The organism is Pseudomonas deceptionensis (assembly GCF_900106095.1).
In the GTDB taxonomy this organism is placed as follows: domain Bacteria; phylum Pseudomonadota; class Gammaproteobacteria; order Pseudomonadales; family Pseudomonadaceae; genus Aquipseudomonas; species Aquipseudomonas deceptionensis.
Genome location: NZ_FNUD01000002.1, coordinates 2,600,575 through 2,831,260, shown reverse-complemented (window position 1 = coordinate 2,831,260; position 230,686 = coordinate 2,600,575). Strand labels below are relative to the sequence as shown.

Here is a 230,686-nt window from a genome sequence, read left to right as displayed (position 1 = left end):
CGGCAAACCGATTTACTCCTATCGCTTGTCCATCGTGCACTTCTGGGCCCTGATCACGCTGTACATCTGGGCAGGCCCGCACCACTTGCACTACACCGCCTTGCCGGACTGGGCGCAATCGCTGGGCATGGCGATGTCGATCATCCTGCTGGCACCCAGCTGGGGCGGCATGATCAACGGCATGATGACCCTCTCGGGCGCCTGGCATAAATTGCGCACCGACCCGATCCTGCGTTTTCTGGTGCTGTCGCTGGCGTTCTACGGCATGTCGACCTTTGAAGGCCCGATGATGGCGATCAAGACCGTCAACGCCCTCTCCCACTACACCGACTGGACCATCGGCCACGTCCACGCCGGCGCCCTGGGCTGGGTGGCGATGATTACCTTCGGCGCGCTGTACCACATGATCCCGAAAATCTTCGGCCGTGAGCAAATGCACAGCATCGCGCTGATCAACCTGCACTTCTGGCTGGCCACCATCGGCACCGTGCTCTACATCGCCTCGATGTGGGTCAACGGCATCACCCAGGGCCTGATGTGGCGTGCCATCAACGACGACGGCACCCTGACCTACTCGTTTGTCGAGTCGTTGCAGGCCAGCCACCCAGGCTTCGTCGTGCGTCTGGTGGGCGGGATTTTCTTCCTCAGCGGCATGCTGCTGATGGCCTGGAACGTGTGGCGCACGGTCCGTGTCGCCAACCTCAAGCAAGCCGAGCTGACAGCACAGATTGCCTGACCCCCACGCAACGCAGGCCGCAAGGCTTGCGTTGCACTGCGCAAGGAGCCTTGAACATGCTGGAACTCGCCCTCAACACCGCCGCCGTGATCGGCATCTACTGCGCAATCAGCTGGTGTTTGCAGCATAAAACCGAGCAGGACATCGACGATGCCAGCCTGATCCCGTTCGCCGACGACCCGGAGGTGGCGCGTCGGGTAGAACTCGCCACCGGCAAAACCGTCAATGCCGTGCAGATCAGCGAACCAGAGCTACGCAAACCGGGATGGGGCAAGCTGGAACTCTGAAGCCGGGTAATGGCACTGCGGCAGATTAAATCTGTACCATTAGTTGCACTGTGAATGCATTCAGCGGCATTCTGCCACTCACCGTTCAGCGAACTATTGATCGACGACGCAATCAATCTGTACTGCCATTAATACCTTTTCGACAGAGACGCTCATGACTTCCAAGCTGGAACAACTCAAGCAGTTCACCACCGTGGTCGCAGACACCGGCGACCTCGACGCAATTACCCGTCTCAAACCTGTGGATGCAACCACCAACCCTTCGCTGCTGCTCAAGGCCGCAGCGATGCCCGGTTATGCCGACTTGCTACAAAACGCCATTAGCCACGCCAAAGGCGATGTGGGCCTGGCCTGCGATCATTTCGCGGTGTCTGTGGGTAGCGGTATCTTGAAGGTGATCCCGGGACGTATTTCGACTGAAGTCGACGCCCGTTTGTCGTTCGACGAACCGGCCTTGCTGCAAAAAGCCAACCAGCTGATCGAGCTTTACGACAAGGCCGGCGTAGGCCGTGACCGAGTGCTGATCAAGCTCGCCTCCACCTGGGAAGGCATCCGCGCCGCCGAGAAACTGGAAAAAGCCGGTATCCAGACCAACCTGACCCTGTTGTTCTCGTTTGCCCAGGCAGCTGCCTGTGCCGATGCCGGGGTGTTTTTGATCTCGCCGTTCGTGGGCCGGATCTACGACTGGTACAAGAAGTCCACCGGCATCGACTACACCGGTTCCGATGATCCGGGCGTGCAGTCCGTGACCCGCATCTACAACTACTACAAAGCCAATGCCTACAACACCGTGGTGATGGGCGCCAGCTTCCGCAACCTCAACCAGATCGAGCAACTGGCCGGCTGCGACCGCCTGACCATCAGCCCCGATCTGCTGGAAAAACTGGCCCTGGACGACGGCAAACTGGAGCGCAAACTGGCTCCGGGCAACGCTGGCGAACCACGCCTGGTGCTGGACGAGTCGCAATTCCGCTGGGCGTCCAACGAGGATGCAATGGCCACCGAGAAACTGGCTGAAGGCATTCGCCAGTTCGCCCGTGACCAGGAAAAACTGGAAGCACTGCTGTCGGGTAAATAACCTTTCAACTGTGGGAGCGAACCTGCTCGCGAACGACCTTCGCGAGCAAGCTCCCCCCCACAGGGGACTCAAGTTGCAAGAAGCCCTGCACAATACCGTTGCACCCCCTCCTCCAGCCCCATCATCGGCTCGCGATAACCCGCCTCGCGCAATTGCCCAAGGTCCGCGCAGGTATAGACCTGATATTTGTGCTTGAGCCCCTGCGGGAATTCGCAGTAGCGCAATACGCCGTCCAGAATGGCGGTTTCCACGGTCAAAGGCGGTCGATCCTCAGCACAGCGCAAGCTGTTGATCGTTGCCAGCGCCAGATCATTGAATGAACGGGCGCACCCGGTGCCTAGGTTGAAAATACCGCTGGTTTGTGGATGATCCAGCCAGTGCAGGTTGACCTTGACCACATCCTCAACCGACACAAAATCACGCTCATGCCCGCCCGCCGGATAACCGCCGTACTCGCCAAACAACTCGACATGGCCACGATCGCGGTACTGGTTGAAACAGTGCCAGACCATCGAAGCCATGGACCCCTTATGCTGCTCACGGGGGCCGTAAACATTGAAGTAACGCAAGCCGACGATCTGGCTGCGCGATTTGGGCAGTAACCGGCGCACGCGCTGGTCGAACAGGCACTTGGAATAGGCATACACATTCAAGGGCCGCTCATGCTCACGGGCTTCGCTAAAATCCCTGCCGGCCCCGTAAACCGCCGCCGAAGAGGCATACAGCAGAGGCACCGACTGTTCCTGGCAGGCCTGCAACAGATCGCAGCTGTAACGGTAGTTGTTGTCCATCATCAACCGGCCGTCACTTTCGACCGTGCTGGAGCAGGCCCCTTGATGCAGCACGGCCCGCACTTCACCCAACTGATGAGTGGCAAAGCGTTGCACGAACTCGCGCTTGTCGAAGTAATCGGCGATATCGCAGTCCGCCAGGTTGCGGCACTTGTCGCCATCGGTCAGGTCGTCCACGGCGATGATGTCGCGCTCGCCACGCCGGTTAAGCGCCTTTACCAGATTACTGCCGATAAACCCGGCAGCCCCGGTCACGATGATGCTCATCTATGGCAACCTCCTCGAACATGGAATGAACCCAGACTAAGCCTGTGCGGGTCGGGCATCCTTGATGCAGGTCAGCGTCGTTGCGCGGCGCCAGGGGATGCCGTTATCGCACATTGCCTGCCTGCGATCCGGTGGTTTTTAACCCTAGTCGACGCAGCGCAGGCACGACATGAAACTTGCCGTCAGAAACGGTACTTCATCCCCACCATCAGATTGCGTGGATCGCCGTAGTAATAGGTCGAATACAAGCCATAACCGCTGAGGTATTCGCGGTCGAATACGTTGTTGAGATTGACCGAGGCACTCAGGTTTTCATTGATGTCATAGCGGGCCATCAGGCCGACCACCGCGAAGCTGCCTTCCTTGGCGTCGGCCTTGATCGATGAGTCCAGCTCGCTGTAGGTCGAGCCCTGCCACGACAGGTTGCCGCCCACGTTCAGGTCTTTAAGATCGCCGGTCAGTTGATAGCTGGTGGCCAGTTTGAATAGCTGTTCCGGATGGTTGCTGTTGATCCGCTTGCCGTCTTTGTCCCTCGGTTGCGCGTAGGTGTAGCCCGCCAGCAATTGCCAGCCGGTCATGATCTCGCCAGAGATTTGCGCTTCAAAGCCTTTGGTCTTGGTGCCGCTCACCGCTTTGTAGGCATCTTCGCCGTTAGCGCGCATACCATCGTATTCGGCGTAGTTGTCCTGTTTGATCATAAACAGCGCAAAACTGGTGTTCAGCGCGCCGCCGAAATACTCGGACTTGAAGCCAGCTTCATAGCTTTGACCGGTCATCGGCGCGAGTACTTTGTCATCGCGGTCAAAGTAACTTTGCGGGGTGAAGATGTCGGTGTAGCTGGCGTAGACCGAGTGATTTTCACTCAGGTCATAGACGATGCCAGCGTAAGGAATCATTTTCCCGGTTGTTTTCGAATCGTCCGTGGTCGGCGTCGTTTGCGCCGCGTTATAGGTCATGGCGCCCTTGCGGTCGTAGTCCACCACGCGGGTTCCCACAATCACTGACAGGTCATCGGTCGGCTTCAAGCGCAATGCCGCGTAGGCTGCCGACTCCCTGGTTTTGTACTTCTGCTTCAAGCCCTGGCTCAAGTCCGTAGGCCGTGGTGCGTCATTATTCCAGTCCTGATAATTGACGGTCAGGTCATCCGCATTCATTGCCAGGTAATCAGTGCGCCGACTGCTCATGTTCACCCCCACCACCAACTCGTGGGTGCGGCCCAGCATCTCAAACGGCCCGGTGGCATAGGCGTCCAAAGAATCGGTGTTGATCCCGAAGTCTTTGGTCCCGCTCATGAACTGTGCTTCGCCGGTGGCTTTGTCCGGGAAAGGGCCCCAGCCCACCAGATTGCCCTGCAGCTGCCAGGTAGTGCCCTTCCAGTGGCTGGCCTCGACCTTGAGCAGCCAGTCGCTATCAAAACGTTGCTCAACCCCGGCGAAGTACTTGGTACTTTCGCTGTCGGCATACGCCCACTTGGCTGCCGGATTCATTGAGCGCTTGAAGTGGGTGCGGCTGCCATCGCTGTAATACAACGGCAACTGACCAAAGCTTGAGCCGTTGGAATTTATTCGCTGGTAGTCGATCCCGGCATAGACGGTCGTGGCGTCAGTCAAATCCGCTTCGCCGATGGCGTAAAACACGTCCTTGATGGAGGAATAGCGGTCAATAAAGGAACGGCCATCTTCGCGGGCTGCCACGACGCGACCACGCACTGTTCCGTTTTCAGTGAGCGGCCCGGACAGGTCCATCTCGCTGCGATAGCGATCCCATGATCCGCCACTGCCTGCCACAGAGCCCTGAAACTCTTTGGTTGGGCGCTTGCGCACCAGATTCACCGCGCCGGACGGGCTGCCCACGCCGCTCATCAGCCCGGTCGCTCCGCGCACCACTTCAACCCGGTCGTAAATGGCCATGTCACGCATGCCCAGGCCGTTGGTGTTGGTGGTGAAGTCCGAAGTCGGCACACCGTCGTACTGGAAGTTGTCCAGGGTGAAACCCCGGGAGTAAAAGTTGAAGCGCTCGCTATCGTCATGCACCACCGTGATGCCCGGCGTTTGCCCCAGCACCTGGGCGATGCTGCCCAAGCCTTGGTCGGTCATCTGCTGGCGGGTAATCACCGTGACCGATTGCGGCGTTTCACGCAGCGAAAGCGGTAACTTGGTCGCGGTGCTGGTTTCACCTGTGGTGTAGGAATGGCTGCCTTCTGTGGTGCCGCCCAAAGCCAGACCTGTGACGCTGGTGGCTTGCAGTTGCAATTGGCCGTCAGCACCGCCGGTAGTCAGCGGGTAGAGCGTCCAGACCCCATTAGCGCCTTCAGTGGCCGCCAGACCGCTGCCCTTGAGCAGTTGCAGCAAACCCTGGGCCACATCAAAACGTCCCTTGAGTGCCGGTGCCTGTTTGTTTTTTACCAGGGCCGGGGCGTAAGGCAGGGAGATGTTGGCCTGCTGGGCAAAACGGTTCAACGACGCCTCCAGATCGCTGGCCGGCACGTCGAAGCTGCGCTGGGCAGTGACGGCCGCTGCGCTGACCGATTGCGCGCCAACCAGTACGCCGCCCAGTAGAACCGCCTGCAAGGCGATGGCTAAACGGTTACGCGAAAATAAAGAAGGGTTGCGAAAGACACGGGACATTGAGCTGGGCTCCGACAATTAACAGGTCATATGCCTATTTGTCGAAGGACACCTGGAAACCCGCAAAAGAATTTGATAATTATTCGCAATACACCCGAAAGCCGCTCACGCAAGCGACTTAAACCGCCACAATCCGCGTCCAGAACCGCGTCCTGCGCTCGATCCGTACCGGCAATGACTGGCTCAGGCCCTCAAGTGCACGATCTATCTGATCCAGCTGAAACACCCCGGACACACGCAAATCACTGACCGCGGCATCACACTGCAACCAACCGTGACGGTAGCGCGCCAACTCTTGCGCCAGGTCCTGCAAACGCATCTGTCTGGCCACCAGCGCCCCACGGGCCCAGCCGCCGACATCCAGGGTCGAGACGGGCTGCGCGCGCGCCGACCGGGTATCGATCACATACTCGCTGCCGGCCTGCACCAACACCGGTCGGGCAACAGGCAGATGTATCGCCACCACGCCTTCCTCGACCATCAACCGGGTACGCCCGGGTTCCTGGCGCACATCGAATGCCGTGCCGATTGCCTCCAGCCGCGCCTCACGGGTCTGCACCCAAAACGTCCTGCGTGCGGCCGTGGAGGCAGGGTCGTGGCCTGTGCGGATAAAAATCTCGCCAGCGCGCAAAACAATCAGCCGCTGTTGCGCAGTGAACAGCACATCAGCAGCACTGTCGGTATTTAGCTGTAATAGAGTGCCATCTGCCAGGTTGAACAGGCGCCGCTCCCCCACGCCGGTCGCATAGTCGGCGCCCATGGTGCGCCAGGGTTGTTGCTGCACGACCAGCCCGCCCGCCCCGGCGCCCAGCAGGCCCAAGCCGAGCACCTTGAGGGTCTGACGGCGCGAGCGCAGTCGAGCGCTGGTGGACAGGGTGTCGAGGGCCACGCGACCGGGCAGCGCCGAGACTTTTTGAAAGGCCATTTCGGCGACTTGCAGGGCTTGCCAGGCCGCCTCATGGCTGGCATCGGCCGCTCGCCACTGTTCACACGCAGCCTGCACGTGCGGGTCAGCGACACCCGACCGGGATTTCACAAGCCAGTCAATCGCCTGATCCAGTACCTGCGCAGCGAATCCAGTCGGGACTGATCCGCCGCTCATAGTGCGTTTCGCGCAAGGAAACAGTGCCGGATGGCCGTAGCCATGTACTTTTCCACTGAGCTGAGACTAACCCCCAGGCGCTCGGCAATCGCCTGATAACCGAGGCCTTCGAGGCGCGAGAGCAAAAAGGCAGTCCGCACATTGGGCTTCAAGCCGTCGAGCAACGCGTCAATCCGGGTCAGGGTTTCAAGGAGGATCAAACGTTCCTCGGGGGCAGGCATGTCCTGCTCAGGCAAATGCGCGATGGCATTCAAGTACGCCTGCTCAACCTGCTGGCGGCGAAAGCGGTCAATCAGCAAACCCTTGGCGATGCTGCTCAGCCAGGCACGTGGCTCGCGCAAACGGGCCACCTGTTCCGGCTTGCCCAACACGTAGAGGAAGGTGTCTTGCGCCATGTCGGCGGCATTGTCGGTATCGCGCAAACGCCGTCGCAGCCAGTTCACCAGCCAGCCGTGGTGGTCGCTGTAGAGGCTGCGCACGTCTGAATGCAATAGCGATGGGTTCGGCGGGGATGACGACACGGGAACCCTCGGGACGTGCTGGCAGCACACTGCGAATAGGAATGGGTCGCAATCATATTCGCAGTACTGACCAGACTCAAGCCCAGGACGGCTTGCGAGGGACAATCAGTGCAGTGTCGCCGCGCTGGACGGCGGCGACAGGGGCAAGCATCAAGGAATCAGCGAGTACACCAGCGACGAAATCGCGATCAGGCCCACAACCGTGACAAACACGTTGGAGATCTGGCCCGAGTACTGACGCATGGCCGGCACCCGGCGAATCGCGTACATCGGCATCAGGAACAGAATGGTGGCAATCACCGGTCCGCCCATGGTTTCGATCATCCCCAGGATGCTTGGGTTAAGCGTTGCCACCGCCCAGCACACCACCAGCATGAAAGCGGCGGTCATGCGGTCGAGGTTTTTTGCACCCGGACGCTTGCCGGTTTTCAGTACCAGACCTTTAAGGCCTTCGCTGGCGCCGATGTAGTGGCCCAGGAAAGACTTGGCAATGGCCACAAACGCAATCAGCGGCGCGGCAAAAGCGATGGTCGGGTTATCGAAGTGGTTGGCCAGATAAGACAGGATCGACAGGTTCTGGGCCTTGGCTTCAGCCAGTTGCGCTGGCGACAGTGTGAGCACACAACTGAAGACAAAGAACAGCACCATCACCACCATCAGCAAGTGGGCGCGTGACAGGATCTGCGAGCTGCGCTCATCGGCGTTGGTGCCATAACGGCGCTTTTGATCAACGGCGAAGGCCGAGATGATCGGCGAATGGTTGAAGGAGAACACCATCACCGGAATCGCCAGCCACAAGGTATGCAACAGGGCAGAAGGTTCAGGCAGCGTGCCTGCAGTGCTCAGAATGCCGCCGTTCCAGTGCGGGATCAAAAACACCGCCAAAAACAGCAACGCGACGATAAACGGATAGACCATCATGCTCATGGCCTTGACGATCACTTGTTCGCCGCAGCGCACCACGATCAGCAGGCCCAGAATCAGCACCAGCGACAGCAGTGCCCGTGGTGGCGGGGTGATATGCATCTGGTTGAGCATAAAGCTGCCGACCGTGTTGGTCAGCGCTACGCTGTAGATCAGCAGGATCGGGAAAATAGCCAGGAAGTACAGCAGCGTGATCACGGCACCGGCGCGCAGGCCGAAATGCTCTTCAACCACATCAGTGATATCTGAACCTTCGCGCCCGGAGAGTACGAAGCGGGTCAGCCCACGGTGTGCGTAAAAGGTCATCGGGAACGCCAACAGCGCCAGGATCAGTAACGGCCAAAAGCCGCCCAGCCCTGCGTTGATCGGCAAAAACAAGGTACCTGCGCCAATCGCTGTGCCGAACAGGCCCAGCATCCAGGTGGTGTCATGACGGTTCCAGCGACTGAGGGTCGCGGGTGTCTCGTCGAAGCGTTCGTCGACGCTGTTAGCCTGGTCATTCATCCGGTCGAATCTCCGCTAGCCGGTCGTTACCACGCAGCCGGGGCGGACAAGAAACACCTTGCTGACATCGCCCCGGCCATAAGAGGGGCGCGATTGTCCGGGATTAGACATAAGAAGCAAAGGTTTAGCTGAGCAATGGTCAAAAATGATGTCACGCTGCAAAGCAATACCTCGACACCTATTGATACACTATTACGGTCAAAACCCCGTCAAAAAGGCCCGAAATCCATGCACTTTGCTCGCCGTTTACCTGTTTTTATCGGCTTATGCCTGCTCGCAGCAGTGCCCGCGGCCAGTGCCGACACGCTGATGATTACCTGGCCTGGGGGCTGGGAAGTTCAAGCGGTTCCGCCTGCGCCTGACGACAGCAGCGTGCGCCAGCGGGCAGTGAAGAACGACGCCAACGGCGATCCGCAAATGGTCATGGAGCTGACCCAGTCGACCCTGACGCCTGAGCACAAGGTCAATATGGAGGCGGTGTTGTTGCAGATGCGCAAAACCCTGCAACAGAATTTCGCCAAAGGCGGTTACCAGAGCGCCTGCAACAAAATCCGCAGCAGCACCCTGGGCGGCATGGACGCATTGGAAACCACCTGCAAGATCACCCAGAACGGCAACCACGTCATTACGCAGACCCTGGTCGCCGCGACCCGTGACAACAGCGCGTATGCCCTCTCCTACGCCGGCCCGGCAGACGGGTACAAAGCCAACGAGGCCGAAGTACAGGGCATTCGGGCCAGTTTGCGCCTGGGCCAGTAACCCCGTCGCTGGCAAGCCGGATGCTGGCTCAGCGCTGTTTACGGGGTGTATCGCCCTGCACTTGATTCCATCAAAACCGGCCCAACCTGACAAAATTGTCATCTAGCCATCATCTGCCTGACAGCCCCTGTCGCTCAGGCTGATCTTTTTTGTAAAGAGGGAACTCGATGAAAACCCCATTGCGCCTTGCCGCTCTCTCGGCCCTGTTGCTGACTTCCATGGCCCAGGCCGCCGAGCAACTGACCATTGATGTGCATCGCGACGCCAACTGCGGTTGCTGTAAAGCCTGGATCTCGCACCTTGAAACCAACGGGTTCAAGGTCAATGACCATGTGGAAGCCGACATGAGCAGTGTCAAGCAACGCCTCGGCGTCCAGCCGCGACTGGCTTCGTGCCATACCGGTGTGATCAACGGCAAATTCGTTGAGGGCCATGTGCCCGCCGACCAAGTGGTTGCACTGAGCAAGCGCAGCGACCTTAAAGGGATCGCCGTGCCGGGCATGCCGATGGGCTCACCGGGAATGGAAATGGGCGATCGCAAAGATGCGTATCAGGTCATCGGCCTGCGCAACGATGGCAGCGACCAGGTCATCGCCGAATACCCAGGCAACTGAAATTCCAGCACCGAACGCACCGCAATGGTGCGTTCGGCGTGCAGTTAAGGGTCATAGGACGGCCGGCAGCCTGTGGGAGCCGGCCTGGTGATGCAGGCCTTCCGGGGTGTCAGCCACACCCGACCAACGGCCACAGACTTTCAGTCGTGCCCGAAATATCTGTGACACACAACGTGTGACATATTGCCCCTGCAACAAACACTGTTTTGTCCTACAAATTATCCACTCGATCCTACAAACTTGAACTATCTCTCCTACACTCAACGCTGTCGTGTCTACGGCGTCTAAACGTCGTAATTAAATAAACGAATCTTCTGCGCCCGTGATAGGTCGAATTCAGACAAGGTCGCCGCTTTTGGTGCATTCCTTGCAGTGCCTTACTCACCCTCTGTGTATCGAGACAAGGGTGGCTGGCGGATTAGCAAGTGGGGACGTACTGGCCGGGTGGCCGCAAGGGGATCTATAAATACAACGGGAGAGATTCATGATCAGTGCTGCTGCGCCAAATCAAGAAGAACGTCTGCACCCGCAAGTTATTAGTGAGCTGATATCACTGCCAGGCATGGCTCCTGCCGGGAAGCCCTTGCTGCCGTCGGCCAGTGCCAACCTCAATAAAAAGAAAGTGCTGTTTGTCACTTCCGAACTGGCCGATCTGGTTAAAACCGGCGGTCTGGGCGATGTGTCGGCCGCCCTGCCACGGGCCATGCGTCACTTGCATGATGTACGGGTGCTGATCCCGGGCTATCCGCAAGTGCTCAATAGTGACAATCCGATTCATATCATCGGCGAACTTGGCGGCCATGCCGCCCTGCCCGCCTGCAAGATCGGGCGCATGGACCTCAAGGACGGGCTGGTCATCTATGTACTGATTTGCCCCGAACTGTATGAGCGCGAAGGCTCACCCTACGGCGCCAATAACGGCCGTGACTGGCCTGACAATCATATTCGCTTCGCCCGCCTGGGCCTGGCTGCAGCCGATATTGCGGCCAACCTGGCACAGATCCACTGGCAGCCCGATCTGGTACACGCCCACGACTGGCCTGCCGGGCTGGCACCAGCCTATATGCATTGGCGCGGTCAACGCACACCTACGCTGTTTACCATCCACAATCTTGCCTACCAGGGTGTATTCAGCCGCGCCTGCTGCCCGGAACTGGGCATCCCGCACCATGCCTTGCAACAGGACGGCATGGAGTTTTATGGCAAGTTGTCGTTCCTCAAGGCCGGCATGGCCTACGCCAGCCATATCACCACGGTCAGTGCGACCTACGCCGCCGAAATCACCACCCCGGCTTTTGGTTGCGGCCTGGATGGCTTTTTGGCCAGCAAAACCCAGCAAGGGCTGCTGAGCGGCATTCCCAATGGCATCGATGAAAGCTGGGAAGCGACAACCGACCCGCATCTGGTTGCCCCGTTCAGCATCGGCGACTGGGAGGCCAGGGGCCTGAACACCACTCATGTCCGCGCCTTGTTCGGCCTCAAGCCGTCCAAAGGTCCTTTGTTTGCCGTGGTTTCGCGCCTGGTGTACCAAAAAGGCCTGGACCTGACCGAAGCCGTAGCGGCTTTTATCGTCGCCTCAGGCGGGCAGATTGCAATTATTGGTCGCGGGGAGCCCGAAGAAGAACACGCCATGCGCGAACTGGCCCTGCGCTTCCCGGGGCAGATCGGGGTGCGCATCGGGTTCAACGAAACCGATGCGCGCCGCATGTTCGCGGGCAGCGATTTCCTGTTGATGCCCTCACGCTACGAGCCCTGCGGTTTGAGCCAGATGTATGCACAACGCTTTGGCTCGCTGCCTGTGGCACGCAACACCGGCGGCCTGGCCGACACCATTGAAAACGGTGTCACCGGCTTTTTGTTCGATGAGTCCACCGTGGCCAGCTACGAGCAAGCGTTGAAACGGGCGTTCAAGGTGTTTGCCTACCCCCGGCTGCTCAACGCCATGCGTTGCCGCGCCATGGCCGCACCGTTCAACTGGTGCAAGGCGGTTGAACCCTACGCCGAGCTGTATGAACAGTTGGTTGCCAAGTCACTGCTTCGTTCCGTCAAGCCTTGAACCACGCAACCTGCGGATCTGCCTGACGCTCGATCGTTTATCGCCACGGGAGCCCGCCAATGAGCGAAGCGCAACTTGAAATACTTGCCGGTCGAGCCGGGCTGGCTGTTGACTGGATTGATGCCAACGGCCAGCCACAAAGAGTCCAGCCCCAAGTACTGGAAGCCATATTGGCGGGGCTGGGCCTGCCAGCCAACAGCGCCGAAGCCATTGAAACCAGCTTGCTTAACCTGCAACTGGAGCAACAGAACAAGCGTCTGCCGCCATTACTGACCGCCGACGCTGGCAAGGCCCTGGATTTATCACGCTATTTCCACCCCCACAGTCACTGCGTGGTGCACCTTGAAAACGGTCAGTCGCTGGCGATCCAGCTGGATGCCGACGCGATGCTGCCGGGCATGATCCCCGTCGGCTACCACCGGGTGCAGCTGGACGACCAGCATTTCACCCTGGCCGTGGCCCCGGCCAAGTGCTTCAGTATCGGCGATGCCTTGCACCAGTCGGCCCCCCGGGCCTGGGGCCTGAGCGCTCAACTGTACTCGTTGCGCCGGCATGGCGACGGCGGCTTCGGCGATACCCGGGCCCTGGAAACCCTGTTGCAGGCCGCTGGCGAGCGAGGCGCCGATGCACTGGCGATCAGCCCCGTGCACGCCATGTTTAGCAGCGCGCCAAAACACTACAGCCCGTACTCACCGTCCAGCCGCCTGTTTCTCAACAGCCTGTATGCCGCTCCGGCCAGCATTCTGGGGAAAGAAGCACTCAGCAAAGCCATTGAGGCCACCGGGCTGAAGGATGAACTGGAGCGGCTGGAACAGCTCCCCCTGATCGACTGGCCCGCCGCAACCCGGGCCAAGCAGACCCTGCTGCGCCAGCTCTACGAGCACTTTGTCCAGGACGATCACCCGCTGCTGGCCGACTTCCGGCAGTTTCGCGAACAGGGTGGCGAGGCGCTGGAAAACCATTGTCGCTTCGAAGCCGTGCAGGAAACCTGTGTGGCCGATAACCACAGCCTCGACTGGCGCGACTGGCCCGAGCAGTGGCGCAATCCTGACAGCCCGGCGCTGCTGCACTTCGCCGAAAAACACCGGCATGTGATCGCTTTTTACGCCTTTTGTCAGTGGTTGATGGACCGCTGCCTGGCTCGCGCACAAGCCACCGCCCGGGCCAGCGGCATGGCCGTTGGCCTGATCGCCGACCTGGCCGTGGGGGCCGATGGTGCGGGCAGCCAGGCCTGGTGCCGGCAGGATGAACTGCTGGCAAAACTGACCGTGGGCGCCCCGCCCGACCAGCTCAACCGCGCAGGCCAGGGCTGGGGCATTTCCGCGTTCTCGCCCGAAGGCCTCAAGCGCAATGGTTTCCGAGCGTTTATCGAAATGTTGCGCGCCAACTTCGCCCACGCAGGCGGGCTGCGCATTGACCATGTACTGGGCTTGCAACGCTTGTGGCTGATCCCCTTGGGGGCATCGCCCAGCGAAGGGGCCTATCTGTATTACCCGATCGATGACCTGCTGCGCCTGGTCGCCCTCGAGTCCGTGCGCAACCAGGCCATCGTCCTGGGTGAAGACCTCGGCACTGTACCCGACGGGCTGCGGGAAAAACTCAGCGAGCGGGCGATCCTCGGCATTCGCGTGCTGCTGTTCGAACAGGACTATGGCGCCCGTTTCAAGCCGATTCTGGACTGGCCGGATGACGCACTGGCCACCACCAGCACCCACGACCTGCCAACCCTCAATGGCTGGCTGCACGGACGCGACATCGACTGGAACGAACGCCTGGGTCTGGTCGATCCGGTGGCCGCGCAGCGCTGGCGCGAAAATCGCAGCATCGAGTGCGAAGGCCTGCACCGCGCCTTGAGCCAGGACCCGCAAAACTTTCAGGAAGAAGCCCAAGGCAACGCGCCGACACTGGACGCCAGCATTCGTTTTCTGGGGCACACCCGTGCGCCACTGGTATTGCTGCCGATAGAGGACGCGCTGGGTCTTGAGGAACAAGCCAATTTGCCGGGCACCATCAGCGGTCACCCCAACTGGTGCCGACGGCTGCCTGGTGATTGCAACACGTTGCTGGACACCATTGATGCCACGCAACGCCTCGAATTGCTGGCCTGTGCCCGCCAGCAAGCCCATGAACGGGACCGATAATTCACCCACGAGTCAAGGAGCTTTGCCATGAGTAGCGACGAAAAATGCATTCGTGAATTTGCCTACCAAATCTGGGAATCCGAGGGGCGGCCTGACGGTCAGGAGGAGCGCCACTGGGAAATGGCCCACAAACTGGCCCAGGCTCAGGCCCTTGCCCCTTCCAAGGCCGGGCCGCGTGTGACCAAAGCCAAGACGGCGGCAAAACCGGCCGCCGAGAAAAAGCCACGGGCACCGCGCAAACCTGCTTCATCTTGAATACGCCTGTACACCCGCTGTGGGAGCAACGGTTCGGCGACCCGGCTTGCTCGCGATTCAAGCACTGATCGCGAGCCCGCTCCCACAGCACATACACACCTCGAACCCCGGTTGAGCAGGAGCAGGTCATGAGCAAACGTACGTCAGCACCTCCCACTGGCGATGCCTTGCGCATCCGCGAAGGGCTGCCCTTTCCTTTGGGGGCTACGTGGGACGGCCTGGGCGTGAACTTCGCCCTGTTTTCCGCCAATGCCACCAAGGTCGAGCTGTGCCTGTTCGACTCCACGGGTGAAGTCGAACTGGAGCGTATCGAGCTGCCCGAGTACACCGACGAGACATTTCACGGCTATCTGCCGGACGCCCACCCCGGGCAGGTTTATGGCTATCGCGTGTATGGCCCTTATGACCCCGAGAACGGCCATCGCTTCAACCACCACAAATTGCTGATCGACCCTTATGCCAAGCAACTGGTGGGGGAGCTCAAATGGTCGGAGGCGCTGTTTGGCTACACCATTGGCCATCCGGATGCCGACCTGAGCTTTGACGAGCGCGACAGCGCACCGTTTGTGCCCAAGTGCAAAGTGATTGACCCTGCCCACACCTGGGGCCATGACCATCGCGTGACCGTACCGTGGGAACGCACCATTTTCTATGAGGCCCATGTCCGTGGCATCAGCATGCGCCACCCGGCGGTGCCGGATGAGGTGCGTGGCACCTTTTCAGGCTTGATGGTCGAAGAAGTGATCGAGCACATCACGGATCTGGGCGTGACCAGCATCGAGCTGCTGCCGGTACACGCGTTCGTCAACGACCAGCACCTGCTGCAAAAAGGCATGACCAATTACTGGGGCTACAACAGCATCGGCTTTTTCGCCCCGGACCCGCGCTACCTGGCCAGCGGCAAGATTGCCGAGTTCAAGGAAATGGTCGCGCACCTGCACAACGCCGGGCTGGAGGTGATTCTGGATGTGGTCTACAACCACACCGCCGAAGGCAACGAACAAGGCCCAACCCTGTCCATGCGCGGCATCGATAACGCCTCGTACTATCGGCTGATGCCCGACGACAAGCGCTTTTACGTCAACGATTCCGGCACCGGCAACACGCTGGATCTGAGCCACCCGTGCGTCTTGCAGATGGTCACCGACTCCTTGCGCTACTGGGCACAGGAGATGCACGTCGACGGTTTCCGCTTCGACCTGGCAACCATTCTGGGGCGTTATCACGACGGGTTTAACGAGCGTCACAGCTTTTTGGTGGCCTGCCGCCAGGACCCGCTGTTGCGCCTGGTCAAAATGATCGCCGAACCCTGGGACTGTGGCCCCGGCGGCTATCAAGTGGGGGGCTTCCCGCCCGGCTGGGCGGAATGGAACGACCGCTTTCGCGACACCGTACGGGCCTTCTGGAAAGGTGACGAAGGCAAGCTGGCCGACTTTGCCGGGCGCATGACCGCCTCTGCCGACCTGTTCAACCATCGCGGCAGACGGCCCTATGCCTCGGTCAACTTCATCACCGCCCATGACGGCTTCACCCTGCATGATCTGGTGTCCTACAACGACAAGCACAACGAAGCCAACGACGAAAACAACCAGGACGGCAGCAACAACAATATTTCGTGGAACCATGGGGTCGAAGGCCCCACCGATGATCCCGACATCAATGCCTTGCGCCAGCGCCAGATGCGCAACTTCATGGCCACCCTGTTTCTGGCCCAGGGCACACCGATGCTGGTGGCCGGGGACGAGTTCGCCCGCACCCAGCACGGCAATAACAACGCCTACTGCCAGGACAGTGAAATCGGCTGGGTCAACTGGGAACTCGACAAACCGGCCAAAACCCTGCTCGCGTTTGTCAAACGCCTGATCAAGTTACGCCTGCACTACCCCATCTTGCGCCGCGGCCTGTTTCTGGTTGGCCACTGCAACGAGAACCCCGAGGTCAAGGACGTGACCTGGCTGGCTGCGGACGGCAACGAGATGACCACCGAGCAGTGGAATGACCCCGAGGCCCGATGCCTGGGCATGTTGCTCGACGGTCGCACCCAAGTGTCCGGGGTCCAGCGTGCCGGCGCCGACGCCACCCTGCTGATCGTGGTGAACGCACACTTCGACAACCTCAACTTCAACTTGCCTAAAGTCCCCGATGGCATCAGCTGGTCTTGCAAGCTCGACACCACTGACCCGTCTATCAAAGGCCCGCAGCACCTGCCCTTCAACAAACCCTACAGCGTCACCGGGCGCTCGCTGGTGCTGTTTGAGCTGCAACATACCGAGGTGTCGTGAATGTATTGATAAGCATCAAGCGCGCCCCCATAAAAAAGCTGCAAGCTGCCAGAGTCGAGCTCTGACTTGCAGCTTGCAGCTTGAAGCCAAAAACGGCACCAACACAGGAGTGACCCTAACCATGGCTGTTGTCGGTACCCCCCTCGCGCCTGCCACACCCGCGACGGCGCCTGCCGTGCACCAGATCAAAGTGCTGACGGTCAATACGCACAAAGGGTTCACGGTTTTCAATCGACGCTTCATCCTCCCCGAACTGCGTGAGGCGGTACGCAGTACCGGCGCCGACCTGGTGTTTTTGCAGGAAGTGCTAGGCGAACACGAAAAATACGCATCGCGCTACGAAGACTGGCCGGCAACCTCACAGTACGAGTTCCTTGCCGACAGCATGTGGAGCGACTTTGCCTACGGCCGCAACGCGGTGTACCCCGACGGCCATCACGGCAATGCGCTGCTGTCCAAATACCCGATCAAGTCCTGGCGCAACCTGGATGTTTCCATCACTGGCCCGGAACGGCGTGGCCTGCTGCATTGCGTGCTGGACGTCCCCGGCCACGACAATGTGCATGCCATTTGCGTGCATTTGAGCTTGCTGGAAAGCCATCGCCAGTTACAGATCGTACTGCTGAACCAATTGCTCAAATCCTTGCCGCCTGACGAGCCGGTGATCATTGCCGGTGACTTCAACGACTGGAAACAGCAAGGCAACGCCGCCCTCTGCCAACGGGACGACCTGCACGAAGTATTCGCCCGGCATCATGGGCAACTGGCCAAAACCTACCCCGCACGCTGGCCGCTGCTGCGCCTGGACCGCATCTACCTGCGCAACGCCAGCAGCCACAACCCCGAAATCCTCGGCAACAAACCGTGGACGCATTTATCGGATCACTTGCCGCTGGCGGTTGAGGTGCATCTGTAAATCCGGGCGCCCCCTCACCTCACCCTGCACCCTCCGGGAGGACCAGGGTGAGGCGCCTGTGATCTAGGCAACCACCGGCCGCAAGATCAACACCCCCAACGGAGGCAGATTCAGGGCCACTGACACACTCTGCCCATGGCTGGGCAGCGCCTCGGTCACGACCCCGCCGCCGTTGCCATAATCAGAACCGGCGTAGATGGCCGAATCACTGTTGATGACCTCTTTCCAGGTACCGGCAAACGGCACTCCGATGCGATAGCCCTCACGTGGCACCGGGGTAAAGTTGGTCACCACCAGCAATGGCGAACCGTCCTTGCTCCAGCGCAGCCAGGCGTAAACGCTGTTGGCGGCGTCATCCCCGATCAACCACTGGAACCCTTGCGCCACGTCGTCCTGCTCATACAACGCAGGTTGCTCGCGGTACAAACAGTTCAAGTCACCCACCAGTTTTTGCACACCTCGGTGCTCGGGGTATTGCAGCAAGTACCAGTCCAGCTGCTGGTCGTGATTCCACTCGCGCCACTGTCCGAATTCGCAGCCCATAAACAGCAGCTTCTTGCCCGGATGGGCCCACATAAAACTCAGGTAAGCCCGCAGGTTGGCGAATTTCTGCCAGCGATCACCGGGCATTTTGTCGATCAGCGAGTGCTTGCCGTGCACCACTTCATCGTGGGAAATCGGCAGGATAAAACGCTCGGTCCAGGCGTACACCAGGCCAAAGCTCAACTCGTTGTGATGATGGGCGCGGTACACCGGGTCTTGCTGGATGTAGTGCAGCGAATCGTGCATCCAGCCCATGTTCCACTTGTATGAAAAACCCAGGCCGCCCTGATCGGTACTTTGGCTGACCCCCGGCCAGGCCGTGGACTCTTCGGCAATCACCAGCGCACCGGGAACTTCGTGGGCAACCACGTCATTGAGATGGCGTAAAAACTCGATGGCTTCGAGGTTTTCCCGGCCGCCATGGCGATTGGGCACCCACTCACCGGACTTGCGTGAGTAGTCGCGGTACAGCATGGACGCCACCGCATCGACCCGCAGCCCGTCGATGTGGAAGTGTTTAAGCCAGTGCAGGGCCGAGGCCAGCATAAAGCCATGCACTTCGGTGCGGCCCAGGTTGTAAATCAGCGTATTCCAGTCCTGGTGAAAACCTTCAAGCGGGTTGGCGTATTCGTACAACGCAGTGCCATCAAATTGCGCCAGCCCGTGGGTATCGTTGGGGAAGTGCGCGGGCACCCAGTCCAGAATCACCCCGATACCGGCCACATGGCAGGCATTGACGAACGCCGCAAAATCATCGGGCGACCCGTAGCGGGCGGTGGGTGCAAATTGCGACAAGGGCTGATAGCCCCAGGAGCCGCCGAACGGGTGCTCCATGATCGGCATCAGCTCGATATGGGTGAAGCCCAGTTGCTGCACATAGGGGATCAGGCGGTCCGCCAGCTCAGGCCAGGTGTACTGACGCGCGATCTCGCCGGCATCATCGGCCTCGCACTGCCATGAGCCCACATGCAGCTCGTAGATGGACAACGGTTGATCATGGCGCTGGCGCTGCGCACGGGCTTGCATCCACTCGCTGTCCTGCCAGTCGACCGTCAGGGGCGAGGCGACTCTTGACGCGGTGTCGGGCGGCAACTGCGTAGCCAGGGCCACGGGGTCAGCCTTGAGCGGCAAAATGCCCTGGGCCCCGAGAATTTCATACTTGTAGGCCTCACCGGCTTGCAGGCGGGGTACAAACAGCTCCCACACCCCGCTCGGATGGCGCAGGCGCATGGGGTGACGACGGCCGTCCCAGCCATTGAAATCACCCACAACCGAAACCCGCCGCGCATTGGGCGCCCACACCGCAAAGCGCACCCCGGGCACGCCATCTACGTGGGTCAACTGCGCGCCAAAGCAACTGCTCAAATCGCGATGATTGCCTTCGGCAAACAGGTACAGATCCATTTCACCCAGCAGCGGACCAAAACTGTAAGGATCTTCGCTGACCTGGACAACATCCCCCCAATCAACCTGCAGCACATAGCCACTGGCCTGCGGGAAATGCCCGACAAAAAAACCGGGCACCTGTGAATATTCGAGCGGGCCCAGCACTTCACCGCCGTCGCGAGCAAGCACGTTGACACTGAGCGCTCCTGGCAAAAAAGCCCGAACAGACTGACCGCCCGCGCCATCGGCGTGGGGCCCCAGAACCGAAAACGGATCAGGATGCTCAGCCCGTGCCAGCGCCTCGATATCCGAGTTTTCGGGTAACCATGAGTCTCTCCCTTTACCCGTTTGCTTGCTCGAACCCATGCTGTTCTCCATCCGGTAAAGGTTACGCATGACCCTGCACGCGTTTAGCCATCAACTTGAGCTGTTTCCTGCACTCAGTGACAGAGCAAAGACTAGCTGTTGTCAGACAATCTGTATCGCTAGATTAACGACCTGCGGCGCATGGCAAATGTTCCGTGCATAACACGACGAGGTGTACTGAGTTCGCACACTAACAGTGCATTGTGTTGCTTTGAGGACACCCGCAGACAGTGGCTGAAAGGTTTGATAGCGGTTGCTGAAGGAATCAATGCAAAACACGTGCACAGATTTCCTCCAATGCATCGTCACCTCAGTGATTCGGTGATTTACCTGACCCCGATCACCCTCCCTCCGGCGCATCTGCAGTACAGACACCCAGAGCCCGCACCACCGGGGATTGCCCGGGGTGCAGCACATTGTCGCAGGCGGGCCTAAAAACCCATCTGATCCGGTTTTAATTCAAATAACTGAGTCTGTTATGCAAACAGTTCGCTGGGCATAGTGCTCATGCCTGATGGAGGCTGATGAGCGAAAGACCATGAGCGAACAAATTCCCGTCCAGATAATTGAGTCATTTGAGGCTTCTCGACCAAGAGCCGCAAAAAACAAGAACAAGTCCAGCGACAACGTGATTCACACCCGCAGCTTCACGGGCCTGTACCGCACACTCCGAATAGTGGGCACAGGCTTTTTGTTTTTGCTGTTCTTTGGCACGGTCTGGCTGAATTGGGATGGCCGGCAGGCGGTCCTGTGGGACTTGTCTGAAAGCAAATTTCACATTTTTGGCGCAACCTTCTGGCCCCAGGACTTCATTCTGCTGTCGGCCTTGCTAATCATTGCTGCCTTTGGCCTGTTTGCAATCACGGTATTTGCCGGCCGGGTGTGGTGCGGTTACACCTGCCCGCAAAGCACGTGGACCTGGCTGTTTATGTGGTGCGAAAAGATCACCGAAGGTGACAGAAACCAGCGCATAAAACTGCAAGCCGCGCCCTGGCGCCTGAACAAGGTCCTGCGCCGTACGGCCAAGCACACCCTGTGGCTGGCCATCAGTGTGATGACCGCACTGACTTTCGTTGGTTACTTCACACCGGTCCGGCCGCTGGCCACGGAATTGCTGACCCTGGAAATTGCCGGCATCAGCCTGTTCTGGATGCTGTTTTTCACCGGGGCCACCTACATCAGCGCCGGTTGGCTGCGTGAAGCGGTGTGCATGCATATGTGCCCGTATGCCCGCTTCCAGAGCGTGATGTTCGACAAGGACACCCTGGCCATTTCCTATGACGTGGCCCGTGGCGAAAGCCGGGGCCCTCGCAAACGAGGGGTTGAGCCAAAGCAGGAAGGTTTGGGTGATTGCATCGACTGTTATATGTGCGTGCAGGTGTGCCCGACCGGCATCGATATCCGCGATGGCTTGCAGATGGAGTGCATCGGTTGCGCTGCCTGTATTGATGCCTGTGATTCGGTGATGGACAAAATGGGCTACGCCCCAGGCCTGGTGCGCTATACCTCCGAACACGAACTGCAAGGCGGCAAGACCCACCTGCTGCGCCCACGCCTGATCGGCTACGCCGTGGTGCTGCTACTGATGATCGGAGCGCTGGTGATAGCCCTGAACCAACGCACCATGGTGTCGCTGGATGTGATCAAGGACCGGGGCCTGTTCCGCGAGAACAGCCAGGGCCAGATCGAGAACATCTACAGCCTTAAAATCATCAACAAGACCCAGGAACCACAGAACTATCGGGTGTCCTTGCAAGACAGCGAAGACTTCCAGCTGCAGGGCAAAACCGAACTGAGCCTGGCCCCCGGCGAGATTGTCGATGTGCCGGTGTCTGTTGCCCTGCTGGCCGACCGCCCGAAGAGCAGCTCACAGACCATCGAGTTTGTGGTCACCGACACCGATGAACCGGATGTGCGCAGCGTGGCCAAAAGCCGTTTTGTTGCCCCGCTCAATCGCTGAGCCTTTAGACTGCAGCAACCCTTGTGGGAGCGAGCCTGCTCGCGATGGCAGCACTGCGCTGCATGCATCGCGAGCAGGCTCGCTCCCACAGATGTTTGATGTGTGTAACTTACGCCGGACCGGGCCTTATCCCATGAAACGCTACGAAAAATTCGCCGACGATATTGCTGAACTGATCCGCTCAGGGGTGCTCGGGCCCGGTCAGCGCGTGCCTTCGGTGCGCTATGCCAGCCAGACCTATGGCGTCAGCCCCTCGACGGTGTTTCAGGCCTATTACCTGCTGGAGCGTCGAGGCCTGATTCGGGCCAAGCCGCGTTCGGGCTATTTCGTCAATGTGCATGCGCCTACCCCTTTTTCCGAACCGGTGTTCAGCAGCCATGTCACCGAGTCCACCCAGGTGGATGTCAGCGCCCTGGTTTTTTCGGTGCTGGACTCGATCAAAGACCCCCACACGGTACCGTTCGGCTCGGCCTTCCCCAGCCCGATGCTGTTTCCGCTGCAACGTCTGGCCCGCTCGATGGCCACCGCCAGCCGGGAAATGGACCCGCGCATGGTGGTCACCGACATGTCCCCCGGCAACCCGCAGCTGCGGCGGCAAATCGCCCTGCGCTACATGGTCGGCGGGTTGATGCTGCCCATGGAGGAACTGCTGATTACCAATGGCGCGCTGGAGGCCCTGAACCTGTGCCTGCAAGCCGTCACCGAGCCCGGCGACCTGGTGGCCATCGAAGCCCCTGCGTTTTACGCCTGCCTGCAAGTGCTGGAACGGCTCAAGCTCAAGGCGGTGGAGATCCCGGTGCATCCCCGTGATGGCATCGACCTCGGGGTGCTGGCACAAACCCTCGAGCGTCATCCGATCAAAGCCGTGTGGTGCATGACCAGCTTTCAGAACCCCATTGGCGCGACCATGCCCGAGGCCAAGAAGCAGGCCCTGGTCGAGCTGCTGCGCGGCCATCAGGTACCGTTGATTGAAGACGATGTGTACGCCGAGCTGTATTACGGCCAGCACGCGCCGAAGCCGGCCAAGGCGTTTGATACCGAAGGGCTGGTAATGCATTGCGGCTCGTTTGCCAAAAGCCTGGCACCGGGTTACCGCATTGGCTGGGTGGCTGCGGGGCGTTACGCGCAGAAAATCGAGCGGCTCAAGCTGATGACGTCGCTGTGCGCGTCGATGCCGGCCCAGGCCGCCATCGCAGACTACTTGCAGCACGGCGGTTACGACCGTCACCTGCGCAAACTGCGCTATGCGCTGGAGGAGCAACAGAGCGCAATGCTGGCCGCGATTGCCCGCTACTTCCCGGCCCAGACCCGGGTCAGCCAGCCTTCGGGCGGCTACTTCCTGTGGCTGGAACTGCCCGAGCAAATGGACTCGCTCAAGTTGTTCCAGATGGCCCTGGCCCAAGGCATCAGCATAGCGCCGGGGCCGATCTTCTCGGCCACCCAACGCTTTCGCAATTGCATCCGCCTGAACTACGGCAGCCCGTGGGACGAGGCCAGTGAGAAAGCCATGGAAACCCTGGGCAAGATTGTGCGTTCGTTTTAGACAAACGCCAAACTCTCTGTGGGAGCGAGCCTGCTCGCGATGGCCTCACCACGGTCGGCCTGCCAGACCGTGTCGTCTGCATCGCGAGCAGGCTCGCTCCCACAAGGGTAAAGCGCCTACCCCGGCATACAGCTGAAATCCGCCGTGTGTGCCACTTCCTTGCCATGCCCGTCGACAAGGCGTGCACTGATCTCTGGCCCAAGGCTCGACTCAATCAGCTCGTAGCGCTCACCGGCCTTGAAGTGTGTGTAGTTGACCTTGCCCTGGCAATCCACCTCGTTTTCATCACCCGTGGCGCCTTCGAACAAGGTCACGTCCAGACGGTGGGTGCCGGGAGTGACTTCAAAGTAACGGCCATCGTTGATGTTTTTACCGTCGACCCGTTCCGCCATCAGGTCACTGTTGCCCTCCTCTTTAAGACCGATCCAGGCTTCGCCCGGGTCTTGTTTTGGCATGGGCCCGGCACAGGCCGACAGCAACAGCACCAGGCTCAGGGACGGGATCAGCAGCAGTGGTTTAAGAGTCATCGCAAGTACGCCTCGCAGGGGAAACCAAAAAGTACGACAGGTACAGGGAGCTGGCCCGTCGAATAGGCTTCAAGCTTGGCGCTCGTTGGCCATTCGGCCAAATGAATGAAAGTGAAGGGAATTTCAGGCCATTCCTAAAGGATCCTTCACGTTGCTGAAAGCGGATCGTTAGGTTTGGACGGTAAGACTGCCGAGGTTTGCAATTCCACTCCTCGGAGGTTCAGGCATGCTCGGGCTGGTAAAGACCGCACTGCACAAGCCCTACACGTTTATCGTGCTGGCGATTTTCATCTGCATCATTGGGCCGCTGGCGGCTGTGCGCACCCCCACGGATGTGTTCCCTGACATTGGTATTCCCGTGGTCGCCGTGGTGTGGCAATACACTGGCCTGGCGCCTGCCGATATGGCGGGCCGGGTGATTTATACCTACGAGCGTTCGCTCAGTACCACGGTCAACGACATCGAACATATCGAGTCGCAGTCCTTGCCTGGCATGGGCATCGTGAAAATCTTCTTTCAACCCGGCGTCGATATCCGTACCGCCAACGCGCAAGTGACCGCGGTGTCACAAACCGTGCTCAAGCAGATGCCTCCGGGGATTACCCCGCCGCTGATTCTTAACTACAGCGCGTCCACGGTGCCGATCCTGCAATTAGCGTTTTCCAGCCCCACACTCTCGGAAGCCAAAATCCGCGACCTGGTGCAGAACAATATCCGGCTGCCCCTCAGCGCACTGCCGGGCCTGGCCATGCCGACGCCCATGGGCGGCAAGCAACGCCAGATCACCCTCGACCTCGACCCCCAGGCACTGGCGGCCAAAGGTCTTTCGGCCCAGGACGTCGGCGCGGCGCTGGCGGCGCAAAACCAGATCATCCCGGTGGGCACGGCCAAGCTCGGCACTTATGAGTACACGGTGCTGCTCAACAACAGCCCCAAAGCCATCGATGAGCTGAACGACTTGCCGATCAAGACGGTCGACGGCGCGCTGATCACCATCGGCCAGGTGGCCCACGTACGTGACGGTTCGCCGCCGCAAACCAATATCGTGCGGGTTGACGGTCACCGAGCGGTGCTGATGCCGGCGTTGAAGAACGGCACTATCTCGACCCTGTCCATCGTCGACGGCATTCGCGCAATGTTGCCGCGCATCAATGAAACCTTGCCGCCGTCCCTCAAAACCTCCTTGCTGGGCGACGCTTCGGTGTTCGTCAAACAGTCGGTCGCAAGCGTGGCGCAGGAAGGGATCATTGCCGCCCTGCTCACCAGCGCCATGATTTTGCTGTTCCTTGGCAGCTGGCGCTCGACCCTGATTATCGCGGTGTCGATCCCGCTGGCGGTACTGTCGGCCATCGCCCTGCTGGCGCTCAGCGGGCAAACCCTCAACGTCATGACCCTGGGCGGGCTGGCGTTGGCGGTGGGGATTCTGGTGGACGATGCCACGGTGACCATCGAAAACATCAACTGGCACCTCGAACAGGGCAAGTCGGTACGCGATGCGATTCTCGACGGGGCCAGGCAGATTGTCGGCCCGGCATTCGTGTCACTGCTGTGCATCTGCATCGTGTTTGTACCGATGTTCATGTTGCAGGGGATTGCCGGTTACCTGTTCCGTCCGATGGCGCTGTCGGTGATTTTCGCCATGGGCAGCTCGTTCATTCTGTCCCGTACTCTGGTGCCGACCCTGGCGATGTTTCTGCTCAAGCCACATGTACCCGAGCAAGGTACCGGGCATCACCCGGAAGATGCCTACATCAACCATCACGAGGGCGATCAACACACCAAACAGCACTCGGCCCCGGTGCGCGCCTTGCTGAGTTTTCAGCAAGGGTTCGAGCGCCGTTTCTCGGCGGTACGCGATGCCTATTACGGGGTGTTGGAGCTGGCACTGGCCCATCGCAAACGCTTTCTGCTGGGTTTCATGGCCTGCGTGCTGGCCTCGTTTGCGTTGCTGCCGAGCCTGGGCCAGGACTTCTTCCCGGCCACCGATGCCGGGGCTCTGGCCCTGCATGTGCGGTTGCCATTGGGTACTCGTATCGAAGAAAGCGCCGCCGCATTCGACAGAATCGAGTCACGCATCCGCGAGATCATTCCTGCCGACCAACTGGATACCGTCATCGACAACATCGGAATTCCGTTGAGTGGCATCGACATGGCCTACAGCAGTAGCGGCACTATCGGCCCGCAGGACGGCGATATTCAGGTCACGCTCAAGGCGGATCACAGCCCCACCGCCGATTACGTGAAACGCCTGCGCGAAGCCCTGCCCGAGAGCTTCCCCGGTACCCAATTTGCCTTTATGCCGGCGGACATCAGCACCCAGATCCTCAACTTCGGCGCCCCGGCCCCGCTGGACGTGAAAATCTCCGGGCACGACGACGCTGCCAACCGTGCCTATGCACTGGAACTGCAACGGCGCTTGCAGCATGTGCCGGGGATTGCCGACCTGCGGATTCAACAGTCGGTGGGCTACCCGTCGCTGCAAGTCAACGTCGATCGCCTGCGGGCCAATGGCCTGGGGATTACCGAACGCGACGTGACCAACAGCATGGTCGCGTCCCTGGCGGGGAGCTCTCAAGTGGCACCGACCTTCTGGCTCAACCCGCAAAACGGCGTGTCTTATGGCGTGGTTGCCGCCACCCCGCAATACCGTCTGGACAGCCTGCCAGCACTGGAAGCCTTGCCCGTGACCGGCAGCAACGGCCAGTCGCAGATCCTTGGCGCGCTGGCAACCATCAGCCGGGTACAGAGCCCGGCGGTGGTCAGCCACTACAACATCCAGCCCACGCTGGACCTGTACGCCAACATTCAGGGCCGTGACCTGGGTTCAGTGGCCGCCGATGTACAAAAGGTGATTGATGGGGCAGCCGATCTGCGGCCCAAAGGCGCGATCATCAGTCTGCATGGCCAGATCGACGCCCTGCATGAAGCCTTCAGTGGCTTGAGCTTCGGCTTGCTGGGTGCGGTGGTGCTGATCTACCTGCTGATCGTGGTCAACTTCCAGTCCTGGGTCGATCCGTTCGTGATCATCACCGCCCTGCCCGCCGCCTTGGCCGGGATCGTGTGGATGCTGTTCCTCAGTGGCACATCGCTGTCGGTGCCGGCCTTGACCGGGGCCATCCTGTGCATGGGCGTGGCCACGGCCAACTCGATTCTGGTGGTGAGTTTTTGCCGCGAACGGCTGGCCGAGCATGGCGACGCACTCAAAGCCGCACTCGAAGCGGGCTACACACGCTTCAGACCGGTGTGCATGACCGCGCTGGCAATGATGATCGGCATGTTGCCGCTGGCCTTGTCAGAAGAACAAAACGCCCCGCTGGGACGCGCCGTGATTGGCGGTCTGATGCTGGCCACCGTTGCCACCCTGCTGTTCGTGCCCGTGGTGTTCAGCCTGGTGCACGGTCGGGGAAAAAAACGCGCTGCTGCTGGATCTTCTGTTGGAGAAACGTCTCATGTCATCTGATCAAAAACCTTCGCACAAGCGCTTGATGTATCTGGGCATCGGCGGCCTGACCCTGGCCGCACTGCTGGTGGCCAACGGCCTGGCGGCGCGCAGCCGCCACGAACACGCGATCACCCAATGGACCGAAGCCGCGGCGCTGCCGATTGTCAGCGTGTTTCAACCCCTGCAAAACGCCCACGGCGACACCCTGCGTTTGCCCGCGCACCTGCAGGCCTGGAGCAAGGCGCCGATCCACGCCCGGGTCAGCGGCTACCTGAAAAGCTGGCAAACCGACATCGGCAGCAAGGTACACGCGGGACAGATACTGGCCGTCATCGACAGCCCGGATCTGGACCAGCAACTGGCGCAAACCCGCGCCCATATGCTGCAGGAACAAGCCAACGCCAGGCTGGCGGCGACCACGGCCACCCGCTGGCAAAACCTGCTGGCCAGTCACTCGGTCTCGCGTCAGGAGGCTGACGAAAAAGCCTCCAATGCCGCCGCAGCCAAGGCCAATGCCCAGGCCGCCGAAGCTGATTACGCACGTCTCTCGACCCTGGAAGACTACAAGACCATTCGCGCGCCCTTTGCAGGGACCATCACTGCCCGCAACACCGACATCGGGCAATTGATCAAGGCCGATACCGACAGCGATATTGAGCTGTTCGACATAGCCGACACCCACCAACTGCGGCTCTACGTACCCGTGCCACAGAACTACGCCAGCGTGATCCGCCCTGGCATGCAGGTACAACTCAGCGTGCCGGAGCACCCGGGGCAAACCTTCAGCGCCAGATTGATCGGCAACTCGGCGGCAATTGATCAACGCTCTGGCACCCTGATGGCCCAGTTCGTAGCCCTCAACCCGGGCGACGCACTGATGCCCGGCGACTATGCCGAGGCCACCCTGTCGATCCCGGCAGACACCCACGGCGTCAGCATCCCGGCCAGTGCGTTGATCTTCCGCGCCCAGGGCACCCAGGTCGCGGTGCTCGACAGCGCGCAGCATGTGCACTTGCAAAACATCCATATCGGCCTCGATTTGGGCGAGCGGCTGGTGATTGATCAGGGCCTCAAGCCCGCCGACACCGTGATCGACAACCCGCCTGACGCCCTGCGCGAAGGCGACGCGGTAAAACTTGCCGACGCGGGAGCCTCCCATGCAGCCAAGGCTTAAACGCAGCGCCCTGTTGCTGGCCCTGGCCTTGCAGGGCTGCTCACTGGCACCGGCCTACAACCCGCCCGACCTGAACCTGCCCGCGCATTACCGCGAACAAACCAGTGACGGCCCGTGGCACAGCGCACAGCCCGCCGATCAACTCTCGCCCCAGTGGTGGCGGGTGTATCAGGACGAACGCCTGAACACGCTGCAACAGCAATTGCTCAGCGCCAACCCGGACCTGGCCGCCGCCCTTGCGCACTTCGACGCGGCACAGGCCTATGCCAGCCAATTGCATGCAGGGTTGTTCCCGCAAATCACCGCCAGCGGGCAACCGATGCGTCAGCGTCAATCAGACAGCCGCCCGCTGCGCGGTACGACGCAACCGTCGGTCTATAACAGCAACACCGCTGGGTTCGCGTTGAATTTCGACCTCGACCTGTGGGGCAAAATCCGCAATCAGGTGGCGGCGGGCGATGCCCAGGCAGAGGCCTCGGCGGACGACCTGGCCGTGGCACGCTTGAGTTTGCAACGCCAGTTGACCGGCCTGTATGTGCAACTCGATGGCCTGGATGCGCAACAGCGGATTTTGTCCAGCTCGCTGGATGAGTACAACCAGGCCTTGCAACTGACCCGCGCCCGTTTTCAGGGGCAGATCGCCTCCGAACTTGACCTGACCCGCGCCCAAAGCCAGTTGGCCGAAGCCGAAGCCCAGCTGGACGACGTGCGCGGCCAGCGCAACCTGACCGAACACGCAATGGGCGAACTGGTGGGCGAGCCAGCGAGCACCTTCCAGCTGGCGGCCAGCACGCGCACCTTGGACCTGCCACCGCAGCCCCAGGCGCTGCCCAGCACCTTGCTGCAACGGCGGCCCGACATCGCCGCCGCCGAGCGCCGGGTGTTTGCCGCCAATGCGGCGATTGGCGTGGCAAAAGCGGCCTGGTATCCGGACTTCAGCTTGACCGGCCTGCTCGGCGGGCAAACCCAGGGCAGCGGCAATTTACTGGCTGCCAGTAACCGCTTCTGGGCCTTGGGGCCGCTGATCAGCCTGCCGATTTTTGACGGCGGCAGGCTCGATGGTCAGGAGCGCCAGGCCAAGGCTGAATTTGAAGAAGCATCGGCCCATTACCGCAGCCAGGTGCTGCATGCGGTCCGCGAAGTCGAGGACAACCTGGCGCAGCTGCGCGACCTGCGACAGGAAAGCCTCGACGAGCAAGCCGCCGCCAATACCGCCGAACACACCCAGGCAATCGCCACCAACAGCTATGAAGCCGGGGCAGTCAGCTATCTGGATGTGGTGACCGCGCAAACGGCAGCGCTGCAAGCCCAGCGCCAGGTACAAGCCCTGCGCACCCGGCAGCTACAGGCCAGCGTGGGGTTGTTGACGGCATTGGGGGGTGGGTGGGATCAGTCAGCACAACACCTGTAGCCGCTGCCGCTGGCTGCGACAAGGGCCGCAGGACCTTCGCTTTTAGTCAAGGCAAAGGGTCGCTGCGCAACCCATCGCAGCCTCGCTACGCTCATCAGCGGCTACAAAAACTGTTGGCGTTACACCATTGCTTTCGACGCCGCCAACATGGCTTTGAGCAACACCGCACATCCCGCTGCCAGATCCTTGGGATCGGCGTTCTCGATTTCGTTGTGACTGATGCCGCCTTCACATGGCACAAAAATCATGCCCGCCGGGCCCAGCTCGGCGAGGAAGATGGCGTCGTGCCCTGCCCCGCTGACGATGTCCATATTGGACAACCCCAGGCCATTGGCTGCTTCACGTACCGCATTCACGCAATCGTCATTGAAGTACAGCGGCGGAAAATCCGCAGTTGGGGTGAGTTCAAACGTCAGGCCATGTTTGGCGCACGTGGCTTCGATCACCCCGCGCACTTCGCTGATCATCGAGTCCAGGCGCTCCGGCAACAGGTGACGGAAATCCAGGGTCATGCGTACTTCGCCCGGGATTACGTTGCGCGAGCCCGGGTACGCTTGCAGGCAACCCACGGTGCCGCAGGCATGGGGTTGATGGCTCAGGGCGGCGTGATTGACCGCAGCCACTACCGCCGCAGCGCCCACCAGCGCGTCCTTGCGCAGGTGCATGGGGGTCGGCCCGGCGTGGGCTTCGACGCCACGCAGGTTGAGGTCGAACCATTTCTGCCCGAGAGCGCCCAGTACCACGCCAATGGTTTTACGTTCGTCTTCAAGGATCGGCCCCTGCTCGATGTGGGCTTCAAAGTAGGCCCCCACCGGGTGGCCGCTGACTTTTCGACTGCCCGCATAGCCAATCGCATTCAAGGCTTCACCGACCGTCACGCCCTCGGCATCGGTTTTGGCCAGGGTTTCTTCCAGGGTGAATTTTTCGGCAAAGACACCGGAGCCCATCATGCACGGGGCAAATCGCGAGCCCTCTTCGTTGGTCCACACCACCACTTCGAGCGGCGCCTCAGTCTCGATGTTCAAGTCATTGAGAGTGCGCAGCACTTCTACCCCGGCCAGCACCCCAAAACAGCCGTCAAATTTGCCGCCGGTGGGCTGGGTGTCGATATGGCTGCCGGTCATCACCGGCGGCAAGTCGGGATTGCGCCCGGGGCGACGGGCAAAAATATTGCCCACGGCGTCAACGCTGACGGTACAACCCGCGTCTTCGCACCAGCGCACAAAGATGTCCCGGGCCTGGCGGTCGAGATCGGTCAGGGCCAGGCGACACACGCCGCCTTTTACCGTGGCCCCCAGTTGCGCCAGTTCCATTAAAGAGGCCCACAGGCGCTCGCTGTTGATCAAGGGTGCGCGTTGCTGCTGAAGGTCTTGTATGGCGTTCATGGAGGTATCCTCAGGCAGTTTTTTATAAGAATTCATGTCAAGCCGCGTTGTTGGCGATGGCCGTCTGCGGGCTGCTCAGGCGGCACAGGGCGTAGTAAATCGCGGCGCCGAGCAACGACCCGGTAAACCAGCCGAAGTCATAAAACCAGCTGAAAGCGCTGCTGCCCAATGACAGCAAGGTCAGTACCACCGGTACGCCAAAGGCGATGAATCCGTTCCAGTTCCAGGCCGGGTACACGCCGTCGTGGTACAGCCCGGCCAGGTCGAGTTTTTGCTGACGGATGATGAAATAGTCCACCACCATGATCCCCGCGATGGGGCCCAACAGGCTGGAGTAGCCCAGCAGCCAGTTGGAGTACACGGTTTCCAGGCTCACGTCGGACACCAGCAGGCCGAGTTTTTTCAGCAGTTCATGCCCCATCAGCACCAGGCCCACCAGGCCGGTCAACATCACGGCCTTGGTGCGGTTGATCAGTTTGGGGGCGATGTTCTGGAAGTCATTGGTGGGCGACACGATATTGGCCGCGGTGTTGGTCGACAGGGTGGCAATGATGATCAGTGCCATGGCCAGCGCCACCCAGCCCGGGCTCTGGATATGACCGATCAGGCTTACCGGGTCGGACACGGTAACCCCTACCAGTTTTTCGGACGCTGCCGTCATCACCACGCCCAATGCAGCAAACAGGAACATGGTCAGCGGCAGGCCGAAAATCTGGCCCAGAATCTGGTCTTTCTGGCTTTTGGCGTAGCGGCTGAAGTCCGGAATATTCAGCGACAAGGTGGCCCAGAACCCCACCATTGCGGTCAGGCCGGCAAAGAAGTAGCCATACACACTGGCGCCTTCGGGGCGTTTGGCGGGCTGGGCCAGCAGTTCGGTCATCGACACATTGGGCAGTGCCCACACCAGCAATCCGATGCCAACCAGTACCAGCAACGGCGCAGACAGGGTTTCAAGCCACTTGATCGACTCGGCGCCGCGCAACACCACCCACAGGTTAAGCGCCCAAAACAGCATGAAGCCGATCACTTCACCGGTGCCGCCCAGGCTTTTCCAGCCTTCGAACACCGAGCCCAGAAACAGGTGAATGGCCAGGCCGCCGAACAGCGTCTGAATCCCGAACCAGCCGCAAGCCACCAAAGCACGGATCAAGCAAGGGACGTTTGAACCGATGATGCCGAAGGAAGAGCGCAGCAACACCGGAAAGGGAATTCCGTATTTGGTACCCGCAAAAGCATTAAGGGTCAGCGGGATCAAAACCACGATATTGGCCAGCAAAATCGCCAGCAGCGCCTCGCCGACCGAAAGCCCGAAGTAGGCCGTCAATACACCCCCCAAGGTGTAGGTGGGCACGCAAATGGACATGCCGATCCACAACGCAGTGATATGCCATTTGTTCCAGGTGCGCTCATGGACTTTGGTGGGGGCAATATCGTGGTTATACCGGGGACTATCGAGGACTTCAGGCCCGGCTTCCAGTTCGTACAAGCCGTTACGTTCAGTTACGTGGGATCTGCTCGCTTGCATGTTCGCTCACTCTCTTGTTGTGGTGACATGCCCCGCGCATTGGCGCAGAGCCACTCCCTTGCCTGGACTTGTACTTGTCTACGTCGGCCCGTCCGGTCATGGCAGCAACAATCAAGAACTGTGCCGTGTTACTTGCCGCGTCCCCGCACACTGGCTTGCACTACTTGCAACTGTCTGGTTTACAACTGTTTTAACCCTCTTGTAAATGACTCGCATTCCCATGCCCCTATCAAAAGGCATTTCATTGATATAACAAAACGAAACAACTCGGTGCACGCTTATTTATTTTTGTTGCTTTGCCACCCTTCGCTCAGAGACTCAAGCACCTGATTTAGCATAAGAAACTTCGCTCATATTTGATTCCTGTCAAGTGCGTCAAAATGGTGTGGCAGTGCCTCATTTTGGTGATTAATTATTAAAGTTGTTATAAATCATATAGTTATAAACAAATAACCTTATTAAAAATAAAGTTTGAACATTCTCTTACAACCCACTAGATTTCATTCCTGACACCAGTGACAGGAATCAAAACTGTTCACTCGTCTTAATAACAACATTTAGAGCCGGTTATAGCCGGTCAGCCTGCGAGGAACTCGGTATGTCACTGTTAATCCGTGGCGCTACGCTTGTGACCCATGATGAAAGTTATTGTGCTGATGTTTACTGCGCCGACGGTCTGGTCCGCGCCATTGGCACTGATCTTGATGTTCCGGCAGGCTGCGAAGTTCTGGATGGCAGCGGTCAATATCTAATGCCCGGGGGTATTGATCCTCACACCCATATGCAACTTCCGTTTATGGGGACCGTGGCCAGCGAAGACTTTTACAGTGGCACGGCCGCCGGTTTGGCCGGTGGCACAACATCCATCATCGACTTCGTGATACCCAACCCGCAGCAGTCCTTGCTAGAGGCATTCCACCAGTGGCGTGGCTGGGCCGAAAAATCGGCGTCCGACTATGGGTTCCATGTCGCGATCACCTGGTGGAGCGAGCAGGTGCGTGAAGAAATGGCCGAGCTGGTCAGCCAGCACGGCGTCAACAGTTTCAAACATTTCATGGCTTACAAAAACGCGATCATGGCCGCTGACGACACCCTGGTGGCCAGCTTTGAGCGTTGCCTGGAACTGGGGGCGGTGCCCACAGTGCATGCCGAAAACGGCGAGCTGGTGTACCACTTGCAACGCAAACTCATGGCCCAGGGCATGACCGGGCCGGAGGCTCACCCGCTGTCACGCCCCTCCCAGGTTGAAGGCGAAGCCGCCAGCCGGGCAATCCGCATCGCCCAGACTATCGGCACGCCGCTGTACCTGGTGCATGTGTCGACCCGTGAAGCCCTGGATGAAATCACCTACGCCCGCAGTCAGGGCCAGCCGGTGTATGGCGAAGTTCTGGCCGGGCATCTGCTGCTCGATGACAGCGTGTACCAACACCCCGACTGGCAGACCGCCGCCGGTTACGTGATGAGCCCGCCCTTCCGCCCTCGCGGGCATCAGGAGGCGCTGTGGCACGGCCTGCAATCGGGCAACCTGCACACCACCGCCACCGACCACTGTTGCTTCTGTGCCGAACAAAAAGCCGCCGGGCGCGACGATTTCAGCAAAATCCCCAACGGCACAGCGGGTATCGAGGACCGCATGGCGCTGCTGTGGGATGAAGGCGTGAATACCGGGCGTTTGTCGATGCAGGAATTTGTCGCTCTGACCTCCACCAACAGCGCCAAGATTTTCAATATGTACCCGCGCAAAGGCACGATCCGGGTCGGTGCCGATGCCGACCTGGTGCTGTGGGACCCGCTGGGCACCCGCACCATCAGCGCCAAAACCCACCATCAACAAGTCGATTTCAATATTTTTGAAGGCAAGACCGTCCGCGGCATTCCCAGCCACACCATCAGCCAGGGCCGCGTGGTGTGGGCCGACGGTGATCTGCGGGCAGAACGCGGAGCGGGCCGTTACATCGAACGGCCGGCCTACCCCGCCGTGTTCGATTTGCTGAAAAAACGCGCCGAGCAACACAAGCCAATAGCCGTCAAGCGCTGAGCGTAAAGCACTGCCCGACAGAGGCAGGACGATCCCCACAACCGTGAGGCAATCCCGTGATCAAGTCCCTGAACCATTTGCCGCATCCCCATGACAATGCGCAGGTGCTGGCGAGTCATTTCACCGATCTGGCGCCCCCCCTCAGTGCCCGCCAGGCCGAGCTGGAAAGTTCGCGCTGCCTGTATTGCTACGACGCGCCTTGCGTCAATGCGTGCCCCAGCGACATCGATATCCCTTCGTTTATTCGCAAGATCCAGCAGGAAAACGTCCAGGGGGCTGCGCACACGATTCTCTCGGCCAACATTCTGGGCGGCAGTTGTGCCCGGGTTTGCCCGACGGAGGTGCTGTGCCAGCAAGCCTGCGTGCGCAATAACAGCCAGGAGTGCGCCCCGGTACTGATCGGTTTGTTACAGCGTTATGCGGTCGACCATGCGCAGTTCAGCGAGCATCCATTCACCCGTGCGGCACCCACCGGCAAGCGGATCGCCGTGGTCGGCGCGGGCCCTGCCGGCTTGGCCTGCGCCCATCGCCTGGCCTTGCTCGGGCATGAGGTGGTGATATTCGAAGCCCGGGAGAAATCCGGCGGGCTCAATGAATACGGGATCGCCAAATACAAACTGGTGGATGATTTTGCTCAGCGGGAAGTGGATTTCGTACTGGATATCGGCGGCATCGAAGTGCGTCATGGCCAAAAACTGGGCGACAACCTGAGCCTGAGCGAGCTGCACCTGCAGTTCGATTCGGTGTTTCTGGGGTTGGGACTGGCCGCCAGCAGGCTGCTGGGCCTGCCCCACGAAGACGCGCCGGGGCTGCTGGCCGCCACCGATTACATCCGCGAACTGCGCCAGAGCGATGACCTGACGCAATTGCCGCTGGCCGAGCGCTGCATTGTGCTGGGCGCGGGCAATACCGCGATCGACATGGCGGTGCAAATGGCCCGCCTGGGTGCACGGGAGGTAAACCTGGTGTATCGCCGGGGGCTCGAGGACATGGGCGCCACCGGGCACGAACAGGATATTGCCAAGGCCAATCAGGTGCGTCTCATGACCTGGGCCCAGCCGCAAGAATTGTTACTGGATGAACGCGGTCAGGTGCGCGGCATGCGCTTTGCCCGCACTCGCCTGGAGGGCGGACGCCTGGTGAGCACCGGTGAGACCTTCGAACTGGCAGCTGATGCGGTGTTCAAGGCCATCGGCCAGACTTTTGATGAGGCTGCGCTGAACGATCCATTGGCGCAGGCACTCAAGCGGGTCGGCGACCGGATCGAGGTTGACGATCAACTGCGCACCAGCGTGCCCGGGGTTTATGCCGGGGGCGATTGCACCTCACTGGGTCAGGACCTGACCGTACAAGCCGTGCAGCACGGCAAACTGGCCGCAGAAGCCATTCATGCCCAACTGAATCAGGAGGCCGCGTAAATGGCCGATCTCTCGATTGTTTTCGCCGGTATCAAATCGCCCAACCCTTTCTGGCTAGCGTCTGCGCCACCCACCGACAAGGCCTACAACGTGGTGCGTGCCTATGAGGCGGGCTGGGGCGGCGTGGTCTGGAAAACCCTGGGTGAGGACCCGGCCGCGGTCAACGTGTCCTCGCGCTACTCGGCGCATTTCGGGCCTAACCGCGAAGTCATGGGCATCAACAATATCGAGCTGATTACCGACCGCTCCCTTGAAATAAACCTGCGCGAAATTACCCAGGTCAAAAAGGACTGGCCGGACCGGGCGCTGATTGTGTCGTTGATGGTGCCCTGCGAAGAATCGGCCTGGAAGTTCATCCTGCCGCTGGTGGAGGCCACGGGCGCCGATGGCATCGAACTGAATTTCGGCTGCCCCCACGGGATGCCGGAACGCGGCATGGGGGCGGCGGTGGGTCAGGTGCCGGAATACGTCGAGATGGTGACGCGCTGGTGCAAGACCTATTGCTCGCTGCCGGTGATCGTCAAGCTGACGCCCAACATCACCGACGTGCGCCTCAGTGCCCGCGCAGCACACCGCGGCGGAGCCGATGCGGTGTCGTTGATCAACACCATCAATTCCATCACCAGCGTCGACCTTGAGCGCATGGTGGCGTTACCGACAGTGGGCAGCCAAAGTACCCACGGCGGTTATTGCGGCTCCGCGGTCAAGCCGATTGCACTGAACATGGTGGCCGAAATCGCCCGCGATCCGTTGACCAAAGGCTTACCGATCAGTGGGATTGGCGGCATTGGCAGTTGGCGCGACGCAGCGGAATTCATTGCCCTGGGCTGTGGCTCGGTTCAGGTGTGCACCGCCGCCATGCTCCACGGGTTTCGGATAGTTGATGAGATGAAGGACGGTTTGTCGCGCTGGATGGACAGCCAAGGCTATACCTGCCTGGACGATTTTTCTGGCCGTGCTGTAGGCAACACCACCGACTGGAAGTATCTGGATATCAACTATCAGGTAATCGCCAAAATCGACCAGGAGGCCTGTATTGGCTGCGGGCGCTGCCATATTGCGTGCGAAGACACCTCGCACCAGGCCATCGCCAGCTTGAAACAGCCCGACGGGACACACCGGTATGAAGTGATCGACGACGAATGCGTGGGCTGCAACCTGTGCCAGATCACGTGCCCGGTCGAGGACTGCATCGAGATGGTGCCGCACGACAATGGCTTGCCGTTCCTGGACTGGAACCATGATCCCCGCAACCCTTACCGAGTGGCGTCGTAGCAGAAACGGCCGTGGGGCGGCGCCTCACGGCTCCAGCCCTATGCCCCGCAGGATGATGCTGGTAACCGTCTGCACCGCCCGTTCAAACTGGATATCGGACAATGGCTGATGATCATTGATGATCGTCACCTGATGGTCAAAATCGGCGTAATGCTGGGTTGAGGCCCAGATCATGTACAACAGGCTGGACGGCTCTACCGGCAAAATCCGCTTGTCCTGCACCCATTGGCGGATTTTGGCCTCTTTCATCTTCGCCCAGTCATACAGGCTGGCATCCAGCGCCTGACCCAGGGTCGGGGCGCCATGTATCAATTCGTTAGCCCAGACTTTCGAGCCAAAGGGCCGTGTGCGCGAGTGGTTCATTTTGGCGCGGATGTAACTGCTGAGTACCAGACGCGGGTCGTCGTAGGTTTCGAAGCACAGCGCATCCTGCTTCCACACCTCGAGCAGCCCGAGCAATACAGCGCTGTACAGCTCGGTCTTGGTGCTGAAGTAGTAGTGCAGGTTGGAACGTGGCAACTGGACTTCTGCTGCGATGTCCGCCATTGCCGTTCCGGCAAAGCCCTTTTCAGCAAAAATCTTTTCGGCGCCGAGGAGGATTTTTTCGACATTGCTGCGCCGAATTTCGATCTTGTGATTGCTCATCGCTATTGCCCTTGCCGTCGTGCTTCTTCGAGGTCCGTCGAGTGAGCAAATATTTCCAACACAATGCGCCGAATATCGCCTGTTGCGGCTACGCTTAGGCAACTACGCGACGCCGTGTCAGATTAATTCGCGGCAGGAAGTTCAATCACGTTGGTTTCGATACCGTCAAGTTTGGGCTTGAGCTTCATTTTTGCCTGCGCTTCAAGCGCTTGAGCCTCAGAGGCAAACGGTCCGATCAAGAAGTGCTGAACACCTGCGATTTCGAAAATGTAAGGGGTGAAACCGTTGTCAAGAAGCCTTCCGGTGGTGTCAGTAATTGTTGCTCTCTGGCCCTCGGTGATCTCTAGCGCCCATTGAGCAACAGGCGCCTGGACCACTGTTGATTCAGAAGCTGCTTTAGCCCGCTGGATTTTATCGTTAGACTCCTGACCGCAAGCCGTCAAGGCCAAAATTGCCGTCATCACGATGACTTTACGCACTGCGTTTCCCCTGTCTGTTTGAATGGGTTGATTTTATCACTGGGGCAATGGCCTTTGCTCTCCTTGAACAAATCCGATGCGCCCCAATTTAAGGCTCAGACGCCAGAATTTTCCCCCTGCAGGGAATCAATCCTCTGGCCATGTCGTCTGTAATGAGCGGCGCATTTATACGCACTTAGCAGTATTCTGTAGTCATGACCGAAGCCGCACCGTCTCAGAGACGTGCCTTACAAAGCCATCAAGGAGAAAAAAATGCTGATACTCACCCGTAAAGTTGGTGAAAGCATAAACATCGGTGACGATATTACGATCACTATTTTAGGTGTCAGCGGACAACAGGTCAGAATCGGCATCAACGCGCCGAAGGATGTTGCCGTACACCGTGAAGAAATTTACCAACGTATCCAGGCTGGATTGAATGCACCGGAAAAAAACGATCAGCCATAAGCCTGTGAGGTATCAGCCCTAGGCTTGAGTATCAGGGCTGCTCAGCCAGCCCTCCTCAATTCCTTCGATACCCGCACCTGACACAGCATTGCCCCCCTTGCTGAACTTTCTCTTTGTTAAGAGATATGTCCCATCGACTTGACCGTTTCAAGGTTAGCGACCACGCTCACTCCTCGCAGAGGGCCTGCAAGGCCTGATGACTGCGCGCCAAGGCGTTTAGGCATTGTTACGTCTTGAGAGACTCTCTCCTCAATTCAGCCCTTCGCCGGGCTGGACCTGTACCGTCAAGGAATGAAAGACATGTCCGATTTAATCGTAGTGGGATTTTCAGACACCGAAAAAGCAGATCGCGCCCTCACCAAGATGGTTTCGCTGAGTAAAGAGCACCTGGTGGAGCTGGAAGATGCGGTCATTGTTGTGCGCAATGCCGAAGGCAAGATCCATATCAAGCAAAGCGTCAACCTGACGGCTCTGGGGGCTACTTCCGGCCTGGTCACCGGCGGCCTGTGGGGCGCACTGGTGGGGCTGCTGTTCCTCAACCCTCTGGCAGGCTTTGCCATTGGTGGTGCACTGGGTGCTGGCACCGGCGCCCTGTCCGGCTCGTTGAGCGATTACGGGATTGATGACTCGTTTATCAAGTCCTTGAGCGAAACCATCCCGAACGATTCGTCGGCCCTGTTTGTGCTGCTGCGCAAGTTCCAGCCAGAAAAAGTCCTGAAAGAACTTGAAGACTCGGACTTCAAAGGCAAGGTTCTGCGCACCTCCCTGTCTCCGGAACAAGAGCAGAAACTTCAGGACGCGCTGTCCAAAACCACTGCCGGCGCACCGGTAGCCACAACGATCTAAATCTGTTTGTCGTTGGCATTCGACCGCTTGAACGGCGGTCGAATTCTGCGCTTGCGTCAGTTCAAACGCACCGCGGTGCCTGTGGCAAATACCACCAGCATCCCGCCACGCCCTGACGGCATACTGATTTCAAAGTTCAACCCCACAATCGCATCGGCCCGCAAACCGCCTGCCCGCTCACGGATTTCATCCGTCACTTCTGCCCGCGCTTCCTTCAAGGCCCGCTCCAGCGTCTGGGAGCGTCCGCCAAAAAAGTCCCGCACCCCTGTAAAAAAATCTCGTACCACGTTGATACCGTGTACCGACTCGGCACTGACCACTCCCAGATATTCAGTGATCTTGCGGCCATCAATCGTGTGCGTCGTGGTGACAATCATCAGTGTGTCCTTGCGTAAACCCGTCTCGATAGGGCCGCAGATTAACCCATTCCTGCCGGATTTCGCCGCACTCACCGCTCGGAAAAGCGCTGCACTGGCCTTATGCACCGCCAGTGTTACTGTAGCCAGTGGAAATATGGCCACGGGCAAGCTCTTCTTTATGCCTGCCCAAAGGCTACTATGCTTACAGCAAATGAATCTAAAGACGTAAGAGTTGGGACGCCTCGCTCGGCAAATCTTCATTGCTGACATGAACTCAATGGCTGCGCCAAGCAACTTTTCGACCCCGCTCAAGGAAGCCCGCTATGGTCCAAAGACACGTCATCAACGCTTCAGTAAGCCCTAAAGGCAGCCTGGAGACGCTATCGCAACGTGAAGTGCAGCAACTGAGCGAAGTTGGCTCGGGCAGCAGCTACACGCTGTTTCGCCAGTGCGTACTGGCAATCCTGAACACCGGTGCCCACGTCGATAACGCCAAAACCATCCTTGAGGCCTATCAGGATTTCGAGGTGCGGATCCACCAGCAAGACCGCGGCGTGCGCCTTGAACTGCTCAACGCCCCCGCCGATGCATTTGTTGATGGCGAGATGATCGCCAGCACCCGGGAAATGCTGTTCAGCGCCCTGCGCGACATCGTCTACAACCAGGGCAGCCTCGACAGCGCGCGCATCGACCTGAGCAGCTCTGCCGGCATCACCGACTACGTGTTCCACCTGTTGCGCAATGCCCGTACGCTGCGCCCCGGGGTTGATCCGAAAATTGTCGTGTGCTGGGGTGGCCACTCGATCAACACCGAAGAGTACAAGTACACCAAAAAGGTGGGCCACGAGTTGGGCCTGCGCAGTCTGGACATCTGCACCGGCTGCGGCCCGGGCGTGATGAAGGGGCCGATGAAAGGCGCCACCATTTCCCACGCCAAACAGCGCCTGACGGGCGGGCGTTATTTGGGGCTCACCGAACCCGGCATCATCGCCGCCGAAGCGCCAAACCCGATCGTCAACGAACTGGTGATCCTGCCGGACATCGAGAAGCGCCTTGAGGCCTTTGTTCGGGTAGGTCACGGCGTGATCATTTTCCCGGGCGGTGCCGGTACCGCCGAAGAATTCCTGTACCTGCTGGGCATTCTGATGCACCCGGATAACAGCGACGTGCCGTTCCCGGTGATCTTGACCGGCCCTAAAGAGGCTGCACCCTACCTTCAGCAACTGCATGAGTTTGTAGGGGCCACCCTGGGTGAAGAGGCGCAGCAGCACTACCAGATCATTATCGACAACCCGGCCGAAGTGGCCCGCCACATGACAGCAGGGCTCAAGGCGGTGAAACAGTTCCGTCGCGAGCGCAACGACGCCTTCCACTTCAACTGGCTATTGAAAATCGATGAAGGTTTCCAGCGCCCGTTCGACCCGACCCACGCCAATATGGCAAGCCTGAAACTGCGCAGTGACGTGCCGGCACACGAATTGGCAATCAGCCTGCGTCAGGCCTTTTCCGGGATTGTGTCGGGCAACGTAAAAGAGAAAGGCATCCAACTGATCGAGCAGCACGGGCCTTATGTGATCCATGGCGATGCTGCCGTGATGAAGCCTCTGGACAAGTTGCTGCAAGCGTTCGTTGAACAACACCGCATGAAACTGCCAGGCGGCGCGGCCTATGTGCCGTGCTATCGAGTCGTGAGCTAAACCTCGTCGAAGGGCTTGCCAAGCGATATGCGTAGCGTCACCGCGTACCTCGCCTGGCTCGCCCATCAAGGCATCACTTCAGAGGTGCGAATTTCTTCACGGCATCAATCCAGGCCGGATCGAGACGGGTCTGCTCGGTATCGACGCCCAATGCTTCAAGGCGCGCCTTATGCAGATCGATCTCGCGCACCATCTGGCTCAACGCACTGGAGTTGGCATCCAGCTGGTACATCTGGGTCACGCCCAGGTGGTAGAAGCGCAACAACTTCATCGCACTCACATCACCCGCCATTATCGCTGCCGTCACATGGTGCATGACGTTGGTCACCTTCATCAGGCTGCGCTTGAGCTGCCAACCGTAGACCGCCGCGGCCATCCAGGGCTGTGACCAGAACAAGTAGCGCACCAGCAGAAGGGTCGTAACCAGCGCAACCAGGACGCCTACCAGGTTCAAGCGGAAATTGTCCCCGCCCTGAACACCCAGCACCATGACCGCCAACCCGGACAGCAGCAGCGCAAGCAAGATAAAAGTCAGTGCGATGTAAACCGTGCTGCGTCGCGTTTGCTGGCGGTACTGCTCGGGGTTCATCGGCTTAATTTCAAACATCACGGGTGCGTGACTCCTGAAGGACGGGGGAAAAGTGCGCGGGCATTATGGACTGATAAAACCGCCTGGCTGGTGCTGACTGAAATAAAACCCTCAGGCGCGCAATAAACCCAGCGCCTGACGGTACAGTTCCAGACGATGCGCCTGGCCATTGAGGCCGCCGTTGATGGCCCTGGTGACACGCTCAAAGTCATCCCCGTCCGCCAGGGCATTTAGGTTACGCAAGTTCCAGTACCAGCCTGCCGACTCAACGGCCCAGTGCCATTGATGCAACAGTTCCGGGCTGGTCAGCAGCCGCTCATCGCCAAACAATCCAAGGCTGCACTGGTGGTAGTTGGTCTTGCCGGTCACTTGAATCAGCCCCCTGCCCCGATACAGCCAACCCTCGCCCGACGCCTCGGAGCCATTGCCAAGACGGTCACTGTAAACCCGGTTGGCGATGGCCTCAGGTCGGCGATGGAGCTTCTGCGCATCATTATTGGGCAACCGCCGCAAGCGCCCTCCATCCATCACGGTGATGTATTGGCCAGCCGAGTTTTTCTGCGCAAAGCGTGGCCCCCAAGTGGCGGCCAGGCCGTCTGCGCTGTAATTGAGATTTTCGACAAGTACGGTGAACCCCGCACTTTCATGGCCGACCTGAGCTAAAAAAGCGGCCAGGCGCCGGGGAGTACTGATCAATCGCTGGTGAGTCACCGCCTGCACGAAAGGCAGGTAGATATCGACAAACGCTGCGCTCTTCGGGAACAACTGCAACATGATTTGACGGGTCAACATGGTTATTAACTCTTAATAAATGAAATTAAAAGTGAACCACTTAAAACACTTGCTGCCTGTCAAAAACTCGGTAAGAGACCGGGCTTACCCTTTTAACAGAGCGCTCTCACACCGCCATACGTCCAGACTTGCCCTCTCGTTATTTATATAACGGGCAGGCTCCATTGAAATGACCGATGGCCCTCAACCCAAGACGGGAATCACCCGCCGTGGTTTGACCGACTTATATGAAAAGCTCGAATAAATCTCCTTGACCGCAGGCAAGGTTTGCAGCACTTCACGGGCAAATTCACCAAAAGACTCCAGGTCCGTGGCGACGACTTCCAACAAAAAGTCATAACGCCCGGACACGTTATGACAGGCAACGATTTCGGGGATTTCCAGCAAGCGCTGCTCAAAGCTCCTGGCCACTTCCTGCGAGTGAGAGGCCATCATCACGCTGACAAAAGCCGTGACCCCATACCCCAGTTCCCTTGAAGAAAGAATGGCCTGATAGCCGGTAATAACGCCGCTTTCTTCCAGGATTTTCACCCGCCGCCAGCAGGGCGAAGTGGTCAGCGAAACACTCTCGGCCAACTCTGCGACGGTTAAGCGGGCATTGCCTTGCAGAGCGGCAAGCAAGGCTTTATCGGTTCTATCCAGAGTGCTGGGCATAGATTGCCTCGAAAGCTCATCGTGACTGATTTTTGTTCTAATAAGGCTTGCAATTTCAGGCAAATTTGGAATTTACCGTGCTAGTTTTAAGCATAGCATTGTAGGAAATATCGGAGAGTTCACCATGAACGATAAACATAAGAACTTCGGCTTTTCTACTCGTGCGATTCACTACGGTTACAACGCACTGGAAAACAACGGTGCGCTCATTCCGCCTGTTTATATGACCTCGACCTTTGCCTTTCCCACGGTCGAATACGGTGCAGGTTGTTTTGCCGGAGAAGAAAGCGGGCATTTTTATACCCGTATTTCCAACCCCACCCTGGCCCTGCTGGAGTCGCGCATGGCGGCACTGGAAAACGGCGAAGCCGGCGTAGCGTTCAGCTCCGGGATGGGCGCCATTGCGGCAACTTTCTGGACGCTGCTCAGGCCCGGCGATGAAATCATCGTCAACCGCACGTTGTATGGTTGCACGTTCGCCCTATTGCACCACGGCATCGGTGAGTTCGGGGTCGTGGTCAAACACGTGGACATGTCGAACCTGGCCGAACTGGAAGCAGCCATCGGCCCGGCCACACGCATGATCTACTTCGAAACCCCGGCCAACCCGAACATGCAACTGGTGGACATCGCAGCCGTCTCGGCCATTGCCCACACACACAACGACCTGATCGTGGTGATCGACAACACCTACTGCACCCCCTACTTGCAGCGCCCCCTGGAACTGGGGGCCGACGTGGTGGTGCATTCCGCCACCAAGTACCTGAGCGGGCACAGCGATATCACCGCAGGCGTGGTGGTCACTCGCCAAAGCCTGGCCGACCGGATCCGCCTGCAAGGCCTCAAGGACCTGACCGGCGCGGTCCTGTCGCCCCATGACGCCCACCTGCTGATGCGGGGCATCAAAACCCTGGCATTGCGCATGGATCGCCATTGCAGCAGCGCCCAGGTCATCGCGCAGATGTTGCAGGATCACCCCGCCGTGGAATGGGTGGCCTACCCCGGCCTGCCCTCTTTCCCGCAATACGCCCTGGCATCCCGGCAAATGAAACTGCCGGGGGGCATGATTGCCTTTGAACTCAAAGGGGGGATGGCTGCGGGGCAGCGCTTTATGAATGCCCTGCAACTGTTCAGCCGGGCGGTCAGCCTGGGGGGTGCCGAATCACTGGCGCAGCACCCTGCGAGCATGACCCACTCCACCTACACCCTTGAAGAGCGGGCAAAGCACGGTATCAGTGAAGGGCTGGTACGACTGGCTGTGGGGCTGGAGGATATTGCTGATTTGCTGGCGGATATAGAGCAGGCGATGAAAGCCATGGCTTGAGCTCGCACAATGCCGCCGCTGACCAGAAACGAAGGCTGCGTCCGACTGCGTAGCCACCGTAAAGTCAGCGTCCACGGTTTATCAGTCAAACCGCACGTTCAGGCTTTACGACCGCTGCGCGCTCGAACGCAGCCTCGTACTACTCGTCAGCAGCTACAGAAAAACTTCAACTCGCGAGTAAAGACACCCCATCAACCCGGCGGAATCGTCGCCAAAATGCCGATACCGATGGTCAGCACCAAAAAGCCGCCTAAAAACCATGCCATCTTGTTCATGAAATTCCCCGTCAAACGTTCGTAATAAAACAGGCGCAGAACATCAGCCGACCACACGCGTGCGTGGCTGTGTACTCACGTCCTCGTCTGTCTCGAAAGGTTGACGGGAATTTTGCGCCGCAAACTGCATACATAACAGTCGCAGATAACGCAAAAAAATACGGATCAGTTGCCCGGCAGGACGAAGTGTTCCGGCACAACGCTGCGCTGATATTCGGCAACGACCGCCTGGCTGAGGCTCACCACCGCCTCATGCAATTCCAGCCCAGCCCCGGCGCGCCAACTCGCGTACACCGCAAAGCCCGGCGCGGTTTCGATCGGCAGGGCAATCATCGCGCCGCTTTGCAGTTCGCGGCTGACCAGCACTGGCGGCAAGGCGCCGATGCCGAACCCGTCGGCCACCAGTTTGATGATGGCCGCCACCGAGTTGATGCAGCTGATGCGCGGCGCGGCGATGCCCTGCTGGTGCAAGAAGTTGAGCATGTCCTGATGGGGCCGCGACAAGCGCGAAAAGGTCAGCAGCCGCTCCTGACAAAGGTCCGCCAGGCTGTCGTAGCGGCGATCCAGTGCGGCGTCCTTGGCAACGATCCAGCTCAAGGGGTAACTGGCCAGCTGCACATTGCGCACGCCATCGGCACGTAACAAATCTGTCTGGAAGATCAGATCCAGCTGACCTTTAAGCAGCTGCTCATTCAGATTGAGCGCCGTGTCGGCCGTCAGCTCGACCTCGACCTGGGGGTAATCGCGGCTCAACGCGCTGATCAGGTCACCCAACCAACTGTGAATGACGGTGTCCATCACCCCGATGCGCAGGCGCCCGGCGAAGCTGTCCGCCTGGCCCAGCGACTGAAGCAGGCGCTGTTGGGTGGCGAGCATCTCTTCGGCATAGCCCAGCACTTGATGGCCTTCGCGGGTCAGATTCACCCCGCGTGAATCGCGCTGGAACAGCTGCACCCCAAGCTCGGTTTCGAGGACTGAAATGCGACTCGATATAGCCGCCTGGGTGCTTGAAAGCTTTTCGGCGGTCAGTCGAAAGCTGCCAAGACGCGCCACCCAGACGAATGTCAGAAGAAATCGCATGTTCATGTAGGACGCCTCACCCAATCAAAACCAGACCATCACTGTAAACCCTTGCCGCAACCTCAAGCCAGCCGGCTTAAGTCGGTGATTGGTAAAACTTTTTTGTTCAGCGGTGACAACTTTTATTGACTGGACGCACAGCCAAAAGCCACCAACCATACTGGCCAATGATGCTCATCGGGCGTCAAAAATAAAAAAACACGCTGAGTCCGGCAGCGTACCGATTTTTCGAAAGTGTGCCTGACCGCTTTCGTCTTGCTCTCACCAGCCTGCCCTGGTGCTGCGGCAATCAGCTAAGGGATTCCCCCCTCATGCAAACCGTCGTAAATCTGTGGCCCTTGATTGGCGTGTTCGTCATCATCATCGGCTTTGTGCTGCGCTTCAATCCACTGTTGGTGGTCAGCGCGGCCGCTATTGTCACCGGCCTTGCTGCCGACTTCCCGCTGGAAAAAATCATCAGTGAAATGGGTGAAGGCTTTCTGCAAACCCGCGCCCTGCAACTCATCCTGCTCTTGCCCCTGGCCGTGATCGGCCTGCTGGAACGCCATGGCCTGCGCCTGCACGCGCAAAACTGGATCGCCAGTTTTCAGCGCGCAACCGTCGGGCGCTTGCTGATCATGTACCTGTTCGTGCGTGAAACCACCGCAGCAGTGGGCCTGACCAGCCTGGGCGGGCACCCGCAGATGGTACGGCCACTGCTGGCGCCGATGGCCGAAGGGGCCGCCGAAAACAAGTACGGCAAGCTGCCGGCTCCGGTGCGTCAAAAAGTTCTGGCCATGTGCGCCGCCACCGACAATATCGGCCTGTTCTTCGGTGAAGACGTGTTTGTGGCCTTTGGTGCGATTGCCCTGATGCACACCTTCCTGTTGGGTTCGGGGCTTGATGTCGAGCCGCTGCACATTGCCTTCTGGGGCATTCCGACCGCCATTTGCGCCTTTATCGTGCATGCGCTGCGCCTGTATCGCTTCGACCTGATGCTGTCACGCAGCATGGCCGAAGTCGCCCAAGAACAAGCAGACGCAGACGCTTCCAAGGAACTGGCACGATGATTATTTCGATCGAGTATTTCTACTGGCTGGCCGGCGCTCTGTTGCTGATCACCGCGGGCATGATCGTGAGTGATCGCACCCACCCCAAACGCTGGACCAGCGGCCTGTTCTGGGCACTGTTCGCCATGGTGTTCCTGATTGGTGATCGTCTGTCGCCGTTTGTGGTCGGTGTTGGCGTGCTGGTGATGGCCGGTATTGCCGGCATCGGCGGTGTTGGCCGTGGCACCCACGCCGAGTTGTCCATCAAGGCTGCGCGGGGCAGTGCTGGCCGTCTGGGCCACAAGCTGTTCATTCCGGCGCTGTCGATTCCACTGGTCACCGTCATCGGTTCCATCCTGCTCAAAAACACCCAGATCGGTGGCGTTCCGCTGCTCGACCCCAAGAACACCACCTTTGTGTCCCTGGGTATCGGCTGCATGGTGGCGCTGGTGCTCGCCTGCATCCTGACCCGCGACACTCCGCTGCAGGGCCTGCGTGAATCGCGCCGCCTGACCGAAGCCCTGGGCTGGACCATGGTGCTGCCGCAAATGCTGGCCATGCTTGGCCTGCTGTTCAATGACGCAGGTGTCGGCACCGCAGTTGCCCATATCACTACCGCCTACATCAACATGGACTATCGCCTGGTGGCGGTGATCGTTTACGTTCTGGGCATGGCGCTGTTTACCGTGATCATGGGCAACGGCTTTGCGGCGTTCCCGGTGATGACTGGCGGTGTCGGCGTGCCGGTGCTGGTGGGGATCTACGATGCAAACCCGGCTGTCATGGCAGCGATCGGCATGTTCTCCGGCTATTGCGGGACCCTGATGACGCCGATGGCCGCCAACTTCAACATCGTGCCCGTCGCGCTGCTGGAGCTGCCGGACAAATACGCCGTGATCAAGGCACAAATGCCCACCGCATTGATCATGCTGGTGGTCAATATCGTGCTGCTTTATGTGCTGATGTGAGGCCGACAATGCGTACTGTGCTGCTGACCGGTTTCGAACCGTTTGACCAAGACACCATCAACCCGTCCTGGGAGGCCGTGCGCCCTCTGGACGGCACCCTGGCGGGCGATGTGCGCATCGTCGCCCGCCAGTTGCCTTGCGCCTTTGCCCAGGCACCCGAGCACCTGCAACAGCTACTGGACGAGTTCGAGCCTGAGCTGGTGATCGCCGTCGGGCTGGGCCCCGGCCGTGCGGACATATGCATCGAGCGGGTGGCGATCAACATTAACGACGCCCGCATCCCCGACAACCTCGGCTATCAGCCGATCGACACGCCTGTGGTGGCACACGGTCCTGCGGCGTATTTCAGCACCTTGCCGATCAAGGCTATGGTGCGGGCGATAAGAGTTGCCGGCATTCCTGCGTCGGTGTCGCACACCGCAGGCACCTTTGTGTGCAATCAGGTGTTCTATTACCTGCAGCATGCATTGGCCGGGACCGCAGTACGCAGTGGCTTTATCCACGTCCCGGCACTGCCGCAACAGGCGGTGCAGTGCGGCGGGCCGTCCATGGCACAGACGACCCTCGTTGAAGGGCTGCGCATTGCCGTGATCTCGGCGCTGAACACCACAGACGATGTACTGGAAAGCGGTGGTCAGATCAGCTGATAACGCAGCGGCAACGGCGAGCAGTCAATGCCCGACAACTGCCGCACCTGCTTGTCTCTGGCCATGAGGGAAACCATGGCGGCGGGCGCTGAAAACGATCCATAGCCCCGCCAGCGCCAGCACCAGCAACACCCACGGAAAGACCCCGACACCGACTTGCTCGAGCAACACGCCACCGGTCAATGCCCCGGCGGCAATGGCGCTATTCCAGACCACCACGTTCATCGACAGCGCAACATCAGCGCCCTCGCCCGCGGCATCCGCCAGTGCGGTTTGCAACAGGGTCGCGGAGCCGCCAAAAGACAGCCCCCAGATGAACGTCCCGATGTACACCACCGCCGCAGACTGGGCGGACAACCCGAACAGCAACGAGATCGCGGCAAAAGTCGCCAGGCTCGCCAGCACTGCTTTGCGCAGGTGCCGGTCCACCAGCCGGCCGGTCAACCAGATCCCCAGCAACGCCGCCAGCCCGAAGACCAGCAACACGAGATCCACATCATTGCCCAGACCCGCCGGGGTCACAAAAGGCGCGATATAGGTATAGAGAATGTTGTGTGCCAGCATCCAGGCCAGCACCACCGCGAGCACAGAGCGCACGCCCGGCGTCAGCAGCACCTGACGCAAGCCAATGCGTTGCGATGCCGTCTGTCCCGGATAATCGGGCACCTTGACCACGACCCAGACGATCAGCACCAAGGTCAATGCCGAGATCAGGCCAAATGCCGTGCGCCAGCCCACCAGCGCACCCAGCCAGGTACCCAGCGGCACACCCAGCGACAGCGCAATAGGCGTGCCCACCATCGCTACCGCCATCGCCCGCCCCTGCAAGTGCGGCGCGACCATGCGCCGTGCGTAACCTGCCAGCAGGCTCCAGGCCAGCCCGGCGGATGCACCGGCAAAAAAGCGCGCAACCAGGGTCACGCCATAGTCCGTTGAGCTCGCGGTAATCGAGTTGAACAACAGAAAGCCGACAATCGTCAGCAGCAACACATTGCGCCGGCGCCAGCCCTGGGTCGCGATGGTCAGCGGGATGGCTGCCAACAGTGAGCCCAGCGCGTAAACCGTGACCATCTGCCCTGCCAGTGCGGATGACACCTCAAGACCACTGCTGATTTGCGGCAGCAGGCCAGCGGGCAAAGTCTCGGTGACGATGCAGATAAAACCGGTCATGGCCAGCGCCAGCAGCGCGCCCATGGGTAATCGTTCGGTGGTGTTTTGCTCTGAAGCCATCACGTATTCCAACCTTGCCTGATTATGTATCGATCGATACAAATGTAGGCCGTCGGGAAAGTGTTGGTCAACCACTTTTGTATCGAATAGTATTTATGTCTCGCAACGAAGGAGACTCCAATGGCGCAGATGGGACGCCCGCGTACGTTTGACCGTGACGCGGCAATCACTCAGGCCATGCACCTGTTCTGGGAGCACGGTTACGATTCAACGTCGCTCAGCCAACTCAAGGCGAATATTGGCTCCGGCATTTCCGCACCCAGCTTCTATGCGGCTTTCGGCTCCAAGGAAGCCCTGTTCAAGGAGGTGATGGAACGCTATCTGAACACCCACGGCAAAGTGACCGAAAGCCTGTTCGACCTCCGGCTGCCCCCGCGCGAGGCCATCGAAAGAACATTGCGCAGTTCCGCCAAAATGCAGTGCGAGACCGATCACCCCCGTGGTTGTCTGGTTGCCCTGGGCCTGATGAGTGCCTGCACACCCCAGACCCTGGCCATTTGCGCGCCGCTGGCCCAAGCCCGCGCCCGCAACCGCGCCGGGTTTATTGCCTGTGTCGAACGCGGCATCAGTGCCGAAGAACTGTCGGTAAACACCGACCCGGTTGCCCTGGCCACTGTGTTCGAGAGCTTTTTGCTGGGGCTGACCACGCTCGCACGGGACGGCGTGCCCCACGCCGTTCTGGATGCAGCAATCACGCAGGTCCTTGGCGCCTGGGATGCACACGCGAACAAAAGGGATACCTCTAGGTTATCGCCCAATCAGCATTCGTCATTGGGCAGCGCCCCAGACAAAAACTAGAGTGGGCGCCAGATCAATACCTGATCTTGCGGGCGCCGGCTTTGCGGCGCCCGCAATAAATGTTCGGTGAGCACAAACATCGCCACCCACTTTGTATAAGGACATGTATATGACACGCATCACCGGCCAAAACTTTATTGGCGGTCAGCGCAGTAGCGCCGGTACCGTTCACCTGCAAAGTGTTGATGCCAGCACCGGTGAAGCGCTGCCCTACAATTTTTTCCAGGCCACCGAAGCCGAAGTGGATGCCGCCGCCCTCGCGGCCAGCGCTGCGTTCCCGGCCTTTCGCAGTTTGCCGGCGGCCCGGCGTGCGGAGTTTCTGGAGGCCATCGCCGACGAACTCGACGCACTGGGTGACGACTTCGTAGCCATCGTCTGCCGGGAAACCGCCTTGCCGGCCGCCCGTATTCAGGGCGAACGCGCACGCACCAGCGGGCAAATGCGCCTGTTCGCCACCGTGTTGCGGCGCGGCGACTTTTACGGGGCACGCATCGATCAGGCGCTGCCGGATCGCCTGCCACTGCCCCGTGCCGATTTGCGCCAGTGCCGTATTGGCGTGGGGCCGGTAGCCGTGTTCGGGGCCAGTAACTTCCCCTTGGCGTTCTCCACCGCCGGCGGTGATACCGCCTCGGCGCTGGCGGCCGGTTGCCCGGTGGTGTTCAAGGCCCACAGCGGGCACATGGCAACCGCAGAACAGGTAGCACTTGCCATTGTGCGCGCCGCTGAGCGCACCAACATGCCCGCCGGTGTGTTCAACATGATCTACGGCGCAGGCGTGGGCGCTACGCTGGTCAAGCACCCGGCGATTCAAGCCGTCGGTTTTACCGGGTCTTTGTCGGGGGGCCGCGCCCTGTGCGACATGGCCGCTGCACGGCCGCAACCGATTCCGGTGTTTGCCGAGATGTCGAGCATCAACCCGGTGCTGGTGTTGCCACAGGCACTGATTGCACGGGGTGAGCAGATAGCCCGGGAGCTGGGCGGTTCGGTGATGCTCGGCGCTGGCCAGTTCTGCACCAGCCCGGGCCTGGTGCTGGGGGTTCGCTCTGCCGCGTTCAGCGCCTTTGTCGAATCACTCGGCCAGTTCTTCAGCGCCCAGCCCGCGCAGACACTGCTCAATGCCGCAGGGCTGGCCAGCTACAGCAAAGGCATCAAACGCCTGATCGACGTCGATGGCATTCGCCATCTGGCAGGTGCGCCGCAACAAGGCAACCAGGCCAGCCCGCAATTGTTCCAGGCCAATGCCAGCCTGCTGATCAATGGCGCGGAGGTACTGCAGGAAGAGGTGTTCGGGCCCACCACTCTGGTGGTCGAAGTCGCAGACAAGGCGCAACTGTTGCAGGCATTGCATGGCCTGCATGGCCAACTGACTGCCACGCTGATTGCCGAGCCCGCGGACTTGCAGGCGTTCGCCGAGGTGGTCCCTGTGCTCGAACACAAGGCCGGGCGCCTGCTGCTTAACGGCTACCCTACCGGTGTCGAGGTGTGTGACGCGATGGTGCATGGCGGGCCTTATCCGGCGACGTCCGACGCCCGTGGCACTTCGGTTGGCACCTTGGCCATTGACCGTTTCCTGCGCCCGGTGTGCTACCAGAACTACCCCGACAGCCTGTTGCCGGATGCGCTCAAAAACGCCAACCCGCTGGGTATCGAGCGGCTGGTCAACGGCGCACATAGCAGCGACGCGCTGGCCTGATTGCAATCACTGGTCTGCGGCGGGTCACAGTCCGGGCACTGTGACCCGCCGCGTGCTTGAGGGTTACGCCCCTTCAAACTTGAATGCAGGGGCGACTTCGAAGCGACTTGAGACTTCCCCGGAATAAATCGTGCTTTGATCCGGCCCCAGGTCCAGCTTTTTGACAGCACCGGTGGATTTTGAAAAATCGATCTTGTTCAAGTCCACCCAAAACGTGTTGGGCGTGACCGCCGACTCAAAGAAGTACAGCCCGCGCTTGTGATCGATCACCGATCGCCAGCGGGTCGAGGAGATGTTTGGCTCGCCGGGGGTACTGATGCCGTAAGGCACCGAGACGTTCCTGATCACGCTGAACACACTGGCCAGCGACAAACGCGGGTCCTCGGATTTCGGAACGGCGTTGACATAAAAGGATGCCCGCGCAAAACGGTCGGCCGAGCGATTGGTGCCGGGCAGCATCACCGTACCGCCTACCGATTGCCAATACGCATTCATTGCCAGTTGCGCATCGAACGCCGGAGAGTTGGTCATCACCTGGTAGCTTCTGTCGTGGTGAATGACCTGCTTGCCATCTATGTATTCAATAATGGCGCTGTCGCCCGAGGCATCGGACATTGAAAGGTGCAACGTCGCCAGACGGCTCTCACCCGGCACCTTGGCCGTCACGACCGTAAAGGGCTCGGTTTCAAGGACTGCCACCGCTTCGGCAACGGTACTGAAGTTGTCCAGCACGTACTGCGCCCAGGCGGCGATGCTCAGACCGGGCTTGCCCTTGTGCACCGGCGGATACTCTGACTCCACCAGCCATAAAAGGTTGGCCGACAACCCGGCCTCGTTGACCCCGTCGGTGGTTGAAATGTCGTAGCCGGTGGCAATCACGCTGCCGTATTTTGACGTCCACTTGACTGACCCCGGCCCCACTTCCCCGGTGCGCTGCATGCCCTTGGGAAAGATCCATAGATTGGTGGCCACATCGGTTTTCCAGTCCATGGACCGTGCCGTAATCACTGTGTCGTTGGCACCCAGGTAAACCAGGCGGGTGCAGGCATCGGCAACCGGAACGGCGAGCACAAAGCCTGCCAGAGACAACGCCAGGTGCCGGGTGTGTTTGAGTAGCTGCATTCCCTTGACTCCTCGGAACTGATCAGAAGCGCATGGACAGGCCAAGCACCGGACCGCGCTGGGTCACGTCGTACTTGAACTTGTTGCCGGTAAAGTCGGTGGTTCGATAGTTTTGCGACAGCACCCGATAGCCGACGCGAATGATCGTCGGGTGGTCCGCCAGGTACATGCGGTAACCCAGGTAGCCCTGGGCGTTCCAGGTTTTCTTGGAGCCCGTGTCCAGGCCTCCGGTGTCGGATTCACCGGAGAGCGTCCAGCGATCCGTCAGGTCAGCCTGCATGCGCAAGCCCACGAACGGGTCCGTCCACTCGGTTTTTTTCTTGGTGCTGAAACCGGCTGAATTGATGTCCAGCTTCGTCGACAGCTTTGTCCAGCGCACACCGCCCGTGGGCTCGATGCGCCAGGTACGAGGTTCGCCAAAAAGGGTGTCACCCCCCAGCTCATACTCATACACCCGGTAGTACACGCCAACAGCAAGGGTGGTCTGGGTGATCGCCAGCCCCACCTTGCGCCCGAACACCCTGTGCGACTCTTCGGTCTTGGCGTAGACGCCGTCGACATAAAACCCCAGGGTGCGATTGGTCAGCTCCAGGTTGCCCATGAAGACCGAACTCAAATTATCGAGAACCTCTGAAAACGGCACATCGACTTTGGTATTGACGCCACCAAGCGCCGCCTGCCCGCTCATTGACGGAGCCCATACGAACGGGCTCGCCAACAGCAGCCACTGCGCACCTTCGTTGTTGAGTGCTACCCCAGGTTCATCGGCACGTGCCAGCGGCACAATAACCAACAGCGCCAAGGCCGCTGAAACAGATCTGAAAGCCTGATTTCTCATCGTCCTGATCGACCGGTCCCGGAATTCGATCACTAGGTATAGCAAAGTTTTCACAAGGAGCCAGTGCCATGGATCAAGAAATCACGGGTACCGGCACTGCACCCACCGACGGCTTGGCCAACAGGTAATAAAGCACGCCCGGCACCACCAGGCCCACGATCCAGGAAATGTCCACACCCCCCAGTTGCGCAACCATCGGGCCCGAATAGAAGTGGCTATCGACAAAGGGCAACTGGATCAGGACACCGGCGACATACACGCTGATCCCCAGCACGTTCCAGCGGCCGTAGCAGCCCTGTGGGTCAGACAATGCCTTGAGGTCGTAGCGGCCCTTGTTGATGAAGTAGTAATCCACCAGGTTGATGGCACTCCAGGGCGTGAAGAAGGTCAGCAGGAACAGAATGAAGTACTTGAAGGTGTTCAAGAACGAGCCCTGGCCCAGCAGCGCCAACGCAGTCGATGCCGCCACAATCACCAGTACAAACACCGTGCGCTGCGCAGGGGTGACTTCCAGACGGCTGCGCCAGCCACTGATCACCGTGGCGATGCACATAAAGCTGCCATAGGCGTTGAGGGTCGACACCGTGACCTTGCCGAACACAATGCTCAAGTACAGCAATGAGGCCATCAGCCCGGTACTGCCCAGCCCGACGATGGTTGCCACTTCATGCCCGCGAAAGTTCGCGCCCGCCAGTGCGGCGGCAAACACCCCCAGCACCATGGAGGCCTGGGCCCCGACCACAGTGCCGAGGCCGACAGCGGCAAAGGTCTTCCAGGACGACGTTTTGCTCGGCAGATAGCGCGAGTAGTCAGCGACGTAGGGGCCAAAGGCGATCTGCCAGGACGCCGACAGCGACACCGCCAGCAAAAAGGATCCCCAGGCGAAGTGACGATTTTCCAGCAACGATGAGACATCGTGCAGCGTTATCAGCCGGGTGAACAGGTAGGCAAAAGCCAGGATGCCCAGCACGCTGGCCACCTTGCCCACGATATGGATGACCCGATAACCGAAGATGGTCAGAAAGGCGATGCAGGCGGAAAAAATCAGGATGCCGGCACTGTCACTGACATCGATCAGCTGGGCAATGGCCTGCCCCGAGAGCACCGCGCCCGTGGCGCTGAACCCCAGATACATCAGGCACACCAGCACAATGGGGATGGCGGCTCCGTAAACGCCGAACTGCACGCGACTGGAGATCATCTGCGGCAACCCCAGCTTGGGTCCTTGTGCCGCGTGGAGGGCAACCACTGCACCGCCCAACAGCTGGCCGATCAGCAAGCCAATCAATGACCAGAACACGTCGCCGCCCAGCACCACAGCCAGGGCGCCGGTGACGATCGCCGTGATCTGCAGGTTGGCGCCCAACCACAAAGTGAACTGGCTGTAGAGGCTGCCATGGCGCTCAGCCTCGGGAATGAAATTGATCGAACGGGTTTCAATCAGCGAACGGCGCTGATGACTGTCGCCAGTCTTGTTCATGGGGGTAACTCCTTGTTTTTATAGTGTGTGAGCTCAAGCCCACAGCTGGACTAGCATCGTCCACAGGGCAGTTTTGTTCAATACGCTGGTTGCTCTGCCCCGCTAGCCTCGACCCACAATCACAAAGCGGAGCACAGCGACAATGAGCGTGTTGATTTCGATGGCGGCGTTCGCCCTGGCAGCATCCATTTCACCGGGGCCGGTTAACGTCGTGGCCTTGAGCAGCGGCATGCAGTTCGGCCTGGGTCCCAGCCTGCGCCATGTACTGGGCGCAACGGTGGGGTTTGTCGTGCTGCTGCTGTTTACCGGTTTCGGGCTGCATGAAGTGCTCAAGCAATGGCCGATCCTGACCGACCTGATCCGCTGGGCCGGCATGGCATTCCTGCTTTATCTGGCCTGGAAGCTGGCGGCGGATGAGGGTCGGATTCAGCTCGAAGGGAGCATGCAGCAACCGTCATTCATGCACGGCGCGGCCATGCAGTGGCTCAACCCCAAGGCCTGGATGGCGGCGGTCGCGGGGATGGGGGCTTTTGTGTCCGGTGGCGAGTCCACACTGATCTGGTCGTTCGCGCTGATTTACTTCGTGGTCTGCTACCTGTCCGTGGCCTGCTGGGCCTACACCGGTGCGTTCCTGAGCCGTTATTTGCGCAGCACCAGGCGAATCCGCCTGTTCAACCGCTGCATGGCCGTGATGCTGGCCGGCTGCGCGGTGTCTTTGCTGTGGCTTTAAGCCTTGTACTGACCGGGCGTGACGGCCAGGTGTTTTTTGAAGACCCGCTGGAAATGCGCCTGATCGGCAAAGCCGGTCTGCTGCGCGATATCGGCGATTGGCGCCCCTTCGCGCAGTTGGGTCTGCGCATGCTGGATACGCCGGTTGATCAGGTAGGCGTGGGGCGTCATGTGGTAGTGCTGCTCAAAGGCACGGATCAGGTAGGCCTCTGACAGGCTGGCCGCCTCACAGATATCCTGCAGCCGGATCGTGCGCAAATAGTGCGCATCAATGTACTCGGCAGCACGCTCCACCCGCTGGCTGGCCACCTTGCGCAGCACGACCGGGCTGCCCAGTGCCTGCTGCATCATCGCAAAGAACACAATCGCCGCCTCGTGCTTGGCCAGAACGTCGAGGTGCGGATCAACCAACTGCGCGTACAGGCGGGTCAGGCCGCTGAACAGTTCCGGGGACTGGCTGTGGGTGGCCGCGACGGGCTGGAACACCCCGCTTTGCGCCTCATCCAGCCCCAGGCCCGCCAGCCACTGAGCATCGACATACAGCATCACGTATGACCACAGTTGATCGTCGACGGGGTTACAGGCGTGAACATCACCGGGGTTCATCACCACCACCGTTCCGGCGCCGATACCGTGGGAGGTTTTTTCATGCAGGTAGTTACAGCGCCCGGAGGTGATCGCACCGATGGAAAAAATCTCGTGGGAGTGCCGGGCATAGCAAACCTTGCGCCCGTCGGCTATTGAGCGCGCCTCGATAAAAGGCAACTGCGCATCCCGCCAGAACCGGGGTATTGCGCACGCGGGGTCGACGGGCAAAGGGGTTAATGCAGGACTGGCGGGCATGGTATCGATACCGTGAACAACATGGCGCCACGATGGATTTCGCGACCTTTGTCAGCCTAGCACCCTTGAACGAGTCCGGACTGACTCTGTAGCCGCTACAAGAGCTTGATCACATCACTGTAAGGCGTCTGCAGGTCGCGCTCGGGGATTTCCCAGATCACGAGCTGGGGTGGCGTCTGGGTAAACGCAGGGTTGTTGAAGTAAACATTGGCTCCACCGGAGAACTCCCCGCCATCCTTGGAAAAGTCGCCGATCGGCGCCCCAAGGGCCTGTTGCAGGAACCCGACAAAATTGGAGTTGCGTGAAAACGAAGTACCGATCAGCGCGACGTTCGGCAGGTTGGTGTCGCCAAACAGATCATCGAGACTGTCAGCATCGCTGTGTACCGCGTCGGCTTTCTCAAGTATCAGGCTCGCCGCCACCTTTTGCGCAGCCGGCTGCCAGTTCACCGGCAGCCATTCAAGGCCGGCCAGGCGCACCAGATCACCCGCACGGAGCGCAGGGGCTTGCGCCCGGACCTCGAACGCCTTGTGCGGCGTGGCGCTGATGCCCATCGCCCGGACCTGCCGGGCGATCGCCTCGGCCGCCGCTGCGGCGCCCGCTTCGCTCCAGTGGGTGTCGGTGCGCAGGTACGCTTCAGGGCCCAAGGGTTGCAGCACCGGCGCCAGATCCATGGCCTGGACCCCGGCCCCGTTCAAACCTTCGACCCACGTCACCGCCCGGCTTTGCAACTGCGCGGGGCGGCGCAAACCGCACAGCCGGGCACTGGCGATACGGCTCTTGTCCGCGACCACCACCACCAGCAACGAGATTCCCCGCTTGGCCAGCCGTTGCTGGACATCGCGCACCACCGCGGCCTTGGTGTCGGCATTGGCCCGTGCATGGCGGTTGATGCGCATTTCATCGTTCAGAAACAGCCAGCCCTCACACCCCGGACGCACCCGCGCACCGGTGTCGCTCAGCAGCAGCCAGCTCGCGCCGCGCTCCAGATCCGCAGCCGCCTGCGGCACTGCGGCCTTGGACAGCTGCTTGGCGATCTTGTGGGTCACCTCGCCCTGCAACACGCCCTCACGGCTCTGGTCGGGCGCCAGCAGCTCGATCTTGCCGCTGACCAATAGCCAGAGTGCCGAGGCAAAGCTTGCCGCCAGAAACACGACAAACACACCACCACCGAACTGGCTGACACGGGCGGTGAACTCAGTGGGTACAGCCGGTTTGAGCGATGAAGAAGACATGGGCGCGGCCATCAGAACTGGAAGTACAAGAAGGGCACTGCTTCACGGCTCGCGATCAACGCGAACGAGAGCAGAAAACCCGCCACCGGCCACAGGGCCGCGATCGGAGCAAACCAGAACCGGCCGCCAAAACGCTGCTCATACCGGGCCTTGAACAGCGGTGCAATGATGCACGCCACCCCGAGCACAGCCGCCAGGCCATGGGCCGAGCGAAGGGTCACGGCCAGTGCATCGCCCAGGGCAAAAGCGTGCAGGCCGAACTGGCCAGCGTACATGTTCAGGGCCGAGTCGAAGTCCGGCGCCCGGAACAGGGTCCAGGCCATAAACACAAACACCAGCGTCAGGGTATGCCCCAGCACTGGCGGGATGCCGGGCAGGCTCGATCGCGACCACAACCGGTCGACGCACAACGCGATGCCATGGGCGGCACCCCACAGCAGGTAATTCCAACTGTCGCCGCCATGCCACAAACCGGCGATGGCCATGGTCAGGAACAGGTTGCGGTAGGTCTTCCAGGCGCCGCTGCGGTTACCGCCGAGGGCGATGTACAGGTAGTCGCGCAACCAGCTGGACAACGACATATGCCAGCGCCGCCAGAAATCCTGAATGCTGCTGGCCAGGTACGGCTGGTTGAAGTTCTCCGGGAAGTGAAAACCCAGCATCAGGCCCAGGCCGATGGCCATGGCGCTGTAGCCCGCGAAGTCAAAAAACAGTTGCAGCGAATACGCCAGGCAACCGATCCAGGCGTCGACAAAAGACGGATTGTCCAGATGAAAAGCCACGTCAACCAACGGCGACAGGGTGTCTGCCACCAGCACTTTCATGCACAGGCCAATCATGAAACGGCGTGCGCCCAACGAGAAATTCTGCCAGTCGAAATATCGTTTGGTCAGCTCGCGGCGCACCCAGTTATACCGGATGATCGGCCCGGCAATCGAGTGGCCGAACATCGAAATATAGGTGGCGTATTTGATGAAGCTGCGCTCCACCGGCACCGTATGGCGGTGCACATCCACCAGATAGGAAATCGCCTGCAGCACGATAAACGATAGCCCGGCCGGCAGCGCCACCCGCTGCCACTCCAGCGGCATGGCACCGGGGTAGGTCATCAGCTCGATCCAGCTCGCCGCCAGGATGTTGGCGTACTTGTACCAGCACAGCACCGCGGTGTTGAACACGATCAGCGCAATCAGCAGCCGTACCCTGCCCTTCGCGTCCTCGTGGGAGCGGTCGATCAGCAGCCCGCCGACCCAGGCCACAATGGTCAGCGCCACGTGCAACGCGAGGAACATCGGGTTCAGCCAGCCGTAGAACAACCAGCTGCCGAGCAGCAAAATGACGTTACGCCACTGCGGTTTGCCCAGTGCATAAATCAGCAGGAAGGCTGGCAGAAACAGCGTCAGGAACTCGAGTGAGGCGAAGACCATGGCAGCAGCAGAATCCGATCAGTGGGACAGAGTGTCCGTGGCGCTCAACAGACGCGGCCCCGTTGCAGAAGGCACCAGCAGCACGCTGTAGCGCTCGCCCGCTTTGAGCGCACCCAGGTCCAACGGTGCTCCGACGTTGACGTTGGCACACACCAGTTGCACAGACAGATTCACCGGGTTGATCGAGCGTCGTTGCAGGCTGTCCACCGGCACTGCCTTGAACAGATCGGCCGTGCGCCCGGCAGGCCGCAGGCTGGCATCGCCACAGGATTTATCGACGTTAACGAATGCCAGCGAAGCCTTGAGGCCGTTGAAATCGTCCGGTGTTTCACGCACGGCGACTTGCTGGATACCCGCGACCTGGGGCACAACCACAATGGTGGCGAATTCACCGGGCTCGACCTTCAGGTCCAGTGCCAACTGGTGCGCGCCACTGACCAGAGAACCCTTTACCGGCTTGGTCGAGTCCACCGGGAACAACAACGACGCCGGCTGTGCGGTCTCCAGGCGCAACGGCGGCTGCCCTGCCTGACCGATCACGTCCAGAGGCGCCGGGGTGGCGTTGATGAAGCGGATGAAAGCGGCGTCCTCATCGGGACCCGAGGGGTACAACGCCACCTGCGCGCTCGCCAGCGCACTGAATGACAATGCGGGAGCCCACACGAGCGCTGCGAACACTTTTTTCATTTCTTGGCATCCTTGATGGCCGGGGTTTGCAGCAGCGACTTGCTGATGTCATCGCTCCAGGTCTTGTAGCCCGTGGCGGTCATGTGCTGGCCATCGATCGTTGCCCACTGGCCCGGTTTGGAAAACTTCAATGAGTCGATGTAGCTGCACGGTGCGACGTTTGCAGCCAGAAACCTGGAGGTCATTTCGACACGGGCAAAGGTCTTGCCGTACTTGCCGCCTTCAGTGCCCCAGTTCGGGCCCACCCAGACACAACGGGTGCCATTGGCGGCAATTACCTTCGTCAACCCGGTGGTTTGCTGCCACAGCCAGGCTTTGGGGAACGCAGGTTTGGTGTAACTGGCCATGGTGTCGCCCATGACAATCAGCACGAGATCCGGTTTGTCGGTGGCCAGCAACTGGCTGATCGGTACCGTTGCGGCCTTGCCGCCCAATACCACTGCCTTTTCCGTACCTCGGCGCTCGGCACCGCCACAAGTGCCCGGTGTGGCTTTGAGCCAGTCACCGGCGTTGGCGCCGCAAATGCCCAGGGTGTGTACTTTCGCCCCCTGAGCAACCAGGTCGTTGTGCAGAGTGGCAATCAAATAATCAGGTGTCGCCAGATGGCTGTCGCCGATCATCAAAATGGTCATGCCCGCGAGAATCGATGCTGCCACGGTGAAAGCTCCTGCTGCTTAATTTGAAGAATAGGGAGAAAGGTAAGGACTGACCGGCATCGGCATGCGCCCGGTGAAATCTTCAAACATGTACCGCAGGTATAAACCGCCGGTCCATTGTTTGTAGTCCTGGGCGTTGTCCATCCCGAAGCTGCCGCCCAGGAAGTAGTTGTTGCCCAGGCGGTACTCCGCCGCCGCGCCGAGGTTGTAGCCAATGCCGGTTTTGTTCTGGCCCGAATAGCGGGTCGCCAGGCTGGTACCGGAAGCGGCATACGCTTGCGAGACCTGTTCCAGCGAGGCTTGCATGTCGCTGTCGTTCGGGAAGTACGGTGTCGAGTCCTGCTCGATATGCTGCAGGCCCACAGAGCCTCTGAGCGTGTAGCTCAGGCGGTCGGTGCGCTGTGACCAACTGACGGGGACGCCGATGGAAAAGAAGTTCTGCGGGCTGAAGTAGCCCCCGTTGCCGTAAGTGAAATTACCCTGGTTATTGTCATAGCTGATGGCTGTGACCCCCAGGCCGGTGGTCAGCTGACGGGTATCGTCGTTAAGCAGATACCAGTAAATCCCGCTGCCGCCTTCAACGCGGGTGTTGTCTTCGACGTTGTGACCCAGCAGTTTGTAAAGGCCTGCGTAGCCATACACACCATAGTCACCGTTGTCGTAGCCCAGTTGCAGGCGTCCGCCATTGGCGGTGACGCCACCCCATTTGAGGCCACTGCGGGCATCCTCGGCCCCGGCAAAGGACACCAGACTGTCGTTCACCGCACGCCGCGACAGGCTGACGCCGTAACGGAAATGACTGTCTTCGCTGAATGGCCGATCAATGCTGACGCCGCCCACAGCTGAGCTGTAAAGGAAACCCATGGGGCTCACCCCCAGATCAGCCTTGAGGCCCAGCGACGGCATCTCATACGCCACAGCCAAACCGACGCCAGTGTCTTTCTGGCGCCCGGCAGAGCCGTTGATGTCGCCAAGTGCGGTGTTCAATTGATCCGCATCAGGGCTGCTCGCAAGCAAGTCGTTCACGGCCGCCATTTGTACATCGTTCGGCCCGCCAAACCGCGTCTTGGCCGAATCCTTCACGGCTCCGGCATTCAACGACACCGGGGTCACGCGCAGGGCTATTCGGTCATCGCCCACCGGCATGCTGATTTCCAGCGGTGTTTCGACATCAGTGATTTTGCTCAGACCCGACTCGCTGTCGTTGGTACGAATGGTCACCCCTTGAGTGATGCGCGGGCTGCGTTCCTGCTTGATCTGGTCAAGGGCGTTTTGCATCGACTGGCGCGCTTGCGCTTGTGGATCAAGCGGCCTGGTGGCTGCCAGGCGACTGTCATCATCAAAACCGCCGCCTGGCGGCTCTGCGTCATACCCGCCTGCCCTGCCGTTCATTGTCAGGCTGTTGCTCGCAAGCCTGCGGGCAGACGGCTCGACTTCGCTGGTCGCTGCATCAATCTGTACCTGGGCCGGTTCCGGGATCTGCGAAAGATTGGCTTCGGACAACCGCGACTGGCTGCGTTGACCGGACTTGCCCACGAAGGGGTTGGCGTCGACTGTCCCGGCAAAAGGATTGGCATCTGCCTTGACCGGCGCCTGCAACGCCAGCGCGCGGGCGTAGAGCTCCCCTGCCTTGGCGTTCTTGCCCTGAGCACGAAAAATTGACGCCGCGCTGGCCAGCACCATGGCATCGTTCGGGGCCAGTTCGAGGGCTTTTTCGGTGGCCTTTTCAGCCCCACGAGGATCGCCGGATTTGCTCAAGGCCTGAGCCATTCCAATCTGCAACTGCGGATCGTTCGGGGCTTTGGCCAGCAGCGGCTGATACAGTTCAATGGCTTTGGCGCTGTTGCCGTTGGCCAGATACATGCGCGCCAGGGCGCCTGCCGCCACCGGGTCGTTCGGCCGCTGGGCCAGTGCCGGAGCGAGCGTGTCATAAGCCGCCACCAGATCGCCCTTCTCACGCAACAGGTCGGCCTGGCGCACGGTGTACAGATACAACACTTCGTCGTAGCTACGCTGGTCAGCCGGGGTCAGCGGCTGGCGCTGCAGCTCATGCAAAAGCTGGTTGACCTGTTCATCGTCACCGGTTTTGAGCAGCACGCCGGCATAGGCCAAACGCAAGGCCGGCGACGGGTTGCTGCTTTGCGCGATGGCGTTGCGCAGCATGGCTAACCCGTGCTCCGAGTCCCCCACGTCGACGTAAGCCAACGCCAGCATTCCCATGGATTGCGGTTTGCCATTGGCCAGCAGTTCGGCACGACGCAGTAACGTCAGCGCCTGGGTCGGGTTGCCCTGTTTGGCCAAGGTGGTGGCCTGGCTCACCAGCGATTGCAATTGAACTTCACTGGCCAGTTGCTGCATGGCCGTGGTGCGCTGGCTGAAAGGAATTCGCTCCAGGGTACCTTGCGCATGCGACCATTCACCCAACTGGCTCGACAGCAAGGCGCTGGCAAACAGGGCCTCAGAGCGTTGCGGGCTTGCATTGAGCAGTTCGTCCATGGTCTGGCGGGCAAGATCCGGTTTTTTTGCCTGCAGGTAATACAACGCCAGATCGTAACGTGTCCAAACGCCTTGCGGATCGTTGCGCACCGCTTCTTTCTGCGCCGCAATCGCGCCCTTGAGATCGCCGCTGCGCTCGGCATTTTTTGCCTGCCCCGCTGCCACCGCTGCGTGCAATGGACGCATATCGCCAAGGCGTTGCTGCCGGGCCGGGGTCAAAGCCTCGACCATTGTCAATGCCTGGCTGGCCTGACCGTTTTGCGCCATCACGGTGATCAGCCCCAGCATCGCGTCAGGGTTGTCATTGTCCAGGGTCAGGGCCTGACGATAGCTGGCCTGGGCATTGTCCAGCTGATTCTGTTCGGCCTGCACGCCACCGAGGGCGATGTAGCCATCCGCCTGACGCGGCTTGCTGGCAATGGCTTGCTGCAACAGACCTCGGGATTTTTGCAGGTCATTCGTTGCCCTGGCCTTTTCGGCCTGGTCGAGGAGGCTCCAGTAGCGGTTGCCGTCCAGCGCAGCTTGCCAGCGTGGATTGCCGCCACGGCCGATGGCACGGTTGAGCAGTTCGCTGGCGTCGCTGAAGCGCCCCTGACGCTGGCGAATCACGCCAAGGCCACCGAGCGCATCGCTATCGCTGGCCTGCTCTTTGAGCCGTGCCTGGAACGCTTGCTCGGCAACGTCCAGCTGATTGTCTTGCAGTGCCTTGAACCCCCTCGCCACGTGGGGATTCTGCTGTGCACCCACACCCGCAGTGCCGCGGCTGTTCATTTGGGTGAGAATGGCGGAGTCGTCCGGGTTGGCCTTCAGATAGGCCTCAAACAACGGCTTGTCGACGGGGCGGGGCGAGCCCACCCACACCAGACCCTCGCGCCAGCTTTCAGTGGCCTGACCACCGAGCTCCGGCAAGGTCGACAACTGCTCAAGCCGCCGCAGGCCTTCAGAGCGCGTGGTTTCGTTACGCACCAGGAGCTTGGCCAGCGCCAACCGGACCCTTGCGTTGTTCGGTGTCTGCTGCTGCAAGCGCTCCAGCCCCTGACGCGCCTCGCTCCACCCACCGGGCGTGTAACCCAGAGCGTTGTAGTACTCCAGCGCCAGATCACCCTGCGGCGCCTTGCCCGCGAAGATTTTTCGAAAGATCGGTACTGCCTTCTCAAGCTCACCGTTGGTGACCAACAAGCGTGCCGTATCCAGTTGCTCGGCGTTGTTGTCAGCCTGCAAGCCCATGGATTGCTCCAGCAGCAAGGTCAAGCGCTCACCCGGATGCGAGCGCCTGAGCTGCTCCAGATAATTGCTGGCACCGTCGATTCGCTTGCCCTTGAGCTCAAGCATGCCCAGACCATAGAGCGCATCTGCCTGCTTCGGATCGATCAGCAACAGCTTTTTCCAGACCTCGGTTGCCCGTGCCTGATCATTCTGAGCCTGCCAGTATTGACCCTGTTGAAGCAGCGCCTTGCCGGCATCGTCAAGTGCGGCAAAGCTGACGGTGTGAATCAGGCTTGCAAGTATCCCGAAAGCTACGGCGTGACAGCGAGCTGACATTTTTTCTCCCACATCGGTTGCTACTTCCCCTGAGCGGGGAAGTGCTTGTCCATAAAGCCCGGCTAAACCAGCTCACATAAGTAATACGGTGGCCAAGAGCACTTCAGGCCTAAGGCTCTGTGTGATCGACTGCACGCTCCGGCTCCCCTTGCAGACGCCTGTTGGCCCGCGCACGCAACACCAGGTAAGCCAGACAGCCCAGCAAGGCCACGCCCAGCCCGGTCAGTACCAGCGCCAATACCACGTGGCGTGATATCAGCCATTGCAGGTACTTGATGACGCCCAGGCTGCCGACGTAGTACTGCTCGTCCGCCACCAGCGGCTCGATGCTTTTGCCACGCACCACCACCAGGCTGCCCTGGATCGACCCGGTGTAATCCTCACCACCGATCAAGGCGTTGGTTGCGTCAGCCAGGCCTTGGGGCTGTCCGCTGGCGATTACCACGACACTGCGACCGCTTTTTAACGGCGACTCAAAACCGGTCAGGTAAGTGCTGTGCGCCCCCCCCGAGAACGCCATGGCCAGTTTGGTCTTGCGCAGGTTGGCTTCAGGGTCCGGGCTGAACCAGTCACGCACACGCATCGGCAAGTCGGACAGATGAAAAGCCTGTTGCCCATCAGCATCAGTGGCGGGCAGACGATCAGCCCATTGCGTCAGCAGCGGCTGGTTCGCACCGGATGCCAGCAGCAGCAAGTCCTTGTCCGCAGCACTGGCAACCTGCGCGGCCTGGATCACCTGTACGCCGGTGGCCGGGTAACCGGTGGAATGACCAAATCGGCCGAGCACGGTCAGGTAGGCATCCAGATCCGCCGCACCGGCGTTATCCGGCAGTACCACGGCGGTTTGCGACAGGTCAGCCATGCGCGTGAACGGGAAACCGGCGTCCTTGAATACGCCAAGGTTGGGCATGGCGATAAAGTGATCGTAGCCGCTCAGGTCAAGGGTCGACTCGGGGTCGATGGCACCGCGCATGTTGTCAATGATGATGTCGTTGCATTCACCCTGCTTGATGTAGTCGAACATGTAACGCAGTTGCAGCCGTGACTGCAGGGCGGCCGAGTTCAGCGGCAGGTAGACGGTGGTCTCGCGACCCAGGCTGTCATCGGACTTCAGTGCGCTGAGCAGGCCGCCGTCGAGCTTGTCCTGGGACAGCAGGTTCTGCGACTGAATCAGTGCATCGTTAAAACTGATAATGAGCGACGAGTTGCTGGATCTCTCTTGCGGCGTGTAGCGGTACTTGAGGTTCAACGGAGCGCCTGCATCGCGCCAGGTAAACAGGTCCGGGGCCAGGTTCAGCGGCACGGTGATGTCACCCGGGTTATAGCCGGAAACCAACAGCTCCTTGGCTGGCATCAACTCCCCCAGTTTTACCGGGCGATCACTGGGCAACCAGTTCGGCGCATCGTAAGGTTTGCGCGGCTGCACACTGTCCAGTCGATCAATCACAACGCTGCTGCCCGACAAGGCCTGGCTGCCCAGTACCAAAGCCGTAGCGGCACGCTTGAGTTCAGCGCCATCACGACCGGTGATCACCAGCAACTTGCCATTGGCATCGTTGGGGTTGGTCATCACGGTCAGGGTCGGACCCTTGGCGGGCGGCAGGCTCAGGCTGCCCATTTGCAGCGTATCCGGGCCGCTGACCAGCACCACGGCGTTGCCGCTGGCCGGTATCTGGTTGTATCCCGACGAGAACCGCGCACCGCGATAGCTGGCTTGGGCACCGAACCACGACGACAGGGCCCCGGCAGCTTCAAGCGTGGCATTGTCGGGCGCTGTGGCGAACACGAACGGCAAGTCCAGGGCGCTGGCATCGCGACGATCAAAGAACGGCAGCGGGATAATCGACAGATCATCGGGCAAGACCAGTGGCGAGACGTCAATCCCCAGTTCGGTGGCATTACTGATTTTGGCCCACAGGCTGGAGTGCTGAGGGTCCTCGCAGCTCATGGTGTAGTGCCCGATAAATTGCAGGCTCAGACGGTTGAACTCGGTAATCAAGTGAGCCGGAATCTGCACAACCTGCTGTTGCAGTTGCCCGGCCTTGTCCTTGGGCAACGGCAGGCTCGCGGCCACTTCATCGTTAACCAGCACGTTGATTTGCGACAGCTCCGCCAGCAGCGCCGGTGAATAGGTGTACTGCAGGTTCAGCCTGGCCCCCGTGACGATCGAGTCAGCCCGCACATCGAAGCTGACGCTGTCGGTCGACTCCACACCGCGCAGGCTCATTGGATAATTACGCCCCAATTGCTTGAGGGTCACGGTGTAGCTTTTGGCACCGGGCGCAGAGGCTGGCGGCGTGGTTTCGGCATAAGCAGCACCGGCGATTAAAGCCAGCCAGGCGCACGTCAAGCGTGCCAGCGCGCGCGGCAAATCGCGCAGATTAGCGAAGGCTAAAGACGTTGAGTTCATCACTTGTCCAGGACGTTTTCGAGCATGGTTGGGGTGACGCGGCGACGGCGGATTTTGCTCCGCACTTCCATGGCCGTGGCTTTGAAGAGTTCGTGGATACCGCGAAGGCCGATACGGCTGACCTCGCGCAAGGCCACCAGCGGGGTATCGACCTGCCCGCTGCCCCAGGTCGATGCCCAGGTGTCGGCGCGGGAAAAGGTAAGACGTACCAGATCGCTTTGCTGGCGCAGAGTCAGGGCATCAAACTGCGCACCCAGCAGCTCGCCCCGGCTAAACACGATGACTGCAGGGAACACACTCAGGTGCTTGTTGCGAAACAGCGAGATGTGGACCCGCTCGCCCTGGGGTACGTTAAAACCTTCCGGCAAACGCAAGCCCACGCCTTTCTGCGAGAAGTCCTGGGTAACGCCTTCAATTACGCTGCCATCCGCACGGGTCAGGTGCGCAGGCAAATGGGCGGTGACCCGCGGTTCAGCTCGCACCTGTCGGGTTTCACTGGCAACCGCCACTGCGGCACTGGTGATGATGACGTTGTAAAGCGTCCACACCAGGTTGATCAGCAGCGTGGTGGTGGCGCCCTCCTCCCCCATTGCCAGACGCGCGAGCCCGTACATCAGGCCCGCCATGTTGAGGGTCAGCAGCACGATGTACGGGCGGGCGAGTTTCCAGTCGAAGAACTTCTCGTCGATGATCCCGCCCTTGTTGGTCACGTTAAAACCACCGAGCTTGGGATTGACCAGTGCCACCAGCACCGGCCCCATGATGTACCAGGCCAGTACCGTCTCGTAGACCTCGTTCCAGAACGAATGACGGAACCGTCCCTGGATGGTGGAGTTGGTCAGGCTGGCATGGAAGATATGAGGCAATGCATAGGCCGTGATCATCAACCCCGCAGCGTGGAAGATTTGCGCGTCGAAAAACAGGAAGGCCAGCGGTGCCGTCAGAAACACCAGACGCGGCAAACCATAGAAGAAGTGCAGCATCGCGTTGAGGTAGCACAGGCGCTGCCCCAGGTTCAGCCCTTTGCCGAACAGCGGGTTGTCAGTACGAAAGATCTGGGCCATGCCTCGGGCCCAACGAATCCGCTGACTGATGTGGCTCGACAGACTTTCTGTCGCCAGCCCCGCTGCCTGCGGGATCGCCAGATAAGCAGTGTTATAGCCGGCACGGTTGAGTTTGAGTGCGGTGTGAGCATCCTCGGTCACGGTTTCCACTGCGACCCCGCCGATTTCAAGCAGCGGCTTGCGCCGGATCACGGCACAGGAGCCACAGAAAAACGTGGCGTTCCACAGGTCGTTGCCGTCCTGCACCAGGCCATAAAACAGCTCGCCTTCGTTTGGCACCGAGCGGAAGGTGTCGAGGTTTTTCTCGAACGGGTCCGGTGAAAAAAAGAAGTGCGGCGTTTGCAGCATCGCCAGCTTCGGGTCTTTCAGGAACCAGCCGATGCTCACTTGCAGGAAGGAACGGGTCGGCACATGGTCGGCATCGAAAAACGCCACGAACTCACCACTGGTAACCTTCAACGCTTCGTTGAGGTTGCCGGCCTTGGCATGGCGGTTGTTGTCGCGGGAGATGTAGTTGACGTTGATCTGTTCGCAGAACTCACGGAAGTCTTCGCGACGGCCGTCGTCCAGCACGTGGACGCGCAGCTTGTCTTGCGGCCAGTCCATGGCTTGGGCGGCAAAGATGGTCAGTTTCACGATATCGAGGGATTCGTTGTATGACGGGATAAACACGTCAACCACGGGCCACTCGCCAGGCGGGCTTTTGAGCAGGACCGGTTGGCGGCGCAACGGCCAGGCCGTCTGCAGATAGCCGAACACCAGCACCACCAATGCATAGATTTCGGCCAGTACCAGGCCATAACCGAACGCTATGTCGATCCATTCGTCAAAGTCCAGAGTCTCGGTCAGACGCCAGTACATGTAGCGCAGCGAAGCCGTCAGCGACAGACCGATCAAGATCAGGACGGTCAAACGCCCGGGGATCCTGCGCAGTACCAGCGCCGCACCGAAGCAGCCAGTGGCGAAAATGCACTGCGCATAAAAATCAAACGGAGCCGTGATAATCAGCAGGCCCAACAGACCACAAAATACAGTTGTGCCGATGATCAGCGCCCGACGTGCCGCAGCAGGCCACTGACCGATACGGTCGGCCAGAGACTGGGCCCAACGCTGAAGACGACTGTGTGTAACTGGCGGCTCGGTACATGTTTTGATCACGGGGCGCTGATCTTTGCAGAAGAGGCGCTCATGAGCCTGGCTTTGAGTTGCTCGCTGAGCAGCAGCACATCCTGGCAAGCAACTGATGAACCGGGCGACGCCAGCGGGTCATGCCCGTAAGCCAGGGCCTCGCCGAGTGTGTTGTCCAGCGCAATGACCCCCAGCAACTGTCCGCCCAAACGGCGCTTTAGCACTTCAAGCATGTCCCGGGAGAACTCGCGGTCGGCGTCAAATTGATTGACCACATAACTGCAGACCGAGGACGCCGGGCGCGCATCGGTAGCACCGAGCAAGCGATCCATCTGGTCCAGGGCGATAAAACTGGCGGCATCGGCGGTGGTGACCACGATCACTTGATCGGCCACGTCCAGCGCCTGCTCCAGATACGCCGAACGACCCGTCGGCGTGTCAAGAATCACCACGTCGTTTTCACCCAGGCCCATGCGGTCCAGTTGCCAGGCCAACCAATGGCGGTCCACGCCCATGGCGCTTTGCAGAGCGTCATGTTCCTCATCACTGAGCACGCCATGGGGCAACAACTGCGCACCGGCGAAGCCTTGTTGCAGCCTGTCGTTCCAGAGGGTCTCGGTCTCGCTGGCACTGCCCAGCCCTGTCACGCCGTGCTCGATGCCCAGGTGATATTGCAGCGCATTTTGCGGATCAAGGTCGATGGCCAGGGTTGTGCCGCCGTCCATTCGCAAGCTGCTGGCCAAACCGGCGCCGAGGGTCGTCTTGCCAACGCCACCCTTGGGCGAAACCAGCGCCACGATATGCGCCTTGCACTTTGGCGCCCGAGGCTGTGCTTGAGCGTGCAAAGCCTGCGTCTGGGCCTGACGGGCAAGGACCACCTCGGCGAGCAGATTACGCAGCGGTGTCGCAACGTCCGTCGCGGTCATGAGGGGGGCTTGAATTGGGGGCCGGTGCGGTTCAACAGCGGGAACAACTGGCGAAGCTGCCGGGGCAACCGCTGAGACGACAGAGAGCGCCGCCGCCCTGACCGGCACGCCTGCAACCTGAGGTTCAAGCAGAACGGGAGCAGCCCGTTGCGCCACGATCTCGGTCAACAGCGCCGGCTCAACCACAACACTCGTCTTCTCCAGCGAGAGAGCCGTTCCCTGGTAATCGAACTGACTTTCGAACTCGTGATAGCTGGCCGAACTTGCTCCGAACCTGCTGAATAAATTCGATATATCGTCTGTACGATTCATGTGAAGGCTCCTTGGGCGCTGACTGCTAATGACATGTGTCCTTGCACGGCACGGCAAAATAAGCCATCACAATGATATCGTCAATATTTTGAACATGATTAGAGTGTCATATTAATTAGAATGACAAAATGCCGCATGCTGGCCAATATTTTGACGCTAATATTGCAACTTTATTTGGCGCCATCCCCTTGGCATTTACCCAGCCATCATCTTTTGCAACTGTAAGTTATTGAAATACTTTAATTTTTTAAAAGCAGCGAAAAAAACCGCCCCGGAATTACCTGGGCAGCCCCTTGCATGGAAGTTACGTTGCTAAATCGCTGAAGCCATGTGAACAGTTGGCAACTATCTGACGGAGCCCATGGAACGGGCGTAAATCCAGAGTGGATTAATCGTTCCAGCTGATCTTGCTCTTTCGCTTTGATGGCCGAGTTTAGTAAGAACAAATTTGCCCTGACTGACTTGCGGCAAACTCTCCTCATTTCTTGATTTATCCTGTACAGATAATGACGAAATCCCACAACGGATAGCGCCGGACTACAGGAGCAACACCATGACTGACACGCAAGGCACCAGCACCCGCGTAGGGGTGGCCACCGAAGCGGACATCGACGGTATCGTCGCACTCCAGGCCGCCAACCAGATGGCCCGTGGCGGAATGTTGTCAGCCGAACTGCCGCGCTCACGGATAGCGCAGATGATGCAGGCGATGCCACTGATCGTGGCCCGCAACCGCAACGACATTACCGGCTTCCTGATGACCACGACCCGCGCAATGAATGCCGACATCCCCATCGTCAAAGCGATGTTCGAGGCGTATGAGGGAACGGGCGATGCCTACGTTTATGGCCCGATTTGTGTCGGCGCCAGCGAGCGCGGCAAGGGCCTGGCACAGAGCCTGTTCGCACAACTGCGCCTGCAGCAGCCGGGCCGTGAAGGAATTCTGTTTATTCGTGAAGACAACGAAGCTTCGCTCAAGGCCCACAGGCGAATGGGCATGAAGCAAGTGGCTGAATTCCAGTTCAATGGTTTTGTATATCGAGTGTTTTCATACATCGGGTAAAAGTACTGAGAGGAAGTGCAGTAGCCCACGACAAGTTACCGATCGTACTACAATCAAACAATCCATCGCTCACTGGTTTTTATATCGCGGCAAGTTGCCAACAGTGGTGAGTGTCAACTCAACAGCAAGGTAAGGAGAACAGCATGTCTGAACACTTCAAAAACCTCAGAGGCGACACCCCCTTTGGTGCAGCAAGCCCGCAGAATAGACGAGAGCTTGCCGTTGCCGCTGCTTTGACCTTGATCCAGTCCAAGGTCTTAAACTCAAGCGGCCCTGCCCAGCTTCAATGGGAGCTCGATAATCTGGGCAAATATGCCGATCAGATACAGGCCGCGCTTGAGGTTGAATGAGCGAGGGGACGAGAAATGCCAACGCGCAACTACAAGCCGCGCGCAGGCACTGACTGACAGTACAACTCATGACATCAAGCGGCCGCCCCCACTCGTGGAAGCTGGCGCATGCTCTCGATGACCTGGTTTGCCAATGGTGTAACCACAACAAGGGCATTCGGTACCCAGACACGCGGGCGGGCCGGCGCGCCGACGAACCAGATGCTCTCCTTGCCGCCAAAGCTCTCATGCGCACCGGCCATGCTCGGCAAGATAGTGATCGCATGCCTGCCCCGCTCGCCTGTCACGTCCAGCTCGACCCTGCCGTCATCGCTCATGACATACCTGGACTGGTAGTAGCCCGTGGCTGCAACAATGGTGTCAAAGCCATGCACCTCCCCACCCCAGCTGACATTCCATGCATTGGGGCGCCTGTCCGAGTAATCCATCGCGCTTATTTCACCGCCCTGTACGCAGAGAACACCGTCTTCAATGTACTTCAACAGTTTGCGGGCGTTGGGCAGTGCGAGTGCCGTGATGTACCTGTAAAGCAGACGCTCGAAGCGAGGGTGGAAAGAGCCGTCGAAATAGACGTCTTCCTTGTTGTGCACGCCGTTAATGGCATGCATGAAATCAACAACGTATTCCTGCCACTGGCTATCACCACTCTCTGCAATTTCGACTTCTTCCTTCAACCTGCCGAGAACAGTCGATGAATAGGAGAACTGCTGACTCCAGTCTTTGCCAATGTTCTGGCGCAATACCTTGGAGAAGTATTTGACGTACCTATAGTGCAGCGAAGGACTGTACGTCTTGCAGCCCTCCTCCCCTGGCGCCATGACGGATGCGATGTCTTCGCCAACGAATGCTGCCTTTGGGCTGCGCATGAAACGCGCACGTACGGCGGGGAACTCTCCCGACGGGGACAGCATGGTCACTTGATGCCCGTCGCGACAGAGAACGATCGCACTGTCGATGGCCGACAGTTTGCTGCCCATCACAAGCACACGGGATTTTTCAGGAATCATCGCCAGCATGCTGGCTTCAGGGTAAGGATTCTTGATGAAGCTCGAATGGTTGAAAAAAGGTTGCGCAACAAGCGGCAAACGAGGCGGCCCAAAGCCCGTGCAGAACACCACATCAGTGACCATCAGAGATGAGGACGGCACCTGAGGAGAGTCAACAAACTCCAGTTCATAGCGGCGGTGGCCATGAATCTTCAGGGCCTTGAACGTACTCGATACATATTTGACGACCACACCCTGCTCCCGCGCCATGGCGGAATACTGCACAAAGCGGTTCGCCAGGTATCGGCCCACCAAAAACCGCGGCACAAAGCTCTCGGCCGTAGAGGCGTAGCCTTCGCAACTCAAGTGTTCAAGAAAATCCAGGGGCACGTCGTGCAACACCGACATGGTATCAACCGAGGTATTACAGAGAATGTCGCGATCCGTATTCGAGAATGCTGTTCCCGGGCCGACGGGGTGCGGATCGATCATATAGATGGTTCGCGCAACACCCGCCCTGACCGCAGCGATGAAAGTCGCAACGCCGGCAGCTCCGGCACCGACTATGGCAAGTCTATTCATGGGATTGCCTCTGAAAAGAGTAAGAACACAGTGGCTGACCACACAGGCAAAGCCGCATTGATCATTTGCCAATGCTCAATGCGGCTTCACGCACGATTCACTACACCGCGCATGCCTCGATAATTGATACGTAGCAGCCCGTATCAATAGTGCGGTTCAAGCGCATATCGGCGCTTGCCAACAACTGTTCGAACTCTTTTTTGGTCCGTTCCCTGCCGCCTTCGTAGATACCCATGCACAACAGGTCCATCAACTTCCCGGAGTGCGGCGTGTTTCCCTCCGGAATAAGGGGATCCATGATGAGGATGCGTGCGCCGGGGTTCATGGCTTTGCGGATGTTCTTCAGGATCAGCGATGCCTGCTCATCAGGCCAGTCATGCATGATGTACTTGAGAAGATAAATATCCGCCTTCGGTGCGGACTTGAAGAAATCACCCGAGCTCAGTTCCCACCGGGAGTTGTCTGCCAGCTCACCCAGGCGGTTCCTTTCCAGAACGTGCGGCTGGTCGTACAAGATTCCGTGGAGGCTGGGATTGGTCTGCAGCACACGCAGCAGCAAACCGCCAAAGCCTCCCGCAATATCCGCAACGGTGGCTCCGTCAGGGAACTCATAACTGCGCACCAGGAAAATGTTCTCCACTTCCGACATGGAGGACATGCCGACGTGAAAATCCTCTGCCTGGGCACCCGCCTGCGACCAGTACTCGAAAAAGGATTTGCCATACAGGTGCCTGAACGGGGGATTACCACGGGCACTCTCGATCAGTTCACCGATGGGCCGCCAGAACGTCTCATCGGTAAGCATCAGCACAGCAGAACGCAGTGAATGATCAGCATCGGTACGCAGATAATCTGCGGCCGGCGTGAGCTCAAAAACACCGGGTTCAACCTCGCGAAAAATATCCCGTGTTGCGGTAACTCGCAGCAATCGCTGCAACTTCTGAGGCTCCGCACCCACGGCCTGCGCCAAATCCACCACTGACTTTGGCCCGTCGGCCAGATAATCGGCGACCCCAAGTTGTGCTACTGCCCGCAGGGCTGCCTGATAGGTATAACCCATCGTTTGATCCAGCAAGTGAAGTGCAGCATCTTCGTTCTTGAGTACCAACTGTGATTGCATTTGCTTCGTCATATATACCTCTATCCTTGAGTATTAATGAACTGCGTATCTTTGAATTAAAGATGCAATGCTTATTCGGTTTTTCCGAAGCCTGCTTACCTGCAGGGAGCCGGAGTGTAGTGCCACAAATAACAAACGCAAGTTTGTAATTACATCTGCTCAGGAAGCACAGCACCCAACGGGGCCGCACAATGATTTCTTTCCGACAAATGGCTAAGCTCAACCTGATTTATGACAGTTGTAATAAAAACAACGTACACAGATGGCGAGCTTCTCTTGCAACGCCCGTTGTAAACTGCGCGCTTCGCAAATTCACGACTACACTGACGCCTATACCGCGCACGCAAACAGTGTGAACAAAGCATGGTGATAGCGAACGTGGTTTTCATGCGGGCAATCATTGTGCTGGCGGCTATCGGGACGCTGGTGTAGACAATTCAATAAGCCCTCACCCCCAGTACAACGGCGTCAGTTCTTCAGGTGTTTATAAACTCGGAAAACCCGAACCCCGGTCAACGGGTCTTTTATCCACACACAAGAGGGTCCAGCCATTGGCAAACAACACGGTTCTGTAAATGCAATATCAGCGTTACTACCCTCCCTGTTTAAACAGGCAGCTTGCACACGCCTGCAACTTAAAAACCTTCAATAAAAACAAGAAGCCCGGCCGCCGACGGACTTCACTCTCAATGCAATAACCCCCTCTTCACAGAGACAGAAAGTGCAGAACACAAGTTACCTCAACCCTGCGTTCTTTTCGTAAACCCGATAACCATAAAGACGCACCCAGGTATCCAGATTCCGGGTATTGAAGTGGCGAGACCTACAGCAGACAGCGAGACCCCGACTACGAACAATGGCTGTTTGAATGCATTTTCCATAACGCAAAACCTCCCCAAAAATTAACCGTATTTATTAACAGCGTGAGCACAGAATCAGCATAAAGCAACGGAGAAACCTCGTAGATGAGCCTGCGCAAGTCGGCTTGCGCCTTCTGCGAAACAATGCAGGCGTCATTCAAGCCCGGCGTTCCCCGGGCAAAGTGACCATACAGCGGGATGGCTGCGCAGAGTAGCTGCACGCAAATAAATCTGCAGAAAACAGTGCAAGTTAGCGCGACCGAGCTTCACTTACCTATAAAGGTTCTTACTGAACAACCAGCGCCAACGACAGCCTGTCGCTAACTGCCCGATCCCTCACGGGAGGTCGCATCGGAGTGTGATCTGAGTAGCCAACGGCCGACATACGCCAGGCAGATCGTACTCCGATGCGTACACATCACTGCAAGCCAGTCCGCCATCATCCCGGGCCGAGCCAGGTGCCTTCATCAGCTCAAATGTTCACGACCGACGCCCTGAGGGCGCTGGATCTTGCCCTCAGATGTATCAGCGTGGCACCACCAGGATAATTCGCCAGTCGTCGACTCTTGTAGACGACTGGTCTAATTCTGGTTAAGCTGCGCCCACTATGAAGAAACCTGCTAATGAAATGCGCGAGCACATCCTTGATGTCGCCAGAGCGCTTATGACCCAAAAAGGCTATACAGCTGTCGGTCTTAACGAAGTGTTGAGCACGGCAGGCGTACCCAAGGGGTCGTTCTATTACTATTTTAAATCCAAGGAAGAATTTGGCCAGGCACTGCTTGATGAGTACTTTGAAGAGTACCTGTCACGTATCAGGCCGATTCTCAAGCAACAGGCGAGTGGAGCTGAAAGCCTCCTTAAGTACTTTCAGTACTGGAGCGAAACCCAGCATGACGACTCCGTCGACAACAAATGCCTGGTCGTGAAGTTGGGTGCTGAAGTCTGCGATCTTTCCGAAGTCATGCGTCAGGTACTAGAAAAAGGCACTGCCCGGATCATAAGTCTGATCACCGATAGCATCGAGCGCGGTGTCGAAGATGGCAGCATCGTTACCAGCGATAGCGTTGCGCTGGCTGAGTCGATGTACCAGCTTTGGCTGGGCGCATCATTGATGGCTAAAGTGAACCGATCTACTCAGCCATTTTTATCGGCGCTGACCATGACTAAAAGCCTGCTCGGTTGAGCGGCTTTTTTTTACCTCACAACTAGACGACTGGTCTACTAACATGAGTTCCCTTATGACTGACAACACTCTACGTACCGATCTGTTCGAACCCACCCATTTCGGGGCGATCAAACTCGCCAACCGAATCGTCATGGCTCCGGTTACTCGCAGCCGTTACACCGAGGATGGTATCCCCAACGAACTGCACGCTACCTACTATGCCCAGCGTGCATCAGCCGGGCTGATCATCGCCGAAGCGACCAACATCTGCGCCCAAGGTCGTGGTTATGCAGCTACTCCAGGCATCTGGAGTGATGAGCAGACTGCTGGCTGGAAGAAAGTCACCGATGCCGTACATGCCGAAGGCGGGAAAATTGTGTTGCAGCTGTGGCACGTCGGCCGTTTCTCCAGCGTCGAACTACAACCCAACGGCCAGGCGCCGGTCGCCCCCTCGGCAATCAAGGCACAAGGCAGTACTTACACCACCAAAGGCTTCGTTCCGGTGTCTACACCGCGCGCGCTGGAAACCAACGAAATTCCCGGCATCATTGAGCAATACCGCGTTGCTGCACGAAATGCCAAGCGCGCCGGTTTCGATGGGGTGGAAGTGCATTCAGCCAATAGCTACCTGCTCGACCAGTTCCTGCGCGACTCCACTAATCAGCGAACCGACCAGTACGGTGGTTCGATCGAAAACCGGGCGCGCCTGACGCTTGAAGTCACTCGGGCGGTGATCGAAATCTGGGGCAACGACCGTGTGGGCATCCGTCTGTCGCCGGTAACACCGGACGCTGGAAACACGCCTCCAGACAGCAACGTCATGGGTCTGTTCGGGCATCTAATCCCCGAGTTGAACAAGCTGAACCTGGCCTACATGCACTTCGTTGAGGGCGCTACGGCGACCAGTCGTGAAGTTCCCGAAGGCATCGATATGGATTACCTGAGCGGCTTGTTCACAGGGCCCTACATCGGTAACAACAACTACGACCTGGAAATGGCCATCGAGCGCCGCGCCCAGAACAAGATCGACGCCGTAGCCTTCGGCCGCCTGTTCATCTCCAATCCCGATCTGGTAGAGCGTCTGCGGCGTGGTGCAGCGCTGACCATCGCTCCGAGAGAGAGCTACTACGGCGGCGGCGCCAAGGGATACACCGACTGGCCGACTGGCAACTACTAAGGAACGTCGCACACCCCCCCCCGCGCCGACGCCCCCCATTTCAAACAGGAGCAACATCATGAGCAAGAACATCAAGACCGTTCCCACCACTGAATACGACGCAGTAATTGCGGTAGCTCAGAAGTACGTAAACGGCCTGCGCAACGGCAGCAGTGACGAAGTGGCGCAGGCTTTCCACAAAGATGCAGTCATGTACGGCTTCACCAACGGCGAGCTACTGGGCGGCCCCATTGCCAACCTGTTTGACTTCATCAACAAGAACGGCAAGGCCCCTGAAATCACCACCCGCCTGGATGTGCTGGCGATTACACCGACCACAGCCGTGGTACGCGTCGACATGGAAAATGACGCCATTGGTGCCGACTATAACGACTACCTGACATTGATCCGCGTGGATGGCGTGTGGAAAGTCATCGCCAAGGTTTACCACCAGTTCATCTAAACCATGCGGCTACAGTCTGCCAGGAGTACAGCAATGCCTTACTGAGAACTCCCCAAGGAACTATCTCCAAAGAGCTGCTGAGCATGGTGCCGTTACAAGCGAGCATTGGGCGTTCTAAAGCAGGGGTTTTGCAAAAGCTTTGCAAATCGCAGGCAACAAAAAAGGGCCCACCTTTCGGTGAGCCCTTCTAGACCGCCCAGCAGAGCGGATTTTGTTTGGTAGGCGCGATTGGACTCGAACCAACGACCCCCACCATGTCAAGGTGGTGCTCTAACCAACTGAGCTACGTGCCTGCTGTGGGGTCGCATTCTATAGATTTGCGGAGGGGTGTCAACACCTTTTTTGCAGCTAACCCTATGAATAGTCGAATTTTTTATTTTTACCGCAAAAATGCTCATCCGCAGGTGGCTGGCGGGCGGATTTCAACTCAGGTAGCATCGGGCTTACTCGTAAAAAATATAAAACAGAGGCTGCAGAATGTCGAACACCCCATATCCCCAGTCCTACTATGCGGCTTCAGCCAACCCTGCGCCTGAGCGCCCCGCCCTGCAGGGCGAGGTTGAGACCGACGTCTGTGTGATCGGTGCCGGCTACACCGGGCTGTCGAGTGCGCTGTTTTTGCTGGAGGCCGGGTTCAAGGTCACGGTACTGGAAGCCGCGAAGGTGGGGTTCGGCGCTTCAGGGCGCAATGGCGGTCAGATCGTTAACAGTTATAGCCGCGATATCGATGTGATCGAGCGCACGGTCGGCGCCAAGCAGGCGCAGCTGTTAGGCCTGATGGCCTTTGAAGGCGGCAAGATCATTCGTGAGCGCGTGGCCAAGTATCAGATCCAGTGCGACTTGAAAGACGGCGGTGTGTTTGCAGCCATTACCGCCAAGCAGATGGGCCACCTGGAAGCGCAGAAGAAGCTCTGGGAGCGTTATGGCAATACGCAACTGGAACTGCTGGACCAGCGCCGCATTCGTGAGGTGGTCGCCTGTGATCAGTATCAGGGCGGGCTGCTGGACATGAGCGGCGGGCATATTCACCCGCTCAATCTGGCGCTGGGTGAAGCCGCAGCTGTTGAGTCGCTGGGCGGGACCATTTACGAACAGTCACCCGCGATTCGTATCGAACGCGGCGCAAACCCGGTGGTGCATACGCCTGAGGGCAAGGTGCGGGCCAAGTTCATCATCGTGGCCGGCAATGCTTACCTGGGCAATCTGGTGCCCGAGCTGGCATCCAAGTCCATGCCATGCGGCACCCAGGTGATCACCACCGAGCCGTTGAGCGAAGAGCTGGCCAAAACGCTGCTGCCACAAGACTACTGCGTCGAGGACTGCAACTACCTGCTCGACTACTATCGCCTGTCCGGCGACAAGCGTCTGATCTTCGGCGGTGGCGTGGTGTACGGCGCGCGCGACCCGGCCAATATCGAGTCGATTATCCGGCCAAAAATGCTCAAGGCCTTCCCGCAACTCAAGGACGTGAAGATTGACTACGCGTGGACGGGTAACTTCCTGCTGACACTGTCACGTCTGCCTCAAGTTGGCCGTATTGGCGACAATATCTATTACTCGCAAGGTTGCAGCGGTCACGGGGTGACTTACACCCATCTGGCCGGCAAGGTGCTGGCCGAAGCCCTGCGCGGTCAGGCAGAGCGCTTTGATGCCTTTGCCGACCTGCCACACTACCCGTTCCCCGGCGGGCAACTGCTGCGTACCCCGCTGACCGCTTTGGGTGCGTGGTACTACAGCTTGCGGGACAAGTTCGGATTTTGATTTTCTGCGGGAGCTGGCAACCCGGCTCCCGCAGCATTTCAGTAGTGTGATTCCAGAGTCTTGATTGCCGTGGCGCCCGCCTGTTCCTGGCCCGAGCGTGACAAGTTGTTGGCCGCTTTCAACCAGCGGGCCTTGTCGACGTTGGCCGGCAACTGTGTAGGCGACAACATCAGTACCGCCCAGCCACCGGCGTCCATCCAGTGCGACTTGAACGTGTCGAAGTCCATCAACCGGCGTCGCTCCATGCCTGCACGCAGCATTACGGTGCGCTTGGTGCGGTTATAACCTACCAGCATCGCGTAGCGCGGCTCGGACCAGAGCGTGCCATCGCTAAAGCGCAGCATGACCGGGTAACCCGCCGCCACTTGGGTCAATAACGCCGACAGCGACCTGTCCAGCGGATACACCATCAAGCCGTAGCCGGCAGCCAGCTGCTCTATATTGCCCTGCAACGACGCTTGCTCTCCCGGCAGCTTCAAGGGTTTGGTCAGAAGACCCGGTGTTACCCTGACCTTTTGCTCACCGAGCATGGCCGCCAATGTTTGCGGGGCGCCTTGATGGGCATTGCCGCGAAAAAAGGGCACGCCATTGAGCTCGACCCTTTCCGGCAAGCTACGAATTTCAGGCGGCTCAACACTGGCACAGCCCACCATCGCCAATGTAAACAATGCCACCAGCCACAGTCGCGCCGATCTCAACCCAGTCACACCCTGCATATTCCCTCGCTTTGAATGAACGCCAGACCATCAGGCCCGCCTTGGCCGTCGATCATAGGGCGCCAACAAGGCAAGGTATAGCCTTAAGCCACAGCCCAATGGCCGGGATAGAGCAAATCAGTTAGTCCACCACGACCTTCGGTCAATAGACTGCAACACTGCTGCGACTAGACTGTCCTCTGCTTAGCGTGTGTTTGAGCCCGTAGGGGGCAAAGGAGGCACTGATGAGCCCGATACTCACTATTTTCCTGCTGATCACAGGCTGGCTGGCCGTTGCCGGCGCCATGCTCTGGGGCCTGATGCGCATTAGCCGCCATCACCACCCGCACGTGCAGCCAAAGCCGCAAGACATCCCTGAGAAACCGGTGACTGGCGCGGTAAACGCCCACTAACCCACAAAAAAGCCGCCCACCCCAAACAGGGTGGACGGCTTTTTAACAGCAACTTGCGTTTACTTCACCAGGGCAGCCTGGCGTTTTTCCCGAACCCGGCGCGCCAGAATGTTGAGTGTTTCAACCGTGGCGGAGAACGCCATCGCCGCATACACATAACCTTTTGGTACGTGGGCACCGAAACCTTCGGCGATCAGGGTCATGCCGATCATGATCAGGAAGGCCAGGGCCAGCATCACCACGGTCGGGTTGTCATTGATGAACTTGGCCAGAGGCTCCGAAGCCAGCAACATCACCAACACTGCCACCACCACTGCAATCACCATGATCGGCAAGTGCTCGGTCATACCGACCGCGGTGATGATGCTGTCGATGGAGAACACCAGGTCCAGCATCAGGATCTGCCCGATAGCGGCGGCAAAACCCAAGGTGACTTTCGACGACACGCTCTCGGTCTTTTCTTCTGACTGCGCAGACATGCTGTGGTGGATCTCGCTGGTGGCTTTCCACACCAGGAACAAACCACCGGCAATCAGGATCATGTCCTTCCACGAGAAGGCTTTGCCCAACACTTCAAACACCGGCGTGGTCAGTTGAACGATGTAAGCGATCGTGCCCAGCAAGCCCAGACGCAGAATCAGCGCCATGCCGATACCAATGCGGCGCGCCTTGGTGCGGTACTGCTCGGGCAGCTTGTTGGTCAAAATCGAGATAAAGATCAGGTTATCGATGCCCAGCACGATTTCCATCACGATCAACGTGGCTAAAGCGACCCAGGCTGCGGGGCTGGCAGCCAGTTGTAAAAGATATTCCATAGGTGTGTTCGGACTCTGCAGTAGGACGAGTTAAATAGCTTTGGACGAGTCTTTGTTTTCTTGCTCAGGCTGCTCTTTTTCGATCAGCCCGCCTGTGGCATCACTAAGCGCCTGTTCAGCCGCCTTGTGAGTGTCATCAATCGCCTGTTTGGCGGACTCAGCGGTTTTGCTCAACATTTGTTGCGCCGCTTTTTCTGCCTGATCGCAACCGGTCATCAGTATCAGGCCCGCCACCAACAGCACAGCAACACCTGTTTGTTTAATTTTCATGCTCATTACCCTCTATAAATCGACGGCCGCCTGAGCGGCTGCGCATGACGCGGAATTCTAGAGGGTCAAACACTTCAGTAAAATTCGTATTTTTAAGCGCTATACTTCGGTTTTTACGAACTGTTGAAGGGTCGATGCTCAATTACCGCCAACTCCATTACTTCTGGGTCGTTGCCAAAACCGGCAGCATTGTTCGCGCCTGCGAGCAGTTGAACCTCACGCCACAGACCATCAGCGGGCAAATCAGCCTGCTGGAAGACACCTATGGCCTCCCCTTGTTTCGGCGGGTCGGACGCCAACTTGAGCTGACCGAAACCGGGCGTCAGGTGCTGCCCTATGCCGAGCAAATTTTCCAGCTCGGCAGCGAGCTGGAAAGCATGCTGCGCATGGCGCCCACGGAGCAGCAAATTCTGTTTCGGGTCGGCGTGGCCGATGTGGTGCCCAAGTCGATCGTGTACCGCCTGATCGCCCCGACCATGGAGCTGGACAAGCCGATACGCATTACCTGTCGTGAAGACAAGCTCGACCGGCTACTGGCGGACCTGGCGATTCAACGTCTGGACCTGGTGATTTCCGACAGTCCGATGCCTTCCCACCTCGACATCAAAGGGTTTAGCCAAAAGCTGGGGGAATGCGGAATCAGTTTCTTTGCCACTTCAACGCTGGCCAAAGACTATGCCGAAAACTTTCCGCAGTGCCTGCAAGGTGCACCGCTGCTGATCCCGGGGCCCGAGACGGTGCTGCGCAGCCGCCTGCTGCGCTGGCTGGCCGAGCAACAAATACAACCGCGCATCGTCGGCGAGTTCGATGACAGCGCACTGATGCAGGCCTTCGGCCAATCCGGAATCGGCGTGTTTATCGCCCCCAGCGTGATTGCGCATGAGGTGATGCGTCAGTTTGATGTTGAACTGATCGGCCACACTGAAGCGGTCACCGAGTCGTTTTACGCCATCACCGTCGAACGCAAGATCCGCCACCCCGGCATCGTAGCGATCACCGAGGGGGCACGGCGCGAACTGTTTACCCCGCGTTAGCGCACACGGGGCCCGACCTGACGGTCATAAGCAGCAGCGCCAGCAAAATCGAGATCAGGATAAACCCGGCGGCGGCAAACCCCAGACTGCCCAAACCGTAGCTGTCAATCACCCGGCCGCCCACCATGGCGCCCAGACCGATCCCCAGATTGGCCCCGGCGATGTTCAGCGACGCGGCAAAGGCCGGGGCATGGGGCGCGACTTTCATCAGGCGCACATGACTGACCAGGAACATTGCCGCTTGTGTCACCCCCCAAATCCCCATCGCCGCCGCCAGGCCCAGGGTTGAATGGATGCTGGGGATCAGGGCCACCAGGCCGCCGATCATAAAGGCACAGAACACCATCGAGGCGATCAGCGGATGGCGGTCCACCATGCGCCCGCCCAGTGAGTTGCCGATCAGGCCGACGGCGCCAAAGCCCATCAGGCACCAGCCCACCAGCGTGCCGTCGAAACCCGCCAGCCGCTCAAGGATGTCGGCCAGATAGGTGTAAGCGGTAAACATGCCGCTGAACACCAGCACCGACAGCACGATATGCCCAATCATCAACGGGCTGCGCAACAGACCGAATTGCGAGCGCAGGGTGACGGTCTCCTTGATCACGTGTGTAGCGGGCAGGTAGATCCACAGCAGCAGGGCCTTGGCCAGCGCGACCACGGCCAGAATCCCGAATGCACTGCGCCAGCCCCATGCATCCGAGATCAGGGTGCCGACCGGGATGCCAAATACCGTTGCACAGACAATCCCGAAGCCGATTTTGGCAATCGCCCGCCCGGCGTAATCCGGGCCTACGATGTCTACCGCGGTTTCGCTGGCCAGGGCCCAGAACACCGGCAAGCCCAAGGCCGGCAGCAGCCGCGCAAAGGCCATGACCCAGATATTCGGCGCCAGGGCCGCCACGGTATTGGCGAACGCAAACATCAGCAAAATCGCGATAAACAGGGGCTTGCGCTTGAAGCGCGCAAAGTAAGCGGTCAAGAACGGCCCAAGGGCCGCAACCGTGAACGCGAACAGGCTCACCAACAAACCGGCCTGGGGCACGCTGACCTCAAGGTCACGGGCAATCGAAGGCAGCAGGCCAACGATGATGAACTCGGTCGTAAGCACGGTAAAACCGGCCGCCGACAGCAGCAGGATGGGCAACAGCATGAATAACTCCAGAAACAACGAGGCCAGCGAAAGCCCATAAGGCCCGCTGATTTGAAGAAAAAAGGGGATGCGCAATAGTAACAGAATGATTCGCCGGGAAACCACGTGAGACCGGACAAGTTCGATCACAGATGTGGCAGATTGCCCCTGCGTAGGAAAGCACCTACATCTCTATGATAAAGTTAGCCCCCCGCCGACTTGCGTCGATCAGCCTGCCCCCTTGCCGCTGATCGCCCCATAGTTTTTTCAATGCACTGCCCAGAACAACTAGAGAAACCCTATGACTGATGCTCCACCTACCCTGCTGCACAAGCTCAAGAGCACCAGCCTGGTGACCCAGATCGTGATGGGTCTGTTCGCCGGTATTTTGCTGGCCTGGCTTGCGCCCTCCGCAGCGCTCTCGGTGGCCTTTATCGGCAAGGTGTTTGTCAGCGCCTTGAAAGCCGTTGCACCGATTCTGGTCTTTGTTCTGGTGATGGCATCGATTGCCAACCACAAGCACGGGCAAGAAACCCATATCCGCCCGATCCTGGTGCTGTACCTGTTTGGTACCTTTGCCGCCGCCGTCGTGGCCGTTGTCGCCAGCATGCTGTTCCCGTCGACCCTGGTGCTGGTGACTGAAGACATCGCCATTGCCGCGCCGGGCGGTATCAGCGAGGTGCTGCAAAGCCTGTTGCTGAGCGTGGTCGATAACCCGGTCAGCGCACTGATGAACGCCAATTTCATCGGTATTCTGGCCTGGGCCATCGGGATGGGCATCGCCATTCGCCATGCCGGTGACACCACCCGCACCGTGCTCAGCGACCTGTCCAATGGCGTCACCGTGATCGTGCGCGTGGTCATCCGCTTTGCACCGTTGGGCATTTTCGGCCTGGTGGCTTCGACCCTCGCCACCTCGGGCTTTGGCGCCCTGCTGGGCTACCTGCACCTGCTTACCGTGCTGATCGGCTGCATGCTGTTCGTAGCGCTGGTGGTCAACCCGCTGATCGTGTTCTGGAAACTGCGCCGTAACCCGTACCCACTGGTGTTTATGTGCCTGCGCGAAAGCGGGATTACCGCGTTTTTCACGCGCAGTTCGGCAGCCAACATCCCGGTGAACATGGCCCTGAGCGAACGCCTGGGCCTGCATGAAGACACCTACTCGGTCTCGATCCCGCTGGGCGCCACCATCAATATGGCGGGCGCGGCGATTACCATCACGGTATTGAGCCTGGCCGCCGTGCATACGCTGGGGATTGTGGTCGACATTCCGACTGCCATTTTGCTGAGTGTCGTGGCAGCCGTGTGCGCCTGTGGCGCATCGGGTGTAGCGGGAGGTTCGCTGCTGTTGATTCCGCTGGCGTGCAGCCTGTTCGGCATCCCGAGCGAAATTGCGATGCAAGTCGTGGCCGTGGGTTTCATCATCGGCATCCTGCAAGACTCTGCAGAAACCGCGCTCAACTCGTCCACCGACGTACTGTTTACTGCCGCGGCCTGCCTGGCCCAGGAAGACAAAGCCCTGCAACAGGGCTAAGTCAAAACGGCTTCAGGAGCGCCCGGGCGGGCAGCTCCTGAAGCCGTCACATGGCGCTTGCTTAGAACGCGCCCATGTAATCGCGCTTGCCGACTTCAACGCCGTTGTGGCGCAGGATCGCGTAAGCAGTGGTCACGTGGAAGAAGAACTGCGGCAGGCCGTAGGTCAGCAGGTAAGCCTGGCCGGTAAAGCGTTTTTCTTTCGGCGTGCCCTGACGGGTGATGATTTCGATGCCTTCCTTGCCGTCGATTTGCTCAGGCTTGATCCCGTCAACAAAGGCCAGCACCTTGCTGATCAGTGCTTGCAGGTCAGCAAAAGTCACTTCGCTGTCGTCGTACTTCGGCAATTCAATTTCAGCCAGACGGCCCGAAACGCCCTTGGCGAAATCAACGGCGATTTGCACCTGACGCACCAGCGGGAACATGTCCGGCGCCAGACGGGCCTGCAGGAACACGCTCGGGTCGATGTTCTTGGCCGTCGCGTGAGCTTCAGCCTTGGTCAGAACACCGCTCAGGGCGTTGAGCATTTGCTTGAACACGGGGATGGAAGCGGCGTACAGGGAGATAGTCATTTAAGTCTCGACAGTCTGTGGGCGGGAATGGGATGTGGGGCGATTATAGACACGCCTGTAGTCTTGCGGTGTATCAAGATCAACCATCACCCATTCACTGGCGACCGCTACCGCCATGACCCTGTCGCGGTACTGATGCAAGAGCCCCCGCGCACCTTCGTCTCCCGCAGACTCTCTGAGCTGCCGCACACAGCCCGGCGCCCACAGCACGGGGTTGCCGCGCTTGCCGTTGAACGCCGGCACAAAACCCATGAAGTCCGGATAAGCGTGAAACGCGTCAACCAGTTGATCGATCACGCCGGCAGTGACGCCGGGCATGTCCGCCAGGCAATAAAGCACGGCCTGCTGGCTGCTGACCGCCTGTGCCCCCGCACGCACCGACGCGCCGATTCCTTCTGCGAAGGCCTCATTGAACACAAACTCCACCGCCAGATCGCTCAGCACCTGCCGAACGTACCCGGCTTCATGCCCGACGACCACCAGCACTTTCTGACAGCGGGACGCCAGCGCTGCCAGGACAACGTGCCTGACCATCGGCTGCCCCTCGATTGCCAGGAGCAATTTGTTCTGCGCCCCCATCCGCCGGCTCATGCCTGCCGCCAGCACAACCGCCACAACCGGCGTGTCTGGCAGGCCGTTCAATTGCGCCCGCCCCCTGCAACCTTTAGCGGCTCAGGCAGTGCCGTGAGATGAACCTGTGTCGCTTCATGAATCGTGGTCTTGCGGTACTTCAACATCCCGCCCTGACGCTGGTTAAGGCACGCGCTGATTTCACTGACGATGGCCAGGGCGACACTCTCTGGCGTATCGCCGCCCAGATCCAGGCCCATGGGGTAGTGGACTTGCGCCCCAGCGGGCCCGGCCCCGATATCGTGAAGCAGGCGTTCCGTGCGTTCTTTAGGCCCCAACTGCCCGACATACGCCGGCGCGCAGGCCAGGACGCTTTTGAGCCAGTGCCGGTCTTGCCGATAGCTGTGGGTCATGACCACCACCGCCGCGCCGTCCACCACCGCCTTCAAATCGAACACCTGATCGATGGGTTCGACCAGCACGTGCCTGGCGCCAGGGAAGCGTTCGGCGCGGGCAAAATTCGCCCGTCCGTCCACCACATGCACCTGCCAGTTCAATTCGGCGGCAAAGCGCACCAACGGCTGGGCGTCGTTGCCCGCACCAAAAATCACCAGCCTGCGCTGCGGTGCGATGTACTCAAGCAACACCTCAACGGCGCACGTTCCGCTTTCGTAGATCATCCGTGACGACTTCTTGCGCTCAAGGGTCGCTAGCAAATCCGCCTGAACCTTGCTTGCAAGGACTTCACAGTCAAACCCTTCACTCATACGCGACAGGGCACTCAGCCCCAGCCGGGCACCTATTTTCACGCGACGCTTGTCATCGGTCGACAACACAGTCGCCAGCGCTGCGGGCTGCCCGCTGGCGCGTACACCGTGCAGCAGCGTGTCCAGCAGCGATGGCTTGCCCGCTTCGCGGCGCTCAAGCAGCACATGCACCGTACCGTTGCAGCCCAGGCCAAATGTCAGCTCCGCGCCCTCCTCGTCGAGGTCATCATCGTCCTGCGCCGCCGTGCTGTAGCAGCGGATCACCGGCTCCCCCGACTCGGTCAGCCACCAGGCTTTCCTGACCAGTTCCTGTTCAAGGCACCCCCCGCTGACCGTGCCCACTGCCTGGCCGAAACGCGGTATGAGCATCCTTGCGCCGGGGCGTCGATACGCTGAACCTTCAACCTTGACCACCGTGGCCAGGACCACATCGACATTGCTTCTGTCGGCGTGATCCAGCGCATCAAGCAAGCAATACACATCAGACATAACCGCCGCTCCCAGTCTTATTCCGTTATTTGCCGTACCATCGCCTGCAATTTCTTCGTTATCAGCAGCGCCACACGTCATCGTGGAGGACAACAGCGTGAACAAAAAAACCGGGGTTCGGGCCCACCAGGCCGACCTGACCAAAGCGCGAATTCTCAAGGCCGCCATTACCGTGTTCGCCCGCGACGGCTATGCCGGCGGGCGCATTGAGCAGATATCCAAAGAAGCCGAGTCCAACGACCGGATGATTTATTACTACTTCTCCAGCAAGGAGAACCTGTTTGTCCAGGTGCTGGAGCACACCTACGAAGCCTTTAACCAGGCCGAGAGCCTGCGCCGCCCGGACCTGTCCAAACCGGTCGAAGCCTTGCGCCAGCAGGTGGCGTTTTTCTGGAATTACTACGTCAAACACCCGGAGTTCGTGGCCATTCTGACCATCGAAAACCTGCACAAAGGCAAACACGCCAAGCAGTCGCACGAAATGGGACGCCTGTCGGCCACCACCGTGGGCGTGATCCGGCCAATCATCGAAGCGGGCCAGCGCCAAGGCATTTTTCGCCAGGATGTCGACATCAACCACGTGTATTTGATGATCGCCTCGCTGTGCTATTTCTATAACTCGAACCAACACACGCTCACCTCATTCCTGGGTCAGGACCTCGCCGATCAAGGCCAGCAGCAAGACTGGCTGGCGTTCATCAGCGACCTGGTCATACGCGGCGTCATGACACTACCGGCCGTTGCTACGGATCAATGAGTGCCCGGGTTGGCCCGCACGTGCGCCACCTTTTGCTGCAACCCCTGCCACGCAGGTTCGGCCGGGGCAAAACGGTTGCGCAGGTACGCCGCCAGCTCGCTGATTTGGCGGTTCGACAGGCTGTCTTTGAAGCCGGGCATGTAGCCAAGGTCTGCCGTTGCGGGCGTCGGGATGCCCTGCAAGATCACTTTCAGCAGGTTGTCGGGCAGCGCGCTGTGCACGTTGCTGTTGCTGGCCAATGACGGGCTGACGCCAAACAGTTTTGGTCCCAGGCCGTCCGCATGGCAGGCCTGGCAAGCACCCTCGAAGACTCGCTGGCCATTGCTCAACGCCACCGCATCAACACTGGGGTCGGCTTTCGGCTCGGACGCGGGAGCGGCCTGCGCATCCGTACTCAGCGAAGCCAGGTACACCGCCATGGCCCTGCGGTCGGCATCAGGCAGCTTTGCCAATTCGCTGACCACCGGCCCCATGGGCCCGGCCGCTACCCCGTGGGCATCGGAGTAACCGGTACTCAGGTAGGTGAACAGCTGATTTTCAGTCCACGGCGTCGGCGCCTTGGACAAGCCATTGAGCGCCGGAGCCTCCCAGCCATCTACCATGCCCCCCGCCAGAAAGGACGCGCCGCCCTTCTGCGCGCCCATCACGTTGCGCGGCGAATGGCAGGCCGCACAATGCCCCAGGCCATTGACCAGATAAGCGCCGCGATTCCATTGGGCACTGCGTTGGGGTTGTGCCTTGACTTCACCCGAGCGCAAAAAAATCGCATTCCAGCCCGCCATCAGCGGCCGCATATTGAACGGGAACTGCATGTCGTTGGCCTTGGCCGGCTGGCTGACCGGCGCCTGTGACATCAGGTAGGCATACAGCGCCTGCATGTCGGCATCGTCAATATTGCGAAAAGAGGTGTAAGGAAAGGCCGGATACAAATGCTTGCCATCACGGCTGATTCCCTCTCGCATCGCGCGCTCGAACGCCGTGTAAGACCACTTGCCGATACCGGTTTCGGGATCGGGAGTGATGTTGGTGCTGTACAACTTGCCAAATGGCGTCTGCATCTCCAGACCGCCCGCATTGGTCACACCGTCCGGGGCGGTATGGCAGACCGCGCAATCACCCACCGCCGCCAGCAACCGCCCGCGTTCCAGGGTGGCCGCCGACCAGGTACCCAATGCAGGCGGAACAATGGGGGCGATTTCTGCACGCCAGGGCAACGCCGTAGCGGCCATACCGACCAAGGCGCCAAACCCGGCAACCAACGGCGCAAACCACCACTTTGAGCGCTTGGGTTTTATCTCTTCGGGAGGTGGCGCTGCCGCTTCCTGCGAATGCTTGAGCGCAGCCAGTACACGCTCCGAGGTAATCGGCAGCTCCCGAAATCGAATGCCGGTGGCATCAAAAATGGCATTGGCGATGGCGGCCGCACTGGGCACACCCGCCGACTCACCGGCCCCCATGGGCGGCTCGTGCTGACGCGGCATCATCAACACGTCGATTTTCGGCACCTGCTTGAACGTCAGAATCGGATAAGCGCCCCATTCCTTGCTGCTCACGGTGGACTCTTCGAAGGTCACGCGCTCTTTCAGGACGCGGCTGGTGGCCTGAATCACATTGCCGTGTATTTGATGCTGCACCCCGGCCGGGTTGACCATCATCCCCGCATCATGGCCAATCACCACCCGCGTGACCGACACTTCACCGCTGAGCCGATCAACCGCCACATCCGCAACCCACGCCGCCCATGCCGCCCCAAAGCCGGGGAACTTGCTATGGATGTAGCGGGCGTAGGCGAAACCGCGGCCACGCAAGATATTGTCCTGCTCCGGGGTTTGCATGGGCTCGGTACGCGCCACCCAGTCGGCACGTGCGGCCGTCGCCCTGACCAGCTCCGAAGCCCGATCATCGTGCAAATAGCGCAAGCGGTATTCGACAGGGTCAACCTTTGCGGCGAAGGCCAATTCATCGATATACGATTCATGGGCAAAGGTATTGGGCAACGCCGACACTCCGCGCATCCACGACGCCCGCACGATCGGCGACATGTCGTTGATCGTTACGCGCATGTGCTCGAAATCATAAGGCGGGATCGAGGTCCGATCCCCCATTTCGAACATCGCCGCCACCGGCTCCACGCGTCCTGTCAGCAGCAAGGCCAGGGTCGGCGCACCGTTGGAGGGGTAACTGGTTTGAAAGTCATAACCGGCCACACCGCCGTCGGCATTGATCCCGCCGTCCACTTCCATCAACTGCGCCGAGCCCTTGGGCTCCCACACATGCTCCTGCTCGCGGGTCAGTTGCACCCGCACCGGCACCCCCACAGCCCGGGACAACAGCAACGCATCGGCACACACGTCATCCGCGCAATTGCGCCCATAACACCCCGCCGCCTCCATGCGAATAATCTCAATGCGCTCTTCCGGATACTCCAGCAGCCAGGCCAGGTCCGCGCGCAGTAGATGCGGGTTTTGCGTGCCGGACCACACCCGTATCTGCTCAGGCTGATAATCCGCCAGGCCACAGGACGGGCCAATGGAGCCATGGATCTGATAGGGCCACAAATAGGTGCGAGGCATGCGTTCACTGGCCTGCGCCAATGCCTGTTCCACATTGCCCTTGTCCAGCACCACACGCTGTACCCGCGGGTTGTCGCGGATCGCCTGCTCGACATCATCCATGTCGGGCAGTTTTTGATTCCAGGCTTTCCAGGTTATTTTCAGCGCCTGGGCGGCCTTCACGGCCTGCTCTTCACGCAGGGCAACCACGCCCACAAAGTCGCGGATCACCACCACTTTGACGATGCCCGGAATATGCGCGATGGACGACTCGTCCACCTCCAGCAGGCTGTTGCCGACAAACTCGCCACTGTCCAGCCCGGCATAGGGCGGGCGGATCACCCGGCCATGCAGCATGTCCGGCAGGCGCATGTCATGCACATAGATCAGCTCGCCCGTGGCTTTGGCGGGGATATCCACCCGGGCCGAGGCCTTGCCCACCAGTCGATAGTCTTGCACCGCCTTGAGCGGTGCATCCCCGGAAATGCTCAGCACATGGCGCTCGTTCCCGACCAGGCTGGCAAACGAACGCTCGCGGCCGTCGGCGCTTTTGATCACGCCGTTTTCCATCAGCAAGGCATCCGCCTCTACACCCAGTTGCTGCGCGGCCCGGGCCAGCAAAAAACGCCGCGCTTCAGCGGCTGCGTTGCGCAAAGGGATCGCCGTGATCTGAATGGTGGCGCTGGCGATGGTTGCGCCCTGATTCGGTGCGCTATCGGTATCCCCCAACACCATGCACACCTGCTCCAGTGCCAGATCCAGTTCTTCGGCCACGATCTGCGCCAGTGAGGTACGAATCCCCGTGCCCAAATCCACATGGCCGTTAAACCCGTAGACCTGGCCGTCATCGTTTACCGCAATAAACAACCCCAGCTCCTTGGGCTTGAGCACCGGCACACCGCCTTTGGCCACCGGGCCCGAGGGGGGCTGGATCTGATCGACGATCAGCAAAACGCCAGACTTGGCCAACAACTGATCACGGGTGAGCGTGGTAAGGGTCATAGTCATCAATCCGTTCAGGGCTTTGGACGGGCGGCAAGCATGACCGCACGCATAATTTCGATATGGGTGCCGCAGCGACAGAGGTTGGCTGACAGTTCGTTTCGAATCTGTTCTTCGCTGGGGTGGGGGTTGCGATCAAGCAATGCCTTGGCGGTCATGATCATGCCGTTCATGCAGTAGCCGCATTGCGCCGCCTGCTCATCAATAAACGCTTGTTGGACCCGGTGCGGATGCTCGCGGGTGCCGATGCCTTCAAGGGTGGTGATGGTTCGCCCCTCGGCCCCGGACAGGGGGAAAACACAGGAGCGGGCAGCCACCCCGTCAATGATCACCGTGCACGCACCGCACTCGCCCAGGCCACAGCCGTATTTCGGGCCGTTCAGCTGCAAATCATTGCGCAGTACCAGCAGCAAGGGCGTATCAGCCATTGCTGTAACCGCAACCCGCTGCCCGTTGACTTGAAGTGTTACCGTTTTGACAGGCGCAAGGGTTTGATCGCTCATGCAAGGCTTCCCCGGGTAGCAACGTCCGCACTGTTTGAGCGGATCTTATTAAGTGTTTACTTCATGAAAAGTGCGTAGCAAAGCCCTGCGCTTGCAGGGCCTCTGTTACCGCGGCATTGATGAAGTAACTACTTCATCAAATAAAGGCAAGAACAATGCCAAGGGGCTTGGGAAGGGTTAATCGGCGCTTTCATCGACCATTTTGCGCAGCAAATACAGCATCGCGACCCGTTCGGCCGGGTTGAGCCTGCTCATGGTCAACTCGCTCACTTGTGCGGCATGGGGCTGGGTTTCGCGCACCAGCTGCTCACCTGCCTCGGTGAGGCTGACGATGACCTTGCGCTTATCGTGCTGCGCAGGTTTGAGGGCAATCAGGTCGCGTGCCTGAAGGCGCTCGACTATCCCGCGAATGGTCGCCTGATCCACCGCCGTGGCCTTGATCAGCTCACTCAGGGAACTGGGCCCGTGATCATGCACTGCGCACAGGGTAATGAACTGCACGGCGGTCAATTGTGAGTTGCCGATGTTCTGCTGAAAAATGGCCATGTTGCGCTGGTAGGCCTTGCGCAATAAATGACCTACCTGCTCGGAAAAGTCGTATGTCACAGGACTGCCTGGTTTTTTGTCTGTCGTATCCGGCACAGCGGCCTCGATCAATTGAAGGGTGAGTGGTGATGACCTTAACCTGCGCGGGCCACTCTGTCGCCAACCCCTGTGGGGCTGGTCTGCCAGCGCAGGTCATTTACAAGGACGTGCGGCCTCTACCTGGATGCAACCACCACCCCGCCGGTGACCACCGCCAGGTCATCCAGATAAATATCGCAATGGCGCAGCGGGATATCCAGGTGGCATGGCGTCTTGCGCGTGCCCCCGACCTCGGTGTTGGGCCCGGTGGAAAACAGGAAGTTACCCTCAAACGCCCGGGCATCCATGCACATTCCATCGTTCTTGTCGTGCAGGCCCATGGCAGTCCACTGGGCACGGGGCTGTAGCCCCCAACCGATATGGGAAATGCCGTACACCTCGGGATCGTTGAAGTACTTCAGGTAATCGCGCAGGTATTCGGCCTCAAAACCGCCATGAATCGAGGTAATGAAGCCCCGATCGATTTCCAGGGTGATCTGCTCGCGCGAGTAGTTCTTGAACGGCAGGACGATATCCCCCACATCGATTACCAACACGCCCTGCGCGGTTTCTTCATTGGGCCACGAGAACAGAAAGCCGCTTGGCCAGTGATCCCAGCGCCCCGGTTCGTCGGCGAAACCATACTCGGTCACCGCCGGATACTGCCCCAGCGCCGCCTTGAAATCACTGCCGGCCCTGGATTTGACATGGATGGAACGCGCCTGCTTGAGCAGCTTTTCTGCCGCCATTACCCGTTCCTTGTCCGCCAGAGTGGGCAACATGCGCGCCAGCACTTCAGGCGGCTCAACCGCCAGCAGAATGCGCGTGCCGGTCTTGAGGATCTGCTCCTGTTCGGGTGAATGCAGCAACATCATGGTGTCGACCACCAAATCCGCCGCCTCCAGCGCCCGTTGCGCCGCGATATTGCCCGTGAGTGCGGTGTCCCCGCAGTAAGCCGTCATGTCATTGCCCATCGCCATCGGATGGTTGAACGAGGGCAACTCCACCGCATACACCTTGGCACCCAGACGCTGAGCAGCCTCCATCGCCGACCTCACGGTGCGCGGGTTGGAGTAATGACTTTTCAACACTGCGACGCTTTGGGTCGCATCGACTTTTGACAGTTTCAACACGTGCTCAAACATCTGAGTCAGTTCGCAGTCGCTTACCGGCATTTAGGGTTCCTCTCAATTGACTCGCTGAATGTGTTTGGCGCACCACCCCTGCTCTGCAGTCAGCGTTGCATCCCACGGCTCAACTTAAAGCGTACACGCTATTTAACGGTAAACACCCATTATTTTTACAAGCCATTCAAGAACGTAAAAAACCGTTACATACCAACACACACCTAATAAACAATGGTTACTTGGCGTTACACAGCCGCCATTCTGGCCATTTTTATTTTCGCAGGGCTCTATGCAACTCAAAAATAAATAGCGTATACACTGTAAATAGCTGGCCACCGCAAACACGACTCTTGCCAGCCACCACCTGAAAAAAGGAAGCCTTGCATGCCCATAAAACAAAAAATCGCCATTGTCGGTGCAGGTCTGGGGGGTGCTGCGGCAGCCACGCTGCTGCAAAAAGCCGGATTCCAGGTCGATGTTTATGAGCAGGCCCCCGCGTTTTCCCGCATTGGCGCGGGCATTCACATGGGGCCCAATATCATGAAGATCTTCCGCCGCATGGGCATCGAACAGAAACTAAGCGACATGGGCTCGCACCCTGACTTCTGGTTCAGCCGTGACGGCGCCAGCGGCGACTACTTGTCACGCATCCCGCTGGGCGAATTTGCGCGCAAGGAATATGGCGCCGCCTACATCACGGTTCACCGTGGCGACTTGCATGCACTGCAAATGTCGACCATCGCGCCGGGCACCACCCACTTCAATAAATGCCTGACCCGCCTCGAAGAAACCGACTCTCTGGTGCGCCTGCACTTCAGCGACGGCACCAGCACCGAGGCCGATATCGTCATTGGCGCAGATGGCATCAACTCAAAAATCCGCGAAGAGTTGCTTGGCGCAGAAAAGCCGCTGTACAGCGGCTGGGTGGCCCACCGCGCACTCATCCGCAGCGAAACACTGGCCAAATACAACCTGAACTTTGAAAACTGCGTGAAGTGGTGGAGCGAAGACCGCCACATGATGGTCTACCACACCACCGCCAAGCGGGATGAGTACTACTACGTCACAGGCGTGCCGCACGCGGCCTGGGATTTCCAGGGCAGTTTTGTGGACAGCAGCCGCGAGGAAATGCGTGAAGCATTCGCCGGCTACAACCCGACGGTGCAGGCACTGATCGAGTCCAGTGAAAGCGTCAGCAAATGGCCGCTGCTCAATCGCAACCCGCTGCCCCTGTGGAGCCGCGGCCGACTGGTCTTGCTGGGCGACGCCTGCCATCCGATGAAACCGCATATGGCCCAAGGCGCCGGCATGGCCATTGAAGACGCCGCCATGCTGACCCGCTGCCTGCAAGAAACCGGGCTGAGTGATTACCGAACTGCCTTCGAACTGTACGAAGCCAATCGCAAGGATCGCGCTTCACGGGTACAGGCTGTGTCCAACGCCAACACCTGGCTGCGCACGCAGGAAGATCCGGCCTGGGTTTACGGCTACGACATCTACAGCCACTCACTTGAATCGGAAGCCCTGGCATGAGCACCTTTATCCACGGCGCCAATGTCCAGGCCAACGGCATACGCCAGCACTACCTGCGCTACGGTGGCCAGGACAACGGCGCAAAACCGGTCCTGCTGCTGATCCCCGGGATCACCAGCCCGGCCATCACCTGGGGCTTTGTGGCCGAGCGGCTGGGCGAGCACTTCGACACCTACGTGCTCGATGCCCGGGGGCGCGGCCTGTCTTCCAGTGGCCCCGACCTGGACTACGGCACCGACGCCTGCGCCGATGACATCTCCGCCTTTGCCCAGGCATTGGGCCTTACTCATTACCACCTCGCCGGCCACTCCATGGGGGCGCGCTTTGCCGTGCGCAGCGCCGCGCGCAACCCGGCCGGACTGCAAAGTCTGGTACTGATCGACCCGCCTGTCTCCGGGCCCGGCCGCCGCGAATACCCAAGCAAGCTGCCGTGGTACGTGGACTCGATCCGCCTGGCCGTGACCGGGATGGATGCACAGGCCATGCGTGCCTTTTGCCCGACCTGGACCCTGGAGCAGCTGCAGTTGCGCGCCGAGTGGCTGCACACCTGTTATGAGCCCGCCATCGTGCGCGCCTTTAATGACTTCCATGACGTGGACTTCCATCAGGACCTGCCAAAACTGGCGGTGCCCACCCTGCTGATGGTCGCCGGGCGCGGTGGTGTGATTCAGGCCGGGGACGAAGCAGAAATCCTCGACCTGAACCCCGCCATCAACATTGCCCGCGTCGAGAACGCCGGCCACATGATCCCGTGGGACGACCTTGAGGGTTTCCTCGCCACCTTCGGCGAGTTTTATGACCACCCCCCGACCCGCACTCAGCGCACCGCTTAAGGAGACACCCCGTGATCAAGCCTTACCGCATCGGCCAGATTGTGCCGAGCTCCAACACCACCATGGAAACCGAGATCCCGGCGATGCTGACCGCACGCCAGTTGATCCGCCCCGAACGCTTCACCTTTCACTCCAGCCGCATGCGCATGAAGCAGGTACGCAAGGAGGAACTGGCGGCCATGGACGGCGAGTCCGACCGCTGCGCGGTTGAACTGTCCGACGCCAGGGTCGACGTGCTGGGCTACGCCTGCCTGGTGGCGATCATGGCCATGGGGCTGGGTTACCACCGCAAATCCGAACAACGCCTGACCCGGGCCACCGCAGAAAATGACGGTAACGCCCCGGTCATTACCAGCGCCGGCGCCCTGATCGACGGCCTCAAGGTAATGGGTGCGAAAAAAATCGCCATCGTCGCGCCTTACATGAAGCCGCTGACCGAACTGGTGGTGGATTACATTCGCGCAGAAGGCTTTGAAGTGGTGGACTGGCGCGCCCTGGAAATCCCCGACAACCTGGAAGTGGCCCGCCACGACCCGGCCAACTTGCCCGCCATTGTCAGCAGCATGAACCTTGAAGGCGTGGACGTGATCGTGCTGTCGGCCTGCGTGCAGATGCAATCCCTGCCCGTGGTGGCCCAGGTTGAAGCGCAAACCGGCAAGCCGGTGCTCACCGCCGCCATCGCCACCACCTACGCCATGCTCAAGGCCCTCAATCTGGAACCCATCGTGCCAGGTGCCGGGGCCCTGCTGTCCGGCGCTTACAAATAGGAGCGGGTCATGACCGAGCAACAGAATGAACAGCAAAGCGCCGACGCCAACTATCAAGGCGTTTGGGGGCAGCGCATCGGCTTTGGCAAAAAGCCTGCGCTGCTGATGATCGACTTCATGCAAGGCTACACACAAAAAGGTGCGCCACTGTTCGCACCTGGCGTAGTCAGCGCTGTGGCCGAGAGTGTCGAGCTGCTAACCTGCGCGCGCAAAAATGGAGTGCTGGTGGTGCATACCAATATCCGCTATCACCCCGGGCATTTTATTGACGGCGGCATCTGGGTAAAAAAGGCCCCGGTCATGCAGGACATGGTGGAGGGCAACCCGCTGGCCGCCTTCTGCGAAGAGGTACTGCCAACCCCGGATGAAGTCGTCATCAGCAAGCAGTACGCCAGCTCCTTTTTCGGCACCAGCCTTGCATCACTGTTGCACGCGCAGGGCATCGACACCGTGGTACTGGCCGGCTGCTCGACCAGTGGCTGTATCCGGGCAACGGCAGTGGATGCCGTGCAACACGGCTTCAGAACCATCGTGGTGCGCGAATGTGTCGGTGATCGCCACAGCGCCCCCCACGAGGCCAATCTGTTTGATATCGACAGTAAATATGGCGACGTCGTCAGCAAACAGGAGGCCATGAGTCACTTCATAAAAACTGTTTAGGCAACAACTGGCAGACAGGGATATCTGCCATTGAACCAGGCCGTAGAGCACTGGTCACCCATACTGAGCAAGGGCCCTAACCAGGCCTGCCCAGTCTTCTGACACTGCCTTTGGAAGCCGCTTCACGAGCCTGCCAAAGCACTGATCGCGGCTACACAACAACCATAAAGTCACCGCCAGGAAGACACACATGCCCTCTGCAAATGCTGGTACAACCCCCGCGGCTGTTAGCGCGGACCCGGTCCAGGTGCTCTATCGCAAGATCACCTGGAAACTCATCCCGTTCCTCTGCTTCTGTTATCTGGCGTCCTATCTGGACCGGATCAACATTGGCTTCGCAAAGTTGCAAATGCTGGGCGATCTGCAGTTCAGCGAAACGGCGTTTGGCCTGGGCGCCGGGCTGTTTTTCGTCGGCTATATCATTTTCGAAGTGCCAAGCAACCTGGCCCTGGAAAAGGTCGGCGCCAAGATCTGGATTGCCCGGATCATGATCACCTGGGGCCTGCTCTCGGCCTGCACCATGCTGGTCACCACCCCTACCCAGTTCTATATCGTGCGCTTCTTGCTGGGTGCGGCCGAGGCCGGCTTTCTGCCCGGCGTCCTCTACTACCTGACGACCTGGTTTCCGACTCACCGACGGGGCCGCATCATTGCCCTGTTCATGATCGGCATGCCGCTCTCCAGCGTGATCGGCGGGCCGCTCTCGGGCTGGATCATGGGCGCGTTCGACAACACGGCAGGGCTCAGGGGCTGGCAATGGCTGTTTATCATCGAAGCGATCCCCAGCGTGTTGCTGGGCATTCTGACGTTCTGGGCCCTGCCCAACAGCCATCACACCGCAAAATGGCTGAACGACGAAGAAAAAGCGCTGCTTGAACACGAGCTGCGCCAGGACGACGCCGAAGGCAAAAACAGCAAGCACAGCTTTCGCGACGGCTTCTTCAACCTCAAGGTCTGGATGCTTGGCGGTATCGACTTCTCCATCCTGCTCAGCGCCTACGCCATGGCGTTCTGGATGCCCACCTTCATTCGCAATGCGGGCGTGGCCGACAACTTCCACATCGGCGTACTGACCGCCCTGCCCAGCGCCGCCGCCCTGATTGGCATGCTGATGATTGGCGCCAGCTCCGACCGTCATCGCGAACGCCGCTGGCACATCATCGTGCCCTTCCTGATCGGCGCGGCCGCCATGGCCGGCACGACCTTCTACAGCCATAACGTCTTTGCGACCGTTCTACTGTTCGCCATTGCCTCGGCCGCCATCATCGGTGCCGTGCCGGTGTTTTTCAGCTTGCCGGCAACGTTCCTCAAGGGCCGTGCCGCCGCTACCGGCTTCGCCCTGGCGTGTTCCCTGGCCAATATCGCGGGCCTGGTGAGCAACTCACTGATGGGCATCGCCATCGACGTGACCGGCAGCGGCTCCGGCGCACTGTGGTTCTTCGCCAGCTGCCTGCTGCTGAGCAGCCTGCTGGTAATCGCCCTCCCCGCCAAACTGGTCAACCGCTGATCAACGACAAGGAACAACCTGTGGGAGCGAGCTTGCTCGCGATGCTGGCAACGCAGCTTGTCTGGCTGACTGCGCCGATCCATCGCGAGCAGGCTCGCCCCCACAGCAGGGTTACATGACAGTCGCTCTACCGCGCAAAAGACTCCACAATGGTCGCTGGCAACGGTTACTCAATTTGGAGAAGAAAATGGAAGTTCCCGCTAGTCAGCTCTCAGATAACACACCGATCGAATCTGACACCGGACCTCTGCTCAACAGCACCGAGATCCGCATTCTCGGCTCCTTGATCGAGAAACAGGCCACCAACCCCGAAACCTACCCCTTGACCCTCAATGCACTGGTGCTGGCCTGCAACCAGAAAACCAGCCGTGAACCGGTTATGAACCTCAACCAGGGTCAAGTCGGGCAAAGCCTGCGCGCACTGGAAGGCCGCGGCTTTACCCGGCTGGTCATGGGCAGCCGTGCCGATCGCTGGGAGCATAAGGTCGACAAGGCCCTGGAACTGGTCCCTGGCCAAGTGGTGCTGCTGGGGCTGTTGTTTCTGCGGGGCCCGCAAACGCTGAACGAGCTGTTGACCCGCAGTTCGCGCATGCACGATTTCGAAGATACCGATCAGGTCCAGCACCAGCTGGAGCGCCTGATTGCCCGGGACCTTGCACTGCTGGTACCGCGCCAGAGCGGCCAGCGCGAAGACCGCTACATGCATGCGCTGGGTGACCCGGCCGATATCGAAACACTCATGGTCGCCCGCCAGCAACCCGCAGAACGCAGCAGTGGTTCAGGGGTATCGCTGGAGCGTTTTGAAGCCCTTGAGGCACGCATCGCCGCCCTTGAAGCGCGCCTGGCAGAGCTGGAGTAAAGCTTGAACCGGGCGAGGCAACTCGCCCGACACGGCCCTCAACTGCGGGCAAACGCCACGGCGGCCTGGAACTGCGCGGCCGCAGGTCGAACACCGGTGTACAGCACAAACTGCTCCAGCGCCTGAATCGCAATAACCTCAAGCCCCGTGATCACGTGCTTGCCCTGAGCACGACCGCGAATGATCAATGGCGTTTCCACCGGAATGGCCACCACGTCAAAGACGATTTTGCAGCGATCAATGGCATCTGCCTCAAAGGCCAGATCATCGGCTTCTGCCCCGCCCGTCATGCCCACCGGCGTAACGTTTATCAGCATCTGCGGTCGGTGTGCCGCCAGCTCCGGTTGCCAGTCATAGCCGCAGCTTGCCGCCAGCGCGGACCCGGTCGCTTCGTTACGCGCCACGATCACCCCGTTGCGATAACCGCCATCGCGCAGCGCCGAAGCGACTGCCTTGGCCATCCCGCCGCTGCCCAGCAAGGCAAAGGTGGTGTCCTTGGGGACTTTATGAGTGTCGAGCAGTTGCGCAATGGCGATGTAATCGGTGTTGTAGGCCTTGAGATGGCCGTCGGTGTTAACGATGGTATTGATCGACGCGATCGCCCGCGCCGAAGCATCCAGCTCGTCCACCAGCTCAATCACCGCCTCCTTGAAAGGCATCGATACGCCGCAGCCACGAATCCCCAGCGCCCGAATACCTGTCACGGCACCCGCAAGGTCTTTGCTGCTGCAAGCCTTGTAGTAAAAGTTCAGGCCCAGCTGTTCGTATAGATGATTATGAAAACGCAGTCCGAAGTTGCCCGGCCGGCCTGACAGCGATATGCACAGCCGGGTGTCTTTATCCGGATTCATTTGCATGCTCATCTCCTTGCTGAATGCTTTTAGATAGACGGCACAAGCCGTACTGAGAATTTTGTTGGATCATAGCGCGACTGCTCTTGCTGAAACGTCTCAGCGCCCGCAGACCTTACACAAAATTTACCAAAGTGCTTCGCAGTTTTTTAAAAAGCACGGTCTTAAGATTATCCCCGCGAATATCCGCGGCCTGGTGCAGGCCAAAACGTCGGGGGCTGAAACTCGAGGAATCGTCATGATGCGTACCATCCCCAAAGTCGCTTTGCTTATCGGCGCCCTGGCTGTCGCCGGCCAGGCCTCGGCTCATGGCGGCTGGGGTGCCGGACCTGCCATTGTTGGCGCGGTGGTCGGTGCCGCAGTCGTCGGTTCGGTCATCGCAAACCAGGGCCCGCGTCCGGTTTACGTTCAGGAACCGGTCTATGTCCAGCCACAACCGGTCTACGTCCAGGCCCCACCGGTCTACTACCAGCCGCAGCCGGTGTACGTCCAGGCACCTCAGCCCGTCTACTATCAGGGCTACTACGGCCGCCCGCACCCGGTGTACTACGGCCCGCCACGTGGCTATTACGGCCCGCCACGCTGGTAGTACCGGCATGCGCAAAACCGGCAGGCCCGTTCAGCTGCCGGAGGGTCCAAATAGATAATATGAATGTCGCGGATGAGACACCGCGCTGGCCCGGACTGCGGCATTATGGAGCGCAGACAGCACGCTCATCGCCACACCCATAAAAACAAGGACGACCTTTATGCCGACACAAAACCCGCACCACACCATCGGGCTCTGCACCTCCAGCAAGGTGTACAACACCCTCACCGAGCTCAAGCAGCTCGAAGGCCATCGCACGGCCAAGCTGGTGTCACTCCTGACCCAGCACCTTGTCAGCAAAGGGCTGATGAGTGATCAGGAAGTCATGCACATGCTCGATCTGGTGGTTGACTGACACCTCATCGACATCAATGACGACTATCAAGCGCAATGATTTTTTGTGCAGCGGCCCAGGCCGTAAGGTGGCGTCATTGTTCGAAGGAGGTTCTTATGCCCAGTATTCAAGTCATGTCAGTCATCGGCAGCGCAGTACCCGCCCCACTGCGCGCTCATGGCCTGCTGGCGTGCTGGTATGTGGTCAGTGACGGCGTTGCCGTCAGCGGCCCGTTTACCTCACGCGCAGCGGCACAAATCAAAGCCACCAGCGAAACAGATAAAACAGCGCCACACTCAACGCAACACTGAGCAGCACGTTACGGCTCCAGAGCATCAACCCTATCGCACACAGCCCGGCCAGCAGGTACGGGTTGCCCGGGCTCAGGTCGAGCCCATGATCCTTGACGAAAATGATCGGCCCGCAAATGGCCGTCAGCATCCCCGGCACCGCAAAGCCCAAAAACTCTTTGACCCCGCGATTCAGGCGAATCGGCAACCGGGGCTCCAAAAACAGATAGCGGTTGAAAAACAGTATCAGTGTCATCCCGCCAATAATCGCCCAGATCATGCCCAGTACCCCTCCAGTCGCTTGCACAGATAACCCGCGACCATGCCTGCCAGCCCCGCCAGCACAATAGCCGACTCCCATTGCCAGTAACTGAACAGCACCACCGTCAACAATGAGACCGCCACGCAGACGACTGTCGGGATATTGCGCACGACAGGTGTAATGAGGGCGATAAAGGTCGCGGCAATCGAGAACTCAAGGCCAAGCTGGTCCAGCCCCGGAATACTCTTGCCCAGCACCACCCCGAGCAGGGTGAAGATGTTCCAGCCCACATACATGCACAGCCCGACACCCAGGGCATACCAGCGGTTGAAGGTTTGCCGGTCAAACGGGCTGACCAGGGCAAAGAACTCATCCGTCAGCAAGAACCCGAGCCCCAGGCGCCATTTGGGTTCCAGCGGCGACACCAGCGGGCGCAGGTGCATGGCATAGAGCAAATGTTGCGAGGTCAGCAGCAAGGTGGTCACCAGGATCGAAATCGCGCTGGCGCCCCCCTTGATCATGCCAATGGCGACCAGTTGCGCGGCACCGGCGAACACAAACAGTGACAGCCCCTGGCTCTGTGCAGGGGTCAGCTGGGCATCAATGGCCGTGGAACCCGCCAGCAATCCCCAGGGCGCGCACGCCAGCGTCAACGGAAGGCAGGCAACTGTGCCGCGAACAAACGCGGTTCGAGCAAGCGAATCAGACATCAAAAAACCTCCCGGCAGTAAGCAGCGGCAAAGCGTCGCAATCCGGGCGACAAAAGTCTTGAACGATCTTGCTCAGCGCCTTTCAAAAGCATTGCGCGGGTCATCTGAAATACCCCGACGGGTTTGACGGGCGACCGATCCTGGTCTTTAGTCAGCCGCACTCACGCAACATTAATTCCGATCAACCGCTGCCACGAGGAACCACCATGACAGACCTGAAATCCGCCAAGGAAAACAGAAAGGCCGATCTGCGGACACCTACGGCGCTCAGCGAAAAAGCCTGTATCGACATTGCGGCCGAAGTGAATGCACTGCTGGCTGACACCTTTGCCATTTACATGAAAACCAAGAACTTCCACTGGCACATGTCCGGCCCGCATTTCCGCGACTTCCACCTGCTGCTGGACGAACAGGCCGAGCAGATCTTCGCCACCACCGACGCCATTGCCGAGCGCGTGCGCAAGCTGGGGCGCACCACCCTTCGCTCCGTGGGCCATATCAAGAAGCTGCAGCGCCTGCTGGATAACGATGCTGATTTCGTGACCCCGAGCGACATGCTGGCCGAACTGCGCGAAGACAATATCCAGCTGGCCGCCTACATGCGTGAAACCCACGACATGTGCGCCGAGCTTGGGGATGTGGCGACCACCAGCCTGCTGGAAAACTGGATCGACGAAGCCGAGCGCCGCGTCTGGTTCCTGTTTGAGTCCTCGCGGACCAAATAACCCATCGCCCCTGTAGTCGCTGACGAGGAACGAAGGCTGCGATCGGGGGTACCCCACCGCAGCCTCGCTACGCTCCTCAGCGGCTACCGGATGGGGCGGCGCAGCATGAATTTTGTTTCACAGTCTTTGAACCCGGCGAGCGGTATATTCGCCCTGCTCATTGCTCATTCAATGAACCCCTTGGCCCGCACCTCCCCCAGCGGGCTTTTTTTTGCCTGTCAAACGCCCTGTTTGAACACCAGCGCTTTCAATCCGCATTCGGTGTCGGCATCCGGGAACTCAGGCGGGTTATCCAGACGCTGGACAAAACGCAGGCCCGGTGCATCACGGGTAACGCCATCGATCAGAAAATCCGAACCCAGTGCAGGATCGTTCATGCAGGCCAGAACTGTGCCGTTTTCGCTGAGCAACTCCGGCAAGCGCCGAACGACGCGCTGGTAATCCTTGGTCAACAGAAAGCTGCCTTTCTGGAACGACGGCGGGTCGATGATCACCAGATCGTAAGGACCGGTACTTTTCACCTTGCCCCAGGACTTGAACAGTTCATGCCCCAGAAACGTCACCTTGCTCATGTCATGCCCGTTCAGGCGATGGTTGTCGCGCCCGCGGCTCAGCGCTGCACGGGACATGTCGAGGTTGACCACATGCTCGGCGCCGCCTTCTATCGCGGCCACTGAAAAGCCGCAGGTGTAGGCAAAAAGGTTCAATACCCGCTTGCCCTCGGCGTTGGCCCGCACCCAGTCACGGCCGTAACGCATGTCCAGGAACAGGCCGTTGTTCTGCTTGCGGCCCAGATCCACTCGATAGCGCAACCCGCCTTCCGTCAGCGTCCACTCATCAACCGCCTCACCCACGAGCCATTCGGTGTCGCTCTGCAGCGTATAGCGATGTTGCAGCACCAGTGTGTGCGCCCCGCTGGCTTGCCATGCGGGTGACTGCACAACCGTCATCAGCAGTTGCTTCAAGGCGTCCAGTTGCCCGGCATCGGGCTCCTTGAACAGCGAGACCAGCACCACGCCTTGCAGCCAGTCCACCGTCAACTGCTCAAGCCCCGGCCAGCACCGTCCGCGCCCATGGAACAAACGCCGGGTTTCGTCGGGCGCAGCCTCCAGAGCAGTCAATAGGTGCAGATGCAGAGTGGTTAACGCTTCAGGAGTCATCAGGCCGGCCGGTCAATTTCAAGGGCCGGCATTTTACACAATTGCACAGCCCTGCCTAATCAACACAGCACGTTCATGCAACCGTAAAGCCATTCCTGAAAATCAATAAATTATCGTTTTACAATCATTTCTTATCGAATTACGATACTTGCACCACAAAATACCGCCTACCGTTTCTGCGCAGAATCCGGGCACTTAAAAAACATCCGTACTACCAGAAGGATTTTTCGATGAAAACTGATCACTTGGCCGATCGCAGCCGAACCCTGGCAACCGCCACTCTGGCACTCGTGGCGGGCATGCTGCTGGCCAATATCGCTTACTGGATTTTCCCCGACGTCATAGGCACCTACGTAGGCGGATTCAGCCTGAGCGCCATGAGCAAAACACTCAATGCAGACATTCTCCAGATGCCCTGGTGGCAAGTCGCAGGTGCAATTGTGCTGTCCAGCATTCCCCTGCTGATACTGGCCAAGGGTTTACTGGCACTGCGCAGTCTGTTTCTGGCCTACAGCAACGGGGAATACTTCTCGGCGGAGTCGGCGGAACTGCTGGGCAAAGTAGGCAAAAGCGTCTCATTGTGGGTGCTGGCTTGCCTCTTACTGACACCGGTCATGAGTGTCTGGATCACATTTTTGCGGCCTGATGGCGAACGTTTGCTCACCATCAGCTTTGAACCGTCGCATCTTGTTGCCTTATTCCTCTCCGCTTCTCTTATGATCATCGCCCGCAGCCTCTGCAACGCCTGTTCGTTGGCGCGAGAAAATCAGCAGTTTGTTTAAAAGAGGCCAAGATGCCGATCGAGATTAAGCTGGACGTCATGCTGGCCATGCGCAAGGTCAAATCCAAAGACCTCGCGCAAATGGTCGGCATCACCGAGCAAAACCTGTCACTGCTCAAACAAGGGAAAGTCAAAGGCATTAGGCTCGCCACCCTGGAAGCCATTTGCCTTGCACTGGATTGTCAGCCGGGGGACTTGCTGCACTATCAACCAGAACCCTGAGTACGCCTCCTCGCCTGTGGAGTCACAGCTCCACAGGCGCTGTACCTGTCAAAATCCCCCCTCCCGCCTTACCGGCCCTGCCGCCACGTCACAGCCTCATGCCCAACACTCACCTCTGTTCAGCCAGCCAACAGCATTGCACTGCTAGGCTCGCCGAGGCACGAATCCGTGCCAGGCCAACACCGTGAATTTACGCCCCAGAATTCCCGTGGCCACTCAAAACATCGAACATTAATAATCTCTGATAACCCCCCGCGAAATCAGGCATTTCTGCTGGCATTGATCCATACTGACAAAATGTAACGATATGTGTGTAGCAGACGTTGCAGACCGGTACTTCCCAACCATTTTCGAGTCATTCTGCGTGAAAATTCATCTTTCTATTTTAAGCCTGTGTTTGGTTCTGGCAGGCACCAGCGCTTCTTCAATCGCCGCAGCGGCTGAAAGCACCTTGGCTCCCAGGGATACCTCACAGCTGCACATCGCCTCAGGCAGCGCGATGCTGATCGATCTGCAAACCAACAAGGTCATTTACGCCAGCAACCCCGACGCCATCGTCCCCATCGCCTCGGTGACCAAGCTGATGACCGCCATGGTGGTGCTGGACGCCAAGCAGTCGATGGATGAGTACATCTCGGTCAATATCAGCGACACCCCGGAAATGAAAGGCGTGTTCTCGCGGGTCAAGATTGGCAGCGAACTGTCGCGCCACGAAATGATGCTGATCACCCTGATGTCCTCGGAAAACCGTGCAGCGGCCAGCCTGGCGCACCACTACCCGGGCGGCTACGTGGCCTTTATCGCGGCAATGAACGCCAAAGCCAAAAGCCTGGGCATGATGAGCACCCACTATGTCGAGCCGACCGGGCTGTCGATCCACAACGTCTCCACCGCGCGCGACCTGAGCAAGCTGCTGGCAACGGCACGCCATTACCCGATGCTCAGCCAGTTGAGCACCACCAAAGAAAAGACCGTGGCGTTCCGCAAACCCAACTACACCCTGGGCTTCCACAACACCGACCATCTGGTGAAAAAGGATAAGTGGAATATCAAGATCACCAAGACCGGCTTTACCAATCAGGCCGGCCATTGCCTGGTGCTGGTGACCGAAATGGGCAACCGCCCGGTATCGTTGGTGATCCTGGACGCCTTCGGCAAATACACGCACTTCGCCGATGCCGGCCGAATCCGCAACTGGGTTGAAACCGGTAAAAGCGGCAGCGTGCCGGATGTAGCCTTGCGCTACAAAGCGGATAAAAACCTGCACAAGCAACAAATCACCGCAGGGCAAGCCGCGAAGTAAAAAAAGCAGGCACTTGCCCCGGGGAGAGGTCGGGGACAAATGCCTGCGTACTGCTCGTCAAATACAGCTGAAAAAAAGAACCCCGCCTGAAAGACGGGGTTCTTGGCTAGCGCATGCTCAGATCAGTTTTGCAGAGCAGGCTGCGAATCCCCATTGATCGGGATACGTTTGGCTTTTGCCTCTTCCGGCACGACCCGCTGCAGGTCGATGCTCAACAGGCCGTTGCTCAAGCCTGCACCTTTGATCTCGATATGATCGTCGAGACGGAAGGACAATTTAAATGCCCGCTGTGCAATACCCTGATGCAGATAGGTCACGTTGCTACCTGCACTTTCCGTGCTGCTTTCACGTTTGCTGCCGCTGACGGTCAACACACCTTTCTCCACTTGCAGGTCCAGGTCTTCTTGTCTGAACCCTGCCGCCGCAATCACGATGCGATAGCTGTCTTCACCGTGTTTCTCGACGTTGTAAGGTGGATAGCCGGTTGGCTCATTGCGCAAAGCGGTTTCAAACAAATCACTAAAACGGTCAAAGCCGACAGAATTACGGAACAGTGGCGCCATAGAAAATGCGTTGCTCATAATTTCATCCTCCTGATTTCAGCGAGATTTGATTTACGCGACCCGGTTTCGGCATCGCGTACCCCTTAGATAGGGACCGCCAAAAGCATTTCAAGGCTTTTTTTTGATTTTTTTTTTCAGACGCTTCAGGCAGCGTCCGAAGGCGGGTTATTGACCAGATGCCGGACCTTTTCACAGTCTGTTTCACGGCGCATGGCATTGAACAGCACCATGGCTTCAGGGTAGTTGCGGGTCAGCATCGCCAGCCATTGCTTGAGCCGGCCCGGCGCCGAGCGCGGGGTCAACTGGGCTTCGGCCTGGGCCCAGAAATCGCGGATCATGGGCTGAAGATCGGCCCAGGTCATTTCCACCACTTCTTCGCCGGCACGGGCAGCGACGATCTGCGCGGCCAGGTCCGGACGCGACACCAGCCCTCGACCGAGCATGATGTCTTCGGCGCCACTGATTTCGCGGCAACGACGCCAGTCTTCAACCGACCAGATATCGCCGTTGGCAAAGACCGGCACCTTCACGGCCTCCTGCACCTGGGCGATGTACTCCCAGTGGGCTGGCGGCTTGTAGCCATCCATCTTGGTCCGCGCATGCACCACGATCTGGCTCGCACCGCCTTCAGCCAGAGCAATGGCGCACTCATTGGCGCTGTCCGGCGTATCGAAGCCCAGTCGCATCTTGGCCGTCACCGGGATATGCGCAGGCACCGTGCGGCGCACTTGCAGCAAGATCGCGTGCAGCAGCTCGGGCTCCTTGAGCAGGACCGCACCGCCACGTGACTTGTTCACCGTCTTGGCCGGGCAACCAAAATTGAGGTCAATAACCCCCGAACCCAGCTCGCAGGCCAACGCCGCGTTATCGGCCAGACAGGAGGGGTCGGACCCCAGCAACTGCACACGCAGCGGCACACCGGCGCGAGTTTTCGCGCCATGCTGGAGTTCGGGGGCGAATTTATGGAAGTAGGCTTCTGGTAATACCCGCTCGGTGACCCGAATAAATTCGGTCACACACCAGTCAATACCGCCGGTGCGGGTCAGAACATCACGCAGGATGTTGTCGACCAACCCCTCCATCGGCGCCAAAGCAATTTGCATGGGTGACTCTCATCAAAAACGTGCGGCAGTTTACGGGGTTCTGTGGCCTGGGGGTACGAGCAAACGCGATGGATCAGGCCGTCACGACAGCCGGGCCATAACCTTCCAGAAACTCGGGCGGCAGGCGCTTGGGCTTGCCGGTGGAAAGTTCGATGCAGACAAAGGTGGTTTGCGCACGCAACAGGGTCACACCATCGCAGGGGCGTATAAGCTGAAAGTGACGGGTCATGCGCAGGCGCTGGTCACAATCGACAATCCAGGTCGCCAGTTGCAGCTCATCGCCTTCGTAGGCGCTGGCCAGATAATCGATTTCATGCCGGGACACCGCCATGGCACGGTCAAGACGACGGTACTCGGTGAGGTCCAGCCCCAGGCGCTGGGAGTGGCGCCAGGCACAACGCTCAAGCCAGACAACATAGGCCGCGTTATTGGCATGGCCAAAACCGTCTATGTCTTCGGCCTGAACCTCCAGATCAATAATGAACGGCGCTGCCAAATCCCAACCCATGCCCTGCCTCCTGACACACAAATAAGACGCGCAGTGTAACGCACCCGGCCGGTGCAAAGGCGTGGGCGGGACAGACAGAGGGAAAAGGTTGAGGATTGGCCAAACGCCAGACAAACAAAAGGGTCATTCAATAATCGAATGACCCTTATAAATCCCGCAAAGCGGGTAATCGTGGCGTCCCCTAGGGGACTCGAACCCCTGTTACCGCCGTGAAAGGGCGGTGTCCTAGGCCACTAGACGAAGGGGACACAAACCCTTCTAACAGTAATCAGCACTGAGTGCCGATCGATTCAATGCCAGTGTGGCCCGACATTGAACTGTAAATTGGTGGAGCTAAACGGGATCGAACCGTTGACCTCTTGCATGCCATGCAAGCGCTCTCCCAGCTGAGCTATAGCCCCGATTTATCGCCTGGCGGCGGAGCATCACCCAAGTGCTGCTTCTGTAAAACTGGCGTCCCCTAGGGGACTCGAACCCCTGTTACCGCCGTGAAAGGGCGGTGTCCTAGGCCACTAGACGAAGGGGACACAAACCTTCTAACTGATCAGCGCTGAGTGCTGATCGATTCAATGCCGGTGTGGCCAGACATTGAACTGTAAATTTGGTGGAGCTAAACGGGATCGAACCGTTGACCTCTTGCATGCCATGCAAGCGCTCTCCCAGCTGAGCTATAGCCCCAAACAGTCACTGCAGCGTGTTGTTGCTGCTTGTTTCGTGTTGCTGTGTGGACGGGGCGCATATTAAGACTGGATGGATAGGCTGTCAAACTTATTTTTAAAGTTTTTTAAAAAAATTTGCCGTGAGAACAACCACTTACCCGCCAACCCCAGTAAATACTGGCCCAAAAGCATAAATCCTGTAACCGCTGCCGAAGGCTGCGATAAGGGCCGAAGGACCTTCAACCCCCAAGGACTGCTGCGCCGCCCGTCGCAGCCTGCGGCAGCGGCTACAAAAAAAGCGGTTAACTCATCGCGTTAAACAGCTTTTCCCACTCTTTGTTTTCTTTCTTGGACACGCCACCCAGCAGGTCCAGCGCTTGACGCAGACGGAAACGGGTCAGGTCCGGCCCCAGAATTTCCATGGCGTCCAGCACCGAAACCGAGCTGGCCTGGCCCGTGATCGAAGCAAACATCAGCGGCATGGCATCACGCAGCTTCAGCTCCAGGGATTCAACCACCGTCTGAATGCAACCGGTGATGGCGTCTTTTTCCCACTGACGCAGGCTCTCAAGCTTCCACAGAATCAATTGCATCAACTGACGCACTTGTTCGTTGGACAGCTTCTTGTGTTCAAACAGCTTGGCATCCAGCTGCAAGCCACCCGAGAAGAAGAACCCGGCCAATGGTGCGATCTGGCTGAAGGTCTCAACACGACCCTGAACCAGCGGGGCGATCTTCATCATGTACTCGGGGTTCAACGCCCACTGCTGCACGCGGCTGGCAAACTCTTCCAGCGGCAGGTCACGCAGCCATTGGCCGTTCAACCAGGACAGCTTCTCGACGTCAAAGATCGGCCCGCCCAGGGAAACGCGGGACAAGTCAAAGTTATCGACCATTTCCTGCAACGAGAACTTCTCGCGCTCGTCCGGCATCGACCAGCCCATGCGGCCCAGATAGTTGAGCATGGCCTCAGGCATAAAGCCCATGCGCTCGTAGAACGTCACCGAGGTCGGGTTCTTGCGCTTGGAAAGCTTGCTCTTGTCCGGGTTGCGCAGCAGCGGCATGTAGCACAGTTGCGGCTGTTCCCAGCCAAAGTATTCGTACAGCAGGATCAGCTTCGGAGCCGATGGCAGCCACTCTTCGCCGCGCAGCACGTGGGTGATGCCCATCAGGTGATCGTCGACCACGTTGGCCAGGAAGTACGTCGGCAGGCCGTCGGTCTTCATCAGCACTTGCATGTCCATGCGATCCCACGGGATCTCGACATCGCCGCGCAGCAGGTCCGGCACTACGCACACGCCTTCGGTCGGCACTTTCATGCGGATCACGTGCGGTTCGCCAGCAGCCAGGCGGGCCGCCACTTCTTCTTTGGACAACAGCAGCGCACGACCGTCGTAACGCGGGGTTTCGCCCTTGGCCATTTGCTCGGCGCGCATCTGGTCAAGCTCCTCGCTCGTGCAGAAGCACGGGAAGGCATGACCCATATCGATCAGTTGCTGGGTGTACTTCTTGTAGATCTCGCTGCGCTCGCTTTGACGGTACGGACCGTGCGGGCCGCCAACGTCCGGGCCTTCGCTCCAGGTGATACCCAGCCAGCGCAGGGCATCGTAGATCTGCTGCTCGGACTCGCGGGTCGAACGCAACTGGTCGGTATCTTCGATCCGCAGGATGAACTCGCCGCCATGCTGCTTGGCAAAGCAGTAGTTGAACAAAGCGATGTAAGCGGTGCCGACGTGGGGGTCGCCGGTAGGCGATGGCGCAATGCGCGTGCGAACGGTGGTCATGGGCGGTCTCGAAGTGGAGATAAAACAAAGGGCGAATGGTAACAGGCCGACACGTCTTGGCTCCAGCGCAAGGCCGGACCCAGCCGCCACACGGCTGAAAAAAGCTCGAATAGAGCGTTTGTATCGAATTGATACAGGGAAAAGCACTTAACACCGGTGTTAGTCTCGGTCTATTCCCGATTTTCCCTGGCTGGAGGCACGTATGTCCCACGTTGTACTGGTGCTGGTTGAAACCGTTAACGATTACCTGCCATTGCTTGAACGCGAAGGCTTTGAGCTAATCCTTGCACCGACACCGGCCAGCCGGGCCGCCGCCATTGCCGAACATGGCGCGCGTATCGACGCCGTTTTAACCCGCGGCCCCCTGGGGCTGTTCGACGCAGAAATGGCAGCCCTGCCCTTGCTCAAGATCATCTGCGTGATCGGTGCCGGCTATGAACACGTGGATCTGCAGGCCGCCAGCAACCGGGGAATAACCGTCACCAATGGCGCCGGAGCCAATGCTTCGTCTGTGGCCGACCATGCCATGGCGCTGCTGCTGTCACTGGTGCGCGCCATTCCCCAGGCCGATGCCGCTATCCGTCGAGGCGAATGGAACAAGCTGCGCCTGCCCTCTCTGGCGGGTAAACGCATGGGTATTATTGGCCTGGGAGCTGTGGGACAGGCCATCGCCAAACGTGCAGCCAACGGCTTTGACATGAGCATCCGCTACCACAACCGCCAGCCTCGCCCTGATACCCCCTACACCTACCATGCCGACCTGCATGAAATGGCAGGAGCGGTGGACTTCCTGATCGTGGCTACCCCCGGCGGCAATGCAACACGGCATCTGGTCGGTCAGAGCGTGCTTGAGGCGCTTGGGCCGCAGGGTTACCTGATCAACATTGGCCGCGCCAGTGTGATCGACACTCCGGCCTTGATCGCAGCCCTGACCGAGGGCCGCATTGCGGGCGCCGGTCTGGATGTATTCGATGACGAGCCCCGGGTCCCGGATGCCCTCAAGGTGCTTGGCAACGTGGTGCTAACCCCCCATGTCGCCGGCCAGTCACCGGAGGCCGCGCAGGACACCGTACAACTCGTGCTCGAAAACCTGCAGGCGTTTTTTGCCGGCCAGCCGGTGCTGACCCCGGTGCACTTACCCGATCCTCAATAAGAGCTGGGCCCGCGCTTGAAATTCATTCTGCCGAAAACCGCTACCGCCCCCTTCTGCCCTTCCGAAGTCAACGGCAGCGTTCCCGTCGATGCCAGCGCTGCGTTCTGGAGGCGTGTATTGCGCTTTGCCGGCCCCGGCCTGCTGATCAGCATCGGCTACATGGACCCCGGCAACTGGGCCACCGCCATCGAGGCCGGCTCGCGTTACGGCTACGACCTGCTGTTTGTCGTACTGCTCGCCAGCCTCGCCGGCATGGTCGTGCAATGCCTGTGTTCACGCCTGGGGATCGCCACGGGCCGCGACTTGGCGCAACTGTGCCGCGAGCGCTACAGCAAGCGCTCCGCGCGGGTGCAATGGCTGTTGGCGGAAATCTCGATCATCGCCACCGACCTCGCCGAGGTGCTCGGCTGTGCGCTGGCCTTTCACTTGTTGCTGGGTTGCTCGCTGACCTTCGGCATCGTCCTTACCGCTTTTGACACGCTTCTGGTCCTCGCATTACAAGGCAAAGGTTTCCGCCGCCTTGAGGCCATCATGCTGGCGCTGGTGCTGACCATCGTCGGGTGTTTCTTTGTAGAACTGGCGCTGATCAAACCCTACTGGCCGCAGGTGTTCGAAGGCTTCAAACCCTCGCTGTCAGCCATCAGTGACGCGGCGCCGCTCTATATTGCAATCGGCATCATTGGCGCCACGGTCATGCCGCATAACCTGTATTTGCACAGCTCCATCGTGCAAACACGCCTGACGGGCACTGATTACGCCAGCAAGCTGGACGCCGTGCGCCTGTCGCGGATCGACACGATCGGCTCCCTGGCCCTGGCGTTGATGGTCAATGCCGCCATCCTGATCCTCGCGGCCGCCGCCTTCCACCAGACCGGGCACAGCGACGTGGTCGAAATCCAGGATGCGTACCGTATGCTCGACCCGCTGGTGGGCGGCGCCATGGCCAGCGTCCTGTTCGGCGTAGCACTGCTGGCCTCCGGCCAAAGCTCGACATTCACCGGCACCATTGCCGGCCAGGTGATCATGGAAGGTTATCTCGACCTGAAAATCCCCTGCTGGCAACGACGCCTGATCACTCGAGGCCTGGCGTTGATCCCGGCGTTCCTCGGCGTATGGCTGATGGGCGACGATGCCGTGGGCAAGCTGCTGATCCTCAGCCAAGTAGTGCTCAGCCTGCAGCTGCCGTTTGCGCTGTACCCGCTGATTCGCATGACCGGCGACAAGCAACTCATGGGCCCCTTCGCCAACCGCCTGCCGACCCGGTTGCTGGCGTGGTTTTTGTTTGCGGTGATCAGTTGCGCCAATGTGTGGCTGATAGCGCAGATCGGGTTTGCCTAGGGTCTGTTGACGTTTCGGGTCGCGTGTCACAACGAAACGTCAACAGACCCTGGCTAAATTCAGCGCCCTGAAATTCGTTATACAAACGATTCCTGCTTACTGAGGTGCTGTTATGTCCGCCGCTGCCACACTGGTAAAAAACCTGCGCAAACGACTCAGCAAACCCACCGGTTACTGCCTGTTCGACATCCAGCTCAAGCGCCGCATTGCACTGAGCCCTTCGCTGACCCGCCTGGTGTTCAGCGGCGACGATGTGGCGCTGATGCGCACCCTGGCGCCCGATCAACGGGTCAAGGTGCTGTTCCCCGGCGCCAATGGCGCCGCCCCCAACCTGCCCAAGCACGGCGACTGGCGAGCGGCCCTGCGTGACTTGAGCCCCGAGCAGGCGCCTGCCATGCGCTCTTACACGATCCGCAACCTGCGCACCGAAGCGGGCGAGCTGGACATCGATTTTGTGTTGCATGGCGACACCGGCCCCGCTTCACGCTGGGCAATGCAAGCCAACATCGGCGACCGCCTGCAAATCAACGCCCCCAATGCCGCCTTTGACGACGACCCCGGCGGCTATGAATGGCAACTGCCCCAGGGTGTACGCAAAGTGCTGCTGATCGGAGACGAAACCGCGCTGCCGGCCATTGCCGGCATCCTCGAACAACTGGCCCGGCACCCGGACACACCCCAGGTACAAGCCTTTATCGAAGTGCCCGAAGAGTCCGACTGCCAGCCTTTGCTCTGCGGCCCCAACACCAAAGTGCACTGGCTTCCCCGCGCCAGCCTGGGCACCGGGCACGGCGACGGCATGCTCCTCGCGGCCCGCGAACTGGCAAGCCTGCCGCCAGTCCGCGTGCAAACAGCGGACCACGCCGAACTGGAAGAACCCGACCTGGACAGCCAGCGGCTATGGGAGCGGGCCAGCGCCAAACAGAACGAGTTTTATGCCTGGGTGGCCGGGGAATCAGCGGCAGTCATGGCCATAAGGCGGTTTCTCGTCAATGACTGCGGGCTGGACCGCAAGGGGCTGACGTTGATGGGGTACTGGAAGCTGGGGCGGTCACTGGGCTAACCCCGCCCCCACAGCCATGGACACAATTTTTTACAACTCAAGCTTCGGGTTTTGCACATCTCATCCGTCCTACATGGATAAGCAATCGCTTCTCAATGGCGATTACACACCCGCCCTGCTGCGAGTTTGCCGTTTCCCATGTCCAAAAAGTCCCGTTCCAAACTCTGGTTTCTGGTGCACAGCTGGTTGACGCTGCCTGTCTGGTTCTTTGTGTTGATTGTCTGCGTGACCGGCACCCTGGCCGTGGTCAGCCAGGAGATCGTGTGGCTGGCCACTCCCGAGGCCCGCGCCAGCCAACCGTCGGATGATGCGCCGCTGCTGACTTACGAGCAGGTATTGACTGCCATCCACAAGGCCGAACCGGCGCTGGCCGTGCAGTCGATCAGCCGCCCGGACGAGTCGCACTTTGCCCTGGTCGCCGATGTGGTGTACCCGGACGGCCGCTCGCCGTCGCTGTACATCAACCCGTACACAGGGGCCATTCAGGGCGAGAGCCCGAGTTTTAACTTCAAGGCCTTTACCCGCGCCCTGCACGGCTGGTGGCTGGTACCGTTTACCAATGGCTACAGCTGGGGCTGGTACCTGGTGTCGTTCCTTGGCTTGCCATTGCTGGCATCGCTGGTCACCGGGCTGGTGGTCTACAAGAAATTCTGGAAGGGCTTTTTCAAACCCAACCTGCGTTTCAAACACGGAGCGCGGATTTTCTGGGGCGACTTCCATCGCCTGTGTGGCATCTGGTCGATCTGGTTTATCGCGGTGATTTCCATCACCGGCCTGTGGTTCTTGATCCAGGCCTTTATGTTCGATAACCAGATTTCGATTTCGACCGCCGGCAACCCGCCCGTTGTGGCGCGCCAGGATGTGCCGATCATGCCGGACGGCACACCCGCGCCACAGATCAGCCTCGATCAGGCAGTGAAAATTGCCGCCGAGAATATCCCGGGGCTGGAAGCCAGTTTTGTCAGCCTGCCAAGCAATGCCTATGGGCATATCGAAGTCGGCGGCCCGGGCTGGTATCCGCTGCTGTTCCAAACGGCGGATATCAACCCGTACAACGGCGCGATTGAAGGCTCGCGCATGATCGCCGACCGCTCCGGGCTGGAGCTGGTGACCGAGTCGATGCGCCCGCTGCACACCGGCGACTTTGGCGGGCTGTGGGTCAAGCTGATCTGGTTCTTCTTCGGCCTCGTTCTCAGCATGATGGTCTTGAGCGGTCTGTTGATCTGGACCAAACGCACCGCACTGGCCACCGCCAACGCCCTCAAGCGCAGCAATAAGCCTGCCCGCGCCCCGGTCAAAACCCGGACCGTCACGGCCCATGACCCACAGCCCGAAGAGGCCAATGTATGAGCAAGGCAGTGACTGCACCGCCCGCGTCCGCCCTGAGCCGGTTCTGGCACAAATGGCGCTTTCACATAAACATCCTGCTGCTGTTGGTGCCGCTGGGCTTTATGCCCAAGTACTTTGCCGACGCCTCGCTGTTTCGCGGGGACAGCGGCCTGGGCGAGCGCGATATCGGCACCGTGCAGGTCGGCCCCTGGAGCCTGCAACTGGCCGAACTACGCAACGAGGCACCGCGCCCTGACGGCCCCGCCGGTCATATGAAAAGCTTTAACGCCGCCCTGTGCCAAGCCTGTATCGATGAGGTCAAGGCCACCTACCTGCGTATCGGCAAGCCACGCAGCCTGCGGGCCGCCGGGGTGATTTTTTTCGGCACGCCGTACCGCATGGGCGCCACCTTGCCGATCCCGGAACGCACCAAAGCCGACGCAGAGCTGTGGATCACCCTTGAAGGGTGGGACGGTTCCATGCACCAGGCCTCCATTCCCCTGAGTCAGGCTTCACCGGCTACGGTCGCCTGGCTGGCCCAACGAGGAGCCAAATAATGCCTTCGCGCCTGTTTAAAAAACCTGCCCTGGCGGCGGGATTTATTGCGTTGCTCGGCGTTTGCAGCCAGGCACTGGCCCACAACCCGATGTGCGAGTGCACGGCCGTAGAAGACGGGCAAATCCGTTGCACCGGCGGGTTTTCCGACGGCAGCGGCGCACCGGGCGTGACCCTGGATGTGATCGGCTACGACGAAACCATCCTGGTGCCCGGCAAGCTGGGAGCCGATTCAACCCTGACCTTCAAGCGCCCGGACTCCGAATTTTATGTGCTGTTCGACGCCGGTCCCGGTCACATCGTTGAAATCGACCAAGCCGATATCGAGGCCCCATGAGTACTCAAGTGGTGCGCCCCGCCGGGGCCGGGCATGAAACGCTGTACGTGTTGCTGCTGTGCCTGGTGATTCTGACCGTGGCCGGCTCCGTGGTGGCCTGGCGTCACGAGTCGCAGGAAGTGACCTCGGTGGCCGCCCACCAACTGGATGCACGACGTGACCTGAGCGCCGCCGAACAAGGCATCTACGCCGACCTGCGGGTCACTCTGGACGAAATCCGGTTGCTGCGCGAAGAGGCCAGCGCCCTGCCCCAACCCGCGCAACTGGCCACTGAAGGCTTCGCGCCCTTTGCCAGCGATGCCAGCTCCGTCAGCCGGGGCAGCCATGTGTGGCAATTACTGGGCGAGCAGGCCTACCTGGGCATCAGCCCCAACCCTGAGGTGGCGGGCTCGTTTTTGATGCGCATCAGCACCGAGCCGGACATCTGGCTGAACCGCAATCGCGACGTAAAAGCCCCCGCCGACTTCAGCGATGCCGCCTTGAACCAAAGCGGCTGGCAACAAGTGATCGCGCAATTCGATGCCGGGGTTACCCGCCAGCACCGTCACTGAACCCACCGCGTTACCTGAGAGAAGACTGCTCGCCATGTCGATTTCATCTGTATTGCGCCGCCGCACTTTGCTGCTGGCCGGCCTGTTTGCCCTTTGCCTGTCACCCGCGGTCAGTGCCGACACCGCACCTGCGCCACTGGCCAAGCCACTGCGCATTGGCATCACCCTGCACCCGTATTACAGCTACGTGGCCAATATCGTCGGCGACAAGGCCGAGGTGGTGCCGCTGATCCCGGCCGGTTTCAACCCCCACGCCTATGAACCGCGCGCCGAAGACATCAAGCGCATCGGCACCCTGGATGTGATCGTGCTCAATGGCGTGGGCCACGATGACTTCGCCGACCGCATGATCGAGGCCAGCGAAAAGCCCGCCATCCCGGTGATTGAAGCCAATCAGAACGTGCCCTTGCTGGCCGCCACCGGCAACGCGGCACGGGGGGCGGGCAAGGTGGTCAACCCGCACACCTTCCTGTCGATCAGCGCCTCGATTGCCCAGGTCAACAACATCGCCCGGGAGCTGGGCAAGCTCGATCCGGCCAACGCCAAAACCTATACCGCCAATGCCCGTGCCTACGGCAAGCGCCTGCGCCAGATGCGCGCCGAAGCCCTGGCCAAATTGACCCGGGCACCCAACGCCGACCTGCGCGTGGCCACGGTGCACGCGGCTTACGACTACCTGCTGCGCGAGTTTGGCCTAGAAGTCACCGCGGTGGTCGAGCCGGCCCACGGCATTGAGCCAAGCCCCAGCCAGTTGAAGAAAACCATCGATCAACTGCGCGAACTGGATGTGAAGGTGATCTTCTCCGAGATGGATTTCCCGTCCACTTATGTCGAGACCATTCAGCGCGAGTCCGGGGTCAAGCTGTACCCGCTGTCGCATATTTCCTATGGCGACTACAGCGCCGACAAGTACGAAAAAGAAATGACCGGCAACCTCGATACCGTGGTCCGGGCCATTCAGGAGGCCGGGGCATGACGGCTGTTGAACGCCTGTCGGTAGCGGCCTGCGGGCCGGGGGTCGAGTTTGATCAGGTGTCGCTGACCCTGGGTCGCACCACAATTCTGGATCATGTCAGCTTCAGCATTCTGCCCGGCAGCATCCATGCGCTGGTGGGGCCAAACGGCGGTGGCAAAAGCTCGTTGATCAAGACCCTGCTGGGGCAAATGCCCCACCAGGGTCGTCTGTGCCTGAACTGGCCGGGCGAACCGGGGCTGATCGGTTACGTGCCGCAAGCCCTGGAGTTCGACCGGGGCTTGCCCATGACCGTCGACGATTTCATGGCCGCCATGTGTCAACGCCGTCCGGCCTTTATGGGCTTGTCACGCAAGGTCGGCCCGGCCATCGGCGAAGCGCTGGAGCGCGTGGGCATGCAGGACAAACGCAAGCGGCGCATGGGCGCGCTGTCCGGGGGTGAGCGCCAGCGCGTGTTGCTGGCACAGGGCCTGATCCCTGCACCGCAGTTGCTGGTGCTGGATGAACCCATGTCGGCGCTGGACGAGGCCGGTGCCCGAGTGTTTGAGCGCTTGCTGACTGACTGGCGTCAGGCCGGAGTTACCGTGGTGTGGATCGAGCACGATCTGGCCGCCGTGAAACGACTGGCAGAACGGGTGACCGGGCTCAATCGCCAGGTCCTGTTCGACGGCCCGCCTGAAAAGACCCTGAGCCCCGAACGCTTGCTCAACCTGTTTTCAACCCATCCCAAGGCTCACGGGAGCGCCCGCTCATGAGTTATGAAGCGTTCCGTCTGATGGTTCAGGGCTGGGCCTCGGCGGGGTATTTGCCCGAAGTGCTGGCCTACGGTTTTGTGGTCAATGCATTACTTGCCGGCTTGCTGATTGGCCCGGTACTCGGAGGCCTGGGCACGCTGGTGGTGGTCAAGCGTTTCGCGTTTTTCTCGGAGGCGGTGGGGCATGCGGCACTGACCGGCGTCGCCATCGGCATCCTGCTGGGTGAACCCTACACCGGGCCGTATGGCAGCCTGTTCGGGTATTGCCTGCTGTTCGGGATTTCACTCAATTACCTGCGCAATCGCACCGGGCTGGCACCGGACACCCTGATCGGCGTGTTTCTGTCGGTGTCATTGGCTCTGGGCGCCAGCCTGCTGCTGATTCTGGCGGGCAAGATCAACGTGCACATTCTCGAGAACGTACTGTTCGGCTCGGTGCTGACGGTCAACAGCAATGATCTGCTGGTACTGGCGATTGTCGGCGCGCTGGTGCTGGGCCTCAGCCTGCCGCTGTACAACCGCATCATGCTCGCCAGTTTCAACCCGCAACTGGCGGCGGTGCGCGGAGTGGCGGTGAAGTCGCTGGACTACCTGTTCGTGATTCTCGTGACGCTGATTACCGTCGCCGCCGTTAAAGTCATTGGCGCGATTCTGGTGGGTGCCCTTCTGGTGATTCCGGCAGCGGCGGCGCGCTTGCTCAGCCAGTCGCTGAAGGGATTTTTCTGGATTTCGGTGCTGATCGCCACCGTCAGTACCGTGTGCGGCATCCTGCTGCCCATCGTGTTTGACCTGCCGATCCCGTCCGGCGCCGCCATTATTCTAATGGCCGGTATCGCCTTCGCCCTCGCCGCCATCGCCCGAGGCGTGGTGCCCAGCCTGAAAGGGAATATTGGATAAATGCTCACTCTGCGCAAACTCTCACTGGCCCTGGCCATCACCGGCCTGCTCAGTACTCCGCTGCTGGCAGCCGACACAGCAACGCAACCGGCGCGCATCCTCGCCAGCCTGCCGATCACTTACGGGCTGGGCGAGTTGCTGCTCAAAGACAGCAACGTGACCCTGGAACGGGCCGCAGCGGCCAACCTGCCCGGTAGCCGGCAGAGTGCCTACTTCAGCGGTCGCGGCGCCCCTGCCTTGCACAAACTGGCCACACACGCGGATGCCGTGATTGGCCTGCGTTCATTGTGGAGCGATGACCCGCTGTACCCCATGGCGCGGCGCAGCAATATCCGCATTGTTGAAGTTGACGCTGCGCGGCCAGTGGACGGCAGCCTGCCGGGCATTGCCGTGCAACCGGGTGCTCACGTCGATGGCCTGAACAGCCAGCCGTGGCTGACCAGCAACAATATGGGGCGCATGGCGGATGTGATCGCTGCCGATCTGGTGCGGTTGGCGCCGGATGCCAAGCCAAGGATCGAAGCCAACCTGGCAGGTATCAAACAGCGTTTACTCAAGCTCAGCGCCGACAGCGAGGCACAGCTGGCCAAGGCTGACAATTTGACCGTGGTGAGCTTGTCGGACCGGCTCGATTACTTGATGGGCGGGCTGAATCTGGAGCGGGTTGAGGTGGACCACAAGGGTGACGAAACCTGGACACCCGAGTCACTGCAAGCACTGACCCAAACCCTGAAAGACAATGATGTGGCGCTGGTGCTGGATCACCGCCAGCCTGAGGCGGCGGTGAAGGCTGCGATTGCTGCGGGCGGCAGTGAACTGGTGGTGGTGACGGCAGACGAGGCCGACCCTGTGGCCGGATTGCAGGGCAACATTGACGCCATCGTCAAGGTGTTGAGCAAGACATAAACACCAAAACTGTAGCCGCTGCCGCAGGCTGCGATGGGTTTGGTGCACCACTGCGACAAAGCGGCCCGCTTTATGAAGGCCCTTCGGACCTTATCGCAGCCTGCGGCAGCGGCTACAGCGTGCTCACCGGCTTATACTGCCCTTCACCTGCTCATCCGCATGGTATGAGGAACGCACCAGCGGGCCCGATGCGACGTTTTTAAAACCCATGCGCTGCCCCTCCTCCGCAAACCAGGCGAAAGTGTCCGGGTGCACGAAGCGCTGTACCGGCAGGTGGCTGCGCGAAGGTTGCAGATACTGCCCCAGGGTCAGCATGTCGACCTCATGCTCGCGCAGGCGCCGCATCACTTCGATCACTTCCTCGTCCGTTTCACCCAGACCGAGCATCAGCCCGGACTTGGTCGGTACATGGGGCACCCTGCGTTTGAAGTTATGCAACAGGTCCAGTGACCACTCGAAATCCGAGCCCGGCCGCGCAGCCTTGTACAGGCGCGGCACCGTTTCCAGGTTGTGGTTGAACACATCGGGCGGCTCTTGCTCGGTGATCGCCAACGCCACGTCCATGCGCCCGCGGTAATCGGGCACCAGGGTTTCAAGTTGCACCCCCGGTGACAGCTTGCGAATTTCGCGCAGGCAGTCGACAAAGTGCCGGGCGCCGCCGTCGCGCAAGTCGTCGCGGTCCACCGAGGTGATCACCACGTACTTGAGGCGCAGGTCGGCAATGGCGATGGCCAGGTTTTTCGGCTCGTCCATATCCAGCGGCTTCGGGCGGCCGTGCCCCACGTCACAGAACGGGCAGCGACGCGTGCAGATATCGCCCATGATCATAAAAGTCGCAGTACCACCCGAGAAACACTCCCCAAGATTCGGGCAAGAGGCTTCTTCGCACACACTGTGCAGCTTGTGTTTGCGCAGCAGCGCCTTGACCCGGGCCACCTCGGGTGAGGTGGAGATGGGCACACGGATCCAGTCGGGTTTGCGCGGCAGGGTTTCGGTGGGCAGGATTTTCACCGGGATGCGCGCAACCTTCTCGGCTCCGCGCAATTTGACCCCGGCCTGCAACGGCTGCGGGCGGGTGGCGACAGACAGGTTTTCGCTCATGTTCTTGCTCCACACTGGTCGGCTTCAACCACAATAGTCACGCTGTGGCCCGAAAGGCCTATTGACCCCTCGGGCCGCAGGTCATGCCGAGTAAACCGGGAACAAGGCACACAGGTCGCTGACCTGCCGGGCAACCCGGGCCTCGATGGCGGCATCGCCCGGATGGTCGAGGATGTCGCAGATCCAGGTCGCCAGCGCGCGGCACTCGGGGGTCTGCAAGCCACGGGTGGTCACCGCTGGCGTGCCGATGCGCAGGCCCGACGTCACGAACGGCGACTGTGGATCGTTGGGCACGGCGTTTTTGTTGACGGTGATATGGGCACGGCCCAGGGCCGCATCGGCGTCCTTGCCGGTAATGCCCTGGCGGATCAGGCTGACCAGAAACAGGTGGTTATCGGTGCCGCCGGAGACCACGTCATAGCCGCGTTGCTTGAACACTTGCGCCATGGCCTGAGCGTTTTTGATGACCTGGAACTGGTAGTCCTTAAAGCCTGGCTCCAGCGCCTCCTTGAAGCACACGGCCTTGGCCGCGATCACGTGCATCAGCGGCCCGCCCTGCCCGCCCGGGAATACTGCCGAGTTGAGTTTCTTCTCCAGATCCGCATCGGCCTTGGCCAGGATCAGCCCGCCGCGCGGACCGCGCAGGGTCTTGTGGGTGGTGGTGGTGACCACATCGGCGTAAGGCAGCGGATCGGGGTACAGGCCAACGGCAACCAGACCGGCAACGTGAGCCATGTCCACGAACAGGTAAGCCCCGACCTTGTCGGCAATGGCGCGAAAACGCGGGAAATCCAGGGTCTTGGAGTAGGCCGAGAAACCGGCAACAATCATTTTTGGCCGGTGCTCCAGCGCCAGCCGTTCAACCTCGTCATAGTCGATCAGACCATTGCCATCGATGCCGTATTGCACGGCGTTGTACAGCTTGCCCGAGGAGCTGACCTTGGCACCGTGGGTCAGGTGACCGCCGTGGGCCAGGCTCATGCCCAGAATGGTGTCGCCCGCTTGCAGCAGCGCCAGGTACACCGCCGCGTTGGCCTGTGAACCCGAGTGCGGCTGGACGTTGGCATAACCGGCGCCGAACAGCGCCTTGGCGCGGTCGATTGCCAGTTGCTCGACCACATCGACATATTCGCAGCCGCCGTAATAGCGCTTGCCCGGATAGCCTTCGGCGTACTTGTTGGTCAACACGGTGCCCTGGGCCTGCATCACTTGCGGGCTGGTGTAGTTCTCCGACGCGATGAGCTCGATATGGTCTTCCTGGCGTTGCGCTTCGCGGGTAATGGCGTCGAACAGTGCAGGGTCAAAGTCAGACAGGGTCAGGCTTTTATGGAACATGAGGTTTTCCTTTTTTTATTAGAGGTTCACGTTTCAGGCATCGGCCGGTTGTAAGCCGGCTCAGGCGTTTTCGGCCACAAGGGCGTCGTAGGCCTGTTGGTCCAGCAGGTCGTTGAAGGCCGAGCTGTTTTCGATGCGGATACGGAAAAACCAGCCCTCGCCCATGGGCGAGGCGTTCACCAGCGCAGGGTCATCGGCCAGCGCGTCGTTCACCGCTACGATTTCACCGGTCAGCGGCATGGTGATAGTGCTGGCGGCCTTGACCGACTCCAGCACTGCCACCTCGTGACCTTCACTGAACGTCCCCGTATCGGGCAACTGCACAAACACCACATCGCCCAGCGCTTGTTGGGCAAAGTCAGTAATGCCGACGGTCAACTCGCCGGACGCTTCCAGACGCAGCCATTCATGTTCAGGAGTAAAACGCAGAGTGCTCATGGACTTTTCTCTTGTTGTTGAGGTGCCCTGGTGCAGGGCGGACAGGCCGCCCCAGGTACGGTGCAACTGACTGAACAAGAGCAAGGGTGATGCCAAGTTTATAAAAGCCTTTTAGATCAACTACTTACTGTTATCTGGAAGATTTTTGATCGGGCCTTCGGAACGATATCGATCCGCCCGTGGAGGAGTTATGCAGGGGGCGGTCCTGCAATGGCGGGGTTTGGGCATGACCGGAGCGAAAGCGCTCCGGTGGAGCATTATCAAACCACCTTAATGCTCCCTGTAGCCGCTGAGGAGCGCAGCGAGGCTGCGATCGAGATGGTGCGCCACTGCGACGAAGCAGTCGCAAACTCAGGCGCCGCGCTGGGCCAGGTCTGTTTCGGGATCAGGTTTGACGACGGCTACGCCGCCGATCGCAGCCTCGCTGCGCTCCTCAGCGGCTACAGATCCAGAGGGCCACCGCTTACCGCGAGTTAATCCCGTATTTGCGCAGCCGTTGCCCGATGGCGGTGTGCGATGTTTGCAAACGCATGGCCAGTTGGCGGGTAGACGGATAGGTCGCATAGAAGTGTTCCAGCAGGGTCTTTTCGAAGCCCTGCATCGCCGCTTCCAGGCTCACGACTTCTTCGGTATCCGCCTTGTGGCTGGTCAATTCAGTACCGGCCAGTTCCAGGCTGTCGCAATCAATCACGTCACCCTCGCTGGTCGCCGCAGCGCGGAAGATGACGTTTTGCAGTTGGCGCACATTGCCTGCCCAGCGATTGCCCAACAGCAACGGATGGGTCGCGGCAGCCAGTCGGCAGGGCGGTCTGTGGATCTGCTCGCAGGCCTGACGCAGGAAGTGTTCGGCCAGCAGCAGGATGTCCATGCCGCGCTCACGCAGCGGCGGCACCAGCAGGTTGAGGACGTTGAGCCGGTAGTAGAGATCCTCGCGGAAGGTGCCCTCCCTCACCATGCGTTCCAGATCTCGGTGGGTTGCGCAGAGCACCCGCACGTTGACCCGCACTTCGCGCTCGCCGCCTATGCGCCGAAAGCAGCCGTCACTGAGAAACCGCAGCAGCTTGGCCTGCAGGTACGGCGACATCTCCCCCACTTCATCGAGAAACACGGTGCCACGGTCGGCCAATTCCAGCAGCCCCGGTTTGCCGCCGCGCTGGGCCCCGGTGAAGGCCCCGGCGGAGTAGCCGAACAGCTCGCTCTCGGCCAGGCTCTCGGGCAGCGCCGCACAGTTGAGCGCCAGAAACGAGGCATCGCGCCGGGCACTCAGGGCATGGCAGGCGTGGGCCACCAGCTCCTTGCCGGTGCCGGTTTCGCCCTGGATCAACAGCGGCGCATCCAGGCTCGCCACTTTATGCAACCGTGTTTTGAGCTCTTCGAGTACCGCTGACTTGCCCAGCAGCGCCTCCAGCCCTTCAGCCGGGTCGCGGAGCAAGGATGCCAGCCGTTCACCGATGCGGCTCGGCGGGTACAGGGTCAGCAGGCCACCCACCAGCAAATCCTCTGCGCCGCTGATGGGTGTGGCATCGAGGAGTAAATCGCTGCCCTTGAAACTCACTTCGCACATCGGCAGGCGGAAGCCTTTGTCGATCAGGGTGCGGGCCAGATCCGGTGCGGCGAACAGATTCGACAGCGGCTCCCCCGTGGGGTCGCTCCCGTAAAGATCCGCCAGCCTGGGATTGGCCAGCAGCACACAACCGTCGGGGTCCACGGCCAATACCGGGTCGCTCATGGCCGCGAGCAGGGCCTCCAGTTGCAGGCGCCGGCGCTGGCCCGGAAGGATGTCTACCAGCTCCACGGCCTTCACGCCTGCGACCAGGAGCAGCGCGTGGTTGAGTTCATCCAGTACCGCTTGGGACAAGGTGGGCGCGTCGATGTAGACATTCGGCGGGCTCATTTCCACCGCATCCAGGTTGAGGTTACGTGCGCCCAGCAGCATCAGGATTTCCTGAGTGATGCCGACGCGGTCCTTGAAAGTGACGTGAATTCGCATGACCAATCGCTCCCTGATGGCAAACAACGAGGGGGCGGCACGTTATGTGCCGCCCCCCTGGCAGTACCGATGTCGTGAACGCGGCGATCAGTCTGGCTGGCAGGCCAGGCTCGCGACTTCCAGCTTGTTGCGCCGCACCGAGCGGTAGCCCAGAGCCAGCAGCACAAACCAGACCGGCACCAGATACAGCGCCTGACGGGTGTCGGTTTCCAGCGCCAGCAATGCCAGGATAAACACGAAGAAGGTCAGGCAAACCCAGACCATCACCTTGCCGCCGGGCATCTTGTACTTCGATGCGCGGTGCAAGTGGTCGCGTTTTTTGCGATAGGCCAGATAGGACAGCAGGATCATCGTCCAGACAAACATGAACAGGGTGGCCGATACCGTGGTGATCAGGGTGAACGCCTCCATCAGGTTCGGCACCACATAGATCACCAGCGCTCCCGCCAGCAGGCAAATGCAGGAAAAGATCAGGCCATTGGAGGGCACTGAGCGCCGGGACAGGTTCTTGAACTTGCTCGGCGCATCGCCATCCATCGCCAGACCGAACAGCATGCGACTGGTGGAGAACACGCCGCTGTTGGCCGAAGACGCCGCAGAGGTCAGCACCACGAAGTTGATGATGCCTGCGGCAGCGGGCAGACCGGCGAGCACAAAGAGCTCAACGAAGGGGCTCTTGTTGGCCACCACATCGCGCCACGGGGTCACCGCCAGGATCGCAATCAGCGCAAACACGTAAAACATGATGATACGCAGCGGAATCGAGTTGATCGCCCGCGGCAGGTTGCGCTCCGGGTTTTTGGTTTCTGCGGCAGTGGTGCCCACCAACTCGATGCCCACAAAGGCAAACACGGCAATCTGGAAGCCGGCGAAGAAGCCCATCACGCCATGGGGGAACATGCCGCCGTCATTCCACAGGTTGGCCAGGGATGCAGAGTTGCCGGTCGGTGACTGGAACGCTGTAGTCACCATGTACAGCCCGGTGCAGACCAGCGCACAAATGGCCACGATCTTGATCATGGCAAACCAGAACTCCAGTTCGCCGAACATTTTCACGGTGATCAGGTTCAGCGACAGCAGCAGCGCGACGCAGCCGATTGCCGGCAGCCACAGCGGAATGTCCGGGAACCAGAAGTGCGTATAACCGGAGATGGCAATCACATCGGCGATGCCGGTCACGATCCAGCAAAACCAGTAGGTCCAGCCGGTAAAGTAACCGGCCATGGGGCCCAGCAGATCGGCCGCGAAATCGATGAACGACTTGTACTTGAGATTCGACAGCAGCAGCTCGCCCATGGCGCGCATCACGAAAAACAGCATAAAACCGATGATCATGTAGACGAAAATGATCGAGGGACCTGCGAGGCTGATGGTCTTGCCCGAGCCCATAAACAGACCGGTACCGATGGCACCGCCAATGGCTATCAACTGGATATGACGATTGGACAGGCTGCGCTGGAGTTCTGGTTCTTCTGTGGCAGGTCGGTGATTTTGCATGAATCATCCTCTTATTGTTCTTGTACGGGGTCTTCACACCAGACAAACATCATGTTCACTGGATGTGGACAAAAGGACATGAGCACGTTCTGTGCCAGCCTCGTACAAGCGGTCAAGGGGGCCGTATGTGCGCCGTGGAGTCTGTTTAACTGGAATGGAATCACTCCACAAAAAAGCCCCCTGTGGGGGGCTCAGCAGAGCGCGGGTACTGTAAACCATGGTCCAACTGAAGTTGTAACGAAATCAGTCCATTGGAGCGCAATCGTACCGTCAGGCGGCCTGAATCTACCCGCATGCGCACAACCTGCAGCCGCTGCCGAAGGCTGCCAAGGGTTGCGAAGCAACCCTGTGAGTCGATCAAAAACGAAGGTCCTGCGACCTTATCGCAGCCTGCGGCAGCGGCTACGAGGTCAGCGGTTGCAACGGCATCCGCAATTCAACCCGCAAGCCATCGGGCTGGCTGTCGAAGCTGAGCTCACAGCGGCAACGTTCGACAATGGCCTGAACGATCGCCAGCCCCAGACCGCAACCGTTGCTGTTGCCGTTGCGCCAAAAGCGCTGGGTCATGTGTTGCAGGGTTTCAGGCGGGATGCCGGGGCCATGGTCACGCACCACATACCGCACCTGGGGGCCGTCGATGACCACCGTCAGTTCCACCTGGGTGCCGGGCGGTGTATGGCGCAAGGCGTTGTCCAGCAAGTTGCGCAGCGCGGCGATGGCCAGCACCGAAGGGACTTCAAGCGCAGTGACCGGCAAGTCGTCAGGCAGGTGCAAACGGATGCGCTCGCCATCGCCCCCGGTCGCATCGTGGATCGCCAGCCGCGCCACTTGCCCGGCCGAACAGTTGACCCCGTCGTCAAATGACAGGCTGCCCTCCACCCGCGCCAGCAACAGCAATTGCTCAAGGGTGCGGTGCAAGCGGTCGGCACCGGCTTCGGCATGGGCCAGCGACTGCTCGCGAGCCTCACCCTCGGTCATGCGCGCCACTTGCAGGTGGGTTTTTATCGCGGTCAGCGGGCTGCGCAGTTCGTGGGCAGCATCACCGGTAAGGCGGCGCTCGCGCTCGATGGCTTTGGCGATACGCGCAAAGAGCTGGTTCTGCGAGTCGAGCAGCGGCTTGAGTTCGCTGGGCAGAGGCGAGATTTGCAGCGGCTGCAGTGAGTCGGCGTCACGCCGCATCAGGGCATCGCGCATCCGGTTGAGCGGCGCCAGGCCCTGGCCGATCCCCAGCCACAGCAGCAGCAGGCAGACCATCAGCGCCATGCCCACCGGCACCGATGCCGCCAGCAGTACCGACAGGTTCAGCGCCTCGCGCTCCACCTGCCGGTCAGCGGTGGTGATGCGCACATCACCGCGATCCAGGGTAAAGGTGCGCCAGATGGCGCCGTCGATGGTCTGGTCATGAAAACCCGCCGCCAGGGATTGCATCGGCTGATCGGGATTGTTGTGGCTGCGTGCCAGGACCTCACCGCGCAACGAACTGACCTGGCAAGCCATGCCGCCGGGGATGGTCAGTTGTTCGGCGCTGAAGTGAGTGCCCTCGCCTTTTACCGGCAATTGCGGCAATTGCTCCAGCAACCCGGCCACCATGCGCGCCGAGGCGACCAGCCGCTGATCGAGGGAAAACATCATTTGCTGACGCAGGTCGCTGAGCATCCAGGCCGCAGCCAATGCCCAGACCAGGACAAATGCCGAGCCAATGGTCAGGCTCAGACGCAGACGCATGCTCATCATGTGTTGGACTCGGCACCATCGGCCGTGCCCAGGCGATAGCCCAGGCCCCGCACGGTTTCGACGATGCCATTGCCCAATTTGCGCCGCAGGTGGTGGATATGCACGTTCAGGGCATTGCTCTCCAGTTCGTCACCAAAGCCATAAATGCTGTCTTTGAGTTGCTCACTGGACAGCACCCGCCCCCGGTTATGCAGCAAGGCTTGCAGCAGCGCCTGTTCACGGCGGGACAAGTCCACCGGCTGGCCTGCCAGCAGGGTCACGCGGCTGCTGGGGTCATAACTCAGGGGGCCGTGCTCGATCAGGTTGACACTGCGCCCCGCCACCCGGCGCAGCAAGGTGTGCAGGCGGGCGGCCAGTTCGCGCAGGTCAAAGGGCTTGAGCAGGTAATCATCGGCACCGGCCTGCAGACCGTCTACCCGATCGGTGACGGAATCGCGGGCGGTGAGGATCAGCACCGGCAACTCCAGCCCTTGCTGACGCAACTGTTGCAACAGCTTGAGGCCGTCTTCGTCGGGCAGGCCCAGATCGAGCACCATGACATCGAACTCGGCAGCCTTGAGCATGGCCCGCGCCGCACTGGCCGTGCCTACATGCTCGACCGTCAGGCCCTGGGCCGTCAGCCCGGCCTTGATGCCGCTGGCAATCAGTTCGTCGTCTTCGCAAACCAGTACGTGCATGCTGATACCCGCGTAAATGAGCCGATTAAAAGTCGATGGGATTAAGGGCCGATTATGCCGTGAACAGATTGATGTGCATCGGTTAATGATCGGTTAATCGCAGGATCACACTGTAGCGTCACTTGAACTTGCCCAAGGCTTAACTCATGCGTTTGCTGCTGTCCTTGTTATTGATGTGCCTGGTCGGCGTGACCCAGGCACAGACCGCGAACAATCCTTTCTCACAGCCCGACTTTCTGCCGGTCAACAAGGCCTTTGCATTCAGCGCCGAACCCTTGCCCTCAGGCGAAACCCGTCTGCAGTGGAAAATAGCCGATACGTACTACCTCTATCAAAAGGGCTTCAAGTTCTCCGGGCTGGAGGCGACGCATACCCCTGCGCTGCCTCAGGGGCTGGAGCACAGCGATGAGTTTTTTGGTGCGACCCAGGTCTATCGCGACCGCGTTGAGCTGCTGATCCCGGCAGGCGCCAGCGGTCAGGTCAAGGTCAGCTGGCAAGGCTGCGCCGATGCCGGGCTCTGTTACCCGCCGCAAAGCCAGACGGTTGACTTGGGAGGCACGCAACCGGTTGCAGCCCAGGGCCAGGCGCAGGACCAGTCGCTGGCTGCCAGCTTGCAACAGAGCTCGCTGGGCTGGAGTTTGCTGCTGTTCTTCGGCCTGGGCCTGCTGCTGGCCTTTACCCCGTGCTCACTGCCGATGCTGCCGATTCTGGCCGGGCTGGTGGTCGGTAGCGGTGCCACGACCGGACGCGGGTTTGCCGTGGCCGGCAGCTATGTGATCAGCATGGCGCTGGTGTATGCCGGGCTGGGCGTGCTGGCAGCCCTGCTGGGCGCCAACTTGCAGGCACTGCTGCAACAACCGTGGCTGCTGGGCAGTTTTGCCGCGCTGTTCGTGGTGTTGTCGCTGCCGATGTTCGGCTTTTTCGAACTGCAACTGCCCGCCGCCCTGCGTGACCGTCTGGAAACAGCCGGGCGTGGGCGCAAAGGCGGCAGCCTGGTGGGTGCAGGCATTCTTGGCGCGTTGTCCGGCTTGCTGGTCGGGCCGTGCATGACCGCACCGCTGGCCGGTGCCCTGCTGTTTATCGCGCAAAGCGGCAACGCGGTTGAAGGGGGCCTGGTGCTGTTTGTCATGGGCGTCGGGATCGGCATGCCGCTGTTGCTGCTGGTCACCGTGGGCAGTCGCTTCCTGCCTAAACCCGGTGCATGGATGAACCTGATGAAAGGCCTGTTCGGCTTCCTGTTCCTGGGCACCGCACTGCTGCTGGTACGGCCGGTACTCGACGAGTCCTTGTGGGTCGGCCTGTGGGGCGTACTGCTGGTCATTTTCGCCAGCAGCCTCTGGCAACAGGCGCAGACATTCCTGCGCGCGAAAAACCTGTTCAGCCCCCTGAGCCTGCTGGCAGGTCTGTGGGGCAGCCTGTTGCTGGTGGGTGCAGCCGGCGGCGGCACCGAGCTGTGGCAACCCCTGCAGGTGTACACCGCCAAGACCGTGGCGGGCAGCACCGCAAACACCGCCCATGATGCGTTCATCACCATCAAGGACCCCGCCGCCCTGGACCGTGAACTGGCCAGTGCCAAGGCGCAAGGCCAATGGGTATTGCTCGACTATTACGCCGACTGGTGCGTGTCATGCAAAGTCATGGAAAAACAGGTCTTTGGCAAACCGCAGGTGATGGAGGCCCTGGAGGGCGTGCGCCTGTTGCGTCTTGACGTGACCGCCGATAATGTCGCCAGCCGCGAGCTGCTCAGCCGCTATCAAGTACCCGGCCCGCCCAGCTTTGCCTGGATCGGTCCCGATGGGGTTGAGCGCCGCGGACAACGCATCACTGGCGAAGTCAACGCCCAGACCTTTTTGAATAACTGGAACGCCACTCGGGAAACCCTCTAAATGCTAACCCTGACCATCGGTTCGTTTGCCCTGGCCATCAATCACCTGCTGCTGATCCTGGCCCTTGCCCTGGCGACACTGGTGGGTTGGCGTGTGGCCAAACGCGGTGGTGAAAACCCCGAGTCAGTGTTGTTCAGCCTATTTTTGCTGGGTTTGCTGACGGCACGCATCGGCTTTGTCATCAGCTACTGGCGCTACTTCAAGCAAGACCCGCTGCAAATGCTCGACTTGCGCGACGGCGGCTTTTTGCTGTGGCCGGGGCTGGTGGCCGTGGTGGCGGGTGCCTTGATCTGGGGCTGGCGCCGCAGCGGGTTGCGCCGCCCTTTGGGCTGGGGCCTTGGCAGCGGGCTGGCGTTCTGGCTGCTGGCCAGTTTTTCGTCCAGCCTTTACGAACAGGGCACGCGCCTGCCGGAGATGGTGCTGCGCAACGCCCATGGTGAATCGGTAGAGTTGAGCAGTTATCAGGGCGGCCCTTTGGTGATCAACCTGTGGGCCACCTGGTGCCCGCCGTGCCGGCGCGAAATGCCGGTGCTGCAGAACGCGCAGAACCAGCAGCAGGACGTGACCTTCCTGTTCGTCAACCAGGGCGAAAGCATGCAGAGCGTCAGCACCTTCCTTGAAACACAGGGTCTGAACCTCAGTAACGTGCTGTTCGACAGCGGCGGCCAACTGGCACAAAAAGTTGGCTCGATGGCCCTGCCGACTACGCTGTTCTACAGCGCTGAAGGCCGCCTGCTGGGCAGCCATCTGGGCGAACTGTCACAAGCCAGCCTGGCCCGGGCCATGGAACCTTTCGAACAGAACAATTCAATGTCGGCCCAACAGGCCGACCCTGCAAGGAATCAGCAAAAATGCTTAACCGCAAACTGTTAACCCTGAGCATGACCTCACTGCTGGGCGCCTCGCTCCTGCAGTCGCCTGTGTTGCAGGCTGAAGAACTGCCGCCAGCCATCAAGAAGATTGAAGCCAAGGGCGCAAAAATCGTTGGCAGTTTCGATGCACCCGGCGATTTGCGCGGGTTCGCAGCCCAGTACCAGAACCGTGGCATGGCGCTGTACCTGACCAAGGACGGCAACGTGCTGGTGGGCAACCTGTATGACGCCGACGGCAAAGACCTGAGCCTGGCACCGCTGCAAAAGCTGGTGTACGAGCCGATGGCCAAGCAAGTCTGGGCCAACATGGAAAAGAGCAACTGGATCGCCGACGGCAAGGCGGATGCACCCCGCATCGTTTACCTGTTCAGCGACCCGAACTGCCCGTACTGCAACATGTTCTGGGAGCAGGCACGCCCTTGGGTCGACTCGGGCAAGGTGCAATTGCGTCATATCATGGTGGGCATTATCCGCGAAGACAGCCCGGCCAAATCCGCCGCCCTGCTGGCCGCCAAGGACCCGCAGCAAGCCCTGCACGAGCATGAGAAAGCCGGCAAGGCCAGCAAGCTCAAACCGCTGGAAAAAATCCCGGCTGACGTGCAGGCCAAACTCGACGCCAACGCAAAGCTGATGGAAGAACTGGATGTCGCCGCGACCCCGGCGATTTTCTATCTGGACGCACAAGGCAACCTGCAACAGCAACAGGGTGCGCCGTCACCGGACAAACTGGTGCAGATTCTGGGGCCCAAGTAAGTGCCGCAGGCTGCGATGCTCATATCAATGCATCGCAGCCTGCAATCGTAAAACCTGCCTGCCCTCCGGCTGCGTCCTGGCAGACCTTCCCTTCTTCAGCCCACGCCACCGCGGGCGCGAAACACTCGCTCGGCGCGTGTGTGAGGCATGTCTCAGTCCGCCCCGATAGCGGTTATTAATTCTATTTCTCAATTGACAATCATTATCATCAAGCCTAGTTTGTGACCAGCTGTGTAGGACGCCTCCCATGCCGAGGCCCTCACTCACTCATTCGCAGCAGGTGATCTCCATGACGGAACAAATGTCCACAGGCAAGTGTGACTCACCCCTTCTCCAGGCCTTTGTTGAAAACCGGCTGGTCCTGGTCAAGATCGCAGCCCGTATCACCGGCTGTCGATCCCGGGCCGAAGATGTGGTGCAGGATGCGTTCTTCCGCTTGCAGTCGGCACCGCAGATCACCACCTCATTCAAGGCTCAGCTCAGCTACCTGTTCCAGATCGTGCGCAACCTGGCGATCGATCACTACCGCAAGCAGGCGCTGGAATTGAAATACTCGGGTACGGAAGAGGAAGGTTTGAATGTGGTCATCCACGGCGCGTCTCCAGAAACCTCGCTGATCAACTTTTCGACCCTGGAACACATCGCCGTGGCGCTGACTGAACTGCCGAGCCGCACCCGCTATGCATTCGAGATGTATCGCCTGCACGGGGTTCAGCAAAAGGACATTGCCAGGGAGTTGGGCGTGTCGCCAACACTGGTCAACTTCATGATTCGCGATGCCCTGATTCATTGCCGCAAAGTGTCGGGAACCCAAGCCGACACCTTCGCCCGCCGCTGAGCACCCCGCCTGCCTGCGGGAGCCAGTTCCCGCAGGCGCAGCAACACTCCCCCGCCTAGAAAGGCTCTACTGCAACCACTGCAATTTTGTAGGGCGCAAAAATAGCCACCAACTGACCATTCTCGCGAAGCTGTTGCAGCATCCGGGCAAAATGCTGACCCTGGATCGGTGCTTCCGGCCGCAACAGGGCGAAGTGACGGTACACCTGATCGATACGCTCGGAGACCATGACCTCTGACTTGGCCTGGGGGTCATGGCGCAACAAGTCGGTGAGATTGGAGCGGGTAATCAACGCGATATCTACCCGCCCGCGCTGAACCATCAACAGGTTGCTTTCGTGGGAGTACGTAAGTGTGGCGTTGAACGTGTCGGTCAAAAATGTCGGGCCGGGATTGAATCCGGCAAAGGCATAGTGATACCCGCTAAACAGCGCGAGCCGTTTGCCGTCCAGGTCATCGAAGTAGCTTTGCTGGCGATCAGGCTGCTGTTTGGCGACAAACACTTCAGCGTCTTCAAGGCCCATGTCGACGGCGTTGTACGAAAGCGCCTGCCAGCCCCAGGCCGGGTTTTCAAACATCATCATGTCCACCCGCCCCTGCTCGAAATCACGCTGGCGCCGCGGGATGGAGCTGGGTACAAGGACAAAACGATAATCGCTCTGCAACAGGTTGAGCGCATTGAGCAATTGCGACAACAGCCCCGTGCCGCCACCCCGTTCCGGGCGCACGGCGTATGGCGGAAAATGTGCCGCCCCAACCCTGACTTCCTGAGTAGCCCAAACCGGCGCCAACCAGATCATGCCAAAGGCCAGCGCCAGGCTGTGGGCCATCTGTATTGGCAAACACTTTAAAACCATACACATCCGGCACCGCCCATGGCGGGAACTTATTGATCGACACACGACCTGAGATCGAGCACGCACACCATTAAAGCGCATATAGACTATCAAGCAAGCGATGGACTGGCCCACTACAAAATAAGCGCTTGGGCCGGTGCTTTAGCTACGCTCCAACTTCAACACCGATGCTGTTAAAGGAAGCTGCACATGCCTCACTGGCTGGTAATTGACCTGGAAGCCACTACTGATGATGGCGGCTGGCCCCTCGAGGAAATGGAAGTGATTGAAATCGGTGCCAGCGTGGTCACCCGCGCAGGTCGCGAGGTGGATCATTTCCAGCGTTTCATCCGCCCGCAACGGCGCCCGTTGCTGACCCCGTTTTGCCGGCAACTGACCCGTATCACCCAAGCCAACATCGATGCCGCAGCGCCGATGACACTGGTGTGGGAACAGTTCGAACGCTGGCTGGGCCAGCACCTGCCCAAACTCGAAGGCTGGGCCAGCTGGGGCGACTACGATCGCAAGCAACTGGAACAGGAGTGGCACCACAAGCAGCTCGCCAGTGCACTGATGCAATTGCCCCACACCAACCTCAAGCAGCAGTTTGCCCAGGCCCGCCAGCTAAAGCGCCCGCTGGGGCTTAACAGCGCGCTGCAACTGGCCGGGATGCAGTTCAACGGGCAGCAACATCGCGCGCTGGAAGATGCACGAAACACGGCGCGTTTGTTGCCACTGATCCTCAAGGTTTAGCGGCCATAAAAGGGCGTGACGGGATAAAACCGCTTCTGCATACTGGCCAGCCCTTTTTAGCCCATTCCGAGGAATCGCCATGTTCAAAGTCAACGAATACTTCGACGGTACCGTCAAGTCGATTGCCTTCACACAAACCGAAGGCAAAGCCACCATTGGCGTCATGGCTGCGGGCGAGTACGAGTTCGGTACGGCCGAGCGCGAAATCATGCACGTGGTGTCGGGTGAGCTGAGCGTCAAACTGCCAGGCAGCAGTGAGTATGAAACGTTCAAAAGCGGCAGCCAGTTCAACGTGCCGGCCAACAGCAAGTTCCAGCTGAAAGTGCCCGTTGATACGGCTTACCTGTGTGAGTACCGCTAAGGCCCTGCACACTCCCCTGTAGAGACTCTGTCACCGGTCAAGACCCTCTGTGGGAGCGAGCCTGCTCGCGAATGATTTTCGCGAGCAGGCTCGCTCCCACGGTTGGTGTATCTCAAGCCATCGTCCCTCGGCAGCTGCCACAGGTCTCACACCCCCACATTGAACTGCAGCGCCGCCAGCCGTGCATACAGCGCGTTGCTGGCGATCAACTGTGCGTGGGTGCCGATGGCTACCAGCTTGCCCTGGTCCATCACCGCGATGCGGTCGGCGTTCTGCACCGTGGCCAGGCGGTGGGCGATCACCAGGGTCGTGCGGCCTTGCATCAGGCTGGGCAAGGCTTGCTGGATCAAGTACTCGCTCTGGGCATCAAGGGCACTGGTGGCTTCGTCCAGTAACAGGACCGGTGCATCGACCAGCAACGCCCGGGCAATTGCCAAACGCTGGCGCTGCCCGCCCGACAAGCCCAAGCCACCATCACCCAGGTGGGTTTTGTAGCCCTCGGGCATTTGCAGTATGAAATCGTGCGCATGGGCAATCCGTGCCGCCGCTTCGACTTGCTCGTCACTGGCCCCCGCATTGCCATACCGAATGTTGTCTTCAATGGTGCCGAAAAACAGTGCCGGGGTTTGCGACACCAGGGCAAAGCAACGGCGCAGGTCCTGGGGATCAAGCCGGGTGATCGGCAGGCCTTCAAGCAGGATCTGACCTTGCTGGGGGTCGTAAAAACGCAGCAGCAAGTCAAACAACGTCGACTTGCCCGCCCCCGAAGGACCGACCAGGGCCAGGGTTTCACCCGCATTGATCGTCAGGCTCAAGCCGTCAATGGCATAACTTTCCGGGCGCGAAGGATAGGAGAAGTGCAGATTTTCAAGCAGCAGATTCCCCTCCACCCGCTCAGGCAACACCAGCAACCCCGTGCTCGGCGGCTCAATCAGGCTTTTTGACTGCAACAGCTCAGCAATCCGCTCCGCCGCCCCCGCCGCCTGTTGCAGCTCGCCAATCACTTCACTCAAGGTACCGAACGCACTGCCAACGATCAGGCTGTAGAACACGAACGCGGCCAGTTCGCCACCGGTGATCCGCCCGGCAATCACGTCCATTCCGCCGACCCACAGCATCACCCCCACCGCGCCCAGCACCAGCAGGATCACCAGGGTAATCAGCCACGCGCGCTGCAGGATGCGTTTACGGGCCGTGGCAAACGCGTGCTCAACCGTCGTGGCAAAACGTTGCTGGTCTTGCTGTTGGTGGTTGTAGGCCTGCACCGTTTTGATCTGGCCCAGGGCTTCGGCGACATAGCTGCCCACATCGGCGATACGGTCCTGGCTCTGGCGCGACAGGCTGCGCACCCGGCGCCCAAAAAACAGGATCGGCACCAGCACCAGGGGCAAGGCGACCACCACGATGCTGGTCAGTTTGGGGTTGGTGACAAACAGCAGCACGACGCCGCCAATCACCATCAGGCTGTTGCGCAGGAACAGGGACAGCGAAGAGCCAATGACCGATTGCAGCAACGTGGTATCGGTAGTCAGCCGTGACTGGATTTCCGAGCTGCGGTTGTTCTCATAGAACCCCGGGTGCAAGTCGATCAGGTGGTTGAACACCTGGCGACGAATATCGGCCACCACCCGTTCGCCGATCCAGGACACCAGGTAAAAACGCACAAAAGTACCCACCGACAAACCAAGCACCAGGATCAGAAAAAACCCGATGGACTGGTTGAGCAGGTGCGGGGACTGGGTCATGAAACCCTTGTCGACCAACAGCCGGATGCCCTGCCCCATCGACAAGGTGATGCCCGCCGTGACAATCAGTGCCAACAAGGCGCCAAAGGCCTGCCAACGATAGGGCGCAACAAAATGGATAGCCAGACGAATGGCACGGCGGTGACGGGAAGAAAGCATCAGTAGGTATCCGAGAAGTGAACCAGCGTGAAAAGCCTTACACAGCCTACAACGAAGTTCTGCTTATATCGGTAAACCTTTCTCACTCGTTTTGAATATGACCTGGAACAGTAAACCCTAGGCTCTAATGTTCTAAAGTGAGGCTGGAAGTTTCAGGATATTTCTGTTGGACTGGAGTGGCCGCCAAGTTTGTAACAGCTTGGTCATTAAACGGATCTACAGTATCAATACACCCTGATGAGGAGACAGGCCATGGATTTGCAACACAACGCTCAAGCCGTACCGGTGATTCGCACCCAACCACAGCAATCTTTGGGCTGCGCGATTATCGACGAAAATGGCAAGGAGATTTTGATCACCGAGGCGATGATCCAGAACGCCTGCCATGAGCTGGAGCAGCGTCTGGTCAAGCCTGTGCTCAAAGACTGATCCTCTGTCGTGCCCCTCTGCAGGAGCTGACTAGCCAGCGCCTGCATGTTAGATAGCAGTTCAAGAATCACTGACCGGCCTTACAGCGTGAGGCCGGTTTTTTTATGCCTTCAATTACGGCACCAGCACCCCGCCCAAGGCTTTCACCAGTTGATTCAAGGCCACTGATTCGCCGTCGACATGCACGGCCAGGCCTTCGATTTCACGGCGAATCGGGTAGTTCTTGCGCAAGCCATCAAACGCCAGCTTTTGCTCTTCGACACTGCCGGTCAGGCTGCGGCGAAAATCCGCATCGTCGCGACGCGGGTCGTACACGCCACGACAAAGCATGGCCATGGCCCAGGCAGGATCGCTGTCGGCACTCAGTTCAACCTTCGCCAGCCAGGGCGCAGGCAACAAGTCGGCAAGTTTGACCTGCGGCAAATGGCCGAGGTAATCGCACAGCGCCTGATAGATCTGCGCAGTCCCCCGCTGCTTTCCATCCAGGCTGTACCCGGCAATGTGCGGGGTCGCCAGTACGCACAGGTCAGCCAGCTCGACGTCTACTTGTGGCTCGCCTTCCCACACGTCCAGCACCGCTTGCAGGTCTTCGCGCCGGGTCAGCACTTCACGCAGCGCGGCATTGTCGACGACCGCGCCACGGCTGGCATTGATCAGCCATGTACCGGGTTTCAACTGGTTCAGGCGCTCGCGGTCGAGCAAGTGCCAGGTCGGGTCGCTGCCGGTTTTGTCCAGCGGGGTGTGCAGGCTGATGACATCGCATTGCTCGATGATCTGTTCGAGGCTGACGTAATCGCCACCTTCATCTGCCTGACGCGGCGGGTCGCAGAGCAGCACGTTGAAGCCCAGCGAACGCAGCACCTGGACCAGACGCCCGCCCACTTCCCCGACGCCCACCACACCGTAGGTGCGTTGCGTCAGATCGGCGCCTTCGATTTCGGCCAGGGTCAGCAAGCTGCCGAGCACGTAGTCCACCACGCCACGGGCATTGCAGCCGGGGGCGCTGGACCACTGAATCCCGGCGCGCTGAAAGTACTCGAGCGCCAGGTGGTCAGTGCCGATGGTGCACGTCCCGACAAACCGCACTGCGCTGCCTTCAAGCAGGTCGCGGTCGACTTTGGTCACAGAGCGCACCAGCAGGATATCGGCATCAAGCACGTCGGCGCGGCTGATCTGGCGGCCCGGAAAACGGCGTATTTCACCGAAGTCAGCAAAAAATTCTTCGAGCAGCGGAATATTTTCGTCAGCAACAATCAACATGGCAGGCTCCTTTCGCGGAGTGGCAGTGTAGGCGTTGTTGCGACGAATGGGCCAGCCGGGTGTAGAAGGTACTTACAATCACGTTTACAAAGCTCCTACAACTCAGTGTTTTCTGACCATTTGGTCAGGCGTACAATTGCCGGCTTTGCGCGTTAATCACTGTGGATACACGCTTGTGAACTCTGTGACTCATAACCCTCCTTCCCTCACTGTCAGCCGCCCGGCCCGGGTCCGCACGGAAGTGCGAGCGCTGTTGGCGCTGGCGTTTCCAATCATCATTTCCCAGATCGCCACCACCGCCATGGGGTTTGTCGATGCGGTCATGGCAGGGCGCGTCGGGCCACGGGATCTGGCTGCCGTGGCGCTGGGCAACTCCATTTGGGTGCCGGTATTTTTGCTGATGTCGGGCATTTTGCTGGCAACCACGCCCAAGGTCGCCCAGCGCTTTGGCGCCAATGCACAGGGTGAAATCGGCCCGATCGTGCGCCAGGCCATGTGGCTAGCCTTAATGACCGGCCTGTGCGCAGCCCTGATTTTGATCGGGGCCGAACCGCTGCTGCATTTGATGAAGGTCGACCCCGAACTGATCGAACCGAGCATGGGCTATCTGCACGGCATCGCCAGTGGCATGCCGGCCGTGGGGCTCTATTGCGTGTTGCGCAATTTCAGCGACGGCCTGGGCAAGACCCGTCCCAGCATGGTGCTGGGGCTGAGCGCGCTGGCCCTCAATATCCCGATCAACTACATCTTTATCTATGGCCACTTCGGTGTACCGGCCATGGGCGGCGTGGGCTGCGGCTGGGCCACGGCCATTGTGATGTGGTTTATGGCACTCGGTATGGTGGTCTGGACTTTTCGTGGCGCGATTTACAAGTCGAGCCAGGTGTACAGCCATTTTGAATGGCCGAAGTGGGCGATCATCAAGCGCTTGCTCAGCGTGGGCCTGCCGATCGGGATCGCGGTCTTTGCCGAGTCGAGTATTTTTGCGGTGATTGCGCTGTTGATCGGCAGCCTGGGCGCCACCGTCGTGGCGGGCCATCAAATCGCCCTGAACTTCAGTTCACTGGTGTTCATGATCCCGTACTCGCTGGGCATGGCAATTACCGTGCGCGTGGGCCAGGCCCTGGGCCGTGAGCAACCCCGCGAAGCGCGGTTTGTGGCTGGGGTTGGCATGGGTACGGCGCTGGTGTGGGCGGCGATTTCAGCCAGTTTGATCCTGTTGTTGCGCGAGCAAATTGCAACCGTCTACACCGCAGACCCGATGGTGATCGAGGTAGCGACCATGCTGCTGATGTTTGCCGCGCTGTACCAATTCTCGGATGTGATTCAAGTGACCGCCGCCGGCGCACTGCGCGGTTATCAGGACACGCGGGTGACGATGATCCTGACGTTGTTTGCGTATTGGGGGATTGGTTTGCCGGTGGGCTATGCGCTGGGGCTGACCGACTGGTTCGGCGAAGCCAATGGCCCGAGCGGGCTGTGGCAGGGTTTGATCGTGGGCCTGACCTGCGCCGCGCTGATGCTCGGCGTGCGGCTGGCCCGCAGTGCGAAAAAACATATTCGCCGCAGGGCCTGACCTCTGGGAGCGAGCCTGCTCGCGAACGCCTCAATACGGCGACTTTCGCGAGCAGGCTCGCTCCCACGGTAGCTACCTGAACGTTTAATCCTGCTTCTTGCGGATCCAGTACAGGTACGTGCCCGCCTCTTCCTGCTGCCCTACCAGTTCATGGTCCAGAAACACGCAGAACTTGGGAATGTCGCGGCGGGTCGAGGGGTCGGTGGCGATGACTTTCAGCAAGCCACCCGGCGCCAGGTCGCGTATGTACTGGTGCAGCATCATCACCGGCTCAGGGCAATTGAGGCCGGTAGCGTCCAGAGTGCCGTCAACCGGCAGATCAGCAAAACTCATCATTCACTCCTGAATCAGCGAGATTTTGGTTTTTTCACGTCAATGCGACGCAAGTGACAGGTGACTTCTTCGCGGTCGTGGTACAGCTGCTTGCAGCCGATTTCCACCTGGATGCCCCGTGCCTTGAAACCGTCAGCAATACGGTCAAGCAAGCGACGCACTTCGGCATAACGTTGCTTCATCGGCAGTTTCAGGTTAACCACGGCTTCACGGCAATGACCTTCGCCAATCCACTCTTCAAGCATCGCCGCATTACGCGCCGGCTTTTCGACGATATCGCACACCATCCAGTCCACGGGCTGCTTGGGCTTGAAGGTGAAACCATCGGCCATCAAGTGTTGCACCAAACCGGTGTCCATCAGGCTCTCGGCCATTGGGCCGTTGTCGATGGCCGTCACGATCATGCCGCGATTGACCAACTGCCAGGTCCAGCCACCCGGGGCTGCGCCCAGATCAACGCCGGTCATGTCGCTGTGCAAGCGCTCGTCCCACTGATCGCGGGGGATGAAGTGGTGCCAGGCCTCTTCCAGCTTGAGGGTCGAGCGGCTCGGCGCTTCACGCGGGAACTTCAGACGCGGAATACCCATGGGCCACATGGCGCAGTTATCAGACTCCGCCAGACCAAGGAACACTTCACGGCCACTTTTAAAGGTCAGCAGCAGGCGCGGCTTGTGCGCGTCTTCTTCCACCAGTTTGCCGGCCTTGATCAGCGCCTTGCGCAAATGGGCTTCAAACTTTTTGCAGAAGTTGGACAGCTCTTTGCCATCATTGGTGTCGACGATTTCCAACCACAGGCTGCCACACACCGGGAAGTCGGCCATGTGCTCAAGGATCACGCTGATACGGTCGGTTTCTGGCAGATCGACAAAGCCACCCCGAGCCCACTGGCGCGGGAAAATCAGTTCGGCAAACCGCAAGCTGCGCATCAGGCGCTCGGCGCCGCCTGCTTCGGTACACACAAACTCGGCACAGGCAGCGCTGGTTTTGGCCTTGGCATAGCCGGAGACATTGAGGCGTGCGGCGTGCTCGGCGATTTCCGAGCAGACTTCGCCTTCAAAACCGGGACGGCAGTGCATAAAAACGGTGTTCATTGAATTACTCCTGGGCAACAGGCGGGAATTGGCCGGCTGCGCAACCTTGCTTTGGAGCAAGGTGTGTCACGAAAAGGCGGGCATGATAACTGAGTTCGGAACCTTGAACCCCCATAGACAGTCCAGTTATTAGCCAGCGCCCGGAATCAGAGCTAGGTTAGAAGCTCTGCTTGCGTAACGTGATCCGCCCAAAGGAGTCATTTCATGTCCTCCCTCGATAGCCTGAACACCCTAGCCACACTAAAAGTCGACGATAAGACTTATCACTATTTCAGCCTTCCCCTTGCCGCCAAGTCCCTTGGTGACTTAAGCAAGCTGCCGATGTCACTCAAAGTGCTGCTGGAAAACCTGCTGCGCTGGGAAGACGGTAAAACCGTCACCGAGCCCGACCTCAAGGCACTGGCTGCCTGGCTCAAGGAGCGTCGCAGTGACCGGGAAATCCAGTACCGCCCGGCACGGGTGCTGATGCAGGACTTTACCGGCGTACCCGCCGTGGTCGATCTGGCCGCCATGCGCGCTGCGATGGCCAAGGCTGGCGGTGACCCGCAGCGGATCAACCCGCTGTCCCCGGTGGATCTGGTGATTGACCACTCAGTGATGGTCGACCGGTTCGACAGCCCCGGCGCCTTTGAGCAAAACGTCGATATCGAGATGGAACGCAACGGCGAGCGTTATGCGTTTTTGCGCTGGGGGCAAAATGCCTTTGATAACTTCAGCGTGGTGCCACCCGGCACCGGGATTTGCCATCAGGTGAACCTGGAGTACCTGGGCCGCACGGTCTGGACCAAGGACGAAGACGGGCGCACCTACGCGTTCCCCGACACGCTGGTGGGCACCGATTCCCATACCACCATGATCAATGGCCTCGGCGTGCTGGGCTGGGGGGTGGGCGGGATTGAAGCCGAAGCGGCCATGCTCGGCCAGCCCGTGTCGATGCTGATCCCGGAAGTGGTGGGGTTCAAGCTCAGCGGCAAGCTTAAAGAAGGCATCACCGCCACGGACCTGGTGCTGACCGTCACCCAAATGCTGCGCAGCAAGGGCGTTGTCGGCAAGTTCGTCGAATTTTATGGCGATGGTCTGGCTGACTTGCCGTTGGCCGACCGGGCCACCATTGCCAACATGGCCCCCGAATACGGCGCCACCTGCGGCTTTTTCCCGGTCGATGACATCACCCTGGACTACCTGCGGTTGTCCGGTCGCCCTGACGCCACCGTCAAACTGGTCGAAGCCTATTGCAAAGCCCAGGGCCTGTGGCGGCAAGCGGGCCTTGAGCCCGTTTTCACCGAAACCCTGGCCCTCGACATGGGCACCGTCGAAGCAAGCCTGGCCGGCCCGAAACGTCCGCAAGACCGGGTTTCGCTGCCCAATGTCGCGCAGGCCTTCGACGACTTTCTGAGCCTGCAATTCAAGCCCAACACCAAAAAAGAAGTCGGCCGCCTTGAGAGCGAAGGTGGTGGTGGCGTGGCCGTGGGCAATGCGGACTTGATCGGCGAAGCGGACTACAGCTATGAAGGCCATACCTACCGCCTGAAAAACGGTGCCGTGGTGATTGCCGCCATTACTTCCTGCACCAACACCTCGAACCCGAGCGTGATGATGGCCGCCGGGCTGGTGGCGAAAAAGGCCGTCGAAAAAGGCCTGACCCGCCAACCCTGGGTCAAAACTTCGCTGGCGCCGGGCTCCAAGGTAGTGACCGATTACTACAAGGCCGCCGGCCTGACCCAATACCTCGACCAACTGGGCTTTGCCCTGGTGGGTTACGGCTGCACCACCTGCATCGGCAACTCCGGGCCACTGGCAGAGCCGATTGAAAAGGCCATCACCCAATCTGACCTGACCGTAGCCTCGGTGTTGTCGGGCAACCGCAACTTTGAAGGCCGCGTACATCCACTGGTGAAAACCAACTGGCTGGCCTCACCGCCGCTGGTAGTGGCTTACGCCTTGGCGGGTACGGTACGTATTGATATCAGCAGCGAACCGCTAGGAGTGGGTAAAGACGGCAAACCGGTGTACCTGCGCGATATCTGGCCAAGCCAAAAGGAAATTGCCGACGCGGTGGCGCAAGTCACCACCCGCATGTTCCACAAGGAATACGCCGAAGTATTCGCCGGTGATGCACAGTGGCAGGCCATCGAAGTGCCGCAAGCGTCCACCTATGTCTGGCAACAGGACTCGACCTACATCCAGCACCCACCGTTCTTCGATGACATCAGCGGGCCGTTGCCAGTGATTGCTGACGTCAAAGGCGCGAGCATCCTGGCGCTCTTGGGCGACTCGGTGACCACCGACCACATCTCCCCTGCTGGCAATATCAAGGCCGACAGTCCTGCCGGGCGCTATCTTCGCGAGAAAGGCGTCGAACCACGGGACTTCAACTCCTACGGTTCGCGTCGCGGCAACCATGAAGTCATGATGCGCGGCACCTTCGCCAATATCCGTATTCGCAACGAAATGCTCGGCGGCGAAGAAGGCGGCAATACGATCTACATTCCCACCGGTGAGAAGTTGCCGATTTACGATGCAGCCATGCGCTATCAGGCATCAGGCACGCCACTGGTGGTGATTGCAGGCCAGGAATACGGCACCGGTTCAAGCCGCGACTGGGCCGCCAAGGGCACCAATCTGCTGGGCGTCAAGGCGGTGATCGCCGAGAGCTTCGAGCGTATTCACCGCTCTAATCTGGTGGGCATGGGTGTGCTGCCGTTGCAGTTCAAGCTCGACCAGAATCGCAAAAGCCTGAAGCTCACGGGCAAGGAAACCCTGGATATCCTTGGGCTGACGGATGCCGAGCTGCAACCGCGGATGAACCTGACACTGGTTATCACTCGCGAAAATGGCAGCCAGGAAAAAGTCGACGTGCTATGCAGGATTGATACGCTCAACGAAGTGGAATACTTCAAGGCGGGAGGGATCTTGCACTATGTGTTGCGCCAGCTGATTGCCTCCTAGCGACACCTCAACCTTGTGGGAGCGAGCCTGCTCGCGATTGCATCACCGCGTTAATCCTGGCGGACCGCATTGCATGCATCGCGAGCAGGCTCGCTCCTACAAGTGCCCGAGTCGTTATACTTGCGCGCCCCAAATTGCATTTGGGGCGCTTTTTTAACGATTCCAAGGATTTTCATGATCGCTTTGCCATGGCCTTATCTGGCACTTCTTACCCTCGGCTACGGCCTTGCCCTGAGCTATGGGCAATTGGGAGTTCAAACCCTGATCGCGCTGGCCCTGCTGATTATCAGCGGGCTTGCCGTCCTCCAGAACAAAAACCATTACCTGCGTTATGCCGGCCACGGGCTCTTTGTTCTGCTCGCCCTGGCCCTGGCCCTGCATTGGCTGCCCGGTTTCCATAACGGCCGGGCCATCAGCCCGACGTGGCTGACACCCGATGCCGTACCGTTCTCGATGTACTTCAACCTGGACAAACCACTGATCGGCTTCTGGCTGCTGCTGGTATGCCCGTGGATTGCGCCACGATTTGCCTGGAGGGTATCTCTGGGCGCCAGCTTGATGGGCCTGGCACTGGCGGCCATTCTGGCGCTGGGGGGTGCGATGCTGCTGGGCATGATTGCCTGGGCGCCAAAATGGCCACCCCAAAGCACGATCTGGCTGTTGAACAATCTGCTGCTGGTGACGCTGGTTGAAGAAGCACTGTTTCGCGGTTATATCCAGGGCGGGATGAGCCGCCGCCTCAAGCTGTTGCCCTATGGCCAGACCATAGCGCTGCTGGTGGCCGCCGTGCTGTTCGGCCTGGCCCATGCCGCCGCAGGCTGGAAATGGGTATTACTGGCAGGGTTGGCAGGGATCGGTTACGGCCTGGCCTACCGCTTTGGCGGGCTGAGTGCGGCGATTACCACGCACTTTGGCGTCAACGTGCTGCACTTCGTGTTTTTCACCTACCCGATGCTCGTCCCCTAGCAACAACAACCGGGGCGTTCCTCCACGCCCCGGCCTGAAATATAAATTAAACAAATCCCTGCATGTGCCGACAGCCTGTCAAAGTCTTGCGGATTGAAACGACATGCGTAACAACCAGCCCATCACTCAACGCGAACGGACATTCCCCGCGCAACAACGGTTGATTTCCACGACTGATGCCAAAGGCGTCATTTCCTATTGCAACGATGATTTTATGGAAATCAGCGGGTTTTCGCGTGAGGAGCTGATACGCGCGCCGCACAACCTTGTGCGCCACCCCGATGTGCCGTCGGCAGTGTTTGAGCATATGTGGAGCACCCTGAAAAAGGGCGCCCCATGGATGGGTATTGTGAAAAACCGCTGCAAGAATGGCGACCACTACTGGGTCAATGCCTACGTGACCCCGGTGTTCGAGAACGAGCGCGTGGTGGGCTACGAATCGGTACGGATCAAGCCGACTGCCGAACAAATCCGCCGCGCCGAAGCCTTGTACTCTCGCCTCAATAGTGGCAAGTCGGCAGTGCCTCAACGCGACAAGTGGCTGCCGGTGCTGCAGGACTGGCTGCCCTTTATTCTGGTCAGCCAGTTGAGCTTCATGATTGGTGCCCTGCTCAATTCCAGTTGGGGTTTCGCCCTGGCCGCCCTGCTATCGATCCCGCTGGGGTTGCTCGGCCTGAGCTGGCAACAGCGCGGGATCAAGCGCCTGTTGCGCCTGGCCGAACAAACCACGTCCGACCCGCTTATCGCCCAGATGTACACCGACAGCCGTGGCCCGCAAGCGCGTCTGGAAATGTCCATCCTGAGCCAGGAAGCACGCCTCAAAACCTGCCTGACGCGTCTGCAGGACACCGCTGAACACCTGAGCGGGCAAGCCCGTCAATCCGACATCCTAGCGCACAAGAGTTCGGTCGGGCTGGAACGCCAGCGCGTTGAGACCGAGCAAGTGGCAACTGCGGTCAATCAGATGGCCGCGACCACGCAAGAAGTGGCCAGCCACGTGCAACGTACCGCTGACGCCACGCAAGAGGCCAATCGCCTGACCAGCCGCGGGCGCGACATTGCCGGTGAAACCCGCGAGGCCATTGAGCGTTTGTCGGTGGTAGTGGGCGAAACCGGGGCCACGGTCACGCAGTTGGCCAAGGACAGCGATGAGATCGGCGGCGTTGTAGATGTGATCAAGGGCATTGCCGACCAGACCAACCTCTTGGCCTTGAACGCCGCCATCGAGGCCGCACGGGCAGGTGAAATGGGCCGCGGCTTTGCCGTGGTGGCTGACGAAGTGCGCCAGCTGGCACAACGTACCAGCACATCGACCGGGCAAATTCATAGCCTGATTGCCAAGCTGCAACAGACCGCCGCCACGGCCGTACAAACCATGAACGCCGGGCACCGTCAGGCTGAAGAAGGCGTGGCTCGCGTGCTGGAGGCTGACCAGGCACTGATCGGCATCAGCGAGGCGGTAGCCAATATCACGGACATGACCGCCCAGATCGCCGCCGCGACCGAAGAGCAAAGTGCAGTGGCTGAAGAAGTCAGCCGCAACATCAGCACCATTGCCGATCTCGCGGACCAGACCTCCGAGCAGGCGCAACACTCGGCGCTGTTGAGCGAAGAGCTGAGCCAGACCGTGAACACCCAGTACTCGCTGGTAGCGCGGTTTAACCGCTGACCCTTGTGGGAGCGAGCCTGCTCGCGATTGGATCGCCGCGGTTCAACACTTGCACCGCGTTGATGCCATCGCGAGCAGGCTCGCTCCCACAAATCGTTCAAGGTTGCTGCAACCACCGCGCTATCTTGTCTGCCGCCGCATCCAGATGCTGCTCATGGGTAAACCCCGAAGCCTTTAATGGCTTCAGGTCGTGATCCCCCGACACGAGCCACGACACTTCAATACCCGGTGCCAGCGTGTAGGCCTCCACCGCCTCCCGGTTGCCCAGCGCATCACGCTCGCCCTGCACAATCAGAGTCGGCGTTTGCAGTTCAGCCAAGTGCGCCACACGCGGTTTTTCCGGTTTGCCTGCGGCATAAAACGGATAACCCAGGCACACCAGAGCGTGCGTCTCTAGCTCATCAGCAACCAGACTGGCCATGCGCCCGCCCATCGACTTGCCGCCGATGGCTAATTGCCCAGCGACATGCCGTCGCACCTCGGTAAATACCTCATGCCAGCATTCAAGCAATTTTGCCTGCTGATTGGGTGGCCTTTTACCACCATCTAGCCGTCGCTGAGCCATGTACGGGAACTCGAAGCGCAACACGCTCACCCCGCGTGCAGCAAGGCGCTCAGCCATGCCTGTCATCCAGGCACTGTCCATCGGAGCCCCCGCTCCGTGGGCCAGAATCAGCGTCATGGATGAGGGGGTTGGCGCGCCATTCCACAGCCAGCCCCGCTGTTCCACGCACTTCAGCCATTGATCCCCGTCAATACCGGCCTTGCCTCCTACACCCATGCTTGCCTCGCTTTTAGTCTGCCTATAACTCCAGGCGTGCATTTGTATTCGCCTGAACCGTGGATGGGGAACCATGAACACTTCTACAAGTACCGCCTACAACTACAAGGTGGTCCGCCAATTTGCCATTATGACGGTGGTTTGGGGCATCGTCGGTATGGGGCTCGGCGTTTTTCTCGCCGCGCAGTTGGTTTGGCCGGAACTCAACTTCAATTTGCCTTGGACCAGTTTCGGGCGCCTGCGCCCTTTACACACAAACGCAGTGATCTTCGCCTTCGGCGGCTGCGCCTTGTTCGCCGCTTCGTTCTACTCGGTACAACGTACCTGCCAGGCCACATTGTTCTCGCCCAAGATCGCGGCGTTTACCTTTTGGGGCTGGCAACTGGTGATTGTGCTGGCAGCCATCAGCTTGCCGCTGGGCTACACCAGTTCCAAGGAATACGCCGAACTGGAATGGCCGATCGACATTTTGATCACCATCGTCTGGGTCGCATACGCCATCGTGTTCTTCGGCACGATCATGAAACGCAAGACCAAGCACATCTACGTGGGCAACTGGTTTTTCGGCGCCTTTATCGTGACCGTGGCCATTTTGCACATCGTCAACAACCTGGAAATCCCGGTCAGTTTCACCAAGTCCTACTCGCTCTACGGTGGCGCCACTGACGCCATGGTGCAGTGGTGGTACGGACATAACGCTGTGGGCTTTTTCCTGACGGCTGGCTTTTTGGGGATGATGTACTACTTCGTGCCGAAACAGGCCGAACGTCCGATCTACTCCTATCGCCTGTCCATCGTGCACTTCTGGGCGCTGATCACCCTGTACATCTGGGCCGGCCCCCATCACCTGCACTACACCGCACTGCCGGACTGGGCCCAGTCGCTGGGCATGGTGATGTCGCTGATCCTGCTGGCACCCAGCTGGGGCGGCATGATCAACGGCATGATGACCCTCTCGGGCGCCTGGCATAAGTTGCGCAGTGACCCGATCCTGCGATTCCTCGTTGTGTCCCTGGCCTTCTACGGCATGTCGACCTTCGAAGGTCCGATGATGGCCATCAAGACCGTCAACGCCCTCTCGCACTACACCGACTGGACCATCGGCCACGTACACGCCGGTGCGCTGGGCTGGGTTGCGATGATTTCGATCGGTGCGCTGTATCACATGATCCCGAAAATCTTCGGTCGCCCGCAGATGTACAGCCTGGGCCTGATCAACGCGCATTTCTGGCTGGCCACCATCGGTACCGTGCTCTACATCGCTTCGATGTGGGTCAACGGCATCGCTCAAGGCCTTATGTGGCGCGCAGTCAACGAAGACGGCACGCTGACTTACTCCTTCGTCGAAACCCTGGTGGCCAGCCACCCGGGCTATGTCGTGCGACTGGTCGGCGGTGCGATCTTCTTCAGCGGCATGTTGCTGATGGCTTACAACACTTGGCGCACCGTGCGTAACGCCGAGCCCGCTGAAGTCGTAGCCGCCGCGCAGATGGCCTGAGGAGTTGGCAATGAAACACGAAGTCGTTGAAAAAAATATCGGCCTGATGCTGTTGCTGATGATTCTGTGCGTGAGTGTCGGCGGCCTGACGCAAATCGTCCCGCTGTTCTTTGAGGACGTGACCAACACGCCGGTTGAGGGCATGAAGCCTTACACCGCACTGCAACTGGAAGGTCGCGACATCTACATTCGCGAAGGCTGTGTGCAGTGTCACTCGCAGATGATCCGTCCGTTCCGTGCAGAAACCGAGCGCTATGGCCACTACTCGGTGGCCGGTGAAAGCGTGTGGGACCACCCGTTCCTGTGGGGTTCCAAGCGCACCGGGCCGGACCTGGCCCGCGTAGGCGGTCGCTACTCGGATGACTGGCATCGCGCGCACTTGTACAACCCGCGCAACGTCGTGCCCGAGTCGAAAATGCCAGCGTACCCGTGGCTGGTGGAGGCTCCGGTAGACAGCAGCCATACCGAGAAGAAACTCGAAGTGATGCGCACCCTGGGCGTGCCGTACACCGACGAAGACATCGCCAACGCCAAGCAGTCCGTGCAGGGCAAAACAGAGATGGACGCGTTGGTGGCCTACCTGCAAGTGCTTGGCACTGCCATCAAGAGCAAGAGGTAAGTCATGGTCTTCGAGATGAGTAGTGGAATGATTCGCGGCCTGGGCACTGTGGTGGTGGCCGTGGCGTTTATCGGCCTGGCGCTGTGGGTGTTCAGCCCGCGGCGCAAGTCAGAATTTGAAGACGCGACCTTACTGCCATTCAAGGACGATCCAGAGGCGATTCAACACGTCGAGCAAGAACAAGCGTCTAGGAGTAACAAAGCATGACCACCTTCTGGAGTCTCTATATATGCGTGCTGACCATTGGCACGCTGATCGGCCTGACCTGGCTGCTGGTCAGTACGCGCAAGGGTGAAACCAAAAGCGATACCGTCCAGACCATGGGCCATAGCTTTGATGGCATCGAGGAGTACGACAACCCGCTGCCGCAATGGTGGTTCATGTTGTTCGTGGGCACCCTGGTGTTTGCCGTGGGGTACCTGATCCTGTACCCGGGCCTGGGCAACTGGAAAGGCCTGCTGCCCGGTTATGAGGATGGCTGGACTGGCGTTAACGAATGGCAAAAGGAAATGGACAAGGCGGATGCCAAGTTCGGACCGATTTATGCCAAATATGCCTCCATGCCCGTGGAGCAAGTGGCACAGGACCCGGCCGCACTGAAAATGGGTGGCCGCCTGTTCGCCTCCAACTGCTCGGTGTGCCACGGCTCGGATGCCAAGGGTGCTTTCGGCTTCCCTAACCTGGCCGACAACACCTGGCGCTGGGGCGGCGATGCCGACACCATCAAGGCCACCATCATGGGCGGGCGCATCGCGGCCATGCCGGCATGGGGTGAAGTGCTGGGTGAAGCCGGGGTCAAAAACGTCGCCGCCTACGTGCGTCACGATCTGGCCGGCCTGCCATTGCCGCAAGACTCTGCGGTGGATCTGGCTGCAGGCAAGCAGGCGTTTGATACCACCTGCGTGGCATGCCACGGTGCCAACGGTAAAGGCATGCCCATGATGGGCGCGCCGGACCTGACGCAACCTGCAGGCTTTATCTACGGCACCAGCCTGGCGCAATTGCAGCAAACCATTCGCCACGGCCGACAAGGCCACATGCCTGCGCAAAACGAGTTGTTGGGCAACGACAAGGTGCAGCTGCTGGCGGCATACGTGTTCAGTTTGTCACATGGTAATCAAGAGGAAAAAACAGCCGAATAATTACCAGACATTTCCTGTCGCATCATTTTGGTGCGGCAGTTCCCGCCCCAAAGCGCGACCAAGTGTCGCACCTCTTTTTAGTCCGTCATTGCTCTCCCGCCATTCAGGACTAAGCTCTTAACTTGCGTGTTCGGGACTCCCCCGGCTTCACGTCAAGTGAAAAAAATCGGTAAGTTGAAGGGCACTGTTACGGGCCACACTAGTGGGTTTACACCGGCTATCGTCCATCGCGATCTTCGCCATGCTCTTGCCACGCCCTACCCCCACCAGAATCTGCCCGCCTCACCCCCTTCGGTTTTGCCCTCCATTCGGCATTTTTGGCGAGGTCACTTTGACCTTACTACCCGCATGGAAAGGCCGCAGAATCAGCCTTGGAAAGCATTGACCGGGGTCATGCTTCGTTGCAATAACCCTACGCTTTATACATACTTGCGACCGATTTTTATCCTAATAAAACACCTAAACCGTGGAACCTTAGAATGAGCACAGCAATCAGTCCGACTGCTTATAACTATAAGGTAGTCCGCCAGTTCGCCATCATGACGGTGGTCTGGGGGATCCTTGGCATGGGGCTCGGGGTTTTCATCGCGTCACAGCTTGTGTGGCCTGAATTGAACCTTGGCCTCGAATGGACGACCTTCGGCCGTCTGCGCCCCTTGCATACCAACCTTGTGATCTTTGCCTTCGGTGGCTGTGCATTGTTCGGTACCTCTTACTATGTCGTGCAGCGCACCTGCCAGACGCGCCTGATCTCCGATGCCCTTGCCTCGTTCACCTTCTGGGGCTGGCAGGCGGTCATCCTCGGCGCGATCATCACGTTGCCGCTGGGTTACACCACGACCAAAGAATACGCAGAGCTGGAATGGCCTTTGGCTATCCTGCTGGCCATCGTCTGGGTGACCTACGGCATTGTGTTCTTCGGCACCATTACCAAGCGCAAAACCAAGCACATCTATGTGGGTAACTGGTTCTACGGTGCGTTCATTGTCGTGACGGCAATGCTGCACATCGTCAACCACGCGTCCCTGCCGGTGAGCTTCTTCAAGTCCTACTCGGCATACGCCGGTGCGACTGACGCCATGATCCAGTGGTGGTACGGTCACAACGCTGTAGGTTTCTTCCTGACTACAGGCTTCCTGGGCATGATGTACTACTTCGTGCCCAAGCAAGCCGAGCGTCCGATCTACTCGTATCGCCTGTCCATCGTGCACTTCTGGGCACTGATCACCCTGTACATCTGGGCAGGCCCGCACCACTTGCACTACACCGCTCTGCCGGACTGGGCCCAGTCCCTGGGCATGGCGATGTCGATCATCCTGCTGGCTCCAAGCTGGGGCGGCATGATCAACGGCATGATGACCCTCTCGGGCGCATGGCATAAGCTGCGCACCGACCCGATCCTGCGATTCCTCGTTGTGTCCCTGGCCTTCTACGGCATGTCGACCTTCGAAGGCCCGATGATGGCAATCAAGACCGTCAACTCGCTGTCGCACTACACCGACTGGACCATCGGCCACGTACACGCCGGTGCACTGGGTTGGGTTGCGATGATTTCGATCGGCGCCATGTACCACATGATCCCGAAAATCTACGGTCAGAAGCAGATGTACAGCACCAGCCTGATCAACACGCACTTCTGGCTGGCGACTATCGGTACCGTGCTTTACATCGCTTCGATGTGGGTCAACGGCATCACCCAGGGCCTGATGTGGCGTGCAATCAACGACGACGGCACCCTGACCTACTCGTTCGTGGAAGCGCTGCAAGCCAGCCACCCGGGCTTTATCGTTCGCGCCATCGGCGGTGCAATTTTCGCCAGCGGCATGCTGTTCATGGCTTACAACGTGTTCCGCACCGTACGTGCCTCGAACCCGGTAGAAGCTGAAGCGGCGACCAAGATCTCTGTAGTTGGAGCCCACTGATGAAGCACGAAACAATCGAGAAGAATATTGGCCTGATGGCCTTCTTCATGGTCATCGCTGTCAGTATTGGCGGCCTGACCCAAATCGTTCCGCTGTTCTTCCAGGACGTGACCAACACCCCGGTTGAGGGCATGAAGCCTCGCAGCGCGCTGGAGCTTGAAGGTCGCGATATCTACATCGCCAACGGCTGTGTCGGTTGCCACTCGCAGATGATTCGTCCGTTCCGCGCCGAAACCGAACGCTACGGCCACTACTCGGTTGCCGGTGAAAGCGTCTGGGACCACCCGTTCCTGTGGGGTTCCAAGCGTACCGGCCCGGACCTGGCCCGCGTCGGCGGCCGCTACTCCGATGACTGGCAGCGTGCGCACTTGTACAACCCGCGCAACGTAGTGCCTGAGTCGATCATGCCGGCGTATCCCTTCCTCGTAGAGCGCAAGCTCGACGGCAAGGATACGGCGAAAAAAATGGAAGTCTTGCGCAAGCTCGGCGTTCCTTACACCGACGAAGACATCGCCGGTGCCAAGGATGCTGTGAAGGGCAAAACCGAAATGGACGCACTGGTGGCTTACCTCCAGGGCTTGGGCACCATCATCAAAAGCAAACGGTGATCTAGATGGATATCGGGATGATTCGAGGCCTGGGCACCGTCGTCGTGATGGTGGCTTTTATCGGTTTGGCATTGTGGGTTTTCAGCCCGCGACGCAAGTCTGAGTTTGACGACGCTACCTTGTTGCCGTTCAAGGATGATCCCGAAGCCATCAAGCACGTCGAGCAAGAGCAAGCTTCTAGGAGTAACAAAGAATGACTACATTCTGGAGTCTGTACGTTACAGTCCTCACTCTGGGTACCATCTTCGCCTTGACCTGGCTGCTGCTGGCCACACGCAAGGGCCAGCGCAGCGAGCAGACCGACGAGAAAGTCGGGCACGCTTTCGATGGGATCGAAGAGTACGACAACCCGATGCCGAAATGGTGGTTCATGCTGTTTGTCGGCACCGTCATTTTCGCCCTTGGCTACCTCGTTCTGTACCCGGGCCTGGGTAACTGGAAAGGCCTGCTGCCGGGCTATCAGTACCTGGACACCAAAGAGCAAACTCCGTTTGCCAATGGCCAGTCAGGCTGGACCGGCGTTCACGAGTGGGAAAAGGAAATGGCCAAATCGGACGCCAAATTTGGGCCGATCTTCGCCAAATTCGCAGCCATGCCCATTGAAGAAGTCGCCAAGGATCCGCAAGCACTGAAAATGGGTGGCCGTCTGTTCGCGTCCAACTGTTCCGTGTGCCACGGTTCCGACGCCAAGGGCGCTTATGGCTTCCCGAACCTGACCGACGCCGACTGGCGCTGGGGCGGTACGCCGGCAGACATCAAGACCACCATCATGAATGGTCGTCACGCTGTAATGCCGGGCTGGTCTGAAGTGATTGGCGAGCAAGGCGTCAGCGACGTCGCTGCCTACGTGCTCACCAACCTCGATGGCCGCAAACTGCCAGAAGGCGCGAAGGCCGACCCTGCCAAAGGCAAGGAAATCTTCGCCACCAACTGTTCGGTTTGCCACGGGCCTGAAGGCAAGGGCAACCCTCTGATGGGCGCACCTGACCTGACCCACCCAGGGGCATTCATCTACGGTTCGAGCTTCGCTCAACTGCAGCAGACCATCCGTTACGGCCGTCAGGGCCAGATGCCTGCACAGGCTGACATGCAAGGGAATGACAAGGTTCACTTGCTGGCCGCCTACGTTTACAGCCTGTCCCACGGCGATGACGCCAAGGCAGCCGAGTAACGCAGAAGCCTGAACGCAGCAAAAAATGGCCCCGCCCACGAAAGTTGGCGGGGCCATTTTGTTTCAGGATCCCCCAGGCTGTTGCAGCCCAGGCCTTAAAGGTAGTAACGTTTCTACATTATACTTTTCGGGGAGGAACAGCCCATGTCAATCACGACCATTTCAAGCCGCGATTTCAACCAGGACACAAGTGGTGCCAAAAAGGCAGCCCAAAATGGGCCGGTTTACATCACTGATCGTGGTCGCCCCGCCCATGTACTGCTATGCATGGAGGAGTACCAACGACTGACCGGACTGAACGCCAGCATCGTCGACCTTCTCGTCATGCCAGAGCCAGCGGTTGAATTTGAACCTGAACGCGCAGTCATCACGCCGCGCCCAGTGGACTTCTAATGTTCCTGCTCGATACCAACGTCATCTCTGAACTGCGTAAACCCCAGGCGGATCCCAACGTGGTAGCCTGGGCCCGCAATGTTCCGGCCTACAGGCTGTACATTTCGGCCATTAGCCTGCTTGAAATCGAAACCGGCATTTTGCGCCTGGAGCGTCGCGACCCTGCGCAAGCCGTTCCGTTGCGCAACTGGCTGGACAACCATGTCATCCCCGCTTTTGCCGGGCGCGTGCTGTCCGTAGACGGCAGCGTTGCCCGACGCTGCGCACGCCTGCACGTCCCTGACCGCAGCAACGAGAGCGATGCCCTGATCGCTGCCACTGCACTGATCCACAACATGACCGTCGTCACCCGCAATACAAAGGACTTCGCCTTCAGCGGCGCCTCCCTGCTCAACCCTTGGGAGCTCTGATTCAAGGCTGCGCACAACTCACCTGCCGCCCTAAGTCAATTGATCCATGTCACGACTTGTTACAACTCCTATACCAACTTCTTCTTTTCCGGAACGCGACCAAAGGTCGCACCCTTGAGCTAGAGTCACAGGCGTATCATTACGCTATCGCAACACCTTCTGACCGCGGTCGGCACGTACTGACCGAGGCATTTTCCACTGCCGTGGGACGCACTAATGAGCAATCAGATTCCTGTACACGACGTCACTCCACCTGCCAAAAAACCCACTGAAAGCGTCGATTTGTACGCAGCCCGGGAAAAAATCTACACCCGCGCCTTCACCGGCCTTTTCCGCAACCTGCGCATCGGTGGCGGGGCCATCCTGTTCCTGCTGTATTTCGGCACGGTGTGGCTCAACTGGGGTGGCCATCAAGCCGTCTGGTGGAACCTTCCCGAGCGTAAGTTCTTTATTTTTGGCGCTACCTTCTGGCCACAGGATTTCATCCTGCTGTCCGGGCTGTTAATCGTCGCGGCCTTTGGCCTGTTCTTCATTACCGTGTACGCCGGGCGTGTGTGGTGCGGCTATACCTGCCCGCAAAGTGTCTGGACCTGGGTTTTCATGTGGTGCGAGAAGGTCACTGAAGGCGACCGCAACCAGCGCATCAAACTCGACAAGGCGCCAATGAGCGCCAACAAGTTCCTGCGCAAACTCAGCAAGCACACCCTGTGGCTGCTGATCGGCTTTGTCACGGGCCTGACTTTTGTCGGTTACTTCTCGCCCATCCGCGAGCTGGTGTTCGACTTCTTTACCGGCCAGGCCGATGGCTGGGCGTATTTCTGGGTCGGCTTTTTCACCCTCGCCACCTACGGCAACGCAGGCTGGCTGCGCGAGCAAGTGTGCATTTACATGTGCCCGTATGCGCGCTTCCAGAGCGTCATGTTCGATAAAGACACCCTGATCGTTTCCTACGACCCGCGTCGCGGCGAAGTCCGGGGCCCACGCAAAAAAGACGCTGACTACAAGGCCCAGGGCCTGGGCGACTGCATTGACTGCACCATGTGCGTACAGGTGTGCCCGACCGGGATCGATATTCGTGACGGCCTGCAGATCGAGTGCATCGGCTGCGCCGCGTGCATCGACGCCTGCGACAGCATCATGGACAAGATGAATTACCCCCGCGGCCTGATCAGCTACACCACCGAGCACAACCTTTCGGGCCAGAAAACCCATAAGCTGCGCCCGCGCCTGATTGGCTATGCGCTGGTATTGCTGACCATGATGGGGCTGCTGGCCGCCGCATTTTTCACCCGCACACTGGTGGGCTTCGATGTCAGCAAGGACCGGGTGCTCTACCGCGAAAACGCTGAAGGCCGGATCGAAAACGTCTACAGCCTGAAGATCATGAACAAGGACCAGCAAGACCACACCTACGTACTGGACGCCACCGGCCTGCCTGACCTCAAGCTGCAAGGCAAACGCGAAATCAAGGTCGCGGCCGGCGATATCGTCAGCCTGCCGGTCGAGTTGTCGATTGCGCCCGAGAAACTACCGTCAAGCACCAACGAGGTGTTCTTTATCCTCAAGGACGCCGACAACAACGACGTCAACGTTAAAGCCAAGAGCCGATTCATCGGCCCACAAATCAGATAAGAGAACTCGACATGCCCGCAGCAAATGCCTCCAGCCCCTGGTACAAGCATATTTGGCCCTGGATCATCATCGCCATCCTCGCCTGTTCGGTAACCTTGACCCTGTCAATGGTCACCATTGCCGTGAACAACCCGGACAACCTGGTGAACGACAACTACTACGAGGCTGGCAAAGGCATCAACCGAGCGCTGGACCGTGAATTGCTGGGCCAGACCCTGCAATTGAAAGCCAAGCTGCGCCTGGACGAAATGACCGGTGAAGTCGTGCTGCTGCTTGAGGGCAACAGCAAGCCGCAGGTGCTGGAACTGAACCTGATCTCTCCGACCCAGCCTGAAAAAGACCGCAAGATCAGCCTGAGCCAGAGCGCGTCAGAGCCAGGGCGCTACATCGGCCAGCTGGATGACAAGATCGAAGGTCGTCGCTTCGTCGAGTTGCTGGGCGTAGAAGACGGCAAGACCTGGCGTCTGTTTGAGGAAGAGGTGGTCGGCCACGACATGGACCTGCTACTGGGTGACGAGCCGCTTCAAGGCGCGGAAGACCACAACAAGAAGTAATCCCGTCGCGGGCAAGGCCGTTCCTGCCAGTGCGGGAACGGGCTTGCCCGCGATGACGTTCTTCCCTGCGACACAAAACCGCGATAGACCGCCATGACCACTCCCGTTCCCTGCTATCACTGCGCCCTGCCCGTCCCGCCTGGCAGTCGCTTTACCGCCGTTGTTCTGGGCGAAGTTCGCGAGTTCTGCTGCCCGGGCTGTCAGGCAGTGGCCGAGGCCATCGTAGCCGGCGGCCTCGAAAGCTACTACCAACACCGCAGCGAACCTTCTGCCAACCCCCAGGCACTGCCCGTGCAACTGGTAGAAGAACTGGCGCTGTATGACCGCGCCGATGTGCAAAAACCCTTTGTCCGACATGAAGGCGAACAGGCCGAAGCCACGCTGCTGGTCGAAGGCATCAGCTGCGCCGCCTGTGGCTGGCTGATTGAAAAACACCTGCGCAGTCTGCCTGCCGTGAGCGAGGCGCGGCTCAACCTGTCCAACCATCGCCTGCACGTGCGCTGGGCCGACAGCCAGTTACCCCTCAGTGAAGTCTTGAGCGAACTGCGACATATCGGTTATGCCGCGCACCCGTACCAGGCCGATCGCGCCACAGAACAGCTGGCCAGCGAAAACCGCCTGGCCCTGCGTCAGCTGGGTGTCGCCGGGTTGCTGTGGTTTCAGGCAATGATGGCAACCATGGCCACCTGGCCCGAATTCAACATCGACCTCAGCCCCGAGATGCACACCATCCTGCGCTGGGTCGCGCTGTTCTTGACCACGCCTATCGTGTTCTACAGCTGTGCACCCTTTTTCAAAGGCGCCATGCGCGACCTGCGCACCCGCCACCTGACCATGGATGTGTCGGTGTCACTGGCCATCGGCGGCGCTTACATCGCCGGGATCTGGACCGCCATCACCGGCATCGGCGAGTTGTATTTCGATGCGGTCGGCATGTTCGCCCTGTTCCTGCTGGCCGGACGTTACCTCGAACGCCGCGCCCGCGAGCGCACCGCTGCCGCCACCGCACAGCTGGTCAATCTGCTGCCTGCCTCCTGCCTGCGATTGAGCGGCGATGGCCAAAGCGAACGCATCCTGCTGACCGAGCTGAAAGTCGGCGACCACGTGCTGGTGCACCCCGGCGCAATTCTTCCGGCTGACGGCAAGATCCTTGATGGCCAGTCAAGCATCGACGAGTCCCTGCTGACCGGCGAATACTTGCCGCAGCCACGTCGCGTGGGCGATGCGGTAACGGCGGGCACCTTGAACGTCGAAGGCGCACTGACCATTGAAGTCACGGCACTGGGCCAGGACACGCGCCTGTCCGCCATCGTGCGCTTGCTCGATCGCGCCCAAAGCGAAAAGCCGCGTCTGGCCGAAATTGCCGACACGGCCGCGCAATGGTTCCTGCTGTTTTCATTGATCGCCGCGGCCGGTATCGGCCTGCTGTGGTGGCAGCTTGATCCATCACGGGCCTTCTGGATTGTGCTGGCGATGCTGGTGGCCACGTGCCCTTGTGCATTGTCCCTGGCCACCCCCACTGCACTCACCGCTGCCACCGGCACCCTGCACAAGCTGGGCTTGCTGCTGACTCGCGGCCACGTGATCGAGGGCCTGAACCAGATCGACACGGTGATTTTCGACAAAACCGGCACCTTGACCGAAGGTCGCCTGACGCTGCGCGCCATTCGCCCCTTGCGCGATCTGGACGCCGACCAGTGCCTGGGCCTGGCAGCCGCACTCGAAAACCGTTCCGAGCACCCCATTGCCCGCGCCTTTGGCCGCGCCCCGCAAGCCGCCGGGGAAGTCCACAGCACTCCGGGCCTGGGCCTCGAAGGGCGGGTTGGCGAACAGCGCTTGCGCATTGGCCAGCCAGGATTTGTCTGCGAACTGAGCCAGTGCCAGGTCCCGGACATGCCGAATGAACCCGGGCAATGGCTGTTGCTGGGTGATACCCGAGGCGTGCTGGCCTGGCTTGTCCTCGATGACCGCCTGCGCGACGACGCCCCGGCGCTGCTGGCTGCGTGCAAGGCGCGCGGCTGGCATACGCTGCTGCTCTCCGGGGACAGCTCGCCGATGGTCGCCAGCGTGGCGGCCGAGCTGGGTATCGATGAAGCACAGGGCGGGTTGCGCCCGGATGACAAGCTGCGGGTCCTGCAGCAACTGCACGCCCAGGGCCGCAAGGTGCTGATGCTGGGTGACGGCGTCAATGATGTCCCGGTGCTCGCCGCCGCCGACATCAGCGTGGCGATGGGTTCGGCCACGGACCTGGCCAAAACCAGCGCCGACGCGGTACTGCTGTCCAATCGACTGGACGCCCTGGTTCAAGCCTTTACCTTGGCGCGCCGCACACGCCGGGTAATCATCGAGAACCTGCTGTGGGCCGGCCTGTACAATGGCCTTATGCTTCCCTTTGCCGCCCTGGGCTGGATCACCCCCATCTGGGCGGCCATTGGCATGTCGATCAGCTCGCTGACCGTGGTGCTCAATGCCTTGCGCCTGACTCGCATGCCCGGCCAGGCGCATACTCCAGCCACGTCACACTCCCGCACGCCTGCGGCCTGAAGCGGCCGCCCGGAGCCCATATGCCAGCCCTCTACGTCATGATTCCTGCGGCCCTGCTGATTGTCGCCATCGCCATCTACATCTTTTTCTGGGCGGTAGACAGCGGCCAGTACGACGACCTCGACAGCCCGGCACACAGCATCCTGTTCGACGACCAGGACCCGCAACACACCGCCGCCGTCGAAGAAGCGAAAAGCCAGCACCCGGAATCCCCCGCAGACACCGACAAAAAAGCGCCTCCCCATGCTTGAGCTGGCACCGCTGTTGGTATCCGCCGTAATTCTGGGCCTGCTCGGAGGGGGGCATTGCCTGGGCATGTGCGGTGGCCTGATGGGTGCGCTGACCCTGGCCATCCCCAAAGAGCAACGCAGCCGACGCTTCAGGCTGCTATTGGCCTACAACCTGGGAAGAATTCTTAGCTATGCCACGGCGGGATTACTGCTGGGCCTGGCCGGATGGGCGGTAGCCAACAGCCCCGCGGCGATGTTTATGCGCATCCTGGCCGGGCTGCTGCTGATTTGCATGGGCCTGTACCTGGCCGGCTGGTGGAGCGGCCTGACCCGCATCGAAAGCCTGGGCCGCGGCCTGTGGCGGCACATACAGCCCGTGGCCACCCGCTTGCTACCGGTATCGAGCCTGCCCCGCGCCCTGCTGCTGGGCGCGCTCTGGGGCTGGCTGCCTTGCGGCCTGGTCTACAGCACACTGATCTGGTCCGCCAGCCAGGGCAGCGCCATCGACAGTGCACTTTTGATGCTGGCGTTTGGTCTTGGCACCTGGCCTGTGTTGCTCGCCACCGGCCTTGCGGCGGAGCGCGTAACGGCGCTGCTGCGCAAACGCAGTGTGCGCATGGCAGGCGGATTGCTGGTGATTCTCTTCGGCATCTGGACCCTGCCCGGCCCGCATCAGCATTGGTTGATGGGGCATTAAGCCAGCGCCCGCAGGCTCCAGGCCTGCCTCCACACCCGTTGACGCAAATCAAGGTGTCACAAATCCCCAGCCCCTAGACTCCAACGCATTGTCAGTCATCCCAGGGGAATGCCCGCATGCTCGACGCCATTCGTTGGGACCCAGATTTGATTCACCGCTACGACCTGGCCGGCCCGCGTTACACCTCGTACCCGACGGCGCTGCAGTTCAACGATCAGGTCAGCCCGTTCGACCTCCTGCACGCCCTGCGCGAAAGCCGCAAGGCGCAGCGCCCGTTGTCGCTGTATGTGCACGTGCCGTTCTGCGCGAACATTTGCTACTACTGCGCCTGCAACAAGGTCATCACCAAAGACCGTGGCCGGGCCCAGCCCTACCTGCAAAAACTGGAACACGAAATCCAGATGATTGCCTGCCACCTCGACCCCAAACAAAAGGTCGAGCAGTTGCACTTTGGGGGCGGTACACCGACTTTTCTCAGCCACGACGAATTGCGCCAGCTGATGGCCAAATTGCGCAAGCACTTCAATTTGCTGGACGACGACTCGGGGGACTACGGCATCGAAATAGACCCCAGGGAGGCCGACTGGTCAACCATGGGCCTGTTGCGCGAACTGGGCTTCAACCGCGTCAGCATCGGCCTGCAAGATCTCGACCCGGACGTACAGCGGGCAGTCAATCGCCTGCAAAGCCTGGAGGAAACCCGGGCAGTGATCGACGCGGCGCGCACCCTGCAGTTCCGCTCGATCAATATCGACCTGATCTACGGCCTGCCCAAGCAAACCCCCGAAGCCTTTGCGCGGACCGTTGACGAAGTGATCAGCTTGCAGCCCGATCGGCTGTCAGTGTTCAACTACGCCCACCTGCCTGAACGCTTCATGCCCCAGCGCCGGATCAACAGCAGCGACCTGCCCTCGCCCGCCATGAAGCTGCAGATGCTGGAACGTACCATCGAGCAACTGACTGGCGCCGGGTACCGCTACATCGGCATGGATCACTTCGCATTGCCGGACGACGAACTGGCGATTGCCCAGGAAGAATCCACCCTGCAGCGCAACTTCCAGGGTTACACCACCCACGGTCATTGCGACCTGATCGGGCTTGGCGTATCGGCCATCAGCCAGATTGGCGACCTTTACTGCCAGAACGACAGCGACCTGGTTCACTACCAGCACACCCTCGCCAGCGGCCAGCTCGCCACCAAGCGTGGCCTGCTGTGCAATCAGGACGACCGGATACGGCGCGAAGTCATTCAGCAGATCATTTGCAATTTGCACGTGCCGTTCGCCCGCATAGAACATGCTTTCAACATCGACTTCCGGGGCTATTTTGCGCCGCAGTGGCCGATGCTCAAAACCATGGCAGCGGACGGGCTGATTGCCCTGGACGACCAGCAATTGACCGTACTGCCCGCCGGACGACTGCTGGTGCGCTCGGTGTGCATGGTGTTCGATGCCTACCTGGAGCAGCAAAGCCGCCAACGTTTTTCTCGGGTGATCTAAGCCCTGTACCAACGTTTGACCGGGCTCGGGCCCGGTCATCCAACACATGAGATGAACGCACTATCATGGTGCGACTGGCCTACCCCCCCTGCGCTGGGGTACCCTTGCATCTTATGTGTGTTTTCCTACAAGGATTTAAGAAATGCCTGAGCCAGTAAAAGTGCGCGCTCATAACCAGGCACATTGCAAGGATTGCAGCCTGGCCCCTCTTTGCTTGCCACTTTCGTTGAACCTGGAAGACATGGACGCGCTGGAGGAAATCGTCAAGCGTGGACGCCCCCTGAAAAAAGGCGAGTTCCTGTTCCGCCAGGGCGATACTTTCGGCTCGGTGTATGCCGTGCGTTCCGGCGCGCTAAAAACGTTCAGCCTGAGTGACAGCGGTGAAGAGCAAATTACCGGCTTCCACCTGCCAAGCGAGCTGGTCGGCCTTTCCGGCATGGACACTGAAACCTACCCGGTGTCGGCTCAAGCACTGGAGACCACGCCAGTGTGCGAAATCCCTTTCGAGCGTCTTGACGAACTCTCCGTGCAATTGCCACAACTTCGTCGCCAGCTCATGCGTGTGATGAGCCGGGAAATTCGTGACGACCAGCAAATGATGTTGTTGCTGTCGAAAAAGACGGCGGACGAGCGCATTGCGACCTTTCTGGTCAACCTGTCAGCCCGTTTCCGCGCCCGCGGCTTCTCGGCCAATCAGTACCGCCTGAGCATGTCGCGCAACGAAATCGGCAATTACCTGGGCCTGGCCGTTGAGACCGTCTCCCGCGTATTCACCCGCCTGCAAGAAAACCGGCTGATCACGGCCGAAGGCAAGGAAGTGCATATTCTTGATCCGATCAAGCTGTGTGCCCTCGCGGGTGGTTCGCTGGAAGTCTAAAACGGCTTGAGGGGTTATACTGGCGCGCTTAACGCACGCCAGGACACCTGATATGGTCTTCGACGATTTTTGCCTCAAATCCCTGATCCGCCCGGTAGTTGATTTCCCCAAGCCGGGGGTCATCTTTCGCGATATCACGCCACTGTACCAATCGCCCCGCGCCATGCGGGTGATCGCCGACCGCTTTATCGAGCGCTACGTCGAGGCTGACTTCAGCCACATCGGCGCCATGGATGCCCGTGGTTTTCTGATCGGCTCGGTGCTGGCCCATCAACTCAACAAGCCGCTGATCCTGTTTCGCAAACAAGGCAAATTGCCCGCTGATGTATTGGCCGAAGGCTATCAGACGGAATATGGCGAAGCGTTTCTGGAGGTTCACGCCGACAGCCTGTGCGAAGGCGACTCGCTGCTGATCGTCGATGACCTGATCGCTACAGGCGGCACGCTGATCGCGGCAGCCAACCTGGTGCGGCGCATGGGTGCGCAGGTGTTTGAAGCAGCGGCGATTATTGACCTGCCCGAGCTGGGCGGCTCCAAACGCTTGCAGGATATGGGCGTACCCAGCTTCTGCCTGACCGAGTTTTTGCTGACTGAGTAATACCATTCACTATGTAGCCGCTGCCCCAGGCTGCGATGGACTGCGCAGCAGGTCCAACTGAAAGACCTGCGGTCTTTATCGCAGCCTTCGGCAGCGGCTACAGGCAGTGCTTACAACGTAATCGGACGACGCCCCGAGAACGAATGGGCCAACGTACCGCCATCCACCAGCTCCAGTTCGCCACCCAGCGGCACGCCATGGGCGATGCGCGAAGCGATCAGGCCCTTGTTGCTCAGTAGCTGGGCAATGTAATGCGCAGTGGCTTCGCCTTCGACCGTCGGGTTGGTGGCCAGGATCACTTCGGCGAAAGTGCCCTGCTCCGCAATGCGTGTCATCAGTTGCGGAATGCCAATCGCCTCGGGCCCCAGACCATCGAGCGGCGACAAGTGCCCCTTGAGCACAAAGTAACGACCGCGATAGCCAGTCTGTTCGACCGCATACACATCCATCGGCCCCTCGACCACGCACAACAAGGTGTCGTCACGGCGCATATCAGCACACTGCGGGCACAAATCGTCTTCCGTAAGGGTTCTGCACAGCCGGCAATGCCCCACGCCCTCCATCGCCTGAGTCAGCGCCAACGCCAGGCGCGAGCCGCCACTGCGGTCACGCTCAAGCAATTGCAGGGCCATGCGCTGCGCGGTCTTTTGACCCACACCCGGCAAAGTGCGCAAGGCATCGATCAGTTGGCGAATCAGGGGGCTAAAGCTCATAGGGAAAGGTCCGACAAAACAACGAGACGCGGTTTATACCCGCGGTGTGGGCCAGCGTCAAATGCCCGTAAAACAGGCAAAAAAATGCCAGGCACGAGACCTGGCATTCTTCAAGCGCCTTAGAACGGCAGCTTCATGCCCGGCGGCAGTTGCATGCCGGCGGTCACGCCAGACATTTTGTCCTGGCTGTTGGCTTCGATCTTGCGCACGGCGTCGTTGACGGCAGCGGCAAACAGATCTTCCAGCACTTCACGGTCGTCTTCGCTGACGCCTTCAAGCAGGGCCGGATCAATGCTTACCCGCTTGATGTCGTGACGACCGGTCATGACCACAGTCACCATGTCGCCACCGGCCTTGCCGGTCACTTCTGCATTGGCCAGTTCTTCCTGCATCTTGGCCATTTTTTCCTGCATCTGCTGCGCCTGCTTCATCAGGCCGGCCATGCCACCTTTCATCATGGGAATCACCTCAAACGTTATTTGGACAATGCACCCGGGATCAAAACGACCCCGGGCTGTAAGTTTCTATCCTGGCGTTACTAAGCCTGAGCCTCGACAACCTCTACAGGTTGAATCGTATCCTCACGGACTGCCGCGCCAAACTGCTCAATCATTTGCTGGATCAGCGGATCGGCATAAATCGACTCTTCAGCCAGGCGCTGACGCTCTGCACGAAAGCGTGAAGCCGCCTGGGCCGGGGTTTCCTGCTCCGGCTTGACCAGCTCGATTGTCACTTTGAGTGTGCGCTGAGTGGACTGGTTCAGTGCATCGTTTAGCCGGCGCTGCTGTGTCGAGTTAAACAGTGCGCTGTGGGCCGGGTCCAGGTGCAACAGCCAGTCATCGCCCTCAACGGCAATCAGCGTGCAGTTGGCGCCAATGCTGGCGGTCATGCCCGATACCGGTAATTTGGGGAACATGTTCAGCCATTCAAGGGCCAGCCCGGTCGCCGGCATTGCAGCAGGCAACGGCTCGGGTTCCGGCGCAGGCTCGGCCGCATGCTCACTGGCCAGCTCGTCGAGGTAACTGTACGCCGCCGAGTCCATGTCCGGCTCGATGTAGTCTTCATCCAGCGGCGGCTCGTCATCGCGGTCCATACCTGAAAGCGCTGCATCCACTTGTTCAGGGGTCGGCTCGGGAATCGGCGCGGCGCTCCACTCGGGCGCATCCGGCACAACGCTGTCAGGCGTCGGCAGAGGCATTGGCGGCAACTCGGGCGGCTCGCCCACGGTGTCCAGCATCGGCTCTGGTGCAGCCTCGACTTCGATCACCGGCACTGACGGCTCGTTCCAGGGCAAGTCCTTTTCCGGCACTGCAGGCACATTGGGCGCGACCACAGGGGCAGGCGCGGCCACGGGTTCCGGCTTGAGCGCTTCTGCTGCTGGCGCCGGCACCACAACAGGTGCAGCAGCTATTGGCGCAACAGGGGTTGCAGCCGCCACGGTTGGGGCGGAATCAACTGTGGCCTGGCTGATCCCCACTGGCTTTAGCGGCTGACTCGGTGCATTACCGGCGTCCGCCGGGCGGAAGGCAAGCATCCGCAACAAGACCATCTCAAAGCCGCCTCGCGGGTCCGGGGCCAGCGGTAAATCGCGCCGGCCAATCAGGCCCATCTGGTAATAAAACTGCACATCTTCGGCGGGCAGCGCCTTGGCCAGGGCCAACACCCGGTCACGGTCGCCGTGACCATTGTCGACACCGTCAGGCAGTGCCTGGGCAATCGCAACGCGATGGAATACGTTAAGAATTTCGGACAGTACGCCGTTCCAGTCCGGCCCTTGCTCGGCCAGATGGCGCACAGCTTCAAGCAAAGCCCGCGCATCGCCTTCGATCAGCGCGTGCAACAGGTCAAAAACCTGACCGTGATCGAGTGTGCCGAGCATCGCCCGGACATCGGCCGCCAGTACCTTGCCTTCACCAAACGCAATGGCCTGGTCGGTCAGGCTCATCGCATCACGCATCGAGCCGTCTGCGGCGCGGCCCAGCAACCACAGTGCATCATCTTCAAACGGAACGTTTTCTACACCGAGTACATGAGTCAAATGCTCGACCACACGCTCGGGCGTCATGTTTTTCAGAGAGAACTGCAGGCAGCGGGAAAGAATCGTCGCCGGCAACTTTTGCGGATCGGTAGTCGCCAGGATGAATTTGACGTAGGGCGGCGGCTCTTCAAGGGTTTTAAGCAGCGCATTGAACGAATGGCTGGAGAGCATGTGCACTTCGTCGATCAGGTAGACCTTGAAGCGCCCACGGCTCGGCGCGTACTGCACGTTATCGAGCAGCTCACGGGTGTCTTCGACCTTGGTGCGGCTGGCGGCGTCGATTTCGATCAGGTCGACAAAGCGCCCCTCATCGATTTCGCGGCAAACCGAACACTCACCGCACGGGGTCGAGGTGATACCTGTTTCACAGTTCAGGCATTTGGCGATGATCCGCGCGATGGTGGTCTTGCCGACGCCACGGGTACCGGTAAAGAGGTAGGCGTGGTGCAAGCGCTGACTGTCCAGGGCGTTGATCAGAGCCTTGAGCACATGGGTCTGGCCGACCATTTCGCGGAACGAGCGCGGACGCCATTTACGTGCAAGAACCTGATAACTCATTGATAACCGTCGCGTCTGAAAAGCGGAAGGGGCTAATGCTAGCGGAGCAAGGCCAAAATTGCATCCGATGCGCACTTTAAACTGCTCGGCACTGCTGCAATGCGGGCTTTACCCACGCACGACAATACGCCGACAGTTCAATTGAACGTCGAAAGTAACTGGATTGGTATTTTGACTAAAACCCTTCAGGACTGAGGGTTTTTAAAATGGAGGCAACCCCACCAGCCACACCCCGGCACACAATGTTCCCGCTGTGGCTGCTTCCTTCCGGATCTGACCAGGTTCACGGGTAATCGTTGCGGGGGGACCGATAGGGTCACCATAACAACATCCGCCTAGCAGCGAACGGCGCCATTGTACCTGTCTGAGAAAAACTTACAACCGCTGCTGCAAGAATAAAAAAATGAATGGGCTCAAGTACTTGGATTCAGCCGGGCACAAACCCCATGCAGTCGCCGCCGCAGGCTGCGATGGGCTCCAAAGCAGCCCGCAGCAGCGACTGCCGAGAGATCCGTCAGATCGAAATGCCCTGCGTTTTCAAAAACGCCATAAAGGCTTCTTCATCCAGCACCTTGAGCCCCAGCTCATTGGCCTTGACCAGCTTGGAGCCGGCACCCGGCCCCGCCACGACGCAATGGGTCTTGCCCGAGACCGAGCCAGAGACCTTGGCCCCCAGACTCTCCAGCTTGTCTTTGGCGACGTCGCGGCTCATCAACTCCAGCGAGCCGGTCAGCACCCAGGTCTGACCAGCCAACGGCAAGCCTTCTACGGCTTTTTTCTCGCTCTGCCAGTGCATGCCGAACTCGCGCAGCTGCGCTTCGATTTCAAGCGCCATGCGGGCGTTTTCAGGGTTGTCGAAAAATTCGCGCACCGCCTTGGCCTGCTTCTCTGGCAACGCCTGACGCATATCGAGCCAGTCGGCGTTGATCACACCCTCCAGCGAGCCAAATTTTTCCGCCAGCTTCTGCGCCCCGCCCGGCCCCACCGAGGGAATCTGCAGTTTATCGATCAGCCCGCCCAAGGTAGTACTGGCCGCGAACTCGGCCCCCAGCTCACCCTGATCCTGCAACTCGAGCCCGCGCTCAAGCAGTTGCGCTATCACCTGCTGGTTGTGCGCATCGCTGAAGAAGCTATGAATCTCGTGAGCCACTTCCAGGCCAACATCCGGCAAGTACGTGAGCACTTGCGGCAAAGCACGCTGAACGCGCTCAAGGGAGGCCAATGAACGCGCCAGCACCTTGGCGGTCTCTTCGCCCACATCGGGAATACCCAATGCGTAGATAAAACGCGCCAACGTCGGACGCTTGCTGTCGGCGATGGCCTGGAGCAGGTTTTTGCTCGACAACTCGGCAAAACCTTCGAGATCGACAATCTGCTCGAAAGCCAGGGTGTAAAGGTCGGCGGGCGAACTCACCAGCCCCTCGTCCACCAGCTGCTCGACGCTTTTTTCGCCAAGGCCTTCAATGTCCATCGCACGGCGCGAGACAAAATGAATAATCGCCTGTTTAAGCTGGGCACCACAGGCCAGACGCCCTACACAGCGATAAACCGCACCTTCGGTGATGGTTTCACGCCCCTTGCTGCGCTTGATCAGTTGCGTGCGCTCGACATGGGAGCCGCACACCGGGCAGCTTTCAGGGATCTGCACCGCACGGGCATCTTCAGGGCGGCGCTCCAGCACCACCTGTACGACCTGCGGAATCACATCGCCAGCACGGCGAATAATCACCGTATCGCCAATCATCAGCCCCAGTCGCGCCACTTCGTCCATGTTGTGCAGCGTCGCATTGGACACTGTCACACCGGCCACCTTGACCGGTTTGAGGCGTGCCACAGGCGTCACCGCACCGGTGCGTCCGACCTGGAACTCCACATCCAGCAGTTCGGTCAGCTCTTCCATCGCCGGGAATTTATGGGCAATGGCCCAACGCGGCTCACGGGCCCGAAAGCCCAGTTCGCGCTGCGAAGCCAGGCTGTTGACCTTGAACACCACGCCGTCGATTTCATACGGCAACGATGCGCGGCGCTCGCCAATATCACGGTAGTAGTCCAGGCACTCGGCAATGCCCCTGGCCAGTTTCAGTTCGTGACTGATAGGCATGCCCCATTGCTGCAATTGCTTGAGGTTGCCGATATGGGTATCGGAGAACTCCTCGGACACTTGCCCCAGGCCATAGCAGCAAAATTCCAGCGGGCGGCTGGCGGTGATTTTCGAGTCCAGCTGGCGCAAACTGCCGGCTGCCGCGTTACGCGGGTTGGCAAAGGTCTTGGCGCCAGCGGCGAGCTGAGTCTCATTGAGGCGCTCAAAACCGGCCTTGGACATAAAGACCTCACCACGCACTTCCAGCACGGCGGGCCAGCCGCTGCCATGCAGCTTGAGCGGGATATTGCGCACCGTGCGCACGTTGACACTGATGTCTTCGCCGGTGGTGCCGTCACCCCGGGTAGCACCGCGCACCAGATTTCCGTCTTGATACAGCAGGCTGACCGCCAGCCCATCAAGCTTGGGCTCACAGCTGTATTCCACTTCGGCGCCGCCGCCAAACAGATCACCTGCGGGCAAATCCAGACCTTCGCTGACACGACGGTCAAACTCGCGCATATCGGTTTCATCGAACGCGTTGCCCAAGCTCAGCATGGGCACTTCGTGACGCACCTGGGTGAAGGCCGATAACGCCTTGCTGCCCACGCGCTGGGTCGGTGAGTCGGCAGTCACCAGCTCCGGGTGCCTGGCTTCCAGTGCCTTCAACTCGTGAAACAGGCGATCGTACTCGGCGTCCGGGATGCTCGGCTCGTCGAGTACGTGATAGCGGTAGTTATGCTGATCCAGTTCAGCGCGCAGCTCTAGAATTCGGGTGTTGGCGGCGGTCATGGGGTGTTCTCTCACAAAGCAAAAGAGCAGCCGAGGCTGCTCCTTGTGTTAATCATTTTGCATGTGCGCGGGAGCAGACAAGCCGCCCCCCCACATGTTTAGCGTTTTTGAGTCAGGGCGCGGCGTTCGAATTCAACGATGCGCTGACGGTAATGCTCAATGGTCTGGGCTGTCAGCACACTGCGCTGGTCATCCTTGAGCTCACCGTTGAGCTCCTGGGACAGCTTGCGTGCAGCAGCAACCATCACGTCGAAAGCCTGCTTGGGATGACGCGGCCCCGGCAAACCCAGGAAGAAGCTGACGGCCGGAGTGCTGAACAGGTCAATATCATCCAGATCGAACACGCCCGGTTTTACCGCGTTGGCCATGGAGAACAGAACTTCCCCGTTACCGGCCATGCTTTCGTGACGGTGGAAAATATCCATCTCGCCAAAACGCAATCCGCTTTCCAGGATGTTCTGCAACAGGGCCGGGCCCTTGAACCCTGCAGGGTCACGGCTGATCACGCTGATCACCAACACTTCTTCAGCGGCCTGCTGCGGTTGCTGCTCCTTGACCTCGACTGCCGCCACGCTTGGGGCTGAACGCCCACGCGGCTTGGCTTCAGGCGCAAAATCATCATCGCGGGCGCTGATGCTAGGGCCGTCATCCAGATCAAGGTTGAGGTTCAGGTCACCCTGGCTAGGCTCGCCGCTACGCTTGCCACGCTTGGCGCCTTTATCCCGGGCCGGCATGCTGACGGATGGCAGGTCGTGCTCATCCAGCTGCGGTTCTTTGTGGTGTGGCGTATCCAGAACCCGCGAAGGCCCCAGAAGCTCCGGGCTGCTCTCGTCGTCAGGGGCGCTGGAAAAGCTTCGATCAAGGCGAAACTTGAGCTTGCCCTTGCCACCGCGCATGCGGCGCCAGCCATCAAAAAGAATACCGGCTATGACCACTATGCCGATGACTATCAGCCACTCGCGCAGACCGATTTCCATGTAATCCCGTGCCCCTAAAAAATGATTCTATGAAGAAGAGCCTAAAGCCCTTTAAAACGTGGCGCCAACTCTATGTTCTGAATGGCGTTTTACCCACGTACAAAAAAATTAGACGTTAAATTAACACGACCAAAGATAACTTTACACCGTCTGTCGCATTGAGCTAGGGCCATAAAGCCTTCGACTTGCAAGTCATGCCCGTCAAATATTCAGAATTTCCCCTACAAGTAGAATAATTTCCTCCTACATGCTTATAGCTCAAGCATCGACCATTGCCATTGCCTCCTCAACATCAACCGCTACAAGACGTGAGCAACCGGGCTCATGCATCGTCACGCCCATCAACTGATCGGCCATTTCCATGGCGATTTTGTTGTGGGTGATGTAGATGAATTGCACCGTCTGTGACATCTCTTTTACCAAGCGTGCATAGCGGCCTACGTTAGCGTCATCAAGCGGTGCATCGACTTCGTCGAGCATGCAGAACGGCGCCGGGTTGAGTTTGAAAATGGCAAAAACCAGTGCCAGGGCAGTCAGCGCTTTCTCACCACCAGACAGCAAATGAATGGTGCTGTTCTTCTTGCCCGGCGGACGCGCCATGATAGTTACCCCTGTATCGAGTAAATCTTCGCCCGTCAGTTCCAGGTAAGCGCTGCCACCACCGAAAACTTTTGGGAAAAGCGCCTGTAATCCGCCATTTATCTGATCAAAGGTGTCTTTAAAGCGACTACGGGTCTCTTTATCGATTTTGCGAATGACGTTTTCCAGCGTATCGAGCGCCTCGACCAGATCGGCGTCCTGAGCATCCAGGTAGCGCTTGCGTTCGGATTGCTGCTGATACTCATCGATGGCTGCGAGGTTGATTGCACCCAGGCGTTGAATACGCGCAGCTATACGCTCCAGCTCTTCTTCCGCCTGCTGCTCATTGACCTCAGAGCTCAAGGTGGCAAGCACCCCGTGCAAGTCATAGCCATCGGCCAGCAACTGATCCTGCAACGTGGTGCGGCGCACGGTCAGCGCTTGCCACTCCATGCGTTGCTGCTCCAGCTGGCCACGAATCAGCTGCGATTGTTGTTCGGCCTGATTGCGGCGCTTTTCAGCGTCACGCAATTCACGGTCGGCATCTTCAAGTGCGGTCTGGGCAATCTTGAGCTCCTCGTCAACACTCAAGCGCTTGTCGAGCAACTCTTCCAGCTTCAGGCGCAGCTCTTCGAGAGGGGCTTCGCCCTCTTCCAGGTTGAGATTGAGCTGCTCCCGCTTTTCAGCCAGCCGCTCGGACTGCAACTCCAGTCGTTCCAGCGCCTGACGCGTCGAATCGTGCTGCGCTTTAAGCGAGCCCAGGCGCACGGCCAGCTGGTGGGCGTGATCCTTGTGCTGACGCGCGTCCTGACGCACCCGATCCAGGCGCTCGCGCAGGCTGTCGCGCTGAGCCAGCAACAGCTCGCGCTGTTCGGTATCGCTGGCCATGGCATCCAGCGCATCCTGCAACAGCAAGCGCGCTTCGCCCACCTGCTCATGCTCCAGCGCCCGCTGCTCACCCAGCTCAGCCAGCTCTTCGTCCAGACGGCGACGACGCAAGGTCAACTGCTCGACCTTGGCTTTGCTGGCAGACAACCTGGCCTTGATCTCGCCCTGCTGCCGCGCCTCGTCTTGCAAGCGACGGCGAACCTGCTCCCGCGAGTCTTCCTGTACAAGCTGTTGCTCACGTAAGCGTTGCAGTTGTTCTTCGAGGGTCGCGAGTGTGGCTTCGCGCTCTTCGCGTTCAAGCCCCAGACGCTGGATTTCCTGCCCCCGCGCCAGCACACCGCTTTCGGCCTCACTGGCACGGCGCACACGCAAGAAATTGCGACCGACCCAATAGCCATCACGGCTGATCAGACTTTGGCCATCAAGCAGCTGCGCGCGCAGAGCCAGCGCCTGCTCAAGGGTTTCAACCGGCTTTATCTGACCCAACCACGGCGCCAGATCGAAATCGGCCTCGACCTTGTCAAGCAGGCTGCCCGACAGGCGGCCGGCCTGTGACCCGGCACTGAACAGGCGCAAATCACCCTGGTCAAAGCCGGCCAGATCCAGACGGGAAAAATCCTCAACCAGCACCGCCTGCAGGTCTGCACCCAGTACGGTCTCGACCGCCAGCTCCCAGCCCGCCTCAACCCGCAGGCCTTCGGCCAGACGTGGCTGCTCGGCAAGGTGCTGATCACGCAACCATTCGCTCGCACCGGTGCCTGGGTCGAGGGCCGCCTGTTGCAGCGCCTCAAGCGAGGCCAGGCGACCGTTAAGCCGCTGCAACTCACCTTGTGCCTGCTGCTGATTCTGAGTTGCCTGCTGCAAGTCATGCCGCACTTGCTCCAGTCGCTCGACCAATTGTTCTTCGCTGGCTTGCAGCTCTTCTTGCGTCAATTCGCTGGTAGCCAACTGCTCGCTCAGTTCCAGAATCGCCGCATCTTCCGGGTCTGCCGCCAACAACGCGCGCTCTTCAGCCAGACGGCGCTGACGCTCGGCCACGCGCTCCATACTGGTTTCCAGCTGCTGGATGCGGGCTTGCAAGACCTCGGATTGACGCTGCGGCTCGGCCGAGCGCTGGTTGAAACTGTCCCACTGCTCTTGCCAGCCGTGCATGGTGTGCTCGGACGCTTCTAGCGCGGCCGCGGCTTCTTCGGCGGCAGCGCTCGTCAGCTCCTGCTCGGGCTCAAGCATCAGCAGCTCTTCGCCAAGCGTGGCGAGCATCGTGCGGTCGTGCCCCAGGTGCGACTCGGTTTCGAGGCGTGAGCGCTCGGCCTCGCGCAGGTCATCCTGCAACTGACGCAAACGTTGTTGGCCGTGCTGAATGCTTTGCTCGACGCGGGCAATATCACCCCCCACCGAATAGAAGCGACCTTGCACCAGATTGAAGCGCTCTGACAGATCATGGTGCCCGTCACGCAAGCGCTCGATGCTGGCATCGGCATTGCGCTGCTCAGCCACCAGGGCTTCGAAGCTGACCTCCTGGTTGCCAATGACCGCCTCGCGCTGCCCCACCTGCTCGTTCAGCGCCTGCCAGCGCAAGGCCGACAGCTGCGCCTTGAGCTGACGCTCTTCGGCCTTGTATTCCTGATACTTTTCAGCGGCCTGGGCCTGACGGTGCAAGCGCTCAAGCTGACGCCCCAGCTCGTCCCGCAAGTCGGTCAGGCGGGCGAGGTTTTCGTGGGTGCGGCGAATCCGGTTTTCCGTCTCGCGACGGCGCTCCTTGTACTTGGAGATGCCAGCTGCTTCTTCGATAAAGTTGCGCAAGTCTTCGGGCTTGGACTCGATCAACTTGGAGATCATGCCCTGCTCGATAATCGAGTAGCTGCGCGGCCCGAGGCCCGTACCGAGGAAGATATCGGTGATGTCACGACGACGGCATTTGGTGCCATTGAGGTAATAGGTGGTCTGGCTGTCACGGGTGACTTTGCGTCGGATGGAGATCTCGGCGTAAGCCGCGTACTCGCCCAGCAGCGTGCCATCGGAGTTATCGAAAACCAGTTCGATACTGGCCTGGCTCACCGGTTTACGGGTGGTTGAGCCGTTGAAGATGACGTCCGTCATCGACTCGCCACGCAGGTTTTTGGCTGAACTTTCGCCCATTACCCAACGTACGGCGTCGATGATGTTCGACTTCCCACAGCCGTTCGGGCCTACGACCGCCGCCATATTGCTCGGAAAGCTAACCGTTGTCGGATCGACGAAAGACTTGAAGCCGGCCAGCTTGATACACGTCAGGCGCACGCTCAGGCAACCGTCAAGGCAGACAGCACCAGCGCACAACTGCGCTGGGCATAGTTGCTCAGCACCACACGAATTTGTACCAGATCACGGGCCACCACGGCCTCGAGCAACTGCGCAAACAACGCCAGAAACTCGCTCATCTCCGCCTTGCGCTGATCCAGTGCAAGGTAATAGGCACGGCTCATGGCCGGGTGCAGGTTCTCGACGGTTTCCTGCAGGTATGGATTGTCGGCAAACGGGTACGCCGCACGCATCACGTTGAAGCTGTCTTCAACAAAGGTGCTGATGTCCTGGCGCTCGTAGCTGGCCATCAAACGCTGCTGAATTTGCAGAAACGGGCCCAGATCGGCCTGGACGACCCAACGCTGCGCAACCGCATTGCCGAGCAGGATATACATCTCGCTCATCAGGGTGCACAGGCTCTGCACCTTGTGCGCCGTGAGCTCGGTCACATGGGCGCCACGCCGCGGGAGGATGGCGATGAGGTGCCGACGCTCAAGGATTAATAACGCTTCGCGCACAGAGCCACGACTGACATTTAACGCCAGTGTCACCTTCTGTTCTTGAATGCGTTCCCCAGGCTTTAGCTCGCCACGAATGATCCGTTCGGCGAGGTGGTGAGCGATTTGCTCGGCGAGGCTGTCCGGCGCCTTGAACGTCATGTTTTACCTTCAAAATCTTTGATCATTACCAGCGGCGCAGTGTAACGCACTTGGTGTGTGCTCGCGCAGAGCCCCAGAGGCGGAATATGGCACGATTTAAGCAAATAAATCCCCTTGATAGACATCACTGGGATTACCGAACTCTATTTCTTGACCCGGAGGTCAGCTTTAGCTAGATTCAGCTCATCCCGCGTTACAACAATAATGATTATGCGAGGCCTTCCGTGATCCAGTTCCTACTCAACCAGACGCTGCGCACCGAGCACACGCTGGACCCGAATTTGACCGTGCTTAACTACTTGCGTGAACACCTGCACAAACCCGGCACCAAAGAAGGTTGTGCCAGCGGTGACTGCGGCGCCTGCACAGTGGTGGTAGGCGAACTGCACACGGACGATCAAGGTCTTGAACGGCTGCGTTATCGCAGCCTCAACTCTTGCCTGACCTTTGTTTCGGCGTTGCACGGCAAGCAACTGATCAGCATCGAAGACTTGAAGCATCAAGGCCAGCTGCACAGCGTGCAACGGGCAATGGTCGATTGCCACGGCTCGCAGTGCGGCTTCTGCACACCAGGCTTTGTGATGTCGCTGTTCGCGCTGCAAAAGAACTGCACGGGCCAGCCTGACAGCCACCAGGCCCATGAAGCACTGGCCGGCAACCTGTGCCGCTGCACCGGCTACCGGCCGATTCTGGCTGCCGCCGAGCAAGTGTGCAGCCCCCATCAGGACGATCAGTTTGATGCGCATCAGACCGAAACCATCACCCTGCTAAAGGCCATAGCCCCCACACAGACCGGCGAACTGAACAGCGGCGACAAACGCTGCCTGCTGCCCCTGACTATCAGCGACCTGGCCGAACTTTATGAGTCCCAACCCCAGGCCCGCCTGCTGGCTGGCGGCACCGACCTCGCGCTGGAAGTCACCCAGTTCCACCGCCCATTGCCCGTCATGATCTACGTCGGCAACGTGGCCGAGATGAAGCGTATCGAGCGCTTTGACGATCGCCTTGAAATAGGCGCAGCAGTTTCGCTGACTGACGCCTACAGCACACTAAAGGCCGAATACCCGGATTTCGGCGAGCTGCTGCAACGATTCGCTTCGCTGCAGATCCGCAATCAAGGCACCCTGGGCGGCAATATTGGCAACGCTTCGCCGATTGGCGATTCACCACCGCTGCTGATTGCCCTCGGCGCACAGCTGGTTCTGCGCAAAGGTCAGACCCGCCGCACGCTGGCGATTGAAGACTACTTCATCGATTACCGGGTGACGGCCCGCCAGGAAGGCGAATTTATCGAGAAGATCACCGTCCCCCGCTCTGACGCGGCCCATTCATTTCGCGCCTATAAAATCTCCAAACGCCTGGATGACGACATCAGCGCCGTGTGCGCAGCCTTCAACCTGCGTATCGACAACGGCCTAGTCACCCAGGCACGCGTGGCATTCGGCGGCATGGCGGCCATCTCCAAACGCGCTGGCGCCTGCGAGGCCGCACTGCTCGGCGCCCCCTGGAACAGCGCCACCATTGAGGTTGCCTGCACGGCCCTGGCCAAAGACTTCACCCCTCTGTCGGACTTTCGCGCCAGCAAGGAATACCGCCTCTTGAGTGCACAAAACCTGCTGCGCAAGTACTTCATCGAACTGCAAACGCCACATCTTGAGACACGGGTAACTGCTTATGTCTAACCATCACAAGATTGGGCCGACCCAGGCCGAGCTGGCCGCCCTCTTCCAGCAGGATCTGAAGACCGGCGTGGGCCGCAGCGTCAAGCATGACAGCGCCGAGAAGCACGTCTCGGGTGAAGCGCAGTACATCGATGACCGACTCGAATTCCCCAACCAGCTGCATCTATTCGCACGCTTGTCCGATCGGGCCCACGCCCGGATCATCAGCGTCGATACATCGCCCTGCCTTGCCTTTGAAGGCGTGCGTCTGGTGATTACCCACGAGGATATTCCCGGCCTCAAAGACATCGGCCCGCTGCTGCCCGGCGACCCGCTGCTGGCCATCGACAAGGTGGAGTATGTGGGCCAGGCCATATTGGCCGTGGCTGCCTGCGACCTGGACACCGCACGCAAGGCGGCAATGGCCGCCATTATCGAATACGAAGACCTGGAGCCAGTGCTCGACGTGGTTCAGGCCCTGCGCAACAAGCACTTTGTGCTCGACACACACACCCATCAACGCGGCGACTCAACCGGCGCGCTGGCCGGGGCACCCCATCGGCTGCAAGGCAGCCTGCACATTGGCGGGCAAGAGCACTTCTATCTCGAAACCCAGATCTCCTCCGTAATGCCCACCGAAGATGGCGGAATGATCGTGTACTGCTCCACGCAAAACCCCACCGAAGTGCAAAAGCTGGTGGCTGAAGTACTCGACGTCTCAATGAACAAAATCGTTGTGGACATGCGCCGCATGGGTGGCGGCTTTGGCGGTAAGGAAACCCAGGCTGCCGGCCCCGCGTGCATGTGCGCAGTGGTGGCACGCCTGACCGGGCAACCCGCCAAGATGCGCCTGCCACGGGTCGAAGACATGCTGATGACGGGCAAGCGACACCCGTTCTATATCGAGTACGACGTCGGCTTCGATGCCAATGGTCAATTGCACGGTATCCAACTGGATCTGGCGGGGAACTGCGGCTGCTCGCCGGACTTGTCCAACTCCATCGTCGACCGCGCCATGTTCCATGCCGACAACGCGTACTACCTGGGCGACGCGACAATCAATGGCTACCGCTGCAAGACCAATACCGCGTCAAACACTGCCTACCGGGGGTTCGGCGGCCCGCAAGGCATGGTCGCCATCGAAGAAGTCATGGACCGCATCGCCCGCCATCTGGGCCTGGACCCGCTGGCGGTGCGCAAGGCCAACTACTACGGCAAAACCGAGCGCAACGTGACCCACTACTACCAGACGGTGGAGCACAACCTGCTGCAGGAAATGACCGCCGACCTGGAGGCCAGCAGCCAATACGCCGAGCGCCGGGAAGCGATCAAGGCATTCAACGCCGCCAGCCCGATCCTGAAAAAAGGCCTGGCGCTGACCCCGGTCAAATTCGGTATTTCCTTTACCGCCAGCTTCCTCAACCAGGCCGGCGCGCTGATCCACATTTACACCGATGGCAGCATCCATCTCAACCACGGCGGCACCGAGATGGGCCAGGGCTTGAACATCAAGGTCGCGCAAGTGGTGGCCGAGGTGTTCCAGGTAGAAATCGGTCGCGTACAGATCACCGCCACCAACACCGATAAAGTGCCAAACACTTCGCCCACCGCCGCCTCAAGCGGTGCAGACCTCAATGGCAAGGCCGCGCAGAATGCCGCCGAAACCATCAAGCAACGGCTGATCGAATTTGCGGCCGGCAAGTATCAGGTCGAGCCGCATGCGGTGATCTTCCACAATGGCCAGGTCCGCGTGGGCGAGCAGATCATCAGCTTTGAAACCCTGATCCAGCAGGCGTATTTCGGCCAGGTTTCGCTGTCGAGCACCGGCTACTACAAAACCCCGAAAATATTCTATGACCGCACCCAGTCCCGCGGTCGGCCGTTCTACTACTTTGCCTTTGGAGCCGCCTGCGCTGAAGTCATCGTCGACACCCTGACCGGCGAATACAAAATGCTGCGCACCGACATCCTCCACGACGTCGGCGCCTCGCTGAACCCGGCCATCGATATCGGTCAGGTCGAAGGCGGCTATATTCAGGGCGCCGGCTGGCTGACCATGGAAGAGCTGGTGTGGAATGCCAAAGGCAAGCTGATGACCAACGGCCCCGCCAGCTACAAGATCCCGGCCGTGGCGGACATGCCACTGGACCTGCGCGTCACGCTGGTGGAAAACCGTAAAAACCCGGAAGACACGGTGTTCCATTCCAAAGCGGTCGGCGAGCCGCCGTTCATGCTCGGTATCGCCGCCTGGTGCGCGATCAAGGACGCTGTGGCAAGCCTGGCCGACTATCGCGTGCAGCCCGGCATCGACGCGCCAGCCACCCCGGAACGGGTGCTCTGGGGCTGTGAGCAGATGCGTAAAAGCCTGGCAGGAGATCAGCATGAATAACTGGATCAGCGCTCTGGCCGAGTTGCAGCAGCAAGGTGAACCCTGCGTGCTGGTCACCATCATCGAAGAACAAGGCTCGACCCCTCGCAATGCGGGCTCAAAGATGGTCATCAGTGCCGCGCACACCTTCGACACCATCGGTGGCGGCCATCTGGAATACAAGGCGATGCAGATTGCCCGCGAGATGCTCGGCAGCGGCAAGCAAGACACCCACTTGCAGCGCTTCAGCCTCGGCGCCAGCCTGGGTCAATGCTGTGGCGGCGCGACCGTATTGCTGTTCGAACCCATGGGCCAGGTGCAGGCGCATATCGCCGTTTTTGGTGCAGGCCATGTGGCGCGGGCACTGGTACCCTTGCTGGCCAGCCTGCCGTGCCGCGTACGCTGGATCGACTCGCGGGAACAGGAATTCCCCGCGCTCATCCCCCCGGGGGTGCAGAAAATCATTACCGATGAGCCCGTTGACGAGATAGATGCACTGCCTGCGGGTTGCTACTGCATCGTCATGACGCATAATCACGCCCTGGATCTGGAACTTAGCGCGGCCCTGCTCAAACGCAACGATTTCACCTACTTCGGCTTGATTGGTTCCAAAACCAAACGCGTGAAGTTTGAACATCGCCTGCGTGAGCGGGGTATCAGTGCGTCACATTTGCAGCGCATGCGCTGCCCGATGGGCTTGAACGAAGTCAAAGGCAAACTGCCTGTCGAAATCGCGATTTCCATCGCAGGCGAAATTATTGCCACCTACAACACCCACTTCGGTCAGCACACAGCCTGTGCCGACCCTGCTTCATCTGAATCCATTAAACAATTGCTGCCGTCTTCTCGACGCAGCCATGCCACACACTGAGAATTGTCATGACCTCTAAAGCCTATCGCGCCGCCATTTTGCACAGCATCGCCGACCCTGCCGAAGTCGGGATCGAGGCCTCCTATCAGTATTTCGAAGACGGCTTGCTGGTAGTCGACAACGGCCGGATCAAAGCGGTTGGCCCGGCCACCGAATTGCTCGCAACACTGGCCGCAGACATAGAAGTCACCGAGTACAAGGATGCGCTGATCACACCCGGTTTTATCGACACGCACATCCACTTTCCGCAGACCGGAATGATTGGTGCCTACGGCGAACAACTACTCGACTGGCTCAACACTTACACGTTCCCGTGCGAAAACCAGTTCGCCGACAAGGCCCACGCCGATGAAGTCGCCGATATTTTCCTCAAGGAACTGCTGCGCAACGGCACCACCACCGCACTGGTGTTTGGCAGCGTGCACCCGCAGTCGGTGGATGCCCTGTTTGAAGCCGCACAACGGCTGGACCTGCGCCTGATTGCCGGCAAAGTGATGATGGACCGCAACGCGCCCGACTACCTGACCGACACGGCCGAAACAGGCTACAGCGAGAGCAAGGCGTTGATCGAGCGCTGGCACGGTAAAGGCCGGCTGCATTACGCCGTCACCCCACGTTTCGCACCCACCAGCACTCCGGAGCAATTGACCCTGGCCGGCAAGTTGCTGAGCGAATACCCGGATGTGTATCTGCACACCCATATCAGCGAGAACCTTCAGGAAATCGAGTGGGTTAAGTCACTGTTCCCTGAGCGTAAAGGCTATCTGGATGTGTACGACCACTACCAGTTGCTAGGCGAACGTTCGGTGTTTGCCCACGGTGTGCATCTGTGTGATGAGGAATGTGCGCGGCTGGCGGAAACGGGCTCGGCAGTTGCCTTCTGCCCGACGTCAAACCTGTTCCTGGGCAGCGGCCTGTTCAACCTGCCGATGGCCGAGAAGCACAAGCTCAATGTCGGACTGGGCACAGACGTCGGTGCGGGCACCAGTTTCTCGCTGCTCAACACCCTGAACGAAGCGTACAAGGTCATGCAGCTGCAAGGCGCACGCCTCGATCCGTTCAAGTCGCTGTACTTGGCAACACTGGGCGGTGCTCGGGCGCTGCGACTGGAAGACCGGATCGGTAACTTGCAACCGGGTAGCGATGCGGACTTCCTGGTGCTCGATTACAACGCCACACCGCTGATGAGCTATCGCCTCAAGCAGTCGAAAAACATCGCTGAAACGTTGTTTGTATTGATGACCCTGGGCGACGATCGCACTGTGCAACAGACCTATGCAGCGGGCAACCTGGTGCATCAGCGCTGAGTAAATGGCTAATACTTTAGCCGCTGAGGAGCGTAGCGAGGCTGCGTTGGGCTGCGAAGCAGTTGGCGTGTCGGGCAGACCTTGAATTCAGGTTTTACAACGGCTGCGCCGCCGATCACAGCCTCGCCAAGCTCGTCAGCGGCTACAGGTAGTTCAGAGCTTGGCAGCAGGCCGGGAGCCTTTGCCCTTGGTTTGCAGCAAGTGCGAGAACACGGCGTGCAAGTCATCCGAGGCGCTTTCTTCGTCGAGGTTGAGCTTGCTGTCGATATGATCCATGTGGTGCATCATCAGGTGCACGGCCTGGGCAGCATCACGCGCCTCAATGGCATCGATCAGCTGCATATGTTCGTCGTAGGAACAATGCGAGCGGTTACCGCTTTCGTACTGGGCGATAATCAACGACGTTTGCGACACCAGACTGCGCTGAAAGCTGATCAGGGGCGCATTCTTTGCCGCCTCGGCCAATTTCAGGTGGAACTCGCCGGACAACCGGATACCCGCACCGCGATCGCCTCGCGAGAAACTGTCGCGCTCGTCCTGCACCATCTTGCGCAACTGCGCCAAATCTTCGGCCGTGGCATGAACCACCGCCAATTCAGTAATGGCTTTTTCAACCAGACGCCGGGCCAGAAATACCTGGCGGGCTTCTTCGACGCTCGGGCTCGCCACCACCGCGCCACGATTGGGGCGCAACAGCACAACCCCCTCATGGGCCAGGCGTGACAAGGCACGACGAATAATGGTGCGGCTCACCCCAAAGATTTCGCCCAGAGCCTCTTCACTCAACTTCGTGCCAGGCGCCAGACGCTGCTCGAGGATCGCCTCAAAAATATGCGCATAGACGATATCGTCCTGGGTTCCACTGCGGCCGGCCTTGCCTGCGCGGGATTGTTTCTTGAGAGGCTGCAACTGTTCGTTCATGGGCACTCGTGTGGGGAAGCGGCGGCGAATTAGGTTCCGTTAATACGTAAACGGGCGTCGCTGACTGGGAATTAATGCAAAAAGCAAGGCGCATTGTACACAAGCCAGAGTGCCAGTACGACTGTACGGTCATTTACGCCCCCGGCTGTATCGCAATGAAATATGACATTTGCGTTTAGGCTTGCACCTTGCTCCACCTCTAATCAAGAACAAGGAATACCGCTCCATGACCGACGCCACGCAGCCGCGCTTGCACCCACTGGCAGACACCTCCCCCTCGGCCGTGGTCGCAGGCTTCATTGCCATGATGACCGGCTACACCAGTTCATTGGTCCTGATGTTTCAGGCCGGCCAGGCAGCAGGGCTCACCAGCGGGCAAATCTCTTCGTGGATCTGGGCATTGTCGATCGGGATGGCCATTTGCAGCATAGGCTTGTCCTTGCGTTATCGCACACCGATCACCATCGCCTGGTCGACACCGGGCGCCGCCTTGCTGATTACAAGCCTGGGCGGGGTCAGTTACGGCGAGGCCATCGGCGCCTATATCACCTGCGCAGTGCTGGTCATTATCTGCGGCATGACCGGCAGCTTCGAGCGCCTGGTCAAACGTATTCCGTCATCCCTGGCTGCCGCATTGCTGGCAGGCATCCTGTTCAAGATCGGCAGCGAAATCTTCGTCGCCGCGCAGCACCGCACCGGCCTGGTCATCGGCATGTTTTTTACCTACTTGATCGTCAAGCGCCTGTCGCCACGCTATGCGGTACTGGCGGCACTGGTGGTTGGCACCCTGATCTCGGGGTTGCTCGGGCTACTGGACTTCAGCGGTTTCGCGCTGGAAGTGGCCGTCCCGGTATGGACCACGCCTTCATTTTCGCTGGCTGCCACCATCAGCATCGGCATTCCACTGTTCGTGGTCGCCATGACCTCGCAAAACATGCCGGGCATCGCCGTACTGCGGGCTGATGGCTATAACGTCCCGGCTTCGCCGCTGATCACCACCACCGGCGTGGCTTCGTTGCTGCTCGCGCCTTTCGGCTCCCACGGGATTAACCTGGCCGCGATCAGTGCCGCCATTTGCACCGGTCCGCATGCCCACGAAGATCCAAAAAAACGTTACACCGCAGCCATGTGGTGCGGGATTTTCTATGGCATCGCCGGCGTCTTTGGCGCCACCCTCGCAGCGCTGTTTGCGGCCTTGCCCAAAGAACTGGTGCTGTCGATTGCTGCACTGGCCCTTTTTGGCTCGATCATCAATGGCCTGAGCATCGCCATGAGCGAAACCAGGGAGCGTGAGGCGGCCCTGGTTACCTTTATGGTCACCGCATCAGGCATGACCCTGTTCTCGGTCGGCTCGGCCTTTTGGGGGATTGTGGCCGGCGTGCTGACCCTGATGATCCTGAACTGGAAAACGCGCCAGTGAATTAGTGCACCACTTGTGGGAGCTGGCCTGCCGGCTCCCACAGATCAGATAGCCATTGCCCCGCCATCTACCGCCAAGGCATGCCCCGTCGTAAAGGCTGCACCGTCCGAGCACAAAAACAGCACCGCACTGGCCACTTCCTCGACCTTGCCTATGCGACCAACCGGGTGCATTGCTGCGGCGAACTCGGCCTTTTTCGGATCGGCTTCATAGGCCCGGCGGAACATATCGGTATCAATTACACCCGGGCACACCGCATTCACCCGGATGTGCTTCTTGGCGTACTCAATGGCAGCCGATTTGGTCAAGCCAATCACCGCATGCTTGGACGCCGAATAAATGCTCATCTTCGGTGCCGCTCCCAGGCCGGCAACCGACGCCGTATTGACGATCGCCCCGCCGCCCTGAGCCAACATCAGCGGCAACTGATACTTCATGCATAACCAGACCCCCTTTACGTTTACGCCCATGATTGCGTCAAACTCGGACTGAGTGCCGTCGGCCAGGCGCCCATGCTCAATCTCGATTCCGGCATTGTTGAAGGCATAGTCGAGGCGGCCATAGAGGTTAATGGTCTGCCCCATCAACTGCTCCACATCGGCTTCAAGTGTCACATCACACGGCACAAACACGGCCGTCCCGCCCGCCGCCCTGATCTGCTCAGCCGTTGCCTCACCACTGGCCACATCCAGATCGGCCACAACCACTTTCAAGCCTTCGGCGGCAAATGCCAAAGCCGTCGCCCGACCAATGCCGGCCCCTGCCCCCGTAACCACAGCAACCTGCCCGGAAAACCTCATGCTCATTATTTTTATCCTCGAACGGGAAACACTCAGTGTAAGCACACACCTATCAAACCCTTATTTATCGAAGTGATAAAACTGCGCCTAGTAAAATCACCAGAACTAATGAAAAACCATTCCTGAGCCCATATTCACTTGCTGCAATGATCAAGAAGGTCTATCTACAAGCATTGTCCTTTAGCTGAGTGCCAGAGATGACCGCCGAGACCAACCGCCAATTCCTTCTCGCCAAACGCCCTGTGGGTGCAGCCACCCGCGATACGTTTACCTACCAGCAAGTGCCGGTTGCCCAGCCCAAAGAAGGCCAGATCCTGGTCAAGAACCAGTACCTTTCCCTCGACCCGGCCATGCGAGGCTGGATGAACGAAGGCAAGTCCTACATCCCGCCAGTGGGTCTTGGCGAAGTAATGCGCGCTTTGGGTGTAGGCAAAGTAATCGCCTCCGCGCACCCGGACTTTGCAGTGGGTGACTACGTGAACGGCGCACTCGGCGTGCAGGATTACTACGTGGGCGAACCCCGGAGTTTCTACAAGGTCGACCCGAACCTCGTCCCCTTGCCCGTGTATTTGTCCGCTTTGGGCATGACCGGCATGACCGCCTATTTCGCCTTGCTCGAAGTAGGCGCGCCTAAAGCCGGTGATACCGTGGTCATTTCCGGCGCCGCAGGTGCCGTCGGCAGTATTGCCGGGCAAATTGCCAAGCTCAAAGGCTGCCGTGTAGTAGGCATTGCGGGCGGACAAGAGAAGTGCAAATCGCTGATCGAAGAGTTCGGTTTTGACGGGGCCATCGACTACAAAAATGAAGACGTAATCGCTGGCCTGAAACGCGAATGCCCTAAAGGCGTCGATGTATTTTTCGACAACGTAGGTGGCGATATTCTTGACGCGGTACTCAGCCGCCTGAACCTCAAGGCCCGCGTCGTGATCTGCGGAGCAATCAGCCAGTACAACAACAAGGAAGCCGTAAAAGGCCCGGCCAACTACTTGTCACTGTTGGTCAATCGCGCCCGTATGGAAGGCTTTATCGTATTTGACTATGCCGATCGCTATGGCGCGGCCGGGCAAGAAATGGCGGGATGGCTGGCCAAAGGCCAACTCAAAAGCAAGGAACATATTGTCGAAGGGCTCGAAACTTTCCCGGAAACCTTGATGAAACTGTTTAGCGGGGAAAACAACGGCAAGTTGATCTTGAAAGTCTAAAACGCAAGGCTCCTGTGGGCGCCGGCAGCGCCAGTTCCCACAGGATGCACTCAGTCTTGAGCGCTTAAGCCAGTTCCGCGACCACAGCAGCCAACGCCTTGGCCGGGTCAGCCGCCTGGCTGATTGGACGGCCAATCACCAGATAGTCAGAGCCTGCATCCAGCGCCTGACGCGGGGTCAGAATACGGCGCTGGTCATCCTGCGCACTGCCCGCCGGGCGAATACCCGGGGTTACCAGTTTGAGGCCCGGGTGCGCAGCTTTGAGCGCTTGAGCTTCAAGAGCCGAACACACGAGGCCATCCAGCCCGGCTTTTTGCGCCAGGGCAGCCAAACGCAGCACCTGCTCTTGAGGCTCGATATCCAGGCCTATACCGGCAAGGTCTTCACGCTCCATGCTCGTCAGCACGGTCACACCAATCAGCAGCGGCTGAGGGCCGGTACGTTTATCGAGCACTTCACGGCACGCGGCCATCATGCGCAACCCGCCCGAACAGTGCACGTTAACCATCCACACGCCCATTTCGGCAGCCGCTTTAACCGCCATTGCCGTGGTATTGGGGATATCGTGGAACTTGAGATCCAGGAACACTTCGAAACCCTTGTCACGCAGAGTGCCGACAATTTCCGAAGCGCAGCTGGTGAACAGCTCTTTGCCCACTTTGACGCGGCATAGCTTGGGGTCCAACTGATCAGCCAGTTTCAGTGCTGCATCACGCGTCGGGAAATCCAGGGCGACGATAATAGGAGTCTGGCAGTCGGACATTAGCGGGTTCTCAGGCTGGTCGAAATCGGCGCGCATTGTAGCGGAACCAGCCGCTCACCGGCACCCGATGATCGTAAATTCACGATTTTAGTCATTACCGGGGTAATAACGCGCGCAGAAGGATAAGCGACCTACAATAGAACCTGTACATACAAACTTACTCAATATTATAGACAGCAACCCACTGCGCAGATCTTGCTCAGTGATGCTCGCATCATGGAGAACACTATGCCCTGGTATGCCTGGTTAATACTTATTGTCGCCATCGGGGTTATCGTCGGCGGGCTGATGACCCTGCGCGACACAGCCAACAAAGTTGAACTGACCGATGAACAGCGCAAACGCGTAGCCGAACGCAATGCTGAAATGGATGCCAAAGAATCGAAGGACAGGTAACCCACTTGGCGGTCAGGGCCTGTATCGCAACAGAATGAGTTTCCAAGGAAAAACCTACACACAATTGCACTAAACACCGCTGCACCTCCTTGGAACTCAACGCTATGATTGTCCATTGCATAAAGAGACACCTGTCATGCGCTACTCACAAGATCACAAGGCCCAAACCCATCAGCGCATCATCAAGGAAGCATCCGGGCTCTTCCGAAGAGACGGGATTGGCGCAACGGGCCTGCAACCCTTAATGAAATCAATGGGGCTGACCCACGGAGGTTTCTATGCCCATTTCTCGTCCAAAAACGAGTTGGTAGAGAAAGCCCTGCAACACGCAGCCGGTCAGGTTGACGGGCTTTGTGCAGAGCTGTTCAGCCAGCCACAGCCGCTGAATGCCTTCATCGACGCCTATCTGTCTGAATGGCACCTCACCTCTCCCCATGAGGGCTGCCCGCTACCGACCATGTCCTCAGAAATGGCGCAACAGGGGCAAGCCAGCGCGACCACCGACTACGTTATCGACGCCAGGCTCAAACAGATCCAGGACACACTCCACGGACCAGACGTCGAAGACCAAAGCATCGTGATCTTCGCAACCCTCGTCGGGGCGCTGGTGCTTGCGAGAGGGGCAGAGAATGCCGAGCTAAAAGAAAAGATCCTGGACGCAACACGAAGTGCTTTGAAACAGCCCACCGTGCAAGCTTGAACATCCTTTTCGCCAGATACAAAAAAGCCAGTCAATGACTGGCTTTTTACTTTTATCCGCTTGGCTTAGTTTACTGCCACCTTATGGCGGTTTTTCTCAAAGATCGCTTTACCTATCCCTTTAACCTCCAGCAGTTCATCCGTTGAAGTGAAGTTACCGTTAGCTTCGCGGTAAACCACTATCGCCTTGGCTTTAGCGGCACCTACACCAGAGAGCTCTCGCTGAAGTGTCGCCTCATCCGCTGTATTGAGGTTGATTGTCACCAAATGAGCATCCGGTGCGACTTGAGTGACAGCAACCGGTTCAGCCACTTTTGCCGAAGGCGCAGCATGAGCCACACTGGAAACACCCACCATCAGAGCCAAAAACACAGAAGAAATAAACGCAGTACGCATAAGTGACACTCCATTACATCGTTAAGTGGAAACAGCTTTCCTGAGCTGTAATCCAAACTTAGGCGATGGTTCTCGAGTGTCAAAACTCACTGCGTTGCAGAGTATGTAGTCACGATAAGTCGCTACGACGCTGCTGATGGATCCAGTCCACAATTTCGCCCTCGGGGGCATAACCACTGACGGTATCGCGCAACAGTTGGCGAACCCTTACGTAGTCATCCTGATCAACAGCCTCAAGCAAATGCGACAGGCGTTGCTTGAGCTCATCCCAGGACAAAAGGTCTTCATTAGCGCACATGATCATCGGATGCCGTGTCGCTACTACGTTGTCACCAATCAGCAACTCTTCGTAAAGCTTTTCACCGGGGCGCAGGCCTGTGAACTCGATCTCGATATCGCCATGCAAGTTTTTTTCCGAGCGCACGCTCAAACCGGAAAGGTGAATCATCTTCTCCGCCAGTTCGACAATACGAACAGGCTCACCCATATCAAGAACAAACACATCACCGCCCTGGCCCATGGAGCCGGCTTGAATCACTAGTTGCGCCGCCTCGGGGATAGTCATGAAGTAACGGGTGATCTTGGGGTGCGTCACAGTCAACGGCCCACCGGCCTTGATCTGTTTGTGAAAGAGTGGAATCACCGAGCCCGAAGAGCCCAGCACATTGCCAAAACGAACCATAGTGAAGCGGGTTTTATTAACCCGCGAGACATTGGCAGCATCACCAAACAACACCGGAGCCACTTCTCGACTAAGTGCCTGGAGCGTCATCTCGGCCAGGCGCTTGGTACTGCCCATCACATTGGTCGGCCGTACAGCCTTGTCAGTAGAGATCAGCACAAAGTTGGCCACACCCGACTGCAAGGCAGCCTGGGCGGTATTGAGCGTGCCAATAACGTTGTTAAGCACGCCTTCGGCAATATTGTGCTCAACCATTGGCACGTGCTTGTAGGCCGCAGCGTGATAGACCGTATCGACACGCCAGGTCTTCATCACATCCAGCAACTTGTGCGGGTTACGCACCGAGCCCAAAATCGGCAACACCTTTACTGAAAGCGACTCGCGATTAACCCGCTGCTCCAGCTCACCAAGAATGCTGTACAGGTTAAACTCGCTGTGATCGAACAGCAGCAAAGTTGTCGGCCCCAGTTGCAAAATCTGACGACACAGCTCTGAACCAATAGACCCGCCGGCACCCGTCACCAGGACGCACTGGCCTTTTATACAATGCTCCAGCAACTCTCCTTGCGCGGGTACCGCATCACGGCCCAGCAAATCGGCAATATCCACTTCCTGAATATCGTCAACCTTGACCCGTCCGCTGGCCAAGTCCATAAAGCCTGGGACACTGCGAACGTGGAGCGGAAACCCTTCAAGCAAACCCAAAATCTCACGACGACGACCGCGGGATGAAGAAGGGATCGCCAATAGCAACTCCTGCGCACCCGTACGCTCGATCATCTGCTGAATGTGCTCGGGCTTGTAAACCTGCAATCCTGAAATGATGCGATCAGCAATGCTCTCATCGTCATCAATAAACGCCACGGGCCGCATGGCACGGCCCATACGTAATGCAGCAACCAATTGATTACCAGCTGCCCCTGCACCGTAAATGGCCACGCGCGGCAGACCGTCATCACGGTTAGTGAATGGCACATGCTGGGCAGCGGCAAACCAATCACCCAAGAAGTATTGACGCATGGCCAGGCGCAAACCGCCGAGCATGATCAGGCTCAGCCACCAGTAGTTGAAAATGATCGAGCGCGGTACGGCGATCTCAGGGGTGCTGTACCAGTACATCACCACGGCCAGGACAAGCGAAGACAGACTGACAGCCTTGATGATTGCGATCAGGGCGTCGTTGCCAAAATAGCGCATGACGGCGCGGTACATGCCGAAACGGATGAAAAAGGGGATGGCTACAATTGGGGCGGAGACAAATAGCCAAAAATGCAATTTGACAGGGTTGACCATCTCGTCAATGCCCAGGCGTACGCCGAATGCCAGCCACAAGGCAAGCCAAACGAGCACTATATCCGTGGTGACCTGTATAACGCGTTTTTGCCGCCGCGAAAGGTTGAGTAAGTACGCTCGAATTTTATCCATAAATCCCTTGAACACCTTTTGCTGCTCTAAAAACCATCAACACTCTACAGCCCAATGCCCCATCCCGTTACTGCAAGGTTACACCTCACATCAACGAAGCTTCCTGAACAACCTCACTGATTACCTTGCAGGTCAACTCGATCTCTTGCGCGGTCAATGTAGGATGAACCATAAACATCATGCTCGTGTCGCCCAACTCTCTCGCATTTACCAAGCGTTGCGCCGGCCGCCAGCCGGTATTGTCGAAAGCCTTTTCCAGATAAACCTCAGAGCATGAGCCGGAAAAGGCCGGCACACCCCGAGCGATAATTTCATTGAGAATACGATCCCGGGACCAATCCTGCTTCAGGCATTCAGGCCGAACAAATACATAACACTTATAAGCAGCGTGTACCTCATTGTCAGGCAATACGGGAACACGCAGCGCCGGGAGCTGCTGAGCCGTTTTCCAGATGGCCTGTGCATTATCCAAGCGAGCAAGGTGCCAGTCCTGCATTCGACGCAATTGAATCCGACCAATGACGGCCTGAACTTCAAGCATCCGCCAGTTAGTACCAAAACTTTCATGCAGCCAACGAAAACCTGGTGCGTGCTCACGCTCATACACGGCTTCCCAGCTCTTGCCGTGGTCTTTATAGGCCCACATATCAGCCCAAAGCTGGCGATCATTGGTGGTGACCATACCGCCCTCACCTCCAGTGGTCATGATCTTGTCCTGACAGAATGACCAGGCACCAATATGACCAATAGAACCGACCGGCCGACCTTTATAGAACGCACCGTGAGCCTGGGCACAATCTTCAATCACTTTCAGGCCATGCTCATCGGCCAGTGCCATGATCGGATCCATATCACATGGCCATCCTGCCAAATGAACACAGATCAGAGCCTTGGTACGTGGCGTCAAAACAGCTCGGATCGTTTGCGCTGTGAAATTTTGCGAGTCCAGATCAACATCGGCAAACACGGGTACTGCACCGGCATTAACGATACTGGAAACCGACGCCAGGAACGTGCGGGACGTAACAACCACCTCATCTCCTGCCCCTATTCCTAGCGCTTTCAACGCCAAGTCCAGGGCAACGGTGCCATTGGCCAGGGCAACGGCATATTCAGCACCCGACCACTCGGCGAACTCTTTCTCGAAAGAGCGCGTTTCCTGGCCTGTCCAGTAGTTGACCTTGTTCGACAAGATGACATCGCGAGCAGCATTGGCTTCTTCTTCGGTGAAAGAAGGCCAAGGAGAAAATTTAGTATTCAGCACAGAATAACCCCTACGGAAACACTGAAAATAAATGGTTACCCAAGCATATTTACCACTTGATTACACATCCTGCCCAAGAATATCCCACGCCAAAACCAACACAAACGACAGTATTTCCTACGGATAACACACCTTTATCTAGTGATTCTTTCAGGGCGATAGGAATGCTCGATGACACTGTGTTACCACAGTGCTCGAATTCGGAAATAAATTTTTCAGCCGGCAACTTCAACCGACGGCGCAAGGAGTCAAGCATAAACTTGTTGGCCTGATGAAATGCAAACAAGTCAACATCGTCAATCGAGAACGAGTCGTCGAACATCGATGCCATAAGCTGTGGGATTCGAGTCATCGAGAACTCAAATATGGCGGCTCCGTTCATATACAGGTTAGCGTCTGTTCGAGCGTTACCGCTATCATCCGCGTACAGTTCAGGCGATGGATTCAACGCTGAAGGACTGCGCGCGCCGCCAATTGGCACTATTAGATTTTTAGCACCGGCTCCATCAGTACCATAACGGAAGCGATCGATAAAAGGGCCACTGGCCACAGCCTGAATCAAAGTGGCTGCAGCGGCATCACCAAACAAGGTACGAACACTTTTATCTGCTGGGTGAATATATTTGCTATAAGTATCCGCAGTCACCAACAAAATGTTTTTAGCCTGACCGGTTTCGATCAAACCTTTGGCCAAGCCCAAACCATAAACGAAGCCGGAACATCCCTGATTAAAATCAAAGGCACCACATCGCGTTGAAAGCCCCAAACGGTCTTGGAGAATGCAAGCTGTTGCCGGTAAAAAATAATCAGGACTTTGCGTACACAGGATAATAAAGTCAATATCAGAGCGGTCAAGGTCCACGGCGTCAATCAGCTTTTCGCATGCCTTAAAAGCCAAATCGGAGGCGCATTCGTTAACCCCGACTACTTGACGCTTATTAATACCGGTCTTGCCGAAAATCTTGTCCACATTCCACTCAGGAAAATCACGCTCCAAATCTTCATTCGACAGGGTTTGTGCAGGCAACACGTATTCGATAGCAGTAATTTTGGCGGACTGGTTCATATATTTATCCCGAAATACGTTTGGCTGGAACACCAAAAACTGTCACACCCGGTGCGACTTTTCTTATCACCACGCTACCTGCGCCCACGACCGAATATTCCCCGACCACAACTTTAGGCACAATGACTGCGTGCGAGCCTAGAAAAGCGCCCTCTTGCAATGTCACACCACCGGTAACATCACAGTGGCCACTCAACGTGCAGTAATCTGCGATCCGTGCATCGTGCCCGATGGTACAACCCGAGTTGATGGTCACAAAATCACCCACACTAAGATCCGTGGACAATACAGTGAACGGGCAAATGACAGCTCCCTTGCCAATCACTACGTTGGTTCCAATCACGACAGTTGAGTGAATAAGTGTAAAAAATTCAACCCCTTTGGCTACCAACTTTTCAGTCAACAGCTTTTTTGCTGCTGGGTTGGCAATCGCACAAACAACATAGGTATCGGGTTCAGGAATGTACCCATCAATTTTTGACAAGATCGGCGGCAATCCGGAAAAGATATCGGGCGCATTGCTGACATCATCAATAAAACCGGCGATTTCCCAGACAGTTTCACTTGTGGCTCTGCAGGCACCATTTTTGATCGAGTCCAAGAGCCAGGCATGAACCTCACGACCAAAACCTCCAGCCCCCATGATGACCAGCTTCTTGGTCGTAGTCATGCCAGGTATCCCCCATCAACAACCAAAGTGGTGCCCGTAACCCAACTGGCAGCCGGGGACAATAAATAATTCGCGGCATAGGCAACGTCTTGAGCCTTGCCAAAGCCCAATGGATGCCGCTGCTCGATTGCCTTCATAGAATCAGAACCAACAAGGCTCTCCAAAGCGTCAACGAGCTCAGTCTGGACAACGCCAGGAGCAATTGCGTTGACACGAATCCCTTCGCGAGCCAACTCAACAGCTGCGGCCCTGACCATGGCTTCAACAGCGCCTTTACTGGCGCAATAGCCAAGCAAAGCCGGCTCTCCGGATTGAGCCATTACTGAAGAAATCAGAACAATACTTGAATCGGGGTTACAAACACCTTTTTGACGAAATGCCTTTATCAATGAAAACCCGGAGGTGACATTTGTCGACATTATTTTTTCCCAATGACCCATGCTGGTAGCACGAATAGGCATCGGCATTTGCACGCCGGCGGCATGCACCAGGCCATCAAAGGGCGAAGACATCTTGGCTACCGACTTCAACCATTGAGGCACGTCAGTACCTCCCAGGAAATCAATAACCTCGAGTCTATGGCCAATACCGTCCATCCTCACAAGTGTTGCCTCGAGACGACTTACATCCCGTGCAGCCAAAGTAACCGTCGCTCCCTGCTTGCTGAGCCATATGGCAACCTCACGTCCGATGCCAGAAGAAGCGCCGGTAACCAGAACATGCTTGCCAGACAAGGAAAAAGGATTGAACTGCGTCATATAGCGGTCCCTGCGCTGATGCTTGGAGTTACAGTCAAAGGGCTGATCCACACATTATCAAACTCAGCAACACAACCTGCCCACGAATAACCGACACCAAAGCCTGCAAGCATAAAACGACCGGAAATATGTCCGCCCATCTTGCCCTTGTGCAAACTGATCGCCAATGGAATCGAGGCGCAACTTGTATTACCAACATCCTTGACATCAAGCACCACCTTCTCTCGCTCGAGCTTCATTCTTTTTACCAGGTGATCGAGCATGAAACGGTTAGCTTGATGGAACACATATTTGTCAATGGCTTCCCCACTTTCTTGGTTAGCCTCGTGCAGAGCACTCACTAGAGCAGGAACGCGAGCGAGAGTGAATGCGAAAATTTCAGCCCCATTCATGTACAAATCATATGGCCCCCGAACGCCCTCTTCACTCGTTTGCACAGATTTACCGCTGCGGTCTCTATAACCACCTGCAGGGACTACCAGATTCTGTGCTCCACGCCCATCCGTGCCCATGACAAATGGAATAGCAGGAGCGTCCGTATCATGGTCAATAAGAGTTGCTGTGCCTGCATCTCCAAATAAGGCAGCTACAGCCCTGTCATCAGGGGAAACGATCTTGCTGATAGTATCGCCTACCAATAAAAGCGCGCGCTTGCTGCCACCGCCAGACAACAAAGAGGCAGCCATCCACAGTCCGTATACATATCCTGAACACCCCATGGCGACATCAAACGCAGCCGTGTGCATGGGCAGGCCTAGTCGTTTCTGCAAAACACAGGCTGTAGCCGGGAGCGTGTAGTCATGGGTTTGTGAAACGAATATCAGGGTATCAATAGAGCTTTTATCAATTCCGAGATCTACAATGAGTCGCTCTGCTGCAGAAAAACACAGATCAGAAGAGCATTCATCCAAGACGACGTGGCGGCGTTCAACTCCTGTACTACCAATAATTTTATTGATATTGTCGGCGCCAAAAACTTCGCTCAAGGACGCCACCTCCTCTACCTTTTCAGGCAAGGCACAGGCGAGCCCTTTAATTCGAACATTTTTGACCCATCGAACTTGATTATTGGATGTCATTCCACTCTCCTATTCCAAACACTGCAGATTCATAATAAATCAAAGATGACTATTTATTCCACTTTTCACAAGATGCCCGGAAATGGAGCAATTTTTGTTCGAGAGTACTAGTAAATTTAGGCGCCGATGTTGACCACGACTTACTTGGAATCCGCCTGCAAATCTGATGATCCTCCTCAAAAATCTTTCTATTAATATCGGCACTGGATTGCACAAAACCCGATGTCATTTCTTTGTACCGAGGGTCACTATTTTTTGCAGGATAAAGGCGACTAGTGAAGAAAGTACTATCGATCGAAGTCGAAGGAAAAAAATTTTGAACCGAATAAGAGTATCCGAACGTTGAGGAGATCATGGAAAACGGAAAAAGAAAAATACTCATATACCCAGGATAAGGGTCCGTAGTCGCATAAAATCGATTTAAACTTTTAAGACGCTTCTCTACCTTCTCATTTTCAACAGGCGAATACCAAATAGAATTCTCACCGAAAAACTCATTAACACCAATACCTAACTGCAGCGTTGCCAAAGTATCCGAATGTATTAATGGTATATGATAGGGTTCTAAAGCATTCTCTAAAGCGATAGTCCAATCACATTGAAAAGGATATCGATTGAAGTCTGCACAGGAATCAATATCACCGCCAACTTTTTGCAGAACCGAAGATATCTCCGGACCTAATTGTTCTGACAAACTCGTCTTTGGATCAATCGCGAAAAATAAAAAATCACCGTACGCCTCTAAATGAAATTCTTTTAGGGCAGCATGTTCAATACCACACCCCTGAAAGGTTTTTATGCCTGCTACGTTTACTTTGCCACGCGAATAGCTCCAGCCGTGATAGAGACACTTTACGATACTGTTGCCAAAATCATCGGTAAAAAAACGCGCACCTCTGTGCGGGCAAAGGTTATCAAACGCGACAAAACTCCCTTTATCATTGATAATAACAACTTCGAAATCCTTGATCTCAAACCTGACATAATCCCGATCATTAGCGAGTTCTGACTTATGCCCAATGGGGTGCCAATACGACCTGATCAAATCATCAGATATTTTAACAGAATCCAAAGCACCCATACTCAATACGCCCTCTTGGCACCGCACGCTCAAAAAATATATCAAGCATGCTGTGAATACTCACCGACACTGCACTGATGCACATCAGCCAGAAATGCAAATGCTCAACTGACACATCCAGTTGAGCACTAATACATCGACAGCCCGCACAGACTTATAGTCAAGCTGCCAGTAACTCTACAACCTGATCTACGGTCTCACACTTATTCAGGCGATCTGCAGAAATTGTCTTATTAAGACGCTCATCAACCAAAGCCATAAAAGTTACGATTGCAATGGAATCCCAGTCTAATGGCTGACCAAGAGAAATCGTATTTTCATCCGCTTCCATCGATTCTTCAATCAAACGCAAAATTGTATCGCTCATAATTGTTTCCTATCACTTGAGATTTTGTGTTCTAAAACTATGGATCCTGTGAAGGCTTCCATCGTTGCATTATTTTCTTGCGATATGCCCTCCCTCACAAGTACTTTTTTAACCGTGAGAAACAATATCTTCAGGTCCAATAATAAAGACTGATTATCGACATACCAGGTATCAAGCTTGAATTTCTCATCCCAGCTAAGTGCATTTCGTCCATTGACCTGAGCCCAACCTGTAATGCCGGGCCGCACCTCATGGCGACGATTTTGTTCTGGAGAATACAGGGGGAGATACTGTATCAGCAGAGGCCGTGGGCCAACCAAACTCATGTCACCCTTCAAAACGTTCAGAAGCTCCGGAAGCTCATCAAGGCTTGTAGACCTCAATGTTCGACCAAACGCTGTCATCCTATCCGCATCAGGAAGAATAACCCCATTTTGGTCTACAGCATCCCTCATCGTTCTGAATTTGATCATTTTGAAGGGTTTACCATTCAGGCCTGGCCGAAGCTGAGTAAAAAAAACAGGTCCTCCAAGCTTTACGCGAATCAAGATTGACACAACGGCCAAGACAGGTAGCAGTACAACCAAGCCTAAAAGTGCAATAACTATATCAAATACGCGTTTCAATGCACAATTCCTCATTACTCAAATTTATCAAACCTAACAGGAAATTCAGTTAACGCCATTATCCTGAAAGGCTTGGGCCATTCTTGACAATCACCGGAACCATTTCCCCTCTCAGCTATTTCAAATCAGCATAATCATTAAGATGTATATTGAACACAGCATTGAGTACTGTCTCTTGCTAGAAACCCTTGCACGCCTAAGTCAAATACTATCAATTGGCCAACAACTTGAAAATCGAGCCGAATTTCTCAACACCCCGCACCAAGGAAAGATGACTTTTATAGAACGCTATTCCATTTTCACCCATTGCCGCACGTTCAGTGTCTGAGGCACGAAACAACTGAATTGCAGCATCCGCTACAGAAGTTGCGTTACCAGACTTGGCAACCACACCACTTTGGCTGCTACTCACCAAATCGGCCGCATTGCCGTCAACAGCCATCAGTATCGGCCTTCCCGCAGCCATATAAGCCTGAGTTTTCGAAGGAATGGTTATCTTGAATAAGTCATCTTCTTTAAGATGAACCAGCAAGGCATCTGCCGAATATAAATACAGCCCTACCTCAGCCATTGAAACGGGAGGCAAGAAAACAACGTTATTAAGTGCTCGTTCCTGCGACAAGCGCTTGAGGTTTTCCACCTCCAGCCCCCCACCCAAGAAGACAAATTCAATTTCTGGCACCTGGGCTGACACCAGAGCGGCGGCATCCAATACAACATCCAATGCCTGCGCAAGCCCCATATTTCCGGCAAACAATATCCGAAATTTTCCGTCCGCTTTAAAAACAGACTGCTCAACGTTCTGCGATTGATTGATGGCATCCTCAGCGCACCAATTATAAATGATTTCAATTTTTTCAGCCGGTACGCCACGCTCGACTAAAAGTGTTTTGAATCCTGGCGAGAGCACAACAATTTTCGCAGACCGCTTATATACCCAGTCGCAAACTTTCCCTACTAGCGAAAGTACACGTTTATTTGAAACCATTCCCGTCGAACTTAGGGTATCAGGCCACATGTCCTGGACATCATTAACTACAGGTACGCGACGAAAAAAACCGACAATAGCGGCAGCGATGCCAACCGTCAAAGGAGGGTGGTAAGAATAAATGACATCGGCTTTTTTCGCAAAAAGACCGTACAACATCAACGATATCGAAAAAGTCACATAATTCAGAACTCTTCCAATTTTGCCTTTATCATGGCTAGGGTACAATGGAACCCGCGTTATGTTGACACCATCAATTTGTTCTTTTTGACACAACTTCATTTTATAACCGGGGTATAACTTACCACCTGGGTAATTTGGAAACCCGGTAATGACCTCGACTTCAAACCCCTGACGAGCGAGCTCTCGAGCAAAAACAATACCCTTGAATGTGGGCTCTGGGTCGAACCATTGAGTCATCAACAAAACGCGAACTGCCATATCAATCAGTACCTTTTCCAAACAGAACGCATTACATAGTCCCTGTAACTATGAATGATCCGCACAACCTTCTCTGAAACATTAGGCACGCTATAGTCTTCAACAAGGCGCAACGTGCGCTCATCACCGCGCCCCTGACTTTGCAGTATGCTGAGCGCCTGCATCACACGTTCTACATCAAGGCCCACCATCATGACCGCAGACTCTTCCATACCTTCTGGACGCTCATGAGCTTCCCTTAGATTAAGTGCCGGGAAATTGAGGATAGACGACTCTTCATTGATAGTACCACTGTCCGACAGTACCGTTTTGGACGTCAGTTGCAGTTTGTTATAATCCATGAACCCTAGTGGCTTGAGCAATCGTACATTTGGGTGAAACTTTACCCCCATGGCATCAACACGTTTTTGCGTACGTGGATGGGTAGACACAATAACAGGCAAGTTGTAAGTTTCAGCCAAAGCGTTAAGTACAGAGACAAGATTTGTAAAGTTTTTATCCGAGTCGATATTTTCTTCACGATGGGCACTGACCGTGAAAAACTTTCCAGACTCAAGATGTAATCGACTCAATATATCAGACGCTTCAATGGCCGTACGGTAATAGTTCAGGACCTCAAACATCGGGCTACCAGTTTTAATTACCATGTCCGGAGACAATCCCTCTCTCAACAAGTAATTGCGGGCAATCGTGCTGTACGTAAGATTAATATCGGCCGTGTGGTCAACAATGCGACGATTGATTTCCTCTGGTACTCGCATGTCAAAACAGCGATTACCGGCTTCCATGTGAAAGATGGGAATCTTACGGCGTTTGGCAGGAATGACTGCCATGCAGCTATTCGTGTCACCCAACACCAACAGCGCTTCGGGCTCAACCTCCGCGAGCATACGATCAACCGCAATGATCACATTCCCGATAGTTTCAGCACCGCTTTGACCTGCTGCATTTAAAAAATGGTCCGGTTTGCGGATACCTAAATCGTCGAAAAAAATCTGGTTGAGTTCATAATCATAATTTTGCCCCGTGTGAACTAACACGTGTTCGCAATGTTCATCAAGTCGTGCAATTACACGAGAGAGACGAATGATCTCGGGGCGTGTACCAACAACAGTAACGACTTTTAATTTTTTCATGTGTGCCTTATGACTGCCAAAAACCACTTAATTAACGGTCTGCGATGTATAGGTATCAGGCCGGGAACGGTCAAAAATCTCATTGGCCCAGAGCATTACCAACATCTCATCATCCCCTACATTGACGATGTCATGAGTCCAGCCTGGCACTGTTTCTACAATTTCCGGAACAGCACCATCCGTAAACAATTCATAATATTCATTGGTCACAATGTGTCGAAACCTGAAACAGGCATTGCCTTTGACAACAAGGAATTTTTCTGTTTTTGTATGGTGATAATGTCCCCCACGGATAACACCTGGGTGAGCCGTAAAATATGAAAACTGCCCGGAATCTTTGGTTTTTAGGACCTCAACAAAAACACCTCGAGGGTCTTCATACTTTTTGACAGAGTAAGAAAATTTATCTGATGGAATAAAACTCAAATACGTAGAATAAAGAGCTCGGCAAAGCCCAGCCCCCACTCTCTCGGTCACCAATGTCACACGCGAGTCTTTATAGGCCTGAATCTGCTCCGCAAGTGCACCCACAGTCGTTTGGTAGTGGGCATCAATACTTAACTGATGAAGCCCCGTCATATTGGACCTCATAGCACTCACAAACTCTTCAACAACATCATCTATATAGACCAGATCAATCTTTGCACTGGGATCATTGACTGTAATGGGTAAATCACGGGCAATGTTATGGCAAAAAGTAGCAACCGCAGAATTATAATTGGGGCGCGACCACTTCCCAAATACATTAGGCAACCGGTAAATCAGTACCGTTGCACCACTTGACTGCGAATGTTCCTTCAACAGCCTCTCTGCTTTGTTTTTACTTATACCATAGGCGTTATCTAAACACGCTTGGGTAGATGACGTGTAAAGTATCGGAATGTTACGCCCTGCAGCCGATGCCAACTCGCACAAGGACGCAGTCAAACCTACATTGCCTACTGTAAACTCATTCTGATCCTGTGGACGGTTAACACCGGCCAAATGAAAAATGAAATCTAATTGGGACATATGAGCGTTCAAGGATGATAAAAGATCGCCTTTACAAAACTTGATGATCTCAATATCGGGTATTTCATTCAAGTGAGCAACAAGGTTTCGCCCCACAAAACCATCGGCACCCGTTATAAGAACTTTCATTTTCATTCCTCAGGCGTCACATGTTCACCTTTCTGAATGGCGCGCATAAAGCCAAGTTTTAACAGTAACCCTTTCATGCCCTCAACATCCAGACGCACTGTGTTGTGAGAGTTATAATCTTCCATATGAGATATTTTCTCCTCCCCTACCTCAACAAATTTGCTGTAATTCAGATCACGAAGATCTGGAGGTATGCGGTAGTAATCGCCCATATCTTCTGCACACGCCATTTCTTCACGGCTTAAAAGTGCCTCGTAAAGTTTTTCGCCATGGCGCGTGCCAATGACCTGAATAGGATGATCGGGAACACCCAATAGAGCATTTAGCGCAAGGGCGAGTGTCTCAACTGTTGCAGCAGGGGCTTTTTGAACGAACAGATCGCCGTTATTGCCGTGTTCGAACGCATAAAGAACGAGATCAACAGCATCCGAAAGCGTCATCATGAAACGCGTCATGTTAGGGTCTGTAATGGACAATGGTTTACCAGCCCGGATCTGATCAATGAACAGGGGGATGACTGACCCACGTGATGCCATGACATTACCGTAGCGTGTTCCGCATATAACCGTTTTGGAATCATCGACAGTCCGCGCTTTGGCAACCATGACCTTTTCCATCATAGCTTTGGAGATACCCATTGCGTTGATAGGATAAACGGCTTTATCGGTGCTGAGGCAGACCACACGCTTTACTTCGTTTTGAATAGCGGCTTCCAGGACATTATCAGTACCTATAACGTTGGTCTTAACTGCCTCCATTGGATGAAATTCACATGAGGGCACTTGCTTTAGTGCAGCCGCATGAAAAATGTAATCAACACCGCGGGTAGCATTGAGCACACTTTGATAATCACGTACATCACCAATGTAAAATTTTAACTTGGCGTTATTATAACGCTTGCGCATGTCATCTTGTTTTTTTTCATCCCGACTGAAGATTCGAATTTCAGCAATGCCACTGTCTAAAAAGCGTTGGAGAACAGCATTACCAAAAGAACCTGTTCCGCCACTGATTAATAGTTTTTTTCCGGAAAAATTATCCACAACCTACCTTCCTAAAGGGATGCACTATGAAGTCATAGCCTGCCTGTACGACAGTTATTGCGTGTAATTGACGGCCTTATCACGAAGGCGTCATCTATAAAATTTAAAGCCTGTGCAAATAAAGAGACATGTCACATAACAATATGCAATCGCAATCGCAATCGCAATCGCAATCGCAATCACGATGCTCTCGCGAAGCCGTCACCAAGAAACATGACATTACTCAAAAACAAAATACCTTTATAAGAAAAGTACAAGCTTGTTATCGCGACACCCACATTAAGACCTCGATTAACCTGAAGTGCATAGAACATAAAAATAAAGTAGCTGAAAATTACTATCCGCTCCTCACCAATCAAATATGCACATAGCGCCAACGGCAAAGAAGCTAACAGGGCCTCAAATTTTCTTTCCTGAGCATAAAATACGGACAACAGTGTGAAGAGCAATGGCTTTAGCACCGCTTCCGGGCCACCCCAAACACCGTAATAAGCGCCCAACTTCGACGCAATATGGTCTCTCAATACAAACAAGATAGCTAACATCAGCATCGTCAAAAATGCCAATGATAGAAAACCGTAACCGACACGCCCTTGAAAAAGCGCGCCCAATACAGCATTTAGCCTTCTAACTTGAGTCGACGCAATTAAAATTAGAACTTGAACATGGGAAATTACTGAAGCTGCTAAAAACAAATATCTCAATAGGCTTGAAGCACAGAAACCAATCAAAAAAAACAATAACGACAACTTAAGGCGTTCCGCTGAAAATGCGAGAACAAGCAGGTAAAAATTCAAGTACAACATTGGGAACAAGACACGGCTCACATCATTCCTTAGCAGCCATAAAAAAAGCTGCTGGAACAAAACGAAGTTCAACACAGAAAACAAAATATCTTTAGGGACAAACGGCGACAACAGAAATGATAATAAGAAATAACCCGGCTCACTTGTACCCAAGGAGTCTTTATAGAACGCAAACCCTTCGGCGAAGGAGAGTTCAGAAACGCCATTATAAAACGACCTGTAAAACTCCTGATCGCCAGCCGTAAAATAGGGAAATATGAAAAGACTGATAAATAATATAGGCAAAGCCCAGGCGAAAGCTAATACTCCGTGCGGGGAATCATTCATAATGACCGTATACTGCTTCTGATTATTAAAAATTCGCTACAATTATAAAACTGCCCATTCATTTTAAAGTCCCTTGCTCCCTGCGAGTTGCGAACGTTTTGTCACCAAAAAAACTATGTTTCACTGCACAGGCCAAAAACGAGCTTACTGCAATACTATTAACATATCTTTCAGCTTCGAAGCGTGTGAGATCCATATCCAGGACTTCCAATTTCAACAAACCATCGACAGTCCGTTCAATACTAAAAGACTTTGACTTTGCTTTACATGCAACTGCCGCCTCCTCCCATTGATCCGCATTACTTATTATTCGAACTAAAACCTCCTTCATAGTGTAAATTATTTGGCCTGCATCAAACTCATTGTATGAAAACCCTTTTATATCGCTCAAAACACCATAGGTAATTGGTTTATTAGTCGACTCTATACCAATTATTGCAGGCACGCCCAAGGCTGCCGCCTCAAGGATAGCTGTACCACTTCCAACAAATGCCAGTGCTCCCTCGAGAACCTTCGGAATATCCTCGTATGCGATGCTCCCCATAAAATGAACAGAAGACTCCATTTTCAAGGATGATACAAGTCTTAACAACTCCGGCTCATACTCACCAGCACCATATATTTCATACACCAACTCAGGTCGAATCTTTTTCAGATCTGGTAACAGCGTAATAACATGGCGATTATAAGACTTAAATGCATATAAATTACCAATCGAAACAATTCGATTGGATCCAGCACTCCCCAAGAGTTCAACTTCGGTTTGGGGTGTGTCTATACCAATAGGCACAATCGTTGATTTAGAATAATCATTATTGAAAAAAATCTCGTATGAGGCGCGGTTTTTCTCGTTGAAAAAAACAATACTTTCGGCAGGTAACGATGCGAACAGTGCTTTGGCCTTCCTGGCAAAGTAATATGAAACGCCATCATACATAACTTCATTCTGATGATAGATACCAAAGGAAATTCGAACCTTTACACTTACTGCACAAAGACAACGCTTAATAAAAATCAAACCAAAAACACCCATAAGGTGCACATGATTGTTATAGGTATTTATAAGATTACAGACCTTAGAAAAATCAACTGGTGCGAACACTCCAAGCGGCGAACGCATCAATGGTGCATACGTTTTGCCAACAATGTCTTTAAGATAGTAAACATCTGCATACTGGAGAATACTTTTTTCAAGCTCTTCATCCACCTTATCAACTAAAACCAAAACACCAATTTTCTTGTTTCTTTTTTCAAACTCTCTTGCCACTCTCAAAATAAAAGTTGTGCCGCCATTTAGTTCTAAAACATTAGCAACTAGAAGCATTTTCCTTCCTATGTAAGGGCGCAGCCTTCAAATAAAACCCAAAGAAAATTGCAGACACTATAAAATAAATGATATATGTAACCGCATAAGAAACCATCACAGCTCTTATGTCCCCATAGAGGTGCAACATCAGCATTGCAGATAACAAAAACAGTCCATTCTGCAAAAGTTCTGCTGCTATGTATATTTTTGTTGCCGCTTTGGCAACAGCAACAAACCCAATGACATAGGAGGACACTCTAAAAAGATCACCTAGCAATTGATAAACAATAACATCGCCCAGCGCATCGAAACTCGATGCGAGTATAAGCGGAATTAAAAAATCACGACCCACATAAAAAACACTTGCACCAATACTGAACAGCAGCATCATAGAGATTAGGAACTTTATTGTTATGCGGCCAATCTCTCCCTTATTATCAAGTCGTGAAATAGCAGGCATGAAGTAGTACGCAAGAAACACGGTAAAAAAACCAAGATAAGCACTCGACAGTTTGACCGCTCCTTGCCATATCCCTGCAGCCGCATACCCTGACGACTCTATCAAAACGTGCCGTATCATCATTTCAACCACGGGAAATGTCAAAGCACTTGTCAGCATCATCACCGTAAAGGCGGATATGCGTTTAAACTCAAACATCTCGAGCTTACGTAATTTTACTTTACCAAAAAATGTAGAGTTTACGTAAAAATAAAAGGCAGGTATACACGTTATTGCATACACTACGAGAACTGACAGCGCCGCACCGGCCAAACCAAACTGTACAATAAGAACCCATATTAAGGGGAGAGCCAAAGCACTTCCGATAATTTGTATTTTGGAATAGACCGCTGTTTGCATCAGTCCGTTACTGACGCCAACTACCAAATTCACAAAGGCAAATAAAAGCTGTGCGAAAGCAAGTGCAATAATGATCCAATACATACCAGAATTTTTAAAGACAGCGACAGCTATGACTTTAGAAAAAATCACGCCGACACAAAGTAAAGCGCAGCTAAAGACAACTGAATATGTTGTTGCGGTGGAAAGAAAACGCAAAAGCTGCTTCGGCCTGGATGCGTACTCAGCTACATATTTTATAACAGCGTTTGTAATTCCCCCTCCAGCGACCATATATACCATAGTCGCCATGCTCATGAATTGCCCGATCTGCCCCATACCTTCTGCACCAAGATAGAAAGCAATTATTTTGATAAGCACCAAACCCATGACAATTCTGGATAAGTGAGCACAGCTAGTTAGGATCGCACCATTTAGTACCTTCATGGTCGTTTAAATTTCTGCCAGTACAGTTGCCACAGCACGAATTACTTGATTACGTTCTTCTGACAACATACCGCCCCACAGTGGAAGCCTGACCAATCGTTCACTTTCCTTGGTAGTGAAATTATCACTTCCCGACAGAGTTCCGTACAACTGACCGCAAGGAGACGAGTGCAACGGTACATAGTGAAAAACCGTCATTACATTTTGATTTTTCATGCCTTCGATGAATTTCGTGCGCACATCCAAATCCTTACACTTAATATAGAACATATGTGCATTATGTACGCAGTTTTCCGGGATATAGGGCAACTCAACCTTATCTCTATAACTCGCAAAGGCATGGTAATAACTTCTCCATGTATTCAATCTGTCTTCATTGACTTTATCCGCACATAATAACTGCCCATACAGATAGGCTGCTTGCAATTCAGATGGCAAATAACTGCTTCCAATATCTACCCACGTGTACTTATCGACCATCCCCCTCCAAAACTGACCTCTGTTAGTTCCCTTTTCACGTATTATTTCAGCCCTACCAACAAAAGACTCATCATTAATGATAAGTAACCCGCCTTCACCACCACTTGTATAGTTTTTTGTCTCGTGAAAACTATAGGTACCCAAGTGACCTATTGTGCCAAGCGGCTTACCTTTATAGGTAGACATCATGCCTTGAGCTGCATCCTCTATCACATATAGCCCATGACGTGTTGCAATATCCATAATGACGTCCATCTCGCAGGCGACACCCGCATAATGCACCGGAACAATAGCTTTAGTTTTCTCCGTAATGGCCACCTCAATCAACGTCTCATCAATATTCATGGTGTCCGGCCTGACGTCTACAAATATGACTTTTGCACCTCGCATGATAAATGCATTGGCCGTGCTTACAAATGTATAGCTCGGCATTATGACTTCATCGCCAGGCTGAATATTGATCAGAATCGCAGCCATCTCCAGCGCATGAGTACATGAGGGTGTCAATAGGGCTTTAGCACACCCCAAATACTCCTCAAACCATGAGTGGCACAGTTTACCGAACTTTCCATCCCCAGACATTTTTGTGCTGCGCATGGCCGCAGTGACGTATTGATCTTCATTACCGGTATAAAGCGGCCTATTAAACGGAATCATTTTTTCGCTCATTTAAAAATTTAACTTCCAATAACAAAAGATCTTTTTTCCGCTCTTTTATCCGTTTGGCTGGCACGCCGGCATATATACCCCACGCGTCAGTACTCTTGGTAACTAAAGCCATGGCACCCACGGAGCATCCCTCGGAAATGGTTACGCCGGGAAATATAGTAGACCCAGCACCAACGATTACATGACGCTGCAATAGAACAGCCGAAAAAAATTCATTTTTGTACTTTTTGGGAATTAAAGAATTCGCTAGCGTCGCTCCAGTGTAGTCATCTGACTGAGAAAATATTTTTACGCCATAGGCTAGAGTGCAAAAATCTTCCAGGATAATACCTGCGACACCGCCAGCAACCAGGCACATGGGGGTGATGTGGTTGTACTTGCCAATCTTGACTTTCCCGGAGACCACACAAAAATCATCGATTCGGGAGTAATCATCAATCTCGATTTCAGAAGCATCATAGATACTTGCCTTGTCGCTTATCTTTACTCCCCTCCCCAAACTTTTGAATCCATATGACTGGAGCTGCTGTTCCGTCAGATACGACATTCACCCACCTTATACGCCAAGATTACCTTATGATCCGATGCTTGTGATTTTGCACACGTATTAGTTCATGCGCTCTTTTCACCCAGCCAATATTAAACATCAATCACCTTATACAGAGAGTAATTAAACTCCCTTTATCAACCAGCATCTATATAAGCACTTCATCATGAGTAAGCGCCTCTGAATCCTTTTGACTTACAATGTACCCACCCAGCTCTGGCCACTGAATCGACAAAGCGGGATCACTCCACAAAATGGTGCGTTCGGATTCCTTGTGATAATAATCTGTTGTCTTATATAAAAAATGAGTGTCGTCTTCTAGGGTAAGGAACCCATGAGCAAAACCCTCCGGGATCCACAACATCAGGTTATTGGTACAATTCAGCTCAATTCCGAACCACTGCAAGTAAGTCTGCGAGTCTTTCCTGATGTCGACGACCACATCGTACGCAGCACCTTTCACGACTCGTACCAATTTACCTTGTGCATACGGAGAGGCTTGAAAGTGCAGCCCCCTCAGCACACCTTTGGAAGAACAAGAGTGATTGTCCTGTACAAAAGACTTCGGGATTGCCACATTCAAAGTCTTTAAGCTCTCAAGAAACTTTTTCTCATTAAAGGTTTCCATGAACCAACCGCGAGAGTCTGTAAAAATAACAGGCTCTATGAGCAATACATCTGGAATTTCGGTTCTCGTAATTTTCATTCGGGGCTGCTTTCTAAGAAAATTCGCAACAGATATTGTCCATATCCTGTCTTCTCAAGTTTTCTTCCCTGTAACTCTAGCGCTCCGGATGTAATCCATCCTTTATTGAAAGCTATCTCTTCCAAACAGGCCACCTTCAACCCCTGACGCTGCTCAATGGTATGTACGAAGTGACTGGCCTCCAGCAATGACTCATGAGTCCCTGTGTCAAGCCATGCAAACCCGCGCCCCAACATTTCAACTGTGATATTTTTATTTTTAAGATAAGCACGATTGACATCGGTAATTTCCAGCTCGCCCCGGGCGGAAGGCTTTATATTTTTTGCGATTTCAACTACTTGGTTATCGTAAAAATACAGCCCCGTCACTGCATAGTTGGACTTTGGCTTTTCCGGCTTTTCTTCAATACTCAATGCACGACCAGTACTATCGAACTCAACAACACCAAAACGCTCTGGATCCGATACGTGGTAACCAAATACCGTTGCGCCTGTCTCACGGGACATGGCTGCACGCAGGTTGTCCGAAAAATGCTGCCCATAAAATATATTATCGCCGAGAATCAGGCACACAGGATCTTTACCAATAAACTCTTCACCGATAATGAAGGCCTGTGCCAAACCATCGGGGCTAGGCTGTTCGGCGTAGCTCAGTTGAATACCGTATTGGCTGCCGTCGCCCAGCAGTTTTTTGAAACACGGCAAATCTTCAGGCGTGGAGATGATCAATATTTCTTGCATCCCGGCCAGCATCAGCACGGACAGCGGGTAAAAAATCATCGGTTTGTCGTAGATCGGTAGCATCTGCTTGGACACACCCAATGTGAGCGGATGCAAGCGTGTGCCCGAACCGCCAGCGAGGATTATGCCTTTACGTTTGAGGATGGTCATGTTGCAAGCACTTCCTTAGCTGTTCGGTGCACCACCCGCAGCACTGGCGGGTAGTGACTGAAATCTTTTTTGATAAAACACGCTACCGCCCCAGGATTCATCGTCAATTCCTGAGAACGCGTTTTTTTGATTGACTCGGCCGCCCCAGAGTTCTAATTAGCGATTGGTAATGCTCGCCAAAGGTAGACTGATCTGTTGCTGACGGTTCATTAAATTGATGAGCAAAATGACTCTTTCTTCGCCGTCCATGGTCATAAAAATGGACTCAATACCTGCGAAACCTTGATCCAGGATTGTGACTTTATCGCCAGGGCTTAACGTCGTGATGATGTGTATATCTGCACGGTCCTGCAACTGGGCAACCAGTTCGTGTCTAACTGCTAAGGGACGGCCACCAAAGGCCACAATCCGCGCGACACCACGTGTTGAACGCAAGGGAGCCCAATTGGCACCCTGCGGCATGTGGATGAACAGATAGCCCGGGAAAAGCGATTCCTGAACATGTTGCATCTGGCCGCGCAACAGCCGTTCACGCCGGCAAGCTGGCCGTGAGCATTCATAGCCCTGGCGCAGGAGGTTTTCCTCAGCGCGCTCATCTTGTCTGGGTTTGCATTGCACCAGATACCAGTCACCAGATCTGGATTCATCGGGTTCTTGAGTAACGGCGCTACTTGTTATGTGCATGGGCAATTCATTGATAGGTTCTTCCGTGTTCTACCATTGGGCAGCGGATGTGCCAATGGCAAGCCGTTGGGTTTGTAGCGGGGTAGTAGTCCGTAGGGACTAGTACATCGACAGATTTATTACGTGATTGATACAACCCCAAGAGCTCTTTTTAATGTTTGTTTTGCCACTATTTCGCCATGCACCTGAGGTATTTGTTCCGGCCGACTCAATACTAGAGACAAATTTGTGCAAATCCTGCTGGCCTGCATGGGCTGAGTAACCACTCAAAGTGTAAATGCCTGTACGGATAATACAGAGCTCACTCTCCAATTCAACAAAACCGCTTTGGGAGAAGTTTTGTTGAGTGACTCAACCGATTCTGCATTGCCTCTGGCTACTGGTAAAAATCATATTATGCCCACCGAGCCCCAACCTGACCTTAAGGTCGTTGACTATACGACCACTGGCGCATATGCCTCTGGAGGCATTAACCATTACAGGCCGGCCCGTGACGGCAAGATAGTGACATGTCCGCATGTATGCGCGTGTCCACCATTGGCGATCATCTGCTCTGATGGTTACGGGTATCCATCTGCAATTGGAACCACGTACCGATTACGGAACCGTGGTGCATGATGTGTAGATTAGGCATAACTATCTCTGGGTACAGCTCCATGACGAGGCCATTAGCCCATAAAATGGGCCGGGAATTACCCGCCCCACGGGCTGATCAAGGCCGCTGCTTCTGCACGGTTTTTCCACTGCCTATCGAACCTGCCAAAACACCCGCTGGTACCGGATAAGGTTTTTGCCCATGACGCATCGCCATAGTGTGCCTGATCAAAACAATGAAAATACCTAACAGACCGCCGAGCACCACTCCGAACGCCACAATCAAGGCCTTCCTGGGCTTGATTGGGCCTAAGGGCTCCAAGGCCTCACGATCGACAGATACCAGCTTCAAATTACTGATATCAAGATTCGCAACCCCGCCAAGGCGCACGATTTCAGCGCGCAGAGGCTCAACTCCACCCAAGAACAAATCCTCATTTTGACGTTGCTTGAGCACCTCGACTTCGCGGTTGCTTTGCAGCAACTGCAGTTCTCGGGCAATCTGCGCAATACGCTCTGCGGTGAAATCGTCAGTTTTACGGTGCTGCAAAGCTGCACGCTCTGCCTCAAGCGCTTCAACACCCATAAAGTAGAGGGGAATCTGTTGGTTGTTGATTTCGGTGCGCATGACACTGGTTTCACCCGAGCGAACTGGGTCTCCCAGGGCCGAAGGGGTTGTTGGCTTTTTAATACCCAACTGTCTGGCAATGCCAATCGCCTCATCCAGCTGGGACATACGGTCCATACGGCCGGTCTTGAGTTGTTGGCGTAATGCCTTTAGTTCGTCCTGCAGCTGTGCCCGCTTAAGGTTGTCAGCCTCCAGCAGGGTAGCAATTCGTCCCTCTTTATCGGTTTCATAGCTGGCACGCGCCGCATCGAGCTTCCCCTTCAGCTCGGTCAGACGGTTGTTCACGATGACCTTGAGATCTGCGGCAATTTGCTCGCGCTCGGCAGCGATAGCGTAATCCACTAAACCATTAAGAATTTTTACACCATCAACCCCTTGAGGGTAATTCAACTCCAGCCCAATGTAAGCACTCATCAGAGCTGCTTTCTTAGGATCAGGAAGAATCAGCTTCAGCGAACTTCGATTGAAGTCCTCGAAGCTTTGCTCCAAGGAGCGGTCCGGATTCTTGAACTGACTGAATAACGCCTGGTTATTTCTGAAGAAGCCCAGCCGCGTGTCATAAGACTCAAGGGATGAGCCAACTTTCAACAAAGCTTCACTGGGCGGCAGGGTGTAAACACCTGAGCGATTGAGCGCATCCAGTTCATTGATCGCAGCGGGGCGAAGGATGCTGCTAACCTGGTATTCAGGCGTGGCCAGATATGCGTAGCTCCAAGCAATCAGAGCACACAGCACGGTAGAGGTAATAACGATTTTTTTTTGGAGCCAAACGGCCTGAAACAAGGAAAATAAATCAGCCTCATTAGACAGCGGCCCAACGGAAATAGGGGAATTGCTACTCACAACCAATGCCTGCCTTCATTAAGAAACTGCGGGCTCGTTATGCAGAAATTTTTAAAAAACGCTTGAAATCGTGATTTTGATCATCAGGCTTAACTATCACTGTTTGCCTGAAGAAGCTTAAAAATTTCTGGCCTTCGAGAACAATCCGCATTCTGCCAGCATTCTAAAACATTACAACCCATCAGCCTTTAGGAAAATTCTCATTCTACAGAGTAATTCTGGCCGGGGTTTTTATGAAAAAAAGCCTCTCAAAACCTTCCCGGCTTCCTCGTGCAAGCAGACTGAGCCCCTAAAGCTGTCTGCATGAAAGCCCAAGGAAGAAGACTTATGATTGCGCCAGTAACCGGCTCTTTAGCCTGCCCGCTTTTCGCCTGTAAGCAATAAAGCCTATTAGCGGCCCAACCGCCATGCCAGCCAGCAAAGCGCCTATGAAAAACAACGATTCCGGCAGTTCGGGCGAGCGCCAGCCCAAAAACATCAATGCCGTGGGTTGCTGATTTTCGAGGATGAAAATTACAACCCCAAACATGACTATCAGGGACAGCACCACTAAAACTGCACGTTTGACGTTTCGCATAGGTAACTCCTGCTCCCTGAAGGATTAAATGTCGTCTTCCTCATCTTCATTCACTCGATCCCGTAGCTCTTTGCCCGGTTTGAAATGAGGAACAAATTTCCCGTCCAGGCTTACAGACTGACCGGTCTTGGGGTTGCGGCCGACGCGAGGGGCGCGGTAGTGCAGCGAGAAACTGCCAAACCCACGGATTTCGATTCGATCACCGGTCGCCAGGCATTGGGACATTTGTTCAAGCATGGTCTTGATGGCCAACTCTACATCCTTGGATGAAAGTAGCCCTTGATGGGTGACAATTCGTTCGATCAACTCCGACTTCGTCATATTTTTCCCTTCTTTTTCAAGCAGCTAGATCAGCACTTCCAAGGTTTTAGCATGATCGAAAGAATTTGAACAGCCCATGGATTGACTTATCTTTGCAAGCTCCAAACCCCGCTCCAATCTTCTTTCGACCCCATGAACAAGCATGGCACTCAGACAGCTACCACCCAACGCCTTATACAGACGGCTTGGCGGCAACGCCCGCCCTGACCCACAGCTTCGCCTGCCCGAGCATCAAAAAAGCCCATACAAGCGCCCGCCACCCTCACCCACTCAAATCGCAGACACAAAAAAGGGCGACCTAAGTCGCCCTTTTTCTATGGTCAATCAGAACTTAGTTCTGTTTTTCCATTTGTGCACGCAACAGGTCGCCCAAAGTGGTCGGACCAGCAGCGATCTCAGAGGTAGCTGGCTTATCGCGCAGGCTCTGGATTGCTTCCTTCTCGTCTTCAACGTCTTTCGACTTGATGGACAGTTGGATTACGCGGCTTTTGCGATCAACGCTGATGATCTTGGCTTCTACTTCTTCGCCTTCTTTCAGAACGTTACGTGCATCTTCGATGCGGTCACGGCTGATTTCGGACGCTTTCAGAGTAGCTTCGATATCGTTGGCCAGAGTGATGATGGCGCCTTTAGCGTCAACTTCTTTCACGATGCCCTTAACGATTGCGCCTTTGTCGTTCTCTTGTACGTACTCGGAGAACGGATCGCTTTCCAGCTGCTTGATACCCAGGGAGATGCGCTCACGCTCTGGATCAACAGACAGGATAACGGTGTCAAGCTCGTCGCCCTTCTTGAAACGACGTACGGCTTCTTCGCCAACTTCGTTCCAGGAGATGTCGGACAGGTGAACCAGGCCGTCGATGCCGCCGTCCAGACCAATGAAGATACCGAAATCGGTGATCGACTTGATGGTGCCGGAGATTTTATCGCCCTTGTTGAACTGGCCAGAGAAATCTTCCCATGGGTTAGATTTGCACTGCTTGATGCCCAGGGAGATACGACGACGCTCTTCGTCGATGTCCAGAACCATAACTTCCACTTCGTCGCCGACTTGTACGACTTTCGAAGGGTGGATGTTCTTGTTGGTCCAGTCCATTTCGGAAACGTGTACCAGACCTTCAACGCCTTCTTCCAGCTCTGCGAAGCAGCCGTAGTCAGTCAGGTTGGTTACACGAGCGGTAACGCGAGTGCTTTCTGGGTAACGGGCTTTGATAGCAACCCATGGATCTTCGCCCAGCTGCTTCAGGCCCAGGGAAACACGATTGCGTTCGCGATCGTATTTCAGAACCTTGACATCGATCTCGTCGCCAACGTTGACAATTTCGGAAGGATGCTTGATACGTTTCCAAGCCATGTCGGTGATGTGCAGCAGGCCATCGACGCCGCCCAGATCGACAAATGCGCCGTAATCCGTGAGGTTTTTAACGATACCTTTAACTTGCTGGCCTTCTTGCAGGGATTCCAGCAGAGCTTCACGCTCAGCCGAGTTCTCTGCTTCAAGAACGCTGCGACGCGAAACAACAACGTTGTTGCGCTTCTGGTCAAGTTTGATGACCTTGAATTCCAGCTCTTTGCCTTCCAGGTGCGTGGTGTCGCGCACTGGACGAACGTCAACCAGAGAACCTGGCAGGAACGCACGGATGCCGTTAACGTCGACAGTGAAGCCGCCTTTAACCTTACCGTTGATAACGCCCTTGACCACTTCTTCTGCTGCGAAGGCTGCTTCCAGAACGATCCAGCATTCAGCGCGCTTGGCTTTTTCACGGGACAGTTTGGTTTCGCCAAAGCCGTCTTCGACCGCGTCCAGCGCAACGTGAACTTCATCACCGATGTTGATGTTCAGTTCGCCAGCGTCGTTGTGGAACTGCTCCAGCGGGATGAGGCCTTCAGACTTCAAACCAGCGTGAACGGTAACCCAACCAGCTTGGTAATCGATATCAACGATGATAGCGGTGATGATCGAGCCAGCCTGAAGATTCAGGGTTTTTAGGCTTTCTTCAAAGAGTTCTGCAAAGCTTTCGCTCATTTTAATTCCTGTTGATCAAGGGCGAAGGAATACGCCCATCTGCCACATTCCAGACAATGTGGGTTACGTTTATATAAAAGAAGGCATGCAGGACTATTTCTGGTCTCCTGCGCGCTTTCTTGGTCATCAAGCGATATCGCGAAGCGCGATTTCACTCATGATGTGTTCCAGCACCTGCTCGATGGATAACTCCGTAGAGTCCAGCTGTATGGCATCAGCCGCCGGTTTGAGCGGGGCTATTGCACGCTGCGTATCACGCTCATCGCGGGCACGAATCTCATCTAGCAGACCTGTGAGACTAACATCATCGCCCTTAGCCTTCAACTGCAAGTAACGGCGACGAGCCCTCTCCTCAGCGCTAGCCGTCAGAAATACCTTCAACGGAGCATCAGGAAATACCACCGTACCCATGTCACGACCATCTGCGACCAGGCCCGGCAGCTCCTGAAATGCACGCTGACGCTGAAGCAATGCATCGCGAACGGCCGGCAAGGCCGCGACTTTCGAGGCTCCGGCTGCAACAGCTTCACTGCGAATGGCGTGAGTCACCTCATCACCTTCCAGAATGATACGTGCAGGCTTACCGTCGGTCGCTCCGATGAACTGCACATCAAGATGCGCAGCCAGCTTTTCAAGTAGCGCCTCGTTATCCAGCGCAACACCGTGGTTGCCCGCAGCAAAAGCGAGCAAGCGATACAGGGCACCGGAATCGAGCAAGTTCCACCCAAGACGCTTGGCCAGGATGCCCGCAACGGTACCTTTACCGGAACCGCTAGGGCCGTCGATGGTGATGACCGGCGCCAAAGCCATCACGAGTTGGCCTCTTGGGCAACACGCATACCCACTTGCTTGCACAGGGCAAGGAAGTTCGGAAACGAAGTCGCTACGTTGGCGCAGTCATGGATACGAATTGGAGCGGTTGCGCGCAATGAAGCCACGCTGAAAGCCATTGCGATGCGGTGATCGCCATGCCCATGCACTTCACCGCCACCGATTGTCCCGCCATCAATGATGATGCCGTCGGGTGTCGGTTCGCACTTCACTCCCAGTGTAAGCAAGCCATCTGCCATCACCTGAATCCGGTCAGACTCCTTGACCCGCAGCTCTTCTGCGCCACGCAGGATCGTACGACCCTCAGCCACAGCTGCGGCAACGAACAATACCGGGAATTCGTCAATCGCCAGCGGCACCAGCTCTTCAGGAATCTCGATACCTTTGAGTTTGGCAGCACGCACACGCAGATCAGCTACCGGCTCGCCGCCTACTTCGCGCTGGTTTTCGAGGGTGATATCCGCCCCCATCAGACGCAAAATATCGATAACGCCAGTACGTGTCGGGTTAATACCTACATGCTCAAGCAGCAGATCCGAGCCTTCAGCGATTGAAGCAGCTACCAGGAAGAATGCCGACGAGGAAATATCGCCCGGCACTTCAATATGAGTTGCCGTCAGCTTGTGACCCGATTCAACCGAAGCTGTAGGACCATTAACCGCAACCGGGTAGCCGAAGCCTTGCAGCATGCGCTCGGTGTGATCGCGAGTCGGTGCAGGCTCGGTGACCGAAGTTTTGCCCTCTGCATACAAGCCTGCAAGCAACAGACAGGACTTAACCTGGGCACTTGCCATCGGCAAGGTATAGCTCATGCCTTTCAATGCATGACCGCCGCGAATGGTCATCGGCGGACGACCTTCGGCAGCGGTTTCAATCACTGCACCCATTTCGCGCAATGGATTGGCCACCCGATTCATCGGGCGCTTGGTAAGGGAAGCGTCGCCAGTCAGCGTGGTATCGAAGCTCTGCGCGGCCAGCAGGCCTGACAACAGACGCATCGAAGTACCCGAGTTGCCCAGATAGATCGGGCCAGGCGGGGCTTTCAAGCCATGCAAACCAACACCATGGATGGTCACGCGACCATGGTGCGGCCCTTCAATCACCACCCCCATATCACGGAATGCCTGCAACGTTGCCAGGGCATCTTCGCCTTCAAGGAAGCCTTCCACCTCGGTCGTGCCTTCAGCCAAAGAGCCGAGCATGATCGAGCGGTGAGAAATGGATTTGTCGCCTGGTACGCGGATCCGGCCAGTTACTTGACCACCAGGATTTGCCAAAAAGATCAGATCGTTGGAATTCATAGCGTCCACATAGGCCCGGCGGGCCAGGATTTTACTGAAATGCTCGCGGGCAACCCGGGCGCGGGTAAAGACGCCCAGCAATTGATGCCCATCCCCTGCATCGACCGCGTCGCGCAAGGCGTCGAGATCACTGCGAAATGTATCCAATGTGCGCAGCACTGCCTCGCGATTCGCAAGGAAAATGTCATGCCACATTACCGGGTCGCTGCCAGCGATTCTTGTGAAATCACGGAAGCCACCCGCAGCGTAACGGAAGATATCCAGATTCTCGTTGCGCTTGGCAAGAGAGTCCACCAGCCCGAAAGCCAGCAGATGAGGCAAATGACTGGTTGCAGCCAACACCTCATCATGGCGCTCAACCTGCATGTGCTCGACGTCGGCCCCAAGGGCACGCCACATCACATCGACCAGGGCCAGCGCATCAGGATCGGTTTGCACTACAGGCGTCAAAATAACCTTGTGGCGCTCGAACAGGCTGGCATTGGAGGCCTCAACACCACTTTGCTCGGACCCCGCAATCGGATGGCCCGGCACAAAGCGTGCTGGCATACCGCCAAAGGCTTGGGTCGCCGCGCGCACGACATTGCCTTTGGCACTGCCCACATCCGTAAGGACTGCCCGACCAAGATCCATACCCGCCAAAAGGCCGAGCATTTTCTCCATGGCCAGAATCGGCACCGCCAACTGGATCACATCAGCGCCTGCACAGGCAGCTGCCAGATCTGCCTCGCAGCGATCGACCACCCCCAACTCCACCGCAAGCACGCAGGACTGAGGGTCAAGATCAACACCGACCACCTCCGCGCACAGACCGCTCTCGCGCATACCTTTGGCGAAGGAGCCTCCAATCAGACCCAATCCAACAACGACCAAACGACCGATAACAGGTTTTACAGACTGCACTGACTTTACATCAACCACGAGCTAGAACCTTGGCCAGCGCCTCAAGCAGGCGGGTATTTTCCACCGGCAAACCAATTGTGATACGCAGATGGTTCGGCATCCCGTAGTTGGCCACCGGACGAACAATGACGCCCTCACGCAACAGCCCCTGATAGATGGGAGCCGCTACCTGACCGAGATCCAGCGCAATAAAGTTACCCTTTGACGGGATCCAGCCCAGGCCCAACGCGCGAAAGCCATCCTGCAATTGCTGCATCCCGGCTTCGTTCAGATGCCGGCTTTGAGCCAAGTAGTCCGTGTCTTTCAGTGCCGCGCACGCCGCAGCCAACGCCAGGCTGTTGACGTTGAATGGCTGACGGACACGATTCAATACATCAGCAACCACTGCCGTCGACAAACCGTAGCCAACACGCAAGGCCGCCAGGCCGTAGGCCTTGGAGAACGTGCGTGAAACCAGCAGGTTGGGATATGCGGCCAGGAACTCCAGCCCGTCGGGCAGCTCACCGCCCTCTGCGTACTCGATATAGGCTTCGTCCAGCACCACCAGCACGTGCTCGGGCACATCCTGCAAGAATTCGTTCAGCGCATCGACGCCGAACCAGGTACCCGTCGGGTTGTTCGGGTTGGCGATGAAAACCACACGGGTATGGCTGTCGATGGCCTCAAGCATGGCAGGCAAATCATGCCCCCAGTCCTTTGCCGGCACCACCCGCGCCTGCGCGCCAACCGCTTGAGTGACGATCGGATAGACCGCAAACGCATGCTCACTGAACACGGCATTCAAGCCCGGCGCGAGATAGGCACGCGCCACCAGCTCCAGAATATCGTTCGAGCCGTTGCCCAGCGTGACCTGATCAAGCTGTACACCGCACTGTTCAGCCAACAGGCTTTTAAGCGCGAAACCATTACCGTCCGGGTAACGCGTCAGCTCAGCCAACTCGGCACGAATGGCTTCCAGCGCCTTGGGGCTCGCACCCAAAGGATTTTCGTTGCTGGCCAGCTTCACGATTGTCGTCGGATCGAGATCCAGCTCGCGCGCCAGCTCGTCCACAGGCTTGCCCGGGACGTAAGGCGAAAGTTGTTGCACGCCCGGCTGTGCCAGGGCGAGAAAATCACCGCTCATGTTTGACCGCCTCAGAGAACCGCTTTTGGGTAGGAACCCAGTACTTTAAGTGCTACGGCTTCTTGACTGATCTGCTCCAGGACACTTTTGACCAACGGGTCGCGGTGATGGCCAGCAAAGTCGATGAAAAACACATAGGTCCATTTACCGCTACGCGAAGGACGCGTCTCGATGCGCGTCAGATCGATCCCGTTCTCATGGAACGGCACCAGCAATTCATGCAGCGCGCCAGGACGGTTGCTCATGGAAACAATGATCGACGTTTTATCGTCACCGGTAGGCGGCACTTCCTGGCTGCCAATCATCAAGAACCGCGTGGAGTTATCCGGGCGGTCTTCAATTTTCTCGGCCAATCGGGTCAACCCGTACAAGCCTGCAGCCATATCGCCTGCAATGGCAGCAGAGTTCCACTCACCCTTCACCCGCTTGGCGGCCTCGGCATTGCTCGATACGGCGATACGCTCGACATTCGGGTAATGCGCATCCAGCCACTTACGGCACTGAGCCAGCGACTGCGCGTGGGAGTAGATACGGCTGATGCTGTCAGTCTTGGTGTTCTCACCCACCAGCAGGTGATGGTGGATACGCAGCTCAACTTCGCCACAGATCACCATGTCATGCTCAAGGAAGCTGTCGAGCGTGTGGTTGACTGCACCTTCAGTGGAGTTCTCCACCGGTACCACACCAAAATTCACGGCACCCGCTGCAACTTCACGGAACACTTCATCGATAGCAGCCATTGGCTTGCTGATCACCGCATGTCCGAAGTGTTTCATGGCTGCGGCCTGGGTAAAGGTGCCTTCAGGGCCGAGATAAGCCACTTTCAGCGGCTGCTCCAGTGCCAGGCAAGAAGACATGATCTCGCGGAACAGCCGCGCCATCTCCTCATTACCCAACGGGCCTTTATTGCGCTCCATTACACGCTTGAGCACCTGAGCCTCACGCTCAGGCCGGTAAAATACCGGCACTTCGCCTTCAGCCAGCGAAGCCATTTTGACTCGCGCCACTTCTTGGGCACAGCGAGCCCGCTCACTGATCAGCTCCAGGACTTTTTCGTCCAGGCTGTCGATACGCAGGCGTAGTGCCTTGAGTTCCTGTTCGGACATTAGCCGTGTTCCTTTTCGAACTCTGCCATGTAAGCCACCAGGGCGTTTACCGCATTGATGTCCACAGCGTTATAGATCGAAGCACGCATGCCGCCCACCGAGCGATGGCCTTTAAGGTTCAGCAGCCCACGCGCTTCAGCACCAGCCAGGAATGGCTTGTCGAGACGATCGTCAGCCAGACGGAATGGCACGTTCATCCACGAACGATCAGAGAGATTGATCGGGTTGCTGTACAGGCCACTGGCGTCAATGAAGTCGTACAGGGTACGTTTTTTCACTTCATTGAGCTTGCCGATGGCTTCAACACCACCCTGCTCCTTGAGCCACTCGAACACCAGACCGGACAGATACCAGGCCAGTGTTGGCGGCGTGTTGTACATCGAGCCGTTGTCGGCCGCGACCTTGTAGTCAAGCATCGTCGGGCAGATGGACCGCGCACGCCCCAGCAGGTCTTCGCGAATGATGTTGACCACGATACCGCTCGGACCGATGTTTTTCTGAGCGCCCGCGTAGATCATGCCGAAGCGCGAAACATCAATCGGACGCGACAGGATGTCCGAAGACATGTCCGCCACTAGCGGCACATCGCCAGTTTCTGGAACCCAATCGAACTCCAGACCACCGATGGTTTCGTTTGGCGCGTAATGAACATAGGCCGCGTCTTTCGACAGATTCCATTCATTCTGGCCGGGAATCGCGAAGTAATCGTAAGGCTTGGCGCTTGCTGCCACGTTGATGTGGCCGAAACGCGAACCTTCTTCAATAGCCTTCTGCGACCAGATACCCGTGTCGATGTAATCCGCCTTGCCATTTTCAGGCAGCAGATTAAGTGGGATCTGAGCAAATTGCTGGCTTGCGCCGCCTTGCAGAAACAGGACTTTGTAGTTCGAGGGAATAGACAGCAGGTCACGCAGATCCTGCTCAGCCTTGGTCGCAATGGACACAAACTCATCGCTGCGATGGCTCATTTCCATGACCGAGAGGCCCTTGCCATGCCAGTCGAGCAACTCGGACTGGGCACGCAACAGGACAGCTTCAGGTAGCGCAGCAGGACCTGCGCAGAAGTTATAGGCTCGTTTGCTCACTTCCACTCTCACTCTGATTTGGTGGTCACGCAATAAATCAACACTCGACACATTGTTACTTGTAGAAGCGGGCTTGCTCGCGATACGGGCAGTGATGTCTATCTGACATACCGCGCTGATGCCATCGCGAGCGGGCTCGCTCCCACAGTGTCACGAACTTTCATTCTGGACATACAACAAGGGGGCGAATTCTCATCCGCCCCCTGTGTGTCCGCTTATTCCTGCGGCTCTTCTTCGTCAGCGCCAGCCTCTAGAGGCTGCTCGTCGTCAACGCCATCAAGGATGGCCTCACCGTCGAACCCTGCACCGCCTTCGCCCTCACCTTCGAGTTCTTCACCTTCGACTTCCGAAGGCTCCTGAACCCGCTCAAGTCCGACCAGCGTTTCATCGCTCGCCAGCTTGATCAAGGTGACGCCCTGGGTGTTACGACCCAGGCTCGACACTTCGTCTACACGGGTACGCACCAGAGTGCCCTGATCGGAGATGAGCATGATCTCTTCGCCGTCCTGCACCTGAACCGCACCGACCAGACGGCCGTTACGATCGTTGCTGACCATGGCGATAACGCCCTGACCGCCACGCTTGTATTCAGGGAATTCACTGATCGCCGTGCGCTTGCCATAACCACGCGCCGAAGCGGTGAGGATCTGGCTGCCTTCTTCAGGGATCAGCATCGAAATCAGCTTCTGCCCTTCTGGCAGACGCATGCCGCGCACGCCGCGGGCTGTACGGCCCATGGCACGTACATCGGACTCTTTGAAGCGTGTCACCTTGCCACCGTCGGAGAACAGCATGACTTCGCGCTCGCCATCGGTGATCGCAGCGCTGATCAGTACATCGCCTTCGTCCAGTTCCAGCGCGATCAAACCTACGCTGCGCTGACGACTGAAGGATTCCAGCGGGGTCTTCTTCACGGTGCCGTTAGCGGTTGCCATAAAGATGAAGTGACCTTCGGTGTATTCCTCGACCGGCAGCATGGTGGTGATGTATTCACCCTCACCCAACGGCAACAGGTTCACCAGCGGGCGACCACGGGCAGCGCGGGACGCTTCAGGGATTTCATAAGTCTTGAGCCAGTACACCTTGCCTTTGCTGGAGAACAGCAACAGCGTGGTGTGACTGTTGGCAACCAGCAGGTGAGCGATGTAGTCCTCATCCTTCACGCCAGTGGCCGATTTACCTTTACCGCCACGACGCTGTGCCTGATACGCAGCCAATGGCTGAGTCTTGGCGTAGCCTCCGTGGGAAATGGTCACCACGCGCTCTTCTTCCGGAATCATGTCGCCCAGTGTCAGGTCAAGACGGTGATCCAGGATTTCAGTACGGCGCACGTCGCCGTATTCAGCACGAATGACTTCCAGCTCCTCACGGATCACTTCCATCAAGCGCTCGGCGCTGTTCAGGATGCGGATCAGCTCACCGATCTGGTTGAGGATTTCCTGGTACTCGGCCAGCAGCTTCTCGTGCTCAAGGCCGGTCAGGCGGTGCAAGCGCAATTCAAGAATGGCTTGCGCCTGCTCTGGCGACAGGAAGTACTTGCCTTCGCGCAAACCGTATTGCGGATCAAGGTTGTCGGGGCGGCACGAATCGGCACCGGCACGCTCAACCATCGCCACCACTGCAGTCGACTCCCAAGGCGTGCTGATCAGCGCTTCCTTGGCTTCAGACGGGGTTGGAGAGGCTTTGATCAGCGCGATCACCGGATCAATGTTGGACAGGGCAACAGCCTGGCCCTCAAGGATGTGACCACGTTCACGAGCTTTACGCAGTTCGAAAACAGTACGACGGGTAACCACTTCGCGACGGTGACGTACAAAGGCTTCCAGCAGATCCTTAAGGTTCAGGATGCGTGGGCGACCATCGATCAGCGCTACGATGTTGATACCGAAAACAGCTTGCAGCTGGGTCTGGGCGTAGAGGTTATTGAGAATAACCTCTGGCACTTCGCCACGACGCAGCTCGATCACCACGCGCATGCCGTCTTTGTCAGACTCGTCACGCAGCTCGGTAATGCCTTCGAGTTTCTTCTCTTTAACCAGCTCGGCGATCTTCTCGATCAAACGCGCCTTGTTCAACTGGTACGGCAGCTCGGTAATCACGATCTGCTGACGACCACCGACTTTGTCGATGTCTTCAATCATCGAGCGGGCACGCATGTAAATGCGGCCACGACCGGTGCGATAGGCTTCGATGATGCCGGCACGACCGTTGATGATCGCTGCCGTCGGGAAGTCAGGCCCCGGGATGAACTGCATCAGTTCGTCGATGCTCAGCTCGGGGTTGTCGATCAGCGCCAGACAACCGTCGATGACTTCACCGAGGTTGTGCGGCGGGATGTTGGTGGCCATGCCCACAGCGATACCGCTGGAGCCGTTGACCAGCAAGTTGGGAATTCGTGTCGGCATGACGGCCGGGATCATTTCCGTGCCGTCGTAGTTCGGCACCCAGTCCACGGTCTCTTTGTGCAAGTCGGCCAGCAGCTCGTGGGCCAACTTGGTCATGCGTACTTCGGTGTATCGCATGGCCGCAGCGTTGTCGCCGTCGACCGAACCGAAGTTGCCCTGACCGTCTACCAGCAGGTAGCGCAGGGAGAATGGCTGAGCCATTCGAACGATGGTGTCATAAACAGCCGTATCACCGTGCGGGTGATACTTACCGATTACGTCACCGACCACACGGGCAGATTTCTTGTACGGCTTGTTCCAGTCATTGTTCAGTTCGCTCATCGCAAACAGCACACGCCGGTGCACGGGCTTCAAGCCATCGCGTGCATCAGGCAGTGCCCGCCCGACAATTACGCTCATCGCGTAGTCGAGGTAGGACTGTTTCAGCTCGTCTTCGATATTGACCGGGAGGATTTCTTTGGCCAGTTCGCCCATGAGAAGCCTGATTCCTTTTTCGGGTGAAACTTCGCCACATCCATTCGGGACGAACGAAGCTCGTCGCTGCTGACCAAGTGCCATGCAACGACTTACGACAAATCAACGAGTTATGCTACGGATTTGCGCAGTAAGGGCAACCCTTGCGAGCCACCCTGGAAACCGCCGAATGTTATCACAATCGCCGCCACGCACCTATCCCCCAGATGCGCATGGAACATAGTAAGTGGGCGAGTGATCGGCTTGAGCGGGCCCAGGAGGACTCTGAACACGATTTGAAGGATGTAAAGCCCTATTCTGTAGCCGCTGCCGAAGGCTGCGACCACAGGTTTCGGGCCTGTCTCAATGCAATCGCTTGCGACACATCAATTGAGCCATTTTTGCAGCGTCCGGACGCTCGACAACGCCTTTCTCAGTGACGATTACGTCAATCAGGTCCGCCGGGGTCACATCAAAAACAGGATTGAACGCCTGCACGTCTGCACCGACCCGCTTGCCACCCACTTCCAGAAGCTCACGGCCATCGCGCTCTTCAATAGGGATGTCATCACCCGTGGCCAGGTCCATGTCGATGGTCGAGCTTGGCGCAACCACCATAAAGCGCACGCCGTGGTGCATGGCATTTACCGCCAGCTGGTAAGTCCCGATCTTGTTCGCCACATCGCCATTGGCCGTGATCCGGTCCGCCCCCACGATCACCCAGGTCACGCCCTTGGTTTTCATGATATGCGCCGCAGCCGAGTCCACATTGAGCACCACCGGGATGCCTTCATTGGCCAGCTCCCACGCGGTCAGCCGCGAGCCCTGCAACCAGGGCCGGGTTTCATCCGCGTAAACCTGCTCGATCATACCTTCCAGCCAGGCCGCCCGAATCACCCCCAGCGCCGTACCAAAGCCACCGGTAGCGAGAGCACCGGTATTGCAATGGGTCAGTACGGCCTGCGCATTGCCCTGATGGCGACGAATCACATCGACACCCAGCTGCGCCATCGTCAGATTGGCTTCACGATCACTTTCATGAATGGCCACAGCCTCGTCTTCAAGCACCTGCAGCACATTGATACGACTTTTGGCACGGGCCAACCTGTCGCGCATGCGATTCAATGCCCAAAACAGATTCACGGCCGTGGGGCGCGAGTCCGCCAACAGCGTGAAGTCCGCCTCCAGTGCCGCTATCCAGTCGCCACCCTCAGCCTTGCGCGTGCGCGCAGCCAGCACCACACCATAGGCCGCCGCGATACCGATAGCCGGGGCGCCACGCACGACCATGTCACGAATCGCCTGCGCAACACCTTCAACACCGGTGTACGCCAGCCAGTTCTCTTCAAAGGGCAAGCTGCGCTGATCCAGCAGATACAGGGCATCATCCCGCCAATCGATGGCCTTAACCTTTTCCGCAGCCAACAGTCGATCGCGCATGCCTATCCCTATCACCCAGTAACAAAGCTGCCGATTATAGCGAGCCCACCCTCAAGACGCTCGGGTATACTTCGCCTCCTTTTATAACGCACTGGAAGCCGTTCTCGATGCCGACCCCTACCGCGCCCCTCGACCTATTACTGTTGCCAACCTGGCTGGTGCCTGTCGAACCTGCCGGAGTGGTACTCAAGGAACACGGCGTCGGCATCCGGGACGGACGTATCGTTTTCATTGGCCCACGCCATGAAGCCCTGGCCCTCACCACCCTTGAA

Annotated in this window: 207 protein-coding genes, 5 tRNA genes and 1 other RNA gene (2 of these 213 running past the window's edge); 100 read left to right on the top strand and 113 right to left on the bottom strand. The window is 58.0% G+C overall.

The window, feature by feature from the left end; translation table 11 throughout:
* The 3 genes from ccoN (BLW11_RS12970) to tal all read left to right on the top strand — a co-directional run.
* Positions 1-736, top strand: partial view of a cytochrome-c oxidase, cbb3-type subunit I gene (gene ccoN / locus BLW11_RS12970; RefSeq protein WP_048359487.1) — the 3' portion only. 692 nt of this gene lie to the left of the window's left edge; the window shows 736 of its 1,428 coding nt (coding positions 693-1,428); the start codon falls outside the window, past its left edge; its stop codon occupies positions 734-736.
* Positions 737-792: 56 nt separating this feature from the next.
* On the top strand, positions 793-1,023 hold the full coding sequence (locus BLW11_RS12965; RefSeq protein ID WP_048358358.1) for a hypothetical protein: 231 nt from the start codon (positions 793-795) through the stop codon (positions 1,021-1,023).
* A gap of 154 nt (positions 1,024-1,177) precedes the next feature.
* A complete protein-coding gene (tal, locus tag BLW11_RS12960) occupies positions 1,178-2,101 on the top strand; it encodes a transaldolase (RefSeq protein ID WP_048358359.1) in 924 nt (307 codons plus the stop codon).
* 68 nt (positions 2,102-2,169) lie between these two features.
* Here the strand turns inward: tal and rfaD are convergent, their stop codons facing one another.
* From rfaD to BLW11_RS12935, 5 genes are all read right to left on the bottom strand, one after another.
* Complete coding sequence (gene rfaD / locus BLW11_RS12955) at positions 2,170-3,159, bottom strand: ADP-glyceromanno-heptose 6-epimerase (RefSeq protein ID WP_048358360.1); 990 nt, start codon at positions 3,157-3,159, stop codon at positions 2,170-2,172.
* Positions 3,160-3,341: 182 nt separating this feature from the next.
* A complete protein-coding gene (locus BLW11_RS12950; RefSeq protein WP_048358361.1) occupies positions 3,342-5,786 on the bottom strand; it encodes a TonB-dependent siderophore receptor in 2,445 nt (814 codons plus the stop codon).
* 118 nt (positions 5,787-5,904) lie between these two features.
* Entirely contained in the window at positions 5,905-6,888 is a 984-nt protein-coding gene (locus BLW11_RS12945; protein ID WP_048358362.1) for a FecR domain-containing protein, read from the bottom strand.
* Complete coding sequence (locus BLW11_RS12940) at positions 6,885-7,409, bottom strand: sigma-70 family RNA polymerase sigma factor (RefSeq protein ID WP_048358363.1); 525 nt, start codon at positions 7,407-7,409, stop codon at positions 6,885-6,887. Before BLW11_RS12940 ends, BLW11_RS12945 begins: the two co-directional genes overlap by 4 nt.
* A gap of 150 nt (positions 7,410-7,559) precedes the next feature.
* A complete protein-coding gene (locus BLW11_RS12935; RefSeq protein ID WP_048358364.1) occupies positions 7,560-8,837 on the bottom strand; it encodes a serine/threonine transporter in 1,278 nt (425 codons plus the stop codon).
* Between the two features lie 228 nt (positions 8,838-9,065).
* On the opposite strand from BLW11_RS12935, the gene BLW11_RS12930 reads away from it, so the two are divergent.
* The 7 genes from BLW11_RS12930 to BLW11_RS12900 all read left to right on the top strand — a co-directional run bounded on the left by BLW11_RS12930 (position 9,066) and on the right by BLW11_RS12900 (position 17,860).
* The gene (locus BLW11_RS12930; RefSeq protein WP_048358365.1) at positions 9,066-9,596 is read left to right on the top strand and encodes a DUF4946 domain-containing protein; all 531 of its coding nucleotides are present in this window, start codon (positions 9,066-9,068) and stop codon (positions 9,594-9,596) included.
* A 167-nt stretch (positions 9,597-9,763) separates the two neighbouring features.
* On the top strand, positions 9,764-10,210 hold the full coding sequence (locus tag BLW11_RS12925) for a DUF411 domain-containing protein (protein WP_048358366.1): 447 nt from the start codon (positions 9,764-9,766) through the stop codon (positions 10,208-10,210).
* 484 nt (positions 10,211-10,694) lie between these two features.
* Positions 10,695-12,266 carry a glycogen synthase GlgA gene (glgA, locus tag BLW11_RS12920; RefSeq protein ID WP_048358367.1) on the top strand — a complete coding sequence of 524 codons (1,572 nt, stop codon included), beginning with the start codon at positions 10,695-10,697 and terminating at the stop codon, positions 12,264-12,266.
* A 59-nt stretch (positions 12,267-12,325) separates the two neighbouring features.
* A complete protein-coding gene (gene malQ, locus BLW11_RS12915; protein ID WP_048358368.1) occupies positions 12,326-14,407 on the top strand; it encodes a 4-alpha-glucanotransferase in 2,082 nt (693 codons plus the stop codon).
* A 27-nt stretch (positions 14,408-14,434) separates the two neighbouring features.
* Complete coding sequence (locus BLW11_RS12910; protein WP_048358369.1) at positions 14,435-14,662, top strand: DUF2934 domain-containing protein; 228 nt, start codon at positions 14,435-14,437, stop codon at positions 14,660-14,662.
* Positions 14,663-14,790: 128 nt separating this feature from the next.
* Positions 14,791-16,944, top strand: a complete 2,154-nt coding sequence (glgX, locus tag BLW11_RS12905; RefSeq protein ID WP_048358370.1) for a glycogen debranching protein GlgX — start codon at positions 14,791-14,793, stop codon at positions 16,942-16,944.
* Between the two features lie 121 nt (positions 16,945-17,065).
* Positions 17,066-17,860, top strand: a complete 795-nt coding sequence (locus BLW11_RS12900) for an endonuclease/exonuclease/phosphatase family protein (RefSeq protein WP_048358371.1) — start codon at positions 17,066-17,068, stop codon at positions 17,858-17,860.
* Between the two features lie 63 nt (positions 17,861-17,923).
* Here BLW11_RS12900 and glgB read toward each other — a convergent pair whose 3' ends face one another.
* Entirely contained in the window at positions 17,924-20,155 is a 2,232-nt protein-coding gene (gene glgB, locus BLW11_RS12895; protein WP_048358372.1) for a 1,4-alpha-glucan branching protein GlgB, read from the bottom strand.
* A 538-nt stretch (positions 20,156-20,693) separates the two neighbouring features.
* Between glgB and ccoG (BLW11_RS12890) the strand changes: the two genes are divergently transcribed.
* Both ccoG (BLW11_RS12890) and mapR read left to right on the top strand, forming a co-directional pair.
* Positions 20,694-22,115: a cytochrome c oxidase accessory protein CcoG gene (gene ccoG, locus BLW11_RS12890; protein WP_048358373.1), complete on the top strand. Its 1,422-nt coding sequence runs from the start codon at positions 20,694-20,696 to the stop codon at positions 22,113-22,115.
* Positions 22,116-22,248: 133 nt separating this feature from the next.
* Entirely contained in the window at positions 22,249-23,658 is a 1,410-nt protein-coding gene (mapR, locus tag BLW11_RS12885) for a GntR family transcriptional regulator MpaR (RefSeq protein WP_048358374.1), read from the top strand.
* Between the two features lie 116 nt (positions 23,659-23,774).
* Here mapR and BLW11_RS12880 read toward each other — a convergent pair whose 3' ends face one another.
* Positions 23,775-24,185, bottom strand: a complete 411-nt coding sequence (locus tag BLW11_RS12880; protein ID WP_048358375.1) for a PA0061/PA0062 family lipoprotein — start codon at positions 24,183-24,185, stop codon at positions 23,775-23,777.
* 226 nt (positions 24,186-24,411) lie between these two features.
* Here BLW11_RS12880 and BLW11_RS12875 point away from each other — a divergent pair, with 226 nt between their 5' ends.
* Genes BLW11_RS12875 through BLW11_RS12865 form a run of 3 tightly spaced genes read left to right on the top strand, consistent with a single transcriptional unit; the run spans position 24,412 to position 30,212 of the window.
* The gene (locus BLW11_RS12875) at positions 24,412-27,645 is read left to right on the top strand and encodes an efflux RND transporter permease subunit (RefSeq protein ID WP_048358376.1); all 3,234 of its coding nucleotides are present in this window, start codon (positions 24,412-24,414) and stop codon (positions 27,643-27,645) included.
* Complete coding sequence (locus BLW11_RS12870) at positions 27,635-28,801, top strand: efflux RND transporter periplasmic adaptor subunit (RefSeq protein WP_048358377.1); 1,167 nt, start codon at positions 27,635-27,637, stop codon at positions 28,799-28,801. The genes BLW11_RS12875 and BLW11_RS12870 overlap by 11 nt, the downstream gene beginning before the upstream one ends.
* A complete protein-coding gene (locus BLW11_RS12865; RefSeq protein ID WP_048358378.1) occupies positions 28,785-30,212 on the top strand; it encodes an efflux transporter outer membrane subunit in 1,428 nt (475 codons plus the stop codon). Before BLW11_RS12870 ends, BLW11_RS12865 begins: the two co-directional genes overlap by 17 nt.
* 119 nt (positions 30,213-30,331) lie before the next feature.
* Here BLW11_RS12865 and BLW11_RS12860 read toward each other — a convergent pair whose 3' ends face one another.
* Together BLW11_RS12860 and BLW11_RS12855 are read right to left on the bottom strand one after the other, a co-directional pair.
* The gene (locus BLW11_RS12860; protein WP_048359488.1) at positions 30,332-31,597 is read right to left on the bottom strand and encodes a Zn-dependent hydrolase; all 1,266 of its coding nucleotides are present in this window, start codon (positions 31,595-31,597) and stop codon (positions 30,332-30,334) included.
* A 37-nt stretch (positions 31,598-31,634) separates the two neighbouring features.
* On the bottom strand, positions 31,635-33,122 hold the full coding sequence (locus BLW11_RS12855) for an NCS1 family nucleobase:cation symporter-1 (protein ID WP_048358379.1): 1,488 nt from the start codon (positions 33,120-33,122) through the stop codon (positions 31,635-31,637).
* A gap of 598 nt (positions 33,123-33,720) precedes the next feature.
* Here BLW11_RS12855 and hydA point away from each other — a divergent pair.
* Genes hydA through preA form a run of 3 tightly spaced genes read left to right on the top strand, consistent with a single transcriptional unit; the run spans position 33,721 to position 37,853 of the window.
* Positions 33,721-35,160, top strand: a complete 1,440-nt coding sequence (gene hydA, locus BLW11_RS12850) for a dihydropyrimidinase (protein WP_048358380.1) — start codon at positions 33,721-33,723, stop codon at positions 35,158-35,160.
* A gap of 56 nt (positions 35,161-35,216) precedes the next feature.
* Positions 35,217-36,578, top strand: a complete 1,362-nt coding sequence (locus BLW11_RS12845) for an NAD(P)-dependent oxidoreductase (RefSeq protein ID WP_048358381.1) — start codon at positions 35,217-35,219, stop codon at positions 36,576-36,578.
* Positions 36,579-37,853 (top strand): NAD-dependent dihydropyrimidine dehydrogenase subunit PreA, encoded by a 1,275-nt coding sequence (gene preA, locus BLW11_RS12840; protein WP_048358382.1) that lies wholly within the window; start codon positions 36,579-36,581, stop codon positions 37,851-37,853.
* A 24-nt stretch (positions 37,854-37,877) separates the two neighbouring features.
* Here preA and BLW11_RS12835 read toward each other — a convergent pair whose 3' ends face one another.
* Together BLW11_RS12835 and BLW11_RS12830 are read right to left on the bottom strand one after the other, a co-directional pair.
* Positions 37,878-38,498, bottom strand: a complete 621-nt coding sequence (locus BLW11_RS12835) for a TetR/AcrR family transcriptional regulator (RefSeq protein WP_048358383.1) — start codon at positions 38,496-38,498, stop codon at positions 37,878-37,880.
* A gap of 122 nt (positions 38,499-38,620) precedes the next feature.
* On the bottom strand, positions 38,621-38,977 hold the full coding sequence (locus tag BLW11_RS12830) for a hypothetical protein (RefSeq protein ID WP_048358384.1): 357 nt from the start codon (positions 38,975-38,977) through the stop codon (positions 38,621-38,623).
* A 252-nt stretch (positions 38,978-39,229) separates the two neighbouring features.
* Between BLW11_RS12830 and csrA the strand changes: the two genes are divergently transcribed.
* The gene (gene csrA, locus BLW11_RS12825; protein WP_019828915.1) at positions 39,230-39,424 is read left to right on the top strand and encodes a carbon storage regulator CsrA; all 195 of its coding nucleotides are present in this window, start codon (positions 39,230-39,232) and stop codon (positions 39,422-39,424) included.
* 300 nt (positions 39,425-39,724) lie between these two features.
* Positions 39,725-40,270, top strand: coding sequence for a DUF1269 domain-containing protein (locus BLW11_RS12820; protein WP_048358385.1), 546 nt, complete (start codon positions 39,725-39,727; stop codon positions 40,268-40,270).
* Between the two features lie 56 nt (positions 40,271-40,326).
* Here the strand turns inward: BLW11_RS12820 and BLW11_RS12815 are convergent, their stop codons facing one another.
* Positions 40,327-40,647 (bottom strand): YbjQ family protein, encoded by a 321-nt coding sequence (locus BLW11_RS12815; RefSeq protein ID WP_048358386.1) that lies wholly within the window; start codon positions 40,645-40,647, stop codon positions 40,327-40,329.
* Between the two features lie 305 nt (positions 40,648-40,952).
* On the opposite strand from BLW11_RS12815, the gene ppnN reads away from it, so the two are divergent.
* Positions 40,953-42,326, top strand: coding sequence for a nucleotide 5'-monophosphate nucleosidase PpnN (ppnN, locus tag BLW11_RS12810; RefSeq protein ID WP_048358387.1), 1,374 nt, complete (start codon positions 40,953-40,955; stop codon positions 42,324-42,326).
* A gap of 73 nt (positions 42,327-42,399) precedes the next feature.
* Here the strand turns inward: ppnN and BLW11_RS12805 are convergent, their stop codons facing one another.
* From BLW11_RS12805 to BLW11_RS12795, 3 genes are all read right to left on the bottom strand, one after another.
* Positions 42,400-42,933: a DUF3087 family protein gene (locus tag BLW11_RS12805; protein WP_048358388.1), complete on the bottom strand. Its 534-nt coding sequence runs from the start codon at positions 42,931-42,933 to the stop codon at positions 42,400-42,402.
* A gap of 93 nt (positions 42,934-43,026) precedes the next feature.
* Positions 43,027-43,707 carry a glycoside hydrolase family 19 protein gene (locus BLW11_RS12800; RefSeq protein ID WP_048358389.1) on the bottom strand — a complete coding sequence of 227 codons (681 nt, stop codon included), beginning with the start codon at positions 43,705-43,707 and terminating at the stop codon, positions 43,027-43,029.
* A gap of 183 nt (positions 43,708-43,890) precedes the next feature.
* On the bottom strand, positions 43,891-44,361 hold the full coding sequence (locus BLW11_RS12795) for an Lrp/AsnC family transcriptional regulator (RefSeq protein WP_048358390.1): 471 nt from the start codon (positions 44,359-44,361) through the stop codon (positions 43,891-43,893).
* A 124-nt stretch (positions 44,362-44,485) separates the two neighbouring features.
* Between BLW11_RS12795 and BLW11_RS12790 the strand changes: the two genes are divergently transcribed.
* On the top strand, positions 44,486-45,685 hold the full coding sequence (locus BLW11_RS12790) for a methionine gamma-lyase (RefSeq protein ID WP_048358391.1): 1,200 nt from the start codon (positions 44,486-44,488) through the stop codon (positions 45,683-45,685).
* Positions 45,686-46,125: 440 nt separating this feature from the next.
* Here the strand turns inward: BLW11_RS12790 and BLW11_RS12785 are convergent, their stop codons facing one another.
* Positions 46,126-47,046 carry a LysR family transcriptional regulator gene (locus BLW11_RS12785; protein ID WP_048358392.1) on the bottom strand — a complete coding sequence of 307 codons (921 nt, stop codon included), beginning with the start codon at positions 47,044-47,046 and terminating at the stop codon, positions 46,126-46,128.
* A 305-nt stretch (positions 47,047-47,351) separates the two neighbouring features.
* On the opposite strand from BLW11_RS12785, the gene BLW11_RS12780 reads away from it, so the two are divergent.
* Genes BLW11_RS12780 through pcp form a run of 3 tightly spaced genes read left to right on the top strand, consistent with a single transcriptional unit; the run spans position 47,352 to position 49,683 of the window.
* The gene (locus tag BLW11_RS12780) at positions 47,352-48,089 is read left to right on the top strand and encodes a DUF969 domain-containing protein (RefSeq protein WP_048358393.1); all 738 of its coding nucleotides are present in this window, start codon (positions 47,352-47,354) and stop codon (positions 48,087-48,089) included.
* On the top strand, positions 48,086-49,036 hold the full coding sequence (locus tag BLW11_RS12775) for a DUF979 domain-containing protein (protein WP_048358394.1): 951 nt from the start codon (positions 48,086-48,088) through the stop codon (positions 49,034-49,036). The genes BLW11_RS12780 and BLW11_RS12775 overlap by 4 nt, the downstream gene beginning before the upstream one ends.
* 8 nt (positions 49,037-49,044) lie before the next feature.
* A complete protein-coding gene (gene pcp / locus BLW11_RS12770) occupies positions 49,045-49,683 on the top strand; it encodes a pyroglutamyl-peptidase I (protein ID WP_048358395.1) in 639 nt (212 codons plus the stop codon).
* Between the two features lie 24 nt (positions 49,684-49,707).
* On the opposite strand, the gene BLW11_RS12765 is transcribed toward pcp, so the two are convergent.
* Complete coding sequence (locus BLW11_RS12765) at positions 49,708-50,913, bottom strand: MFS transporter (RefSeq protein WP_048358396.1); 1,206 nt, start codon at positions 50,911-50,913, stop codon at positions 49,708-49,710.
* A gap of 120 nt (positions 50,914-51,033) precedes the next feature.
* On the opposite strand from BLW11_RS12765, the gene BLW11_RS12760 reads away from it, so the two are divergent.
* A complete protein-coding gene (locus BLW11_RS12760) occupies positions 51,034-51,711 on the top strand; it encodes a TetR/AcrR family transcriptional regulator (RefSeq protein ID WP_048358397.1) in 678 nt (225 codons plus the stop codon).
* Positions 51,712-51,820: 109 nt separating this feature from the next.
* A complete protein-coding gene (locus tag BLW11_RS12755; protein ID WP_048358398.1) occupies positions 51,821-53,404 on the top strand; it encodes an aldehyde dehydrogenase (NADP(+)) in 1,584 nt (527 codons plus the stop codon).
* A gap of 63 nt (positions 53,405-53,467) precedes the next feature.
* Here the strand turns inward: BLW11_RS12755 and BLW11_RS12750 are convergent, their stop codons facing one another.
* From BLW11_RS12750 to BLW11_RS12740, 3 genes are all read right to left on the bottom strand, one after another.
* Positions 53,468-54,526, bottom strand: a complete 1,059-nt coding sequence (locus BLW11_RS12750; RefSeq protein ID WP_048358399.1) for a linear amide C-N hydrolase — start codon at positions 54,524-54,526, stop codon at positions 53,468-53,470.
* Between the two features lie 22 nt (positions 54,527-54,548).
* Positions 54,549-55,364: a hypothetical protein gene (locus BLW11_RS12745; RefSeq protein WP_420912189.1), complete on the bottom strand. Its 816-nt coding sequence runs from the start codon at positions 55,362-55,364 to the stop codon at positions 54,549-54,551.
* Between the two features lie 73 nt (positions 55,365-55,437).
* Entirely contained in the window at positions 55,438-56,844 is a 1,407-nt protein-coding gene (locus tag BLW11_RS12740) for a purine-cytosine permease family protein (RefSeq protein ID WP_048358400.1), read from the bottom strand.
* 142 nt (positions 56,845-56,986) lie between these two features.
* Here BLW11_RS12740 and BLW11_RS12735 point away from each other — a divergent pair, with 142 nt between their 5' ends.
* The gene (locus BLW11_RS12735; protein ID WP_048358401.1) at positions 56,987-57,574 is read left to right on the top strand and encodes a LysE family translocator; all 588 of its coding nucleotides are present in this window, start codon (positions 56,987-56,989) and stop codon (positions 57,572-57,574) included.
* On the opposite strand, the gene BLW11_RS12730 is transcribed toward BLW11_RS12735, so the two are convergent.
* The 9 genes from BLW11_RS12730 to bcsQ all read right to left on the bottom strand — a co-directional run bounded on the left by BLW11_RS12730 (position 57,571) and on the right by bcsQ (position 72,299).
* A complete protein-coding gene (locus tag BLW11_RS12730; RefSeq protein WP_048358402.1) occupies positions 57,571-58,416 on the bottom strand; it encodes a helix-turn-helix transcriptional regulator in 846 nt (281 codons plus the stop codon). The two genes, BLW11_RS12735 and BLW11_RS12730, sit on opposite strands and share 4 nt — an antisense overlap.
* Positions 58,417-58,511: 95 nt before the next feature.
* Positions 58,512-59,651, bottom strand: a complete 1,140-nt coding sequence (locus BLW11_RS12725) for an alginate O-acetyltransferase AlgX-related protein (RefSeq protein ID WP_048359490.1) — start codon at positions 59,649-59,651, stop codon at positions 58,512-58,514.
* Between the two features lie 11 nt (positions 59,652-59,662).
* Positions 59,663-61,078: an MBOAT family O-acyltransferase gene (locus tag BLW11_RS12720; RefSeq protein WP_048358403.1), complete on the bottom strand. Its 1,416-nt coding sequence runs from the start codon at positions 61,076-61,078 to the stop codon at positions 59,663-59,665.
* 18 nt (positions 61,079-61,096) lie between these two features.
* Entirely contained in the window at positions 61,097-61,765 is a 669-nt protein-coding gene (locus BLW11_RS12715; RefSeq protein WP_048358404.1) for an alginate O-acetyltransferase AlgF, read from the bottom strand.
* Positions 61,762-62,385 (bottom strand): SGNH/GDSL hydrolase family protein, encoded by a 624-nt coding sequence (locus BLW11_RS12710; RefSeq protein ID WP_048359491.1) that lies wholly within the window; start codon positions 62,383-62,385, stop codon positions 61,762-61,764. The genes BLW11_RS12715 and BLW11_RS12710 overlap by 4 nt, the downstream gene beginning before the upstream one ends.
* Before the next feature lie 54 nt (positions 62,386-62,439).
* Complete coding sequence (locus tag BLW11_RS12705) at positions 62,440-66,459, bottom strand: cellulose biosynthesis protein BcsC (protein ID WP_048358405.1); 4,020 nt, start codon at positions 66,457-66,459, stop codon at positions 62,440-62,442.
* Between the two features lie 109 nt (positions 66,460-66,568).
* Entirely contained in the window at positions 66,569-68,869 is a 2,301-nt protein-coding gene (bcsB, locus tag BLW11_RS12700; RefSeq protein ID WP_048358406.1) for a cellulose biosynthesis cyclic di-GMP-binding regulatory protein BcsB, read from the bottom strand.
* Positions 68,869-71,091: a UDP-forming cellulose synthase catalytic subunit gene (bcsA, locus tag BLW11_RS12695; protein WP_048358407.1), complete on the bottom strand. Its 2,223-nt coding sequence runs from the start codon at positions 71,089-71,091 to the stop codon at positions 68,869-68,871. Before bcsA ends, bcsB begins: the two co-directional genes overlap by 1 nt.
* Entirely contained in the window at positions 71,088-72,299 is a 1,212-nt protein-coding gene (bcsQ, locus tag BLW11_RS12690; RefSeq protein WP_048358408.1) for a cellulose biosynthesis protein BcsQ, read from the bottom strand. Before bcsQ ends, bcsA begins: the two co-directional genes overlap by 4 nt.
* Positions 72,300-72,852: 553 nt before the next feature.
* Between bcsQ and BLW11_RS12685 the strand changes: the two genes are divergently transcribed.
* Together BLW11_RS12685 and BLW11_RS12680 are read left to right on the top strand one after the other, a co-directional pair.
* The gene (locus tag BLW11_RS12685; protein WP_193790158.1) at positions 72,853-73,362 is read left to right on the top strand and encodes a GNAT family N-acetyltransferase; all 510 of its coding nucleotides are present in this window, start codon (positions 72,853-72,855) and stop codon (positions 73,360-73,362) included.
* Between the two features lie 143 nt (positions 73,363-73,505).
* On the top strand, positions 73,506-73,712 hold the full coding sequence (locus BLW11_RS12680) for a hypothetical protein (protein ID WP_048358409.1): 207 nt from the start codon (positions 73,506-73,508) through the stop codon (positions 73,710-73,712).
* A 74-nt stretch (positions 73,713-73,786) separates the two neighbouring features.
* Here the strand turns inward: BLW11_RS12680 and BLW11_RS12675 are convergent, their stop codons facing one another.
* On the bottom strand, positions 73,787-75,280 hold the full coding sequence (locus BLW11_RS12675; protein ID WP_048358410.1) for an FAD/NAD(P)-binding protein: 1,494 nt from the start codon (positions 75,278-75,280) through the stop codon (positions 73,787-73,789).
* 100 nt (positions 75,281-75,380) lie between these two features.
* Entirely contained in the window at positions 75,381-76,412 is a 1,032-nt protein-coding gene (locus BLW11_RS12670; RefSeq protein ID WP_206540730.1) for a methyltransferase, read from the bottom strand.
* Positions 76,413-77,867: 1,455 nt separating this feature from the next.
* Between BLW11_RS12670 and BLW11_RS12665 the strand changes: the two genes are divergently transcribed.
* The 3 genes from BLW11_RS12665 to BLW11_RS12655 are packed head-to-tail and all read left to right on the top strand — an operon-like array spanning position 77,868 to position 80,047.
* Complete coding sequence (locus BLW11_RS12665; protein ID WP_074836777.1) at positions 77,868-78,446, top strand: TetR/AcrR family transcriptional regulator; 579 nt, start codon at positions 77,868-77,870, stop codon at positions 78,444-78,446.
* 55 nt (positions 78,447-78,501) lie between these two features.
* On the top strand, positions 78,502-79,605 hold the full coding sequence (locus BLW11_RS12660) for an alkene reductase (protein ID WP_048358412.1): 1,104 nt from the start codon (positions 78,502-78,504) through the stop codon (positions 79,603-79,605).
* A gap of 58 nt (positions 79,606-79,663) precedes the next feature.
* A complete protein-coding gene (locus tag BLW11_RS12655) occupies positions 79,664-80,047 on the top strand; it encodes a nuclear transport factor 2 family protein (protein WP_048358413.1) in 384 nt (127 codons plus the stop codon).
* Positions 80,048-80,263: 216 nt separating this feature from the next.
* Here BLW11_RS12655 and BLW11_RS12650 read toward each other — a convergent pair.
* Positions 80,264-80,340, bottom strand: a tRNA-Val gene (locus BLW11_RS12650).
* Positions 80,341-80,524: 184 nt separating this feature from the next.
* On the opposite strand from BLW11_RS12650, the gene BLW11_RS12645 reads away from it, so the two are divergent.
* Entirely contained in the window at positions 80,525-81,808 is a 1,284-nt protein-coding gene (locus tag BLW11_RS12645; RefSeq protein WP_048358414.1) for an NAD(P)/FAD-dependent oxidoreductase, read from the top strand.
* 38 nt (positions 81,809-81,846) lie between these two features.
* On the opposite strand, the gene BLW11_RS12640 is transcribed toward BLW11_RS12645, so the two are convergent.
* The gene (locus tag BLW11_RS12640) at positions 81,847-82,524 is read right to left on the bottom strand and encodes a lipoprotein (RefSeq protein ID WP_048358415.1); all 678 of its coding nucleotides are present in this window, start codon (positions 82,522-82,524) and stop codon (positions 81,847-81,849) included.
* Positions 82,525-82,748: 224 nt separating this feature from the next.
* Here BLW11_RS12640 and BLW11_RS23985 point away from each other — a divergent pair, with 224 nt between their 5' ends.
* Positions 82,749-82,916, top strand: coding sequence for a hypothetical protein (locus BLW11_RS23985; RefSeq protein WP_162837859.1), 168 nt, complete (start codon positions 82,749-82,751; stop codon positions 82,914-82,916).
* A gap of 59 nt (positions 82,917-82,975) precedes the next feature.
* Here the strand turns inward: BLW11_RS23985 and BLW11_RS12635 are convergent, their stop codons facing one another.
* On the bottom strand, positions 82,976-83,731 hold the full coding sequence (locus tag BLW11_RS12635; protein WP_048358416.1) for a TerC family protein: 756 nt from the start codon (positions 83,729-83,731) through the stop codon (positions 82,976-82,978).
* A gap of 30 nt (positions 83,732-83,761) precedes the next feature.
* Positions 83,762-84,001, bottom strand: a complete 240-nt coding sequence (locus tag BLW11_RS12630) for a hypothetical protein (RefSeq protein WP_048359494.1) — start codon at positions 83,999-84,001, stop codon at positions 83,762-83,764.
* Positions 84,002-84,135: 134 nt separating this feature from the next.
* On the opposite strand from BLW11_RS12630, the gene nhaR reads away from it, so the two are divergent.
* Positions 84,136-85,035 carry a transcriptional activator NhaR gene (gene nhaR / locus BLW11_RS12625; protein ID WP_048358417.1) on the top strand — a complete coding sequence of 300 codons (900 nt, stop codon included), beginning with the start codon at positions 84,136-84,138 and terminating at the stop codon, positions 85,033-85,035.
* Here the strand turns inward: nhaR and BLW11_RS12620 are convergent.
* On the bottom strand, positions 85,022-86,185 hold the full coding sequence (locus tag BLW11_RS12620; protein WP_048358418.1) for an MFS transporter: 1,164 nt from the start codon (positions 86,183-86,185) through the stop codon (positions 85,022-85,024). The genes nhaR and BLW11_RS12620 overlap by 14 nt on opposite strands.
* A gap of 280 nt (positions 86,186-86,465) precedes the next feature.
* Here BLW11_RS12620 and sstT point away from each other — a divergent pair, with 280 nt between their 5' ends.
* Positions 86,466-87,698: a serine/threonine transporter SstT gene (gene sstT, locus BLW11_RS12615; protein ID WP_048358419.1), complete on the top strand. Its 1,233-nt coding sequence runs from the start codon at positions 86,466-86,468 to the stop codon at positions 87,696-87,698.
* Positions 87,699-87,759: 61 nt separating this feature from the next.
* On the opposite strand, the gene BLW11_RS12610 is transcribed toward sstT, so the two are convergent.
* Genes BLW11_RS12610 through BLW11_RS12600 form a run of 3 tightly spaced genes read right to left on the bottom strand, consistent with a single transcriptional unit; the run spans position 87,760 to position 90,095 of the window.
* Entirely contained in the window at positions 87,760-88,269 is a 510-nt protein-coding gene (locus BLW11_RS12610; protein ID WP_010656139.1) for a DUF1993 domain-containing protein, read from the bottom strand.
* Positions 88,270-88,911, bottom strand: a complete 642-nt coding sequence (locus tag BLW11_RS12605) for a nucleotidyltransferase family protein (RefSeq protein WP_082136230.1) — start codon at positions 88,909-88,911, stop codon at positions 88,270-88,272. It lies immediately after the preceding gene.
* Positions 88,908-90,095, bottom strand: a complete 1,188-nt coding sequence (locus BLW11_RS12600; RefSeq protein WP_048358420.1) for an XdhC family protein — start codon at positions 90,093-90,095, stop codon at positions 88,908-88,910. Before BLW11_RS12600 ends, BLW11_RS12605 begins: the two co-directional genes overlap by 4 nt.
* A gap of 97 nt (positions 90,096-90,192) precedes the next feature.
* Between BLW11_RS12600 and BLW11_RS12595 the strand changes: the two genes are divergently transcribed.
* Complete coding sequence (locus tag BLW11_RS12595; protein ID WP_048358421.1) at positions 90,193-90,852, top strand: TetR/AcrR family transcriptional regulator; 660 nt, start codon at positions 90,193-90,195, stop codon at positions 90,850-90,852.
* Here BLW11_RS12595 and BLW11_RS12590 read toward each other — a convergent pair.
* The 4 genes from BLW11_RS12590 to BLW11_RS12575 all read right to left on the bottom strand — a co-directional run bounded on the left by BLW11_RS12590 (position 90,846) and on the right by BLW11_RS12575 (position 96,708).
* Complete coding sequence (locus BLW11_RS12590; protein ID WP_048358422.1) at positions 90,846-94,406, bottom strand: molybdopterin cofactor-binding domain-containing protein; 3,561 nt, start codon at positions 94,404-94,406, stop codon at positions 90,846-90,848. The two genes, BLW11_RS12595 and BLW11_RS12590, sit on opposite strands and share 7 nt — an antisense overlap.
* A 14-nt stretch (positions 94,407-94,420) precedes the next feature.
* A complete protein-coding gene (locus BLW11_RS12585) occupies positions 94,421-94,909 on the bottom strand; it encodes a (2Fe-2S)-binding protein (protein ID WP_048358423.1) in 489 nt (162 codons plus the stop codon).
* Between the two features lie 177 nt (positions 94,910-95,086).
* Positions 95,087-95,551, bottom strand: coding sequence for a MarR family winged helix-turn-helix transcriptional regulator (locus tag BLW11_RS12580; protein ID WP_048359496.1), 465 nt, complete (start codon positions 95,549-95,551; stop codon positions 95,087-95,089).
* A 119-nt stretch (positions 95,552-95,670) separates the two neighbouring features.
* Complete coding sequence (locus tag BLW11_RS12575) at positions 95,671-96,708, bottom strand: 2,5-dihydroxypyridine 5,6-dioxygenase (protein ID WP_019826130.1); 1,038 nt, start codon at positions 96,706-96,708, stop codon at positions 95,671-95,673.
* A 336-nt stretch (positions 96,709-97,044) separates the two neighbouring features.
* Here BLW11_RS12575 and BLW11_RS12570 point away from each other — a divergent pair, with 336 nt between their 5' ends.
* The 6 genes from BLW11_RS12570 to BLW11_RS12545 all read left to right on the top strand — a co-directional run bounded on the left by BLW11_RS12570 (position 97,045) and on the right by BLW11_RS12545 (position 102,819).
* Positions 97,045-98,193 (top strand): FAD-dependent monooxygenase, encoded by a 1,149-nt coding sequence (locus tag BLW11_RS12570; protein ID WP_048358424.1) that lies wholly within the window; start codon positions 97,045-97,047, stop codon positions 98,191-98,193.
* Positions 98,190-99,026, top strand: coding sequence for an alpha/beta hydrolase (locus BLW11_RS12565; RefSeq protein ID WP_048358425.1), 837 nt, complete (start codon positions 98,190-98,192; stop codon positions 99,024-99,026). The genes BLW11_RS12570 and BLW11_RS12565 overlap by 4 nt, the downstream gene beginning before the upstream one ends.
* A gap of 11 nt (positions 99,027-99,037) precedes the next feature.
* On the top strand, positions 99,038-99,793 hold the full coding sequence (locus BLW11_RS12560; protein WP_048358426.1) for a maleate cis-trans isomerase family protein: 756 nt from the start codon (positions 99,038-99,040) through the stop codon (positions 99,791-99,793).
* Positions 99,794-99,802: 9 nt separating this feature from the next.
* Positions 99,803-100,453, top strand: a complete 651-nt coding sequence (locus BLW11_RS12555; protein ID WP_048358427.1) for an N-carbamoylsarcosine amidohydrolase — start codon at positions 99,803-99,805, stop codon at positions 100,451-100,453.
* 190 nt (positions 100,454-100,643) lie between these two features.
* Positions 100,644-101,960, top strand: coding sequence for an MFS transporter (locus BLW11_RS12550; RefSeq protein ID WP_048358428.1), 1,317 nt, complete (start codon positions 100,644-100,646; stop codon positions 101,958-101,960).
* Between the two features lie 187 nt (positions 101,961-102,147).
* The gene (locus BLW11_RS12545; protein WP_048358429.1) at positions 102,148-102,819 is read left to right on the top strand and encodes a YceH family protein; all 672 of its coding nucleotides are present in this window, start codon (positions 102,148-102,150) and stop codon (positions 102,817-102,819) included.
* Between the two features lie 38 nt (positions 102,820-102,857).
* Here BLW11_RS12545 and BLW11_RS12540 read toward each other — a convergent pair whose 3' ends face one another.
* Positions 102,858-103,676 (bottom strand): shikimate 5-dehydrogenase, encoded by an 819-nt coding sequence (locus BLW11_RS12540; protein ID WP_048358430.1) that lies wholly within the window; start codon positions 103,674-103,676, stop codon positions 102,858-102,860.
* Between the two features lie 232 nt (positions 103,677-103,908).
* Between BLW11_RS12540 and BLW11_RS12535 the strand changes: the two genes are divergently transcribed.
* The 3 genes from BLW11_RS12535 (at position 103,909) to BLW11_RS24065 (ending at position 104,904) form a co-directional block, all read left to right on the top strand.
* Entirely contained in the window at positions 103,909-104,259 is a 351-nt protein-coding gene (locus tag BLW11_RS12535; RefSeq protein ID WP_048358431.1) for a hypothetical protein, read from the top strand.
* A gap of 160 nt (positions 104,260-104,419) precedes the next feature.
* Positions 104,420-104,614 (top strand): hypothetical protein, encoded by a 195-nt coding sequence (locus tag BLW11_RS12530; RefSeq protein ID WP_048358432.1) that lies wholly within the window; start codon positions 104,420-104,422, stop codon positions 104,612-104,614.
* Between the two features lie 95 nt (positions 104,615-104,709).
* The gene (locus BLW11_RS24065) at positions 104,710-104,904 is read left to right on the top strand and encodes a hypothetical protein (RefSeq protein ID WP_074836775.1); all 195 of its coding nucleotides are present in this window, start codon (positions 104,710-104,712) and stop codon (positions 104,902-104,904) included.
* On the opposite strand, the gene BLW11_RS12520 is transcribed toward BLW11_RS24065, so the two are convergent.
* Positions 104,852-105,163, bottom strand: a complete 312-nt coding sequence (locus tag BLW11_RS12520; protein WP_048358433.1) for an AzlD domain-containing protein — start codon at positions 105,161-105,163, stop codon at positions 104,852-104,854. The two genes, BLW11_RS24065 and BLW11_RS12520, sit on opposite strands and share 53 nt — an antisense overlap.
* Positions 105,160-105,855, bottom strand: a complete 696-nt coding sequence (locus BLW11_RS12515; RefSeq protein ID WP_048358434.1) for an AzlC family ABC transporter permease — start codon at positions 105,853-105,855, stop codon at positions 105,160-105,162. Before BLW11_RS12515 ends, BLW11_RS12520 begins: the two co-directional genes overlap by 4 nt.
* 206 nt (positions 105,856-106,061) lie before the next feature.
* On the opposite strand from BLW11_RS12515, the gene BLW11_RS12510 reads away from it, so the two are divergent.
* Positions 106,062-106,580: a Dps family protein gene (locus tag BLW11_RS12510; RefSeq protein WP_048358435.1), complete on the top strand. Its 519-nt coding sequence runs from the start codon at positions 106,062-106,064 to the stop codon at positions 106,578-106,580.
* 218 nt (positions 106,581-106,798) lie between these two features.
* Here BLW11_RS12510 and BLW11_RS12505 read toward each other — a convergent pair whose 3' ends face one another.
* Positions 106,799-107,740 (bottom strand): class I SAM-dependent methyltransferase, encoded by a 942-nt coding sequence (locus BLW11_RS12505; protein WP_048358436.1) that lies wholly within the window; start codon positions 107,738-107,740, stop codon positions 106,799-106,801.
* Between the two features lie 230 nt (positions 107,741-107,970).
* On the opposite strand from BLW11_RS12505, the gene BLW11_RS12500 reads away from it, so the two are divergent.
* The 3 genes from BLW11_RS12500 to pbpG all read left to right on the top strand — a co-directional run bounded on the left by BLW11_RS12500 (position 107,971) and on the right by pbpG (position 110,046).
* Positions 107,971-108,522, top strand: a complete 552-nt coding sequence (locus tag BLW11_RS12500; protein WP_048358437.1) for a DUF2975 domain-containing protein — start codon at positions 107,971-107,973, stop codon at positions 108,520-108,522.
* A gap of 11 nt (positions 108,523-108,533) precedes the next feature.
* On the top strand, positions 108,534-108,743 hold the full coding sequence (locus tag BLW11_RS12495; protein WP_048358438.1) for a helix-turn-helix domain-containing protein: 210 nt from the start codon (positions 108,534-108,536) through the stop codon (positions 108,741-108,743).
* 364 nt (positions 108,744-109,107) lie between these two features.
* Positions 109,108-110,046 (top strand): D-alanyl-D-alanine endopeptidase, encoded by a 939-nt coding sequence (pbpG, locus tag BLW11_RS12490; RefSeq protein WP_048359497.1) that lies wholly within the window; start codon positions 109,108-109,110, stop codon positions 110,044-110,046.
* A gap of 122 nt (positions 110,047-110,168) precedes the next feature.
* Here the strand turns inward: pbpG and BLW11_RS12485 are convergent, their stop codons facing one another.
* From BLW11_RS12485 to gltX, 8 genes are all read right to left on the bottom strand, one after another.
* Complete coding sequence (locus BLW11_RS12485) at positions 110,169-110,627, bottom strand: Hsp20 family protein (protein ID WP_048358439.1); 459 nt, start codon at positions 110,625-110,627, stop codon at positions 110,169-110,171.
* Positions 110,628-110,752: 125 nt separating this feature from the next.
* On the bottom strand, positions 110,753-111,712 hold the full coding sequence (locus BLW11_RS12480; protein WP_048358440.1) for a tRNA dihydrouridine synthase: 960 nt from the start codon (positions 111,710-111,712) through the stop codon (positions 110,753-110,755).
* Between the two features lie 73 nt (positions 111,713-111,785).
* Positions 111,786-112,220, bottom strand: coding sequence for an acyl-CoA thioesterase (locus tag BLW11_RS12475; RefSeq protein ID WP_048358441.1), 435 nt, complete (start codon positions 112,218-112,220; stop codon positions 111,786-111,788).
* Between the two features lie 172 nt (positions 112,221-112,392).
* Positions 112,393-112,468: transfer RNA gene (locus tag BLW11_RS12470), tRNA-Glu, on the bottom strand.
* Positions 112,469-112,545: 77 nt separating this feature from the next.
* Positions 112,546-112,621: transfer RNA gene (locus BLW11_RS12465), tRNA-Ala, on the bottom strand.
* Positions 112,622-112,671: 50 nt separating this feature from the next.
* A tRNA-Glu gene (locus tag BLW11_RS12460) sits at positions 112,672-112,747 on the bottom strand.
* 75 nt (positions 112,748-112,822) lie between these two features.
* A tRNA-Ala gene (locus BLW11_RS12455) sits at positions 112,823-112,898 on the bottom strand.
* 283 nt (positions 112,899-113,181) lie between these two features.
* On the bottom strand, positions 113,182-114,663 hold the full coding sequence (gene gltX, locus BLW11_RS12450; RefSeq protein ID WP_048358442.1) for a glutamate--tRNA ligase: 1,482 nt from the start codon (positions 114,661-114,663) through the stop codon (positions 113,182-113,184).
* 202 nt (positions 114,664-114,865) lie between these two features.
* On the opposite strand from gltX, the gene BLW11_RS12445 reads away from it, so the two are divergent.
* The 11 genes from BLW11_RS12445 (at position 114,866) to BLW11_RS12395 (ending at position 124,519) form a co-directional block, all read left to right on the top strand.
* Positions 114,866-115,816, top strand: a complete 951-nt coding sequence (locus BLW11_RS12445; RefSeq protein ID WP_048358443.1) for a 2-hydroxyacid dehydrogenase — start codon at positions 114,866-114,868, stop codon at positions 115,814-115,816.
* Positions 115,817-115,831: 15 nt separating this feature from the next.
* Positions 115,832-117,154: an Nramp family divalent metal transporter gene (locus tag BLW11_RS12440; protein WP_048358444.1), complete on the top strand. Its 1,323-nt coding sequence runs from the start codon at positions 115,832-115,834 to the stop codon at positions 117,152-117,154.
* 112 nt (positions 117,155-117,266) lie between these two features.
* Positions 117,267-118,217 (top strand): siderophore-interacting protein, encoded by a 951-nt coding sequence (locus BLW11_RS12435; protein WP_048358445.1) that lies wholly within the window; start codon positions 117,267-117,269, stop codon positions 118,215-118,217.
* Positions 118,218-118,355: 138 nt separating this feature from the next.
* Complete coding sequence (locus BLW11_RS12430) at positions 118,356-119,567, top strand: PepSY-associated TM helix domain-containing protein (RefSeq protein WP_048358446.1); 1,212 nt, start codon at positions 118,356-118,358, stop codon at positions 119,565-119,567.
* Entirely contained in the window at positions 119,564-120,103 is a 540-nt protein-coding gene (locus tag BLW11_RS12425) for a hypothetical protein (RefSeq protein ID WP_048358447.1), read from the top strand. Before BLW11_RS12430 ends, BLW11_RS12425 begins: the two co-directional genes overlap by 4 nt.
* Positions 120,103-120,438: a hypothetical protein gene (locus BLW11_RS12420; protein ID WP_048358448.1), complete on the top strand. Its 336-nt coding sequence runs from the start codon at positions 120,103-120,105 to the stop codon at positions 120,436-120,438. Before BLW11_RS12425 ends, BLW11_RS12420 begins: the two co-directional genes overlap by 1 nt.
* Positions 120,435-120,989 carry a DUF6162 family protein gene (locus tag BLW11_RS12415; protein WP_048358449.1) on the top strand — a complete coding sequence of 185 codons (555 nt, stop codon included), beginning with the start codon at positions 120,435-120,437 and terminating at the stop codon, positions 120,987-120,989. Before BLW11_RS12420 ends, BLW11_RS12415 begins: the two co-directional genes overlap by 4 nt.
* Positions 120,990-121,023: 34 nt before the next feature.
* On the top strand, positions 121,024-121,965 hold the full coding sequence (locus BLW11_RS12410) for a metal ABC transporter substrate-binding protein (RefSeq protein ID WP_048358450.1): 942 nt from the start codon (positions 121,024-121,026) through the stop codon (positions 121,963-121,965).
* A complete protein-coding gene (locus BLW11_RS12405; RefSeq protein ID WP_048358451.1) occupies positions 121,962-122,717 on the top strand; it encodes a metal ABC transporter ATP-binding protein in 756 nt (251 codons plus the stop codon). The genes BLW11_RS12410 and BLW11_RS12405 overlap by 4 nt, the downstream gene beginning before the upstream one ends.
* On the top strand, positions 122,714-123,613 hold the full coding sequence (locus BLW11_RS12400; protein WP_048358452.1) for a metal ABC transporter permease: 900 nt from the start codon (positions 122,714-122,716) through the stop codon (positions 123,611-123,613). Before BLW11_RS12405 ends, BLW11_RS12400 begins: the two co-directional genes overlap by 4 nt.
* Positions 123,614-124,519: a metal ABC transporter solute-binding protein, Zn/Mn family gene (locus BLW11_RS12395; RefSeq protein WP_048358453.1), complete on the top strand. Its 906-nt coding sequence runs from the start codon at positions 123,614-123,616 to the stop codon at positions 124,517-124,519.
* Between the two features lie 123 nt (positions 124,520-124,642).
* Here the strand turns inward: BLW11_RS12395 and lipA are convergent, their stop codons facing one another.
* The 7 genes from lipA to BLW11_RS12355 form a co-directional block, all read right to left on the bottom strand.
* Positions 124,643-125,620 carry a lipoyl synthase gene (gene lipA, locus BLW11_RS12390; RefSeq protein WP_048358454.1) on the bottom strand — a complete coding sequence of 326 codons (978 nt, stop codon included), beginning with the start codon at positions 125,618-125,620 and terminating at the stop codon, positions 124,643-124,645.
* Between the two features lie 81 nt (positions 125,621-125,701).
* Positions 125,702-126,955, bottom strand: coding sequence for a serine hydroxymethyltransferase (gene glyA / locus BLW11_RS12385; RefSeq protein ID WP_048358455.1), 1,254 nt, complete (start codon positions 126,953-126,955; stop codon positions 125,702-125,704).
* A gap of 60 nt (positions 126,956-127,015) precedes the next feature.
* Positions 127,016-127,393 carry a glycine cleavage system protein GcvH gene (gene gcvH, locus BLW11_RS12380; protein ID WP_048358456.1) on the bottom strand — a complete coding sequence of 126 codons (378 nt, stop codon included), beginning with the start codon at positions 127,391-127,393 and terminating at the stop codon, positions 127,016-127,018.
* Between the two features lie 463 nt (positions 127,394-127,856).
* Positions 127,857-129,383, bottom strand: a complete 1,527-nt coding sequence (locus tag BLW11_RS12370; protein ID WP_048358458.1) for a sigma-54-dependent transcriptional regulator — start codon at positions 129,381-129,383, stop codon at positions 127,857-127,859.
* Positions 129,384-129,470: 87 nt separating this feature from the next.
* Positions 129,471-130,880 (bottom strand): D-serine/D-alanine/glycine transporter, encoded by a 1,410-nt coding sequence (cycA, locus tag BLW11_RS12365; protein WP_048358459.1) that lies wholly within the window; start codon positions 130,878-130,880, stop codon positions 129,471-129,473.
* Positions 130,881-131,282: 402 nt separating this feature from the next.
* Positions 131,283-132,614 carry an ATP-binding protein gene (locus tag BLW11_RS12360; RefSeq protein WP_193790159.1) on the bottom strand — a complete coding sequence of 444 codons (1,332 nt, stop codon included), beginning with the start codon at positions 132,612-132,614 and terminating at the stop codon, positions 131,283-131,285.
* Positions 132,611-133,291, bottom strand: coding sequence for a response regulator (locus BLW11_RS12355; protein ID WP_048358460.1), 681 nt, complete (start codon positions 133,289-133,291; stop codon positions 132,611-132,613). The genes BLW11_RS12360 and BLW11_RS12355 overlap by 4 nt, the downstream gene beginning before the upstream one ends.
* Before the next feature lie 146 nt (positions 133,292-133,437).
* Between BLW11_RS12355 and dsbD the strand changes: the two genes are divergently transcribed.
* The 4 genes from dsbD (at position 133,438) to BLW11_RS12335 (ending at position 137,640) form a co-directional block, all read left to right on the top strand.
* Positions 133,438-135,177, top strand: a complete 1,740-nt coding sequence (dsbD, locus tag BLW11_RS12350; RefSeq protein WP_048358461.1) for a protein-disulfide reductase DsbD — start codon at positions 133,438-133,440, stop codon at positions 135,175-135,177.
* Positions 135,178-136,050, top strand: coding sequence for a TlpA family protein disulfide reductase (locus BLW11_RS12345; RefSeq protein WP_048359499.1), 873 nt, complete (start codon positions 135,178-135,180; stop codon positions 136,048-136,050).
* Positions 136,029-136,802 (top strand): thiol:disulfide interchange protein DsbG, encoded by a 774-nt coding sequence (gene dsbG, locus BLW11_RS12340; protein WP_048358462.1) that lies wholly within the window; start codon positions 136,029-136,031, stop codon positions 136,800-136,802. Before BLW11_RS12345 ends, dsbG begins: the two co-directional genes overlap by 22 nt.
* A 289-nt stretch (positions 136,803-137,091) precedes the next feature.
* A complete protein-coding gene (locus tag BLW11_RS12335) occupies positions 137,092-137,640 on the top strand; it encodes an RNA polymerase factor sigma-70 (protein ID WP_048358463.1) in 549 nt (182 codons plus the stop codon).
* A 55-nt stretch (positions 137,641-137,695) separates the two neighbouring features.
* Here BLW11_RS12335 and BLW11_RS12330 read toward each other — a convergent pair whose 3' ends face one another.
* Complete coding sequence (locus BLW11_RS12330) at positions 137,696-138,496, bottom strand: substrate-binding periplasmic protein (RefSeq protein ID WP_048358464.1); 801 nt, start codon at positions 138,494-138,496, stop codon at positions 137,696-137,698.
* Positions 138,497-138,685: 189 nt separating this feature from the next.
* Between BLW11_RS12330 and BLW11_RS12325 the strand changes: the two genes are divergently transcribed.
* Both BLW11_RS12325 and ppnP read left to right on the top strand, forming a co-directional pair.
* Positions 138,686-139,228 (top strand): 3'-5' exonuclease, encoded by a 543-nt coding sequence (locus BLW11_RS12325; protein WP_048358465.1) that lies wholly within the window; start codon positions 138,686-138,688, stop codon positions 139,226-139,228.
* Between the two features lie 79 nt (positions 139,229-139,307).
* Positions 139,308-139,589, top strand: coding sequence for a pyrimidine/purine nucleoside phosphorylase (ppnP, locus tag BLW11_RS12320; RefSeq protein WP_048358466.1), 282 nt, complete (start codon positions 139,308-139,310; stop codon positions 139,587-139,589).
* Positions 139,590-139,735: 146 nt separating this feature from the next.
* On the opposite strand, the gene BLW11_RS12315 is transcribed toward ppnP, so the two are convergent.
* On the bottom strand, positions 139,736-141,493 hold the full coding sequence (locus tag BLW11_RS12315) for an ABC transporter transmembrane domain-containing protein (RefSeq protein ID WP_048358467.1): 1,758 nt from the start codon (positions 141,491-141,493) through the stop codon (positions 139,736-139,738).
* A gap of 252 nt (positions 141,494-141,745) precedes the next feature.
* On the opposite strand from BLW11_RS12315, the gene BLW11_RS23980 reads away from it, so the two are divergent.
* Positions 141,746-141,922, top strand: coding sequence for a PA1571 family protein (locus BLW11_RS23980; RefSeq protein WP_048358468.1), 177 nt, complete (start codon positions 141,746-141,748; stop codon positions 141,920-141,922).
* A gap of 114 nt (positions 141,923-142,036) precedes the next feature.
* Here the strand turns inward: BLW11_RS23980 and pdxB are convergent, their stop codons facing one another.
* A complete protein-coding gene (pdxB, locus tag BLW11_RS12310) occupies positions 142,037-143,182 on the bottom strand; it encodes a 4-phosphoerythronate dehydrogenase PdxB (RefSeq protein WP_048358469.1) in 1,146 nt (381 codons plus the stop codon).
* 175 nt (positions 143,183-143,357) lie between these two features.
* On the opposite strand from pdxB, the gene BLW11_RS12305 reads away from it, so the two are divergent.
* Entirely contained in the window at positions 143,358-144,758 is a 1,401-nt protein-coding gene (locus BLW11_RS12305) for an MATE family efflux transporter (protein ID WP_048358470.1), read from the top strand.
* A gap of 84 nt (positions 144,759-144,842) precedes the next feature.
* On the opposite strand, the gene tusA is transcribed toward BLW11_RS12305, so the two are convergent.
* Positions 144,843-145,091 carry a sulfurtransferase TusA gene (gene tusA / locus BLW11_RS12300; RefSeq protein WP_048358471.1) on the bottom strand — a complete coding sequence of 83 codons (249 nt, stop codon included), beginning with the start codon at positions 145,089-145,091 and terminating at the stop codon, positions 144,843-144,845.
* Positions 145,092-145,105: 14 nt separating this feature from the next.
* Positions 145,106-146,182, bottom strand: a complete 1,077-nt coding sequence (gene rlmM, locus BLW11_RS12295) for a 23S rRNA (cytidine(2498)-2'-O)-methyltransferase RlmM (RefSeq protein WP_048358472.1) — start codon at positions 146,180-146,182, stop codon at positions 145,106-145,108.
* Between the two features lie 204 nt (positions 146,183-146,386).
* Here rlmM and acnA point away from each other — a divergent pair, with 204 nt between their 5' ends.
* The 3 genes from acnA to BLW11_RS12280 all read left to right on the top strand — a co-directional run bounded on the left by acnA (position 146,387) and on the right by BLW11_RS12280 (position 151,766).
* Positions 146,387-149,131, top strand: coding sequence for an aconitate hydratase AcnA (gene acnA / locus BLW11_RS12290; protein ID WP_048358473.1), 2,745 nt, complete (start codon positions 146,387-146,389; stop codon positions 149,129-149,131).
* Between the two features lie 174 nt (positions 149,132-149,305).
* On the top strand, positions 149,306-150,097 hold the full coding sequence (locus BLW11_RS12285) for a CPBP family intramembrane glutamic endopeptidase (protein WP_048358474.1): 792 nt from the start codon (positions 149,306-149,308) through the stop codon (positions 150,095-150,097).
* A gap of 103 nt (positions 150,098-150,200) precedes the next feature.
* On the top strand, positions 150,201-151,766 hold the full coding sequence (locus tag BLW11_RS12280; protein WP_048358475.1) for a methyl-accepting chemotaxis protein: 1,566 nt from the start codon (positions 150,201-150,203) through the stop codon (positions 151,764-151,766).
* Between the two features lie 97 nt (positions 151,767-151,863).
* Here BLW11_RS12280 and BLW11_RS12275 read toward each other — a convergent pair whose 3' ends face one another.
* Entirely contained in the window at positions 151,864-152,547 is a 684-nt protein-coding gene (locus BLW11_RS12275; RefSeq protein ID WP_048358476.1) for an alpha/beta family hydrolase, read from the bottom strand.
* Positions 152,548-152,620: 73 nt separating this feature from the next.
* On the opposite strand from BLW11_RS12275, the gene ccoN (BLW11_RS12270) reads away from it, so the two are divergent.
* The 18 genes from ccoN (BLW11_RS12270) to BLW11_RS12185 all read left to right on the top strand — a co-directional run bounded on the left by ccoN (BLW11_RS12270) (position 152,621) and on the right by BLW11_RS12185 (position 168,941).
* Complete coding sequence (gene ccoN, locus BLW11_RS12270) at positions 152,621-154,045, top strand: cytochrome-c oxidase, cbb3-type subunit I (RefSeq protein ID WP_019826669.1); 1,425 nt, start codon at positions 152,621-152,623, stop codon at positions 154,043-154,045.
* A gap of 10 nt (positions 154,046-154,055) precedes the next feature.
* Positions 154,056-154,664: a cytochrome-c oxidase, cbb3-type subunit II gene (ccoO, locus tag BLW11_RS12265; RefSeq protein ID WP_048358477.1), complete on the top strand. Its 609-nt coding sequence runs from the start codon at positions 154,056-154,058 to the stop codon at positions 154,662-154,664.
* 15 nt (positions 154,665-154,679) lie between these two features.
* The gene (locus BLW11_RS12260; RefSeq protein ID WP_019826673.1) at positions 154,680-154,871 is read left to right on the top strand and encodes a cbb3-type cytochrome oxidase subunit 3; all 192 of its coding nucleotides are present in this window, start codon (positions 154,680-154,682) and stop codon (positions 154,869-154,871) included.
* Positions 154,868-155,806 (top strand): cytochrome-c oxidase, cbb3-type subunit III, encoded by a 939-nt coding sequence (gene ccoP, locus BLW11_RS12255; protein WP_048358478.1) that lies wholly within the window; start codon positions 154,868-154,870, stop codon positions 155,804-155,806. The genes BLW11_RS12260 and ccoP (BLW11_RS12255) overlap by 4 nt, the downstream gene beginning before the upstream one ends.
* Before the next feature lie 479 nt (positions 155,807-156,285).
* Positions 156,286-157,728, top strand: a complete 1,443-nt coding sequence (ccoN, locus tag BLW11_RS12250) for a cytochrome-c oxidase, cbb3-type subunit I (protein ID WP_048358479.1) — start codon at positions 156,286-156,288, stop codon at positions 157,726-157,728.
* Entirely contained in the window at positions 157,728-158,336 is a 609-nt protein-coding gene (ccoO, locus tag BLW11_RS12245) for a cytochrome-c oxidase, cbb3-type subunit II (protein WP_048358480.1), read from the top strand. The genes ccoN (BLW11_RS12250) and ccoO (BLW11_RS12245) overlap by 1 nt, the downstream gene beginning before the upstream one ends.
* Positions 158,337-158,341: 5 nt before the next feature.
* Positions 158,342-158,533 carry a CcoQ/FixQ family Cbb3-type cytochrome c oxidase assembly chaperone gene (locus BLW11_RS12240; protein ID WP_003447209.1) on the top strand — a complete coding sequence of 64 codons (192 nt, stop codon included), beginning with the start codon at positions 158,342-158,344 and terminating at the stop codon, positions 158,531-158,533.
* Entirely contained in the window at positions 158,530-159,507 is a 978-nt protein-coding gene (gene ccoP / locus BLW11_RS12235) for a cytochrome-c oxidase, cbb3-type subunit III (protein WP_048358481.1), read from the top strand. The genes BLW11_RS12240 and ccoP (BLW11_RS12235) overlap by 4 nt, the downstream gene beginning before the upstream one ends.
* Positions 159,508-159,651: 144 nt before the next feature.
* Positions 159,652-159,900: a type II toxin-antitoxin system Phd/YefM family antitoxin gene (locus BLW11_RS12230; RefSeq protein WP_048358482.1), complete on the top strand. Its 249-nt coding sequence runs from the start codon at positions 159,652-159,654 to the stop codon at positions 159,898-159,900.
* The gene (locus BLW11_RS12225) at positions 159,900-160,310 is read left to right on the top strand and encodes a type II toxin-antitoxin system VapC family toxin (protein WP_048358483.1); all 411 of its coding nucleotides are present in this window, start codon (positions 159,900-159,902) and stop codon (positions 160,308-160,310) included. Before BLW11_RS12230 ends, BLW11_RS12225 begins: the two co-directional genes overlap by 1 nt.
* Before the next feature lie 216 nt (positions 160,311-160,526).
* Complete coding sequence (gene ccoG / locus BLW11_RS12220; RefSeq protein WP_048358484.1) at positions 160,527-161,942, top strand: cytochrome c oxidase accessory protein CcoG; 1,416 nt, start codon at positions 160,527-160,529, stop codon at positions 161,940-161,942.
* A gap of 11 nt (positions 161,943-161,953) precedes the next feature.
* Positions 161,954-162,496, top strand: a complete 543-nt coding sequence (locus BLW11_RS12215) for a FixH family protein (protein WP_048358485.1) — start codon at positions 161,954-161,956, stop codon at positions 162,494-162,496.
* Between the two features lie 93 nt (positions 162,497-162,589).
* A complete protein-coding gene (locus BLW11_RS12210; protein ID WP_048358486.1) occupies positions 162,590-165,040 on the top strand; it encodes a heavy metal translocating P-type ATPase in 2,451 nt (816 codons plus the stop codon).
* Positions 165,041-165,060: 20 nt separating this feature from the next.
* Entirely contained in the window at positions 165,061-165,291 is a 231-nt protein-coding gene (gene ccoS / locus BLW11_RS12205) for a cbb3-type cytochrome oxidase assembly protein CcoS (protein WP_048358487.1), read from the top strand.
* Entirely contained in the window at positions 165,284-165,967 is a 684-nt protein-coding gene (locus tag BLW11_RS12200; RefSeq protein WP_016780296.1) for a sulfite exporter TauE/SafE family protein, read from the top strand. Before ccoS ends, BLW11_RS12200 begins: the two co-directional genes overlap by 8 nt.
* A gap of 116 nt (positions 165,968-166,083) precedes the next feature.
* The gene (gene hemN, locus BLW11_RS12195) at positions 166,084-167,466 is read left to right on the top strand and encodes an oxygen-independent coproporphyrinogen III oxidase (RefSeq protein ID WP_048358488.1); all 1,383 of its coding nucleotides are present in this window, start codon (positions 166,084-166,086) and stop codon (positions 167,464-167,466) included.
* 142 nt (positions 167,467-167,608) lie between these two features.
* A complete protein-coding gene (gene fnr / locus BLW11_RS12190; RefSeq protein WP_048358489.1) occupies positions 167,609-168,343 on the top strand; it encodes a fumarate/nitrate reduction transcriptional regulator Fnr in 735 nt (244 codons plus the stop codon).
* A gap of 52 nt (positions 168,344-168,395) precedes the next feature.
* A complete protein-coding gene (locus tag BLW11_RS12185; protein ID WP_048358490.1) occupies positions 168,396-168,941 on the top strand; it encodes an adenine phosphoribosyltransferase in 546 nt (181 codons plus the stop codon).
* Between the two features lie 110 nt (positions 168,942-169,051).
* Here the strand turns inward: BLW11_RS12185 and recR are convergent, their stop codons facing one another.
* The 8 genes from recR to BLW11_RS12145 form a co-directional block, all read right to left on the bottom strand.
* Entirely contained in the window at positions 169,052-169,654 is a 603-nt protein-coding gene (recR, locus tag BLW11_RS12180) for a recombination mediator RecR (RefSeq protein WP_048358491.1), read from the bottom strand.
* 119 nt (positions 169,655-169,773) lie between these two features.
* On the bottom strand, positions 169,774-170,112 hold the full coding sequence (locus BLW11_RS12175) for a YbaB/EbfC family nucleoid-associated protein (protein ID WP_019826710.1): 339 nt from the start codon (positions 170,110-170,112) through the stop codon (positions 169,774-169,776).
* Positions 170,113-170,192: 80 nt separating this feature from the next.
* On the bottom strand, positions 170,193-172,250 hold the full coding sequence (dnaX, locus tag BLW11_RS12170; RefSeq protein ID WP_048358492.1) for a DNA polymerase III subunit gamma/tau: 2,058 nt from the start codon (positions 172,248-172,250) through the stop codon (positions 170,193-170,195).
* A gap of 216 nt (positions 172,251-172,466) precedes the next feature.
* Positions 172,467-172,563: signal recognition particle sRNA small type (gene ffs / locus BLW11_RS12165), an RNA gene on the bottom strand.
* A 201-nt stretch (positions 172,564-172,764) separates the two neighbouring features.
* Positions 172,765-175,122, bottom strand: coding sequence for an NAD-dependent DNA ligase LigA (gene ligA, locus BLW11_RS12160; RefSeq protein WP_048358493.1), 2,358 nt, complete (start codon positions 175,120-175,122; stop codon positions 172,765-172,767).
* Positions 175,123-175,220: 98 nt separating this feature from the next.
* The gene (gene zipA, locus BLW11_RS12155) at positions 175,221-176,099 is read right to left on the bottom strand and encodes a cell division protein ZipA (protein WP_048358494.1); all 879 of its coding nucleotides are present in this window, start codon (positions 176,097-176,099) and stop codon (positions 175,221-175,223) included.
* A 258-nt stretch (positions 176,100-176,357) separates the two neighbouring features.
* Positions 176,358-179,846, bottom strand: coding sequence for a chromosome segregation protein SMC (smc, locus tag BLW11_RS12150; RefSeq protein WP_048358495.1), 3,489 nt, complete (start codon positions 179,844-179,846; stop codon positions 176,358-176,360).
* 2 nt (positions 179,847-179,848) lie between these two features.
* A complete protein-coding gene (locus tag BLW11_RS12145; RefSeq protein ID WP_048358496.1) occupies positions 179,849-180,508 on the bottom strand; it encodes a GntR family transcriptional regulator in 660 nt (219 codons plus the stop codon).
* Between the two features lie 224 nt (positions 180,509-180,732).
* On the opposite strand from BLW11_RS12145, the gene xdhA reads away from it, so the two are divergent.
* The 4 genes from xdhA to guaD are packed head-to-tail and all read left to right on the top strand — an operon-like array spanning position 180,733 to position 186,715.
* On the top strand, positions 180,733-182,190 hold the full coding sequence (gene xdhA / locus BLW11_RS12140; RefSeq protein WP_048358497.1) for a xanthine dehydrogenase small subunit: 1,458 nt from the start codon (positions 180,733-180,735) through the stop codon (positions 182,188-182,190).
* Positions 182,183-184,558: a xanthine dehydrogenase molybdopterin binding subunit gene (xdhB, locus tag BLW11_RS12135; protein ID WP_048358498.1), complete on the top strand. Its 2,376-nt coding sequence runs from the start codon at positions 182,183-182,185 to the stop codon at positions 184,556-184,558. Before xdhA ends, xdhB begins: the two co-directional genes overlap by 8 nt.
* Positions 184,551-185,408: a xanthine dehydrogenase accessory protein XdhC gene (gene xdhC, locus BLW11_RS12130; protein WP_048358499.1), complete on the top strand. Its 858-nt coding sequence runs from the start codon at positions 184,551-184,553 to the stop codon at positions 185,406-185,408. The genes xdhB and xdhC overlap by 8 nt, the downstream gene beginning before the upstream one ends.
* 8 nt (positions 185,409-185,416) lie before the next feature.
* On the top strand, positions 185,417-186,715 hold the full coding sequence (guaD, locus tag BLW11_RS12125) for a guanine deaminase (protein WP_420912191.1): 1,299 nt from the start codon (positions 185,417-185,419) through the stop codon (positions 186,713-186,715).
* 153 nt (positions 186,716-186,868) lie between these two features.
* On the opposite strand, the gene BLW11_RS12120 is transcribed toward guaD, so the two are convergent.
* The gene (locus tag BLW11_RS12120; protein ID WP_048358501.1) at positions 186,869-187,636 is read right to left on the bottom strand and encodes a GntR family transcriptional regulator; all 768 of its coding nucleotides are present in this window, start codon (positions 187,634-187,636) and stop codon (positions 186,869-186,871) included.
* A gap of 226 nt (positions 187,637-187,862) precedes the next feature.
* Here BLW11_RS12120 and BLW11_RS12115 point away from each other — a divergent pair, with 226 nt between their 5' ends.
* The gene (locus tag BLW11_RS12115; RefSeq protein ID WP_048358502.1) at positions 187,863-189,056 is read left to right on the top strand and encodes a benzoate/H(+) symporter BenE family transporter; all 1,194 of its coding nucleotides are present in this window, start codon (positions 187,863-187,865) and stop codon (positions 189,054-189,056) included.
* 44 nt (positions 189,057-189,100) lie between these two features.
* Here the strand turns inward: BLW11_RS12115 and BLW11_RS12110 are convergent, their stop codons facing one another.
* The gene (locus BLW11_RS12110) at positions 189,101-189,862 is read right to left on the bottom strand and encodes an SDR family oxidoreductase (RefSeq protein ID WP_048358503.1); all 762 of its coding nucleotides are present in this window, start codon (positions 189,860-189,862) and stop codon (positions 189,101-189,103) included.
* Positions 189,863-190,053: 191 nt separating this feature from the next.
* Here BLW11_RS12110 and BLW11_RS12105 point away from each other — a divergent pair, with 191 nt between their 5' ends.
* Complete coding sequence (locus BLW11_RS12105) at positions 190,054-191,058, top strand: NADP-dependent oxidoreductase (protein ID WP_048358504.1); 1,005 nt, start codon at positions 190,054-190,056, stop codon at positions 191,056-191,058.
* 64 nt (positions 191,059-191,122) lie between these two features.
* Here the strand turns inward: BLW11_RS12105 and pyrF are convergent, their stop codons facing one another.
* On the bottom strand, positions 191,123-191,821 hold the full coding sequence (pyrF, locus tag BLW11_RS12100) for an orotidine-5'-phosphate decarboxylase (RefSeq protein ID WP_162200686.1): 699 nt from the start codon (positions 191,819-191,821) through the stop codon (positions 191,123-191,125).
* A 228-nt stretch (positions 191,822-192,049) separates the two neighbouring features.
* On the opposite strand from pyrF, the gene BLW11_RS12095 reads away from it, so the two are divergent.
* Together BLW11_RS12095 and BLW11_RS12090 are read left to right on the top strand one after the other, a co-directional pair.
* A complete protein-coding gene (locus tag BLW11_RS12095) occupies positions 192,050-192,217 on the top strand; it encodes a DUF2897 family protein (protein WP_074836771.1) in 168 nt (55 codons plus the stop codon).
* Between the two features lie 136 nt (positions 192,218-192,353).
* Positions 192,354-192,917: a TetR/AcrR family transcriptional regulator gene (locus tag BLW11_RS12090; RefSeq protein ID WP_048358506.1), complete on the top strand. Its 564-nt coding sequence runs from the start codon at positions 192,354-192,356 to the stop codon at positions 192,915-192,917.
* A 65-nt stretch (positions 192,918-192,982) separates the two neighbouring features.
* Here the strand turns inward: BLW11_RS12090 and BLW11_RS12085 are convergent, their stop codons facing one another.
* The 34 genes from BLW11_RS12085 to mtnA form a co-directional block, all read right to left on the bottom strand.
* Positions 192,983-193,312 carry a ComEA family DNA-binding protein gene (locus tag BLW11_RS12085; protein ID WP_048358507.1) on the bottom strand — a complete coding sequence of 110 codons (330 nt, stop codon included), beginning with the start codon at positions 193,310-193,312 and terminating at the stop codon, positions 192,983-192,985.
* Positions 193,313-193,421: 109 nt separating this feature from the next.
* The gene (locus BLW11_RS12080; RefSeq protein ID WP_048358508.1) at positions 193,422-195,419 is read right to left on the bottom strand and encodes a polysaccharide biosynthesis protein; all 1,998 of its coding nucleotides are present in this window, start codon (positions 195,417-195,419) and stop codon (positions 193,422-193,424) included.
* An 85-nt stretch (positions 195,420-195,504) separates the two neighbouring features.
* Entirely contained in the window at positions 195,505-196,683 is a 1,179-nt protein-coding gene (locus tag BLW11_RS12075) for a DegT/DnrJ/EryC1/StrS family aminotransferase (protein WP_048358509.1), read from the bottom strand.
* Between the two features lie 49 nt (positions 196,684-196,732).
* Positions 196,733-197,749, bottom strand: coding sequence for a 3-oxoacyl-ACP synthase III family protein (locus tag BLW11_RS12070; protein ID WP_048358510.1), 1,017 nt, complete (start codon positions 197,747-197,749; stop codon positions 196,733-196,735).
* Positions 197,750-197,753: 4 nt separating this feature from the next.
* Entirely contained in the window at positions 197,754-198,419 is a 666-nt protein-coding gene (locus BLW11_RS12065; RefSeq protein WP_048358511.1) for an acetyltransferase, read from the bottom strand.
* Positions 198,416-199,177: an SDR family NAD(P)-dependent oxidoreductase gene (locus BLW11_RS12060; protein ID WP_048358512.1), complete on the bottom strand. Its 762-nt coding sequence runs from the start codon at positions 199,175-199,177 to the stop codon at positions 198,416-198,418. The genes BLW11_RS12065 and BLW11_RS12060 overlap by 4 nt, the downstream gene beginning before the upstream one ends.
* Positions 199,174-200,256: a ketoacyl-ACP synthase III gene (locus BLW11_RS12055; protein WP_048358513.1), complete on the bottom strand. Its 1,083-nt coding sequence runs from the start codon at positions 200,254-200,256 to the stop codon at positions 199,174-199,176. The genes BLW11_RS12060 and BLW11_RS12055 overlap by 4 nt, the downstream gene beginning before the upstream one ends.
* Before the next feature lie 49 nt (positions 200,257-200,305).
* Positions 200,306-201,337 (bottom strand): aromatic ring-hydroxylating oxygenase subunit alpha, encoded by a 1,032-nt coding sequence (locus BLW11_RS12050; protein ID WP_074836769.1) that lies wholly within the window; start codon positions 201,335-201,337, stop codon positions 200,306-200,308.
* A 160-nt stretch (positions 201,338-201,497) separates the two neighbouring features.
* Positions 201,498-201,704, bottom strand: coding sequence for a phosphopantetheine-binding protein (locus BLW11_RS12045; protein WP_048358515.1), 207 nt, complete (start codon positions 201,702-201,704; stop codon positions 201,498-201,500).
* Positions 201,701-202,330 (bottom strand): sugar transferase, encoded by a 630-nt coding sequence (locus BLW11_RS12040; RefSeq protein WP_241486106.1) that lies wholly within the window; start codon positions 202,328-202,330, stop codon positions 201,701-201,703. The genes BLW11_RS12045 and BLW11_RS12040 overlap by 4 nt, the downstream gene beginning before the upstream one ends.
* Before the next feature lie 211 nt (positions 202,331-202,541).
* Positions 202,542-203,780: a glycosyltransferase family 4 protein gene (locus BLW11_RS12035; RefSeq protein ID WP_338152520.1), complete on the bottom strand. Its 1,239-nt coding sequence runs from the start codon at positions 203,778-203,780 to the stop codon at positions 202,542-202,544.
* A complete protein-coding gene (gene wecB / locus BLW11_RS12030; RefSeq protein WP_048358518.1) occupies positions 203,765-204,895 on the bottom strand; it encodes a non-hydrolyzing UDP-N-acetylglucosamine 2-epimerase in 1,131 nt (376 codons plus the stop codon). The genes BLW11_RS12035 and wecB overlap by 16 nt, the downstream gene beginning before the upstream one ends.
* A 27-nt stretch (positions 204,896-204,922) precedes the next feature.
* Complete coding sequence (gene wbjC / locus BLW11_RS12025) at positions 204,923-206,035, bottom strand: UDP-2-acetamido-2,6-beta-L-arabino-hexul-4-ose reductase (RefSeq protein ID WP_048358519.1); 1,113 nt, start codon at positions 206,033-206,035, stop codon at positions 204,923-204,925.
* A 2-nt stretch (positions 206,036-206,037) separates the two neighbouring features.
* Positions 206,038-207,078, bottom strand: coding sequence for a polysaccharide biosynthesis protein (locus tag BLW11_RS12020; RefSeq protein WP_048358520.1), 1,041 nt, complete (start codon positions 207,076-207,078; stop codon positions 206,038-206,040).
* Positions 207,079-207,257: 179 nt separating this feature from the next.
* The gene (locus tag BLW11_RS12015; RefSeq protein WP_048358521.1) at positions 207,258-208,211 is read right to left on the bottom strand and encodes a hypothetical protein; all 954 of its coding nucleotides are present in this window, start codon (positions 208,209-208,211) and stop codon (positions 207,258-207,260) included.
* A 58-nt stretch (positions 208,212-208,269) separates the two neighbouring features.
* Positions 208,270-209,535 carry a glycosyltransferase family 4 protein gene (locus BLW11_RS12010; RefSeq protein WP_048358522.1) on the bottom strand — a complete coding sequence of 422 codons (1,266 nt, stop codon included), beginning with the start codon at positions 209,533-209,535 and terminating at the stop codon, positions 208,270-208,272.
* Positions 209,519-210,802: an O-antigen translocase gene (locus tag BLW11_RS12005; RefSeq protein ID WP_053069522.1), complete on the bottom strand. Its 1,284-nt coding sequence runs from the start codon at positions 210,800-210,802 to the stop codon at positions 209,519-209,521. Before BLW11_RS12005 ends, BLW11_RS12010 begins: the two co-directional genes overlap by 17 nt.
* Before the next feature lie 6 nt (positions 210,803-210,808).
* On the bottom strand, positions 210,809-211,939 hold the full coding sequence (gene rffA, locus BLW11_RS12000) for a dTDP-4-amino-4,6-dideoxygalactose transaminase (RefSeq protein WP_048358523.1): 1,131 nt from the start codon (positions 211,937-211,939) through the stop codon (positions 210,809-210,811).
* A complete protein-coding gene (locus BLW11_RS11995) occupies positions 211,926-212,498 on the bottom strand; it encodes an acyltransferase (protein ID WP_048358524.1) in 573 nt (190 codons plus the stop codon). The genes rffA and BLW11_RS11995 overlap by 14 nt, the downstream gene beginning before the upstream one ends.
* Before the next feature lie 148 nt (positions 212,499-212,646).
* Positions 212,647-213,204 (bottom strand): dTDP-4-dehydrorhamnose 3,5-epimerase, encoded by a 558-nt coding sequence (gene rfbC / locus BLW11_RS11990; protein WP_048358525.1) that lies wholly within the window; start codon positions 213,202-213,204, stop codon positions 212,647-212,649.
* Positions 213,201-214,094: a glucose-1-phosphate thymidylyltransferase RfbA gene (gene rfbA, locus BLW11_RS11985; RefSeq protein WP_048358526.1), complete on the bottom strand. Its 894-nt coding sequence runs from the start codon at positions 214,092-214,094 to the stop codon at positions 213,201-213,203. Before rfbA ends, rfbC begins: the two co-directional genes overlap by 4 nt.
* A 156-nt stretch (positions 214,095-214,250) precedes the next feature.
* Entirely contained in the window at positions 214,251-214,778 is a 528-nt protein-coding gene (gene rfaH, locus BLW11_RS11980) for a transcription/translation regulatory transformer protein RfaH (protein WP_193790160.1), read from the bottom strand.
* 99 nt (positions 214,779-214,877) lie between these two features.
* Positions 214,878-215,090, bottom strand: a complete 213-nt coding sequence (locus tag BLW11_RS24285; RefSeq protein ID WP_420912192.1) for an MBL fold metallo-hydrolase RNA specificity domain-containing protein — start codon at positions 215,088-215,090, stop codon at positions 214,878-214,880.
* 400 nt (positions 215,091-215,490) lie between these two features.
* Positions 215,491-216,843 carry a Wzz/FepE/Etk N-terminal domain-containing protein gene (locus BLW11_RS11975; protein ID WP_082136246.1) on the bottom strand — a complete coding sequence of 451 codons (1,353 nt, stop codon included), beginning with the start codon at positions 216,841-216,843 and terminating at the stop codon, positions 215,491-215,493.
* 325 nt (positions 216,844-217,168) lie between these two features.
* Complete coding sequence (locus BLW11_RS11970) at positions 217,169-217,420, bottom strand: LapA family protein (protein WP_048358528.1); 252 nt, start codon at positions 217,418-217,420, stop codon at positions 217,169-217,171.
* A 24-nt stretch (positions 217,421-217,444) separates the two neighbouring features.
* Positions 217,445-217,741 (bottom strand): integration host factor subunit beta, encoded by a 297-nt coding sequence (ihfB, locus tag BLW11_RS11965; protein ID WP_003447108.1) that lies wholly within the window; start codon positions 217,739-217,741, stop codon positions 217,445-217,447.
* Positions 217,742-218,072: 331 nt separating this feature from the next.
* Positions 218,073-219,767: a 30S ribosomal protein S1 gene (gene rpsA, locus BLW11_RS11960; protein WP_019826775.1), complete on the bottom strand. Its 1,695-nt coding sequence runs from the start codon at positions 219,765-219,767 to the stop codon at positions 218,073-218,075.
* Positions 219,768-219,893: 126 nt separating this feature from the next.
* Entirely contained in the window at positions 219,894-220,577 is a 684-nt protein-coding gene (gene cmk, locus BLW11_RS11955) for a (d)CMP kinase (protein WP_162200687.1), read from the bottom strand.
* Positions 220,577-222,820 carry a bifunctional prephenate dehydrogenase/3-phosphoshikimate 1-carboxyvinyltransferase gene (locus tag BLW11_RS11950; protein ID WP_048358530.1) on the bottom strand — a complete coding sequence of 748 codons (2,244 nt, stop codon included), beginning with the start codon at positions 222,818-222,820 and terminating at the stop codon, positions 220,577-220,579. Before BLW11_RS11950 ends, cmk begins: the two co-directional genes overlap by 1 nt.
* Positions 222,813-223,925 carry a histidinol-phosphate transaminase gene (gene hisC / locus BLW11_RS11945; RefSeq protein ID WP_048358531.1) on the bottom strand — a complete coding sequence of 371 codons (1,113 nt, stop codon included), beginning with the start codon at positions 223,923-223,925 and terminating at the stop codon, positions 222,813-222,815. The genes BLW11_RS11950 and hisC overlap by 8 nt, the downstream gene beginning before the upstream one ends.
* Positions 223,926-223,936: 11 nt before the next feature.
* Entirely contained in the window at positions 223,937-225,031 is a 1,095-nt protein-coding gene (pheA, locus tag BLW11_RS11940; RefSeq protein WP_016780245.1) for a prephenate dehydratase, read from the bottom strand.
* The gene (gene serC, locus BLW11_RS11935; RefSeq protein WP_048359502.1) at positions 225,031-226,116 is read right to left on the bottom strand and encodes a 3-phosphoserine/phosphohydroxythreonine transaminase; all 1,086 of its coding nucleotides are present in this window, start codon (positions 226,114-226,116) and stop codon (positions 225,031-225,033) included. The genes pheA and serC overlap by 1 nt, the downstream gene beginning before the upstream one ends.
* 215 nt (positions 226,117-226,331) lie before the next feature.
* Positions 226,332-228,995 carry a DNA gyrase subunit A gene (gene gyrA / locus BLW11_RS11930; RefSeq protein ID WP_048358532.1) on the bottom strand — a complete coding sequence of 888 codons (2,664 nt, stop codon included), beginning with the start codon at positions 228,993-228,995 and terminating at the stop codon, positions 226,332-226,334.
* 342 nt (positions 228,996-229,337) lie between these two features.
* The gene (mtnA, locus tag BLW11_RS11920) at positions 229,338-230,414 is read right to left on the bottom strand and encodes an S-methyl-5-thioribose-1-phosphate isomerase (protein ID WP_048358534.1); all 1,077 of its coding nucleotides are present in this window, start codon (positions 230,412-230,414) and stop codon (positions 229,338-229,340) included.
* Between the two features lie 107 nt (positions 230,415-230,521).
* Between mtnA and BLW11_RS11915 the strand changes: the two genes are divergently transcribed.
* On the top strand, positions 230,522-230,686 hold the 5' portion of the coding sequence (locus tag BLW11_RS11915; protein WP_048358535.1) for a TRZ/ATZ family hydrolase. 1,167 nt of this gene lie beyond the right edge of the window; the window shows 165 of its 1,332 coding nt (coding positions 1-165); the start codon lies at positions 230,522-230,524; its stop codon lies beyond the right edge, outside the window.

Bases quoted from the DNA above. Each gene is read 5' to 3' on its own strand.
- hemN (WP_048358488.1), top strand. From the start codon at position 166,084: ATGCTCGACGCCATTCGTTGGGACCCAGATTTGATTCACCGCTACGAC.
- BLW11_RS12400 (WP_048358452.1), top strand. From the start codon at position 122,714: ATGAGTTATGAAGCGTTCCGTCTGATGGTTCAGGGCTGGGCCTCGGCG.
- BLW11_RS12740 (WP_048358400.1), bottom strand. From the start codon at position 56,844: ATGAACAAGACTGGCGACAGTCATCAGCGCCGTTCGCTGATTGAAACC.
- BLW11_RS12570 (WP_048358424.1), top strand. From the start codon at position 97,045: ATGCCCATAAAACAAAAAATCGCCATTGTCGGTGCAGGTCTGGGGGGT.
- ccoO (WP_048358477.1), top strand. From the start codon at position 154,056: ATGAAACACGAAGTCGTTGAAAAAAATATCGGCCTGATGCTGTTGCTG.
- BLW11_RS12185 (WP_048358490.1), top strand. From the start codon at position 168,396: ATGGTCTTCGACGATTTTTGCCTCAAATCCCTGATCCGCCCGGTAGTT.
- rfaD (WP_048358360.1), bottom strand. From the start codon at position 3,159: ATGAGCATCATCGTGACCGGGGCTGCCGGGTTTATCGGCAGTAATCTG.
- BLW11_RS12750 (WP_048358399.1), bottom strand. From the start codon at position 54,526: ATGCAGCTACTCAAACACACCCGGCACCTGGCGTTGTCTCTGGCAGGC.
- BLW11_RS12785 (WP_048358392.1), bottom strand. From the start codon at position 47,046: ATGAACATGCGATTTCTTCTGACATTCGTCTGGGTGGCGCGTCTTGGC.
- BLW11_RS12630 (WP_048359494.1), bottom strand. From the start codon at position 84,001: ATGAAAATTAAACAAACAGGTGTTGCTGTGCTGTTGGTGGCGGGCCTG.
- BLW11_RS12575 (WP_019826130.1), bottom strand. From the start codon at position 96,708: ATGCCGGTAAGCGACTGCGAACTGACTCAGATGTTTGAGCACGTGTTG.
- pyrF (WP_162200686.1), bottom strand. From the start codon at position 191,821: ATGTCCGACTGCCAGACTCCTATTATCGTCGCCCTGGATTTCCCGACG.
- glgA (WP_048358367.1), top strand. From the start codon at position 10,695: ATGATCAGTGCTGCTGCGCCAAATCAAGAAGAACGTCTGCACCCGCAA.
- BLW11_RS12010 (WP_048358522.1), bottom strand. From the start codon at position 209,535: ATGCTTCTAGTTGCTAATGTTTTAGAACTAAATGGCGGCACAACTTTT.
- BLW11_RS12225 (WP_048358483.1), top strand. From the start codon at position 159,900: ATGTTCCTGCTCGATACCAACGTCATCTCTGAACTGCGTAAACCCCAG.
- rfaH (WP_193790160.1), bottom strand. From the start codon at position 214,778: ATGCACATAACAAGTAGCGCCGTTACTCAAGAACCCGATGAATCCAGA.
- BLW11_RS12060 (WP_048358512.1), bottom strand. From the start codon at position 199,177: ATGACGCAGTTCAATCCTTTTTCCTTGTCTGGCAAGCATGTTCTGGTT.
- glgB (WP_048358372.1), bottom strand. From the start codon at position 20,155: ATGGGTTCGAGCAAGCAAACGGGTAAAGGGAGAGACTCATGGTTACCC.
- BLW11_RS12335 (WP_048358463.1), top strand. From the start codon at position 137,092: ATGACGGAACAAATGTCCACAGGCAAGTGTGACTCACCCCTTCTCCAG.
- BLW11_RS12345 (WP_048359499.1), top strand. From the start codon at position 135,178: ATGCTAACCCTGACCATCGGTTCGTTTGCCCTGGCCATCAATCACCTG.
- BLW11_RS12865 (WP_048358378.1), top strand. From the start codon at position 28,785: ATGCAGCCAAGGCTTAAACGCAGCGCCCTGTTGCTGGCCCTGGCCTTG.
- BLW11_RS23980 (WP_048358468.1), top strand. From the start codon at position 141,746: ATGGATTTGCAACACAACGCTCAAGCCGTACCGGTGATTCGCACCCAA.
- bcsB (WP_048358406.1), bottom strand. From the start codon at position 68,869: ATGAACTCAACGTCTTTAGCCTTCGCTAATCTGCGCGATTTGCCGCGC.
- BLW11_RS12875 (WP_048358376.1), top strand. From the start codon at position 24,412: ATGCTCGGGCTGGTAAAGACCGCACTGCACAAGCCCTACACGTTTATC.
- BLW11_RS12925 (WP_048358366.1), top strand. From the start codon at position 9,764: ATGAAAACCCCATTGCGCCTTGCCGCTCTCTCGGCCCTGTTGCTGACT.
- BLW11_RS12590 (WP_048358422.1), bottom strand. From the start codon at position 94,406: ATGACCCTTACCACGCTCACCCGTGATCAGTTGTTGGCCAAGTCTGGC.
- BLW11_RS12260 (WP_019826673.1), top strand. From the start codon at position 154,680: ATGAGTAGTGGAATGATTCGCGGCCTGGGCACTGTGGTGGTGGCCGTG.
- acnA (WP_048358473.1), top strand. From the start codon at position 146,387: ATGTCCTCCCTCGATAGCCTGAACACCCTAGCCACACTAAAAGTCGAC.
- rpsA (WP_019826775.1), bottom strand. From the start codon at position 219,767: ATGAGCGAAAGCTTTGCAGAACTCTTTGAAGAAAGCCTAAAAACCCTG.
- BLW11_RS12425 (WP_048358447.1), top strand. From the start codon at position 119,564: ATGAGCAAGGCAGTGACTGCACCGCCCGCGTCCGCCCTGAGCCGGTTC.
- dsbG (WP_048358462.1), top strand. From the start codon at position 136,029: ATGCTTAACCGCAAACTGTTAACCCTGAGCATGACCTCACTGCTGGGC.
- BLW11_RS12880 (WP_048358375.1), bottom strand. From the start codon at position 24,185: ATGACTCTTAAACCACTGCTGCTGATCCCGTCCCTGAGCCTGGTGCTG.
- BLW11_RS12395 (WP_048358453.1), top strand. From the start codon at position 123,614: ATGCTCACTCTGCGCAAACTCTCACTGGCCCTGGCCATCACCGGCCTG.
- BLW11_RS12665 (WP_074836777.1), top strand. From the start codon at position 77,868: ATGAAGAAACCTGCTAATGAAATGCGCGAGCACATCCTTGATGTCGCC.
- ccoN (WP_048358479.1), top strand. From the start codon at position 156,286: ATGAGCACAGCAATCAGTCCGACTGCTTATAACTATAAGGTAGTCCGC.
- BLW11_RS12900 (WP_048358371.1), top strand. From the start codon at position 17,066: ATGGCTGTTGTCGGTACCCCCCTCGCGCCTGCCACACCCGCGACGGCG.
- dnaX (WP_048358492.1), bottom strand. From the start codon at position 172,250: ATGAGTTATCAGGTTCTTGCACGTAAATGGCGTCCGCGCTCGTTCCGC.
- BLW11_RS12675 (WP_048358410.1), bottom strand. From the start codon at position 75,280: ATGAATAGACTTGCCATAGTCGGTGCCGGAGCTGCCGGCGTTGCGACT.
- tal (WP_048358359.1), top strand. From the start codon at position 1,178: ATGACTTCCAAGCTGGAACAACTCAAGCAGTTCACCACCGTGGTCGCA.
- hisC (WP_048358531.1), bottom strand. From the start codon at position 223,925: ATGAGCGGTGATTTTCTCGCCCTGGCACAGCCGGGCGTGCAACAACTT.
- BLW11_RS12210 (WP_048358486.1), top strand. From the start codon at position 162,590: ATGACCACTCCCGTTCCCTGCTATCACTGCGCCCTGCCCGTCCCGCCT.
- BLW11_RS12085 (WP_048358507.1), bottom strand. From the start codon at position 193,312: ATGCGTACTGCGTTTATTTCTTCTGTGTTTTTGGCTCTGATGGTGGGT.
- BLW11_RS12660 (WP_048358412.1), top strand. From the start codon at position 78,502: ATGACTGACAACACTCTACGTACCGATCTGTTCGAACCCACCCATTTC.
- BLW11_RS12505 (WP_048358436.1), bottom strand. From the start codon at position 107,740: ATGACTCCTGAAGCGTTAACCACTCTGCATCTGCACCTATTGACTGCT.
- BLW11_RS12110 (WP_048358503.1), bottom strand. From the start codon at position 189,862: ATGAGCATGAGGTTTTCCGGGCAGGTTGCTGTGGTTACGGGGGCAGGG.
- BLW11_RS11970 (WP_048358528.1), bottom strand. From the start codon at position 217,420: ATGCGAAACGTCAAACGTGCAGTTTTAGTGGTGCTGTCCCTGATAGTC.
- BLW11_RS12115 (WP_048358502.1), top strand. From the start codon at position 187,863: ATGACCGACGCCACGCAGCCGCGCTTGCACCCACTGGCAGACACCTCC.
- sstT (WP_048358419.1), top strand. From the start codon at position 86,466: ATGACTGATGCTCCACCTACCCTGCTGCACAAGCTCAAGAGCACCAGC.
- hydA (WP_048358380.1), top strand. From the start codon at position 33,721: ATGTCACTGTTAATCCGTGGCGCTACGCTTGTGACCCATGATGAAAGT.
- wecB (WP_048358518.1), bottom strand. From the start codon at position 204,895: ATGAAAAAATTAAAAGTCGTTACTGTTGTTGGTACACGCCCCGAGATC.
- wbjC (WP_048358519.1), bottom strand. From the start codon at position 206,035: ATGAAAGTTCTTATAACGGGTGCCGATGGTTTTGTGGGGCGAAACCTT.
- BLW11_RS12500 (WP_048358437.1), top strand. From the start codon at position 107,971: ATGAAAACTGATCACTTGGCCGATCGCAGCCGAACCCTGGCAACCGCC.
- mtnA (WP_048358534.1), bottom strand. From the start codon at position 230,414: ATGCGCGATCGACTGTTGGCTGCGGAAAAGGTTAAGGCCATCGATTGG.
- fnr (WP_048358489.1), top strand. From the start codon at position 167,609: ATGCCTGAGCCAGTAAAAGTGCGCGCTCATAACCAGGCACATTGCAAG.
- BLW11_RS12760 (WP_048358397.1), top strand. From the start codon at position 51,034: ATGGCGCAGATGGGACGCCCGCGTACGTTTGACCGTGACGCGGCAATC.
- xdhC (WP_048358499.1), top strand. From the start codon at position 184,551: ATGAATAACTGGATCAGCGCTCTGGCCGAGTTGCAGCAGCAAGGTGAA.
- BLW11_RS12710 (WP_048359491.1), bottom strand. From the start codon at position 62,385: ATGATCGGCGACAGCCATCTGGCGACACCTGATTATTTGATTGCCACT.
- BLW11_RS12635 (WP_048358416.1), bottom strand. From the start codon at position 83,731: ATGGAATATCTTTTACAACTGGCTGCCAGCCCCGCAGCCTGGGTCGCT.
- BLW11_RS12860 (WP_048359488.1), bottom strand. From the start codon at position 31,597: ATGAACGCCATACAAGACCTTCAGCAGCAACGCGCACCCTTGATCAAC.
- BLW11_RS12645 (WP_048358414.1), top strand. From the start codon at position 80,525: ATGTCGAACACCCCATATCCCCAGTCCTACTATGCGGCTTCAGCCAAC.
- mapR (WP_048358374.1), top strand. From the start codon at position 22,249: ATGAAACGCTACGAAAAATTCGCCGACGATATTGCTGAACTGATCCGC.
- BLW11_RS12755 (WP_048358398.1), top strand. From the start codon at position 51,821: ATGACACGCATCACCGGCCAAAACTTTATTGGCGGTCAGCGCAGTAGC.
- BLW11_RS12705 (WP_048358405.1), bottom strand. From the start codon at position 66,459: ATGTCAGCTCGCTGTCACGCCGTAGCTTTCGGGATACTTGCAAGCCTG.
- malQ (WP_048358368.1), top strand. From the start codon at position 12,326: ATGAGCGAAGCGCAACTTGAAATACTTGCCGGTCGAGCCGGGCTGGCT.
- ppnP (WP_048358466.1), top strand. From the start codon at position 139,308: ATGTTCAAAGTCAACGAATACTTCGACGGTACCGTCAAGTCGATTGCC.
- guaD (WP_420912191.1), top strand. From the start codon at position 185,417: ATGACCTCTAAAGCCTATCGCGCCGCCATTTTGCACAGCATCGCCGAC.
- BLW11_RS12965 (WP_048358358.1), top strand. From the start codon at position 793: ATGCTGGAACTCGCCCTCAACACCGCCGCCGTGATCGGCATCTACTGC.
- ccoN (WP_019826669.1), top strand. From the start codon at position 152,621: ATGAACACTTCTACAAGTACCGCCTACAACTACAAGGTGGTCCGCCAA.
- dsbD (WP_048358461.1), top strand. From the start codon at position 133,438: ATGCGTTTGCTGCTGTCCTTGTTATTGATGTGCCTGGTCGGCGTGACC.
- BLW11_RS12280 (WP_048358475.1), top strand. From the start codon at position 150,201: ATGCGTAACAACCAGCCCATCACTCAACGCGAACGGACATTCCCCGCG.
- BLW11_RS12805 (WP_048358388.1), bottom strand. From the start codon at position 42,933: ATGTTTGAAATTAAGCCGATGAACCCCGAGCAGTACCGCCAGCAAACG.
- BLW11_RS12655 (WP_048358413.1), top strand. From the start codon at position 79,664: ATGAGCAAGAACATCAAGACCGTTCCCACCACTGAATACGACGCAGTA.
- BLW11_RS12175 (WP_019826710.1), bottom strand. From the start codon at position 170,112: ATGATGAAAGGTGGCATGGCCGGCCTGATGAAGCAGGCGCAGCAGATG.
- BLW11_RS12535 (WP_048358431.1), top strand. From the start codon at position 103,909: ATGATGCGTACCATCCCCAAAGTCGCTTTGCTTATCGGCGCCCTGGCT.
- BLW11_RS12145 (WP_048358496.1), bottom strand. From the start codon at position 180,508: ATGACGTTCAAGGCGCCGGACAGCCTCGCCGAGCAAATCGCTCACCAC.
- BLW11_RS12360 (WP_193790159.1), bottom strand. From the start codon at position 132,614: ATGATGAGCATGCGTCTGCGTCTGAGCCTGACCATTGGCTCGGCATTT.
- BLW11_RS12445 (WP_048358443.1), top strand. From the start codon at position 114,866: ATGTCCCACGTTGTACTGGTGCTGGTTGAAACCGTTAACGATTACCTG.
- BLW11_RS12355 (WP_048358460.1), bottom strand. From the start codon at position 133,291: ATGCACGTACTGGTTTGCGAAGACGACGAACTGATTGCCAGCGGCATC.
- ccoP (WP_048358481.1), top strand. From the start codon at position 158,530: ATGACTACATTCTGGAGTCTGTACGTTACAGTCCTCACTCTGGGTACC.
- BLW11_RS12745 (WP_420912189.1), bottom strand. From the start codon at position 55,364: ATGAGAAATCAGGCTTTCAGATCTGTTTCAGCGGCCTTGGCGCTGTTG.
- BLW11_RS12325 (WP_048358465.1), top strand. From the start codon at position 138,686: ATGCCTCACTGGCTGGTAATTGACCTGGAAGCCACTACTGATGATGGC.
- BLW11_RS12480 (WP_048358440.1), bottom strand. From the start codon at position 111,712: ATGCAAATTGCTTTGGCGCCGATGGAGGGGTTGGTCGACAACATCCTG.
- BLW11_RS12730 (WP_048358402.1), bottom strand. From the start codon at position 58,416: ATGCCCGCCAGTCCTGCATTAACCCCTTTGCCCGTCGACCCCGCGTGC.
- BLW11_RS12600 (WP_048358420.1), bottom strand. From the start codon at position 90,095: ATGTCTGATGTGTATTGCTTGCTTGATGCGCTGGATCACGCCGACAGA.
- BLW11_RS12435 (WP_048358445.1), top strand. From the start codon at position 117,267: ATGTCCGCCGCTGCCACACTGGTAAAAAACCTGCGCAAACGACTCAGC.
- BLW11_RS12405 (WP_048358451.1), top strand. From the start codon at position 121,962: ATGACGGCTGTTGAACGCCTGTCGGTAGCGGCCTGCGGGCCGGGGGTC.
- BLW11_RS12275 (WP_048358476.1), bottom strand. From the start codon at position 152,547: ATGGGTGTAGGAGGCAAGGCCGGTATTGACGGGGATCAATGGCTGAAG.
- BLW11_RS12005 (WP_053069522.1), bottom strand. From the start codon at position 210,802: ATGAAGGTACTAAATGGTGCGATCCTAACTAGCTGTGCTCACTTATCC.
- zipA (WP_048358494.1), bottom strand. From the start codon at position 176,099: ATGGAAATCGGTCTGCGCGAGTGGCTGATAGTCATCGGCATAGTGGTC.
- BLW11_RS12565 (WP_048358425.1), top strand. From the start codon at position 98,190: ATGAGCACCTTTATCCACGGCGCCAATGTCCAGGCCAACGGCATACGC.
- BLW11_RS12790 (WP_048358391.1), top strand. From the start codon at position 44,486: ATGAACGATAAACATAAGAACTTCGGCTTTTCTACTCGTGCGATTCAC.
- ccoO (WP_048358480.1), top strand. From the start codon at position 157,728: ATGAAGCACGAAACAATCGAGAAGAATATTGGCCTGATGGCCTTCTTC.
- BLW11_RS12610 (WP_010656139.1), bottom strand. From the start codon at position 88,269: ATGACTATCTCCCTGTACGCCGCTTCCATCCCCGTGTTCAAGCAAATG.
- BLW11_RS11995 (WP_048358524.1), bottom strand. From the start codon at position 212,498: ATGTCGTATCTGACGGAACAGCAGCTCCAGTCATATGGATTCAAAAGT.
- BLW11_RS12230 (WP_048358482.1), top strand. From the start codon at position 159,652: ATGTCAATCACGACCATTTCAAGCCGCGATTTCAACCAGGACACAAGT.
- BLW11_RS12780 (WP_048358393.1), top strand. From the start codon at position 47,352: ATGCAAACCGTCGTAAATCTGTGGCCCTTGATTGGCGTGTTCGTCATC.
- BLW11_RS12330 (WP_048358464.1), bottom strand. From the start codon at position 138,496: ATGGTTTTAAAGTGTTTGCCAATACAGATGGCCCACAGCCTGGCGCTG.
- BLW11_RS12550 (WP_048358428.1), top strand. From the start codon at position 100,644: ATGCCCTCTGCAAATGCTGGTACAACCCCCGCGGCTGTTAGCGCGGAC.
- BLW11_RS12835 (WP_048358383.1), bottom strand. From the start codon at position 38,498: ATGAGCAATCACAAGATCGAAATTCGGCGCAGCAATGTCGAAAAAATC.
- glgX (WP_048358370.1), top strand. From the start codon at position 14,791: ATGAGCAAACGTACGTCAGCACCTCCCACTGGCGATGCCTTGCGCATC.
- BLW11_RS12720 (WP_048358403.1), bottom strand. From the start codon at position 61,078: ATGGTCTTCGCCTCACTCGAGTTCCTGACGCTGTTTCTGCCAGCCTTC.
- BLW11_RS12485 (WP_048358439.1), bottom strand. From the start codon at position 110,627: ATGAGCAACGCATTTTCTATGGCGCCACTGTTCCGTAATTCTGTCGGC.
- BLW11_RS12765 (WP_048358396.1), bottom strand. From the start codon at position 50,913: ATGGCTTCAGAGCAAAACACCACCGAACGATTACCCATGGGCGCGCTG.
- BLW11_RS12430 (WP_048358446.1), top strand. From the start codon at position 118,356: ATGTCCAAAAAGTCCCGTTCCAAACTCTGGTTTCTGGTGCACAGCTGG.
- BLW11_RS12795 (WP_048358390.1), bottom strand. From the start codon at position 44,361: ATGCCCAGCACTCTGGATAGAACCGATAAAGCCTTGCTTGCCGCTCTG.
- BLW11_RS24065 (WP_074836775.1), top strand. From the start codon at position 104,710: ATGCCCAGTATTCAAGTCATGTCAGTCATCGGCAGCGCAGTACCCGCC.
- BLW11_RS12120 (WP_048358501.1), bottom strand. From the start codon at position 187,636: ATGAACGAACAGTTGCAGCCTCTCAAGAAACAATCCCGCGCAGGCAAG.
- pcp (WP_048358395.1), top strand. From the start codon at position 49,045: ATGCGTACTGTGCTGCTGACCGGTTTCGAACCGTTTGACCAAGACACC.
- rfbC (WP_048358525.1), bottom strand. From the start codon at position 213,204: ATGAAAATTACGAGAACCGAAATTCCAGATGTATTGCTCATAGAGCCT.
- BLW11_RS12620 (WP_048358418.1), bottom strand. From the start codon at position 86,185: ATGCTGTTGCCCATCCTGCTGCTGTCGGCGGCCGGTTTTACCGTGCTT.
- BLW11_RS12680 (WP_048358409.1), top strand. From the start codon at position 73,506: ATGTCTGAACACTTCAAAAACCTCAGAGGCGACACCCCCTTTGGTGCA.
- gyrA (WP_048358532.1), bottom strand. From the start codon at position 228,995: ATGGGCGAACTGGCCAAAGAAATCCTCCCGGTCAATATCGAAGACGAG.
- BLW11_RS12315 (WP_048358467.1), bottom strand. From the start codon at position 141,493: ATGCTTTCTTCCCGTCACCGCCGTGCCATTCGTCTGGCTATCCATTTT.
- tusA (WP_048358471.1), bottom strand. From the start codon at position 145,091: ATGAGTTTTGCTGATCTGCCGGTTGACGGCACTCTGGACGCTACCGGC.
- BLW11_RS12475 (WP_048358441.1), bottom strand. From the start codon at position 112,220: ATGGGTTGGGATTTGGCAGCGCCGTTCATTATTGATCTGGAGGTTCAG.
- BLW11_RS12045 (WP_048358515.1), bottom strand. From the start codon at position 201,704: ATGAGCGATACAATTTTGCGTTTGATTGAAGAATCGATGGAAGCGGAT.
- BLW11_RS12725 (WP_048359490.1), bottom strand. From the start codon at position 59,651: ATGTCTTCTTCATCGCTCAAACCGGCTGTACCCACTGAGTTCACCGCC.
- BLW11_RS12800 (WP_048358389.1), bottom strand. From the start codon at position 43,707: ATGTTGACCCGTCAAATCATGTTGCAGTTGTTCCCGAAGAGCGCAGCG.
- BLW11_RS12530 (WP_048358432.1), top strand. From the start codon at position 104,420: ATGCCGACACAAAACCCGCACCACACCATCGGGCTCTGCACCTCCAGC.
- rfbA (WP_048358526.1), bottom strand. From the start codon at position 214,094: ATGACCATCCTCAAACGTAAAGGCATAATCCTCGCTGGCGGTTCGGGC.
- BLW11_RS12735 (WP_048358401.1), top strand. From the start codon at position 56,987: ATGAGCGTGTTGATTTCGATGGCGGCGTTCGCCCTGGCAGCATCCATT.
- BLW11_RS12080 (WP_048358508.1), bottom strand. From the start codon at position 195,419: ATGGATAAAATTCGAGCGTACTTACTCAACCTTTCGCGGCGGCAAAAA.
- gcvH (WP_048358456.1), bottom strand. From the start codon at position 127,393: ATGAGCACTCTGCGTTTTACTCCTGAACATGAATGGCTGCGTCTGGAA.
- BLW11_RS12410 (WP_048358450.1), top strand. From the start codon at position 121,024: ATGTCGATTTCATCTGTATTGCGCCGCCGCACTTTGCTGCTGGCCGGC.
- cycA (WP_048358459.1), bottom strand. From the start codon at position 130,880: ATGCAAAATCACCGACCTGCCACAGAAGAACCAGAACTCCAGCGCAGC.
- BLW11_RS12870 (WP_048358377.1), top strand. From the start codon at position 27,635: ATGTCATCTGATCAAAAACCTTCGCACAAGCGCTTGATGTATCTGGGC.
- gltX (WP_048358442.1), bottom strand. From the start codon at position 114,663: ATGACCACCGTTCGCACGCGCATTGCGCCATCGCCTACCGGCGACCCC.
- pheA (WP_016780245.1), bottom strand. From the start codon at position 225,031: ATGTCCGAACAGGAACTCAAGGCACTACGCCTGCGTATCGACAGCCTG.
- BLW11_RS12420 (WP_048358448.1), top strand. From the start codon at position 120,103: ATGCCTTCGCGCCTGTTTAAAAAACCTGCCCTGGCGGCGGGATTTATT.
- xdhB (WP_048358498.1), top strand. From the start codon at position 182,183: ATGTCTAACCATCACAAGATTGGGCCGACCCAGGCCGAGCTGGCCGCC.
- BLW11_RS12065 (WP_048358511.1), bottom strand. From the start codon at position 198,419: ATGACTACGACCAAGAAGCTGGTCATCATGGGGGCTGGAGGTTTTGGT.
- glyA (WP_048358455.1), bottom strand. From the start codon at position 126,955: ATGTTCCATAAAAGCCTGACCCTGTCTGACTTTGACCCTGCACTGTTC.
- BLW11_RS12540 (WP_048358430.1), bottom strand. From the start codon at position 103,676: ATGCAAATGAATCCGGATAAAGACACCCGGCTGTGCATATCGCTGTCA.
- ligA (WP_048358493.1), bottom strand. From the start codon at position 175,122: ATGACCGCCGCCAACACCCGAATTCTAGAGCTGCGCGCTGAACTGGAT.
- BLW11_RS12090 (WP_048358506.1), top strand. From the start codon at position 192,354: ATGCGCTACTCACAAGATCACAAGGCCCAAACCCATCAGCGCATCATC.
- ccoP (WP_048358478.1), top strand. From the start codon at position 154,868: ATGACCACCTTCTGGAGTCTCTATATATGCGTGCTGACCATTGGCACG.
- BLW11_RS12685 (WP_193790158.1), top strand. From the start codon at position 72,853: ATGACTGACACGCAAGGCACCAGCACCCGCGTAGGGGTGGCCACCGAA.
- ccoG (WP_048358373.1), top strand. From the start codon at position 20,694: ATGAGCGAACAAATTCCCGTCCAGATAATTGAGTCATTTGAGGCTTCT.
- ccoG (WP_048358484.1), top strand. From the start codon at position 160,527: ATGAGCAATCAGATTCCTGTACACGACGTCACTCCACCTGCCAAAAAA.
- pdxB (WP_048358469.1), bottom strand. From the start codon at position 143,182: ATGTTGATTGTTGCTGACGAAAATATTCCGCTGCTCGAAGAATTTTTT.
- BLW11_RS12930 (WP_048358365.1), top strand. From the start codon at position 9,066: ATGCACTTTGCTCGCCGTTTACCTGTTTTTATCGGCTTATGCCTGCTC.
- rffA (WP_048358523.1), bottom strand. From the start codon at position 211,939: ATGATTCCGTTTAATAGGCCGCTTTATACCGGTAATGAAGATCAATAC.
- ccoS (WP_048358487.1), top strand. From the start codon at position 165,061: ATGCCAGCCCTCTACGTCATGATTCCTGCGGCCCTGCTGATTGTCGCC.
- ppnN (WP_048358387.1), top strand. From the start codon at position 40,953: ATGGTCCAAAGACACGTCATCAACGCTTCAGTAAGCCCTAAAGGCAGC.
- BLW11_RS12215 (WP_048358485.1), top strand. From the start codon at position 161,954: ATGCCCGCAGCAAATGCCTCCAGCCCCTGGTACAAGCATATTTGGCCC.
- BLW11_RS12935 (WP_048358364.1), bottom strand. From the start codon at position 8,837: ATGAATGACCAGGCTAACAGCGTCGACGAACGCTTCGACGAGACACCC.
- ihfB (WP_003447108.1), bottom strand. From the start codon at position 217,741: ATGACGAAGTCGGAGTTGATCGAACGAATTGTCACCCATCAAGGGCTA.
- preA (WP_048358382.1), top strand. From the start codon at position 36,579: ATGGCCGATCTCTCGATTGTTTTCGCCGGTATCAAATCGCCCAACCCT.
- cmk (WP_162200687.1), bottom strand. From the start codon at position 220,577: ATGGCTTTGGCGCCGGTCATCACCATCGACGGCCCTAGCGGTTCCGGT.
- BLW11_RS23985 (WP_162837859.1), top strand. From the start codon at position 82,749: ATGAGCCCGATACTCACTATTTTCCTGCTGATCACAGGCTGGCTGGCC.
- BLW11_RS12585 (WP_048358423.1), bottom strand. From the start codon at position 94,909: ATGAGCGATCAAACCCTTGCGCCTGTCAAAACGGTAACACTTCAAGTC.
- lipA (WP_048358454.1), bottom strand. From the start codon at position 125,620: ATGAGCGAAAACCTGTCTGTCGCCACCCGCCCGCAGCCGTTGCAGGCC.
- BLW11_RS12640 (WP_048358415.1), bottom strand. From the start codon at position 82,524: ATGCAGGGTGTGACTGGGTTGAGATCGGCGCGACTGTGGCTGGTGGCA.
- BLW11_RS12945 (WP_048358362.1), bottom strand. From the start codon at position 6,888: ATGAGCGGCGGATCAGTCCCGACTGGATTCGCTGCGCAGGTACTGGAT.
- BLW11_RS12815 (WP_048358386.1), bottom strand. From the start codon at position 40,647: ATGATTGTCACCACGACGCACACGATTGATGGCCGCAAGATCACTGAA.
- recR (WP_048358491.1), bottom strand. From the start codon at position 169,654: ATGAGCTTTAGCCCCCTGATTCGCCAACTGATCGATGCCTTGCGCACT.
- BLW11_RS12545 (WP_048358429.1), top strand. From the start codon at position 102,148: ATGGAAGTTCCCGCTAGTCAGCTCTCAGATAACACACCGATCGAATCT.
- BLW11_RS12055 (WP_048358513.1), bottom strand. From the start codon at position 200,256: ATGACATCCAATAATCAAGTTCGATGGGTCAAAAATGTTCGAATTAAA.
- BLW11_RS12050 (WP_074836769.1), bottom strand. From the start codon at position 201,337: ATGGGTGCTTTGGATTCTGTTAAAATATCTGATGATTTGATCAGGTCG.
- BLW11_RS12715 (WP_048358404.1), bottom strand. From the start codon at position 61,765: ATGAAAAAAGTGTTCGCAGCGCTCGTGTGGGCTCCCGCATTGTCATTC.
- BLW11_RS12670 (WP_206540730.1), bottom strand. From the start codon at position 76,412: ATGACGAAGCAAATGCAATCACAGTTGGTACTCAAGAACGAAGATGCT.
- BLW11_RS12950 (WP_048358361.1), bottom strand. From the start codon at position 5,786: ATGTCCCGTGTCTTTCGCAACCCTTCTTTATTTTCGCGTAACCGTTTA.
- BLW11_RS12820 (WP_048358385.1), top strand. From the start codon at position 39,725: ATGTCCGATTTAATCGTAGTGGGATTTTCAGACACCGAAAAAGCAGAT.
- BLW11_RS12015 (WP_048358521.1), bottom strand. From the start codon at position 208,211: ATGAATGATTCCCCGCACGGAGTATTAGCTTTCGCCTGGGCTTTGCCT.
- BLW11_RS12370 (WP_048358458.1), bottom strand. From the start codon at position 129,383: ATGCGAATTCACGTCACTTTCAAGGACCGCGTCGGCATCACTCAGGAA.
- BLW11_RS12775 (WP_048358394.1), top strand. From the start codon at position 48,086: ATGATTATTTCGATCGAGTATTTCTACTGGCTGGCCGGCGCTCTGTTG.
- nhaR (WP_048358417.1), top strand. From the start codon at position 84,136: ATGCTCAATTACCGCCAACTCCATTACTTCTGGGTCGTTGCCAAAACC.
- rlmM (WP_048358472.1), bottom strand. From the start codon at position 146,182: ATGAACACCGTTTTTATGCACTGCCGTCCCGGTTTTGAAGGCGAAGTC.
- BLW11_RS12520 (WP_048358433.1), bottom strand. From the start codon at position 105,163: ATGATCTGGGCGATTATTGGCGGGATGACACTGATACTGTTTTTCAAC.
- BLW11_RS12555 (WP_048358427.1), top strand. From the start codon at position 99,803: ATGACCGAGCAACAGAATGAACAGCAAAGCGCCGACGCCAACTATCAA.
- BLW11_RS12240 (WP_003447209.1), top strand. From the start codon at position 158,342: ATGGATATCGGGATGATTCGAGGCCTGGGCACCGTCGTCGTGATGGTG.
- BLW11_RS12095 (WP_074836771.1), top strand. From the start codon at position 192,050: ATGCCCTGGTATGCCTGGTTAATACTTATTGTCGCCATCGGGGTTATC.
- BLW11_RS12415 (WP_048358449.1), top strand. From the start codon at position 120,435: ATGAGTACTCAAGTGGTGCGCCCCGCCGGGGCCGGGCATGAAACGCTG.
- BLW11_RS12495 (WP_048358438.1), top strand. From the start codon at position 108,534: ATGCCGATCGAGATTAAGCTGGACGTCATGCTGGCCATGCGCAAGGTC.
- BLW11_RS12855 (WP_048358379.1), bottom strand. From the start codon at position 33,122: ATGCAAGCGAGCAGATCCCACGTAACTGAACGTAACGGCTTGTACGAA.
- BLW11_RS12910 (WP_048358369.1), top strand. From the start codon at position 14,435: ATGAGTAGCGACGAAAAATGCATTCGTGAATTTGCCTACCAAATCTGG.
- BLW11_RS12285 (WP_048358474.1), top strand. From the start codon at position 149,306: ATGATCGCTTTGCCATGGCCTTATCTGGCACTTCTTACCCTCGGCTAC.
- bcsQ (WP_048358408.1), bottom strand. From the start codon at position 72,299: ATGAATCGTACAGACGATATATCGAATTTATTCAGCAGGTTCGGAGCA.
- BLW11_RS12105 (WP_048358504.1), top strand. From the start codon at position 190,054: ATGACCGCCGAGACCAACCGCCAATTCCTTCTCGCCAAACGCCCTGTG.
- csrA (WP_019828915.1), top strand. From the start codon at position 39,230: ATGCTGATACTCACCCGTAAAGTTGGTGAAAGCATAAACATCGGTGAC.
- BLW11_RS12510 (WP_048358435.1), top strand. From the start codon at position 106,062: ATGACAGACCTGAAATCCGCCAAGGAAAACAGAAAGGCCGATCTGCGG.
- BLW11_RS12200 (WP_016780296.1), top strand. From the start codon at position 165,284: ATGCTTGAGCTGGCACCGCTGTTGGTATCCGCCGTAATTCTGGGCCTG.
- BLW11_RS12515 (WP_048358434.1), bottom strand. From the start codon at position 105,855: ATGTCTGATTCGCTTGCTCGAACCGCGTTTGTTCGCGGCACAGTTGCC.
- BLW11_RS12070 (WP_048358510.1), bottom strand. From the start codon at position 197,749: ATGAACCAGTCCGCCAAAATTACTGCTATCGAATACGTGTTGCCTGCA.